The 228,684-nt window shown below is 59.8% G+C and carries 212 protein-coding genes, 4 tRNA genes and 5 pseudogenes (2 of these 221 running past the window's edge); 108 read left to right on the forward strand and 113 right to left on the reverse strand.

Features of this window, described 5'->3' with window-relative positions; translation table 11 throughout:
• The 5 genes from msrP to C2E19_RS25055 form a co-directional block, all read right to left on the reverse strand.
• On the reverse strand, positions 1–261 hold the beginning of the coding sequence (gene msrP / locus C2E19_RS25035; RefSeq protein ID WP_129395523.1) for a protein-methionine-sulfoxide reductase catalytic subunit MsrP. 753 nt of this gene lie to the left of the window's left edge; the window shows 261 of its 1,014 coding nt (coding positions 1–261); the start codon lies at positions 259–261; its stop codon lies beyond the left edge, outside the window.
• Positions 262–324: 63 nt separating this feature from the next.
• A complete protein-coding gene (gene pssA, locus C2E19_RS25040; protein ID WP_129395524.1) occupies positions 325–1,182 on the reverse strand; it encodes a CDP-diacylglycerol--serine O-phosphatidyltransferase in 858 nt (285 codons plus the stop codon).
• Positions 1,183–1,329: 147 nt separating this feature from the next.
• Complete coding sequence (gene ilvC, locus C2E19_RS25045; RefSeq protein WP_007948647.1) at positions 1,330–2,346, reverse strand: ketol-acid reductoisomerase; 1,017 nt, start codon at positions 2,344–2,346, stop codon at positions 1,330–1,332.
• A gap of 48 nt (positions 2,347–2,394) precedes the next feature.
• A complete protein-coding gene (gene ilvN, locus C2E19_RS25050) occupies positions 2,395–2,886 on the reverse strand; it encodes an acetolactate synthase small subunit (RefSeq protein WP_003176102.1) in 492 nt (163 codons plus the stop codon).
• A gap of 2 nt (positions 2,887–2,888) precedes the next feature.
• Positions 2,889–4,613 carry an acetolactate synthase 3 large subunit gene (locus C2E19_RS25055; protein WP_129395525.1) on the reverse strand — a complete coding sequence of 575 codons (1,725 nt, stop codon included), beginning with the start codon at positions 4,611–4,613 and terminating at the stop codon, positions 2,889–2,891.
• Positions 4,614–5,012: 399 nt separating this feature from the next.
• On the opposite strand from C2E19_RS25055, the gene C2E19_RS25060 reads away from it, so the two are divergent.
• Entirely contained in the window at positions 5,013–5,429 is a 417-nt protein-coding gene (locus C2E19_RS25060; protein ID WP_129395526.1) for a DUF4124 domain-containing protein, read from the forward strand.
• Positions 5,430–5,577: 148 nt separating this feature from the next.
• Here the strand turns inward: C2E19_RS25060 and C2E19_RS25065 are convergent, their stop codons facing one another.
• Genes C2E19_RS25065 through mrcB form a run of 3 tightly spaced genes read right to left on the reverse strand, consistent with a single transcriptional unit; the run spans position 5,578 to position 9,003 of the window.
• On the reverse strand, positions 5,578–5,913 hold the full coding sequence (locus C2E19_RS25065) for a YqcC family protein (RefSeq protein ID WP_123535502.1): 336 nt from the start codon (positions 5,911–5,913) through the stop codon (positions 5,578–5,580).
• The gene (locus C2E19_RS25070) at positions 5,913–6,662 is read right to left on the reverse strand and encodes a hypothetical protein (protein WP_129395527.1); all 750 of its coding nucleotides are present in this window, start codon (positions 6,660–6,662) and stop codon (positions 5,913–5,915) included. The genes C2E19_RS25065 and C2E19_RS25070 overlap by 1 nt, the downstream gene beginning before the upstream one ends.
• A gap of 16 nt (positions 6,663–6,678) precedes the next feature.
• Positions 6,679–9,003, reverse strand: coding sequence for a penicillin-binding protein 1B (gene mrcB, locus C2E19_RS25075; protein ID WP_129395528.1), 2,325 nt, complete (start codon positions 9,001–9,003; stop codon positions 6,679–6,681).
• 117 nt (positions 9,004–9,120) lie between these two features.
• Here mrcB and C2E19_RS25080 point away from each other — a divergent pair, with 117 nt between their 5' ends.
• The 4 genes from C2E19_RS25080 (at position 9,121) to C2E19_RS25095 (ending at position 12,476) form a co-directional block, all read left to right on the forward strand.
• Positions 9,121–10,677, forward strand: a complete 1,557-nt coding sequence (locus tag C2E19_RS25080; protein WP_129395529.1) for a bifunctional aminoglycoside phosphotransferase/ATP-binding protein — start codon at positions 9,121–9,123, stop codon at positions 10,675–10,677.
• 90 nt (positions 10,678–10,767) lie between these two features.
• The gene (locus C2E19_RS25085) at positions 10,768–11,112 is read left to right on the forward strand and encodes a pentapeptide repeat-containing protein (protein WP_007909940.1); all 345 of its coding nucleotides are present in this window, start codon (positions 10,768–10,770) and stop codon (positions 11,110–11,112) included.
• A gap of 280 nt (positions 11,113–11,392) precedes the next feature.
• Positions 11,393–11,665, forward strand: a complete 273-nt coding sequence (locus C2E19_RS25090) for a TfoX/Sxy family protein (RefSeq protein ID WP_003228231.1) — start codon at positions 11,393–11,395, stop codon at positions 11,663–11,665.
• 16 nt (positions 11,666–11,681) lie between these two features.
• Positions 11,682–12,476 (forward strand): Crp/Fnr family transcriptional regulator, encoded by a 795-nt coding sequence (locus tag C2E19_RS25095; RefSeq protein WP_129395530.1) that lies wholly within the window; start codon positions 11,682–11,684, stop codon positions 12,474–12,476.
• 233 nt (positions 12,477–12,709) lie between these two features.
• Here the strand turns inward: C2E19_RS25095 and C2E19_RS25100 are convergent, their stop codons facing one another.
• Genes C2E19_RS25100 through C2E19_RS25115 form a run of 4 tightly spaced genes read right to left on the reverse strand, consistent with a single transcriptional unit; the run spans position 12,710 to position 16,256 of the window.
• Positions 12,710–13,561 (reverse strand): ChaN family lipoprotein, encoded by an 852-nt coding sequence (locus C2E19_RS25100; protein ID WP_129395531.1) that lies wholly within the window; start codon positions 13,559–13,561, stop codon positions 12,710–12,712.
• Between the two features lie 21 nt (positions 13,562–13,582).
• Positions 13,583–14,350, reverse strand: a complete 768-nt coding sequence (locus tag C2E19_RS25105; RefSeq protein WP_129395532.1) for a heme ABC transporter ATP-binding protein — start codon at positions 14,348–14,350, stop codon at positions 13,583–13,585.
• Positions 14,350–15,333 carry an iron ABC transporter permease gene (locus C2E19_RS25110; protein WP_164979481.1) on the reverse strand — a complete coding sequence of 328 codons (984 nt, stop codon included), beginning with the start codon at positions 15,331–15,333 and terminating at the stop codon, positions 14,350–14,352. Before C2E19_RS25110 ends, C2E19_RS25105 begins: the two co-directional genes overlap by 1 nt.
• Before the next feature lie 50 nt (positions 15,334–15,383).
• The gene (locus tag C2E19_RS25115; protein WP_129395534.1) at positions 15,384–16,256 is read right to left on the reverse strand and encodes a hemin ABC transporter substrate-binding protein; all 873 of its coding nucleotides are present in this window, start codon (positions 16,254–16,256) and stop codon (positions 15,384–15,386) included.
• A 166-nt stretch (positions 16,257–16,422) separates the two neighbouring features.
• Here C2E19_RS25115 and C2E19_RS25120 point away from each other — a divergent pair, with 166 nt between their 5' ends.
• Entirely contained in the window at positions 16,423–16,740 is a 318-nt protein-coding gene (locus tag C2E19_RS25120) for a Rieske (2Fe-2S) protein (RefSeq protein ID WP_129395535.1), read from the forward strand.
• Here the strand turns inward: C2E19_RS25120 and sfsA are convergent.
• Together sfsA and C2E19_RS25130 are read right to left on the reverse strand one after the other, a co-directional pair.
• A complete protein-coding gene (sfsA, locus tag C2E19_RS25125) occupies positions 16,737–17,450 on the reverse strand; it encodes a DNA/RNA nuclease SfsA (protein WP_129395536.1) in 714 nt (237 codons plus the stop codon). The genes C2E19_RS25120 and sfsA overlap by 4 nt on opposite strands.
• Entirely contained in the window at positions 17,450–18,622 is a 1,173-nt protein-coding gene (locus C2E19_RS25130) for a pyridoxal phosphate-dependent aminotransferase (RefSeq protein ID WP_129395537.1), read from the reverse strand. Before C2E19_RS25130 ends, sfsA begins: the two co-directional genes overlap by 1 nt.
• A gap of 334 nt (positions 18,623–18,956) precedes the next feature.
• Here C2E19_RS25130 and dksA point away from each other — a divergent pair, with 334 nt between their 5' ends.
• The 16 genes from dksA (at position 18,957) to C2E19_RS25215 (ending at position 39,974) form a co-directional block, all read left to right on the forward strand.
• Entirely contained in the window at positions 18,957–19,400 is a 444-nt protein-coding gene (gene dksA / locus C2E19_RS25135) for an RNA polymerase-binding protein DksA (RefSeq protein WP_008080850.1), read from the forward strand.
• 197 nt (positions 19,401–19,597) lie between these two features.
• Positions 19,598–20,494 carry a tRNA glutamyl-Q(34) synthetase GluQRS gene (gluQRS, locus tag C2E19_RS25140; RefSeq protein ID WP_129395538.1) on the forward strand — a complete coding sequence of 299 codons (897 nt, stop codon included), beginning with the start codon at positions 19,598–19,600 and terminating at the stop codon, positions 20,492–20,494.
• Between the two features lie 77 nt (positions 20,495–20,571).
• Entirely contained in the window at positions 20,572–20,748 is a 177-nt protein-coding gene (locus C2E19_RS25145) for a hypothetical protein (RefSeq protein WP_003176118.1), read from the forward strand.
• Positions 20,732–23,686, forward strand: coding sequence for a sensor histidine kinase (locus C2E19_RS25150; RefSeq protein ID WP_164979454.1), 2,955 nt, complete (start codon positions 20,732–20,734; stop codon positions 23,684–23,686). Before C2E19_RS25145 ends, C2E19_RS25150 begins: the two co-directional genes overlap by 17 nt.
• Before the next feature lie 22 nt (positions 23,687–23,708).
• The gene (locus C2E19_RS25155) at positions 23,709–25,142 is read left to right on the forward strand and encodes a sigma-54 dependent transcriptional regulator (RefSeq protein WP_129395539.1); all 1,434 of its coding nucleotides are present in this window, start codon (positions 23,709–23,711) and stop codon (positions 25,140–25,142) included.
• 734 nt (positions 25,143–25,876) lie between these two features.
• A complete protein-coding gene (locus tag C2E19_RS25165; RefSeq protein ID WP_129395541.1) occupies positions 25,877–27,277 on the forward strand; it encodes a polynucleotide adenylyltransferase PcnB in 1,401 nt (466 codons plus the stop codon).
• A 3-nt stretch (positions 27,278–27,280) separates the two neighbouring features.
• Positions 27,281–27,766, forward strand: coding sequence for a 2-amino-4-hydroxy-6-hydroxymethyldihydropteridine diphosphokinase (gene folK, locus C2E19_RS25170; protein WP_129395542.1), 486 nt, complete (start codon positions 27,281–27,283; stop codon positions 27,764–27,766).
• Positions 27,767–28,164: 398 nt separating this feature from the next.
• Positions 28,165–28,965 carry a 3-methyl-2-oxobutanoate hydroxymethyltransferase gene (gene panB, locus C2E19_RS25175; RefSeq protein WP_129395543.1) on the forward strand — a complete coding sequence of 267 codons (801 nt, stop codon included), beginning with the start codon at positions 28,165–28,167 and terminating at the stop codon, positions 28,963–28,965.
• A complete protein-coding gene (panC, locus tag C2E19_RS25180; RefSeq protein WP_129395544.1) occupies positions 28,962–29,822 on the forward strand; it encodes a pantoate--beta-alanine ligase in 861 nt (286 codons plus the stop codon). Before panB ends, panC begins: the two co-directional genes overlap by 4 nt.
• Positions 29,823–30,021: 199 nt before the next feature.
• Positions 30,022–30,402, forward strand: coding sequence for an aspartate 1-decarboxylase (panD, locus tag C2E19_RS25185; RefSeq protein WP_129395545.1), 381 nt, complete (start codon positions 30,022–30,024; stop codon positions 30,400–30,402).
• A 231-nt stretch (positions 30,403–30,633) separates the two neighbouring features.
• A complete protein-coding gene (gene pgi / locus C2E19_RS25190; RefSeq protein WP_129395546.1) occupies positions 30,634–32,298 on the forward strand; it encodes a glucose-6-phosphate isomerase in 1,665 nt (554 codons plus the stop codon).
• Between the two features lie 196 nt (positions 32,299–32,494).
• Positions 32,495–34,432, forward strand: coding sequence for an acetate--CoA ligase (gene acs, locus C2E19_RS25195; RefSeq protein WP_129395547.1), 1,938 nt, complete (start codon positions 32,495–32,497; stop codon positions 34,430–34,432).
• Between the two features lie 51 nt (positions 34,433–34,483).
• Complete coding sequence (locus C2E19_RS25200) at positions 34,484–35,356, forward strand: oxygenase MpaB family protein (protein WP_129395548.1); 873 nt, start codon at positions 34,484–34,486, stop codon at positions 35,354–35,356.
• Positions 35,357–35,495: 139 nt separating this feature from the next.
• Positions 35,496–36,512 (forward strand): class I SAM-dependent rRNA methyltransferase, encoded by a 1,017-nt coding sequence (locus C2E19_RS25205; RefSeq protein WP_129395549.1) that lies wholly within the window; start codon positions 35,496–35,498, stop codon positions 36,510–36,512.
• 214 nt (positions 36,513–36,726) lie between these two features.
• Positions 36,727–39,678, forward strand: a complete 2,952-nt coding sequence (locus C2E19_RS25210) for a DUF748 domain-containing protein (protein WP_129395550.1) — start codon at positions 36,727–36,729, stop codon at positions 39,676–39,678.
• Complete coding sequence (locus tag C2E19_RS25215) at positions 39,678–39,974, forward strand: DUF2845 domain-containing protein (protein ID WP_129395551.1); 297 nt, start codon at positions 39,678–39,680, stop codon at positions 39,972–39,974. Before C2E19_RS25210 ends, C2E19_RS25215 begins: the two co-directional genes overlap by 1 nt.
• Positions 39,975–40,208: 234 nt before the next feature.
• On the opposite strand, the gene C2E19_RS25220 is transcribed toward C2E19_RS25215, so the two are convergent.
• The gene (locus tag C2E19_RS25220; RefSeq protein WP_129395552.1) at positions 40,209–40,562 is read right to left on the reverse strand and encodes a BON domain-containing protein; all 354 of its coding nucleotides are present in this window, start codon (positions 40,560–40,562) and stop codon (positions 40,209–40,211) included.
• 296 nt (positions 40,563–40,858) lie between these two features.
• On the reverse strand, positions 40,859–41,290 hold the full coding sequence (locus C2E19_RS25225; RefSeq protein ID WP_129395553.1) for a pilin: 432 nt from the start codon (positions 41,288–41,290) through the stop codon (positions 40,859–40,861).
• A 226-nt stretch (positions 41,291–41,516) separates the two neighbouring features.
• Between C2E19_RS25225 and pilB the strand changes: the two genes are divergently transcribed.
• The 5 genes from pilB to yacG are packed head-to-tail and all read left to right on the forward strand — an operon-like array spanning position 41,517 to position 46,128.
• The gene (gene pilB, locus C2E19_RS25230; protein WP_129395554.1) at positions 41,517–43,217 is read left to right on the forward strand and encodes a type IV-A pilus assembly ATPase PilB; all 1,701 of its coding nucleotides are present in this window, start codon (positions 41,517–41,519) and stop codon (positions 43,215–43,217) included.
• A gap of 2 nt (positions 43,218–43,219) precedes the next feature.
• Complete coding sequence (locus C2E19_RS25235; RefSeq protein ID WP_129395555.1) at positions 43,220–44,437, forward strand: type II secretion system F family protein; 1,218 nt, start codon at positions 43,220–43,222, stop codon at positions 44,435–44,437.
• A 1-nt stretch (position 44,438) separates the two neighbouring features.
• Positions 44,439–45,311 carry an A24 family peptidase gene (locus C2E19_RS25240; RefSeq protein ID WP_129395556.1) on the forward strand — a complete coding sequence of 291 codons (873 nt, stop codon included), beginning with the start codon at positions 44,439–44,441 and terminating at the stop codon, positions 45,309–45,311.
• Complete coding sequence (gene coaE, locus C2E19_RS25245; protein WP_129395557.1) at positions 45,308–45,931, forward strand: dephospho-CoA kinase; 624 nt, start codon at positions 45,308–45,310, stop codon at positions 45,929–45,931. Before C2E19_RS25240 ends, coaE begins: the two co-directional genes overlap by 4 nt.
• On the forward strand, positions 45,928–46,128 hold the full coding sequence (gene yacG / locus C2E19_RS25250; protein WP_129395558.1) for a DNA gyrase inhibitor YacG: 201 nt from the start codon (positions 45,928–45,930) through the stop codon (positions 46,126–46,128). Before coaE ends, yacG begins: the two co-directional genes overlap by 4 nt.
• A gap of 6 nt (positions 46,129–46,134) precedes the next feature.
• On the opposite strand, the gene C2E19_RS25255 is transcribed toward yacG, so the two are convergent.
• Both C2E19_RS25255 and C2E19_RS25260 read right to left on the reverse strand, forming a co-directional pair.
• A complete protein-coding gene (locus tag C2E19_RS25255) occupies positions 46,135–46,350 on the reverse strand; it encodes a hypothetical protein (protein ID WP_007909901.1) in 216 nt (71 codons plus the stop codon).
• Positions 46,351–46,415: 65 nt separating this feature from the next.
• The gene (locus C2E19_RS25260) at positions 46,416–47,105 is read right to left on the reverse strand and encodes an energy-coupling factor ABC transporter permease (RefSeq protein WP_129395559.1); all 690 of its coding nucleotides are present in this window, start codon (positions 47,103–47,105) and stop codon (positions 46,416–46,418) included.
• 179 nt (positions 47,106–47,284) lie between these two features.
• Here C2E19_RS25260 and C2E19_RS25265 point away from each other — a divergent pair, with 179 nt between their 5' ends.
• From C2E19_RS25265 to C2E19_RS25285, 5 genes are all read left to right on the forward strand, one after another.
• On the forward strand, positions 47,285–47,911 hold the full coding sequence (locus C2E19_RS25265) for a DUF1780 domain-containing protein (protein WP_064392452.1): 627 nt from the start codon (positions 47,285–47,287) through the stop codon (positions 47,909–47,911).
• Positions 47,908–48,435: an MOSC domain-containing protein gene (locus C2E19_RS25270; RefSeq protein WP_129395560.1), complete on the forward strand. Its 528-nt coding sequence runs from the start codon at positions 47,908–47,910 to the stop codon at positions 48,433–48,435. The genes C2E19_RS25265 and C2E19_RS25270 overlap by 4 nt, the downstream gene beginning before the upstream one ends.
• Before the next feature lie 51 nt (positions 48,436–48,486).
• Complete coding sequence (locus C2E19_RS25275; RefSeq protein WP_007909875.1) at positions 48,487–48,660, forward strand: DUF3094 domain-containing protein; 174 nt, start codon at positions 48,487–48,489, stop codon at positions 48,658–48,660.
• A gap of 66 nt (positions 48,661–48,726) precedes the next feature.
• Positions 48,727–50,025, forward strand: coding sequence for an NAD(P)/FAD-dependent oxidoreductase (locus C2E19_RS25280; protein WP_095121769.1), 1,299 nt, complete (start codon positions 48,727–48,729; stop codon positions 50,023–50,025).
• 294 nt (positions 50,026–50,319) lie between these two features.
• The gene (locus C2E19_RS25285; RefSeq protein ID WP_129395561.1) at positions 50,320–50,727 is read left to right on the forward strand and encodes an EF-hand domain-containing protein; all 408 of its coding nucleotides are present in this window, start codon (positions 50,320–50,322) and stop codon (positions 50,725–50,727) included.
• Between the two features lie 121 nt (positions 50,728–50,848).
• Here the strand turns inward: C2E19_RS25285 and C2E19_RS25290 are convergent.
• The 7 genes from C2E19_RS25290 to rluD form a co-directional block, all read right to left on the reverse strand.
• A tRNA-Pro gene (locus C2E19_RS25290) sits at positions 50,849–50,925 on the reverse strand.
• Between the two features lie 94 nt (positions 50,926–51,019).
• Positions 51,020–51,095 (reverse strand) — tRNA-Lys (locus tag C2E19_RS25295).
• Between the two features lie 5 nt (positions 51,096–51,100).
• Positions 51,101–51,177, reverse strand: a tRNA-Pro gene (locus C2E19_RS25300).
• 9 nt (positions 51,178–51,186) lie between these two features.
• Positions 51,187–51,262 (reverse strand) — tRNA-Asn (locus C2E19_RS25305).
• Between the two features lie 297 nt (positions 51,263–51,559).
• A complete protein-coding gene (gene clpB / locus C2E19_RS25310; protein ID WP_129395562.1) occupies positions 51,560–54,124 on the reverse strand; it encodes an ATP-dependent chaperone ClpB in 2,565 nt (854 codons plus the stop codon).
• 129 nt (positions 54,125–54,253) lie between these two features.
• The gene (gene pgeF, locus C2E19_RS25315; protein WP_129395563.1) at positions 54,254–54,976 is read right to left on the reverse strand and encodes a peptidoglycan editing factor PgeF; all 723 of its coding nucleotides are present in this window, start codon (positions 54,974–54,976) and stop codon (positions 54,254–54,256) included.
• Positions 54,973–55,935, reverse strand: coding sequence for a 23S rRNA pseudouridine(1911/1915/1917) synthase RluD (gene rluD, locus C2E19_RS25320; protein ID WP_122592797.1), 963 nt, complete (start codon positions 55,933–55,935; stop codon positions 54,973–54,975). The genes pgeF and rluD overlap by 4 nt, the downstream gene beginning before the upstream one ends.
• A 151-nt stretch (positions 55,936–56,086) precedes the next feature.
• Here rluD and C2E19_RS25325 point away from each other — a divergent pair, with 151 nt between their 5' ends.
• The 4 genes from C2E19_RS25325 to C2E19_RS25340 all read left to right on the forward strand — a co-directional run bounded on the left by C2E19_RS25325 (position 56,087) and on the right by C2E19_RS25340 (position 60,391).
• Positions 56,087–57,103, forward strand: a complete 1,017-nt coding sequence (locus C2E19_RS25325) for an outer membrane protein assembly factor BamD (protein ID WP_129395564.1) — start codon at positions 56,087–56,089, stop codon at positions 57,101–57,103.
• A 126-nt stretch (positions 57,104–57,229) separates the two neighbouring features.
• Positions 57,230–57,469, forward strand: coding sequence for a PP0621 family protein (locus tag C2E19_RS25330; protein WP_129395565.1), 240 nt, complete (start codon positions 57,230–57,232; stop codon positions 57,467–57,469).
• Positions 57,459–59,048 carry a PAS domain-containing sensor histidine kinase gene (locus C2E19_RS25335; protein WP_129396177.1) on the forward strand — a complete coding sequence of 530 codons (1,590 nt, stop codon included), beginning with the start codon at positions 57,459–57,461 and terminating at the stop codon, positions 59,046–59,048. Before C2E19_RS25330 ends, C2E19_RS25335 begins: the two co-directional genes overlap by 11 nt.
• Complete coding sequence (locus tag C2E19_RS25340; protein ID WP_129395566.1) at positions 59,045–60,391, forward strand: sigma-54 dependent transcriptional regulator; 1,347 nt, start codon at positions 59,045–59,047, stop codon at positions 60,389–60,391. The genes C2E19_RS25335 and C2E19_RS25340 overlap by 4 nt, the downstream gene beginning before the upstream one ends.
• A gap of 89 nt (positions 60,392–60,480) precedes the next feature.
• On the opposite strand, the gene thiO is transcribed toward C2E19_RS25340, so the two are convergent.
• Genes thiO through C2E19_RS25375 form a run of 7 tightly spaced genes read right to left on the reverse strand, consistent with a single transcriptional unit; the run spans position 60,481 to position 67,246 of the window.
• Entirely contained in the window at positions 60,481–61,581 is a 1,101-nt protein-coding gene (thiO, locus tag C2E19_RS25345; protein ID WP_129395567.1) for a glycine oxidase ThiO, read from the reverse strand.
• Between the two features lie 57 nt (positions 61,582–61,638).
• A complete protein-coding gene (locus C2E19_RS25350) occupies positions 61,639–62,040 on the reverse strand; it encodes a type IV pilin protein (RefSeq protein ID WP_129395568.1) in 402 nt (133 codons plus the stop codon).
• 15 nt (positions 62,041–62,055) lie between these two features.
• Positions 62,056–65,139, reverse strand: a complete 3,084-nt coding sequence (locus C2E19_RS25355) for a pilus assembly protein (RefSeq protein WP_129395569.1) — start codon at positions 65,137–65,139, stop codon at positions 62,056–62,058.
• Positions 65,126–65,605 carry a PilX N-terminal domain-containing pilus assembly protein gene (locus C2E19_RS25360; RefSeq protein WP_129395570.1) on the reverse strand — a complete coding sequence of 160 codons (480 nt, stop codon included), beginning with the start codon at positions 65,603–65,605 and terminating at the stop codon, positions 65,126–65,128. Before C2E19_RS25360 ends, C2E19_RS25355 begins: the two co-directional genes overlap by 14 nt.
• A gap of 11 nt (positions 65,606–65,616) precedes the next feature.
• Positions 65,617–66,330, reverse strand: coding sequence for a PilW family protein (locus C2E19_RS25365; RefSeq protein ID WP_129395571.1), 714 nt, complete (start codon positions 66,328–66,330; stop codon positions 65,617–65,619).
• A complete protein-coding gene (pilV, locus tag C2E19_RS25370; RefSeq protein ID WP_129395572.1) occupies positions 66,327–66,776 on the reverse strand; it encodes a type IV pilus modification protein PilV in 450 nt (149 codons plus the stop codon). The genes C2E19_RS25365 and pilV overlap by 4 nt, the downstream gene beginning before the upstream one ends.
• Entirely contained in the window at positions 66,773–67,246 is a 474-nt protein-coding gene (locus C2E19_RS25375; RefSeq protein WP_129395573.1) for a GspH/FimT family pseudopilin, read from the reverse strand. The genes pilV and C2E19_RS25375 overlap by 4 nt, the downstream gene beginning before the upstream one ends.
• A 130-nt stretch (positions 67,247–67,376) precedes the next feature.
• On the opposite strand from C2E19_RS25375, the gene C2E19_RS25380 reads away from it, so the two are divergent.
• A complete protein-coding gene (locus C2E19_RS25380) occupies positions 67,377–67,931 on the forward strand; it encodes a GspH/FimT family protein (RefSeq protein ID WP_129395574.1) in 555 nt (184 codons plus the stop codon).
• Here the strand turns inward: C2E19_RS25380 and ispH are convergent.
• The 6 genes from ispH to murJ all read right to left on the reverse strand — a co-directional run bounded on the left by ispH (position 67,903) and on the right by murJ (position 75,439).
• The gene (gene ispH, locus C2E19_RS25385) at positions 67,903–68,847 is read right to left on the reverse strand and encodes a 4-hydroxy-3-methylbut-2-enyl diphosphate reductase (RefSeq protein WP_129395575.1); all 945 of its coding nucleotides are present in this window, start codon (positions 68,845–68,847) and stop codon (positions 67,903–67,905) included. The genes C2E19_RS25380 and ispH overlap by 29 nt on opposite strands.
• Positions 68,848–69,037: 190 nt before the next feature.
• The gene (gene fkpB, locus C2E19_RS25395; protein ID WP_174823982.1) at positions 69,038–69,475 is read right to left on the reverse strand and encodes an FKBP-type peptidyl-prolyl cis-trans isomerase; all 438 of its coding nucleotides are present in this window, start codon (positions 69,473–69,475) and stop codon (positions 69,038–69,040) included.
• 7 nt (positions 69,476–69,482) lie between these two features.
• Positions 69,483–69,995, reverse strand: a complete 513-nt coding sequence (lspA, locus tag C2E19_RS25400; protein ID WP_053123968.1) for a signal peptidase II — start codon at positions 69,993–69,995, stop codon at positions 69,483–69,485.
• Entirely contained in the window at positions 69,988–72,819 is a 2,832-nt protein-coding gene (gene ileS / locus C2E19_RS25405; protein WP_129395577.1) for an isoleucine--tRNA ligase, read from the reverse strand. The genes lspA and ileS overlap by 8 nt, the downstream gene beginning before the upstream one ends.
• Positions 72,820–72,832: 13 nt before the next feature.
• A complete protein-coding gene (gene ribF / locus C2E19_RS25410; protein WP_038361708.1) occupies positions 72,833–73,771 on the reverse strand; it encodes a bifunctional riboflavin kinase/FAD synthetase in 939 nt (312 codons plus the stop codon).
• Between the two features lie 129 nt (positions 73,772–73,900).
• On the reverse strand, positions 73,901–75,439 hold the full coding sequence (gene murJ, locus C2E19_RS25415; protein WP_129395579.1) for a murein biosynthesis integral membrane protein MurJ: 1,539 nt from the start codon (positions 75,437–75,439) through the stop codon (positions 73,901–73,903).
• A 252-nt stretch (positions 75,440–75,691) separates the two neighbouring features.
• Between murJ and rpsT the strand changes: the two genes are divergently transcribed.
• Positions 75,692–75,964 carry a 30S ribosomal protein S20 gene (rpsT, locus tag C2E19_RS25425; RefSeq protein ID WP_003228351.1) on the forward strand — a complete coding sequence of 91 codons (273 nt, stop codon included), beginning with the start codon at positions 75,692–75,694 and terminating at the stop codon, positions 75,962–75,964.
• Positions 75,965–76,145: 181 nt separating this feature from the next.
• On the opposite strand, the gene C2E19_RS25430 is transcribed toward rpsT, so the two are convergent.
• The 5 genes from C2E19_RS25430 to rplU all read right to left on the reverse strand — a co-directional run bounded on the left by C2E19_RS25430 (position 76,146) and on the right by rplU (position 79,903).
• Positions 76,146–76,613: a CreA family protein gene (locus C2E19_RS25430; RefSeq protein WP_129395580.1), complete on the reverse strand. Its 468-nt coding sequence runs from the start codon at positions 76,611–76,613 to the stop codon at positions 76,146–76,148.
• A gap of 10 nt (positions 76,614–76,623) precedes the next feature.
• The gene (gene proB / locus C2E19_RS25435; RefSeq protein WP_129396178.1) at positions 76,624–77,742 is read right to left on the reverse strand and encodes a glutamate 5-kinase; all 1,119 of its coding nucleotides are present in this window, start codon (positions 77,740–77,742) and stop codon (positions 76,624–76,626) included.
• Positions 77,743–77,879: 137 nt separating this feature from the next.
• Complete coding sequence (gene cgtA / locus C2E19_RS25440) at positions 77,880–79,103, reverse strand: Obg family GTPase CgtA (RefSeq protein ID WP_129395581.1); 1,224 nt, start codon at positions 79,101–79,103, stop codon at positions 77,880–77,882.
• A 193-nt stretch (positions 79,104–79,296) separates the two neighbouring features.
• Positions 79,297–79,554 (reverse strand): 50S ribosomal protein L27, encoded by a 258-nt coding sequence (gene rpmA / locus C2E19_RS25445; protein ID WP_003176049.1) that lies wholly within the window; start codon positions 79,552–79,554, stop codon positions 79,297–79,299.
• A 34-nt stretch (positions 79,555–79,588) separates the two neighbouring features.
• Positions 79,589–79,903 (reverse strand): 50S ribosomal protein L21, encoded by a 315-nt coding sequence (gene rplU, locus C2E19_RS25450; protein ID WP_003176051.1) that lies wholly within the window; start codon positions 79,901–79,903, stop codon positions 79,589–79,591.
• Between the two features lie 377 nt (positions 79,904–80,280).
• Between rplU and C2E19_RS25455 the strand changes: the two genes are divergently transcribed.
• The 3 genes from C2E19_RS25455 (at position 80,281) to C2E19_RS25465 (ending at position 82,238) form a co-directional block, all read left to right on the forward strand.
• The gene (locus tag C2E19_RS25455; RefSeq protein WP_129395582.1) at positions 80,281–81,249 is read left to right on the forward strand and encodes a polyprenyl synthetase family protein; all 969 of its coding nucleotides are present in this window, start codon (positions 80,281–80,283) and stop codon (positions 81,247–81,249) included.
• A gap of 181 nt (positions 81,250–81,430) precedes the next feature.
• On the forward strand, positions 81,431–81,772 hold the full coding sequence (locus C2E19_RS25460; protein WP_129395583.1) for a zinc ribbon domain-containing protein YjdM: 342 nt from the start codon (positions 81,431–81,433) through the stop codon (positions 81,770–81,772).
• Positions 81,773–81,980: 208 nt separating this feature from the next.
• A complete protein-coding gene (locus C2E19_RS25465) occupies positions 81,981–82,238 on the forward strand; it encodes a hypothetical protein (protein WP_034153845.1) in 258 nt (85 codons plus the stop codon).
• A 132-nt stretch (positions 82,239–82,370) separates the two neighbouring features.
• Here the strand turns inward: C2E19_RS25465 and C2E19_RS25470 are convergent, their stop codons facing one another.
• The 3 genes from C2E19_RS25470 to C2E19_RS25480 all read right to left on the reverse strand — a co-directional run bounded on the left by C2E19_RS25470 (position 82,371) and on the right by C2E19_RS25480 (position 84,041).
• Positions 82,371–82,988 (reverse strand): FKBP-type peptidyl-prolyl cis-trans isomerase, encoded by a 618-nt coding sequence (locus tag C2E19_RS25470; RefSeq protein WP_129395584.1) that lies wholly within the window; start codon positions 82,986–82,988, stop codon positions 82,371–82,373.
• A 122-nt stretch (positions 82,989–83,110) separates the two neighbouring features.
• Positions 83,111–83,416 (reverse strand): DUF6482 family protein, encoded by a 306-nt coding sequence (locus C2E19_RS25475; RefSeq protein WP_129395585.1) that lies wholly within the window; start codon positions 83,414–83,416, stop codon positions 83,111–83,113.
• 136 nt (positions 83,417–83,552) lie between these two features.
• Positions 83,553–84,041 (reverse strand): TIGR00645 family protein, encoded by a 489-nt coding sequence (locus C2E19_RS25480; protein ID WP_129395586.1) that lies wholly within the window; start codon positions 84,039–84,041, stop codon positions 83,553–83,555.
• Positions 84,042–84,201: 160 nt separating this feature from the next.
• On the opposite strand from C2E19_RS25480, the gene C2E19_RS25485 reads away from it, so the two are divergent.
• On the forward strand, positions 84,202–86,031 hold the full coding sequence (locus tag C2E19_RS25485) for a hypothetical protein (protein ID WP_129395587.1): 1,830 nt from the start codon (positions 84,202–84,204) through the stop codon (positions 86,029–86,031).
• 50 nt (positions 86,032–86,081) lie between these two features.
• Here the strand turns inward: C2E19_RS25485 and C2E19_RS25490 are convergent, their stop codons facing one another.
• A complete protein-coding gene (locus tag C2E19_RS25490) occupies positions 86,082–86,399 on the reverse strand; it encodes a hypothetical protein (RefSeq protein ID WP_064392388.1) in 318 nt (105 codons plus the stop codon).
• 278 nt (positions 86,400–86,677) lie between these two features.
• Positions 86,678–89,116, reverse strand: a complete 2,439-nt coding sequence (locus tag C2E19_RS25495) for a Lon protease family protein (RefSeq protein WP_129395588.1) — start codon at positions 89,114–89,116, stop codon at positions 86,678–86,680.
• 301 nt (positions 89,117–89,417) lie between these two features.
• Here C2E19_RS25495 and C2E19_RS25500 point away from each other — a divergent pair, with 301 nt between their 5' ends.
• From C2E19_RS25500 to C2E19_RS25515, 4 genes are all read left to right on the forward strand, one after another.
• The gene (locus C2E19_RS25500) at positions 89,418–89,906 is read left to right on the forward strand and encodes a DUF3015 domain-containing protein (protein WP_129395589.1); all 489 of its coding nucleotides are present in this window, start codon (positions 89,418–89,420) and stop codon (positions 89,904–89,906) included.
• Between the two features lie 250 nt (positions 89,907–90,156).
• Entirely contained in the window at positions 90,157–92,010 is a 1,854-nt protein-coding gene (locus C2E19_RS25505) for a DUF4105 domain-containing protein (protein WP_129395590.1), read from the forward strand.
• A gap of 151 nt (positions 92,011–92,161) precedes the next feature.
• The gene (locus tag C2E19_RS25510; protein WP_129395591.1) at positions 92,162–92,518 is read left to right on the forward strand and encodes a hypothetical protein; all 357 of its coding nucleotides are present in this window, start codon (positions 92,162–92,164) and stop codon (positions 92,516–92,518) included.
• A 70-nt stretch (positions 92,519–92,588) separates the two neighbouring features.
• The gene (locus C2E19_RS25515; RefSeq protein WP_129395592.1) at positions 92,589–93,083 is read left to right on the forward strand and encodes a GreA/GreB family elongation factor; all 495 of its coding nucleotides are present in this window, start codon (positions 92,589–92,591) and stop codon (positions 93,081–93,083) included.
• Here the strand turns inward: C2E19_RS25515 and gdhA are convergent.
• Together gdhA and ettA are read right to left on the reverse strand one after the other, a co-directional pair.
• Positions 93,080–94,417 (reverse strand): NADP-specific glutamate dehydrogenase, encoded by a 1,338-nt coding sequence (gdhA, locus tag C2E19_RS25520; RefSeq protein ID WP_129395593.1) that lies wholly within the window; start codon positions 94,415–94,417, stop codon positions 93,080–93,082. The two genes, C2E19_RS25515 and gdhA, sit on opposite strands and share 4 nt — an antisense overlap.
• A gap of 349 nt (positions 94,418–94,766) precedes the next feature.
• Positions 94,767–96,431, reverse strand: coding sequence for an energy-dependent translational throttle protein EttA (ettA, locus tag C2E19_RS25525; RefSeq protein WP_008078577.1), 1,665 nt, complete (start codon positions 96,429–96,431; stop codon positions 94,767–94,769).
• A gap of 439 nt (positions 96,432–96,870) precedes the next feature.
• Between ettA and morA the strand changes: the two genes are divergently transcribed.
• Together morA and glyA are read left to right on the forward strand one after the other, a co-directional pair.
• Complete coding sequence (gene morA / locus C2E19_RS25530; protein WP_129395594.1) at positions 96,871–100,719, forward strand: cyclic di-GMP receptor MorA; 3,849 nt, start codon at positions 96,871–96,873, stop codon at positions 100,717–100,719.
• A gap of 236 nt (positions 100,720–100,955) precedes the next feature.
• Positions 100,956–102,209: a serine hydroxymethyltransferase gene (gene glyA / locus C2E19_RS25535; RefSeq protein WP_129395595.1), complete on the forward strand. Its 1,254-nt coding sequence runs from the start codon at positions 100,956–100,958 to the stop codon at positions 102,207–102,209.
• Here glyA and C2E19_RS25540 read toward each other — a convergent pair.
• Complete coding sequence (locus tag C2E19_RS25540) at positions 102,206–102,463, reverse strand: hypothetical protein (RefSeq protein WP_129395596.1); 258 nt, start codon at positions 102,461–102,463, stop codon at positions 102,206–102,208. The two genes, glyA and C2E19_RS25540, sit on opposite strands and share 4 nt — an antisense overlap.
• A 21-nt stretch (positions 102,464–102,484) precedes the next feature.
• Between C2E19_RS25540 and C2E19_RS25545 the strand changes: the two genes are divergently transcribed.
• The 5 genes from C2E19_RS25545 to C2E19_RS25570 all read left to right on the forward strand — a co-directional run bounded on the left by C2E19_RS25545 (position 102,485) and on the right by C2E19_RS25570 (position 106,787).
• On the forward strand, positions 102,485–103,057 hold the full coding sequence (locus tag C2E19_RS25545) for a hypothetical protein (protein ID WP_129395597.1): 573 nt from the start codon (positions 102,485–102,487) through the stop codon (positions 103,055–103,057).
• A 75-nt stretch (positions 103,058–103,132) separates the two neighbouring features.
• On the forward strand, positions 103,133–103,687 hold the full coding sequence (locus tag C2E19_RS25550; RefSeq protein ID WP_129395598.1) for a hypothetical protein: 555 nt from the start codon (positions 103,133–103,135) through the stop codon (positions 103,685–103,687).
• Between the two features lie 268 nt (positions 103,688–103,955).
• On the forward strand, positions 103,956–105,269 hold the full coding sequence (locus C2E19_RS25560; protein ID WP_129395600.1) for a C4-dicarboxylate transporter DctA: 1,314 nt from the start codon (positions 103,956–103,958) through the stop codon (positions 105,267–105,269).
• Positions 105,270–105,352: 83 nt separating this feature from the next.
• On the forward strand, positions 105,353–106,057 hold the full coding sequence (locus C2E19_RS25565) for a FadR/GntR family transcriptional regulator (RefSeq protein ID WP_008078581.1): 705 nt from the start codon (positions 105,353–105,355) through the stop codon (positions 106,055–106,057).
• 19 nt (positions 106,058–106,076) lie between these two features.
• Positions 106,077–106,787: a GntR family transcriptional regulator gene (locus C2E19_RS25570; RefSeq protein WP_129395601.1), complete on the forward strand. Its 711-nt coding sequence runs from the start codon at positions 106,077–106,079 to the stop codon at positions 106,785–106,787.
• A 116-nt stretch (positions 106,788–106,903) separates the two neighbouring features.
• Here the strand turns inward: C2E19_RS25570 and yjiA are convergent, their stop codons facing one another.
• The 3 genes from yjiA to C2E19_RS25585 form a co-directional block, all read right to left on the reverse strand.
• Positions 106,904–107,875 (reverse strand): GTPase, encoded by a 972-nt coding sequence (gene yjiA / locus C2E19_RS25575; protein WP_129395602.1) that lies wholly within the window; start codon positions 107,873–107,875, stop codon positions 106,904–106,906.
• A 165-nt stretch (positions 107,876–108,040) separates the two neighbouring features.
• Positions 108,041–108,238: a YbdD/YjiX family protein gene (locus tag C2E19_RS25580; RefSeq protein ID WP_003228401.1), complete on the reverse strand. Its 198-nt coding sequence runs from the start codon at positions 108,236–108,238 to the stop codon at positions 108,041–108,043.
• Between the two features lie 15 nt (positions 108,239–108,253).
• Positions 108,254–110,320, reverse strand: coding sequence for a carbon starvation CstA family protein (locus C2E19_RS25585; protein ID WP_129395603.1), 2,067 nt, complete (start codon positions 110,318–110,320; stop codon positions 108,254–108,256).
• 160 nt (positions 110,321–110,480) lie between these two features.
• Here C2E19_RS25585 and C2E19_RS25590 point away from each other — a divergent pair, with 160 nt between their 5' ends.
• On the forward strand, positions 110,481–110,849 hold the full coding sequence (locus C2E19_RS25590; RefSeq protein WP_129395604.1) for a PilZ domain-containing protein: 369 nt from the start codon (positions 110,481–110,483) through the stop codon (positions 110,847–110,849).
• A 100-nt stretch (positions 110,850–110,949) separates the two neighbouring features.
• Here the strand turns inward: C2E19_RS25590 and radA are convergent, their stop codons facing one another.
• From radA to katB, 3 genes are read right to left on the reverse strand one after another with little or no spacing between them, the layout of a single operon-like run.
• Positions 110,950–112,317, reverse strand: a complete 1,368-nt coding sequence (gene radA, locus C2E19_RS25595) for a DNA repair protein RadA (protein WP_129395605.1) — start codon at positions 112,315–112,317, stop codon at positions 110,950–110,952.
• A gap of 46 nt (positions 112,318–112,363) precedes the next feature.
• Complete coding sequence (locus tag C2E19_RS25600) at positions 112,364–112,897, reverse strand: ankyrin repeat domain-containing protein (RefSeq protein WP_129395606.1); 534 nt, start codon at positions 112,895–112,897, stop codon at positions 112,364–112,366.
• Between the two features lie 60 nt (positions 112,898–112,957).
• On the reverse strand, positions 112,958–114,499 hold the full coding sequence (gene katB, locus C2E19_RS25605) for a catalase KatB (RefSeq protein WP_129396179.1): 1,542 nt from the start codon (positions 114,497–114,499) through the stop codon (positions 112,958–112,960).
• A gap of 286 nt (positions 114,500–114,785) precedes the next feature.
• On the opposite strand from katB, the gene mscL reads away from it, so the two are divergent.
• Complete coding sequence (mscL, locus tag C2E19_RS25610; protein WP_129395607.1) at positions 114,786–115,199, forward strand: large-conductance mechanosensitive channel protein MscL; 414 nt, start codon at positions 114,786–114,788, stop codon at positions 115,197–115,199.
• Positions 115,200–115,244: 45 nt separating this feature from the next.
• On the opposite strand, the gene C2E19_RS25615 is transcribed toward mscL, so the two are convergent.
• Positions 115,245–116,021: a ferredoxin--NADP reductase gene (locus C2E19_RS25615; RefSeq protein ID WP_129395608.1), complete on the reverse strand. Its 777-nt coding sequence runs from the start codon at positions 116,019–116,021 to the stop codon at positions 115,245–115,247.
• A gap of 325 nt (positions 116,022–116,346) precedes the next feature.
• Between C2E19_RS25615 and C2E19_RS25620 the strand changes: the two genes are divergently transcribed.
• Together C2E19_RS25620 and C2E19_RS25625 are read left to right on the forward strand one after the other, a co-directional pair.
• On the forward strand, positions 116,347–117,060 hold the full coding sequence (locus C2E19_RS25620) for an autoinducer binding domain-containing protein (RefSeq protein ID WP_129395609.1): 714 nt from the start codon (positions 116,347–116,349) through the stop codon (positions 117,058–117,060).
• A 173-nt stretch (positions 117,061–117,233) separates the two neighbouring features.
• Positions 117,234–118,358 (forward strand): class I SAM-dependent methyltransferase, encoded by a 1,125-nt coding sequence (locus C2E19_RS25625; protein WP_129395610.1) that lies wholly within the window; start codon positions 117,234–117,236, stop codon positions 118,356–118,358.
• A 78-nt stretch (positions 118,359–118,436) separates the two neighbouring features.
• Here C2E19_RS25625 and C2E19_RS25630 read toward each other — a convergent pair whose 3' ends face one another.
• The 3 genes from C2E19_RS25630 to C2E19_RS25640 all read right to left on the reverse strand — a co-directional run bounded on the left by C2E19_RS25630 (position 118,437) and on the right by C2E19_RS25640 (position 121,137).
• The gene (locus C2E19_RS25630) at positions 118,437–118,604 is read right to left on the reverse strand and encodes a DUF2474 domain-containing protein (RefSeq protein WP_129395611.1); all 168 of its coding nucleotides are present in this window, start codon (positions 118,602–118,604) and stop codon (positions 118,437–118,439) included.
• A 73-nt stretch (positions 118,605–118,677) separates the two neighbouring features.
• The gene (gene cydB, locus C2E19_RS25635) at positions 118,678–119,685 is read right to left on the reverse strand and encodes a cytochrome d ubiquinol oxidase subunit II (RefSeq protein WP_093434736.1); all 1,008 of its coding nucleotides are present in this window, start codon (positions 119,683–119,685) and stop codon (positions 118,678–118,680) included.
• 3 nt (positions 119,686–119,688) lie between these two features.
• Positions 119,689–121,137: a cytochrome ubiquinol oxidase subunit I gene (locus C2E19_RS25640; RefSeq protein WP_129395612.1), complete on the reverse strand. Its 1,449-nt coding sequence runs from the start codon at positions 121,135–121,137 to the stop codon at positions 119,689–119,691.
• Positions 121,138–121,703: 566 nt separating this feature from the next.
• Between C2E19_RS25640 and C2E19_RS25645 the strand changes: the two genes are divergently transcribed.
• Positions 121,704–122,942, forward strand: coding sequence for an MFS transporter (locus C2E19_RS25645; protein ID WP_129395613.1), 1,239 nt, complete (start codon positions 121,704–121,706; stop codon positions 122,940–122,942).
• Positions 122,943–122,947: 5 nt separating this feature from the next.
• Here the strand turns inward: C2E19_RS25645 and C2E19_RS25650 are convergent, their stop codons facing one another.
• Complete coding sequence (locus C2E19_RS25650; RefSeq protein ID WP_129395614.1) at positions 122,948–123,499, reverse strand: DJ-1 family glyoxalase III; 552 nt, start codon at positions 123,497–123,499, stop codon at positions 122,948–122,950.
• Between the two features lie 66 nt (positions 123,500–123,565).
• The gene (locus C2E19_RS25655; RefSeq protein ID WP_256661315.1) at positions 123,566–123,970 is read right to left on the reverse strand and encodes a DUF4879 domain-containing protein; all 405 of its coding nucleotides are present in this window, start codon (positions 123,968–123,970) and stop codon (positions 123,566–123,568) included.
• 260 nt (positions 123,971–124,230) lie between these two features.
• On the opposite strand from C2E19_RS25655, the gene C2E19_RS25660 reads away from it, so the two are divergent.
• From C2E19_RS25660 to C2E19_RS25675, 4 genes are all read left to right on the forward strand, one after another.
• Entirely contained in the window at positions 124,231–125,526 is a 1,296-nt protein-coding gene (locus C2E19_RS25660; RefSeq protein WP_129395616.1) for an NCS2 family permease, read from the forward strand.
• Positions 125,523–126,602: a tRNA (uridine(54)-C5)-methyltransferase TrmA gene (gene trmA, locus C2E19_RS25665; RefSeq protein WP_129395617.1), complete on the forward strand. Its 1,080-nt coding sequence runs from the start codon at positions 125,523–125,525 to the stop codon at positions 126,600–126,602. Before C2E19_RS25660 ends, trmA begins: the two co-directional genes overlap by 4 nt.
• Positions 126,603–126,900: 298 nt before the next feature.
• On the forward strand, positions 126,901–127,341 hold the full coding sequence (gene aroQ / locus C2E19_RS25670) for a type II 3-dehydroquinate dehydratase (RefSeq protein ID WP_008084592.1): 441 nt from the start codon (positions 126,901–126,903) through the stop codon (positions 127,339–127,341).
• A gap of 5 nt (positions 127,342–127,346) precedes the next feature.
• A complete protein-coding gene (locus tag C2E19_RS25675) occupies positions 127,347–128,201 on the forward strand; it encodes a shikimate dehydrogenase (RefSeq protein ID WP_129395618.1) in 855 nt (284 codons plus the stop codon).
• A gap of 112 nt (positions 128,202–128,313) precedes the next feature.
• Here C2E19_RS25675 and C2E19_RS25685 read toward each other — a convergent pair whose 3' ends face one another.
• Positions 128,314–128,991 (reverse strand): TetR family transcriptional regulator, encoded by a 678-nt coding sequence (locus C2E19_RS25685; protein ID WP_129395619.1) that lies wholly within the window; start codon positions 128,989–128,991, stop codon positions 128,314–128,316.
• Positions 128,992–129,092: 101 nt separating this feature from the next.
• The gene (gene quiC, locus C2E19_RS25690) at positions 129,093–130,994 is read right to left on the reverse strand and encodes a 3-dehydroshikimate dehydratase QuiC (protein WP_129395620.1); all 1,902 of its coding nucleotides are present in this window, start codon (positions 130,992–130,994) and stop codon (positions 129,093–129,095) included.
• Positions 130,995–131,343: 349 nt separating this feature from the next.
• Between quiC and C2E19_RS25700 the strand changes: the two genes are divergently transcribed.
• On the forward strand, positions 131,344–132,681 hold the full coding sequence (locus C2E19_RS25700) for an MFS transporter (RefSeq protein WP_129395621.1): 1,338 nt from the start codon (positions 131,344–131,346) through the stop codon (positions 132,679–132,681).
• A 111-nt stretch (positions 132,682–132,792) separates the two neighbouring features.
• Here the strand turns inward: C2E19_RS25700 and C2E19_RS25705 are convergent, their stop codons facing one another.
• The 4 genes and pseudogenes from C2E19_RS25705 to C2E19_RS25720 all read right to left on the reverse strand — a co-directional run bounded on the left by C2E19_RS25705 (position 132,793) and on the right by C2E19_RS25720 (position 135,291).
• A complete protein-coding gene (locus tag C2E19_RS25705) occupies positions 132,793–133,671 on the reverse strand; it encodes a DMT family transporter (RefSeq protein ID WP_129395622.1) in 879 nt (292 codons plus the stop codon).
• Between the two features lie 116 nt (positions 133,672–133,787).
• Positions 133,788–134,198 (reverse strand): annotated as a pseudogene (locus tag C2E19_RS25710) (sugar phosphate isomerase/epimerase); the annotation flags it as partial.
• A pseudogene (locus C2E19_RS29510) lies at positions 134,199–134,294 on the reverse strand (hypothetical protein); the annotation flags it as partial. It abuts the pseudogene before it with no gap.
• A 220-nt stretch (positions 134,295–134,514) separates the two neighbouring features.
• Positions 134,515–135,291, reverse strand: coding sequence for an IclR family transcriptional regulator (locus C2E19_RS25720; RefSeq protein WP_129395623.1), 777 nt, complete (start codon positions 135,289–135,291; stop codon positions 134,515–134,517).
• A 192-nt stretch (positions 135,292–135,483) separates the two neighbouring features.
• Between C2E19_RS25720 and C2E19_RS25725 the strand changes: the two are divergent.
• From C2E19_RS25725 to C2E19_RS25745, 5 genes and pseudogenes are all read left to right on the forward strand, one after another.
• A pseudogene (locus C2E19_RS25725) lies at positions 135,484–135,699 on the forward strand (FAD-binding protein); the annotation flags it as partial.
• The gene (locus C2E19_RS25730) at positions 135,683–136,516 is read left to right on the forward strand and encodes an aldo/keto reductase (protein ID WP_129395624.1); all 834 of its coding nucleotides are present in this window, start codon (positions 135,683–135,685) and stop codon (positions 136,514–136,516) included. The pseudogene C2E19_RS25725 and the gene C2E19_RS25730, both read left to right, overlap by 17 nt.
• Before the next feature lie 141 nt (positions 136,517–136,657).
• Positions 136,658–137,503, forward strand: a complete 846-nt coding sequence (locus C2E19_RS25735) for a neutral zinc metallopeptidase (RefSeq protein ID WP_129395625.1) — start codon at positions 136,658–136,660, stop codon at positions 137,501–137,503.
• Positions 137,504–137,623: 120 nt separating this feature from the next.
• Positions 137,624–138,511: a neutral zinc metallopeptidase gene (locus tag C2E19_RS25740; RefSeq protein ID WP_129395626.1), complete on the forward strand. Its 888-nt coding sequence runs from the start codon at positions 137,624–137,626 to the stop codon at positions 138,509–138,511.
• Positions 138,512–139,462 (forward strand): alpha/beta fold hydrolase, encoded by a 951-nt coding sequence (locus C2E19_RS25745; RefSeq protein ID WP_129395627.1) that lies wholly within the window; start codon positions 138,512–138,514, stop codon positions 139,460–139,462. It begins immediately after the preceding gene.
• An 81-nt stretch (positions 139,463–139,543) separates the two neighbouring features.
• Here C2E19_RS25745 and C2E19_RS25750 read toward each other — a convergent pair whose 3' ends face one another.
• From C2E19_RS25750 to C2E19_RS25760, 3 genes are all read right to left on the reverse strand, one after another.
• Positions 139,544–140,137, reverse strand: a complete 594-nt coding sequence (locus C2E19_RS25750; RefSeq protein ID WP_129395628.1) for an HAD family hydrolase — start codon at positions 140,135–140,137, stop codon at positions 139,544–139,546.
• Positions 140,134–141,003: an acyl-CoA thioesterase II gene (gene tesB / locus C2E19_RS25755; RefSeq protein WP_129395629.1), complete on the reverse strand. Its 870-nt coding sequence runs from the start codon at positions 141,001–141,003 to the stop codon at positions 140,134–140,136. The genes C2E19_RS25750 and tesB overlap by 4 nt, the downstream gene beginning before the upstream one ends.
• 109 nt (positions 141,004–141,112) lie before the next feature.
• On the reverse strand, positions 141,113–141,682 hold the full coding sequence (locus C2E19_RS25760) for a GNAT family N-acetyltransferase (RefSeq protein ID WP_129395630.1): 570 nt from the start codon (positions 141,680–141,682) through the stop codon (positions 141,113–141,115).
• 82 nt (positions 141,683–141,764) lie between these two features.
• On the opposite strand from C2E19_RS25760, the gene C2E19_RS25765 reads away from it, so the two are divergent.
• A complete protein-coding gene (locus C2E19_RS25765; RefSeq protein WP_129395631.1) occupies positions 141,765–142,685 on the forward strand; it encodes a histone deacetylase in 921 nt (306 codons plus the stop codon).
• 281 nt (positions 142,686–142,966) lie between these two features.
• Complete coding sequence (locus C2E19_RS25770) at positions 142,967–144,202, forward strand: TIGR03862 family flavoprotein (protein ID WP_129395632.1); 1,236 nt, start codon at positions 142,967–142,969, stop codon at positions 144,200–144,202.
• A gap of 945 nt (positions 144,203–145,147) precedes the next feature.
• Here C2E19_RS25770 and C2E19_RS25775 read toward each other — a convergent pair.
• The 5 genes from C2E19_RS25775 to C2E19_RS25795 all read right to left on the reverse strand — a co-directional run bounded on the left by C2E19_RS25775 (position 145,148) and on the right by C2E19_RS25795 (position 149,789).
• On the reverse strand, positions 145,148–146,485 hold the full coding sequence (locus C2E19_RS25775) for a DEAD/DEAH box helicase (RefSeq protein WP_129395633.1): 1,338 nt from the start codon (positions 146,483–146,485) through the stop codon (positions 145,148–145,150).
• Between the two features lie 52 nt (positions 146,486–146,537).
• Positions 146,538–147,473, reverse strand: a complete 936-nt coding sequence (gene yedA / locus C2E19_RS25780; RefSeq protein ID WP_129395634.1) for a drug/metabolite exporter YedA — start codon at positions 147,471–147,473, stop codon at positions 146,538–146,540.
• Between the two features lie 231 nt (positions 147,474–147,704).
• Entirely contained in the window at positions 147,705–148,310 is a 606-nt protein-coding gene (locus C2E19_RS25785) for a PolC-type DNA polymerase III (RefSeq protein WP_053124223.1), read from the reverse strand.
• A gap of 24 nt (positions 148,311–148,334) precedes the next feature.
• Positions 148,335–148,814, reverse strand: coding sequence for an NYN domain-containing protein (locus C2E19_RS25790; protein WP_007949802.1), 480 nt, complete (start codon positions 148,812–148,814; stop codon positions 148,335–148,337).
• Between the two features lie 216 nt (positions 148,815–149,030).
• A complete protein-coding gene (locus C2E19_RS25795) occupies positions 149,031–149,789 on the reverse strand; it encodes a DUF2076 domain-containing protein (RefSeq protein WP_129395635.1) in 759 nt (252 codons plus the stop codon).
• Positions 149,790–149,967: 178 nt separating this feature from the next.
• Here C2E19_RS25795 and C2E19_RS25800 point away from each other — a divergent pair, with 178 nt between their 5' ends.
• The gene (locus C2E19_RS25800) at positions 149,968–150,642 is read left to right on the forward strand and encodes a YciC family protein (protein ID WP_129395636.1); all 675 of its coding nucleotides are present in this window, start codon (positions 149,968–149,970) and stop codon (positions 150,640–150,642) included.
• A gap of 75 nt (positions 150,643–150,717) precedes the next feature.
• Positions 150,718–151,797, forward strand: a complete 1,080-nt coding sequence (locus C2E19_RS25805; protein ID WP_129395637.1) for an endonuclease/exonuclease/phosphatase family protein — start codon at positions 150,718–150,720, stop codon at positions 151,795–151,797.
• Between the two features lie 105 nt (positions 151,798–151,902).
• On the opposite strand, the gene C2E19_RS25810 is transcribed toward C2E19_RS25805, so the two are convergent.
• The 4 genes from C2E19_RS25810 to C2E19_RS25825 all read right to left on the reverse strand — a co-directional run bounded on the left by C2E19_RS25810 (position 151,903) and on the right by C2E19_RS25825 (position 156,522).
• Positions 151,903–152,739, reverse strand: coding sequence for an ABC transporter ATP-binding protein (locus tag C2E19_RS25810; protein WP_129395638.1), 837 nt, complete (start codon positions 152,737–152,739; stop codon positions 151,903–151,905).
• Complete coding sequence (locus C2E19_RS25815; RefSeq protein ID WP_129395639.1) at positions 152,727–153,530, reverse strand: ABC transporter permease; 804 nt, start codon at positions 153,528–153,530, stop codon at positions 152,727–152,729. Before C2E19_RS25815 ends, C2E19_RS25810 begins: the two co-directional genes overlap by 13 nt.
• 10 nt (positions 153,531–153,540) lie before the next feature.
• Entirely contained in the window at positions 153,541–154,527 is a 987-nt protein-coding gene (locus C2E19_RS25820) for an ABC transporter substrate-binding protein (RefSeq protein WP_129395640.1), read from the reverse strand.
• Positions 154,528–155,031: 504 nt separating this feature from the next.
• Positions 155,032–156,522: an aldehyde dehydrogenase gene (locus tag C2E19_RS25825; protein ID WP_129395641.1), complete on the reverse strand. Its 1,491-nt coding sequence runs from the start codon at positions 156,520–156,522 to the stop codon at positions 155,032–155,034.
• A gap of 221 nt (positions 156,523–156,743) precedes the next feature.
• Here C2E19_RS25825 and C2E19_RS25830 point away from each other — a divergent pair, with 221 nt between their 5' ends.
• Complete coding sequence (locus C2E19_RS25830; RefSeq protein WP_129395642.1) at positions 156,744–157,658, forward strand: LysR family transcriptional regulator; 915 nt, start codon at positions 156,744–156,746, stop codon at positions 157,656–157,658.
• Between the two features lie 192 nt (positions 157,659–157,850).
• Here the strand turns inward: C2E19_RS25830 and hrpB are convergent, their stop codons facing one another.
• Positions 157,851–160,370 carry an ATP-dependent helicase HrpB gene (gene hrpB / locus C2E19_RS25840; RefSeq protein WP_129395644.1) on the reverse strand — a complete coding sequence of 840 codons (2,520 nt, stop codon included), beginning with the start codon at positions 160,368–160,370 and terminating at the stop codon, positions 157,851–157,853.
• Positions 160,371–160,733: 363 nt separating this feature from the next.
• Here hrpB and C2E19_RS25845 point away from each other — a divergent pair, with 363 nt between their 5' ends.
• Both C2E19_RS25845 and C2E19_RS25850 read left to right on the forward strand, forming a co-directional pair.
• On the forward strand, positions 160,734–161,153 hold the full coding sequence (locus C2E19_RS25845; protein ID WP_008081098.1) for a hypothetical protein: 420 nt from the start codon (positions 160,734–160,736) through the stop codon (positions 161,151–161,153).
• A gap of 12 nt (positions 161,154–161,165) precedes the next feature.
• Positions 161,166–162,062, forward strand: coding sequence for a cation diffusion facilitator family transporter (locus C2E19_RS25850; protein ID WP_129395645.1), 897 nt, complete (start codon positions 161,166–161,168; stop codon positions 162,060–162,062).
• Here C2E19_RS25850 and C2E19_RS25855 read toward each other — a convergent pair.
• On the reverse strand, positions 162,056–163,138 hold the full coding sequence (locus C2E19_RS25855) for a DUF6515 family protein (RefSeq protein WP_129395646.1): 1,083 nt from the start codon (positions 163,136–163,138) through the stop codon (positions 162,056–162,058). The two genes, C2E19_RS25850 and C2E19_RS25855, sit on opposite strands and share 7 nt — an antisense overlap.
• 452 nt (positions 163,139–163,590) lie before the next feature.
• Here C2E19_RS25855 and C2E19_RS25860 point away from each other — a divergent pair, with 452 nt between their 5' ends.
• Positions 163,591–164,070 carry an Lrp/AsnC family transcriptional regulator gene (locus tag C2E19_RS25860; RefSeq protein WP_007909658.1) on the forward strand — a complete coding sequence of 160 codons (480 nt, stop codon included), beginning with the start codon at positions 163,591–163,593 and terminating at the stop codon, positions 164,068–164,070.
• 280 nt (positions 164,071–164,350) lie between these two features.
• Positions 164,351–164,560, forward strand: coding sequence for a DUF2788 domain-containing protein (locus tag C2E19_RS25865; RefSeq protein ID WP_129395647.1), 210 nt, complete (start codon positions 164,351–164,353; stop codon positions 164,558–164,560).
• Here C2E19_RS25865 and C2E19_RS25870 read toward each other — a convergent pair.
• The 4 genes from C2E19_RS25870 to C2E19_RS25890 form a co-directional block, all read right to left on the reverse strand.
• On the reverse strand, positions 164,555–165,190 hold the full coding sequence (locus C2E19_RS25870) for a pseudouridine synthase (RefSeq protein WP_129396180.1): 636 nt from the start codon (positions 165,188–165,190) through the stop codon (positions 164,555–164,557). The genes C2E19_RS25865 and C2E19_RS25870 overlap by 6 nt on opposite strands.
• 73 nt (positions 165,191–165,263) lie before the next feature.
• Complete coding sequence (amn, locus tag C2E19_RS25875) at positions 165,264–166,763, reverse strand: AMP nucleosidase (protein WP_164979455.1); 1,500 nt, start codon at positions 166,761–166,763, stop codon at positions 165,264–165,266.
• Positions 166,764–166,935: 172 nt separating this feature from the next.
• Complete coding sequence (locus tag C2E19_RS25885) at positions 166,936–168,585, reverse strand: acyl-CoA dehydrogenase family protein (RefSeq protein ID WP_129395649.1); 1,650 nt, start codon at positions 168,583–168,585, stop codon at positions 166,936–166,938.
• Positions 168,586–168,681: 96 nt separating this feature from the next.
• The gene (locus tag C2E19_RS25890) at positions 168,682–171,036 is read right to left on the reverse strand and encodes a hybrid sensor histidine kinase/response regulator (RefSeq protein ID WP_129395650.1); all 2,355 of its coding nucleotides are present in this window, start codon (positions 171,034–171,036) and stop codon (positions 168,682–168,684) included.
• A gap of 347 nt (positions 171,037–171,383) precedes the next feature.
• Here C2E19_RS25890 and C2E19_RS25895 point away from each other — a divergent pair, with 347 nt between their 5' ends.
• From C2E19_RS25895 to C2E19_RS25910, 4 genes are all read left to right on the forward strand, one after another.
• The gene (locus C2E19_RS25895; protein ID WP_016986138.1) at positions 171,384–172,181 is read left to right on the forward strand and encodes a hydroxymethylpyrimidine/phosphomethylpyrimidine kinase; all 798 of its coding nucleotides are present in this window, start codon (positions 171,384–171,386) and stop codon (positions 172,179–172,181) included.
• A gap of 18 nt (positions 172,182–172,199) precedes the next feature.
• Positions 172,200–172,823, forward strand: coding sequence for a thiamine phosphate synthase (gene thiE, locus C2E19_RS25900; RefSeq protein ID WP_122853745.1), 624 nt, complete (start codon positions 172,200–172,202; stop codon positions 172,821–172,823).
• 17 nt (positions 172,824–172,840) lie between these two features.
• Positions 172,841–174,124, forward strand: a complete 1,284-nt coding sequence (gene hemL / locus C2E19_RS25905; protein ID WP_129395651.1) for a glutamate-1-semialdehyde 2,1-aminomutase — start codon at positions 172,841–172,843, stop codon at positions 174,122–174,124.
• Positions 174,125–174,348: 224 nt separating this feature from the next.
• The gene (locus C2E19_RS25910) at positions 174,349–174,903 is read left to right on the forward strand and encodes a tetratricopeptide repeat protein (protein WP_129395652.1); all 555 of its coding nucleotides are present in this window, start codon (positions 174,349–174,351) and stop codon (positions 174,901–174,903) included.
• A gap of 112 nt (positions 174,904–175,015) precedes the next feature.
• On the opposite strand, the gene C2E19_RS25915 is transcribed toward C2E19_RS25910, so the two are convergent.
• A complete protein-coding gene (locus C2E19_RS25915; protein WP_003185742.1) occupies positions 175,016–175,345 on the reverse strand; it encodes a DUF1820 family protein in 330 nt (109 codons plus the stop codon).
• Positions 175,346–175,478: 133 nt separating this feature from the next.
• On the opposite strand from C2E19_RS25915, the gene miaB reads away from it, so the two are divergent.
• The 5 genes from miaB to lnt all read left to right on the forward strand — a co-directional run bounded on the left by miaB (position 175,479) and on the right by lnt (position 180,856).
• Positions 175,479–176,807 carry a tRNA (N6-isopentenyl adenosine(37)-C2)-methylthiotransferase MiaB gene (gene miaB / locus C2E19_RS25920; RefSeq protein ID WP_122592708.1) on the forward strand — a complete coding sequence of 443 codons (1,329 nt, stop codon included), beginning with the start codon at positions 175,479–175,481 and terminating at the stop codon, positions 176,805–176,807.
• A gap of 177 nt (positions 176,808–176,984) precedes the next feature.
• Positions 176,985–177,983, forward strand: a complete 999-nt coding sequence (locus tag C2E19_RS25925) for a PhoH family protein (protein ID WP_129395653.1) — start codon at positions 176,985–176,987, stop codon at positions 177,981–177,983.
• On the forward strand, positions 177,976–178,470 hold the full coding sequence (gene ybeY, locus C2E19_RS25930) for an rRNA maturation RNase YbeY (RefSeq protein WP_129395654.1): 495 nt from the start codon (positions 177,976–177,978) through the stop codon (positions 178,468–178,470). Before C2E19_RS25925 ends, ybeY begins: the two co-directional genes overlap by 8 nt.
• A 5-nt stretch (positions 178,471–178,475) precedes the next feature.
• Positions 178,476–179,315: an HlyC/CorC family transporter gene (locus C2E19_RS25935; RefSeq protein WP_007909641.1), complete on the forward strand. Its 840-nt coding sequence runs from the start codon at positions 178,476–178,478 to the stop codon at positions 179,313–179,315.
• A gap of 17 nt (positions 179,316–179,332) precedes the next feature.
• On the forward strand, positions 179,333–180,856 hold the full coding sequence (gene lnt, locus C2E19_RS25940; protein ID WP_129395655.1) for an apolipoprotein N-acyltransferase: 1,524 nt from the start codon (positions 179,333–179,335) through the stop codon (positions 180,854–180,856).
• An 87-nt stretch (positions 180,857–180,943) separates the two neighbouring features.
• Here lnt and C2E19_RS25945 read toward each other — a convergent pair whose 3' ends face one another.
• On the reverse strand, positions 180,944–181,705 hold the full coding sequence (locus tag C2E19_RS25945; protein WP_129395656.1) for a YdcF family protein: 762 nt from the start codon (positions 181,703–181,705) through the stop codon (positions 180,944–180,946).
• A 105-nt stretch (positions 181,706–181,810) separates the two neighbouring features.
• Positions 181,811–182,134: a hypothetical protein gene (locus C2E19_RS25950; RefSeq protein ID WP_129395657.1), complete on the reverse strand. Its 324-nt coding sequence runs from the start codon at positions 182,132–182,134 to the stop codon at positions 181,811–181,813.
• 255 nt (positions 182,135–182,389) lie between these two features.
• Between C2E19_RS25950 and leuS the strand changes: the two genes are divergently transcribed.
• The 5 genes from leuS (at position 182,390) to C2E19_RS25975 (ending at position 188,451) form a co-directional block, all read left to right on the forward strand.
• Positions 182,390–184,996: a leucine--tRNA ligase gene (gene leuS, locus C2E19_RS25955; protein ID WP_129395658.1), complete on the forward strand. Its 2,607-nt coding sequence runs from the start codon at positions 182,390–182,392 to the stop codon at positions 184,994–184,996.
• 88 nt (positions 184,997–185,084) lie between these two features.
• Positions 185,085–185,690: an LPS assembly lipoprotein LptE gene (gene lptE / locus C2E19_RS25960; protein WP_129395659.1), complete on the forward strand. Its 606-nt coding sequence runs from the start codon at positions 185,085–185,087 to the stop codon at positions 185,688–185,690.
• Positions 185,691–185,729: 39 nt separating this feature from the next.
• Positions 185,730–186,767: a DNA polymerase III subunit delta gene (holA, locus tag C2E19_RS25965; protein ID WP_129395660.1), complete on the forward strand. Its 1,038-nt coding sequence runs from the start codon at positions 185,730–185,732 to the stop codon at positions 186,765–186,767.
• Between the two features lie 135 nt (positions 186,768–186,902).
• Positions 186,903–187,067 (forward strand): alternative ribosome rescue factor ArfA, encoded by a 165-nt coding sequence (gene arfA, locus C2E19_RS25970; protein WP_129395661.1) that lies wholly within the window; start codon positions 186,903–186,905, stop codon positions 187,065–187,067.
• 61 nt (positions 187,068–187,128) lie between these two features.
• Positions 187,129–188,451 (forward strand): lytic murein transglycosylase, encoded by a 1,323-nt coding sequence (locus C2E19_RS25975; protein ID WP_129395662.1) that lies wholly within the window; start codon positions 187,129–187,131, stop codon positions 188,449–188,451.
• Positions 188,452–188,567: 116 nt separating this feature from the next.
• Here the strand turns inward: C2E19_RS25975 and C2E19_RS25980 are convergent, their stop codons facing one another.
• The 13 genes from C2E19_RS25980 to C2E19_RS26040 form a co-directional block, all read right to left on the reverse strand.
• Complete coding sequence (locus C2E19_RS25980) at positions 188,568–189,518, reverse strand: LD-carboxypeptidase (RefSeq protein ID WP_129395663.1); 951 nt, start codon at positions 189,516–189,518, stop codon at positions 188,568–188,570.
• 174 nt (positions 189,519–189,692) lie between these two features.
• A complete protein-coding gene (gene lipA, locus C2E19_RS25985) occupies positions 189,693–190,691 on the reverse strand; it encodes a lipoyl synthase (RefSeq protein WP_161806657.1) in 999 nt (332 codons plus the stop codon).
• Between the two features lie 25 nt (positions 190,692–190,716).
• Positions 190,717–191,364, reverse strand: a complete 648-nt coding sequence (gene lipB / locus C2E19_RS25990; RefSeq protein WP_127929905.1) for a lipoyl(octanoyl) transferase LipB — start codon at positions 191,362–191,364, stop codon at positions 190,717–190,719.
• Complete coding sequence (locus tag C2E19_RS25995) at positions 191,364–191,639, reverse strand: DUF493 domain-containing protein (RefSeq protein ID WP_129395664.1); 276 nt, start codon at positions 191,637–191,639, stop codon at positions 191,364–191,366. The genes lipB and C2E19_RS25995 overlap by 1 nt, the downstream gene beginning before the upstream one ends.
• A gap of 85 nt (positions 191,640–191,724) precedes the next feature.
• The gene (locus tag C2E19_RS26000) at positions 191,725–192,882 is read right to left on the reverse strand and encodes a D-alanyl-D-alanine carboxypeptidase family protein (RefSeq protein WP_129395665.1); all 1,158 of its coding nucleotides are present in this window, start codon (positions 192,880–192,882) and stop codon (positions 191,725–191,727) included.
• A gap of 189 nt (positions 192,883–193,071) precedes the next feature.
• On the reverse strand, positions 193,072–194,082 hold the full coding sequence (locus tag C2E19_RS26005; protein WP_129395666.1) for a septal ring lytic transglycosylase RlpA family protein: 1,011 nt from the start codon (positions 194,080–194,082) through the stop codon (positions 193,072–193,074).
• Positions 194,082–195,092 carry a lytic murein transglycosylase B gene (gene mltB / locus C2E19_RS26010; protein ID WP_129395667.1) on the reverse strand — a complete coding sequence of 337 codons (1,011 nt, stop codon included), beginning with the start codon at positions 195,090–195,092 and terminating at the stop codon, positions 194,082–194,084. Before mltB ends, C2E19_RS26005 begins: the two co-directional genes overlap by 1 nt.
• Before the next feature lie 17 nt (positions 195,093–195,109).
• Entirely contained in the window at positions 195,110–196,213 is a 1,104-nt protein-coding gene (gene rodA, locus C2E19_RS26015; protein ID WP_164979482.1) for a rod shape-determining protein RodA, read from the reverse strand.
• 31 nt (positions 196,214–196,244) lie between these two features.
• Positions 196,245–198,140: a penicillin-binding protein 2 gene (gene mrdA / locus C2E19_RS26020; protein WP_129395669.1), complete on the reverse strand. Its 1,896-nt coding sequence runs from the start codon at positions 198,138–198,140 to the stop codon at positions 196,245–196,247.
• 10 nt (positions 198,141–198,150) lie between these two features.
• Entirely contained in the window at positions 198,151–198,618 is a 468-nt protein-coding gene (rlmH, locus tag C2E19_RS26025) for a 23S rRNA (pseudouridine(1915)-N(3))-methyltransferase RlmH (protein WP_003185785.1), read from the reverse strand.
• 9 nt (positions 198,619–198,627) lie between these two features.
• Positions 198,628–199,122: a ribosome silencing factor gene (gene rsfS, locus C2E19_RS26030; protein WP_129395670.1), complete on the reverse strand. Its 495-nt coding sequence runs from the start codon at positions 199,120–199,122 to the stop codon at positions 198,628–198,630.
• Positions 199,123–199,194: 72 nt separating this feature from the next.
• On the reverse strand, positions 199,195–199,917 hold the full coding sequence (gene nadD / locus C2E19_RS26035; protein ID WP_129395671.1) for a nicotinate-nucleotide adenylyltransferase: 723 nt from the start codon (positions 199,915–199,917) through the stop codon (positions 199,195–199,197).
• Positions 199,886–201,157: a glutamate-5-semialdehyde dehydrogenase gene (locus C2E19_RS26040; RefSeq protein WP_129395672.1), complete on the reverse strand. Its 1,272-nt coding sequence runs from the start codon at positions 201,155–201,157 to the stop codon at positions 199,886–199,888. The genes nadD and C2E19_RS26040 overlap by 32 nt, the downstream gene beginning before the upstream one ends.
• Before the next feature lie 177 nt (positions 201,158–201,334).
• Here C2E19_RS26040 and C2E19_RS26045 point away from each other — a divergent pair, with 177 nt between their 5' ends.
• Both C2E19_RS26045 and C2E19_RS26050 read left to right on the forward strand, forming a co-directional pair.
• Entirely contained in the window at positions 201,335–202,030 is a 696-nt protein-coding gene (locus tag C2E19_RS26045; RefSeq protein ID WP_129396181.1) for a DNA-3-methyladenine glycosylase, read from the forward strand.
• Positions 202,031–202,157: 127 nt separating this feature from the next.
• Positions 202,158–203,474, forward strand: a complete 1,317-nt coding sequence (locus C2E19_RS26050) for a bifunctional DedA family/phosphatase PAP2 family protein (RefSeq protein ID WP_129395673.1) — start codon at positions 202,158–202,160, stop codon at positions 203,472–203,474.
• Between the two features lie 123 nt (positions 203,475–203,597).
• Here the strand turns inward: C2E19_RS26050 and C2E19_RS26055 are convergent, their stop codons facing one another.
• The 3 genes from C2E19_RS26055 to C2E19_RS26065 are packed head-to-tail and all read right to left on the reverse strand — an operon-like array spanning position 203,598 to position 205,277.
• Positions 203,598–204,188, reverse strand: coding sequence for an LON peptidase substrate-binding domain-containing protein (locus tag C2E19_RS26055; protein ID WP_129395674.1), 591 nt, complete (start codon positions 204,186–204,188; stop codon positions 203,598–203,600).
• A gap of 10 nt (positions 204,189–204,198) precedes the next feature.
• Entirely contained in the window at positions 204,199–204,915 is a 717-nt protein-coding gene (locus tag C2E19_RS26060) for an LrgB family protein (protein ID WP_129395675.1), read from the reverse strand.
• A complete protein-coding gene (locus C2E19_RS26065; protein WP_129395676.1) occupies positions 204,915–205,277 on the reverse strand; it encodes a CidA/LrgA family protein in 363 nt (120 codons plus the stop codon). The genes C2E19_RS26060 and C2E19_RS26065 overlap by 1 nt, the downstream gene beginning before the upstream one ends.
• Positions 205,278–205,470: 193 nt before the next feature.
• Here C2E19_RS26065 and C2E19_RS26070 point away from each other — a divergent pair, with 193 nt between their 5' ends.
• From C2E19_RS26070 to C2E19_RS26080, 3 genes are all read left to right on the forward strand, one after another.
• A complete protein-coding gene (locus C2E19_RS26070; protein ID WP_007909575.1) occupies positions 205,471–205,926 on the forward strand; it encodes a MaoC family dehydratase in 456 nt (151 codons plus the stop codon).
• Between the two features lie 102 nt (positions 205,927–206,028).
• Positions 206,029–207,756: a C13 family peptidase gene (locus C2E19_RS26075; protein ID WP_129395677.1), complete on the forward strand. Its 1,728-nt coding sequence runs from the start codon at positions 206,029–206,031 to the stop codon at positions 207,754–207,756.
• Positions 207,757–207,783: 27 nt separating this feature from the next.
• The gene (locus C2E19_RS26080) at positions 207,784–208,425 is read left to right on the forward strand and encodes an oxidoreductase (protein ID WP_053124198.1); all 642 of its coding nucleotides are present in this window, start codon (positions 207,784–207,786) and stop codon (positions 208,423–208,425) included.
• 130 nt (positions 208,426–208,555) lie between these two features.
• On the opposite strand, the gene C2E19_RS26085 is transcribed toward C2E19_RS26080, so the two are convergent.
• From C2E19_RS26085 to C2E19_RS26100, 4 genes are all read right to left on the reverse strand, one after another.
• The gene (locus C2E19_RS26085; protein WP_129395678.1) at positions 208,556–208,840 is read right to left on the reverse strand and encodes a YceK/YidQ family lipoprotein; all 285 of its coding nucleotides are present in this window, start codon (positions 208,838–208,840) and stop codon (positions 208,556–208,558) included.
• On the reverse strand, positions 208,833–209,480 hold the full coding sequence (gene ubiX, locus C2E19_RS26090; protein ID WP_007909567.1) for a flavin prenyltransferase UbiX: 648 nt from the start codon (positions 209,478–209,480) through the stop codon (positions 208,833–208,835). The genes C2E19_RS26085 and ubiX overlap by 8 nt, the downstream gene beginning before the upstream one ends.
• Positions 209,477–210,826: a UDP-N-acetylmuramate:L-alanyl-gamma-D-glutamyl-meso-diaminopimelate ligase gene (gene mpl / locus C2E19_RS26095; RefSeq protein WP_129395679.1), complete on the reverse strand. Its 1,350-nt coding sequence runs from the start codon at positions 210,824–210,826 to the stop codon at positions 209,477–209,479. The genes ubiX and mpl overlap by 4 nt, the downstream gene beginning before the upstream one ends.
• Positions 210,827–211,297: 471 nt before the next feature.
• Positions 211,298–213,211: a sigma-54-dependent Fis family transcriptional regulator gene (locus C2E19_RS26100; RefSeq protein WP_129395680.1), complete on the reverse strand. Its 1,914-nt coding sequence runs from the start codon at positions 213,209–213,211 to the stop codon at positions 211,298–211,300.
• A gap of 380 nt (positions 213,212–213,591) precedes the next feature.
• Between C2E19_RS26100 and C2E19_RS26105 the strand changes: the two genes are divergently transcribed.
• The 12 genes and pseudogenes from C2E19_RS26105 to C2E19_RS26160 all read left to right on the forward strand — a co-directional run bounded on the left by C2E19_RS26105 (position 213,592) and on the right by C2E19_RS26160 (position 224,536).
• A complete protein-coding gene (locus tag C2E19_RS26105) occupies positions 213,592–215,112 on the forward strand; it encodes an aldehyde dehydrogenase family protein (RefSeq protein ID WP_008083670.1) in 1,521 nt (506 codons plus the stop codon).
• A gap of 310 nt (positions 215,113–215,422) precedes the next feature.
• A complete protein-coding gene (gene eat, locus C2E19_RS26110; protein WP_129395681.1) occupies positions 215,423–216,793 on the forward strand; it encodes an ethanolamine permease in 1,371 nt (456 codons plus the stop codon).
• Positions 216,794–216,956: 163 nt separating this feature from the next.
• Entirely contained in the window at positions 216,957–218,351 is a 1,395-nt protein-coding gene (locus C2E19_RS26115) for an ethanolamine ammonia-lyase subunit EutB (RefSeq protein ID WP_129395682.1), read from the forward strand.
• A complete protein-coding gene (gene eutC, locus C2E19_RS26120; RefSeq protein ID WP_372238453.1) occupies positions 218,348–219,181 on the forward strand; it encodes an ethanolamine ammonia-lyase subunit EutC in 834 nt (277 codons plus the stop codon). Before C2E19_RS26115 ends, eutC begins: the two co-directional genes overlap by 4 nt.
• Positions 219,182–219,297: 116 nt before the next feature.
• A complete protein-coding gene (locus C2E19_RS26125) occupies positions 219,298–219,759 on the forward strand; it encodes an N-acetyltransferase (protein ID WP_129395684.1) in 462 nt (153 codons plus the stop codon).
• A gap of 248 nt (positions 219,760–220,007) precedes the next feature.
• Positions 220,008–220,658, forward strand: coding sequence for a DedA family protein (locus tag C2E19_RS26130; RefSeq protein ID WP_127929924.1), 651 nt, complete (start codon positions 220,008–220,010; stop codon positions 220,656–220,658).
• 4 nt (positions 220,659–220,662) lie between these two features.
• Entirely contained in the window at positions 220,663–221,475 is an 813-nt protein-coding gene (locus C2E19_RS26135; RefSeq protein WP_129395685.1) for a zinc-dependent peptidase, read from the forward strand.
• 112 nt (positions 221,476–221,587) lie between these two features.
• On the forward strand, positions 221,588–222,115 hold the full coding sequence (ppa, locus tag C2E19_RS26140; protein ID WP_008052339.1) for an inorganic diphosphatase: 528 nt from the start codon (positions 221,588–221,590) through the stop codon (positions 222,113–222,115).
• A gap of 221 nt (positions 222,116–222,336) precedes the next feature.
• The gene (locus C2E19_RS26145; RefSeq protein ID WP_129395686.1) at positions 222,337–223,083 is read left to right on the forward strand and encodes a helix-turn-helix transcriptional regulator; all 747 of its coding nucleotides are present in this window, start codon (positions 222,337–222,339) and stop codon (positions 223,081–223,083) included.
• 616 nt (positions 223,084–223,699) lie between these two features.
• Positions 223,700–223,771, forward strand: a pseudogene (locus C2E19_RS29320) (hypothetical protein); the annotation flags it as partial.
• 59 nt (positions 223,772–223,830) lie between these two features.
• A pseudogene (locus C2E19_RS26155) lies at positions 223,831–224,028 on the forward strand (diguanylate cyclase); the annotation flags it as partial.
• Between the two features lie 76 nt (positions 224,029–224,104).
• Complete coding sequence (locus C2E19_RS26160) at positions 224,105–224,536, forward strand: hypothetical protein (protein ID WP_129395687.1); 432 nt, start codon at positions 224,105–224,107, stop codon at positions 224,534–224,536.
• A 9-nt stretch (positions 224,537–224,545) separates the two neighbouring features.
• Here the strand turns inward: C2E19_RS26160 and C2E19_RS26165 are convergent, their stop codons facing one another.
• The 3 genes in view from C2E19_RS26165 to C2E19_RS26175 are tightly spaced (at most 3 nt apart) and all read right to left on the reverse strand, a layout consistent with a single transcriptional unit that may run on beyond the window.
• Complete coding sequence (locus C2E19_RS26165) at positions 224,546–225,358, reverse strand: YfaP family protein (RefSeq protein ID WP_129395688.1); 813 nt, start codon at positions 225,356–225,358, stop codon at positions 224,546–224,548.
• Positions 225,359–225,361: 3 nt separating this feature from the next.
• The gene (locus tag C2E19_RS26170; protein WP_129395689.1) at positions 225,362–226,981 is read right to left on the reverse strand and encodes a DUF2300 domain-containing protein; all 1,620 of its coding nucleotides are present in this window, start codon (positions 226,979–226,981) and stop codon (positions 225,362–225,364) included.
• A 1-nt stretch (position 226,982) separates the two neighbouring features.
• Positions 226,983–228,684 carry the 3' portion of an alpha-2-macroglobulin gene (locus C2E19_RS26175; RefSeq protein WP_129395690.1) on the reverse strand. 2,873 nt of this gene lie beyond the right edge of the window, so 1,702 of the gene's 4,575 nt are visible here — the last part of the coding sequence; its start codon lies off the right edge, out of view — the gene reads right to left on this strand; it ends in the stop codon at positions 226,983–226,985.

The following is a 228,684-nucleotide window of genomic DNA, read 5'->3' on the forward strand; positions in this document are numbered from 1 at the left end:
ATAAGGCGTGATCGCCTCATCCTTGACATTGACCGCCCCCCACTGGGTAGACGACAGCTTCTCGTTAAACCAGGCAGGCGCTTTCCCGGGCTCGACATCGGCGTATCGAGCGGCATCCTCGGCACTGGCCCAGCGCGGCAGGCTACTGACGGCAATACCGGAAGCAGTAGCCCCCAACAATTGGCGGCGAGAGAGATAGATATTTTCAGGCGTGACATCCGACTCATGGCAGTCAGACGCTTTGGGGATTTTGATCAGCATGACAACTCCGCAGCTTTGGAGGACAGATGCACCCATAGACTGCGGAGTATGCGTGAAATTACATCACTCGGCTTTTTTGTGCCGACGAAGATGCAACAGGTACTGCACCGGACCGGAAGCTGCGTAGGCGAGGAACACCAACAGCAGAATGCGCGGTGGATCACTGAACACCACAGCAAACACCAGTACGACGGCGAGGATTGCCACGAACGGTACACGGCCCTTCAAGTCCAGCTCTTTGAAGCTGTTGTACTTGATGTTGCTGACCATCAGCATCCCGGCAGCCGCGACCATCAGTGCGACCAGAAACGACATCTTCGAACCCTGAATGCCGTAATCGCTGAACGCCCAGACAATACCCGCGACCACACCGGCAGCCGCCGGACTGGCCAGACCGATGAAGTAGCGTTTATCAGCCGTGCCCACCTGCGTGTTGAAGCGCGCCAGACGCAACGCCGCGCCCGCTACATAGATGAAGGCGACCATCCAGCCGACCTTGCCCATATCGCCCAATGCCCAACCGAACGCCAGCAACGCCGGCGCAACACCGAACGCGACCATGTCCGACAGCGAGTCGTACTCGGCGCCGAAGGCACTCTGCGTATTGGTCATGCGGGCCACACGACCGTCGAGGCCGTCGAGCACCATGGCGACGAAAATCGCGATCGCGGCAAACGCGAAATACTTGCTCCCGTTCGCCGAGTCGCCAGCACTCAGGGCAGCCTGGGCGCTCATCGAGTTGATGATGGAGTAAAACCCTGCGAACAGGTTCGCAGTGGTGAACAGATTCGGCAGCAGATAGATACCACGATGCCGGACTTTACGACCTTCTGCGTCGTGCCCTTCTTCGATGTGTTCATCGATGGGCAGCAGGCTTTCGGCGTCAGAAGCCTTGTTCGGCTCTTCGGGACGTTCGCTCATGGACATTACCTTGCAACGGTTTGGAGAAATTTCAACAGGTGCCTGAGGACGACAGTTCGGCCACAAACGCTGCAGCTTTATACCAGAACCACCGGCTCAAACGAAAAAACGCGGCCGAGGCCGCGTTTTCCCTACAAGAATGACGACTTAGTTTTTGGCTTTGTCGACGATCTTGTTGGCACCGATCCACGGCATCATGGAGCGCAGTTGCTCGCCGATGATTTCGATACCGTGAGCGGCGTTGTTACGACGCTTGGCGGTCATCGAAGGGTAGCCGGTTGCGCCTTCGCTGATGAACATTTTGGCGTATTCGCCGTCCTGAATACGTTTCAGGGCGTTGCGCATGGCCTGACGGGACTCGGCGTTGATCACTTCCGGGCCAGTCACGTACTCACCGTATTCGGCGTTGTTGGAGATCGAGTAGTTCATGTTGGCGATACCGCCTTCGTACATGAGGTCAACGATCAGCTTCAGTTCGTGCAGGCATTCGAAGTAGGCCATTTCCGGCGCGTAGCCAGCTTCAACCAGGGTTTCGAAACCGGCTTTAACCAGTTCAACGGTACCGCCGCACAGAACGGCTTGTTCGCCGAACAGGTCGGTTTCAGTCTCGTCCTTGAAGGTGGTTTCGATGATGCCGGTACGACCGCCACCAACGCCAGCAGCGTAGGACAGTGCAACGTTTTTGGCGTTGCCCGAGGCGTCCTGGTAGATCGCGATCAGGTCAGGGATACCGCCGCCCTTGACGAACTCGGAACGTACGGTGTGGCCCGGAGCTTTCGGCGCGATCATGATCACGTCGAGGTCGGCACGCGGAACAACCTGGTTGTAGTGGATCGCGAAGCCGTGGGAGAAGGCCAGGGTGGCGCCTTTCTTGATGTTCGGCTCGATTTCGTTCTTGTACAGAGCAGACTGGAACTCGTCCGGAGTCAGGATCATGACGAGGTCGGCAGCAGCAACGGCGGAAGCAACGTCAGTCACTTTCAGGCCGTGAGCTTCAGCTTTGGCAACGGTGGCCGAACCTTTACGCAGACCAACAGTAACGTCAACGCCGGAGTCTTTCAGGTTGCACGCTTGGGCGTGGCCCTGGGAACCGTAACCGATGATGGCAACTTTCTTGCCCTGGATGATCGACAGGTCGCAGTCTTTTTCGTAATAAACTTTCATGAAATTCCCCTATATATCCAGGCCGTTCAGGCCATTCACTAATTTGGTTTAGATGCTGAGTACTTTGTCGCCGCGGGCAATGCCGGTCACGCCGCTGCGGACGGTTTCCAGAATCGATGCGGTGCCGATGGACTGAATGAAGCTGTCGAGCTTGTCGCTGGTACCGGTCAATTGAACGGTATACACGCTGGCACTGACATCGACGATCTGTCCACGGTAAATATCGGTGGTGCGTTTGATCTCGGCGCGCTGGGCGCCAGTGGCCTTGACCTTGACCAGCATCAGTTCGCGCTCGATGTGAGCGCTTTCCGACAGGTCCACCAGCTTGACCACTTCGATCAGCTTGTTCAGGTTTTTGGTGATCTGCTCGATGACTTCATCGTGGCCAACGGTGGTCAGCGTCAGACGCGACAGGGTCGGGTCTTCGGTCGGGGCCACGGTCAGGCTCTCGATGTTGTAGTTGCGCTGCGAGAACAGGCCGACTACGCGAGACAAAGCGCCGGGTTCGTTTTCCAGAAGCAAGGAAATAATGTGCCGCATGATTAAGTACGCTCCGTCTTGCTCAGCCACATATCGCGCATCGAGCCGTCTTTGATCTGCATCGGATAGACGTGCTCGCTGGTGTCGACCGAAACGTCGATGATCACCAGGCGATCCTTCATGGCGAACGCTTCTGCCATCTTCGACTTCAGATCTTTCGATTCGGTGATGCGTACGCCGACGTGGCCGTAGGCTTCAGCCAGCTTGACGAAGTCAGGCAGCGATTCCATGTAGGAGTGCGAGTGACGGCTGCCGTAGCTCATGTCCTGCCACTGACGAACCATCCCCAGAACACCGTTGTTCAGGATGACGATTTTCACTGGCAAGCCATATTGCAGGCAGGTCGACAGTTCCTGGATGTTCATCTGGATACTGCCTTCGCCGGTAACGCAGGCAACATCGTCATCCGGGAAGCTCAACTTGATACCCATGGCCGCCGGGAAACCGAAGCCCATGGTGCCCAGACCGCCGGAGTTGATCCAGCGATTCGGCTTGTTGAACGTGTAGTACTGCGCAGCGAACATCTGATGCTGGCCCACGTCGGAAGTGATGTAGGCATCGCCCTTGGTCACTTCGCAGAGGGTTTCGATCACGGTCTGCGGCTTGATCACGCTGCCGTCGCCCTTTTCGTAAGGGAACAGGCCGCGATCACCACGCCATTCATCAACCTGCTTCCACCAACTGGCCACGGACTCCTTGTTCGGGGTCTCGCCGATTTCCTTGAGGATCGCGACCATTTCGGTCAGGACGCTCTCGACCGGACCAACGATAGGCACGTCGGCCTTGATGGTCTTGGAAATCGAAGCCGGATCGATGTCGATGTGAATGATCTTGGCGTTCGGGCAGAACTTCGCCGGGCCATTGATCACGCGATCGTCGAAACGCGCGCCGACCGCCAGGATCACGTCAGCGTGGTGCATCGCCAGGTTGGCGGTGTAGCTGCCGTGCATGCCGAGCATGCCGATGAACTGACGATCAGTACCAGGGAAACCGCCGAGGCCCATCAAGGTGTTGGTCACTGGCAAGTTGAGCATTTTCGCCAGTTCGGTCAGCGGTGCGGAACCGTTGCCGAGAATCACGCCGCCACCGGAGTACATGACCGGGCGCTTGGCCGCCAGGAGCATTTCTGCCGCCTTGCGAATTTGCCCGGAGTGACCGCGAACGGCCGGGCTGTAGGAACGCAGCTTGGCTTTCTTCGGGAAGATGTATTCGAACTTCTCGGCCGGGTTGGTCATGTCTTTCGGGATATCGACCACGACCGGGCCCGGACGACCGGATTGCGCCAGGTAGAAGGCCTTCTTCATGACTTCCGGGATTTCCGAAGCGTGTTTGATCATGAAGCTGTGCTTCACGATCGGCCGGGAAATACCGATCATGTCGGTTTCCTGGAACGCGTCGGTGCCGACCATGGTGCTTGGCACCTGACCGGAAATGATCACCATTGGAATCGAGTCCATATAGGCCGTGGCGATACCGGTGATGGCGTTTGTGGCGCCTGGACCGGACGTCACCAATACCACGCCGGCTTTACCGGTGGCACGGGCATAGCCGTCAGCCATATGGGTTGCCGCTTGTTCGTGACGAACCAGGATGTGATTCACTTCCGGTTCTTTGAACAGGGCATCGTAAACATGCAGGAGAGCACCACCCGGGTACCCGTAGATATATTTGACGCCTTCGTCACGCAAAAAGCGGACGAGCATCTCACCGCCAGATAAAAGCTCCACGTTGTTCACCTCTAAAACGCCAGAATACCGTCCACAAAAAAGGGGCGGGTCTTAATAGGTTTACTTCTCGGCAGAGCATGAGCGACGGTGGTCGCCGACTACGTCAGCACTGACTGAGCAAGTATTGGGATCGTCCCAAGTGTTGCGGGCCTTTCCCACCCAGCGCGAGGTAACGCGTTGCGGGTGTAACAGGTCGGCGCGGATGTGCGCCTCATGATCTACCGAGTGGGTCTGCTTCTGGCAGTCCCTCTACAGCGGACTTTGGATTCTTCTGTTTCGCCCTCTCCAAGTCAAGTCGTCTGTGTGGTTAATTGTGGGTAAGCACATGAGAACGCAAGAAAAAACCTGAAAACCGCTACTCTGTTAGTGTCAATTGCGCAATTTTGCCAAGGAATCAGCATGCGAACGCTCCTCCTCACTCTGCTGATCGGCCTCAGCCCATGGTGCATGGCCGCTCAAATCTACAAATGGGTCGATGCCCAAGGGGTCACGCACTTCGATGCGCAGCCACCAGCGGGCCAATCATCCACTACCGTGCAGACGCCCTCCTCGCCCCCGCCGATACCTGCGGCAATGCCGGGCAGCGGTGCGCTCGGTGATCAGAAGGCTATCGATGACAAGGTGAAGAAACAGGTGGCTGATCAACAGACGCAGCTCAAGCAGTTTTGCGAGCAGGCACGGACCAACCTTGCGCAATTGCAGAACAATCCGCGTTTGAGGGAGGAAGTAGAGGGACAGTTACGCCGGCTGGATGATGCGCAGCGTCAGGAGCGCATCGTCGAGGCGCAGAAACAGATCGCACAGAATTGCGAGTAGACACCAATGTAGGAGCTGCCGAAGGCTGCGATCTGTTGATCTTGCTTTAAAAACAGGATCAAAAGATCGCAGCCTGCGGCAGCTCCTACAGTTATCCGGTGCCCGCCGTAAAAAGGATTGAGGCGGTGCCAGCCCGCAAAGGATCGGTTTAGCGTGAGGCGGTGATCAGCAGGTCGAACTCTTTGAGCAGTACCTGAAGCTGACGATCCTTGCCCTGCAGGTTGCGCTGGGCAAAGACCATTTCAGCCATTTCCTGAATACCCGAAGCGTTCGGCAATGGCAGGTCCTGTTCGAGGATCATCTTCATCCGCGGCAGGAAAATCCATTGCAGCCACTGTTCGAAGTCCAGCGTATCGACCGAAAACGGCTCAACACTGCTCAGCGCCTCGACCGACGGCGAAACCTCATCCCACCAGCCCTGCGTGCGCAGTTCACGCTCGATCAGCAACAGCTGATCGGCGATTTTCGGGAAACGGGCATCCATCACAGCGAAACCTTGGCCTTCTGACGCGCCTGAGCGGCGCCGGCGGAATCACCTTGTTTCTCACGGGACTGAGCGATGATTTCCCACAAGTTGGCCTGCAAGTCCGGACGACCGTTTGCCATGGTCAATGCACGACGGGCGAACTGCTCAGCTTGCGGCGCATCGCCCTGGGCCATGCGCACTTGCGCCAGGCGATAAAGGACTTGCGGCTCACGCGGAGCGACCCGTTGCGCACGCTCCAGGCTGGAGGACGCACCATTGAGGTCGCCGCCGGCCTGTTGCTGCTGAGCAGTGGTCAGCAAGGCGAGCACCGGACCATCCAGTTGCTCGTCGGCCGACAAGCCACCGCCGCTGCTGGCCGATGGAATCCCGCTCGGCGTCGAAGGCATGCTGTAGCTTCCGGAATTGACCGGAGCCGACTCTACCGGCGAAGGCGTGTACGGCCCCGACGTGATCCCACCGGACGCCGGACCCGGCACGATTGGCGAAGAGCTGATCGGCGTCGACACGGCGGCGCCACCACCCGGTACCATCACCACCACACCGGTATCGCCTTGCGGAATAGCCTGAGTCTGGCTCTGCACAGGACGTTTCACGGTCGTTTGACGGAAACCGCCATTGGCCGAAATACGTTCGCTGTTGGACACGGCAGTACCGGAGTCAACCACCGGAATCGAACCATGCTGTACGGTAGAGCAGCCGCTGAGCAAAGCCACGGCGGTCACCGCTGGAATCAACCACTTGTTCACTTGAAACCCTCTTTGCTTAATTCATCCAGCCCTTGACCCAATCCATCACCGATTCGCCGGAGGCAGGTGTTTCACCTGCACACGAGGCGCCGGGTGGCGGTTCGCTGCCGCGAATATACGGCATCTGCACCGCTCCGGGGCAGTTGGCATCGGAGCCCTGCCCGGTACGCGAATCGACCCACGCCTGTACGACGTTATCCGGCTGCGGCATGTCCAGCGGCAGCGGATCGGCCTTGCGCATGAAACTGGTCCAGACCTGCAGCGCACCGGTCGCACCGGTGAACGGCGTCTTGCCGTTGTCGTCGCGCCCCAGCCACACCACTGCCAGCAGATCCTGGCTGAAACCGGCAAACCAGCTGTCGCGGGAATCGTTACTGGTACCGGTCTTGCCGGCCAGCGTCAGAGTCTTGGGCAACACGTTGTAAACCGAGCTGCCGGTACCTTCACGCATCACGCGCTGCATGGCGTTCTGGATCAGGTAGATAGACGCAGGGTCGAAGCGCTGTTCAATCTGGAACGGATAACGCTTGAGCGGCTCACCCTCGGCGGTCAGCACGCTGCGAATTCCGCGCATCGGCGTATTGAAACCGCCGTTGGCCAGCGTCTGGTACATGGTCGCGACTTCGATAGGAGTCATGCCGCCCGCACCGAGCAACATCGACGGGAACGCCGGAAACTCACGCGTCACGCCCAGCCGACTCAAGGTCTTGAGCACGTTCGGCACGCCGACTTCCAGGCCCAGACGCGAGGTCGACAGGTTGTAGGAATGCGCCAGCCCCTGATAAAGGAACACAGTGCCGTGGGAGCGACGGTCATAGTTCTGCGGTTTCCACACCTGGCCGTTCGCGCCTTTGACCGATAACGGATCATCGGACAGCCAACTGGTTAGCGTGTACTGACTCGGTTTTTCCAGCGCCGTCAGATAAACCGCGGGCTTGATCAACGAGCCGACCGGCCGCACGGCATCCAGTGCCCGGTTGAACCCGGCGTAACTGGCCTGACGGCTGCCGATCATCGCCTGCACTTCGCCGGTTTCCGGATTGGTCACGACCATTGCCGCTTCGACGTCATCGGAACCCTTGCGCCCCGACAGACGCTTGAAGGTGTCGTTGACCGACGCCTCGGCTTTCATCTGCAGGATCGGATCGAAACTGGTGAAGATGCGCAGGCCTTCTTCGGTCAAGTCTTCGTCGCGGTAATCTTCGCGCAGCTGACGTTTGACCAGATCGATAAAGCCCGGGAACGAGCTGTCGGCCAGTTTGCCGCGAGTGGTCACGCCCAGCGGCATGTTCTTCGCAGCGGCCACTTGCTCGGCAGTCGCAACGCCTTGTTGCTCAAGCACGTCGAGCACCAGGTTACGACGCTCCAGTGCACGCTCGGGGTTGCGACGCGGATTGTAATAGGACGGGCCTTTGACCATGCCGACCAACAGCGCAACTTGATGCAACTTCAGTTCGGACAACGGCTGACCGAAGAAGAACTGGCTGGCCAAGCCGAAACCGTGCACCGCGCGCTGGCCGTCCTGACCGACAAAGACTTCATTGAGGTACGCCTCAAGGATTTCCTTCTTGTCGTAATGCAGCTCCAGCAACAGCGCCATCATCGCTTCAGTGAGCTTGCGGGTCAGACTGCGTTCGCTGGTCAGGTAGAAGTTTTTCACCAACTGCTGGGTCAGCGTACTGCCGCCCTGAGTCATCTTGCCGCCAGAAGTGTTGACCCAAACAGCGCGGGCAATCGATTTCGGCGACACCCCCCAATGGCTGTAGAAATCGCGATCTTCCACAGCGACCAGAGTTTCGAGCAGGTACGGCGGCACCTGGTCGATCTTGATCAGGATTCTGTCTTCTAGGTTCTTCGGATAAATCCCGCCGATCATTAGCGGCTCGAGACGGACCACGGACAATTTCGAACCGTTGGTCGCCGACAGTTCAGCCACGTAATCGCCGGAGAAACGCACGCGCACCGGTTGCGGTTTCTCCAGACCTTCATAGAACTGGAAGCCACGGGTGTTCAAGTCGACGGTATTGCCGCTGACCGCCGCAGCGCCGGGGCCGTTGCTCACCGCTTCGCGGCGATAGCCAAGGGCATCGAGTTCGGTGAGGAAATCTTCCTTGCTGAGCTTTTGTCCGACGAACAGCTCGAGCGGGCGCGCGTAGACCTTGGCCGGGATGGTCCAGCGCTTGCCGGAGAACTTCTCCTGCACCACGGCATCGAGGTAAACGGCGAAGCCGGCCAGCACCACAAGGCCGACCAGACTGAGTTTAATGGCCCAGCTCAACCACGGGCTCAGGCCCCTGGAAGGTGGTTTTTTCTTGGTACGGGGAGATCGGGTTCGAGTCATGGCGGCGGATTATACGCACTTTATTCATACTCAACAGGAGCGCTCCGAGGTTTGCGTAAGGCTGGCGAGCGGCCATAATGGCCGCCTCGAATTTCCCCCGTCTCTGAAGGATCGCCCGTGAGCCAATCACTGATCGCTGCCCTGCAAAACCCGGCCCTCTATCCGCACCCTGTCGAAGGGTTCCAGGTCATCGAAACCCATATTTCCTGGGTGATCCTCACCGGCCCCTTTGCCTATAAAGTGAAGAAGCCAGTGAATTTCGGCTTCCTCGACTTCACCGGTCTCGACGCGCGCGCACATTTTTGCGCTGAAGAGCTGCGCCTGAACCAACGCCTGACCGACGATTTGTATCTGGAAGTGTTGCCCGTCACCGGCAGCGTCGAGGCACCGCAACTGAACGGCGACGGCCCGGCCATCGAATACGTGCTGAAAATGCGCCAGTTCCCACAGACCGGGATGCTCAGCACCCTGCAAGCGAATGGCGAGCTGACCACCCAGCACATCGACGAAATGGCCGAACAGATCGCCCGCTTCCACCTCAGCGCACCAAAAGTCCCGGCTGAACACGACGCTGGCACCCCGGACAGCGTGATGGCACCGGTTTCGCAAAACTTCGAGCAGATTCTGCCGTTCCTCAGCGACAAGAACGATCTGCTGCAACTCGACGCACTGAAGGCCTGGGCCGAAAGCAGCTTCGATCGTCTAAAACCACTGTTCGCTCAACGCAAGACCGAAGGCTTTACCCGTGAGTGCCACGGCGACATCCACTTGGGCAACGCCACCGTCATTGACGGCAAAGTGGTGATCTTCGACTGCATCGAATTCAACGAACCGTTTCGCTTCACTGACGTCTGGGCCGACACCGGTTTCCTCGCGATGGACCTCGAAGACCGTGGCCTGAAATCCCTCGCGCGTCGTTTGATCAGCCAGTACCTGGAGCTGACCGGCGACTATCAAGGCCTGGAAGTGCTGAACTTCTATAAAGCCTACCGCGCACTGGTTCGCGCCAAGGTTGCGCTGTTCAGCATGCCGGCAGACGCGACCCCGGTGCAGCGCGCTACCACCCTGCGCCAGTACCGCAACTACGCCAACCTGGCGGAAAGCTACAGCACCATTCCTTCGCGCTTCATGGCTATCACCCACGGTGTTTCCGCTGTCGGCAAGAGCCGCGTGGCCATGCGCCTGGTCGAAGCGCTGGGCGCGATTCGCCTGCGTTCCGACGTTGAACGCAAGCGCCTGTTCGGCGAGCAGACCGTTGCCAACGATGTGCAGGCCGGCATTTATAGCGCTGATGCCAGCGTTGCGACCTACGCCCGCCTGCACGAAATCGCTGAAGTGATCCTGCACGCCGGTTTCCCGGTGGTGATCGATGCGACTTATCTCAAACGCGAGCAGCGTGACAGTGCAGCGAAAATCGCTGAAGCCACCGGCACGCCTTTCCTGATTCTTGACTGCAATGCGCCGCAAGCGGTGATCGAGAGCTGGCTGGCGATTCGTCAGGCCGATAAACAGGATCCGTCCGACGCCACCCTGGCCGTGATCGAAGCACAACAGGCCAATCGCGAAGCGCTGACGCCGGAAGAAATTCTGCGCAGCAAACGCGTGCAGACCAATGAATCCGGCACGCTGGACACCGTGGTCGCGCAGATCCGTCAGCGCCTGCCAGGTCTGTAAGAAACTATTTCGGCCGTGAAGCCCTCGCTTGCTTCACGGCCGTCAAATAGTGGCACTATACTGGCGTCATAAAACCAACGGTGATATGACATGAGCCAGCCGAAACTTCTCGACACCCCGCTATATGCCTTGCTGCACAAAGACGACATCACAGGTTTCAACAAAGAGCGCCCACAGGATGGCCCGATCGACATGGTCGGCGGCGATTTTCGTGGTCTCGATCTGCGTGAACTGAACGCCGATGGCGTGGATTTCCGGGACGCGTACTTCCGATCTGCCGATCTGCGTGGCATCGATTTCCGCAATGCATCGCTGGAAGGTGCAAGCCTCGCGCACGCACAGATTTCCGGTGCGTACTTCCCGCCGGAGCTGAGTGCCGACGAGATTCTGATGTCGATGAATTTCGGTACGCGCCTGCGTTATCGCACTCGCTGATACTTTCAACTCTCTCTGACACGACACCTTTCCCCTGTGGGAGCGGGCTTGCTCGCGAAGGCGTAGTGTCAGTCGACACCTCTGGCGGCTGATCGGACGCCTTCGCGAGCAAGCCCGCTCCCACATTTGTTTCCGCATTTCCTCCCTCCTTTTTGCGTTCGCAGCCCCTTTCTTAGAAGCGTTTGCGTTGAATCCGACCAAACAACCACGCTTTTCCTACTGATGGCTACACTCCTGAGAAGCTCGCCCACGCACCATTCGGCCGTCGCAAGGAGGCTTGATGAATGATGAACTGCAACACCTGAAGAATCTTGGCAAGACGTCGGCGCAATGGCTGCATGCCGTGGGCATCCACAGCGCCTCGGACTTGCGTCGCCTGGGCGCGGTGGACGCCTACCGGGCCGTGCGTACCCGAGGGTTTCGCGCATCGAAGGTGTTGCTTTATGCGATTGAGGGCGCGTTGATGGATGTGCACTGGAACGACATCCCCGCCGAACGCAAGGACGCCCTGAACAAACAGCTCGAAGCCATTTCCTCGCGACACAAGAACTGAACGGGCGCTGACCGCCATGTATTTACTGGGGGAACAATCGGCGCACGCCGACGCACTGATCAATCGTTTGCAGAGTTTGCCTGGGCAATGGCTCGAAGGCCTGGCGCCGTGCGGGCCGACTGTCGAACTGCAGGCAACGGATGATCTGCTCGCGCAGTTGCCAGACGACCAATTGTTTCTGCTCAGCGAAGGCGTGATCAACGGCTGCATCGGCGCGCGGCCACTGTTTTATTGGCAGGAAGGTGATTTGATCGGCCTCCAGCAGGGTGATGATTGGGGTGACTGCCGCTTGTGCAGTGACGGGCCATTGCGCTTGCAACCCTACCGGCGCAATCAGTTTTTCCAGCACCTGTTTGCTGATTCTTCCCGAGCGGATCAATTCCTTGAATACCTGCTGGGGCAAATGGCGATCCTCGCCCACGCCGTGGCGGAACTGAAGCCGCGAGAGTTTCGCAGCACCAACGGCTTCAAGCGGGTCGAGGCGGGAGAAGTACTGATCCGGCAGGGGGACGCCGCCGATCATGTGTTTGTGATCATCGACGGGCATGCCGAGGCATTTGTCGATGGGCAAAAGGTTGGCGATGTGCCCAAGGACGAGATTTTCGGCGCCATGGCGGTATTCACTGGCGAGCCGCGCAACGCCACGGTAATCACTCGCGAGCCGAGCACGGTGATGCTGATTCCCGGTGATCAATTTTTGAGCATGACTCGCTCCAATCCGAAGATCGCGCACAGCCTGATCGAAAGCATGGCGCGGCGTATCGGCCAGCTCAACAAACAGATCACTCAATTGACGACCGCCAAGGGCTAGCGCGCAGCCCTTTGTTTTCGGGGCGTTCCGGCCATTCCACAGACTAAATCAAATAAATCCAGAATCAGTGGTTGACTCGGTAATGAGAATCGCTATGATTATCACAACTGGTCGCGAGATCAGTCGATATTCTGAAAAGCCCTTGGTTCGGACTCTCAGATTATCTCCTCATCAGGCTAATCACGGTTATTTGACCCGGTTTTTTACCGGGTCTTTTTTTGCCTGTGGAAAAGTCATTTGCCGAATTGTTTGCGCATCTGCTTGCAGTAATCCTGCTTCGGCGTCGCGGGTGTGTACCAGACGTAATCGGCCATCGCCGCCGTCATCTCGCCGCCCTGCTCCGCCAGCATCAACACTGTGGGTGCCTGAGCAGCGCCCAAATCCAGCAAGTGCACCGGCACCCCGACATCCTTGCGCGCATGCCAAGCGCCGGCCAGCAACATGGCTGGCGTCGGCGCAGCCAACAAACGCTGTGCCATACGCCGATCGCGCTGTTGCTGAACGGCGAGCATTGCCGGCATTTGCGACTTGGGCAGCAGACCACAGTGGGAATCGCTGATTTGTTCCAGTAACGTCGTCTTCACCGAATCGGCGTTACTGCGCTCACCACTCAACCCAGGCGGCTTGCGGTAAACGGCGCGGATTTCGCCGTTATCCAGATTGGCCGCCAGCAGTGGAAAAGGTTGCGCAAGGGCAAAACGGACGATCGGCCCATAGAGGTTCCAGTCCCAACCGTCCTGCCAGGCCAATGCCGCAGGAAGATCAGTGGCGGGCGAGGCAGACTGGCGCAGGGCATCGACGTTGGGTTGCTGATCGGGCGTGAGCATTTCCAGCAACAGACTGCCCTGCGGTCGCCTTTCACCCAGCGACTGCAATAACCATAACTGCACGGCGTGATGATCGGCGTTGTCGTGCTGCTCGCCAATGATCAGCCGTTCAGGCGCAACGAGCCGGTCGATCAGTTCCTGCGCCGTCAGCAACTGACCACTGCGCAAATCGCGAATCTCGCCATTGGCGGGCGGCGGCGCAGCAACGTGCTGACACCCCGCAAGCACCACCAACGCCAACAGCCACAGCCCACGCATGCACTCACCTCGACGGGGAAATCAGCGGGCAATGATCAGCGGATGCCCACGCTCCGGGTGCGGCTGCACCAATACTTCAAGACCGAACACCGCTTTCAGCGAGTCCGGCCGCAAGACTTGCTCGGGGGTACCCAGCGCCACCGGACGCCCACCTTCAAGCAGCAACACCCGATCACAATAACGCGCCGCCAGATTCAAATCATGCAGGATCACCAGCACCGCTGCCCCGCGATCGGCAAACTCGCGCACGGCCTGCAAGGTTGTGTGCTGATGCAGCGGGTCGAGCATCGACGTCGGTTCATCCAGCAACAAGGTTTGACCGGCCTGACCCGGCCAGAGCTGTGCCAGCACCCGCGCCAGATGCACACGCTGGCGCTCTCCGCCGGACAACGCCAGATAACTGCGTCCGCTCAGATGCCCGGCATCCGCCGCAGTCAGTGCTGCGGAGACAATTTCATCATCGCGCACCCGGCCACTTTGATACGGCAAGCGGCCCATGCCGACGACTTCTTCAACGCGAAAGGCGAAGTCCAGGGTCGAGACCTGCGGTAATACCGCCAGACGTTGAGCGCGTTGTGTGCCCGTCCAGTGATTCAGCGCCTCACCGTCGAGCGAAACCTCGCCCTCACTCGCGCTCAGTTCACCGCACAGCGCCCCGAGCAACGTGCTTTTGCCGGCGCCGTTCGGCCCCAACACGCCCAGCACCTCGCCCGGCTCAAGTTGCAGGGTGACGCCACTGAGTACCGTTTTGCGCCCACGCTGGATCTGCAGATTGTGCGTACGCAACATCAGGCACGCCCTCGCAGCAGCAGATAAAGAAAGAACGGTGCACCGATAAATGCCGTGACAATACCGATCGGCAACTCCGCCGGCGCCAGCGCCAGACGCGCGACCAGATCGGCGAGCAGCAACAGGCTCGCCCCGGCCAGCACCGATGCCGGCAGCAACACCCGATGATCGGGACCGGCCAGCAATCGCACCAGATGCGGCACCACCAGGCCGACGAAGCCGATCATGCCCGCCGCTGCCACCGCCGCGCCGACACCCAGCGCGGTGCAGAACACCAATTCACGCTTGAGCCGCTCGACGTCGATGCCCAAGTGCCCGGCCTCCGATTCACCGAGCAGCAAAGCATTCAGTGCCTTGGCCCGACGCGGTAACCACAGCGCCACGCCAGCACTGATGATCAACAATGGCCACAACCGCGCGTAACTGGCGCCATTGAGGCTGCCCAGGTTCCAGAACGTCAGCGTGCGTAACGTCGCGTCATCCGCCAGATAAGTGAACAGCCCCACCGCTGAGCTGGCCAGCGCCGTCAGGGCAATGCCCGCCAGCAACATGGTCGCGACGTTGGTCTGGCCGTTGCGTCGACCGAGTCGATAGACCAGCGCCGTCACCCCGAGGCCGCCGAGAAACGCGCAGACCGACAACAGATAGGGCCCGAACCATTCCGGCAAACCACCAAAAAACGATCCGCCGACAATCGCAATCGCCGCGCCCAACGCCGCGCCGCTGGAAACACCGACCAACCCAGGATCCGCCAACGGGTTACGAAACAGGCCTTGCATCGCCACGCCAGACAACGCCAATACCCCGCCGACTGCCAACCCGAGCAAAGTACGCGGCAGACGAATCTGCCCGAGAATCAGCTCAGCCTGCTCCAGTCCGTCCGGCGCCAGTGGCACACCGAGCATGCGCAATCCCGCGCGCAACGTATCGAGCAACGGCAGACTGACCGGCCCCAACGCCAGTGACAGCCAGATCGCCAGCAAACACAGGAGCGTCAGGCCGATGAACAAGCCACGGGGTTTTACCAATGTGGTCATTGGCCGCTCTTGGCCGGATAGAAACCGTCAGACAGGGTTTTCAGCGCTGTCGGCAGACGCGGACCGAGGCCACCGACCAGCAGCGTCGGGTCCAGCTCCAGCACGCGCCCGGTCTTGGCGGCGCGGCTTGAATTGAGAATCGGGTTTTCCTTGAACAGCGCAGCTTTCGCCGCCTCACCGGTCAACGCACGGTCAGCGAATACCAGCACCTCAGGATCGAGGCTGGCGAGGGACTCCACGGAAAACGGCTTATAGCCGGTATGGGTGGCAAGGTTGTGTCCGCCGGCCTGTTGCAGCAGCCAGTCGGCGGCGGTGTCCTTGCCCGCGATCAATGGCTTGCCACCGGCATGACCGAGCAACAGCAACACGCCCGGCGCTTTCTGTTTGACCTGAGCTTGCGCGACACGCGACTTCTGCGCATCGAGTTGCTGTTGATAACTTTGCAGCAGTTGCGCAGCCTGTGGCTCGGCGCCCAGCAATTGGCCCAGATGAGTGACATTCTTCTCCAGCGTCGGCAGATCCGGCTGGGCCGAGAACAACTCGACCTGAACCTTCGCCGCTTTTACCTGCGCAAGCACTGGAGGCGGACCCATTTCTTCGGTGCCGATCAGGATGTCCGGGCGCAGACTGAGAATGCCCTCAGCGGAAAGGCTGCGCTGATAACCAATGCTCGGCAGTGCCTTCAATGACTGCGGATGCTGGCTGGTGGTATCGACGCCAACCAGTTTCGACTCGCCACCCAAGGCGCTGACCCACTCTGACAATGCGCCGCCGGCACTGACCCAGCGTTGCGGCAAATCAGCCGCTGCAGCCTGGTGGCTGAGCAAAAGTGCGACACACAGCACAGCAACGCGAGTACTCAGGCGCATACAAAGCTTCCTTGAACATGGTTTTTCCCGGGCATCGGGATGACAGGCCAAGTATCCTCGACATCTGCCAGCCGCCCTGCGGACGAAGGCCGCCATTTGATAATTGTTTGCATTTAAACGTCAAGCTCGGACATATCCAGACACGAGCCGACACTAGAGGATAGTCATGAAGTTTCTCTGCGCAGGCACCGATCTGGCCGAAGCGAAAAGCCGTGGTTTCGAGATCGACGGCAACAAGCTGTTCGCCGTGCGCCGCAGCGGCCAGGCCTATGTCTACCTCAACCGCTGTCCACACCGTGGGGTGGGACTGGAATGGCACCCCGACCAGTTTCTCGACCCGAGCAACAGCCTGATCCAGTGCGCCACCCACGGCGCACTGTTTCTCATCGAGGACGGCGAATGCGTTGCCGGACCTTGCGCCGGACAAGCCCTCACCGCTATCCCGTGCCGCGAAGACGCGCAAGGCCTGTGGATCAATGTTTAACCGTTGAGCACTACGTCGAGGCGCCGGTCGATGACCATCTCTTCATGGCTCAAGCGCACGCCGTACGCTAGCACCTCGACGCCACAAGCGACCGCCTCAAGCAGTGCCTCTGCGTAGGCCAAATCGATTTCCCTCGCAGGACGCACCGCTTCGATCCCGCTCAGATTGACGCAATACAACTGCACCGCGCGAATCCCGTCTCGCGCCAGATGCGCCAGCTCGCGCAAATGCTTGGCGCCGCGCTGGGTCACCGCATCGGGAAATGCCGCCACGGCCGTACCATCGAAGCCCAAGGTGACGCTTTTCACTTCGACATAAGCCGGGCCGCTCGGGTATTCGAGGCGGAAATCGATACGGCTTTTTTCCTGACCGTAAGCGACTTCACGCTTCAACGCGGTAAACCCGTTCAATTCGGTGATCACGCCAGCCTGCAAGGCCTCTTCGACCAAGCCGTTGGCGCGCCCGGTGTTCACACAAAACAGCCGCCCTTGCGGGGTTTCGCCGATTTCCCAAGTGCCGGGCAACTTGCGCTTGGGGTCATTGGAGCGACTGAACCAGACCTGCCCGCCCTCGACCTGACAGTTGAGCATCGAGCCAGTGTTTGGGCAGTGAATGGTCAGCAACTCGCCGCTAACGGTTTCGATATCTGCGAGAAAACGCTTGTAACGACGAATCAGTCGCGCTTCTTCAAGAGAAGGATAAAAGCGCATCAGCCTTGCCAGCTCTTCAAGCCACGCGCGATGCGCTCCACCGCTTCCTGTAAGCGAGGGAGGTTTTGCGTGTAGGCAAACCGCACATGATGGCTGGCCTGATAGCGACCGAAGTCGAGTCCCGGGGTAAACGCGACATGCTCGGTTTCGAGGAAATGCCGGCAGAACGCGAAGGCATCGCCGCCGAACTGGCTGATATCGGCGTAAAGGTAAAAGGCGCCTTCAGGTTCAACGGCGATGTTGAAACCGAGCTCGCGCAATGCCGGCAGCAGGAAGTCGCGACGACGTCCGAACTCGGCGCGGCGCTCTTCCAGAATGGCGATGGTGTCTGCTTCGAAGCAGGCCAGTGCCGCGTATTGCGCCATGCTCGGGGCACTGATGTAGAGGTTTTGCGCGAGCTTTTCCAGCTCGCTGACCGCAGCATCAGGCGCTACCAGCCAACCAAGACGCCAGCCGGTCATGCCAAAGTATTTTGAGAAACTGTTCAACACAAAAGCGCTGTCATCGACTTCCAGCACGCTGGCGGCATCGGTACCGTAAGTCAGGCCGTGATAGATCTCGTCCACCACCAAATGCCCGTGTCTGGCCTTGATGGCTGAGGATAACCCGGCCAGCTCATCGCGGGTCAGGATCGTCCCGGTCGGATTGGCCGGCGATGCGACCAGTGCGCCGACGCTGTCGTGATCCCAATGCCGCGCAACCAGATCCGGGGTCAGTTGATAACGCACGTCCGGCCCTACAGGGACAAGCTGCGCCGCGCCTTCGACCAGCCGCAGGAAGTGCCGGTTGCACGGGTAACCCGGATCCGCCAGCAGCCAGTGTTTGCCGGGATCGACCAGCAAAGCGCTGGCCAGCAGCAGCGCGCCGGAGCCGCCCGGGGTGATCAGAATCCGCCGTGGATCGATGTTCAGGCCATATCGCGATTGATAAAACCCGGCAATGGCTTCGCGCAGCTCGGGAATCCCGCGCGCTGCGGTGTAACGGGTCTTGCCCGCCGTCAGCGCCGCCTGCCCTGCACGAATGATCGGCTCGGCCGTGGTGAAGTCCGGTTCGCCGATTTCCAGGTGGATCACATCGTGGCCTTCAGCCTGCAATTCATTGGCCCGCGCCAGCAGCGCCATCACATGGAACGGTTCGATCGCACGACTGCGCGCACTGTAGGGCTGAGCCATTGGCTTTCCTTCGACGGGAAAAAAGAGACGATTCTACCCATCTGCCGGAACGAGCGAGAACCCGCAGCGGTCACAGCCTCAAGAACGCTGGACTGTAACGATACGAGCGTACGCTCCAGGATTGACTAAAATCAGTGATTGAACAGGTCTTCAACACCACCAGACACGGCTTGCCAAACATTTGCAAGCGCCACCCGCCGGGGCCTCGACATCCGGGAGTAGCGCAGGCCGAATTGATCTGGTAAGTTCGCCCGCTTGCAGCCGCAGGGCCGGCAGGTGTCGGTGATGGAGCAATCCTGCGCAATGGATTACAAGAGTAGAGGCGGTCCATTTCATGCCCACCCAAGCAAAGCAACAGCAGAATCAGACGATCAGCGGTTTCGAACCTTATGTTCCGGCGAAAGGTGAAGAGTACATGGGCGCCCCGATGCGCGCGCACTTCACCAAGGTCCTGAACAAGTGGAAACAGGAGTTGATGCAGGAAGTCGACCGCACCGTTGACCACATGAAGGACGAAGCAGCCAATTTCCCTGACCCGGCCGACCGTGCCAGCCAGGAAGAAGAGTTCGCCCTTGAGCTGCGCGCCCGCGACCGCGAGCGCAAGCTGATCAAGAAAATCGACAAGACCCTGCAACTGATCGAAGACGAAGAGTACGGTTGGTGTGATTCGTGCGGCGTCGAGATCGGTGTAAAGCGCCTCGAAGCACGCCCTACGGCCGACATGTGTGTCGACTGCAAGACCCTGGCGGAAATCAAGGAAAAGCAGGTCGGCAAGTAATCTCGACCTGAACGAAAAACGGAGCGTGCGAACGCTCCGTTTTTGTTTCTGCCTTTTGCCATTGGCTCTTGTGGGAGCGAGCCTGCTCGCGAAAGCGCTGTGTCATTCAACATTTGATCGTCTGACACCACGCTTTCGCGAGCAGGCTCGCTCCCACAGGTTGACCTGCGTATAGCCTGAAAAGTAGCTTCGTTTCCATGACTGCCAAGACATCCCCCGCCTACATCGGCCGCTTCGCCCCAACCCCCAGTGGCCATCTGCACTTCGGTTCGCTGGTTGCCGCCCTCGCCTCCTACCTCGATGCCCGTTCGGTCGGCGGTCGCTGGCTGGTGCGCATGGAAGATCTCGATCCGCCCCGTGAAGAACCCGGCGCGCAAGCCGCGATCCTCAAGGCGCTGGAGAGCTATGGCTTCGAATGGGATGGCGACATGGTGCGCCAGAGTGATCGGCACGACGCTTACGCCGATGTGCTCAATAGCCTGTTCAATCATGGCCTGGCCTACGCCTGCACCTGCTCGCGCAAACAACTCGAAGCGTACAACGGCATTTATCCTGGCCTTTGCCGCAATGCCGGCCACGAGCAGCAAGATGCAGCGGTCCGCCTGCGCGTGCCGGAACTGGAATACCACTTCATCGACCGTGTACAGGGCGAATACCGCCAACATCTGGGCCGCGACGTCGGCGATTTCGTCATCCGCCGGCGCGACGGCCTCTACGCCTATCAGTTGGCGGTGGTCCTCGACGATGCCTGGCAAGGCATCACCGACATCGTCCGTGGCGCCGACCTGCTCGACTCGACACCGCGCCAGCTCTACCTGCAAGAACTGCTCGGCATGCGCCAGCCGCGCTACCTGCACTTGCCGCTGATTACCCAGCCGGACGGCAACAAACTCGGCAAGTCCTACCGTTCGCCGCCGCTTGAAGCGGATCAAGCCACGCCGTTGTTATTGCGCGCTTTGCGCGCTCTGGGGCAAAACCCTGGCAACGAACTGGCCCACGCCTCACCTCAAGAGTTGCTCAACTGGGGCAGCGCGCACTGGGATGCCAGCAAGATCCCGCGCACACTGATCCTGCCCGAGGCGCAACTGCTATGACGACACTTGCAGTCGCGCGCCCATCCGTTACCATCGCCGCACGTTTTCGGGCACGCGCATAAAAAAGAGAGGCCGGGATGTACATCTATCGCTTGGTCCTGCTTTTAGTCGTGGGGATCTACCTGTTTTCCCCCGCCATCATGGATTGGTGGATCGACGCTACCGGCGCCTGGTATCGCCCCTATCTGCTTTGGCTGATCCTCATAGTCGTGACCTTCATCCTGCAGAGCCAAAAAGATGCCGATGAGCTTTAGCCTGACCCAGATGATCCTGATCAGCGCCGCGTACCTGGCGACGCTGTTCGGCGTTGCCTGGGTCAGCGAACGGGGCATGATCCCGCGCGCGATCATTCGCCACCCGCTGACCTACACCCTGTCGCTGGGGGTTTACGCCAGTGCGTGGGCGTTCTACGGCACGGTCGGCCTGGCGTATCAGTACGGCTACGGTTTTCTCTCCAGTTACCTCGGTGTGTCCGGCGCGTTTCTATTGGCGCCGGTGCTGCTCTATCCAATTCTGAAGATAACCCGCACCTATCAACTGTCGTCGCTGGCGGATCTGTTTGCCTTTCGTTTCCGCAGTACCTGGGCCGGCGCACTGACCACGATTTTCATGCTGATTGGCGTGTTGCCGTTGCTGGCCCTGCAGATTCAGGCGGTGGCCGACTCCATCGGCATCCTCACCGGCGAACCGGTGCAGAGCCGCGTAGCGCTGGCGTTCTGTGCGCTGATCATCCTGTTCACGATTTTCTTTGGCTCCCGCCACATTGCCACCCGTGAAAAACACGAAGGGTTGGTGTTCGCGATTGCTTTTGAATCGGTCATCAAACTGATCGCCCTCGGCGGCGTCGGTTTGTACGCGTTGTACGGCGTATTCGATGGTCCACAACAACTTGAAGTGTGGCTGCTGCAAAACCAGACCGCCCTCGCCGCGCTGCACACGCCATTGCAGGAAGGCCCGTGGCGCACGCTGTTGCTTGTGTTCTTCGCTTCGGCGATCGTGATGCCGCACATGTACCACATGACCTTTACCGAAAACCTCAACCCGCGCTCGCTGGTCAGCGCAAGTTGGGGTTTGCCGCTGTTCCTGCTGCTGATGAGCCTGGCAGTGCCACTGATTCTCTGGGCCGGCCTCAAGCTCGGCGCCACGACCAACCCGGAATATTTCACCCTTGGTATCGGTATTGCGGCCAATAGCAAACCGTTGGCCTTGCTCGCGTATGTCGGCGGTTTATCGGCGGCCAGCGGCTTGATTATCGTCACCACACTGGCGCTGTCGGGCATGGCGCTGAACCATCTGGTGCTGCCGCTTTATCAGCCGCCGGCCGAAGGCAACATCTACCGCTGGCTGAAGTGGACCCGCCGCGCGCTGATCGTCGCGATCATCATGGCCGGTTTCGGCTTCTACCTGATGCTCGGCGCCGAGCAGGATCTGGCCAACCTCGGCATCGTCGCATTTGTGGCGACCCTGCAATTCCTCCCTGGGGTATTGTCGGTGCTGTACTGGCCGACCGCCAACCGTCGCGGCTTTATCGCCGGTCTGCTGGCGGGGATTCTGGTCTGGGTGGTGACCATGTTGTTGCCGCTGGTCGGCAATCTGCAGGGGTTCTACATCCCGCTGCTGAACATGATTTACGTGCTCGACGACACCAGTTGGCACATGGCCGCGATCGCCTCGCTCGCCGCCAACGTGTTGATGTTCACGCTGATCTCGCTGTTCACCAATGCCAGCCCGGAAGAGGCCAGTGCCGCCGAAGCCTGCGCGGTAGATAACGTCCGCCGCCCGCAACGTCGCGAACTGCACGCCGCCTCGCCGCAGGAATTCGCCACACAGTTGGCGAAACCGTTGGGCGCCAAGGCTGCGCAGAAAGAAGTCGAGCAAGCGCTGCGCGACCTCTATCTGCCCTTCGACGAACGCCGCCCATATGCCCTGCGCCGTTTGCGCGACCGCATCGAAGCCAACCTCTCCGGCCTGATGGGCCCGAGCGTGGCGCAGGACATGGTCGAAACCTTCCTGCCGTACAAGGCTGGCGGTGAAAACTATGTGACCGAAGACATCCACTTCATCGAAAGCCGCCTCGAGGATTACCACTCGCGCCTTACAGGTCTGGCTGCCGAACTCGATGCGCTGCGCCGTTACCACCGCCAGACCTTGCAGGAACTGCCGATGGGTGTCTGCTCGCTGGCCAAGGATCAAGAGATCCTGATGTGGAACAAAGCCATGGAAGAGCTCACCGGGATCGCCGCGCAACGCGTGGTCGGTTCGCGCCTGAGCACCATTGGCGAGCCGTGGAAAGAATTGCTGCAAGGCTTCATCAACCTGCCGGACGAGCATTTGCACAAACAGCACTTGGCCCTCGACGGCCAGACGCGCTGGCTGAACCTGCACAAAGCGGCGATCGATGAGCCGTTGGCGCCGGGTAACAGCGGTCTGGTGTTACTGGTCGAAGACTTGACCGAAACGCAGATGCTCGAAGACAAACTGGTGCACTCCGAGCGTCTGGCCAGCATCGGTCGACTTGCGGCGGGTGTAGCTCATGAAATCGGCAACCCGGTCACCGGCATCGCCTGTCTGGCGCAAAACCTGCGCGAAGAGCGCGAAGAAGACGACGAGCTGACGGAAATCAGCGGCCAGATTCTCGAACAGACCAAACGCATATCGCGCATCGTTCAGTCGCTGATGAGTTTTGCCCACGCAGGCAGCCATCAGCACAGTGACGAGCCCGTCTGTCTGGCCGAAGTGGCCCAGGATGCCATCGGGCTGCTGGCGCTGAACCGGCGCAATTTCGAAGTGCAGTTCTACAACCTCTGCGATCCCGATCACTGGGTCGAAGGCGATCCGCAGCGACTCGCCCAGGTCTTGATCAATCTGCTCTCCAACGCCCGCGACGCCTCGCCGCCGCACAGTGCGGTACGGGTCAAGAGCGAAGCCGGCGAACACACGGTCGATCTGATCGTCGAGGACGAAGGCAGCGGCATTCCGAAGAACATCATGGACAGATTGTTCGAACCCTTCTTCACCACCAAGGATCCTGGCGAAGGCACCGGTCTGGGCCTTGCACTGGTCTATTCCATCGTTGAAGAGCATTATGGACAAATCACCATCGACAGCCCGGCTGATGTACAAAGCCAACGCGGCACCCGTATCCGGGTGACCTTACCGCGTCATGTCGAAGCGACGTCCGCTGTGAACTGAGACCGTCGAGAGTATCGAATCAATGCCGCACATTTTGATCGTCGAAGACGAAACAATTATCCGCTCCGCCTTGCGCCGCCTGCTGGAACGTAACCAGTACCAGGTCAGCGAAGCCGGTTCAGTGCAGGAAGCACAAGAACGCTTCACCATTCCTACGTTCGATCTGATCGTCAGCGATCTGCGTTTGCCGGGCGCTCCGGGCACCGAGCTGATCAAGCTCGGCCAGGGCACACCGGTGCTGATCATGACCAGTTACGCCAGTCTGCGTTCGGCGGTCGACTCGATGAAGATGGGCGCGGTGGACTACATCGCCAAGCCTTTCGACCACGATGAAATGCTTCAGGCCGTTGCACGGATCCTGCGTGATCGCCAGTCGGCTCCGGCTGCCGGCGAAGCGGTTGCCAGCAAATCGGCCAATGGCAGCGGCAAATCCGCCGTCGACAACAGTAACGGCGAGATCGGCATCATTGGTTCGTGCCCGCCGATGCAGGACCTGTACAGCAAGATCCGCAAAGTCGCACCGACCGATTCCAATGTATTGATCCAGGGCGAGTCCGGTACCGGTAAAGAACTGGTGGCCCGTGCCCTGCACAATCTGTCGAAACGCGCCAAGGCGCCGATGATCTCGGTGAACTGCGCGGCCATCCCGGAAAGCCTGATCGAATCCGAACTGTTCGGCCACGAAAAAGGCGCGTTCACTGGCGCCAGCGCCGGGCGCGCGGGTCTGGTCGAAGCGGCGGATGGCGGGACCTTGTTCCTCGACGAAATCGGCGAACTGCCACTGGAAGCTCAGGCCCGCCTGCTGCGCGTGTTGCAGGAAGGCGAAATTCGCCGGGTTGGTTCGGTGCAATCGCAGAAAGTCGATGTGCGCCTGATTGCGGCCACCCACCGGGACCTGAAAAGCCTGGCGAAAATCGGCCAGTTCCGTGAAGACCTTTATTACCGCCTGCACGTGATCGCCTTGAAACTGCCTGCGCTGCGCGAGCGCGGTGCCGACGTCAACGAAATCGCCACGGCTTTCCTCGCTCGCCAGAGCGCACGCATCAACCGTACCGACCTGAAATTTGCTGCGGATGCCGAACAGGCCATCCGTCATTATTCCTGGCCAGGTAACGTGCGTGAGCTGGAGAACGCCGTCGAGCGCGCGGTGATTCTCAGCGAAAGCCCGGAAATCTCAGCCGACCTGCTGGGCATCGACATCGAGCTGAGTGATCTGGAAGACGACGAGTTCATCGGTCTGCCGCCACAAACGGCGGGTAACGCCAGCAGCAGCCATGAGCCGACCGAAGACCTGTCGCTGGAAGACTACTTCCAGCACTTCGTCCTCGAGCATCAGGACCACATGACCGAGACCGAACTGGCGCGCAAACTGGGTGTCAGCCGCAAATGTCTGTGGGAACGCCGTCAGCGCCTGGGCATCCCGCGGCGCAAGACCGGGGTCGCCAGCGAGAGCTGAACGTTACCTGTCGAGTGTGCGGGTAACGCTTGAAGATGTGAAAAAACTGTTACCTCAGTCGATTCACGTAACAGAAGCCGGGGTTATCGGTAACGAAACCCCGGCTTTTTTTCGCCCCGAGAAAACGGTTATATCGACCTAACCCTTTGTTTTACTGGGTTTCGCAAAAGTTGGCACGACCCCTGCTATATGTTTGGTACAAGAACAATAACAAGCAATGCACAAGACAATAAAAATAAGACGAATCGACTCACGCACAATAAAAACAAGACGGCGAGAGGCGCAGCTAACTGATTCTTTTGGAGAGGCGTTGTATTTGGGGCTTGCCCCACGACCAGGCCGAGAACAACAAAAACTGTCCTAAGACAGAGCCTGTACTGGTTGGATCGTAAGATCACTGCAATTCAGCGACCAAAGCAATCCGTTTGCTCTTGGCTCCCGATTGGGAGGGTCATGAAGGTAAAGCTTCATGGCGAGGGCACTCAACAAAAACAAGAAGCCCGAATCAATAATAAAAAGAGCACGCAACTACTTCTTGGGGAGCTTCGGCTCCCCTTGTAGTTTCTCCCTCCCGGCAAAATCCTTCGATTTTCCCTTGCTCGACCCTTGCAGCTTGCGGCTTACAGCTCAAATCTGCCGTGTCCTACACCATCCCCCGACTAAATGCTAGAATCTGCGCCCATCATGCGGTCATTCTTTGGTATGGCCGAACATTCCTTCAAACAGTGCATCCCATGCTGAAGAAGTTGTTCCAGTCATTCCGAACTCCCGTGCGTCGTACGCAACACATCCGCAGCACCCCTGAAGTGCTCAACAGCGGCCAACATTCGCTGCAGAAAACGCAGTTCAGCCGCTATGCGGTGAATATCGTCGAACGCCTGCAAGGTGCCGGTTACCAGGCTTATCTGGTCGGCGGTTGCGTGCGTGACATGCTGCTGGGCATCACGCCCAAGGATTTCGACGTCGCCACCAGCGCCACGCCCGAGCAAGTCCGTGCCGAATTCCGCAATGCGCGGATCATCGGCCGTCGCTTCAAACTGGTGCATATCCATTTCGGTCGCGAAATCATCGAAGTCGCGACCTTCCGCGCCAATCACCCGCAAAACGAAGACGACGAAGACAGCAACCAGTCTTCGCGTAACGAGAGCGGGCGGATTCTGCGCGACAACGTTTACGGCACCCTGGAAGAAGACGCGCAACGTCGCGACTTCACCATCAACGCCCTGTATTACGATCCGGTCAGCGAGCGCATCCTCGATTACGCCAATGGCGTACACGACATCCGCAATCACCTGATCCGCTTGATCGGCGACCCGAAGCAACGCTACCAGGAAGACCCGGTGCGCATGCTGCGCGCCGTGCGCTTTGCCGCCAAGCTCAACTTCGGCATCGAAAAGCACACCGTGCAGCCGATCCGTGAACTGGCGCCGATGCTGCGCGAGATTCCGTCGGCGCGTCTGTTCGAAGAAGTGCTCAAGCTGTTCCTCTCGGGGCACGGCGCGATCACCTTCGAAATGCTCGTCGATCTGCAACTGTTCGCCCCGCTATTCCCGGCCAGTGCCGATGCACTGGAACATAACCCGCAATACACCCACACGCTGATCAGCGAAGCGCTGACCAACACCGACCTGCGCATCAAGCAGAACAAACCGGTGACCCCGGCGTTCCTGTTTGCCGCGCTGCTCTGGCCTGCCCTGCCGGCCCGCGTGTTGCGCTTGCAGGAACGGGGCATGCCGCCGATTCCGGCGATGCAGGAAGGCGCGCACGAGTTGATTGCCGAACAGTGCCAGCGTATTGCGATTCCAAAGCGTTTCACCATGCCGATCCGCGAGATCTGGGACATGCAGGAGCGCCTGCCACGTCGCAGCGGCAAACGTGCCGACCTGTTGCTGGACAATCCGCGTTTCCGCGCCGGTTACGACTTCCTGCTGCTGCGTGAGAGCGCTGGCGAGGAGACCGATGGCCTCGGCGAATGGTGGACGGACTATCAGGACGCCAATGAAAGTGAACGTCGCGACATGATCCGCGACCTCAGCGGCAAGGATGAGGGCAGCAGCGGTGCTCCGCGCAAACGTCGCCGCAGCGGCGGCTCCAAGCGCAAACGCGCCGGTGCTCCGAGCGCAACAGGCGAGTAACGCATGGAACGCATCTACATCGGCATGGGCAGCAACCTCGCTGACCCTGCCGAACAATTGCGCAGCGCCGTCGAGGCGCTGGGGCAATTGCCGCAGACGACCCTCGCCGGTGTTTCCGCCTTCTATCAAAGCGATTCGTTGTTGCCCGGCCAACCGCGTTACACCAACGCGGTTGCCGCGCTCGACAGCGCGCTCGCCCCTCTGCAACTGCTCGATGCGTTGCAGGCGATCGAGAATGATCAGGGCCGCGAACGTCTTGAGCGCTGGGGTCCGCGCACACTGGATCTGGACATTCTGCTGTTCGGCGATCGACTGATCGACGAGCCACGCCTGAAAGTCCCGCATTACCAGATTCAGGAACGCGCCTTCGTGCTCTATCCCCTCGCCGAACTGGCTCCGCCGGAGCTGCGCCTGCCCGACGGCCGCAGCCTTCCCGACCTGCTGGCCGCCTGCCCGTTCGTCGGCCTCGAACGCCTCCCCCAGCCCTGACATCTATCCCCTGTAGGAGCTGTCGAGTGAAACGAGGCTGCGATCTTTTGACCTTCAAAACCAAGATCAAAAGATCGCAGCGTTCCGCAGCTCCTACAGGGAATAGCGTTCGGCATGCAGGATTTTTGTCGGACAAAAAGCCCTCGAATCAAGCCCGTCGTGCCGCTGAATCGCATCAGTAACGCCGGTAACACTCCCCTCGTAACATTGCGGTAACACACGCAATTGACTTCCTGTTGGCTCATCACGACTATAGGCGTCCCGCTGCCGCCAACCCGGCACATACGGGCGCAATCCAGGCCTTATAAGCACGACAAAAGAGCGTGCGCCTGAGTAGATGACGAATCACGCGCGTTACTCGCAGTAGTTTCCAGAGCGCCTGAACGAGGATTTTTTACATGCCAGCCATCACCCTGACCACGCTCCAGAGCCTCAAGCAGAAAGGTGAAAAGATCACCATGCTGACTTGCTATGACGCGACCTTCGCCCAAGCCTGCAACGAGGCCGGTGTCGAAGTGCTGCTGGTGGGCGACTCCCTCGGCATGGTCCTGCAAGGTCATGACAGCACTTTGCCGGTGACCACCGCAGAAATGGCCTACCACACCGCCAGCGTCAAACGCGGCAACACCGACGCGCTGATCCTCGCTGACCTGCCGTTCATGGCCAACGCCACCCTCGAACAAACCATGAGCAACAGCGCCATGCTTATGCAGGCCGGTGCGCACATGATCAAGGTCGAAGGTCAGTTGTGGTTGGCCGAGTCGATCCGTCTGCTCGCCGAACGTGGTGTACCGGTCTGCGCGCACATGGGCCTGACCCCGCAAGCGGTGAACATTCTCGGCGGCTATAAAGTGCAGGGCCGCAACGAGAACCAGGCACGGCAGATGCGTGCCGATGCGATCTCGCTGGAACAGGCCGGCGCGGCGATGCTGCTGCTCGAATGCGTACCGAGCGAACTGGCCGCAGAAATCAGTCAGGCAGTGAAGATCCCGGTCATCGGCATCGGCGCCGGTAACGCCACCGACGGTCAGGTGCTGGTACTGCACGACATGCTCGGCCTGTCGATCACTGGCCGCGTACCGAAATTCGTCAAGAACTTCATGCACGGTCAGGACAGCATCCAGTCCGCACTGAAGGCTTACGTCAGCGAAGTCAAAGCCACCACGTTCCCTGGTATCGAACACGGATTCTCTGCATGAACACCGTAAAAACCGTACGCGAACTGCGCGCCGCCGTCGCCCGCGCGCGCAATGAAGGCAAGCGCATCGGCTTCGTGCCGACCATGGGCAACCTGCACAGCGGCCATGTTGCGCTGGTGACCAAAGCCACCCAACGCGTGGACTTCGTCGTCGCGAGTATTTTCGTCAACCCGCTGCAATTCGGCGCCGGCGAAGACCTCGACAAGTACCCTCGTACCCTCGCAGCCGATCAGGAAAAACTTCTTGAAGCCGGTTGCTCCCTGCTGTTCGCGCCGACGGTCGAGGAAATGTACCCCGACGGCATGGCCGGGCAGACCCGGGTCAGCGTGCCGCAACTGTCCGAAGGCCTCTGCGGCGCCAGTCGTCCGGGGCACTTCGAAGGTGTCGCGACGGTGGTCAGCAAGCTGTTCAACATGGTCCAGCCGGACCTGGCGATTTTCGGCCAGAAGGATTATCAGCAACTGGCGGTCATCCGCGCGTTGGTGCATGACCTGAACATGCCGATCCAGATCATTGGCGAGCCGACCGTACGCGCTGCCGACGGCTTGGCGCTGTCATCGCGCAATGGCTTCCTCAACGAAGAGCAACGCGCGGTGGCTCCAGTGGTCTATCGCTCGCTGAGCAACATTGCCGAGTCGATCAAGCAAGGCGAACGCGACTTCCCGGCGCTGATCAACGCTCAGTTGCAACAACTCGAAGCCGCTGGCCTGCGTCCGGATTACCTGGAAATCCGTCACGCCCTGACCTTGCGTCCGGCGACGGCTGAAGACCGTGACCTGGTGATTCTGGTGGCCGCGTTCCTCGGCACTACACGGTTGATCGACAACCTGCACCTGAATCTCGACGTCCCCGCTTAAACATCACCGCCCCCTCCCTGTGGGAGCGGGCTTGCTCGCGAATGCGGTGGGTCATTCAGCCTATAAGTTGACTGGCACACCGCATTCGCGAGCAAGCCCGCTCCCACAGTTGTTTTATGGCCACCCATTGACTGTATTGCCGGCCCCAAAGCCTTCGGGCACACTGCCCGCCGTTCGATTCCAACCCGGGAAACCCCTCATGCACGCGATCATGCTCAAGGCCAAACTACACCGCGCCGAAGTCACTCATGCGGTGCTCGACTACGAAGGTTCGTGCGCCATCGATGGCGAATGGCTGGACCTGTCCGGCATCCGTGAATACGAGCAGATCCAGATTTACAACGTCGACAACGGCGAGCGTTTCACCACCTATGCAATCCGTGGCGAAGAAGGCTCGCGGATGATCTCGGTCAACGGCGCCGCTGCGCACAAGGCCAAGGTCGGCGACCGGGTGATCATCTGCGCCTACGCCCACTACAGCGAAGCGGAGCTGGTCAATTTCAAGCCGCGCATGCTCTACATGGCAGCGGGCAATGAGCTGAGCCATACCAGCAATGCCATCCCGGTTCAGCTCGCCTGATCGCGTTATCGCCCCGCTCCCCCTCCGTTGGTCGGCCAGTTCCCGCTCCCGATGTTAAAAAAGTACAGGGATCTGGTCAGACAAAGTCAAGACAGAACGCAGCGCGAGGTTTACTGTATTCGCCCTGTGTCCAGAAATCGTGTCGACACAGTTGGCCCCACGCCCAAACATGGCGTGTCGTGGCTGTTCAGTGTTCAAAAGGCCGTTCAAGTAAAAAGGAAAACCGCAGCGATGGCGTACTACCGCACTCCTCACGACGTTACCGCTCTGCCCGCCTGGCAAGCGTTGAAAGATCACCGCCAAGCCATGCAGGATTTCAGCATGCGCGAAGCCTTCAACGCCGATCCGCAGCGCTTCAATCAGTTCACCCTCAGCAGCTGCGGACTGTTTCTCGATTATTCGAAGAATTTGATCAACGCCGAGACCCGCAACCTGCTGGTGGGTCTGGCCAATGAAGTCGATCTGAAAGGCGCAATCAAAGCGCTGTTCGACGGCGAAATCGTCAACTCGTCCGAAGGCCGCCCGGCGCTGCACACCGCCCTGCGCCGCCCGGTGGGCGACAAGTTGTCGGTCAACGGCGTCAACGTGATGCCGGAAGTCCACAAGGTGCTCAACCAGATCACCGATCTGGTCGGGCGCATTCATGACGGTCTGTGGCGTGGCTACACCGAGAAGCCGATCACCGACGTGGTCAACATCGGCATCGGTGGCTCGTTCCTCGGCCCTGAGCTGGTCTCCGAAGCGTTGTTGTCGTACGCGCAGAAAGGCGTGCGTTGCCACTATCTGGCGAACATCGACGGCAGCGAGTTCCACGAACTGACGCAAAAACTGCGTGCCGAAACCACGCTGTTCATCGTTTCGTCGAAGTCCTTCAACACCCTCGAAACCCTGAAGAACGCTCAGGCCGCACGTGCCTGGTACCTGGCGCAGGGCGGTTCGGAAGCCGAGCTGTATCGTCACTTCATCGCCGTTTCGAGCAACAACGCCGCTGCCGTGGCGTTCGGTATCCGCGAAGAAAACATCTTCCCGATGTGGGACTGGGTTGGCGGTCGTTATTCGCTGTGGTCGGCGATCGGTTTGCCGATCGCCCTGGCCATCGGCATGTCCAACTTCAAGGAACTGCTGTCCGGTGCCTACACCATGGACCAGCATTTCCAGACCGCGCCGTTCGAACAGAACATGCCGGTGCTGCTGGCGTTGCTCGGCGTCTGGTACGGCAACTTCTGGGGCGCGCAAAGCCACGCGATCCTGCCGTACGACCACTACCTGCGCAACATCACCAAGCACTTGCAACAGCTGGACATGGAATCCAACGGCAAGAGCGTGCGTCAGGACGGCACCGCCGTATCGACCGATACCGGTCCGGTGATCTGGGGCGGCGTCGGCTGCAACGGTCAGCACGCCTACCACCAGTTGCTGCATCAAGGTACCCAACTGATTCCGGCCGACTTCATCGTGCCGATCGTCAGCTTCAACCCGGTCTCCGACCACCACCAGTGGCTGTACGCCAACTGTCTGTCGCAGAGCCAGGCATTGATGCTCGGCAAGACCTTGCCGGAAGCCGAGCAAGAGTTGCGCGACAAGGGCATGAGCGAAGAGCAGGTGCACAAACTCGCACCGCACAAGGTGATCCCGGGCAACCGTCCGAGCAACACCCTTGTGGTTGAACGCATCAGCCCGCGTCGTCTCGGCGCACTGGTGGCGATGTATGAGCACAAAGTGTTCGTGCAAAGCGTGGTCTGGGGCATCAACGCCTTTGACCAGTGGGGCGTGGAACTGGGCAAGGAACTGGGCAAAGGCGTCTACAACCGCCTGGTCGGCAGCGATGAAAGCAACGCTGACGATCCGTCCACTCAGGGCCTGATCAACTACTTCCGCGGTCGTCACCGCGGGTGATAGTGGCCTAAAGGCCAACGCTGTTCCCCTGTGGGAGCGGGCTTGCTCGCGAAAGCGGTGTGTCATTCAGCACTTTGTTGACTGATACGCCGCTTTCGCGAGCAAGCCCGCTCCCACAGTTGTTTTGCGCATGACTTGAACCTCTGCATCGCTCGGCGCATCTTTATTCTTCGCACAACAAGAATAAGGAACCGTCATGTTCGATATCAGCACGTTCCCCAAAGCCGATGCCGTCCGCCGGGCTGCTCAGTTGAGTCAGGACGACTATCAGCGCCTGTACCGCGAATCCATTGCACACCCCAGCACCTTCTGGGCCGAACAGGCCACGCGCTTCCTCGACTGGAGCACGCCGTGGCAGTCCGTTCAGCGCTACGACCTGAAAACCGGTGAAGCCGCCTGGTTTGCCGGGGGCAAACTGAACGTCAGCTACAACTGCATCGACCGCCACCTGGAACAACGCGGCGAGCAGACCGCCCTCCTTTGGGAAGGCGACGACCCTGCGGAATCAGCGCAAATCACTTACAAAAAACTCCACCACCATGTCTGCCGGCTGGCCAACGTGCTGAAAAGCCGTGGCGTGAAGAAAGGCGACCGGGTGTGCATCTACATGCCGATGATCCCCGAAGCCGCGTACGCCATGCTCGCCTGTTCGCGGATTGGCGCGATCCATTCAGTGGTGTTTGGCGGATTCTCCCCGGATTCTCTGCGTGACCGCATTCTCGATGCCGATTGCCGCACCGTGATCACCGCCGACGAAGGCGTACGCGGCGGCAAGTTCGTGCCGTTGAAACAGAATGTCGACAAAGCCCTGCAAAGTTGCCCGGACGTCAGCACCGTGGTGGTGGTCGAACGCAGCCAAGGCAAGGTCGACTGGGTCGAGGGCCGCGACCTCTGGTATCACCAGGCCGTGCGCGATGTCAGCGACGATTGCCCGCCGGAGCCGATGGACGCCGAAGACCCGCTGTTCATCCTCTACACCTCCGGCAGCACCGGCAAACCCAAAGGGGTGCTGCACACCACCGGCGGCTACCTGCTGCAAGCCGCGATGACCTTCAAGTACGTGCTCGATTACCGCGACGGCGAAGTGTTCTGGTGCACCGCCGACGTCGGTTGGGTTACCGGCCACAGCTACATCGTCTACGGCCCGCTGGCCAACGGCGCGACCACGTTGATGTTCGAAGGCGTGCCGAGCTACCCGAGCAGCTCACGATTCTGGCAGGTGATCGATAAACACAAGGTCAACATTTTCTACACCGCACCCACCGCCTTGCGTGCGTTGATGCGCGAAGGTGCCGAACCGTTGAAGGAAACGTCGCGCGCCAGCCTCAGATTACTCGGCAGCGTCGGTGAGCCGATCAACCCGGAAGCGTGGGAATGGTATTTCAATGTGGTCGGCGAACAACGCTGCCCGATTGTCGATACCTGGTGGCAGACCGAAACCGGCGGCATCATGCTCAGCCCGCTGGTCAGCGCACAACGAATCAAACCGGGCTGCGCCACCCAGCCAATGTTTGGCGTGCAACCGGTGCTGCTCGACGAGCAAGGCAAGGAAATCAAAGGCGCCGGCAGCGGCGTGCTGGCGATCAAATCCAGCTGGCCGGCACAGATCCGCAGCGTCTACGGCGACCCGCAGCGAATGGTCGACACTTATTTCAAACCCTACCCCGGTTACTACTTCACTGGCGACGGCGCACGCCGCGACGAGGACGGTGATTACTGGATCACCGGGCGCATCGACGACGTGATCAACGTCTCCGGCCATCGCATCGGCACCGCTGAAGTGGAAAGCGCGCTGGTGCTGCACGACAGCATCGCCGAGGCCGCTGTGGTCGGTTACCCGCACGACGTCAAAGGCCAGGGCATCTACGCCTTCGTCACGCCCATGAATGGCGCCGAGCCGAATGACGATCTGAAGAAGGAACTGCTGGCCCACGTCAGCAAGGAAATCGGCAGCTTCGCCAAACCGGACCTGATCCAGTGGGCGCCGGCCTTGCCGAAAACCCGCTCAGGCAAGATCATGCGGCGCATCTTGCGCAAGATCGCCTGTAACGAACTCGACAGCCTCGGTGACACCTCGACCCTGGCCGATCCGAGCGTGGTGCAGGGCCTGATCGACAAGCGCCTTAATCAGTAACACTTCGGGCGCGGCCAACCGGGCGCGCCCGCCCATCTTCACAGAGTGGTCATGGAATTCATCCGCAGTCGCATTGAAAACCAACTCATGAGCCTGACCGGGCTGTCCCTCGGTCAGCTCGACCTGGAAAACCCCAAGGGCGATCCCGGCCTGTTCGGCCCCGACTCGATCAGTTGGCAGGTGCACGGCGATTTCAGCAGCATGTTGATCGGCGGCATCAGCGCATTATTGCTGCAAGCCCTGCATCCACTAGCGCTGGCTGGGGTTTGGGATCATTCGAACTTTCGCCAGGACATGCTCGGACGCTTGCGCCGCACCAGTCAGTTTGTCTCCGGCACCACGTTTGGTTCCAGGCGTGATGCCGACTGGTTGATAGAGAAAGTCCGCACCATTCACCTGCAAGTGGTCGGTACCGCGCCGGATGGCCGACCTTATGCGGCGAGCGATCCGGACCTGCTGACGTGGGTGCACGTGGCCGAGGTCAGCAACTTTCTCGGCGCCCATTTGCGCTACCGCAATCCGCAGTTGTCGCTGGCCGATCAGGATCGCTACTACGCGGAAATTGCTGTGATCGCCGAACGCCTCGGCGCGCGGGAAGTGCCGAAGTCGCGACAGGCCGTGGCCGATTATCTGCAACGCATGCGCCCGCAGTTGTTGTGTGATCAGCGCAGCCGTGAGGTTTTGCGCCTGCTGCTCGACGCGCCGGCGCCGAGTGTTCTGGCAAGGCCGTTCGGCGACCTGATGATGAAAGCCGGCATCGACCTGCTGCCGGACTGGGCCAGCGACATGCTTGATGTCCGCCAGAGCTCGTTGCAACGTCAACTGATTCGCGCCAGCGTCAAACGCAGCGCGCCCATGCTGCGCTGGGCGATGCGCAATGGCTCGGTGCAACGTGCCAAACGCAGGATGGGCCTGCTGACCTGAAAAGCTTCGCGAGCAAGCCCGCTCCCACATTTGGAATGCATTCCCATGTGGGAGCGAGCCTGCTCGCGAAGGGTGCAACTCGATTGCCCGCCAAACTGGTAAACTCCCGCGCCCCAATTCTCTCCAGCAAGGCGCATGCATGTCTTCCTTGAATCAGGCGCTGCGCGCCGCCCTCGATCAACGCCAGGACTTGCTCGCTGAGCTGCACCGCCAGGGCACCGATTGCTATCGGCTGTTCCACGGCAGCCAGGAAGGCGCCGGCGGTCTGACCATCGACCGCTACGGTCCGCAATTGCTGGTGCAGAGCTTTCACCAGACGCTGGAGCGTGACGAACTGCTGCAACTGCATGCCATGGTCAATCAAACGTTGGGCCTGGAAACCCTGCTGGTCTACAACGATCGCTCGCGCGGCAATTCGCGCATCGACCGCGAAGACAGCGTCTATAAAGCCGACGACGCTGCGCTGGCCGATCTTGTCGGTCACGAATGGGGCCTGAATTATCGCGTGCGCGGACGTCACGCCGGACAGGATCCGTTGCTGTTCCTCGACCTGCGCAACACGCGCGGCTGGGTCAAGGATCACGCCAAAGGCAAAAGCGTACTCAACCTGTTCGCCTACACCTGTGGCGTTGGCCTCAGTGCGGCAGCCGGTGGCGCGCGTGAGGTGTGCAACCTGGACTTTGCCGAAGGCAATCTGGCGGTCGGTCGCGAAAACGGTCTGCTCAACCCGCAATTGCCCGAGATGCAATTCATCCAGTCCGATTACTTCCCGGCGATACGCCAACTCGCCGGCCTGCCGATCAGTCAGCGCCGCGGGCAGAAGCTGCCGAGTTATCAACGCCTCGATCAGCGTCAATACGATCTGGTGCTGCTCGATCCTCCGGCCTGGGCCAAAAGCGCGTTCGGCACCGTCGACTTGCTGCGCGACTATCAGAGCCTGCTCAAGCCAGCGCTGCTGACCACCGCCGACAATGGCGTGCTGATCTGCTGCAACAATCTGGCGAAAGTCAGCATGGACGACTGGCGCGAGCAGGTTTTGCGCTGCGCCGAGAAGGCCGGCCGGCCAGTGCGCGATTGGAGCGTGATGACCCCAGGCGCGGACTTCCCGTCCATGGATCAACAGCCACCGTTGAAAACCCTGATCCTGCAACTATAAAAGCCCCCCCTGTAGGAGCTGCCGCAGGCTGCGATCCTTTGACGTTGTCTTTTTACAAACAACATCAAAAGATCGCAGCCTGCGGCAGCTCCTACAGGGAGTTTGTATGGGCTACGAATAGCGCCTACAGAAGAATCTGAACAATCCTGCAGCATGGCTATTACTTCGGAACCAGAATCGCGTGCCATACTCCAAGGCACTCCGATTCAGACAGATGAAGCCGCACATGCCCAAAGGATTGATTCGCGCAATAGGCGCCTTGTTGACTGCTCTGGCCCTCTACAGCCTGCTGGGGTTTCTGATTTTGCCGGGCATTGCCCTGCGAGTGGCCAACCAACAACTGGCCAATTATGCGACGGTGCCGGCACACATCCAGCGCATCGAGCTCAACCCGTTCAGCCTTGAGGTCACCCTGTGGGGTCTGGTCATTGGCGAGCCGGGCAAGGAGCAGGTCGGTTTCGAACGCCTGTACGCCAACCTGCAAATCGACAGCCTGTGGACAAAAGCGCTGCACCTGTCTGACATCGAACTGGACAAACCGAAGAGCGAAATCCTCTTTGCCAAAGACGGCAAGCTCAACCTGCTTGGCCTGTTCAATGTACCGCCAAGCGAGCCGACACCTACCGATCCGAACGCCAAACCCTTCCCGCTGCGCATCGACAACATCAAACTCGCCGGCGGCGTCGTGCACTTCCAGGATGTGCGTCCGAGCGAGCCCATCGAGTTTCTTTACGACGACTTGAGCTTCGAGCTGAAAAACCTCAGCACCTTGCCCGAAGACAGCGCCGACATGACTCTGGTCGCCATCGGCCCTGCGGGCGGGCGGATCGACTGGAGCGGTAATTTCAGCCTGATCCCGTTCACCTCCGAAGGCACCCTGAAAGTCACCGACGGCAAGATGAAAGCGTTCTGGCCTTACGTGCGCGACTCGGTGCCGCTGGTGCTCGAAGACGGCGTGATCAGCCTCAGCACTGAATACAAACTCAATCTGTCGAAACAAACCGAACTGCTGCTGAACAACGTCGCGGTGAGCATCGCGCCTTTCGCGATCAAGGCGCCGGACGGGCGCCAGCTGGCGAAACTCGAACGCCTCGACGTCAGCGAAACCAGCGTTGACCTGGCCAAACAGCAGGTGGTGGTCGGCAAGATCCGCAGCCAGAAACTCGAAACCTGGGCCGCGCTGGAAGCCGACGGCCAATTGGACTGGCAGAAACTGTTCGCCAGCCAACCGTCGAAACCCGCCGCCAAAGCCGCTGCCGAACCGGCCAGTACACCGGCCGCCGCAGATTCGCCGAAAGCCGAACCGACAGCGCCGAGCAAACCGTGGCAGGTACTGCTCAAAGACGTGCAGTTGCGCAACTACACCGTCCATTTGGCTGATCGCTCGGCGAATCCGCCGGTGGCGCTGGATATCACGCCGCTGAACGTCGACCTGGAGGGTTTCGACAGCCTCAACGGCTCGCCCTTCAAGCTCAAGCTTGACAGCGGGCTAGGCAAGCAAGGCAAGATCAGCGCCGACGGCACGGTCAATCTGGCGCCGGTCAACGCTCAGCTCAACGTCAAGACCCAAGACATCGACCTGCGTGTCGCGCAGTCCTACATCAATCCGTTCATTCGCCTGGAACTGCGCAGCGGCATGCTCGGCAGTGACCTCAAGGTCAATCTCAAGAGCACCGCACCGTTGGCGCTCAGCGTGACCGGGCGTGCACAGATCGATCAACTGCACACCCTCGACACCCTGAAAACCCGCGACTTCCTCAAGTGGCAGCAAGTGGTGGTCGAAGGCCTGAACTATCAACACGGCGACAGCCTGTCGATCGACAAGGTCAATCTGTTCCAGCCGTATGTGCGCTTCATGATCAACGACGATCGCACCACCAACATCGACGACCTGCTGATCCCGCAACCCGCCGACGGTGGCGCAAAAACCGTCGCGGCCAAACCAGCCAGCAAAGACAAGCCGCTGGGCATTCACATTGGCGCTATCGCGATCAATGACGGCTCGGCCAACTTCGCCGACTTCAGCCTGACACCGAACTTCGCCACTGCCGTGCAGCAACTCAACGGTCAGATCGGCACCATCGACAGCCGTCAGGCGAAACCGGCCAGCGTCGACATCAAAGGCAAGGTCGACCGTTATGCGCCAGTGACCATCAAGGGCGCGGTCAATCCGTTCGACCCGATGGCCAGCCTCGACATCGCCACCAGTTTCAAACGCGTCGAGCTGACCACCCTGACCCCCTACTCCGGCAAGTTCGCCGGTTACCGGATCCGCAAGGGCCGGCTCAATCTCGACCTGCATTACCTGATCACCAAGGGCCAGCTCAAGGCCGAGAACAAAGTGGTGGTCGAGCAACTGCAACTCGGCGAAAAAGTCGACAGCCCGGACGCCGTCAGCCTGCCGCTGAAACTGGCGATCGCCTTGCTCAAGGACGTCGACGGCAAGATATCCATCGAATTGCCCGTCACCGGCGACTTGAACAACCCGCAGTTCAGCGTGATGCCGATTGTCTGGCAGACCCTGCGCAACCTCATCGTCAAAGCCGCTGCAGCACCCTTCAAGATGATTGGCGGGCTGATCAGTGGCGGCGGCTCGGAAGACCTTGGCACCGTGTCGTTTGCGCCCGGCTCCAGTGACTTGAGCAAAGATGCTGAAGCGGCGCTGGTGAAACTCTCCCAGGCGTTGAAGGAGCGTCCGGCCCTGCGCCTGGAAATCGAAGGCACAGCCGCCAAAAGCAGTGACGGACCGTTGCTCGCCGAGCAACGCCTGGAACGTGAATACCAGTACAACTACTACAAGATGCTCCAGCGCCGTGGCGACAAGGTGCCGGCTCAAGCGTCCTTGCTACAAGTGCCGGACGGCGAGAAAGGTCCGCTGCTCGAAGGCATTTATCGCACCCGTCTGAAAACCCAGCCACCGGCCGAATGGAAGGACCTGGGCAAGGAAGAACGTACGGCAAAAATGCGTGAAGGCATCATCCAGTTCTGGAGTAGCAGTGATGTGCTGCTGCGTCAGCTCGGTCAGGACCGCGCCAGCAGCATCAAGGATTATCTGGTCGACAAGGGCCAACTCGCAGATGACCGTGTGTATTTCATCGACGCCAATCTTGGTGAAGCCGAAAGCGATGGCCGGGTGGTGACGCAAATGCATCTGGATGCCGAATGATGAACAGCAAATGGATCGCTGCGCTGGCCCTGACGCTCGCGGCCGGTCACGCATCGGCGTCCGATACCCTGCGCTGCGGCAGTCAGTTGGTCAGCCTCGGCGACCGTTCCAGCGAAGTCCTGCAGAAGTGCGGCGAACCGGTGGGGCGGGATGTATTGGGCTACAAGCGCAGCGCCAATCGCCGCGAGGAGTTTCAGGTCGAGGAATGGAGGTACGGGCCGAACAACGGCATGTACCAATACCTGCGCTTTGAAGGCAATCGACTGCGGCAGATCAACAGCAAACGCGGTAACTGAAAGAGCAAAAGATCGCAGCCTCCGGCAGCTCCTACAGGGAAACGCATTCCAATGTAGGAGCTGCCGCAGGCTGCGATCTTTTGCTTCTAGGAAATAGAACAAGCCCCGACACAAGTGGCGGGGCCTGTAATGGCTACATCCGTGTAACCGTTCGCATGAACTCTAAAGTTGCGGCAGACGTATGGCTCGGCCCGTCTGTCGCGCCCTCTCCCGGTCCAGGCGAGAAGTCATGCCTTACTCGGCTTTCAGGCCGTCAGCGGAGACCGCTTTGACGCCTTTGATTTTCTTGGTGATGTTCACTGCGGTGGTTTTCTGAGCTTCGGTGATCGCTACAGTCGACGACAGCGACACAACGCCTTTGTTGGTTTCTACTTTGATGTCGGTGCCTGGAATGCCTTTTTCGGTCACCAGGTCGCTTTTGACTTTGGTAGTGATCCAGGTATCGGAAGTACTTTCTTTAGCCTTGGTCATTTCACCGGCAGCCAGGGTCATAGGAGCCTGGGTAGCCTGGGTGGTTTGTGCGAAAGCGCCGGTCATGGTCAGGGTCAGCGCGGTAGCAGCAGCGGCAGTGATAGCGAACTTCTTCATACGAGTAACTCCTGTTTTTCTGGAAAGTCTGCTGTGTGTCTTGTCAGCAGGGTTACGGTAGATGTTGCGAACGCTGTGCCAACTTTTTCAAACAGATAAAATCGTTAAAAATCAACTAGTTAACAATAACGATAATTTTCGGATTCATGCAATTTGCATGACTGCGGATTAAATCGCATGCAAGTTGCGGTTTTTTGGAAAGTTCCTAACACGCTGAAATTATTGAAGCTTTTGTGAAGCGCCGGGCAATGAAAAATGCCCCGCAGTGCGGGGCATAGTGAAGGCATCCAGTCAGCTTACGTGCCGCTGGCAACACAGCCTTTAGGCGAATAGTCCGGCGCCACTGTGGTGCCGCACGTCCAGACACCTGCGCCGGTGCCCGAAGAACGAGTCAGCGTAATGGTTTTGCTCAGTACCGGGCCTGGCGCATTGAGAATCGTGCACGTGATAGTACCGGCACCCGTCGAGGCGGTGCCCGAAGCGGCCAATGTGCAATTGGATGTCGCTGCAGTGGCGCTGCCCGCCACCAAGGTCAGCGTCGGATCGGTACCTTGATTGATGGTGTCTTCGAACGGCACTTTCAGTGCGCTGATTTCCGCCAGGCCCGCCGTTACCTTGGATCGCGCCTGATATTTGGAGTACTGCGGCAAGGCGATGGTCGCCAGAATGCCGATGATCGCCACAACGATCAGCAGCTCGATCAGAGTAAAACCTTGTTGTTTTTTCATAGACACGCTCCATGCATGAGTCGAAATCTCATGATCTGAACAAGGATCAGCACAGCCCATGCCAACGCCGTCCAGGCCCCGTGCATTGGCCGGGAAGCGCAAGCGACGCCGTTTCCTACAACCTGCAACCGCACTATCTGACACTTTTTGTCACCTGCACCTGACGTGTTTGGCGCTGTCACTTGACTAGGCTATAAGTCATGAACTGCTAGCGTGCGGAATCCCCATGAATGACATCGCTCTGAGCGGTCTGGCCAAGCAATTGGTGCAGGCCGAACTGCTTACGGAAAAAAGCGCCCAGCAGGCCTGGCAGCAGGCCCAGCGCAATCGGCTGTCGCTGGTCAGTTATCTGGTGCAGAACAAACTGGTGAAGAGCTCGCAGGTGGCGGAAATCGCCTCGGAGCATTTCGGCATGGCGTTCCTTGATCTCAATTGCCTGGACAAGGAAACCCAGCCCAAGGGACTGGTCAGCGAAAAACTCGTGCGCCAGCATCACGCCCTGCCCTTGTGGCGGCGTGGCAACAAGCTGTTCGTGGGCATTTCCGACCCGAGCAATCATCAGGCGATCAACGACATCCAGTTCAGCACTGGGCTGAGTACCGAGGCCATTCTGGTCGAGGACGACAAACTCACCGAGGCCATCGAAAAATTTTTCGACACCCACGCCAGTGGCCTCGAAGACATGGCCGATGTCGATCTCGACGGCCTTGATGTCGAAGCCATCGACGACAGCAAGCAGGACGCCATTGGCGGACTCGACGCCGACGATGCGCCGGTGGTGCGTTTCGTCCACAAGATGCTGCTCGACGCGATCAAGAGCGGCTCGTCCGACCTGCACTTCGAACCTTACGAGAAGAACTATCGAGTGCGCGTGCGCACCGACGGCATCCTGCGCGAAGTGGCCAAGCCACCGATCCAGTTGGCCGGGCGCATCGCCGCGCGCCTGAAAGTCATGGCCAGCCTCGATATCTCGGAACGGCGCAAACCGCAGGACGGGCGGATCAAGATGCGTCTGTCGAAAAGCAAGTCGATCGATTTCCGGGTCAACACGCTGCCGACCCTGTGGGGCGAAAAAGTCGTGATCCGGATTCTCGACCCGTCCAGCGCGCAGATCGGCATCGATGCCCTCGGCTATGAACCGGCGCAGAAAGACCTGTACATGGCTGCACTCAAGCAACCGCAAGGGATGATCCTGGTCACCGGCCCCACCGGTTCGGGCAAGACCGTGTCGTTGTACACCGGCCTGAATATCCTCAACACCGTCGACATCAATATCTCCACCGCCGAAGACCCGGTGGAGATCAACATGGAAGGCATCAACCAGGTCAACGTCAATCCCAAGCAGGGGCTGGACTTTGCCCAGGCCCTGCGCTCGTTTCTGCGGCAGGATCCGGACGTGATCATGGTCGGCGAGATTCGTGATCTGGAAACCGCCGAGATCGCCATCAAGGCGGCACAGACCGGTCACCTGGTACTGTCGACCCTGCACACCAACAGCGCCGCGGAAACCCTGACCCGTTTGCACAATATGGGCATCCCCGGTTTCAACATCGCCACGTCGGTCAGCCTGATCATCGCCCAGCGCCTGGCGCGCAAGTTATGCAGCCACTGCAAAAAACCCATCGAGATCCCGCGCGAAACTCTGCTCAAGGAAGGTTTCCCCGAGGAACGCATCGGCCATTTCACGATCTACGAGCCGGTCGGTTGCGATCACTGCAACGGAGGATACAAGGGTCGCGTGGGGATTTATGAAGTGGTGAAAAACACACCGGAGCTGCAACGGCTGATCATGGCCGAGGGCAACTCGCTGGAAATCGACAGCCAGATGCGCCGCGACGGCTTCGACGACCTGCGCACCTCAGGGCTGCACAAGGCCATGCAAGGCATCACCAGCCTTGAAGAAATCAACCGGGTCACCAAGGACTGAACATGGCGGTCAAGGCAGCGAAAATCAGCATCTATGCCTGGGAAGGCACGGACCGCAAAGGCAGCAAGGTCACCGGGGAACTGAGCGGGCAAAATCCCGCACTGATCAAGGCGCAGCTGCGCAAACAGGGGATCAACCCTGGCAAGGTACGCAAGAAGTCCGCCTCTTTGCTGAGTTTCGGCAAACGCATCAAGGCGCAGGACATCGCCCTGTTCACCCGCCAGATGGCGACCATGATGAAGGCCGGCGTGCCGCTGTTGCAGTCGTTCGACATCATTGGCGAAGGCTTCGAAAACCCGGCCATGCGCAAACTGGTGGACGACGTGAAACAGGAAGTCGCGGCCGGTAACAGCTTCGCCACGGCCCTGCGCAAGAAGCCACAATATTTCGACGAGTTGTATTGCAACCTCGTCGATGCCGGCGAGCAGTCCGGCGCCCTCGACACGCTGCTCGAGCGCGTCGCGACCTATAAGGAGAAAAGCGAACGCCTGAAGGCCAAGATCAAGAAAGCCATGACCTACCCGTCGGCGGTGTTATTGGTCGCGGCCGTGGTGACCGGGATTCTGCTGGTAAAAGTGGTGCCGCAATTCCAGTCGGTATTTTCCGGTTTCGGCGCCGAGTTGCCCGCCTTTACCCTGATGGTCATCAGCCTGTCGGCGTTCATGCAGCAATGGTGGTGGGCGATCCTCGGCGTATTGGTGGTGGCGATTTTCGGCACCCGTCATGCGCTGAAAACATCTCAGGCCTTGCGCGACCGCAAAGACACCTGGCTGCTGAAACTGCCCTTGGTCGGCACGCTGCTGTACAAGTCTGCCGTCGCCCGCTTCGCCCGCACCCTGTCGACGACGTTCGCCGCCGGTGTGCCGCTGGTCGAGGCGCTCGACTCGGTTGCGGGTGCCACCGGCAACGTGGTGTTCAAACGCGCGGTGCTGCGGATTCGTCAGGACGTCTCGACCGGTATGCAGCTGAATTTTTCCATGCGCTCCACCGGGGTCTTTCCCAATATGGCCGTGCAGATGACCGCGATCGGCGAAGAGTCCGGTGCGCTGGACGAGATGCTCGACAAGGTCGCCGGGTTTTACGAAGAGGAAGTGGATAACATGGTCGACAACCTCACCAGCCTCATGGAGCCATTCATCATGGTGGTGCTGGGGGTGATCGTCGGCGGGTTGGTCGTGGCCATGTACTTGCCGATCTTCCAACTCGGCTCAGCGATCTGACATGCCTATCGACGAACTGTTTGCCCTGTATCCGCTGGCCTTTGTTTGCACCGCGTTGCTGCTCGGCCTGGTGGTCGGCAGCTTCCTCAACGTGTTGATCTGGCGTCTGCCGAAAATGCTTGAGCGCGATTGGCGTCAGCAGGCCCACGACGTATTGGGCTTGCCTGCCGAACCACCGCTGCCCACCTACAACCTGATGCTGCCGCACTCCGAATGCCCGCATTGCGCGCATCGAATTCGCGCCTGGGAAAACATTCCGCTGCTCAGTTATCTGGCGCTGCGCGGACGTTGCTCAGCCTGCGCGGCAGCGATCAGCAAACGTTATCCACTGACCGAACTGGCCTGCGGCTTGCTCTCGGCATTCATCGCCTGGCATTTCGGTTTTGGCTGGCCGGCCGCTCTGCTGATCTTCCTCAGCTGGGGGTTGCTGGCGATGAGCTTGATCGACGTCGAGCATCAACTGCTGCCCGATGTGCTGGTGCTGCCGTTGCTGTGGCTGGGTTTGATCGTCAACAGTTTCGGCCTGTTCGTGCCGCTGCATGACGCCTTGTGGGGCACCGTCGCCGGGTACATGGCGCTGTGGTCGGTGTTCTGGCTGTTCAAGTTGCTGACCGGCAAGGACGGCATGGGCCATGGCGATTTCAAGCTGCTGGCGTTGTTCGGCGCCTGGGGCGGTTGGCAGATTCTGCCGCTGACGATTCTGCTGTCGTCGTTGGTGGGCGCGGTGATCGGGGTGATTCTGTTGCGTTTGCGCGCGCAGGAAACCTCCACGCCAATCCCTTTCGGTCCCTATCTGGCAATTGCCGGCTGGATTGCCATGCTCTGGGGTGGTCAAATAACCGACTTCTATTGGCAGTTTGTCGGTTTGAAATGAATACCCCTGTGGAAAAACCCTGGATTCTCGGCCTGACCGGCGGCATTGGCAGCGGCAAAAGCGCGGCGGCCCAGCACTTCATCGACCTTGGCATCCATGTTGTGGATGCCGATCATGCGGCGCGCTGGGTGGTCGAACCGGGACGCCCGGCGCTGGCGAAGATTGCCGAACATTTCGGCCCCGGCGTGTTACAAGCTGACGGCACACTCGACCGTGCGGCCTTGCGCAAACTGATCTTCGAGATTGCAGAGGAGCGCCGCTGGCTCGAAGCCCTGTTGCATCCGTTGATCGCCGAAGAGATCGCCCATCATCTGGCGCTGGCAAAATCGCCTTACGCGATTCTGGTTTCGCCGCTGTTGATCGAGTCCGGGCAATACGCGATGACCCAGCGCATCCTGGTCATCGATGCCCCGCAACAACTGCAGATCGAACGCACCTTGCAGCGTGACCAGACCAGCGAACAGCAGGTTCAGGCGATCCTCAAGGCGCAATCCAGCCGTGAAGACCGCGTGAGCCGTGCCGACGATGTGGTGGTCAACGACCGCGACCTCGCTTGGCTGCAGAGCGAAGTCGAGCGTCTGCATCACTTTTACCTGACTTTATCCGGAGGCCAAGCATGAGCCAGATCCCCACCGTTGAATGCCCAACCTGCGGCGCCCCCGTGGAATTCACGCCTGAAAGCGAATTTCGTCCATTCTGCTCCGCGCGCTGCAAACTGATCGACCTCGGCGCCTGGGCCTCTGAAGAACACAAGATTCCAGTCGCACCGGATGCCGAGGACGAAATGTTTTCCGGGGACTTCGACCCGCGTCACTGATCCCGTTCAGGGGCGCATAAAGCCGTAGTCCTGATCGTCGTCGAGGTTTTCCGCGAGAAAGCGCAATTCGTCGGCCAGGTCTTCGGCGTTGCGCACGGCCTTGCTTTGTTGCACCACCGCACTGAGCAAAGCGCGCAAACTCAAGCCGGGGTCAAACCCCACCTCCTGCGCCATGTCCAGACTTTGCCGGGTTTCCTGCCTCGCCCACTCGTAAACACTCATGCCGCTGCTCCTGAAGGGATTTGCGCGAGCATGAAATTTCCCGTGGATGGCCGGTTTGATGTGGATCAAGACTTCGGATCGTCGTCCTTCCACGGCGCCGAAAGGTAGCGGGTGCGGTTGAAAGTCTCCAGCCATTCCGGGCAGAACACCACCAGGGCGCTGATGACCATGCCGTTGATGAACGCCTCGGGGAAAATGATCAGCCACAGGTAACCGATGAAGTCCTCGAGCCATTCCGGCAGGGCGAAGAGACCGTCGTACCAGAGCAGCGTCAGGCTCAAAAGCAGGCAAAACAACGCCGACAGCGCGGCAGCCAGAAACCCCGAACAGAAAATATAAACGAAGGGATTCCGCGGCTGCGCACGTTCGACCAGAATCGCCACGCACTCGGTGATCAGCACGGGCAGCAAAATAAACAATGAGCCGTTGGCCCCCATCGCCGCGAGATCCTGACGCCCGAGCAACACCAGACCGATTTGCGCCACCAGCCCGCCGACAATCGCCAAGGGCCAGTCCAGCAGCAAGGTCACCGCCGTCATACCGATAAAGTGATACGACACGCCGGTGTCGAAATCCCTGCGCACCAGCCACAGCAGAAACAACGCGAACACCGTGCCGAACAACAGGTGTTGACGACGACTGTCACTGAACAACTCGAGCCACGGCGCCCTCAAGACCGCCCAGAGCAGCGCCGGCAAGTAAATCAGCCAACCGAATGTCAGACTCTCCGTCGAAAGCAGTTCAGCCCCGATCATGACTCCCTCACCTTTCTGCGCACGTCCCCCGTAGGAGCTGCCGCAGGCTGCGATCTTTTGATCTTGTTCTTTTTACAGTCAAAAGATCGCAGCCTTCGGCAGCTCCTACAAGGGCGAGGTGAGCGGGCGGTGCAAGCAAAGCTTTCAGCTTGTCGCATTTGGACGCTAAGCTTGGGCCTATGGATGACTCAGATTATTTACGCCTGCTGACCATCGCGGCCGAGCAGGCCAACGCGTTCCTGTCCAATGCCCGCAAATGGGAGCGTGAGCGTTGGGTTTGCCAGCGCCTGCTGCAAGGCTTGAATATTCCCTACCGCGTCGACGAATTCGCGCCGGCCGGTGAACCGCCGGACGTGCTGTTTCGCGAGGCCAATTTCGAAGTGTTCTTCGTCCTCGATGAGGGGCGTCGGCTCAATGACGAATGGCGCGATGAGTTGCAGCGCCGCCGCAGCGCGTTTTCTCTCAGCCAACTGGTTCGCCGCGAAGCCAAGCCCAAGCGAATACCGGCCAATGAATTCCTCATGCGACTGGCACCGACCTTGCGCAAAAAAGCTCACAACTACAAAGAGCGCGGCATGGACCTCGGTGAACTGGACATCATCGCCTTCGCCAGCCTCAAGCGCGAAGTGCTCGACTTGAACAGCCACTTCCCGCCGCCCACCGAATATTTGCGTCAGGGCTGGCGCTCGTTGTCGCTCGTCGGCCCGACCTTCGCCCGCGTGCTGTTCGCTCACCCGGACGCGCCGGACTTTCTGCGCAGTAACCTTGGCCGCAGCATCGTCTTCGATGTCGGGATCAGCCTGTGACACCACTTCAGCAATTGATCGCGGATGTGCCGCAGACCGGATGTGTACGCTGGATCGGCGTGCGCCCCGAGTCCCGGGGGCCGATGATCGAACTGGATGCGGTGGAAGCGCGGCTGGAAGCAGGGCTGACCGGCGACCACGCCCGCCCCGGTGTGCGTAATGCGCGCCAGGTGACGCTGATCCAGTTCGAACACCTGGCGGTGATCAACGCATTGATGGGGCGCCCAGACGATCAACCGGTGAAACCTGAAGATCTGCGGCGTAATCTCGTTATCAGCGGTATCAATCTGTTTAGTCTGAAAGGTCGGCGCTTTCGCATCGGTCAGGCAATATTCGAAACCACGGGCTGGTGTCAGCCTTGCGCACGCCTGCAGAACAACCTTGGCCCCGGCACCTTTCAGGCCGTGCGCGGGCATGGCGGAATTACTGCGCGAGTGTTACAAAGCGGGATCATTCGCCTCGAAGACAGGGTGAGCGTCGAGCCGGTTCCGGACAGCGGCTATGCTCCGTTCAACCCCGGATAAAAACCGCTGTAGCTTGCGCCCATTCAGCAACGTCTACCTGACGAGGCAATTATGACCAGCCGCCTGAACCCCGAAGACCAGAAACATGTCGAAGAGTACCTGCAACTGTCCCAACACCGAGTCGAGCGCCGGCCATTCCGGCCGTGGATGCTCCTCGTGCTGGTGCTGGCAGTGACCATTGGTCTGGGCCTGTTGAGCCGATTTATCAGTTACCTGACGCTATGAGCAGCCTGGCGCTCGCTTGGGTAATGACGACAAAGATTTCCTTTAAAAACCTTGCGAGTTATCCCTATGTCCCATCGTATTGTTATTGTCGGCGGCGGCGCCGGCGGCCTGGAGTTGGCTACCCGTCTGGGTAAGACTCTGGGCAAGCGCGGCACGGCCAGCGTGATGCTGGTCGACGCCAACCTGACGCACATCTGGAAGCCTTTGCTGCACGAAGTGGCCGCCGGATCGCTGAACTCCTCCGAAGACGAACTCAACTATGTTGCCCAGGCGAAATGGAACCACTTCGAGTTCCAGCTGGGGCGCATGAGCGGGCTTGATCGTGCGCAGAAGAAAATCCAGCTAGCGGCGACCTACGACGAAAACGGCGTCGAGCTCGTCCCGGCGCGTGAAGTGCAATACGACTCGCTGGTGATCAGCGTCGGCAGCACCACCAACGATTTCGGCACTCAGGGTGCGGCGCAACACTGCCTGTTCCTCGATACCCGCAAACAGGCCGAGCGCTTCCACCAGCAACTGCTCAATCACTATCTGCGTGCACATGCCGGCCAGACCGACGTGATCGAGCAGATCAGCGTGGCCATCGTCGGCGCGGGCGCCACAGGCGTCGAGCTGGCGGCAGAACTGCACAACGCGGCGCATGAATTGGCCGCTTATGGCCTGGACCGGATCAAACCGGAAAACATGCACATCACCCTGATCGAAGCCGGCCCACGGGTGTTGCCAGCCCTGCCCGAGCGCATCAGCGGACCGGTGCACAAGACGCTGGAGAAACTCGGGGTCAATGTCATGACCAACGCATCGGTCAGCGAAGTGACCGCAGACAGTTTGATCACTGCCGACGGCAACGAGATCAAGGCCAGCCTGAAAGTCTGGGCTGCCGGTATCCGTGCGCCGGGTTTCCTCAAGGACATCGACGGCCTGGAAACCAATCGCATCAATCAACTGCAAGTGCTGCCGACCCTGCAAACCACCCGTGACGAAAACATCTTCGCTTTCGGCGACTGCGCAGCCTGCCCACAACCGGGCACCGATCGCAACGTGCCACCGCGTGCACAAGCAGCGCACCAACAGGCCTCCTTGCTGGCCAAATCGCTGAAACTGCGCATCGAAGGCAAGACCCTGCCGGAATACAAGTACACCGACTACGGCTCGCTGATCTCGCTGTCGCGTTTCTCGGCTGTGGGTAACTTGATGGGCAACCTGACCGGCAGCGTGATGCTCGAAGGCTGGCTGGCACGGATGTTTTACGTGTCGCTGTACCGCATGCACCAGATGGCGTTGTACGGGCCGTTTCGCACGGCGATGCTGATGCTGGGCAGCAAGATTGGTCGCGGCACCGAGCCACGCCTGAAGCTGCATTGATGCAGTAAAACTGTGGGAGGGGCTTGCTCCCGAAGGCGGTGTGTCAGTCGACGTTAATGTTGCTGATATACAGCTTTCGCGAGCAAGCCCGCTCCCACATTTGATTTTCATGTGATTGAAGATATGTGTCTGACTGTATCTTCGCCCCGCCCTTCGCAACTTCGCTTACAAACTCCCCCGCTGCGCGACACAGTCGCGATACACCGCCACCGCCTAATGGCCACACCCGAGCAACACCTGCTCAGGCAATCGTCCTTAACGTGTGGTTGCGCAGCGCAGCCCAGGAGAATGTATATGTCCCGTACTTCGACTCTCGGTAAAAAATCCATTGGCCTGATCGGCGCCGCGCTGGCTGGCGGTCTGATGCTGTCCGGCTCGGTATTCGCCGCGCAACCATTGGCCCAGGGTTACATGGTCGCTTCTGCAGAAACCTCGGTAAAAACCCCTGAAGGCAAATGTGGCGAAGGCAAGTGTGGCGATGCGTCGATGGCCAGGACTGACAGCGATGGCGACGGCAAGGTATCCCGGGCGGAGTTTCTGAAAGTGGCGCCGAAGTCTGATTTCGACAAGATCGACACCAACCATGACGGTTTTATCGATGAGCAGGAGGCCTACAACAATGTGAAGGCCAACTTCGAAGCCAATGGCAAGAAAATGCCCAAGGGGCTGTTCGAACATCTGAAAGATCAAGACGGCGCCTGATTGCCAGAAAAAACCAGGCCGCGCGCTCTTCCGGGTGGCGCGGCTTTTTTGCGCCTGCTGTCCGTCAGTAAACGCCGGGCAAAAAAAATCCCCGTATCTTTCGATACGAGGATTTTTAATATGGTCGGGGTAAGGGGATTCGAACTCCTGACATCCTGCTCCCAAAGCAGGCGCGCTACCGGACTGCGCTATACCCCGGTAAAAAAAAGGCGACCTTTCAGTCGCCTTCTTCGATCAGCGCTTTTGGCCTCTGATCTTAAGATTCGATTCCAGCGTTAACTGGTTTCAAAAATGGTGGGTCGTGTGGGATTCGAACCTACGACCAATTGGTTAAAAGCCAACTGCTCTACCAACTGAGCTAACGACCCAAAAATGGTCGGGGTAAGGGGATTCGAACTCCTGACATCCTGCTCCCAAAGCAGGCGCGCTACCGGACTGCGCTATACCCCGGCTTGAAATTGGCTCCGTGACCAGGACTCGAACCTGGGACCCAATGATTAACAGTCATTTGCTCTACCGACTGAGCTATCACGGAACTACATATTTCAATTTACAACTGTGAAACTTACTGCTTCCAGTCACTCGTTCGCATCGCTGCGTTCGTGTGTCTGAGGCGCGCTATTCTACAACCTAGAACACCTCTGTCAACCCCCTAAATTGCTTTCAAGTTAATGATTTGCAACTTATTTCAGATTTCAACTCAGTGAGCTGAGACCGTCTTGGCGACTGACTGCGGGGCGCACTTTACAAGCCTTTTCCTTTGAGTTCAACAGCCTAACGAAAAAAAAGGCCCCACAAGGTGGGGCCTGCCAATTTTCATTGGTGTTCGGACTTAGTTGAAAACGATTTCGTCGTTCTCAACCGCGCCGGTTGCCGTGTCGCCAGGCATGAAATGACCCGAGAGGATCATTTGCGCCAGCGGGTTTTCGATCCAGCGCTGGATCGCCCGTTTCAAAGGACGTGCGCCATACACCGGGTCGTAGCCGACAGCGATCAGCTTGTCCATCGCTTCCGGGCTCAGTTCCAGCTTCAGCTCGCGCTCGGCCAGACGGCTGCGCAGACGGCCCAACTGGATCTCGGTAATGCCCGCGATCTGATCCCGCGCCAGAGGCTCGAAGATCACTACTTCGTCGACCCGGTTGATGAACTCCGGGCGGAAGTGCGACGTCAGCGCATCCATCACCGCAGCACGCTGCGCCTCACGGTCACCGACCAGTTCCTGAATCTGCACAGAACCGAGATTCGAGGTCATGACAATCACGGTATTGCGGAAGTCCACCGTGCGGCCATGGCTGTCGGTCAGGCGACCATCTTCAAGCACTTGCAGCAGGATGTTGAACACATCCGGGTGCGCCTTCTCGACCTCGTCCAGCAGGATCACCGAGTAAGGCTTGCGACGCACCGCCTCGGTCAGGTAACCGCCCTCTTCGTAGCCGACGTATCCCGGTGGCGCACCGATCAGGCGAGCCACGGAATGTTTCTCCATGAACTCGGACATGTCGATCCGCACCATCGCCTCTTCCGTATCAAAGAGGAATTCGGCCAGCGCCTTGCACAGCTCGGTTTTACCGACACCGGTCGGGCCGAGGAACATGAACGAGCCGCTCGGACGATTCGGGTCGGAAAGCCCGGCGCGCGAACGCCGTACTGCGTTAGACACGGCAACTACGGCTTCTTCCTGACCGATCACCCGTTTGTGCAACAGGCTTTCCATCTTCATCAGTTTGTCGCGCTCGCCTTCGAGCATTTTCGACACCGGAATGCCGGTCCACTTCGACACGACTTCGGCGATCTCTTCTTCAGTCACCTTGCTGCGCAGCAACTGGTTTTCGCTCTTGCCGTGCTGATCGACCATTTGCAGGCTGCGCTCCAGATCCGGGATCACCCCGTACTGCAACTCGGCCATGCGATTCAGGTCGCCTTTACGGCGTGCCGCTTCCAGTTCCTGACGCGACTGTTCGATCTTCTGCTGAATCTGTGCAGAACCCTGTACCTCGGCTTTTTCCGAGTTCCAGATTTCTTCCAGATCGGAATACTCACGCTCCAGACGGACGATTTCTTCCTGGAGTTTCTCCAGACGTTTCATCGCCGCTTCGTCGCTTTCTTTCTTCAGTGCCTGGGATTCCACCTTCAACTGAATCAGGCGACGCTCAAGACGATCGAGCACTTCCGGCTTGGAATCGATTTCCATGCGGATGCGGCTGGCGGCCTCGTCGATCAGGTCGATGGCCTTGTCCGGCAACTGCCGGTCAGTGATGTAGCGATGGCTGAGCTTGGCCGCGGCGATGATCGCGCCGTCGGTGATCGCCACCTTGTGGTGAACCTCGTAACGCTCTTTGAGGCCACGCAGGATGGCGATGGTGTCCTCTTCGCTCGGCTCATCCACCAGGACTTTCTGGAAGCGTCGCTCAAGCGCCGCGTCCTTCTCTATATATTGGCGGTACTCGTTGAGCGTGGTCGCGCCGACACAGTGCAACTCGCCGCGCGCCAGTGCAGGCTTGAGCATGTTGCCGGCGTCCATCGAGCCTTCGCCCTTACCGGCGCCGACCATGGTGTGCAGTTCGTCGATGAACAGAATGATCTGCCCTTCCTGCTTCGACAGCTCGTTGAGCAGTGATTTCAGGCGTTCTTCGAACTCACCGCGATACTTGGCACCGGCAATCAGCGCGCCCATGTCCAGCGACAGCAGACGTTTGCCCTTGAGGCCGTCCGGCACTTCGCCGTTGATGATGCGCTGCGCCAGACCTTCGGCGATCGCGGTTTTCCCCACGCCAGGCTCACCGATCAGCACCGGGTTGTTCTTGGTGCGGCGTTGCAGAACCTGAATGGTGCGACGAATTTCGTCATCACGGCCGATCACTGGGTCGAGCTTGCCGTCTTCGGCGCGCTTGGTCAGGTCGACGGTGTATTTATCCAGCGCCTGACGCGACTCTTCGTGGTTGGCGTCATTCACCGCCTCGCCGCCACGCAGGTTATTGATCGCGTTTTCCAGGGCTTTCTTGCTCACACCCTGGCCGAGCAGCAACTTGCCAAGCTTGCTGTTCTCGTCCATCGCGGCGAGCAGCACCAGTTCGCTCGAAATGAATTGGTCGCCCTTCTGCTGGGCCATACGATCGGCCTGGTTGAGCAGGCGCGCCAGATCCTGCGACATGTTGACGTCGCCGGTCGGGTTCTGGATTTTCGGTAATTGGTCGAGCTCTTTGGTCAGCTCTTTACGCAAGCTGTTGACGTCGAAGCCGACCTGCATCAGCAGAGGTTTGATCGAACCACCCTGCTGTTCAAGCATGGCTTGCATCAAGTGCGCCGGCTCAATCGCCGGATGATCGTGGCCGACAGCCAACGACTGCGCGTCGGACAAGGCCAACTGTAATTTGCTGGTTAAACGGTCTATTCGCATAAGTCACCTTCCTTTTGAGCAGGCCGGACCTAAAAACCATCCTGAATAAAGAAACCTGCCAGATACCGCTATAGATGCGGTCGATTCTGCAAGATTCAAGCGTCAGGCAGTTGATGCAGATCAGACAGTCTAGCGGGTGAGCCAGATGAGGGAGGCGAAGCGACCGGTGCGCGAGGCACGGCGATAGGAGAAGAAGCGCGGATCGGTCACGGTGCAGAAACCTCCGCCGTAAACCGCTGTAACTCCTCGGGCGGCCAGACGTAGGCGCGCCAGTAAATAGATATCCGCCATGAACTTGCCGGCATTGTCGCTCGGTACGAACGCTTCTGCTGCTTCAGGCAGTTGATTGATGAAGACTTCGCGCACTTCCGCGCCGACTTCAAAGGCTTGCGGGCCGATGGCCGGGCCGAGCCAGACCAGAACATCTTTGGGCAGAACATCAAGGCTATCGAGCGTCGCTTCCAGTACACCCGCCGCCAGACCGCGCCAACCGGCATGGGCCGCCGCCACGCGAGTGCCGGCACGATCGCAGAACAATGCTGGCAAGCAATCGGCTGTCATCGCCGCGCAGGCAACGCCCGGCGTTGCTGTCCAACTGGCATCTGCGGTCGCAACAATGCCCGGATCAGCAGGCGCCACGGCAATCCCGTGCACTTGCTGCAACCAGGCAGGCTGTATAGAGAAGTGATCGGTCAGGCGCCGACGGTTCTCGGCAACAGCCTCAGGACGATCATCGACATGATCGCCCAGATTGAGGCTGTCGAACGGTGCCTCGCTGACACCACCCTCGCGAGTGCTGACGCAGGCTTTGACGCTGGCCGGCGCGGGCCAGTCCGGCGTCAGCCAGTTCATCCGATGAATGCCTCGCGATCCTGCTTGAGCAGGGTCAGCAACCAGACGAAATCTTCTGGCAGCGGCGATTCCCAGCTCATGCGCACACCGGTCGTCGGATGATCCAGCTCAAGGAAACGCGCGTGCAGGGCCTGACGCGGGAAATGCTTGAGCGATTCAACCATCGTCGGGTTAGCGGCTGGCGGAATGCGGAAACGACCGCCGTATGCCGGATCGCCGACCAACGGAAAGTTGATATGCGACATGTGCACACGGATCTGGTGGGTACGACCGGTTTCCAGCTTCACCCGTACGTGGGTGTGCGAGCGGAAACGCTCCAGCACGCGGTAGTGGCTGACGGCAGGCTTGCCGCCTTCCATTACCGCCATGCGCTGGCGCTGCTGGCCGTGACGACCGATCGGGGCGTTGATCTTGCCACCGGCGGTGACCACGCCGATCACGATGCACTCGTAGATCCGGCTGACGCTGCGACTCTGCAATTGAGTAACAAGCTTGGTCTGCGCCTGAATGGTCTTGGCCACCACCATCAAACCGGTGGTGTCCTTGTCCAGACGATGCACGATACCGGCGCGCGGGACATTGATGATGTCCGGCACGTGGTGCAGCAAGGCATTGAGCAAGGTGCCATCGGCATGACCGGCAGCCGGGTGCACCACCAGGCCCGCAGGCTTGTTGATCACCAGGATGTCGTCGTCTTCATAGACGATGTCGAGCTCGATGTCCTGGGCGATCCACTCGCCCTGGGCTTCCTGCTCGGCAGTCAGCTCAAGGATGGCACCGCCATGCACGATGTCGCGAGGGCGGATGACCGCCCCGTCCACAGTCAGGCGACCTTCTTTGATCCAGGCGGAAAGGCGCGAGCGAGAGTGCTCAGCGAAGAGTTGGGCAGCGACTTGATCGAGGCGTTGGCCGCCCAATTCGGACGGCACCTCTGCGCGAAGTTCAATTTTATCGGACATGCTCTGACTGTGCGTCGGCACAGCTTTTGGTTTCGGCTGCGCGCTTGTGGTTAAATACGGCGTCTTTTGCCCCGAGGCTTTTCAACGGGGCGCTCATCATAACAGGACGGCCCCGCCCAAGACAGCGGCCGTCATAGGGACGCAAGCCGCCATGCAAGTGAAACACCTGCTGCTGATCGCCATCCTCGCATTGACCGCTGCTTGCTCATCGAAGGAAGTCGTAGACGAAAACCTCAGCGAAGCCGAGCTGTATCAGCAGGCTCAGACTGACCTGGACAACAACAGCTACACCAGCGCCACAGCCAAGCTGAAGGCTCTGGAGTCGCGTTATCCGTTCGGTCGCTACGCCGATCAGGCACAGCTGGAGCTGATCTACGCCAACTACAAGAACGCCGAGCCGGAAGCTGCAAAGTCCGCTGCCGAGCGTTTCATTCGTTTGCATCCGCAGCATCCGAACGTGGATTACGCGTATTACCTCAAAGGTCTGACTTCTTTCGACCAGGACGTCGGCCTGTTGGCGCGTTTCCTGCCGCTGGACATGACCAAGCGTGACCCGGGCGCTGCCCGCGACTCGTACAACGAGTTCGCCCAGCTGACCAGCCGCTACCCGAACAGCCGCTACGCGCCGGACGCCAAGCAGCGCATGATTTATCTGCGCAACCTGCTGGCAGCCTACGAAATCCACGTGGCCGACTACTACCTGACCCGTCAGGCGTATGTAGCCGCTGCCAACCGTGGCCGGTACGTCGTGGAAAACTTCCAGGAAACCCCATCGGTCGGCGACGGCCTGGCGGTGATGACCGAGGCTTACCAGCGTCTGCACCTGGACGAACTGGCCAACACCAGCCTGGAAACCCTGAAGCTCAACTACCCGAACCACCCGAGCCTGCAAGACGGCCAGTTCGTGCCACGGGTTGCTGAAGCCGATAACCGTTCGTTCCTGAGCAAGGCAACGCTCGGCCTGATCGAATCGCGTCCGCCGCTGCCGCCGGGCGAAACCCGCGCCAACCAGGACGTGCAGAAACAGTACCAGGACGCGAAAGACGCGATACCGAACGATCTGAAGCCTAAAGACGAAAACGGCGACGTGATCGAAGAGCCGGAGCCAGAGTCGAGCAGCACCGACCGCTCGTGGTTCAGCTACATGACCTTCGGCGTGTTCGACTGATCACACCGGATGGACAAAAAAGGGAGATCTGCGGATCTCCCTTTTTTATTGCCGCGCGTTAATAGGCTGTGCGCTTGTCGGGAGCTTGGCTAAACTGCCGGATCATCAGTCGAAAAGCCGCTCATCATGCTTCGTTTATTATTCTGGATTGTCCTGATTTTTGCTGCGGTATGGCTGTGGCGAAAATTCAAGGCACCCGCTGCCAATCAGTCCGATCGCGCCCCCCGCGAGCAGGACGCCCCACCCATGGTGCGTTGCGCCCATTGCGGCGTGCACTTGCCGCGTGATCGCGCATTGAGCGTGCAACAACAGTGGTATTGCAGCCAGGCTCACCTTGAGCAAGGCCCGGGTGCCAGTGATCGCTGAGGCCGCCAACGCCGACAGCAAACAGGCTCAGCGCCTGCTGCGCCTTTATCATCTCTACCGTTTAAGCGTCGGCATCACTTTGGTGCTGCTGATCTCCAGCAACATGGATAACCGCCTGCTGACGTCGGCCAACGACGATCTGCTGCGCGGCGGCAGCTGGTTATATCTGGTCCTGAACATCTTGCTGGTGGTGTTTCTCGAGAACACCCGGCGACCGGCGCAACTGTTCAGCCTGGCCCTCGTCGATGTGCTGTTGCTATGCGGCCTGTTCTATGCGGCGGGCGGCGTGGCCAGCGCCCTCGGCAACCTGCTGATTGTTTCGGTGGCGATCAGCAACACCCTGCTGCGCCGACGCATCGGCCTGCTGATCGCCGCCATCGGCGCTCTTGGCATCGTCGGCCTGAGTTTCCTGCTGAGTTTCAGCCACCCCCTGAGCGCCAACGAATACCTGCAAGCCGGCACGCTCGGCGCACTGTGCTTTGCCGCATCGCTGCTGGTGCAAGGGCTGATCCGCCGTCTTGAAGTCAGCGAAACGCTGGCCGAGCAACGGGCCAGCGAGGTGGTCGGCCTGGAGGCGTTGAACGCACTGATTCTGCAGCGCATGCGCACCGGGATTCTCGTGCTCGACGAGGAACGTCGCGTGCAACTGGCCAACCAGAGTGCGCAGAACCTGCTCGCGCGCTCACACCTGCAAGGCCATCTGATCGACGCCTACTCGCCCGCACTGGTCGAACGCCTGCAACTGTGGATGAACAATCCGAGCCTGCGCCCGCAAAGCCTGAAGATTCCCGGCAATGGCCTTGAATTGCAGCCGAGCTTCATTGCTCTCGAACAAAGCCCGAATCAGCAAACCCTGGTATTTCTCGAAGACCTGGCGCAAATATCCCAGCAGGCCCAGCAACTGAAACTTGCCGCACTCGGGCGCCTGACCGCCGGCATCTCTCACGAAATCCGCAATCCGCTCGGCGCCATCAGTCATGCCGCACAGCTATTGGGCGAATCCGAGGAACTCGACAGCGCCGACCGGCGTCTGACGCAGATCATTCAAGATCACTCCCAGCGCATGAACCGAGTCATCGAAAACGTCCTGCAACTTTCACGACGCCAGCAAAGTGCCCCGCAACGGCTGGATCTCAAGCCGTGGCTGGAAAACTTCGTCGCCGAGAGCCGCGAACAGGCCAGCGAGCGCCAACACATTCATCTGCGGATCAACTCGGGTGACTTCGCCACACTGATGGACCCCAATCAGCTCACGCAAATTCTCGACAATCTGTTACGCAACGGCTGGCGCCACAGCGCGTTACTGCACGAGCAGGCCGAGGTCTGGCTGGCATTGTTCGTCGACCCGGACAGCCAATTGGCGGTGCTTGAGGTGCAGGACAACGGCCCCGGCGTGCCAGTCGACGAACAGGCGCATCTGTTCGAACCGTTCTTTACCACCAGCAGCCAGGGCACCGGCCTTGGGCTTTATCTGTCCCGTGAGCTGTGCGAAAGCAACCAAGCGCGCCTAGACTTCAAACCACGCCAAGGCGGCGGCTGCTTTCGCATCACCTTTGCTCACGGACGGAAACAAAGTTGACTAACAGCCCACGGCAAAAAATCCTCATCGTCGACGACGAGCCCGACATCCGCGAACTCCTGGAAATCACCCTGGGACGGATGAAGCTCGACACCTACAGCGCGCGTAATCTCGGCGAAGCCCAAGCGTTGTTGCACCGCGAGCGCTTTGACCTGTGCCTGACCGACATGCGTCTACCCGACGGCACGGGGCTGGATCTGGTGCTGCACATCCAGCAGCGTTATCCACAACTGCCCGTGGCGATGATCACCGCCTATGGCAGCCTGGAAACCGCAATCAATGCACTGAAGGCCGGCGCCTTTGACTTTCTGACCAAACCGGTTGACCTCACCCGCTTGCGCGAACTGGTCGGCACAGCCCTGCGCATGCCGGCCGCGAGCGCTGCAAGCACTTCAATCGATCGACGCCTGCTCGGTGATTCGTTACCGATGCGCGACCTGCGCAAGCAGATCGACAAGCTCGCCCGCAGCCAGGCGCCGGTGTACATCAGTGGTGAATCCGGCAGCGGCAAGGAGCGGGTCGCGCGCCTGATTCATGAGCAAGGGCCGCGCGCCAGCCAGCCGTTCGTACCGGTGAACTGCGGGGCGATTCCGTCCGAGCTGATGGAAAGCGAATTCTTTGGCCATCGCAAAGGCAGTTTCACCGGCGCCGTCGAGGACAAGCCGGGGCTGTTCCAGGCGGCGAACGGCGGCACCTTGTTTCTCGACGAAGTGGCGGACTTGCCGCTGTCGATGCAGGTAAAACTGCTGCGGGCGATTCAGGAAAAAGCCGTGCGCAGCGTCGGTGGTCAGCAGGAAACCGTGGTCGATGTGCGCATTCTCTGTGCAACCCACAAGGACCTTGATGCCGAGGTCGCTGCCGAGCGTTTCCGCCAGGACCTTTATTACCGGCTCAACGTTATCGAACTGCGCGTGCCATCACTGCGCGAGCGGCGTGACGACATTGAAGTGCTCGCGGCGCACATGCTCAAGCGTTTGGCCAAAGACACCGGCCAACCGGTGGCGCGGCTGCATCCGCAGGCGCTGGAAGCACTGAAGAACTACCGTTTTCCGGGCAATGTGCGGGAGCTGGAGAACGTGCTCGAACGCGCGCACACCTTGTGTGAGAACCGCGTGATCGAGTCTGCAGACTTGCGCTTGAGCGAAGGCAATTGCGCGGCTGAAGGAGGGATTGCCGACCTGACACAGATCGACAATCTGGAAGATTATCTGGAGAACGTCGAGCGCAAACTGATCTTGCAGGCGCTGGAGGAAACGCGCTGGAATCGTACGGCGGCGGCGCAGCGCTTGAGCCTGTCGTTTCGGTCGATGCGCTATCGGCTGAAGAAACTGGGCCTGGATTAGATCGCCAAAGATCGCAGCCTGCGGCAGCTCCTACATTGGAATACGTTCCCTGTAGGAGCTGCCGCAGGCTGCGATCTTTTGATTTTTCTTCAGATCCGACCAGCCGGTGCATACGGCGCCGGATCAATAATCGGCGCACGTCCGAGCATCACATCGGCAAACAACTGGCACGACGCCGGCGCCAGCACCAGCCCATTGCGGTAATGCCCGCAGTTCAGCCACAAACCCTCAAACCCCGGCACCCGGCCAATGTACGGAATCCCTTCCGGCGACCCCGGACGCAATCCCGCCCAGTGCCCCACAACCTCGGCATGCGCCAGCGCCGGCAGCAACTCCACTGCCGAAGCCTTGAGGCTTTCCAGCGCCACATCGGTCGGCGTCTTGTCGTAGCCTTCGTGCTCCAGCGTGCTGCCAATCAGGATATGGCCGTCGCGACGCGGAATCGCATAACGACCTTTGGCCAATACCATGCTCGGCAAAAAGTCCGCTGCACATTTGTAGAGAATCATCTGGCCTTTGACCGGTTCGACCGGCAACGTCAGGCTCAGGGTCTTGAGCAGGTCGCCGCTCCACGCACCCGCCGTCAGCACAACCTGATCGCCATTGATCACGCCTTGAGACGTCTCGACGCCGACAATCCGCTCGTCCTCGCGAACAAATCCGCTGACTTCGCACTGTTCGTGAATTGTCACGTTTGGCAGTGCCTGCAACGCCGCTTTCAGCGATTTCACCAGACGCGGATTGCGCACGTTGGCCACATCAGCCATGTAGATCGCCCGTGAAAATCCACCACCTAGCACCGGCACCGAATCGTGCGCCGCCGAGATATCCACAGCCCGCAGCGGACGACCTTCACGCTCAGCCCAAGCCAACGCTTCGGCTTCATCATCCAGATCCAGCCAATACAGGCCGGTGGTGTGCACTTCAGGATCGACGCCGGTATCGGCGAACAGACGCTCGCCGAGCTGTGGATAAAAATCCTGCGACCAGTGCGCCAGTGCGGTGACCGCCGGGCTATAGCGCCACGGATACAACGGCGAAACGATACCGCCGCCCGCCCAGGAGGATTCCTGGCCGAGGTTCGCGCGATCCAGCAGCACCACGCTGCGCACTTCGGAGGCGAGGTTGTAAGCGGTCAGCAGGCCAATCACCCCGCCACCGACAATCACCACTTGCTGTTGCCTGGTCATGTTTGATCCAACCGTAAAAAAGACAGTGGGCGCAAAAGGCACCCGAAGATGTGCGCCTCAGCGGCCCCAGCAATCCTTGGTGGCAAGCCCGGTGGTCGCGTTGTTCATGCTTCTGACACCGGTGTTGGTCAGGGTGAAATCCCCGCACTTGTCGGTGGCCATAGACGTACCCGTCTTGCGGGTGGCGGTCAGCAGGAAGGTCTGGTCAGCGATGGTCGGGGTAATGGTGTAGAAATCATTGCCCGTACTCAGACCGGTGACGCCGGTGTAGACATTGTTCTTGGTATAGAAACGTTCAAGGGTCTGCGCCTGCTCGGACAGCAGCGACACCACTTCGGCACGGCGGCCCTTTTTCAGGTATTCGGTAAAGCTCGGGGCGGCGATGGTCATGACAATGCCGATGATCGCAATCACGATCATGATTTCGATCAGGGTAAAACCGCGGTTGCTTCTACGCATGCCTCAAACTCTCGCTTACTGTATTTGTCGCCACATGATACGACGGCTACCGCCGCCGCCCTTTTCCACCAAGGTGGTGATGTTGCCGCTGGAATCGTTGAAGATCTTGCGCGTCGCGCCGTTGACGACAGCGTTCAGGGTCGGGATGCCACCCGTGAATATCACACCACTGGAAATCGTGTCATTGCTGTCGACCACGCCATCGCCGTTGGTATCGAGCACCGCATAGTTGAGCATCTTACCGCTGAATGCATCGACTTCGACCAGTTTGCCCGTACCAAAACTCGAACAGGGATCGGTGGTATCCACACTCGCCGTGGTGAAGAGGATACGTCCCAGAACCAGGCTGGCCTGATTGATCACCCGTTCACCGATCAGCGCGCTGTTATACACCAACGGCAGGTACCAGCCCTTCTCTCCTGGATAAGTCGTATCGTTCTGCGTCGTTGTCACGAACTGCCCGCTACTGCCGGAGAAAACCCCCGTGATGGCTTGCGCCTGCAAACTGCTGACGGTGAGCTGCCCGGAGCCGCCATCGGCATCCCACACCGAATAGAACGCCTGCAAGTCCTTGTTGGTCTTGTCGGCCGTTTCGTTGAATTTACCGGTGCCGACAAAGATCTGTTTGCCGCCCAATGAGTTATCCGCCAGCAACGGCTGCGTGGTGATCGGCTGAGTTGCGCCGCCCGCCGCGGTGAACAACGGCTTCCCGGAAAACGCTACCCCCCAGCTATCGGTGGACGTTGCGCTCAGATCGAACTTCCACAGCCGCCCTTTCAAGTCGCCGCCATAGGCGGCCTGGACCACGTTCGAGGAGTTGACCTTGAGCTTTACCGAGGACAAGCCGTTGGTGGTTTCCGTGCTGTCGATAACGATTTTCTTGATCAGCGAACCGTCGCGAACATCCAGAACATACAGCGCTGCCACTCCGGAGTTGCTGCCGTAACCGTTGGAAATGAACGCCGCCCAGCGACCATCGGCCAAGCGTGCCACTTCGGGGCGGGCATAGGCATAACCCAGATCATTAAACACATTGGCAGTGTTGGCGGTCGTGGGTGCACTGACCTCCCACAACGCGCGCAAAACGTTGCCCGCCGAGGCGTCGAACAATTGCAGTGCATAGAACGTCCTGCCCCCTGCCCCCGTACCGCCGATAGCAAGGGTTTTCCATGCGCTATTGAGTTGGGCGTCATACACGGCGACCTGCCCATCTACCAGAAACTTGTGGCTGACACCGTTGATGTAGGTTGGATCGGCGATAAAACGCAACGACGGCAACACACTGGAAGGCATGTAGGCATAACGCCGGGTGCCGTTGGCCGAGTTGATGACGTTGACGAAGCCGTCGTTGGCGTTCGCCACCAGACTGGCATTCATGTTTGCCGCTTTGGTGGTCAGGTAAGAGGTGTACGTGGTGTCGCCGGACAGATCGGATGCGGTTTTGTCCGAAGGCGACGCCAGTACCAACGGCGAGTTGATGATGTCGCCGAGCAGCACGCTGCGCACCTTGAGCCCGGTCTTGTTGGTACCTTTGCTCCACTCCACCAGATCATTGCCGCTGATGCCGGTGGGCAGACTCTGACCGAGCGTGGTCTGCTGAGTGGCGGAAAAGTTGCCGTAGGCCAGGGTTACTGCAGCGTTGCTGGTGGTGTTCCACGATTGATAGGTCGGTGCGGTGGCGCCCGGGACGATGGTCGTATCAGTGGTCCAGAGTGTCGTCGAAGTATTCACCGCACCGGCCGCAGTGAAGCCGAATGACTTGATCGTGCCGCGCCAGTCCTTGGGGTCGTAGCTGGTCTGAAAATAGCTGGTGCCGCTGGCGAGCGTGGTGCCGCTGGTGACCCCACTGCCGCCGGAACCGGCCTTGGAGGTGATATCACTCAAGGCGGACGACAACGCGGCGTTGAGTCCCGTGCTGTCGGTCGCCTGGTAATACTTGCCCTGTCCGTAACTGGCGGCATCCGAGAGCATGTCATTGGCAGCGGTGAAGCCCACGGTGTAGGTGTTCATGTTCTGCTTGGGAAAATCCACTGCGTTCCAGCTCTTGCCGGCAGCATCGGTACCGCTCGAACGCATGTCGATGTCGAACGCGAACTTGGCGATGTCGTCCAGATACAGCGTATCGCCTTCGTTGTCGCCATTGAGGTTGTTGCCGTCATTGTTGACGCCATCCCAGTTCGGCAAACGGCTGCCACCCAGTGGGTCATTGCTTGGGAAGGTACGGTCATAGGTCGGCAAGCCGTCGGTGATCACCACACCGTAGTTTTTCTGGCAGCGATACTGGATCGGGCTGGTGTAGGTGCTCGGCGTGCTGTTGTAGTACGGCGCCATGCCGCGCATGTAGCGGGTGATCTCGTAATAGGTTTCCGCCAGAGGAGTATTGGCGACGGCGCTCAACGCGTTGATCGAGGAGATCAGCGCGTTGTAGTTGGTGTCGGCCTGCGCCTGGGTGACGCTGCCGGATACCGGTGACAGATCGCTGATCGCCCGGGCGATGTAACCGCCATTGCCGGAGTTGTTGCTGGTGACCGGGTTGAACGTCGACAGGCCCATGCGCAATGTGCGGTTGCTGGTGACCAGTGCGGTGGAAACGTTACGCGCAACGTTGATCCGGTAATCGTTGGGGATCGCCCCCGTGGTGAAATCGCGCGTGCCATTGTTGATGGCGAGGCTGACCACATAGGAGATGTAATCGCCGGTATAGCGGGTGTTACCGCTTCCCACCGGGTCTGGCAGTTTCAGGCACAGGGGCGCGAGGCTGTTGTTGTAGAAGGCATAGGCGCCGCCGGAGCAACCGGCAGTCGGCAGGCTGGAAAGGAATATCGGGTCGCCGGTAATCGTTGTCGAACTCAGGCATAACCCGAGCAACGCGTTGCATTGCCGGGCCGGCGTGCGATCGACCGTCGGATCAAAACCGGCAGCGTAGATGATGCTGTTCATGCTCCCTGAATCGTCGATCAGCAACATCACGTTCGGTGCCACCGCTGCCGCACTCAACAGCGGCGAATCGGACGGCGTGAACGCATACGCCGGCGCTGCCAGATAAAAACTCAGCAGCATGCCGATCAGCAGTGACCGGCAGCGTTTAATACTTCGCATAAACACTCTCCACAACGCTACGCGAAGTGCCGGCGATGCCGACAGCGGTCACTCGATACAAGGTCGCCGAGGTATTGCTCGGCACGTTCACGGCGGTAAGGGTCGTGCCGATGTTCTGTACCCCGTAAAAGCCATTGCCGGCGGCGATCCAGGTGACGCTGGACGTCGAGTTGAGCCCCGCAGCGCTGACCACTGACGATTCCGCCGGTGGCGCACATTGCGTGGTGCCGCTGCACACCGCCAGCGTGTAGTTGTCCAGTTGCACCGCACTTTCACCTACGCGCAACGCCGCCTCGGCGGTCTGGAACGATTGATTGCGCAGGCTCACGCTACCGGCCATTTTTTCCTGCAGGTTGGCGCTTTGCATCGACGACAGGCCGATCACCGTGAGCAACAACAGGAACACCAGCGTGACCAGCAATATCATCCCGCGCTGCGCCTGACGCTTGTGCAGAGAGCGCCTCATCGTTACGCCCCTCATTGCAGACGGTTGCGCAAAGCGGCAACCACGTTGAAGGTTTGCGCGGCGACCCGGCTGTTGGGGTCGGTGAGGGTCAGGCTCAGGCGCACGCTGCGAATGCGCGCCGGATCACTGGGGTTGGCGCTGTAGGTCGAAGCTGCCACATCGGTCGCCGAACTGGCCAGACCGAAGGTCACGGTGAACGCGCTGACGTTGTTGATCAGTACCTGCTGGGTCGGCGTGCCGCTGCCGGTGCCCATCAGGATCTGGTTGTTGCTGAAACTGTAGAGCAGTCGCCGGATCGGGAAGGCGATTTGCCCGGTCGCCGCGCTGCGCAAACCGGTGTAAGCGGTCGAGGTGTTACGGCAATCGGAAACCACCGTCCAGGTCGGCGTGCCGCCGCTGCCACCGACATCGGCCGTCACCAGCGTCAGTTTAAGGTTGGCATTGTCCCAACTGATCGGGGTGATTTGCACGGCGTTGAAATCCCCCGCCGTACTCGAATCGGTGATAGTGCCAAGGCAACCGAACATCCCCACCATGCGAATTTCCTGGATCATTTTACTCAGCAGGAAACGCGCGTCTTCCTGCATCGCCGCGGCACTGTTCTGGCTGACATAGGTGTTTTTTGCAGCGATGAACGTCTGCACCACGCCGAGCACCACAATCAGCCCCAGCGCCAAAGCAATCAGCAACTCGATCAGGCCGAAACCACGCGCATGACGGTTCATGGCGTCGCCACCGGATCAACCGCGGCACGGCTGCTCAGCACGAAACTGCGCGGGGCACTGGCGGTGTTGGCTGCGCGCGCATCGCTCCAGGTAATGGTGATGGTGTACACGCGTTGATTGAGGGTGATGCTGCCCGTGGCGGTCGGGCCACCGAAGTTGACGATGTTGCTGGTGAAGTCGTAGAGGTCCTGATCCCGCGCAACACTGAGGTTGCCCGAGGTCGGTGGCGTGACGGTGTAATCAGCACCGGAGTTGGCACGGATGCGGTCCATCATGTCGTAGGCGATGAAACTGGCCTGACTGGTCATGCGCGAACTGTCGGTGTACTTCAGCGCATTCAATTGCACCGCCGCCGCGCCCAACAGCCCGACCGTCAGGATCAACAACGCGACCAGCACCTCGATCAGCGTCATGCCGTCCTGTGCGTGCTTGCTCCCTGCCCTCATCCGCAACTTCCACCCAATTGAATTCGTCCGTTCAGACACACGTTCAGCGTCCTGCTTTGCGTTCCCAGCGTGTAACTGATGACCACCGCCGTCGAAGGTGCCGCCAGACCGCCGAGGTTATTGAAATCCAGCGCAGTCACTCCAGAGGTTAGCGTCAGAGTGGCGCCGCTGCTCATCGCTGGAACAACCCGCAATACATTGGCCGGCGTGCCAGTACTGTCGTAGACCGACAATTCACCGGTCCAGACGCTGCCCCCCGCCGTCGGGCGCAGGCGCAAGGTGGTGCCGCGATCAATCGCTTCGAGCCTGGTGAAACTGAGTGCGCGCTGCAGGTCGCCCACCTCGGTATCGGCCTTGCTACGCTGAATGGAACTGGTGAACGCCGGCACCGCCAGGGTGACAAGGATCACGAAGATCGCAATCGCGGCCAGCAACTCGACCAGCGTGAAACCTTTTGTACGAAGATCCATCGATGCCCTCCGTTGCCGTCGGCTATACCTGCTTCTACACGCTAGAACATTCGACCGACCTGTGTCGGTTGATTTGTCCTGCCTGGCGCACGGATCGCGCCTTTCATCACGCTCCAGGGAGGGAATTTTCATGTCGCAACAGGGTTTCAGCCTGATCGAACTGCTTATGGGACTGGCGATTGGCGCAATTGTTCTGCTGCTGGTCAGTCCGGCATTTGCCACGCTCAAGGCATCCAGCCATCGGGAGGTGGCTGCGCAGTCGTTGCTCGACGGTATTCGCAACGCCCGATCGATGGCGATCACACACAATCAGAGCGTGGTGATCCATGGCATCAACGGCGACTGGAGCCAGGGCTGGCGGATCATTCTGGATATCAGCGGCAAGGGGCCGCAAGATGCGAGCAATCCGTTATTGCGCGAGCACGCCAGTGATGCGCAGGTGCCGGTGGTGGGCAATTGGGCAGTGAGTCGATATGTGCGGTTCAGCAGTCTGGGGCAACCACTGATGCCCGGGCGGGCATTTCAGGCAGGGACGCTACATATTTGCTCGGCTCACGAGCCGGTCAGCCAGCTCCAGGTGGTGCTGGCAGCGACCGGTCGTGTGCGCCTGAGCAGTGTGAAAACCGCGCAGGCGCTGTGTCAGAAAGCCGAAAGGGTCAAATCGAACGGACGCGCAGCTCTTTAGGCATCGAGAAGGTGATGTTCTCTTCGCGACCCGCCAGCTCGTCGGCACCGGTCGCCCCCCAGGCTTGCAGTTGCTGGATCACGCCACGCACCAGTACTTCCGGCGCAGATGCGCCCGCAGTGATGCCAATCCGTTCAACGCCATCGAACCAGCTTTTCTGCAGGTCTTCGGCACCGTCGATCAGATAGGCCGGCGTGGCCATGCGTTCGGCAAGTTCACGCAAGCGGTTGGAGTTGGAGCTGTTCGGACTGCCGACCACCAGCACTACGTCGCACTCGTCGGCCAATTGCTTGACCGCGTCCTGACGGTTTTGTGTGGCGTAGCAGATGTCGTCCTTGCGCGGGCCACCGATGGCCGGGAAGCGCGTGCGCAAGGCATCGATGACGCGACTGGTGTCGTCCATCGACAGCGTGGTCTGGGTCACGAAAGCCAGTTTTTCCGGGTTGTGCACCTGCAACGCGGCAACGTCTTTCTCGTCTTCGACGAGGTAGATCGCGCCGCCATTGCTAGCGTCGTATTGGCCCATGGTGCCTTCGACTTCCGGGTGACCGGCGTGGCCGATCAGGATGCACTCGCGACCGTCGCGGCTGTATTTCGCCACTTCGATGTGCACCTTGGTCACCAGCGGGCACGTTGCGTCGAACACTTTCAAGCCACGACCGGCGGCTTCGGTGCGTACGGCCTGGGAGACGCCATGGGCACTGAAGATGACGATGACGTCGTCCGGCACCTGATCCAGCTCTTCGACGAAGATCGCCCCGCGACTGCGCAGGTCTTCAACGACGAACTTGTTGTGCACCACTTCATGACGCACGTAGATCGGCGGCCCGAAGACTTCCAGGGCGCGGTTGACGATTTCGATCGCCCGGTCCACGCCGGCGCAGAAGCCACGGGGGTTGGCGAGTTTGATTTGCATGCTGTGCCTCGTGTCTTGCGCGCGAAATATAGGTACGTCCTGCTGATCGAGCACATTGCTCAAAAACAGCAAAAATCTAATGTGGGAGCGGGCTTGCTCGCGAAAGCGGTGTGTCAGACAACATCAATGTTGAATGTCAGTCAGCATTCGCGAGCAAGCCCGCTCCCACATTTGGACCGCGTGCGGTCAGTTATAGCGCTTTGACGGAGATGATTTCCACGTCAAAGGTCAGCGTCTTGCCGGCCAGCGGGTGGTTGAAGTCGATGGTCACTTGCGTGTCATCGAATTCCTTCACCACACCCGGCAGCTCAGTATTGGCCGCATCGTTGAAGATCACCAGCAAACCCGCTGACAACTCCATATCGACGAACTGAGAACGTGGAATGATCTGCACGTTCTGCGGGTTCGGCTGGCCGAAGGCGTTTTCCGGCTCGACGGTCAGCGTGCGCTTGTCGCCGGCCTTGAAGCCGAACAGCGCCGCCTCAAAACCCGGCAACAGGTTGCCGTCGCCGACCTTGAAGGTCGCCGGGGCTTTGTCGAACGTGCTATCGACGGTGTCGCCGTTCTCCAGGCGCAATGCAAAGTGCAAGGTGACTTCCGTGTTCTGGCCAATGCGTTGCTCAGCCAATACCTGTTCAGTCATGAACGGCCTCTTCGGTTTTCTTGGTTTTGAACATATCCAGTGCCAGCATCACCGCGCCAACGGTAATCGCGCTGTCGGCAAAGTTGAACGCCGGGAAGTACCAGCGGTTCTGCCAGTGCACCAGAATGAAATCGATCACATGGCCGAGGGCAATGCGGTCATACAGATTACCCAGCGCGCCGCCCAGCACCAGCGCCAAAGCGACGGCCAGCCAGGTTTCGTTGCGGCCCAGGCGCTTGAGCCAGACCACCAGCACCGCGCTGACCACGATCGCGATCAGGGCGAACAGCCAGCGCTGCCAGCCGGAGCTGTCAGCCAGGAAGCTGAACGCAGCGCCAGTGTTGTAGGCCAGGGTCCAGCTGAAGTAATCGGGAATGATCACAATCTGCTGAAACATTTCGAGCTTGCCTTCGAAGTAGAACTTGCTGGCCTGGTCAATGACCAGAACCAGCAAGCTCAACCAGAGCCAGCTCAACCGTCCAAAACGGCCAACGGCATTAGGCATAGTGACGAACCTCGCCAGCGCCGCTGATGTTGTCGACGCAACGACCGCAGATTTCCGGATGCTCCGGGTTCACGCCGACGTCTTCGCGGCAGTGCCAGCAACGGGCGCATTTCGGGAAGGCCGATTTGACGATCTTCAGCTTCAGGCCGCTGACTTCGGTGGTTACCGCGTCTTCAGGCGCGCTAACAAAAGGCGCCACGCTGGCCGTCGAGGTGATCAAGACAAAGCGCAGCTCGTTGCTCAGCTTGGCCAGGTCAGCGCTCAGCGCGTCTTCGGCATACAGCGTCACTTCGGCTTGCAGGTTGCCACCGACAGCTTTCGCCGCGCGCTGGATTTCCATCTCTTTGTTGACCGCTACTTTCACCGCCATCACGCGTTCCCAGTAGTCGCGGCCCAGTTCAACGTCGGCCGGCAGTTCGGTCAGACCTTCGTACCAGGTGTTGAGCATCACCGATTCGTTACGCTCGCCCGGCAGGTATTCCCACAGTTCGTCGGCGGTGAAGGCGAGGATCGGCGCGATCCAGCGCACCAGCGCTTCGGAGATGTGGAACAGCGCGGTTTGCGCCGAACGGCGAGCCTTGCTGTTGGCGCCAGTGGTGTACTGACGATCCTTGATGATGTCGAGGTAGAAACCGCCCAGCTCCTGCACGCAGAAGTTGTGGATCTTCGAGTAGACGTTCCAGAAACGGTATTCGCCGTAGTGCTCTTGCAGCTCGCGTTGCAGCAGCAAGGTGCGGTCGACCGCCCAACGATCCAGCGCGAGCATTTCTTCCGCCGGCAGGATGTCGGTGGCCGGGTTGAAACCGCTCAGGTTCGAGAGCAGGAAACGCGCGGTGTTACGGATACGACGATAGGCGTCCGCACTGCGTTGCAGGATCTGGTCGGAAACTGCCATTTCACCCGAGTAGTCAGTCGAAGCGACCCACAGACGCATAATGTCGGCGCCAAGGGTGTCGTTGACTTTCTGCGGCGCAATCACGTTACCCAGCGATTTGGACATCTTGCGGCCGGCTTCGTCGACGGTGAAACCGTGGGTCAGCAGTTCGCGGTACGGCGCGTGGTTATCGATGGCGCAACCGGTCAGCAGCGACGAGTGGAACCAGCCACGGTGTTGGTCGGAACCTTCCAGGTACAGGTCGGCACGCGGGCCGCTCTCGTGACCCATCGGGTGCGAACCGCGCAGGACGTGCCAGTGCGTGGTGCCCGAATCGAACCAGACGTCGAGGGTGTCGCTGATCTTGTCGTACAGCGGCGCTTCGTCGCCGAGCAGTTCGGCAGCGTCCATCTTGAACCAGGCTTCGATGCCTTCGACTTCAACGCGTTTGGCGACTTCTTCCATCAGCTCGACGGTGCGTGGGTGCAGCTCGCCGCTTTCCTTGTTGAGGAAGAACGGGATCGGCACGCCCCAGTTGCGCTGACGTGAGATGCACCAGTCCGGACGGTTGGCGATCATCGAGTGCAGACGCGCCTGGCCCCAGGTCGGGACGAACTTGGTGTCTTCGATGGCTTTGAGCGAGCGCACACGCAGGGTGTCGCCGCTGGTTGGCTCTTTGTCCATGCCGATGAACCATTGCGCGGTGGCGCGATAGATCAGCGGAGTCTTGTGGCGCCAGCAGTGCATGTAGCTGTGTTCGATGACGGTGGTGTGCATCAGCGCACCGACTTCGGTCAGCTTGTCGACGATGGCCGGGTTGGCCTTCCAGATGAACTGGCCGCCGAAGAATTCCAGCGATGGCACGTATACGCCGTTGCTCTGCACTGGATTGAGGATGTCATCGTTGACCATGCCGTACTTCTTGCAGGTCACGAAGTCGTCCACGCCGTAGGCCGGAGCGGAGTGAACCACGCCAGTGCCAGCGCCCAGTTCGACGTAGTCAGCCAGGTACACCGGCGACAGACGATCATAGAACGGGTGACGGAAGTTGATCAGTTCCAGCTCTTTACCGGTGGTGGTGGCGATCACCGAACCTTCAACGCCGTAGCGCGCCAGGCAGGCTTCAACCAGCTCTTCAGCCAGCACCAGCAGCTTGTCGCCGATGTCGACGAGGGCGTAGTTGAACTCCGGGTGAACGTTCAGCGCCTGGTTGGCCGGAATGGTCCACGGGGTGGTGGTCCAGATCACGATCGACGCCGGTTTGCTCAACGATGGCAGACCGAACGCGGCAGCCAGTTTGGCTTCGTCAGCGATCGGGAAGGCGACGTCGATGGTCGAGGACTTTTTGTTCTCGTACTCGACTTCCGCTTCAGCCAGCGCCGAACCGCAGTCGAAACACCAGTTCACCGGCTTGAGGCCCTTGAACACGAAACCGCCCTTGACGATTTCGGCGAGGGCGCGGATTTCACCGGCCTCGTTCTTGAAATCCATGGTCTTGTACGGGTTGGCCCAGTCGCCCAGCACGCCGAGACGGATGAATTCGGACTTCTGCCCTTCGATCTGCTCGGTGGCGTAGGCACGGCACAGCTCGCGGGTCTTGTCCGCGCCGAGGTTCTTGCCGTGGGTCACTTCAACCTTGTGCTCGATCGGCAGGCCGTGGCAGTCCCAACCCGGAACATACGGCGCGTCGAAGCCCGACAGGGTCTTCGAGCGGATGATCATGTCCTTGAGAATCTTGTTCAGTGCGTGACCGATGTGGATCGTGCCGTTGGCATACGGAGGGCCGTCATGCAGAACGAACTTCGGACGATCCTTGCCAATCTCGCGCAACTTTCCGTACAGGCCAATACTGTCCCAGCGCTGCAGAATCTGCGGTTCGCGCTGTGGCAGGCCGGCCTTCATTGGGAAGGCGGTGTCCGGAAGGTTAAGCGTGGCTTTATAGTCGGTCATTTAAGGCTCTTCATTAGCGATGGGCGCTAGGTGCGGCTAGTGCACGGGCGGTGGCGACATCCGCATTGATCGCCGTTTTCAATGCCTCCAGAGAGGCGAAGCGCTGCTCTTCACGCAGCTTTTGGTGGAAAACCACCGTCAAACGCCGGTCATACAGATCGCCGGCAAAATCTAGAAGATGAACTTCAAGGTGGGCCTTGCCATCACCTTGTACCGTGGGGCGCACGCCGATATTGGCGACGCCGGGCCAGGTCTTGCCGTCGATATCGACATCCACCAGATAAACCCCGGTGAACGGCACGCGACGACGCTTGAGTTGAATGTTGGCAGTGGGCGTACCCAGTTGCCGGGCCAGTTTCTGGCCGTGCAGCACGCGACCGGCGATCCGGTACGGGCGGCCGAGCAAGCGTTCGGCCAAGGCAAAATCGGCAGCGGCCAAGGCGTTGCGTACCTGCGTGCTGCTGACACGAATGCCGTCCAGCTCGACGGTTTGCGCGGCTTCGACGGTAAAACCGTGAACCTGCCCGGCCTGCATCAGGAAATCGAAATCGCCGAGGCGGTCGCAACCGAAACGGAAATCGTCACCGACCTCCAGATGCTGCACGCCCAGACCATCCACAAGGATGGTGTCGACGAACTCACTGGCACTGAGCTTGCTCAAGCGCTGGTTGAACGCCAGGCACAAGACCCGGTCAACGCCTTCGGCGGCCAGCAGTTGCAGCTTGTCGCGCAACCGTGCCAGACGCGCCGGGGCGGTTTCGGGGGCAAAGAATTCCCGTGGCTGCGGCTCGAAAATCACCACGCAGCTGGGTACGCCCAACTCGAGCGCACGCTCACGCAGTCGGGCCAGGATAGCCTGGTGACCACGGTGAACACCGTCAAAGTTGCCAATAGTGGCGACGCAGCCCCGATGCTGGGGGCGCAAGTTGTGGAGGCCTCGAACCAGCTGCATAACGCGCTTCTTGCTCATAAAGTGGTCGATTATAACCACACCCGACGGTCGACGACAGGCAACACCGTAACGCAAAGTGATCGAGCCGACAAAACTGCCGGCCCGCGCCCATCCATAAAGGGTAAAACCTCAGCTCAAGGCCTTGCGATTGAAGTCGCGCAAGCGGAAACCGAGCAGCAGCAACATACCGAAATAAGCGACTACGCCCGCCGCGACCAATGCGCCCAGACGCAGGAAACGCTCAAGCATGTGTCCTTGATCCCATGGCGGCATGAAATGCATACCGACCAGAAGCACCACGGACATCACCGCCACCGCCACCACCAGTTTGAAACCGAACTTGGCCCAGCCCGGTTGCGGCTGGTACATCTGTTGCTTGCGAAGTTGATAGAACAGCAGTCCGGCGTTCAGACACGCACCCGCACTGATCGCCAAGGCCAGACCGGCGTGCGCCAGCGGACCAATCAGCACCAGGTTGAACAACTGGGTAACCACCAGAGTGAATATTGCGATTTTCACCGGGGTACGGATGTTCTGTTGCGCGTAAAAGCCCGGCGCCAGCACTTTGATCACGATTATCCCGAGCAGACCGACAGAATAGGCAATCAGTGCGCGCTGCGTCATTTCGGCGTCGAAGCCACTGAACTGACCGTACTGGAACAGCGAAACGGTCAGCGGTTCGGCGAGAATCCCCAGCGCCAGCGAACACGGCAGCACCAGCACGAAGCACAGGCGCAGGCCCCAATCGAGAATCCGCGAATACTCGTGGCGATCCTTGCTGGCGTAAGTTTTGGCCAGTGTCGGCAGCAGAATCGTGCCCAACGCCACGCCAAGCACGCCGGACGGCAACTCCATCAAGCGGTCAGCGTAATACATCCAAGACACCGAGCCCGCCACCAGAAACGAGGCGAAGATGGTGTTGATGATCAGCGAAATCTGGCTGACCGACACGCCAAGAATCGCCGGCAGCATCTGTTTCATCACGCGCCACACGCCGGTATCGCGCAGATTCAGGCGCGGCAGCACCAGCATGCCGATCTTTTTCAGGTGCGGCAGTTGATAGAGCAACTGCGCCAGACCACCGACCAACACCGCCCAGCCAAGGGCCATGACCGGTGGATCGAAGTACGGTGTAAGGAACAACGCAAAGACGATCATGCTGACGTTAAGCAGGGTCGGCACAAACGCCGGCACCGAGAAGCGGTTCCAGGTATTGAGAATCGCACCGGCCAGCGATGACAGCGAGATCAGCAATATATAGGGGAACGTCACCCGCAGCAGATCGGAGGTGAGCTGGAATTTTTCCGGCGTGTCGGTGAAACCGGGAGCCGTGGCCCAGATCACCCAGGGCGCGGCGATCATGCCCAGCGCAGTGACGATCGCCAGTACCAGTGTCAGCAAACCTGAAACGTAAGCAATGAACGTACGCGTCGCCTCTTCGCCCTGCTGGCTTTTGTATTCGGCCAGAATCGGCACGAATGCCTGCGAGAAAGCGCCCTCGGCAAAGATCCGCCGCAGCAGATTGGGCAATTTGAAGGCAATAAAGAAGGCGTCCGTCGCCATCCCGGCGCCGAATGTACGGGCAATGAGCGTGTCACGAACAAACCCTAAAACCCGGGAAAGCATCGTGATAGAGCTGACGGCGGCCAACGATTTGAGCAGATTCATTGAGGGAATTTGTGCCTGTCGATAAACAGCAGGCGAACAAAGCGCCTACTTGTGCGATACTCCGCGCCGCAGCAGCACAGAGCCAAAGCTCGCGAGTTTACAGGTCAAGCGCCGGAAATAAATATCCCGCCTCTTTATACCTACCACTTAGCGGAACGTTTCAAGTGCCCTTGACAAGACTTCAACTCATCGGCATGATTCGCGGCCTATTTTGTTTGCTATTTCCTAAAAAGTCTTTCGAGGAGCTCGACGGTGGCCAACTCACCTTCCGCCAAAAAACGTGCAAAACAGGCTGAGAAGCGTCGCAGCCACAACGCCAGCCTGCGTTCCATGGTTCGCACCTACATCAAGAATGTAGTTAAAGCCATCGACGCAAAAGACGCTGAAAAAGCTCAAGCTGCATACGTTCTGGCTGTGCCAGTAATCGACCGCATGGCCGATAAAGGCATCATCCACAAGAACAAGGCTGCTCGTCATAAGAGCCGTCTGAATGGCCACGTTAAAGCGCTGAAAGAAGCTGCTTAATCGACGTAGTCATTAAAAAACCGACCTTAGGGTCGGTTTTTTATTGCCTGTGATTTAACAAATCCAGCGCAAAAAAATGTGGGAGCGGGCTGCTAGCGAATGCGATCTGCCAGTTGATACCTCTATCGACTGACACGACCTCTTCGCGAGCAAGCCCGCTCCCACATTTTGATTTGCGTGGTTATTGCTGGACAGGCACCCATGGCAGGATCGGGATTGCAGTCACGGCATTCTGCGGACTGCCTTCGATCAAGCGGTCGCTGTAGACCAGGTACACCAGCGTATTGCGCTTCTTGTCGAGGAAACGCACCACTTGCATGGTCTTGAACACCAGCGATGTGCGCTCCTTGAACACCTCATCGCCATCCTTCAGCTCACCGTTAAACTTGATCGGGCCGACCTGACGGCATGCGATCGAAGCTTCTGCGCGATCTTCAGCCAGACCCAAACCACCCTTCACGCCGCCAGTCTTGGCGCGCGACAGGTAGCAGGTCACCCCTTCAACCTTCGGATCATCGAACGCCTCGACGACGATCCGGTCGTTCGGGCCGACAAATTTGAACACCGTCGACACCTGACCGATTTCTTCGGCCGAGGCCAGCAATGGCAGCGCCATCAGCAAGCCCAACAATCCTTTTGCTAAACGCATGAAGTTTTCCTTATACCAGAATCAGGTTGTCACGGTGGACCAGTTCCGGCTCCGCCATGTAACCGAGCAAACCGACAATCGCATCCGACGACTGACCGATGATTTTTTGCGCTTCCAGCGCGCTGTAGTTAGCCAGGCCACGAGCGATCTCACGACCGTCCGGCGCCACGCAGACCACCATCTCACCGCGACGAAAGCTGCCCTGAACCAGTTTGACACCCACCGGCAGCAGGCTTTTGTTGCCCTTGGACAACGCCGCCACCGCACCATCATCCAACACCAGGGTGCCGCGCGTCTGCAGATGCCCGGCCAGCCATTGCTTGCGCGCCGCGAGCATGCCGCGCTCAGGCGACAGCAACGTACCAATGCGCTCGCCTGCTTTCAGGCGATCAAGCACGCGCTCAAGACGCCCGCCGACAATAATGGTGTGCGCACCGGAACGTGCCGCCAGTCGCGCCGCCCGCAGCTTGGTCTGCATGCCGCCGCGCCCCAGCGCCCCACCGGTACCGCCCGCCACCGCGTCCAGGCTCGGATCGTCGGCGCGCGCTTCGTAAATCAGCTGCGCATCAGGGTTGTTGCGCGGATCAGCGTCGAACATGCCGTCGCGATCGGTAAGGATCACCAGCAGATCCGCCTCGACCAGGTTGGCCACCAGCGCAGCCAGCGTATCGTTGTCGCCAAAGCGGATTTCATCGGTGACCACGGTGTCGTTTTCATTGATCACCGGGATCACTTTCAGTTCGACCAGCGCGCGCAAGGTGCTGCGGGCATTGAGGTAGCGCTTGCGATCGGACAGGTCGTCGTGAGTCAGGAGAATCTGCGCGGTGTGCCGGCCATGCTCGGCGAAGCTCGATTCCCATGCCTGCACCAGACCCATCTGGCCAATCGCTGCAGCCGCCTGGAGTTCGTGCATCGCACTGGGTCGTGCGGTCCAGCCCAAACGGCTCATGCCGGCTGCTACTGCCCCGGAGGACACCAGCACCAGCTCGACGCCCGCCTCATGCAGCGCCACCATCTGCTCGACCCAGACACTCATTGCCGCGCGATCCAGCCCTTTGCCATCAGCTGTCAGCAAAGCGCTGCCGATCTTCACGACCCAACGCTGCGCACCTGTCACCTTGCTCCGCATCATCTTCAACCTTAGCTTGAGGGCAGCGCGACCCAGCGCCGCCCGTGACGTTATTCTTGGCCATTACCGACCAACAACCGATTTCCAGATACCAAAACGCCGCTCGATTGAGCGGCGTTCAAGTTTATCGCAACGAATCAGTCACGCACGTAAATGATTTCCGGACCGTCTTCGTCATCCACATCTTCTTCGTCCCAGTCATCGTCGCCGATGTCATGGACCGACTTCACGCCACTGCGACGCAGGGCACGCTTGTCATCCAGTGCCTGCAGCTGCGCGCGCGCTTCGTCTTCGATGCGCTGATCGAGATCGGCCAGCTCTTCCTTGTAAGCCGGGTCGGCAGCAAGGCGATCGGCACGATCTTCCATGTAACGCATGATGTCGTGGCACAGACGCTCGGTACCGATCTTGGCGATGGCCGAGATCACGTAGACCGGACCGGTCCACTCGAGGCGATCAACGATTTCCTTGACGCGCTCATCGTGATCTTCTTCAAGAATCTGGTCACACTTGTTCAGCACCAGCCAACGATCGCGCTCAGCCAGGGACGGGCTGAACTTGATCAGCTCGTTGACGATGACTTCAGCAGCATCCGGCGCGCTGGTGTCATCCAGGGGCGCCATGTCGACGAGGTGCAGCAACAGACGCGTACGCGCCAGGTGCTTGAGGAAACGAATACCCAGGCCGGCACCGTCGGAAGCGCCTTCGATCAGACCCGGGATGTCGGCAATGACGAAGCTCTTCCAGCGATCGACGCTGACCACACCGAGGTTCGGCACCAGCGTGGTGAACGGATAGTCGGCAACTTTCGGCTTCGCGGCCGAAACCGAACGAATGAAGGTACTTTTACCGGCATTCGGCAAGCCCAGCAGACCGACGTCGGCCAGTACTTTCATTTCCAGTTTCAGGTCGCGCTGCTCACCCGGCTTGCCCGGAGTGGTCTGACGCGGAGCACGGTTGGTACTCGATTTGAAACGGGTGTTACCCAGACCGTGCCAGCCGCCCTGAACAACCATCAGCTTCTGACCAGCTTTGGTCAGGTCACCGATGACTTCCTGGGTAGCGGAGTCGATCACCGTAGTGCCGACCGGCACGCGCAGGATCAGGTCCTCGCCCTTTTTGCCGGTGCAGTCGGTGCTGCCACCGTTGGAGCCACGCTCGGCATCGAAGTGCCGGGTGTAACGGTAGTCAACCAGGGTGTTGAGGTTTTCGTCAGCCATCATGTAGATGGAACCGCCGTCACCGCCATCACCACCGTTCGGGCCACCGTTTTCGATGAATTTTTCCCGACGGAAACTCATGGCGCCATTGCCGCCATCACCAGCCTTTACGCGAATCGATACTTCATCAACAAACTTCATAACCAACGCCTCTCGCCGTACGGACGAGCCGAAAAACAATCAAGACATAAGACTCTTGCAAAAATGAGCGCAGCGACCCCAATCCACGACCTACATCGTACGCCGACAGCCCATACAAACAGTTTTGCAAGAGACTCACCCCACAAACGAAAAAGCCCCGTCGCGAGACAGGGCTTTTCCAGCGATTGCGCAATTAAGCTGCGACAACGCTCACGTAACGGCGGTTGAACGCGCCTTTTACTTCAAACTTGATCACGCCTTCGATTTTAGCGAAGAGGGTGTGATCTTTACCCATGCCTACACCGTAACCGGCGTGGAATTGGGTGCCGCGCTGACGCACGATGATGTTGCCCGGAATGATTTTCTGGCCGCCATACATCTTAACGCCAAGGCGTTTGGCTTCTGAGTCGCGACCGTTACGGGTACTACCACCAGCTTTTTTGTGTGCCATGAGTCAATTCTCCTAGTGAGGAATTAGGCTGAAATTAAGCCTGAATACCGGTGATTTTGATCTCGGTGTACCACTGGCGGTGGCCCATACGCTTCATGTGGTGCTTACGACGACGGAACTTGATGATGCGGACTTTATCGTGACGACCTTGGGAGATCACTTCAGCCACAACGGTAGCGCCAGCAACAACTGGAGCGCCGATGTTCACGTCGTCGCCATTGGCAACCAACAGAACGCGATCAAAGGTAACGGATTCGCCGGTAGCGATTTCCAGTTTTTCGATCTTCAGGTATTCACCTGGGGCGACTTTGTACTGCTTGCCGCCAGTAACGATTACTGCATAAGACATGGTATTTCTCCGATAATCCTGCTCACCCAGCTCTTTATAAGAAGAGGTATTGGCTGGCATGGCTGCATTAGGCTGGAAGGCCTGTTGCAATTGCGTAAGGCAGGTGCTGCCCAGGAAGTTCAGGGTGCGCGATTGTACGCAAGGCGCGACAGTCACGCAAGTAGCCTTCAGGCGGTGTGAAAGCGTCGCGAGCGAAGGGAATACTAAGAAAAAACAGGCGAGGAAGCGGAGTTTACGGTTTGTAAATGAGCATTCCGAGCCTGTTTTTGACGCAGGATTACCGAGCGCAGCAGCTTTCACAGTGCCCGACCGCGCCTTGACAGGTCTGGACTGGGGTCCTAGCATGCCGCGCAACCCTTCTGGAGCGACTCTCGCTGATGCAACCCCAAGCTTTCTACCGCGCGGTGGCGGACGATTTTAGCGCCGTCGACGGCATCATCAAGAAGCAGCTGACTTCCCGAGTGCCGCTGGTATCGAAAATCGGCGATTACATCACGTCGGCCGGCGGCAAACGCCTGCGTCCTTTATTAGTGTTGCTGTGTGGCAAGGCACTGGGCCGTGAAGGCGACGATCTGCGCCTGCTCGCCGCCACCATCGAATTCCTGCACACCGCGACCCTGCTGCATGACGATGTCGTCGACATGTCCGGCATGCGCCGTGGCCGCTCGACCGCCAACGCCATGTGGGGCAACGCGCCAAGCGTGCTGGTCGGCGACTTCCTCTATTCGCGCTCATTCGAAATGATGGTCGAACTGGGTTCGATGCCGGTGATGAAGATCCTGTCCCAGGCCACGCGCATCATCGCCGAAGGCGAAGTGTTGCAGCTGTCCAAGGTACGTGACGCCAGCACCACCGAAGAAACCTACATGGAAGTCATCCGCGGCAAGACCGCGATGCTCTTCGAAGCGTCGACCCACAGCGCCGCAGCCCTGTGCGAGGCAACGCCTGAACAGTCTGAAGCGCTGCGCACCTTTGGTGATCACCTCGGCGTGGCGTTCCAGTTGGTAGACGACTTGCTCGACTACAAGGGCGACGCGGAAACCCTGGGCAAGAACGTCGGTGACGATCTGGCCGAAGGCAAGCCGACCCTGCCGCTGATCTACACCATGCGCGAAGGCACGCCGGAACAGGCTGCGCTGGTGCGTCAGGCGATCCAGAAAGGCGGGATCGAAGATCTCGAGAGCATTCGCATTGCCGTCGAAGCCTCTGGTTCGCTGGAGTACACCGCACAACTGGCGCGTGATTACGTGGCCCGTGCGATCAAGTGCCTTGAGGCGTTGCCGGCCAGTGAATACCGGGATGCGCTGGTTGAACTGAGCGAGTTTGCGGTCGCGCGTACGCACTGATTCTGCCCTTTGTGGGAGCGAGCCTGCTCGCGAAAGCATTCTGCCAGTCGATATCAATGCTGACTGACAAAACGCCTTCGCGAGCAGGCTCGCTCCCACAGTTGTTTGTGCGATATGCCCTCCCGCCGTTAAAACCTTATACAATGTGCGACTTTTAGCGATCCCTACCCAAGGAGCCTTAGTGAGCACGTTGCCACCCTGCCCGAAATGCAATTCCGAATTCACCTACGAAGACGGTACCCAACTGGTGTGCCCTGAGTGCGCCCACGAGTGGTCCGCCAGTGGCGAAGCCGAAGTGGCATCCGATGATGCCGTGAAGAAAGATTCGGTCGGTAATGTCCTGCAGGACGGCGACACCATCACCGTGATCAAGGACCTCAAGGTCAAGGGCACCTCGCTGGTGGTCAAGGTCGGCACCAAGGTCAAGAACATCCGCCTGTGCGATGGCGACCACGACATCGACTGCAAAATCGACGGCATCGGCCCGATGAAACTGAAATCCGAGTTCGTCAGAAAAGTCTGATTCTGCTGTCATCCATCCCGCGCCAGCCGTGGGATGGCGCTTCACCCTCCCCCCGTTTCAACCCGATAAAACCGCGCAATAGCCAAACGCCAGCCGTTTTGACCTTACGCAATCTTTACCCGGAAAAATTCACAATCTGCCAATAGGCGCTTGCTATTTAGATAATAAGAATTATTCTCATCAAATACCTTCAATGGAGATGAGAACCATGACTTATCTGATCGACGCCTGGCTGGATCGCCCACACCCTTACCTCAGAATCCTCCATCGGGAGACCGGTGAAGTCTGTGCGGTGCTTGAAGAGGAAGCCTTGCATGAACTGCAGGATCAAGGGGATCTGGACGTCAGCAGCCTGAATTCCAGCGAACCGTTGGTGCTCAAGGAGCTGGTGCGCAATCTGTTCCTGTTCTGCTACGCCCGGGCATTGCGCCCGACCAGTGAGCTACATCACAAGATCGAATTATGAAACCCGGTAAAAACTGTAGGAGTGAGCCTGCTCGCGAAGACTGATCAACATCCAACACATAGGTTGTCTGTCACACCGCCTTCGCGAGCAAGCCCGCTCCCACATTAGCCCGCCATCAAGGCAGGCCCGGGATTACAGAACGTCCAGCAGCTCGACGTCGAATACCAGAACGCTGTGCGGCGGGATGCTGCCAACGCCTTGAGCGCCGTAAGCCAGTTCGCTCGGCACATACAGGCGCCATTTGCTGCCGGCATTCATCAGTTGCAGTGCTTCGGTCCAGCCAGCGATCACGCCGCCAACCGGGAATTCTGCAGGCTCGCCACGCTCGTAGGAGCTGTCGAACACGGTGCCGTCGATCAGTGTGCCGTGGTAGTGAGTACGCACTTGATCTTCACGGGTCGGCTTGGCGCCTTCGCCCTGACTCAGCACTTCGAACTGCAGGCCGGAAGCCAGAGTGGTGATGCCATCACGCTTGGCGTTTTCAGCCAGGAAGGCCAGGCCTTCGCCAGCAGCGGCTTCAGCTTTGGCAGCGGCTTCGGCTTGCATGATTTCGCGGATAACCTTGAAGCTGGCGGACATCTCTTCCTGGCCAACACGGCTTTCCTTACCGGCGAAAGCGTCGGTCAGACCCGCCAGGATCGCGTCCAGGTTAACGCCAGGTGGCGGGTTGTCGCGCAGCTGATCACCCAGCTGACGGCCGATGCCGTAGCTGACGCGGGTTTCGTCGGTGGACAGATTTACTTCGGACATGACACTGCTCCGCTGTGCGGACGGCCACAAGACTTGCCGTGCGTGCACAGCGCGTCCCGGCGCGCCCGGAACCAAAAGGGCGAGCAGACTAGCACAGATGTTCCGGCGATGGCGCGCAAGGCCTATAGGGCCGAACGCCAGGCCAGCGGCACTTTCAGGCTTTCCTCGCTGCTAGGGCCCATGCCGCACATTTCATCATGTACCGAGGTGTGTACGAGGTTGAACGGCAGCACCGGAAAGGCATGCAGCAAATCCCGCGCATGCTCCACCGAACGCAGCGTCAGCATGTTGCCCTTGGGATCACTCAATGGATACGCGGCGCCATGCATGCGCGCTTCGAGCAGATAAATCCCGCCCTCCATGGAGATCAGGTTCAGCTCATCGACCTTCCTGGCAATGGCAAACGCATTCAACTCTTGCAGGTTCATCAGCGCACCTCACGCGGTGGCGAATCAGGACGTCTACAGGGATATGCCCGCGCGCCCCAAAGCACAAGCCACAAACGACACCGCCCGTCTGTTTCACAACAGACGGGCGGTGTTCATTGCCGTGATCAGAGGTTGATCAGTGCTTGGTGAGCTTGTCCAGGTAGCCCATGGCAAATGCCGAGATCACGAAAGTCATGTGGATGATCACGTACCACATCAGATGCTCGGGATCGACGTTCTTGGCGTCCATGAAGATGCGCAGCAAGTGGATCGAAGATATTGCCACGATGGAAGCGGCGACTTTCATCTTCAACGATGAAGAGTCCATGGTGCCCAGCCAGCTGAGCTTTTCCTTGCCTTCATCGATGTTCAGTTCAGAGACGAAGTTCTCGTAGCCGGAAATCATCACCATGACCAGCAGGCCGCCGACCAGCGCCATGTCGATCAGCGACAGCAGCACCAGAATCAGCTCCGACTCGGCCATCGAGAAGACGTTGGGCAGGATGTGAAAAACTTCCTGGAAAAATTTCAGTGCCAGCGCCAGCAGCCCGAGGGACAGCCCGATATAGATCGGCGCCAGCAGCCAGCGCGAGGCGTACATTGCGTTTTCGATAAAGCGTTCCATTGAATCTCACACAGGGGGCTGGAAATGGCGGCGAGTATACCAGCCACCGATGACAGCCAGAAACCGCCCGCAAATCCGTCACCTGCGTGTGTGTGGCATTTTTTTTCTGCTAGTGTCCAAACCATTGACAGCCCAGCGACAGTGGACAGGACGTGTGGAAATGGATGTGCGATTGCCGTTAACGACCGCCGGAATTTGCTTCGCCCTGCTGCTCGGCGGTTGCTCGCCGGGTGAAGAGAAGCACGCGCTGAACCTTGAAGAAAAGACCGCACAGTTTGAACAATCGCTCGACGCCATTACCGATCCGAAGCTCAAGGACGCCGTCAGCGAACTCGGCGGCTCGTTGCTGTTGCTCGAACGTGCACAGCAGAAACTCGACGGCATTCCAATGCGTATCGAATACGGCGAAGACGCCCTTGGCGTACTCAAGCACTACCCTACCCCGCAGGCGCTGGTCGACACCTTTATCAACGGCCTGTTCGTCCTGCACAAGGACGCCAGCTCCGACTACCTCACCGATCTGCAACCGGTATTCCCGTTCATTCTCAACACCCCCGGCGGCTTCCTGTTCCCGCATGGCGTGGAATGGCAATCGGTGACCCTGAGCAACAAACGCGTGATTGCCTGGCAGCCGGAATGGTCGGAAACCGATCCCGGCATTCAGCTCAGCCCGTCCAGTTCCAACGTCACCAACCCCGATGACCTGACCGTGACCTACCCGTTCATCGAGGGCCTGGATGTCGACAAGAAGACCCAGCCGCAACCGGTGAGCCTGCAAGGCCAGGTCGAAGTCATCGCACCGCGTCGCCTGTACACTTTCGATCTGACGAAAAAAGACCTCGGCCAGACCCGCACCAACGACAATCTCAGCGTCAAACTGCTCAAACTTGAGAAGAACTACGCCGAAGTCGAAGTCAGCAACAGCCTGCCCCTCGCCGCGCAAGTCGCTGGCACCCCGCTCAATCCACTGATCGTGCAGGCGCGCGACAACACCGGGCAATACCTGGTGCGCGCCGGTTCGATCAACGAGAGCCCGGAGCAAGTGGCCTTCTACGAGAAACAACTGGCGCACCTGCAACAGCAGAAGAGCTGGACCGATAGCCTGGAAACACAGCTGACCAACGATCAGCAAACTTTCGAACAACAACACCCGCGACGCTACAACAAGGTCTACTTCAACGGCCCGATCGAGACTCTGGAAGTCAGCGTGCTGGATTTCTCGTCTGCCACGGTGACCCGCAAGGCGCTGGATCTGCCGATCCGCGCGTTCAGCCAGCACACCACGGAAAAAGCCATACAGCCGCTGGATCTGCCGGTGGTGGTTTACGACGACCAGGCCGCGAGCTGGCTCAAAGGCGCGAGCCTGACGGAAGAACAGCTGAAAGCCGGGATCCGTATTCATCAGTCGGTCGAAGACCCGAGCGCTGCCCGTATCGAGTTTTCCCATCGCCGCACGTTCAACGATGAATTGCTCGGCGATGACTTCAGCCCCGGTGAAAGCCCGGTGACGTTCTTCACGGAAAAACACAACGGCAAACTCGACGAGCCCATCGAATTACCGCCCGAGGCGTATCAGGTAGATCCGCTGCAAGCGACGATTACCTACGATTTGAATCTGTTTCCGGAAACCCCGGCGATCGCGGTCGGTTCGATGCCGCTGTTTCTCGCCACTGTGGCCCAGCAAGCGTACGACGCCAAGTCCCTGCCCAAAGGCCTGGAGATCAAGAACAACACGCTAATGGTGGATCTGAAATTGTTTCCGGCCAACGAATGGCGTTTCTTCGTCAAGGACGACAGCGGCAATTACCTGAAGCAGATTCTTTCGGTCAGCCACGATGCGAAGGCAGAAGGCCCGGCACTGTTCGGCGTGCACTATTTCTACGGCCATCCGACACACGTGGAAACCTATCAACGAACCGACCTCGCCACCGTGCAATATGGCTTTGAGGTCAAACTCGACAAGGCGCAGGTGCCGGAGACTGCTCCCTGAGGAGCAAGATCAAAAGATCGCAGCCTGCGGCAGCTCCTACAGGGTAGGTGTTAATTGAGGCTGCGACTGCGGCCACCGTTGATCTGCCGCAGCTGGGCTTGCAGGTGCAGGCTCCAGATCTGCGGATCATCGGCCAGTTCGTAGCCGTGCAGGGTCAGACTTTCAACGATGGTGTCGAGAATCGACTCGGCGGCGATCGGTCCGTGAAACGGGCCCTGGGCTTTGATCGCGGAAGGTTGTTCGCCGGCCATGCCGGCCGCGAAGAGCAGCGTCCACATGCCGTTATCGCCGGCCAACGGCTTGATGGCGCATTCGATTCGGGTCACCAGACCCAGGCACTGACGGGTGAGACAGAGGTTGCGCGACATGGCGGCGACCCTCGGTGAAGCCGGTATTCAGCCCCCACGGGAGGACTGGCTCGATCCAGTGATACTGTCGATATCCTTGAGCTGAGAATAGAAGAAAAGTCCGCTGCGCAAGCCAGATAGAACCAGCAGGCGCCGAATGGTCATTGTGTGAAGTTTGACGTCAGAGTAGTGACGAATTTTTCGCCGCATCTGAAAAAAAGATCGCAGCCTTCGGCAGCTCCTACATTGGAATGCAATCCATGTAGGAGCTGCCGAAGGCTGCGATCTTTTGCGTCAAATCACGCCGGTTTGGCTTCGGCCAGAGCCTCCTGGGCCAGTTCCTTTTCCGCTTCCTTGAGGTCTTCCTCGCTGATCATTTCAGCGATGTCGCGCAAGCGCTCCACTACCCGCGCGTTGATGCTGCCTTCCGGGAATTCACCGTCGGCATTCGGCTCACCCGCCGGCTCGCCAACCAGCAAGCTCAACGCCTCATCAGCCTGACGCACCGCGTAAACGTGGAACTGCCCGGCACGCACCGCTGCCAGGACCTTCTCATCCAGCATCAACGTGGCCACGTTGGCCTGCGGAATGATCGCGCCCTGCTCACCGGTCAGTCCGCGCGCTTCGCAGAGACGGAAGAAGCCTTCGATCTTCTCGTTGACCCCGCCCACCGCCTGCACTTCGCCGAACTGGTTGATCGAACCGGTAATTGCAAAGCACTGCTTCAATGGCGTTTTCGACAGCGCCGAAATCAGCGTGCAGGCCTCACCCAGCGACGCACTGTCGCCGTCGACGTAACCGTAGGATTGCTCCAGCGCGATGCTCGCGGAAATCGCCAACGGGAATTCCTGGGCGTAACGGCTGCCCAGATACCCGGTGAGGATCATCACGCCTTTGGAGTGGATCGGCTGACCGAGGTTGACCTCGCGCTCGATGTCGACGATGCCGCTACCGCCCGGGTACACCGTGGCGGAAATCCGCGCCGGCACACCGAACGCCGAGTCGCCAACTTCGAGCACGGTCAGGCCGTTGCACTTGCCGACTGCGGCGCCATCGGTATCGATCAGGATGATCCCGGCGAGCATGTCGTCGAGAATCCGCGCCGAAACACGCCCGGTGCGGGTGGCTTTGGCTTTCAATGCACGTTCAATGTGCCCGGCGTCGGTTCTTTCATCGCCGGCCAGATGACGGATGAAGTCCGCTTCGCTGACCAACTGGAACAGATCGCCGATACGCGCCGACAGACGCCCCTGATGCTCGGCCAAACGTGCGCTGTATGTGGCCAGACGCGCCACCGCATCGGCGGTCAGCGGTGCCATGCCTTCTTCCGAGGTACGGGTTTTCAGCAATTGGGCGAACTGCTCGAGACTCTCGTCGACCATCGGGATGTCTTCGTCGAAGTCGACCAGCACGCGGAACATTTCCTGGAAGTCCGGATCGAGATCTTGCAGCGTGTAATACAGCTGCCGCGCACCGATGATAATGACTTTGACCTGCAACGGAATGTGCTGCGGGTTGAGCGTTACGGTGGCGAAACGGCCCATCTCGCCCAGCGGCGATTCCATTTTCAGCTTGCGCGATTGCAGGGCGCGCTTGAGCGCATCCCACACGAACGGCTCGCTGAGCATTTTTTCCGCTTCAAGAATCAGGAAACCGCCGTTGGCGCGGTGCAAGGCACCCGGACGCAACTGGCGATAGGTGGTGTACAGCGCGCCCTGATCGGTGGTGTATTCGATGCGGCCGAAGAGGTTTTCGTAAGTCGGGTGCGGCTCGAACACCACCGGCGCACCGCCGCTGGCCGGGTGACCGACGACCAGGCTTGGCGCGTATTGCTCTTCGAGCAGTTTGCGCGCGACAGCGTCGGTCTTGCTGTCGTCGACCAGTTGCTCGACCACGGTTTTCAGCAGGTACACCTGCATCGCTTGCAGATAACCGCAGACCGCAGCGTTTTCCGCGTACTTCTCGGACAACGGCGACAGCAGCGGCTGCAAGGCCAGGGTGATGGTTTCTTCGTTGAGCGAACGCAATTGATTGTTCGATTCGCGCTTCCACTGCGGCAGGCTCGCGAGTTCTTCGTTCAGGCGCTCTTCGAGACCGGAGATGTCCTCGTGGAAACGCTCACGATCAGCTTCCGGCAGTTGGGCGAATTCGGCTTCGTCCAGCGCCTTGCCATCGAGCATCGGCGTGAAGGCAATGTTGCTACTGTCGCGGTACAGGGCGACGTCTTTTTCCAGCGCCAGGCGTTCGATGATGTCGAGGGCCTTGTCGTAGCGCTGGTTGAAGGCGCGGTCGATGGCGCTTTTTTTCTGCTGATAGGACGGATGCTCGAACACCGCCGGAAACGTCGCCAGCAGGTTGTCGATCAAGCCGTTGATGTCAGCCGTGAACGAGGTGGCCGTGCCCGAAGGCAATTCCAGCGCACGCGGTTCACGCGGTTCATCGAAATTGTTGACGTAGACCCAGTCCGCCGGGGTCTGCAGGCGTTTGCCTTCGGCCTTCAGGTAACGTTTGACGAACGAGAAGCGGCCGGTGCCGGGCTCGCCCATGACGAAGACGTTGTAACCGGGGCGTGGCATCGCCACACCGAACTGCAAGGCTTCGACCGCGCGTTCCTGGCCGAGCACACCGCGAAAGGGCTCCAGATCATTGGTGGTAGTGAAGCTGAACTGTTCAGCGGAAAACGGACGGGTCAGCGCTTCGGGCGCGAGACGCAAGCTGGCAGCAACAGGATCAGGCATCGGGCTTCCTTAACAATCAGGCGGGGCAGATAGCGGCATTCTGGCGCTGCCCGTGCCCCACTGGCAAGGCGCGCCATGTGACAAAGCATAGACAACCGCCCCGCTACGCCGCAGCCCCCCGGAAACCGGGGTCATGAGCAAATCTTTTGTAAAAAATCACGGAACCCCGGGAACGTGCCTAAACTCCAAACTGCGCGGCTGGAACTAATACCGGCCCACTGGCTTCGTTTGGGTCTGTCTCGTACAGAGCTTGGGGGGCCAGAACCCTGTCCATTGGTATGCACATAAAGAGAACAAAGCTATGAAACGGATTCTTCTCGGTACTCTCTTCACCGCTGTATCCATCAACGCAATGGCGCAAGCTCCAGGCGGCCCGGATTGCGGTTGGGGCAACATGCTGTTCGAAGGTCAGCGTGGCACCCCGGCGCACTTCCTCGCTTCCACCACCAACGGCACTTCCGGTAACGCTACGTTTGGTATGACTTCCGGCACCAACGGTTGCTCGACCAACGCGTCGCTGACCTACGGCGGCAAATCCTGGTTTGCCATGAATGGCATGATGAACGAGCTGTCCGAAGACATGGCCAAAGGCAACGGCGAAGCGCTGACGACTTATGCCGTGGTACTGGGCGTGGCGCCGGAAGATCGCGCGCATTTCGCTGCTGTGACTCACGAGCACTTCCAGCAGATCTTCAGCAAGGCTGACGTGACCGCTGAAGACGTGCATACCAACACCCTGGCCGTACTGAAATCGGATCCTCGTCTGACCAAGTACGCTACTCAGGCTTAAGCTCGACCCCCACCCGCTTCTTTCGGGAAGCGGGTTTTGTTTTTTGGGCTGCCGCTCCCTGGGCAATGCCAAATGCATGACTGTAGGAGCTGTCGAGTGCAACGAGGCTGCGATCTTTTGATCTTTTTTAATCTTTGAAAAACAAAGATCGCAGCCTCGTTGCACTCGACAGCTCCTACAGTTTTAGTGTCCGACAGGGCATGGCATTCTGCGCAGGATCTTTATTTTCTTTCGACTTAAGTTGCCACTTATGCTCAAACGCCTTGCCTGGCTGGCGCTCTGTGTCTGCGCCCCGCTGTCCGCCGCGCCACATATCGACCCTCAACGTTTGCAGCAACTGGCCAACGACCGCTTCTGGATTTCCCTCGGTCACTACGAAACCGCCAAGCTCGGCGGCTGGCGCAGCTATGTCAGCGACAAGAAGTTCTTTCTCGCCCCCGATGGCAATGAACATCCCGACCATGAACTGGCAGCCACCGTGCAAGCGCTGTACGCCCCGGCCAGTCTTGGCGAGCAACACGCACAGTGCGTTTATCCTGCACGCACCCGCTGGCTGAAAGCGCAGCTCAAGCTCAGCGATCTGCCGACGCCCGAGTGCGCCGAGTACAAAAAGTGGTTCAAGGACGTCTCGCCGCACAGCGCGGTGATGATCTTCCCCGCGGCGTATTTGAACAGCCCGTCATCGATGTTCGGTCACACCCTGCTGCGCATCGATCAGGCCGACGTGCAGGCCGACAAGACTTCACTGCTCAGTTACGCAATCAACTTCGGCGCCTACATCGAAGGTTCCGACAACAGCATTCTTTACGCTTGGAAAGGCTTGATGGGCGGCTATCCCGGCCTGTTCGCGCTGGTGCCGTACCAAGAGAAACTCTCTGAGTACCGCAGCCTGGAAAACCGCGACCTGTGGGAATACCGACTCAATCTGACCCAGGAAGAAACCGCACGCATGGTCGAACATGTGTGGGAGCTGAAGCAGATCCAGTTCGACTATTTCTTCTTTGATGAAAACTGCTCTTACCGCTTGCTCGAGTTGCTGCAAGTGGCGCGGCCGAGCCTGCGCCTGACCGAACAATTCCCGCTGACCGCAATCCCCACCGACACCGTCAAAGCGGTGAAAGAAGCCGGGCTGGTGGAAAGTATCGAATACCGCCCGTCCCGCGAGCGTGAGCTGCTCAGCCGCGCCGAGCCGCTCAGCGATGAAGAACAACAATGGGTGCTGAAAGTCAGCGCCGATCAACAGCAATTGCAGGACCCGGCGTTCAAAGCCCTGCCCCGCGATCGCCAGGCGTTGATCATCGACGCTGCGTATCGTCTGGAGCGCTACCGCGCCAATGGTCAGGAGCGTGATCCGCAACGGGCCCAGCGCAGTTTCGAACTGTTGCGGGCGATCAACAAGAACCCGGCACCCGAGCTGGCAATTCCGCAACCGGGCCTGCCCGAAGATGGCCACGAATCGCGCACCTGGCAGGCCGGACTCGGCACCCGTGGCGATCGTGCGTTCGGTGAGTATGGTTTGCGCATGGCTTATCACGATCTCAACGACAACGCCGAAAGCTTCCCGCTCGGCGCGCAGATCGAAATCCTGCAGATGAAGCTGCGTCAGTACGAGGGTAATCACTGGCAGTTCCAGCAACTGGATCTGGCGACGATTCGTTCGCTGACGCCGCGCAATGAGTTGTTGCAGCCGTTGTCATGGCAGGTCACCGGTGGCCTGGAGCGGGTACCGGGCAAGCATGATGACGAAACGCTGGTCAGCCACGTCAACGGTGGCGGCGGTGGTACGTGGGCGTTGGGCGACGATGTGCTGGGTTTTGCCCTCGGCACGGTGCGGGTCGAGCACAACAATGACTTCGCCGCGTTTGTGTCCCCGGCCGGCGGCTTCAATACCGGGGTGCTGTGGAAAAACCCGCTGGGCAATCTCAGCCTGGAAGCCAAGGGTGATTATTTCTTCAACGGCGAAGTGCGCCGTAGCCTGAGCCTGAATCAGCAGTGGGAATTGTCGCGTAATCTTGGCCTGCGCCTGAGTGCACAACGCGAGTTCAGCCACATCGCCACGCCGGAAACGGAAGTCATGCTCGAAGTGAAGTGGTATCACTATTAAAAGATCGCAGCCTGCGGCAGCTCCTACAGGGATCGCGCGCTCATGTAGGAGCTGCCGAAGGCTGCGATCTTTTGATCTTTCTTTCACACCCCACCAACGAATCCCCTTCTAGACTTTCCCCATAAGCCGAGAACCGGCGCGGGAGAGTGCGATGTGGCGGTGTGTGGGATTGCTGTGCGTTTTGTTGCTGCTGGGCGGTTGCCAGTCGACTCACGAAGACTTGATCGCCAAAGGTTATCCACCGGCCTTCGCCGACGGTTTCGATGACGGTTGCGTCAGCGGTCGTCAGGCTGCCGGATCGATCAGCGGCGAATTTCGCAAGAACGTGCCGCGTTATCTCAAGGACAAGCAATACGCCGAAGGCTGGACCGACGGCTTTCGCCAGTGTCAGGCGATGCTCGAAAACAAGGATCGCGACGACTATCGCAACGAACACTGGGACGAACGCGAACGCGCCTGGCAGCAACAGAAAGATCAGGACGCCGGGCGGGCTTATCGCTCGCCATAGGTCGCTTGCAGACATCCAGTGAAACCAAATGCCTGCGAACATGGCCCAAACCTCATACGGGGAGGACAGCATGAGCCGCGCATTCGTCAACGAAGACAACGCCGCCGCGCAAGCCGATCAGCCGGTCGAACGGCAGGTCAGCGCGCAACCCAATTACGTCACGCCACAGGGGCTTGCGCAGTTGCAGGCGAAAGTCGCCGAACTGCAAACCCTGCATGCCGAGCAAACGGCCAAAGGTGAGCAGGCCGACAAGCAACGCCTGGCTGATCTGGAAAGGGATCTGCGTTATTTCAATCAGCGCCTGAGCAGTGCACAAGTGGCGGTGCCGGCAACGTCCACCGACAAAGTGCAGATCGGCAGCTGGGTCACCTACGCCGACGAACACGACACCGAGCGCCGCGTGCAACTGGTCGGCGAAGATCAGGCCGATGCGGGCAAGGGCCTGATCAATTGGGGCTCACCACTGGGCCGCGCCCTGCTCGGTGCCCAGCTCAATGATGAAGTGCTGTGGCAACGCCCCGCCGGTGATCAAGTCATCGAAGTGATCCGCATCCAGCCGGCTTAAACCACGCCTTGCGCCAACATGGCATCGGCGACTTTGACGAAGCCGGCAATGTTCGCGCCTTTGACGTAGTTGATCCGCCCGTTCTCTTCGCCGTAATGCACGCAAGCATGGTGGATCGACTGCATGATCGCGTGCAGCTTGCTGTCGACCTCGCCCGCGGTCCACAGCAGACGCATGGCGTTCTGTGACATTTCCAGACCGCTCACCGCGACGCCGCCAGCGTTGGACGCCTTGCCCGGAGCGAAGAGAATGCCGGCCTCGATAAAGATATCCACAGCCGCCAGCGTGGTCGGCATGTTCGCACCTTCTGCCACACACACGCAGCCATTGCGCAGCAGCGCGTGCGCGGCTTCGGCGTCGAGTTCGTTCTGTGTCGCGCACGGCAGCGCGATGTCGCAGGGCAACGACCACGGCAGTTGACCGGCGCGGAACTCCAGACCGAATGCGCTTGCCAGTTCACTGATGCGTCCACGCTTGACGTTTTTCAGCTCCAGCAGCGCCAGCCACTGCTCCTCGGTCAAACCCGCTTCGCAATACAGCGTGCCTTCGGAGTCGGACAGGGAGATCACCTTGCCGCCCAGATCCATGACCTTGCGCGCGGCGTATTGCGCAACGTTGCCGGAGCCGGAGATCGCCACGCGTTTGCCTTCAACGGTCTGCTCGCGACGCTTGAGCATTTCTTCAGCGAAATAAACGCAGCCGAAACCGGTGGCTTCCGGGCGAATCAGGCTGCCGCCGTAGGTCATGCCTTTGCCGGTCAGGACGCTGGTGAACTGGTTGCTCAGGCGTTTGTACTGGCCGAAGAGGAAACCGATCTCGCGCGCACCGACGCCGATATCTCCGGCCGGTACGTCAACGTCCGCACCGATGTGGCGATACAACTCGCTCATGAACGCCTGGCAGAAACGCATGACTTCGGCGTCGCTTTTGCCCTTCGGATCGAAGTCGGCACCGCCCTTGCCGCCGCCCATGGGCAACGAGGTCAGGGAGTTTTTGAAGGTCTGTTCGAAGGCGAGGAATTTCAGCACGCCCATGTTCACCGACGGATGGAAACGCAAGCCGCCCTTGTACGGGCCGATGGCGCTGTTCATCTGGATGCGGAAACCGCGATTGACCTGGACTTTGCCCTGATCGTCGACCCACGACACGCGAAACACCACCGCGCGCTCCGGCTCGCAAATGCGCTCCAGAATCCCCGATGTCAGGTAGTGCGGATTGGCTTCGAGAAACGGCCACAGGCTGCGCAGGACTTCCTCGACGGCCTGATGAAATTCAGGCTGATCCGGGTCGCGTGTTTTCAGTCGGGCAAGGAAGGATTCGACGGATTCGATCATGGCAAAAGTCTCGGCAAATTTTTTGTCGTTGGAGGAGATTTAGCCGGACTGTAACAAACGAATTGCGCACAGGAACAGAGCAAAATGTCGCAGATATGAAATTAAATGGTGCACAGGATATAAATAAACCGGCTTTTTTAACTTTTATTGCACCTGATTGGTGAGATAAAACCCGAGTAATGCACTAACAGTGATACCGCCTTCGCGAGCAAGCCCGCTCCCACATTTGAAATGCATTCCCCTGTGGGAGCGGGCTTGCTCGCGAAGGCCGCGACTCGGTAAACCTGAAAAAACCCAAGCAAAAAAAACGGAGCCCGAAGGCTCCGCTCTTTCATGCAACCAACCTCAATCAGGCCAGTTTCTTGTGACGTACCCGGTGTGGCTGGGCAGCCGCTTCGCCGAGACGCTTTTTGCGATCCGCTTCGTACTCGGTGTAGTTACCTTCGAAGAAGATCGCTTGCGAGTCGTCTTCGTACGCGAGGATGTGTGTCGCCACGCGGTCAAGGAACCACCGATCGTGAGAGATCACAATCGCAGCGCCCGGGAAGTCCAGCAGGGCTTCTTCCAGCGAACGCAGGGTTTCAACGTCGAGGTCGTTGGACGGTTCGTCGAGCAGCAGGACGTTGCCGCCCTCCTTCAGGGTCAGCGCCAGGTGCAGACGACCGCGCTCACCACCGGACAGATCCTTGACGAACTTCTGCTGATCGCCGCCCTTGAAGTTGAAGCGACCGACGTAGGTGCGCGACGGGATCTCGTAGTTGCCGATGCGGATCTGGTCGGAACCGTCGGAGATCTGCTGGAACACAGTCTTGCTGCCATCGAGGTCATCGCGGCTCTGATCGACGCAGGCCAGTTGCACGGTTTCGCCGACTTCGATGCTGCCCGAGTCCGGTTGTTCCTTGCCCATCAGCATGCGGAACAGGGTCGACTTACCGGCACCGTTACCGCCGATCACGCCGACGATGGCGCCTTTGGGCATCGAGAACGACAGGTTGTCGATCAACACGCGATCGCCGTAGCCCTTGGTGACGTTCTTGAATTCGATGACCTTGTCGCCCAGACGTGGACCGGCCGGGATGTAGATCTCGTTGGTTTCGCTGCGCTTCTGGAATTCCTGCGATTGCATTTCTTCGAAGCGTTGCAGACGTGCCTTGGATTTCGACTGGCGGGCTTTCGCGCCTTTGCGCACCCACTCCAGTTCTTCCTTCATGGCTTTTTCGTGCGCCGACTGCTGCTTGGATTCAGCGGCCAGACGATCGGACTTGGCTTCGAGCCAACCCGAATAGTTGCCTTCGTACGGAATGCCCGCGCCGCGGTCGAGTTCGAGGATCCAGCCGGCGACGTTGTCGAGGAAGTAACGGTCGTGCGTGATCGCTACCACAGTGCCCGGGAAGTCGTGCAGGAAGTGCTCCAGCCACGCAACGGAATCAGCGTCCAAGTGGTTGGTTGGTTCGTCGAGCAGCAGCATGTCCGGCGCGGACAGCAGCAGGCGGCACAGGGCCACACGACGCTTCTCACCACCGGAGAGGAATTCGACCTTGGCGTCCCACGCCGGCAGACGCAGGGCGTCGGCGGCGACTTCCAGTTGACGATCGAGGTTGTGACCGTCGCTGGCTTGCAGGATCGCTTCGAGCTTGGCCTGTTCAGCAGCCAGTTTGTCGAAGTCGGCATCTTCCTCAGCGTAAGCCGCGTAGACCTCGTCCAGGCGGGCCTGGGCGTTCTTGATCACGCTGACCGCTTCCTCGACCACTTCACGCACGGTCTTGGTCGGATCAAGTTGTGGCTCTTGCGGCAGATAACCGATGTTCAGTTCCGGCATCGGACGGGCTTCGCCCTCGAACTCGGTGTCGACGCCAGCCATGATTTTCAGCAGCGTGGACTTACCCGAACCGTTGAGGCCAAGTACGCCGATCTTGGCGCCGGGGAAGAAGGACAGCGAAATGTTTTTGAGAATTTCCCGCTTCGGCGGAACAACTTTGCCCAGCCGATGCATGGTGAAGACGTATTGAGCCATGGAGAACCTTGGGTCAGTGACAGATGAATGATTGCAGCGCGGGCGATGCCCGGCCAGACCATGCGCGTCGTTCACTTGATGGTTATCAATGCGTGCGCGCTGAAAAAGTCTGAGTCTAGGAGCTGGACCAGACACTGTTAAAACGTAACGAGCGAAGGAAAGACAAGGCGAAAACAGGCGAGGACCGGTCGGAGTCGCGCTCGACTTTACGGGTTGTAAATGAGCAGTCCGAGCCTGTTTTCAACGCAGTATTTCCAAGCGCAGTAGTTTTAACAGTGTCTGGGCTCCCGCGTAACCGGCAAAGCTACCTGAATGACCGGTGGCAGTCCAGCCGAGCGGGGCTGGCACTTCGCCACAACTCAAGGCATGCTAGCCGCCCTTTGGGCGTCCGGCTTATAGTGCACGTCGCGCCAGTCCAGCCAGACCGCAGGATTACAGCTTGTCCAATGTCACTCCGCCAGCTTCTGTGAGCGCGTCCAATCCGGCGACCGGCTCGCCCCTGCGCGGAACATTAAAAGGGGCGCTGGCGACACTGGTGCTGTTGCTGCTGGCATTGCTGTTCTGGCAGCTGCTCGATCAACTGCGCGAAACCCAGAAGAACCAGCGCCAGTACACCATCGACTACACCGCCGACCTCGCCTCGCAGGTCAGCCTGAACATGGCGCTGAACGCGCAAATCGCCCTCAACCTGCTACCGATCGTCGAGCAACCGCAAACCGCCGACGAACAGCAGGCACTGTTGCGCAAACTTCAGCAGTCGCTGCCGGATCTGCGCAGCATGGCATTGCTCAGCCCTTCCGGGCGGATCCTCAGCGACAGCGCGGCCGACAGTGCCGACGCCGACTACCTGAGCGAACTGGTCCGGCGCAGCCGCGCCCAAGCGCACTACTTCAGTAACGCCGACGATGGCTCGGTGGTGCATTTGCTGCTGCATCAGGCCAGCGGCAGCACTCGCGGTTATTGGGCCTTGCGCCTGACGCCAACGTTTTTCAACTCGCTGACCAAGCAGGGTGAAACCGGTGCCCGTCCGCTGTGGCTGGTGGAAAACCGCAACAATCACCAGATCATCAGCCGCGATGAGGCACTGCCTTCGGCCAAACCAGGCGTGCTCACCCCCGACGATCTCGCCAACACGGTGCTGACCGTGCCGCTGAGCAGCAGCGACTGGCAGTTGCGTGGCCTGTTCGACCGTCAACGCGTGCTCGAAGAATTGCTCCCGGCGTTCATCGGCAAATGCCTGCTCGGCCTGGCGTTTTCGATGCTGCCGGTGATTGCCTTGCTGAACATGCGCCGCCGCCAGCGCCAGTTGCATGAAGGTCGTCGACGTTATCAGGATATTTTCGAAGGCACTGGCGTCGCCCTCTGCGTACTCGATCTTTCCGGCCTCAAGCAGGTTTTCGACAAGGCCCAGATCCAGACCAGCGATCAGCTCAAGGCCTGGCTCGACCAGCCGCAGCAGCGCCAGCAATTGCTCCAGGAACTGCGCGTCACCGAGGTCAATCAGGTGGCGTTGCAATTGCTCAACGTCAATTCCTGCGAGCATGCCTGGCAACTGCTGATCGACGGCCATCCACACCGCCAGTGCGCCATCGGCAATCAGGTCCTCGATGCCGTGTTGCAGCAACAGGACCAACTGGAGCTGGAAATCAAACTGCCGGACATCAATGGCCGCGACCAGCACCTGTGGATGGTGCTGCGCCTGCCGACCGAGCAGCACGACTATAAAGCGGTGATCCTCAGCATCAACGACATCACCAGCCGCAAGCTGATCGAGTTGTCGCTGCTGGAGCGCGAAGGTTTCTGGTCGGACGTGGTGCGCACCGTGCCGGATCACCTCTACGTACAGGACGTGATCAGCCAGCGGATGATTTTCAGCAACCACCACCTCGGCCAGACGCTCGATTACAACCGCACTGAACTGCATCAGATGGGCGAGTACTTCTGGGAAATCCTCCTGCATCCGGAAGACGCCGATTACTACCATCGCTCGCGGCAGATGCAGCGTCACGCCGGTTACAGTCAGTTGCTGCAATGCCAGCTGCGCTTCCGTCATCGCGACGGCAAGTGGCGGCGTTTCGATATCCGCGAACAGGCGCTGGCGCGGGACAAGCATGATCAAGTCACGCGGATTATCGGCGTGGCCAAGGACATCACCGAGCAGATCGAGGCCAGCGAATCCCTGCGTGACAGCGAGCAGCGCTACCGCATGCTCGCCGAAAGCATCAGCGACGTGATTTTTTCCACCGACAGCAAGCTTTCGCTGAACTACGTCAGCCCGTCGGTGCAAGCCGTGCTCGGTTACGACGCCGAGTGGATTTTCCAGAACGGCTGGCAGTCGACCATCGCCAACCCGCAGCAACTGAGCGGCATCTACACGCTGATGGATCGCGTCAGTAAAGCCCTCGATAAACCCGAACAACTGGCGCTGTTGCGCAGTCAGGTGCAGACGCAATTGTTCCTGTTCGACTGCCTGCGCGCCGACGGCCGCAAGATCCCGATCGAGTTGCGGCTGGTGCTGGTGTGGGACGAGCATGGCGGATTTGAAGGCGTGCTCGGTGTCGGTCGCGATATCAGTCAGCAGCGCCGCGCCGAGAAAGACCTGCGCATGGCGGCGACGGTATTCGAGCACTCGACCTCGGCGATCCTGATCACCGATCCGGCGGGCTATATCGTTCAGGCCAACGAAGCGTTCAGCCGGGTCAGCGGTTACGCCGTGGCCGAAGTACTCGACCAGTTGCCAAACATGCTCACCGTCGACGAGCAACAGGATGCGCACCTGCGTTACGTGCTCAAGCAACTGCACCAGCACAACACCTGGGAAGGCGAAGTCTGGCTCAAGCGCCGTAACGGCGAGCATTACCCGGCGTGGGTCGGCATCACCGCGGTGCTCGATGACGAGGGCGACCTGGCCAGTTACGTGTGCTTCTTCAGCGACATCAGCGAGCGCAAGGCCAGCGAGCAACGCATTCACCGCCTCGCCTACTACGACGCCCTGACGCACCTGCCCAACCGCACGCTGTTCCAGGATCGCCTGCACACCGCGCTGCAATCGGCCGAGCGGCAGAAGTCGTGGGTGGTGCTGATGTTCCTTGACCTCGACCGCTTCAAACCGATCAACGACTCCCTCGGCCACGCTGCCGGCGACCGCATGTTGAAAGACATGGCCACGCGCCTGCTGGCCTGCGTCGACGATGACGACACCGTGGCGCGCATGGGCGGCGACGAATTCACCCTGCTGCTGCAACACCGCTCCAGCCGCGAACTGGCGCTGAACCGGGCGATTCATGTCGCCGAGCAGATCCTCGCCAGTCTGGTGCGACCGTTCGTGCTCGAAGGCCGCGAGTTTTTCGTCACCGCGAGTATCGGCATTGCCCTGAGCCCGCAGGACGGCAATGAACTCAGCCAGTTGATGAAGAACGCCGACACCGCGATGTACCACGCCAAAGAGCGCGGCAAGAACAATTTCCAGTTCTATCAGGCCGACATGAACGCCAGTGCGCTGGAACGCCTGGAGCTGGAAAGCGATTTGCGCCACGCCTTGGAACAAGACGAATTCGTCTTGTATTACCAACCGCAATTCAGTGGCGACGGCAAACGCCTGACGGGTGCCGAAGCACTGTTGCGCTGGCGTCATCCGCGTCGCGGGCTGGTGCCGCCGGGGGATTTCATTCCGGTACTGGAAGAACTCGGGCTGGTGGTCGACGTCGGCGACTGGGTAATCAGCGAGGCGTGTCGCCAGTTGAAGACCTGGCACCAGAACCGCGTGCGCGTGCCGAAGGTGTCGGTGAACATTTCCGCCCGGCAGTTCTCCGATGGCCAGCTCGGCACGCGGATCGCCACCATCCTGCGCGAAACCGGTCTGCCGCCGGCGTGTCTGGAATTGGAGCTGACCGAAAGTATCCTGATGCGTGAAGTCAGCGAGGCGATGCAGATTCTCGCCGGCTTGAAAAACCTTGGCCTGAGCATTGCGGTCGATGACTTCGGCACCGGTTATTCATCGCTGAACTACCTCAAGCAGTTCCCGATCGATGTGTTGAAGATCGACCGCACGTTCGTCGATGGCTTGCCGTCGGGTGAGCAGGACGCGCAGATCGCCCGGGCGATCATCGCCATGGCGCACAGCCTGAATCTGGCGGTAATCGCCGAAGGTGTGGAAACCCATGAACAACTGGACTTCTTGCGTGAGCATGGGTGCGATGAGGTTCAGGGGTATCTGTTCGGGCGGCCGATGCCGGCGAGCCGGTTTGAGGCGCAGTTCAGCAATGACGCGCTCTTCATGTTCGACTGAAGAAAAGATCGCAGCCTTCGGCAGCTCCTACCGGGATTGATGTCGGTCACGGTATTTGCGTGCGCCTCGGATAATGTAGGAGCTGCCGAAGGCTGCGATCTTTTCAGGCCGGCACAATCACCATCTATCTGCGCATGAACGCCACTTGTCTGCGACATGATGTCGTTTCATATGCCATCCAAAACCCGTTGGGTTAGAATGCCCCCCTTTTCTGCCCCCGATCCTTGAGGACCGCCATGTTCAGCCGTGATTTGACTATTGCCAAGTACGACGCCGACCTTTTTGCCGCCATGGAGCAAGAAGCTCAGCGCCAGGAAGAACACATTGAGCTGATCGCTTCGGAAAACTACACCAGCCCAGCGGTGATGGAAGCTCAAGGCTCGGTCCTGACCAACAAGTACGCTGAAGGCTACCCAGGCAAGCGTTACTACGGTGGTTGCGAGTACGTCGACATCGTTGAGCAACTGGCCATCGACCGCGCCAAAGAGCTGTTCGGCGCCGATTACGCCAACGTTCAGCCGCACGCCGGTTCGCAAGCCAACGCCGCTGTCTACCTGGCCCTGCTGCAAGGTGGCGACACCATTCTGGGCATGAGCCTGGCCCACGGCGGTCACCTGACCCACGGCGCCAGCGTTTCCTCCTCGGGCAAGCTGTACAACGCCGTGCAGTACGGCATCGACGCCAACGGCCTGATCGACTACGACGAAGTCGAGCGTCTGGCGGTTGAGCACAAACCGAAAATGATCGTGGCCGGTTTCTCTGCCTACTCGCAGATTCTGGACTTCCCGCGTTTCCGCGAAATCGCTGACAAGGTTGGCGCTTACCTGTTCGTCGACATGGCTCACGTAGCCGGTCTGGTTGCCGCGGGTGTTTACCCGAACCCGGTGCCTTTCGCTGACGTCGTGACCACCACCACCCACAAGACCCTGCGCGGTCCACGTGGCGGCCTGATCCTGGCGCGCGCCAACGCCGACATCGAGAAGAAGCTCAACTCCGCAGTATTCCCTGGCGCCCAGGGTGGCCCGCTGGAGCACGTGATCGCCGCTAAAGCGATCTGCTTCAAGGAAGCGCTGCAGCCAGAGTTCAAGGCTTACCAGGAACAAGTGGTGCTGAACGCCCAGGCCATGGCCGAAGTGTTCATCGAACGCGGTTTCGACGTGGTCTCCGGCGGTACCAAGAACCACCTGTTCCTGCTGTCGCTGATCAAGCAGGACATCTCCGGTAAAGACGCTGACGCCGCTCTGGGCAAAGCCTTCATCACCGTGAACAAGAACTCCGTGCCAAACGATCCACGCTCGCCGTTCGTCACTTCCGGCCTGCGCTTCGGTACCCCGGCTGTGACCACTCGCGGCTTCAAGCAAGCCGAGTGCAAGGAGCTGGCCGGCTGGATCTGCGACATCCTGGCTGACCTGAACAACGAAGCGGTGATCGACGCCGTTCGTGAGAAAGTCAAAGCCATCTGCAAGAAACTGCCGGTGTACGGCGCTTAATAGCGACGTTTAATCCGCAGCATGAAAAACCGGCCAAGTGATTGGCCGGTTTTTTTCGTCTGCAGGAAAGCGATATCGAACCCATCTTCTGGGCTGATCATTTTCTGCGCTTGAAAATTGAAACAATAACTTAAATAAAAACACCCCCACCCACAAAACTTAGCTGCTAGTGTTTGACCGGTACAAACATACACCCCAATAACAACTAAAAATTCATAGAGAAGACTTTTAACAAACTCTAAAAACCCTGTCATTCAGAATTCAAGGAAGAGTTCATGAGCACCAACAGGCAGAAATCCTTTATAGCAACACTGGAACTTGACCGCCATTACCTTGATATTCTCGGGGCGTTATATGAAACACCCATCCTGCGCCTTGACAAATCCTTTTCGGGTGGCTTTTTTACCGGAGCATCCATCAAAATAAATGACGCTCATCTACTGGGGCACCGTCCGCGCGGGGAAGTAAACAATGCTGCGCCGATGAGTATTTACTTCCGCTGCACCGATGACTATTACCACCTCTACATCCGTTCCCACGCCACTCATACCGGCCATTGCATCAGCAAGGATGTCGCCGGCGTGCTGGGTGCCTTCCTGCCGGCAGGCGGCGACACCACCTCGTTCAACCTACTGAGTCTGGATAATCGAACCATCACCCTTGAGGACATGGGACGTGATACCCAGCGAGTTCGGCTCAAGGCCCGCAACTCCGGACACATCAGCGCCGTTCGCCGCCGAGGTGCCCCCTACAGCTACCTGGCCGGGACTGATAACGACGGCATCCCGTTCACGCTGCGAATCATTGAGCGCAACGCATCGTTCCTCAGTGATCCAGATGAAATCTGACCACACAAGCATTTGAATGCTTGCGCCCACTTGCGGCCAAGCGGCTTATCTATTCGCATTAAAAAGAAGACACTAATGAGTACTGACCAGGAAAAATCCTTTACTGCAACCATGAGCACTCGCTTTGGTTACCCGCACTTTCCAAAGTTGACCTATGGCAGGGCAATCAGCACGCCACGTCCGGATTACGAGGTCTTTACCTTCTCCCACCAAATAGATGTTTCAAACTATCTTTTCCTCAAGCCCGATGTCGCTCCCGATGCCTTGACCTTTTATTTCCGGTGCCTCGACGACTATTACACCCTCTACATTTTCACGCCTGGCGAGTATTACTACAGAACCATCAGCCGTGAAGAAAAAGACTTCCTGAATTCTTATTCAACCGAAGATGGAGATCAGACCACGTTCAACTTGCTGAACGCCAAAGGCAACATCATCACCCTCGATGAGATCGACACGGATAACCCCACCGTCAGAATACAGACCCGAGGCGGTGCTCTGCTCTGCGCAGGACAAAGTCGCAGTAAATACGATGCGAAAGTGGGCACGTTCGTGCGCACCAACTCGAATCGCAGTGCAGGTGTTCTGGACTTCAAGCTGAATATCCTGCAGCGCAACGTGCCCTACTGAGCAGATTCACAACAACGAGCCTCAGCACCAAAACAGCCCGGCGAGCATGGCCGGGCTTCTGTATTTGCGGACGTCTTTCCCGCAATCACTGAGCGCAGCACCACTGGTCTGACCGGTCATGCCAATTTTGTGTTTTCCTCTTGTATTCCAGAAAAACCCGAGCGTAGACTGCGCCTGCACTGGACATACCGGTAAGACCACAATAATTAAGTCCTGAATCTGATGCGCCACGCGCACGGCAGTCAGGACACCGACCAGGATTCCTCCCATGCTCAGATGGTGCTCGCGTTCAATCTTCCTCCAAGTGGTTCTCGGACTGATGCTCGGCATCGTCTGCGGGCTGACCCTTCCTGAATACTCCGCCCAGCTGAAACCGCTCGGCGACGGTTTCATCAAACTGATCAAGATGCTCATTGGCCTCATCGTGTTCTGCGTGGTGGTCAGCGGCATCAGCGGCGCGGGCGATCTGAAGAAGGTCGGGCGCATCGGCCTTAAATCAGTCATCTACTTTGAAGTGCTGACCACCATCGCCTTGGTCATCGGCCTGGTCTTTGCTTTCAGCACCGGCATCGGCAGCGGCGCAAATATTCATCTGGAGCAGCTGTCCACCACCGACATGGGTGATCTCGCCGAACGCGGCCAGCACCTGCACACCACCACACAATTCCTCATGGACCTGATTCCGACCTCGGTGATCGGCGCCTTCGCCGACAACAACATCCTGCAAGTGCTGTTGTTCTCGGTGCTGTTCGGCAGCGCGTTGAATCTGGTCGGTGAAGCGGCTTCCGGGATCTCCCGACTGATCAACGAACTGAGCCATGTGATCTTCCGCATCATGGGCATGATCGTCCGCCTGGCGCCGATCGGCGTGTTCGGCGCCATTGCCTTCACCACCAGCAAATATGGCCTCGATTCTCTGCAGCACCTGGGCAGTCTGGTCGGTTTGTTCTACCTGACCTGTATGGCTTTCGTCGGCGTGATTCTCGGTCTGGTGATGCGTGCGTCCGGCCTGCGCCTGTGGCCACTACTCAAGTACCTGCGGGAAGAATTGCTGATCGTCATGGGTACGGCGTCGTCCGACGCGGTGCTGCCGCAGATCATGCGCAAACTTGAGCACCTGGGCATCGGCAGCTCGACCGTGGGCTTGGTGATTCCGACCGGCTACTCGTTCAACCTCGACGGTTTCTCGATCTACCTGACCCTGGCCATCGTGTTCATCGCCAACGCCACCGGCACGCCGCTGGCCATGACTGATCTGCTGACGATTCTGCTGGTGTCGCTGATCACCTCCAAAGGCGCCCACGGCATTCCCGGCTCAGCGCTGGTGATTCTGGCGGCAACATTGACGGCAATTCCGGCGATCCCGGTGGTCGGTCTGGTGTTGGTGCTGGCCGTGGACTGGTTCATGGGCATCGGCCGGGCGCTGACCAACCTCATCGGCAACTGCGTCGCCACCGTCGCCATCGCCCGTTGGGAAAAAGACATCGACGTACAACGCGCCAACAAAGTACTCAGCGGTCAGCAGGGCTACACCTTTCAACCGCGTAAACCAGCAACTCCGGCGCACCAGCAGGAGTTCTGATTTCAACCCCGTAGGAGCTGCCGCAGGCTGCGATCTTTTGATCTTGCTTGCGGCGCACCCAACGGGCTCACGGAGCAAGACCAGTGATCACCACATCAACCGTCGTCAACTCAGTCGTAGAAAAACTCCGCGCCGCCCTCGCCCGTGGCCAATGGCGCTCCGGCGACATGTTACCGGGCCAGCGCGAGCTCGCCGAACAACTGGGCATCAGCCGGCCGAGCCTGCGTGAAGCCGTGATCGTCCTGGAAACCCTCGGCCTCGTGCGCTCGATGCCGGGCAAAGGCGTGGTCGTCCTCGACGCACAATTGAGCGACAGCCAAAGCCACGACAGCGCAGTCGCCGGCGCCAGCCTCGAAGACGTGCTGCAACTGCGTTACACCCTCGAGCCGTTCATCGTCGGCCTGGTCGCGCAGTCGATCAGCAGCAAGGAAGTCGGTCAGTTGCGTCTGACCCTGATGGACATGCGCGAGGCCCTCGAAGCCGGCGACAGCGAAGCCGGGGTCAGTGCCTACATCGCGTTTCACGAGGAGCTGTTCACCCTCACCTCGAACCCGATCTTCCAGAGCGTCGTGCAGCAGACCAGCAACGCCCTCAAGCAAAGTGCCGAAGTATTGCGCAACTCGCCTGAGCACCTGGCCGAACGCCTCGAAGAAAACGAAGCCGTGGTGCGCGCAATCCGCAGCAAGAACAGCGCCCAGGCCAGCGCCGAAATGCGTCGACACATTTTGCGCGAAGGTCAGCGGATGGGCATCGAGCTGAATATTCCGGATGACAACCTGAGTCACTGATTCCTATTGGAGACAGGCCATGAACAGTTTTGCCGCAGCGTCGCACACTCGCCAGACCACGACGCCTCTGCCCTTCTCCCGTCCGCGCGCAGCGGTGGAGGATCTGTATCCGCGACTGTTCGATGCCATTCTCGAACAGCGTATCGATGCCGACAGCCGCTTCACCGAAGACAGTCTGAAAGACATGTTCAACGTCAGCCGCGCCGATGTGCGGCGGGTGCTGACGCAGTTATCCCATGAGCAAGTCATTGTGCTGCGCGCAAATCATCGTCCGCGTGTGGCGGCGCCGGATCGCGAGCAGACCCGGCAGACCTTGCATGCACGGCGACTGACTGAAAGCACGTTGGTGCGCCTGGCTTGTCAGCGTCCGCAGGCTGATGGTTTGCAACGCTTGCGTGGGTTGATTGAGCGTGAGCGGCTGGCAGTTGAGCAGGACCGACGTGGGGCGGCGATTCGCTTGTCCGGGGAATTTCATCTGACGTTGGCGCAGATGGCGGGGAATGCACCGTTGGCGCATTTTTTGGGCAGTCTGGTGCCGTTGACGTCATTGGCGATCGCGCGGTGTGAGGGTTCAGCGCACAGCTGTTGCGCTTGGCGGGAGCATTTGGCGTTGGTTGAGGCGGTGGAACAAGGCGATGCTTCCAGGGCCGGGATGCTGATGAATCGGCACTTGGATCATCTTGAGCAGACGCTGTTGGGTTCAGACCTTGGGCATTGTGCTGTCGGTTAGATCGCCTTCGCGAGCAAGCCCGCTCCCACAGGAGACCGCGTTCTTTCCAGACAAATGCGATCCACTGTGGGAGCGAGCTTGCTCGCGAAGAGGCCATCACTGACAACCAGGAACCATCAGCCTGCAACAACCTTGGCAAACCCCGCCCGAATTTTCTCTTCCGGCAAATCATCGGCGATAAACACAATCACGCTTTCCCGCACTTCACTCTCGGCCCATTCGGTGTCCCAGTCGAAACCATAGAGTTTCAGCACGCCCTGAAACACCAACCGCCGATCTTCGCCGACAATGCTCAGCACGCCTTTGTAGCGCAGCAATTGTTTGCCGTGGTCTTCCAGCAGCTCGTTCATGAACTCGCTGAGCTGATCGATATCCAGCGGCTGATCGGTGCGCAGCACCAGGCTGGAAATGCGATCAATCGATGGCGCCTTGGTCGCCGGACGCAGACTCAAACCGCCGCCAAGATCCGCATTCAGATTGAAGCCGCGCACATCCAGCAGTTCAGCCAGTTCGATGTTGCCGCGATCAACCACACGAATCGGCGCACGACGGTTAATCCGCGTCAGGCGTTCGCTCAGTGCATTGAAGGTGGCTTCGTCGACCAGATCGGTCTTGCTCACCAGCAAGCGGTCGGCGAAACCGATCTGCGCCTGGGCAATGGTCTGGGTCAGATGCACATCCGCGTGCGCGGCATCGACCAGGGTGATGATGCCGTCGAGCAAGTAACGCTCGCGCAGCTCTTCATCGATGAAAAAAGTCTGTGCAACAGGCGCAGGATCGGCCAGCCCGGTGCATTCGATCACCAGACGGTCGAAGGCGATTTCGCCGCTGTCCAAACGCTCGAGCAGCAGATACAGGGCCTTGGTCAAATCGGTATGGATGGTGCAGCAGACGCAGCCGTTGGCCAGGGTCATGACTTGCACGGGTTCGTCGCCGAGCAACTGAGTGTCGATGCCGGCATCGCTGAATTCGTTTTCGATCACGGCGATTTTCAGGCCGTGCTCGGCTTTCAAAATGTGGCGCAGCAAGGTGGTCTTGCCGGCACCGAGGAAACCGCTGAGTACTGTTACCGGGATGGGAGAGGACAAACGCTTTCTCCTTCACAAAATGAATGAACAACACAGAAACAAATGTGGGAGCGAGCCTGCTCGCGAAAGCGGTGTGTCAGTCAAATCAATCATCAACTGACACTCCGTATTCGCGAGCAGGCTCGCTCCCACAGGGGGGATTACCTCAACCTTTGCGCTGTCAGCTCAACAGCACTTCGGCCCACCCTTGCCACCATAACGCGCTTCCTGACGTTCGCGGAAGAACATCTCGTAGCTCATCACCGGTTTGTCCGGGTGCTTGGTTTGCATATGCTCGACGTAGGTGTCGTAGTCGGGCATGCCGACCATCAGGCGCGCAGCCTGACCGAGGTATTTACCGAGGCGACTCAGGTCATTGAACATGGTGCAATCCTCTGGTTACGCGTCCGGCAGGGCCTGGAATGGCGATTCTTTATCCGTACGCTCTTTTTTGCCCCAGGCGGCGATGCCGACCTTGAGCGCATAGAACAGGATACTGAAGACCACGAACAGGAACAGCGCGGTGAGCGTTGCGTTGGTATAGGCGTTGAAGATCACGTGCTGCATCTGATCGATACTCTTCGCCGGGGCGAGAATCTGACCGTTGGCCAGCGCGTCGCTGTATTTCTTCGCCAGCGACAGGAAACCGATCGCCGGGTTGGCATCGAAGAGCTTGATGAAGCCTGCGGTCGTAGTGCAGATCAGCAGCCAGGCCGCTGGCAGCAGGGTGACCCAAATGTAGCGCTGACGCTTCATTTTGATCAGGACCACGGTGCCGAGCATCAGCGCGATACCGGCCAGCATCTGGTTGGAGATACCGAACAGTGGCCACAGGGTGTTGATGCCGCCCAGTGGATCGATCACACCCTGATACAGCAACCAGCCCCACATCGCCACACAACCGGCGGTGGCGATCAGGTTGGCGGTCCACGATTCGGTACGTCGCAGTGCCGGGACGAAAGAGCCGAGCAAATCCTGCAGCATGAAACGACCGGCACGGGTGCCGGCGTCGACTGCGGTCAGAATGAACAGCGCTTCGAACAGGATCGCGAAGTGGTACCAGAACGCCATGGTGTTTTCACCCGGCAGGACACTGTGCAGGATCTGCGCGATACCGACTGCCAGGGTCGGCGCACCGCCGGCACGAGCCAGGATCGTAGTTTCGCCGATGTCGTGCGCCACGGCTTGCAGCGCTTCCGGCGTAATCGCAAAGCCCCAGCTGGAGACCACTTGCGCAACCGAAGCAACATCACTGCCAACCACGGCAGCCGGGCTGTTCATGGCGAAGTACACGCCTGGCTCGATCACCGACGCAGCGACCATGGCCATGATGGCGACGAACGACTCCATCAGCATGCCGCCGTAACCGATGTAACGGGCGTTGGTTTCGTTATCCAGCAGCTTCGGCGTGGTGCCCGAAGAAATCAGCGCGTGGAAGCCGGAAACCGCACCGCAAGCGATGGTGATAAACAGGAACGGGAACAGACCGCCCTTCCACACAGGGCCAGTGCCGTCGACGAACTGGGTCAGCGCGGGCATTTTCAGCTCGGGCATGGTCACCAGAATGCCGATCGCCAGGGCGATGATGGTGCCGATCTTGAGGAACGTGGAGAGGTAGTCACGCGGTGCGAGAATCAGCCAGACCGGCAGCGATGCCGCGACGAAACCGTAACCGACCAGCATCCAGGTAATCTGCACGCCGGTGAAGGTGAACGCTTTGGCCCATACCGGATCAGCGGCAATCTGCCCACCGAGCCAGATCGAACCGAGCAGTAGCAACACGCCGACCACGGAGATTTCGCCGATGCGGCCCGGGCGGATGTAGCGCATGTAGATGCCCATGAACATCGCGATCGGGATGGTCGCCATCACGGTGAAGATGCCCCACGGGCTCTCCGCCAGTGCCTTGACCACGATCAGCGCCAGCACCGCGAGGATGATGATCATGATCAGGAAGCAGCCGAACAGGGCGATGGTGCCGGGAATACGGCCCATTTCTTCTCGCACCATGTCACCCAGGGAACGGCCGTTGCGCCGGGTCGACATGAACAGCACCATGAAGTCCTGCACCGCGCCCGCCAGCACCACACCGGCTATCAGCCACAGCGTACCGGGCAGATAACCCATCTGCGCTGCCAATACCGGGCCGACCAGCGGCCCCGCGCCAGCGATGGCAGCGAAGTGGTGACCGAAAAGAATGTGTTTGTTGGTCGGCACATAGTCCAGACCATCGTTGTTGAGCACGGCGGGGGTGGCCCGACGCGCATCGAGTTGCATCACATTGTTAGCGATGAACAGACTGTAGTAACGGTACGCAACCAGATAAATGGCCACGGCAGCGACCACGATCCACAAGGCGTTGATCGCCTCGCCGCGGCGCAATGCCACTACGCCCAGGGCGCACGCTCCTACGATTGCCAGCAATAGCCAGGGTAAGTGGCGTAGCAGGCTATTATTATTTTTCATTTTATTATTCCAGCCAGGGTGGACAAGAAAGACAGCCACCCCGAGTTTAGCGCTACTGGCGGCAAAGACCATACCCCGACATTGGTCTGAGTGGCCCGTCCACGCTGGCACGCTTGAACAATGCGGGTCTATAGTCAGCGAACCTTCGGAGGATTGCGCCATGAGCGAGCACCCAGCCAATCGTCGTCGCTTCAAACGTATTGCGTTCGATGCCAGAACCGAGCTGAGTCAGGCCGAGTACATCTGGCCGGTCAAGCTGATCGACCTGTCACTCAAAGGGTTGCTGATCGAACGGCCGGAACCGTGGCTGGGCGATGCAGCGCAAGACTTTTTCGTCAGTATCCATCTGAGCCCGGACGTCGAAATCGAAATGGATGTGCATCTGACCCACAACGATCATGGACACTTGGGCTTTGTCTGCCGACACATCAGCCTGGAATCGATCCAGCGCTTGCGGCGGTTGATAGAGCTGAACCTGGCCGATCCGCAAGAGCTGGAACGCGAACTGGGCGCCTTGATCGAAATCTGAACGTTGCCCCTGTAGGAGCTGCCGCAGGCTGCGATCTTTTGACTTTGGTTTGAAGATCAAAAGATCGCAGCCTGCGGCAGCTCCTACAGGGAATCTCGGGTTATTCGAAGAGTGCGTCGAGGGCCTGTTCGAGGCGGGTCACGGCGATAATCTGCAAGCCTGGCGGCGATTCCTTTGGCGCATTGCCCTTGGGCACGATCGCGCGTTTGAAGCCGTGCTTGGCGGCTTCCTTCAGGCGCTCCTGACCGCTTGGCACCGGACGCACTTCGCCAGACAAACCGACCTCGCCAAACACCAGCAGGTCATGCGGCAATGGCCGGTTGCGCAAGCTCGACATGACGGCGGCCATCAGCGCCAGGTCAGATGCCGTTTCCAGCACCTTCACCCCACCGACCACGTTGAGGAACACGTCCTGATCGTGGGTCGGAATCCCGCCATGGCGATGCAACACCGCGAGCAACATCGCCAAGCGGTTCTGATCCAGGCCCAGAGTGACCCGACGTGGATTGGCCAAATGGCTGTCATCGACCAGCGCCTGCACTTCGACCAGCATCGGCCGCGTACCTTCCCAGGTTGCCATGACCACACTGCCCGGGACTTCTTCCTGCGCGCGGGTGAGGAAAATCGCCGAAGGGTTGGAGACTTCCTTCAGGCCCTTGTCGGTCATGCCAAACACACCCAACTCGTTGACCGCGCCGAAACGGTTTTTCACCGCGCGCAGCAAACGCAGACGCCCATCGGATTCGCCTTCGAAATACAGCACGGTGTCGACCATGTGTTCGAGCACCCGGGGACCGGCGAGCGCGCCTTCCTTGGTCACATGACCGACGAGGAAAATCGCCGTGCCGCTCTGCTTGGCGTAACGCACCAGCAGCGCCGCGCTTTCACGCACCTGAGAGACGCCGCCGGGCGCCGATTGCAGTTGTTCGGTGAAGATCGTCTGGATCGAGTCGATCACCATCACCTTGGGCTTTTCCTGCCGGGCGGTGGCGATGATGGTTTCGATGCAGGTTTCGGTCATCACTCGCAGTTGATCCTGCGGCAAGCCGAGACGGCGGGCGCGCATGGCCACTTGTTGCTGCGATTCTTCGCCGGTGACGTACAGCGCCGGCATGCTCTTGGCGAGGTTGCACAGGGTTTGCAGCAGGATTGTCGACTTGCCGATACCTGGATCGCCGCCGATCAACACCACCGAACCGTCGACCAGACCGCCGCCGAGCACGCGATCCAGTTCACTGGAAGCGGTGGAAAAGCGCGGAATTTCTTCGATGCTGACTTCGGCCAGGGTCTTGATCTGTGCCTGCTGCCCGGACCAGCCGGTACGACCGGTCGGGGCTGTAGCGCCGCCGCTTTCGATCATGGTTTCGGTCAGGGTGTTCCAGGCGCCACATTCACCACACTGGCCGGCCCACTTGGGAAACGTTGCGCCACACTCGGTGCAGCCGTACATGCGCTTGGCCTTGGCCATCTCGATCCCCCGGCAAAAATCGCGATGATAACGCAGCTACCGTCGATCAGCGCGGCGCAGCGGTACGGATTTCCCCGCTGGCCAGACGTGTGGCGCTGTTGCCCAGCGGATCCTCGGCATGCAGGTCGGCACCCTTGGCTTGCAGCGCATCGAGCAATTCCAGGCGCTGGAACAACCCGGCGTACATGGCGGCCGTCTGTCCGGCACCATTACGTTGATCAGGGCTGCAATCAGTGGCCATCAGGCGTCGGGCGATTTGCAACTCACCTTTGAAGATTGCCCCCATCAGCGCGGTATTGCCGCGTTGATCCTGCGCACAGGCATCGGCGCCAGCCGCGAGCAGACGTTCCACCGCCGGCGCCTGGCCGTGATAGGCCGCCAGAATCAATGCGGTGTAACCCTTATTGTCACGGGTATCGAGGGAGTAGCCGGATTCAATGAAAGTCTCGAGCATCGGCACGTCGCCGCGCCGGGCGGCGTCGAAATAGTAGTCCTGCAACTGGGCCTTGATCGCCTCGGGGTTCTGTTCGGCCAGCACCGCAAAGGACAGGCAGCCGAGCAGCAAGAAAACAACACGCATAAATCACCTCCTGGAACAGAACGGGGCCTGATTCAGGCCCCGCATGGCATGGCGTCGGGATCAGTCGACCAATTTCGCAGCCAACGCCTTGACCCGGCTCAGATCACCCTTGGCCACGGCTGTCACACCGCTGCCGTATTCCGGATCAGCCTTATAAAGGAAGGACAGGATGATGTGCTTGCTCTCCTCGTCAGTGGTCGCCAGCGAGCCGCCGAAGCTGTCGATCAGGTCACGACGTTCCTTCTGGCTGAATGAGCGATACAGATCACCGGCCTGCTTGAAGTTCTGCTCCCGTGTAATTTTCGCCTGCTGAGTATTGCCAGACAGCGCCGACTGACTGTAAAGCGCACTGTTTGTTTCTTCACGCGGTTGCAAACGGCTCGGCTGATAATTGACCCCGGAGTTGCTCGCGCCGATGTTCATTGCGCCATCCTGGTTGCCGTTATTCACCGTCACCTTCGGTGCATTGATCGGCAGTTGCAGCGCGTTGGCGCCCAAGCGATACATTTGCGTGTCAGCGTAAGAGAACACTCGGCCTTGCAATAAACGATCTTCCGAAGGCTCGATCCCCGGCACCACATTAGCCGGCGCCATGGCCACTTGTTCGGTTTCCTGGAATACGTTTGCCGGATTTCGGTTCAAGACCATTTGTCCAACTTTTCGCTCAGGGATACCTGGCCAGATCTTGGTCGCGTCCAATGGATCGAAATCAAACTTGGACAAATCTTGTGGTTTCAGCACTTGAATGTACAAGTCCCATTTCGGGAAATCACCTTTATTGATATGCGTAACAAGGTCACTGGTCATATGACTGTAGTCTTGACCCTGAACTTTACTTACTTCTTCAGGCGTGAGGTTTTTGATCCCTTGCAAACTTTTCCAGTGAAACTTCACGTAGTGAACTTCACCTTTGGCGTTAACCAACTTATAGGCGTGTACGCCATTACCATCCATTTCTCGATAACTTGCTGGCGTTCCCGAGTTGGAATACAACTCGGTGAGCGTTCGAGTGGCTTCAGGCACATGGGAAAAGAAATCGAAGCGACGTGAGTCGTCGTCAAGGTTAGTCCGCGGATCTGGTTTAAAGGCATGCACCATATCCGGAAACTTGATTGCATCACGGATGAAAAAGGTCGGAAAGTTATTCCCAACCAGATCCCAATTGCCATCGGCGGTGTAGAACTTGGTGGCAAAGCCACGAGGATCGCGCAAGGTTTCCGGGGAGTGGTTGCCATGCACCACGACGGAAAACCGTACGAAGACCGGCGTCGCCTGGCCGGCGGCAAATACCTTGGCCTTGCTCAGGTCGCTGAGATCGTTGGTCACGGTGAAGGTGCCATGCGCACCGGTACCGCGGGCATGCACCACGCGCTCGGGAATGCGTTCACGATCGAAACGCTGCAGCTTCTGGATCAGTTGCACATCCTGCAGCAGCACCGGGCCATTGGCGCCGGCGGTTTGCGAGTTCTGGTTGTCACCGACCGCTGCGCCGTTATCGCGCGTCAGCGGCGCGGCATTCACGGACAACGTCAGCAGGCTGGCGGTGAGTACGCCGAGGGTACGGCGATGGGGAAAAGCCCCTATGCCAAGCGATGAAGTCATATCAGGTTCCTCTGGTTTTTTTGGGCGCATCCTGGTGCGCCAACCAGAGGCTAGAGGGCGTAGCGCTGGAACCTAAATAGAATCTTCACAAGTTCACCATTAAGAAAAATAGCTTCCTGATCAGCGAGTTAAGGCGTATTTCGCGCGCGATTAGTGGCACTTTGCAAACTATTTACCGATTAATGTGTCGATAAAAACGGGTATTGTAAGAAGGTGTTTCGCGCAGGACGCGTTTTGCTGATTTACACTGCGTACACCAACCTCATCTGTAACAAGGAAATAACCTATGGGCGTGCTAAGTGAGTTCAAGGCCTTCGCGGTCAAAGGCAATGTGGTCGACATGGCCGTCGGTATCATCATCGGTGCGGCCTTCGGCAAGATTGTTTCGTCGTTTGTCGGCGACGTCATCATGCCGCCAATCGGCCTGCTGATCGGAGGTGTGGACTTCAGTGACCTGGCGATTACGCTGAAAGCTGCCGAGGGCAGCACCCCTGCGGTCGTCATGGCGTACGGTAAGTTTCTCCAGACGATTCTGGACTTCGTGATCGTCGCCTTCGCGATTTTCATGGGTGTCAAAGCCATCAACCGCCTGAAGCGTGAAGAGGCCGTGGCCCCTACTCTGCCGCCGGTTCCGACCAAAGAAGAGGAACTGCTGGGCGAGATCCGCGACTTGCTCAAGGCGCAGAACAACCGCCCCTGAACAGGCGGCGCAAAACAAAACGGCACCTGCGAGGTGCCGTTTTTTTTACCAGTAGTTTTCCACCGCTACCTGGCCGGGCCTGCGGGTCAGGCTCAGGCTCATACCGCGATGTTTGAGCAGGGCGCGGGTGTCGTCGATCATTTGCGGATTGCCGCACAGCATGACCCGTGAATGCTCGGGCGAAAGCTCTACACCGGCCTTGCGCTCCAGCTCACCGCTTTCGATCAGTTGGGTGATACGCCCATTCAGCGCGCCAGGATGCTCCTCACGCGTTACCGTCGCGATGAACTGCAATTTGTGCGCGTGCTCTTGCAGATAATCCCGTTGCGTCAGTTCGGCAATCAACGATTGATAAGCCAGCTCCCGCGCCTCGCGCACGCTGTAGACGAGAATGATGCGCTCAAATTTTTCCCAGACCTCGAAGTCCTGCAGAATCGATAGAAACGGCGCCACCCCGGTGCCCGTCGATAACATCCACAGGTCGCGGCCATCAATGAAACGATCCAGGGTCAGATAACCAAAGGCCTGACGCTCCACCAGCAAGGTGTCGCCCACCTGCAGTCGGCTGAGCTCGCTGGTGAATTCGCCTCCGGGGACTACGATGGAAAAGAACTCGAGAAACTCATCGAACGGCGACGACACCATCGAATAGGCCCGCCACACCGTGCTGCCATCTGCCTTGGTCACCCCGAGTCGGGCGAACTGGCCCGCACGAAACCTGAACCCGGCATCCCGGGTGGTACGCAGCGTGAACAGATTGGCCGTAACCGGCTGGACATCAAGCAAGGTCTGTCGGGTGAACTTCTCAGTGCTGGCAGTCATGAGGCACTCCATCGAACGGATAGCCGCAGTTTCGCGCAATCCTCTGCGATTAAACACCGGTGGTTTGTAATGGTATTAGCACTAAGCTCGCGCAAACAAGATCTCAACGCATTCTCAAACGTGTAAGCCCTGAGTATCACTTTTCGTTTAGATGCTATCCCCAATATAAAAACCGCGAGCACTAATATCTTTTTTTGAAAATAACACCATGTTCCAAGAGCGAAATATTCCAGAACACTTTGTAAGAAACGTCCTACACTTCGTTTTCGTGCTGATCCACTGGATCCAAAAAGCACCCCCGCGAAGTACTCATGGAGAGTTTGTGATGGAAATGTGGAAGGAGTCGCAGTTAAAGCAACTGACTTTCGCAAGGGAAATAGACGTCGCTTATCCAATCCTGCTGAGATTTGCCGAGAATATTGGATTCAGTTTTTGCGCTATCTATTTGACATCAAACAATCGGAATGCCGATTTTAATGCCTTGCAAATCAATAACTATCCCAAGCAGTTCAGTCAGCAATATGAAAAGGAGCGTTACAGTAAAGTTGATCCGGCAATAGCACATTGCAACCACTCAATGTTGCCGATCGTCTGGAGCGAGAACCTGTTTTCGTCTACCCCGCAATTATGGCAAGCCCAGCAGGAATATGGCTTGCGCCATGGCTGGTCGCAGTCATTCCTGCATGAAGAGAGCGGCTTGTGCAGCATTATCAGCCTGGCCAGAGAACATGGCCCGTTGAGCCCGCTTGAGCTGTACGAGCATTTTGGCTACATGTTTTACGCGACCAGTCATTTGAGCGAACTGTTCGCCAAAACTCTGCCCAAAGCGGCGCTCAAGGCCGCGCAACCACACCTGTCGCCGCGAGAGCTCGAGGTGTTGAAACTCTCAGCTGTCGCCAAGACCGCTTATGAAATCTCCAGAATCCTGTTCCTGAGCGAGCGAACCGTGAATTATCACGTGCAAAACGTGATTCTGAAGCTCAACGTCTGCAATAAGATTTCTGCCGTCATTGCCGCCGCTCGAATCGGCATTATCTGACGAGAGATCCCCGCCACGACGAAAACCTGCGGGTATTCCAAAGGAAAAAAAAGTACCATTTGCGACCTTCCTGAGTGATGACGCCAGACTGCGCGTCGCATTGCACTCGGACGGTTCCGCCGCACGCTACCCTGGGCCGCGGGACACCCGTTGATTACCCAGAGTCCCGCCCCATGCCTTTGCTCGACACCCCCTTCGCCCAACTCGATCTGATCCGCCAGCCCGAGCAGCAGAATGAACCGCTGCAAGCCTTCGACGCGGCTGACGAATACCTGCTCAATCATCTTGCCGCGCAACAGCCAGCAGCGAACACGCGGGTGTTGGTGCTCAATGACAGCTTCGGCGCGCTGGCTGCGAGCCTCTTGGGCAAAGTCGAGGTGAGCAGCAGCGGTGACTCGTTTCTAGGCTTTCAAGGGCTGGAAAAGAATTTGCTGCGCAATGGCCAGGCATTCGACGCGATTCGCGCAACCCCGGCCAGCGAGCCGTTGGTCGGCCCGTTCGACCGCGTACTGATCCGCGTACCGAAAACCCTGGCCCTGCTCGAAGAACAACTGATCCGCCTGCAAGGGCAACTGGCGCCAGGCGCTGAAGTCGTTGCCGCGGCGATGGTCAAACACCTGCCACGCGCTGCCGGTGATTTGCTGGAGCGTTACATCGGCCCGGTACATGCCTCGCTGGCCGTGAAGAAAGCTCGACTGTTGATAGCCACACCGGAGGCAAAAGCCCCGGCGGTCTCGCCCTACCCGTCGCGCTATCGTCTTGATGAACCGGCGATCGAACTGCTCAACCACGCCAATGTGTTTTGCCGTGAAGGCCTCGACATCGGTACTCGCGCCTTTCTGCCCCACCTGCCACAAAACCTCGGTAGTGCGCGGGTGGCCGACCTTGGCTGCGGTAATGGCGTGTTGGCGATTGCCAGCGCCCTGCGCAACCCGGACGCGCATTACACGCTGGTCGACGAGTCGTACATGGCGGTGCAATCGGCCGCTGAAAACTGGCGCGCGACGTTGGGTGATCGCGAGGTCGTAGTGCGTGCAGGCGATGGTCTGGCCGGGCAGGAGGCACAATCACTGGACGTGGTGCTGTGCAATCCGCCCTTCCATCAGCAGCAGGTGGTCGGCGACTTCCTCGCCTGGCGCATGTTCCAGCAAGCGCGTGAGGCTCTGGTGGTGGGTGGCGCGTTGTACATCGTCGGCAACCGTCACTTGGGTTATCACAGCAAACTGGCGCGCCTGTTCCGGGGCGTTGAGCAAGTCGCGGCCACGCCGAAGTTCGTGATTCTCAAAGCACGCAAATAATCTTCAGGGCAAAAAAAACCCTCCGTGAAGAGGGTTACAAACCGTACCCGAAGGCGCCGGGACGGGGATGATTCAGATTCAGTGCGTGGTCAGGCCTGCCGCACTCATGAACAGGCGCATCAGGCTGGCGGCGATAAACAGCACGCCAACACTGCCGACCCAGATCAGGGCCAGCCAGCCGAGCCGCTGCCACAGCGGCTTTTTTTCGGCTTGTTTAATCTCATGAAGGGAATGTTTGCTGGACATTGTTTCGATCCTCATCAGTCAGATCGATGGCGCCGTTGCCGACGCCATCGCGGGCAAGCCCGCTCCCACAGGTTTAGTGATAACCGTCTTCATGGGTGACCTTGCCGCGGAACACGTAGTAGCTCCAGAAGGTGTAACCCAGGATGAACGGGATGATGAAGAGCGTGCCCACCAGCATGAAGCCCTGGCTTTGCGGCGGTGCGGCAGCGTCCCAGATCGAGATCGACGGCGGCACGATGTTCGGCCACAGGCTGATGCCCAGACCGCTGTAGCCGAGGAAGATCAGCACCAGGGTCAGCAGGAACGGCATGTAGTTGGCATTGCGTGCCACCGCGCGGATCAGGCCGTACATCGTCACCAGCACCAGAATCGGCACCGGCATGAACCAGAACAGGTTGGGCATGCTGAACCAGCGCGAGGCAATTTCCGGATGCGCCAGTGGCGTCCACAGACTGACGACACCGATCACCGCCAGCAACACGAACGCCAGAGGCCGGGCCAGATTGTGCATCTGCTCTTGCAGCTTGCCTTCGGTCTTCATGATCAGCCAGGTGCAGCCGAGCAAGGCATACGCCACCACCAGCGCGGCGCCGCAGAACAGTGTGAACGGTGTCAGCCAGTCGAGTGAACCGCCGGCGAACTGCCGATTGACCACCGGCAAGCCATCGATAAATGCACCCAGTGCCACGCCCTGGAAGAACGTCGCCGCCACCGAGCCGCCGATAAACGCCTTGTCCCACAGATGACGTTTGTCGTCCTTGGCCTTGAAGCGGAACTCGAACGCCACACCCCGGAAAATCAAACCGATCAGCATGAAGATCAGCGGCAGGTACAGCGCCGACAACACCACCGAATACGCCAGCGGGAACGCGCCGAACAACGCCGCGCCGCCCAGCACCAGCCAGGTTTCGTTGCCGTCCCAGACCGGGGCGACGGTGTTCATCATCACGTCACGATCGACCTTGCCCGGGATGAACGGAAAGAGAATCCCGATCCCCAGGTCGAAGCCGTCCATGACCACGTACATCATGATGCCGAAGATGATGATCACGGCCCAGATCAGCGGAAGATCAATACCCATGAGTCAAATCTCCTTGGTCAGGCGGACGTCGTCGTCGCCGTGGTCGGCATCCGCCGAATCGTCGGCAGCGGACAACGGACGAGCCGGTGTGCGTTTTTTGCCTGGACCACCCTCCGGCGTTTCTGCGCCTTCGCTGATCTTCGGCCCTTTACGGACCAGGCGCATCATGTAGCCGAGACCTGCACCGAACAGCGCGAAATACACCACCACAAACATGATCAGGGTGATGCTCATCTGCACGAAGCTATGGTTGGAAGAGGCATCCGCCGTGCGCATCAGTCCATAAACCACCCACGGCTGACGGCCGATTTCGGTGGTAAACCAGCCGGCCAGAATCGCGATCAGACCGGACGGCCCCATCCACAACGCCAGATAGAGGAACGGCCGCGAGGTGTAGAGCGTGTCGCGCTTACGCAGCCACAGACTCCACAGACCGGTGAAGATCATCAGGAAACCGAGGCCGACCATGACCCGGAACGACCAGAACACGATGGTCGAATTCGGCCGGTCTTCCGGTGGAAACTCCTTGAGCGCCGGCACCTGTTTGTCCAGCGAGTGCGTGAGGATCAGGCTGCCGAGGTACGGGATCTCCACGGCGAACTTGGTCTTCTCTTCTTTCATGTCCGGCCAGCCGAACAGGATCAACGGCGTCGCTTCGTCGCCTTTGTTTTCCCAGTGACCTTCGATCGCGGCGATTTTTGCCGGTTGGTGTTCGAGCGTGTTCAGGCCATGGAAGTCGCCAATGACTGCCTGGATCGGCGCGACGATCAACGCCATCCACATCGCCATCGACAGCATGGTACGAATGGCCGGGTTGTCCTTGCCGCGCAGCAAATGCCAGGCTGCCGATGAACCGACGAAGAACGCCGTGGCAACAAACGCAGCGGTCGCCATGTGCATCAGTCGATACGGGAACGAGGGGTTGAAGATGATCGCCAGCCAATCGGTCGGAATCACCTGGCCGTTGATGATTTCAAAACCCTGCGGGGTCTGCATCCAGCTGTTGGATGCCAGAATCCAGAAAGTCGAGATCAGCGTACCGATGGCCACCATGATCGTGGCAAAGAAGTGCAGACCCCGCCCGACCTTGTTCCAGCCGAACAACATCACCCCAAGGAAACCGGCTTCGAGGAAGAACGCAGTGAGCACTTCATACGTCAGCAATGGCCCGGTGACGGCGCCGGCGAAGTCCGAGAAGCGACTCCAGTTGGTGCCGAACTGGTAGGCCATGACCAGCCCCGAGACCACGCCCATGCCGAAGTTGACGGCAAAGATCTTCGACCAGAAATGGTAGAGGTCACGGTAAGTGTCGTTGTGGGTTTTCAGCCACAGGCCTTCGAGTACCGCAAGGTAGCTCGCAAGACCGATGGTGATGGCCGGGAACAGGATGTGGAACGAGATGGTGAACGCGAACTGAATTCGGGCGAGATCTAGTGCCTCTAAACCGAACATATGGCTTCCTCTGTCAGGTAATACCGGCTGCGGACCCGGAGGCCTGCACCCACTGCCCCCACGGATATGAGTGCGGCGAATTCTGATTCGTTCTTTTTAAACAACCATCGCAACGCAGGGAGTCTGGCCAACTGGCCGCCGGATCAATTCCGTTGAGGTCTTGATCTGGATCAAGCAACGTTGAAAGAGTAGTCCCATTTTTGCCGATGAACTGCGTGGTCGTTTGCCGCGTGACAAGTTGCCTCATTGCAGCTGCAACGCCCTGCAACAAATCCCCGGAGCCATGTGATGGTAAGGAAACAACACATAAACCCTGTGGCGAGAAGATTTATCCCCGTTGGGCTGCGAAGCGGCCCCGAATCCATCCAGCGCGTATTTTCAGATCAATCGTGGCGCCCAATTTGCGACTGCTGCGCGGCCGAACGGGGATAAATCCCCTCGCCACAGGGTTAATTTGTGATGGCGAGAATATCGATGTCTGGCTAACTAAATTTTTTGTCATAGCAACTTCCTGTTACAGACTGGTGATAACCTCGCGGTTCCCCTCGAACCAGACCTGCCTTCAGATGCCCAGCCAAGAGCCTTTGCTGTTACGTCACCACCGCCCCTTCCTGGCTTTCTGGATGGCGCGAATTTTTACCGCCAGCGGTTTCCAGATGCTCACCGTGGCGATTGGCTGGAACCTCTATCAACTGACCGGCAACGTTCTCGATCTGGGTCTGGTGGGCCTGGTCGAATTCGCTCCGCGCGTGCTATTCATGTTGCACACCGGGCATGTCGCTGACCGCTACGACCGACGCAAAGTCGCAGCGATCTGCCAGTCGTTACAGGCGTTGATCGCCCTGGCGCTGGCCATCGGCAGTGCAACCGACCATGTCACCCGCGAGATGATCTTTATCCTCGCCTTCCTGCTCGGTGCGGCGCGCTCCTTTGAGATGCCGACCACCCAGGCTTTGCTGCCAAGCATCGTGCCTAGTGCATTGTTCCCCCGCGCCGTTGCGGCGGCGCAGTCGGCGCAACAGTCCGCGACCATCGTCGCCCCGGCCCTTGGCGGTCTGCTCTATGCGTTCGGCAGCGTCTGGGTATATGGCCCGACGGTGCTGCTGTACGTGATTGCCTGCACGCTGATGCTCAACCTGCCCGCACGACAAACGCCATTGAACAAAGGCAAAGCCACACTGGATTCATTGCTCGCGGGGATCCGCTTCATTCGCAGTCGCCCGGACATCCTCGGGGCGATTTCACTGGATCTGTTTGCGGTGCTGCTCGGGGGTGCCACAGCGCTGCTGCCGGTATTCGCCAAGGATATTTTGCTGACCGGCCCGTGGGGGTTGGGCCTGCTGCGTTCGGCACCGGCGGTTGGCGCACTGGGAATGTCGCTGTTCCTCGCACGATTTGCCGTGGAGCGTAAGGTCGGCCGGGTGATGTTTACCGCAGTCGGTGTCTTCGGCGTCGCGACCATCGCCTTCGGCCTGTCGACCTCGTTCTGGTTCTCGCTGGCGGTGCTGGTGGTGCTCGGCGCGGCGGACATGATCAGCATGGTCATTCGCGCCTCCTTCGTGCAACTGGAAACCCCGGACGAAATGCGCGGCCGGGTCAGCGCGGTGAACGGCCTGTTCATCGGCGCTTCGAACCAGCTCGGCGAATTCGAATCCGGCGTCACCGCCCACTGGTTCGGTACCGTGCCGGCCGTGGTAATGGGCGGGATCGGCACGCTGGTGGTGACGGGGACATGGATCAAGCTGTTCCCGACACTGGCTAACCGCGATCAGATGCATGTGCCGGTGGAAGAGGCGAAGATCTGAAGCCTTCAGACCAACAACGCCCCCGCCACTTTCGCCCGTAGCGCCTTGCCGCCAAGTTGCTCAACCAGCGTTAGCGCAAACTCCAACACCGCGCCGGAGCCCTGCGCGGTGATGCAGTTGCCATCCACCACTACCGGTTGATCAACAAACGTACAGCCGGACAATTGATGGCTGGTGCTCGGCAGACAGGTCATGCGCCGCTGGCGCAATACGCCAAAGGCTTGCAGGGCGACGGCCGGGGACTCGGCGATGGCGGCGAACAGGCGGCCGGCGCTGGATTGATCCTTGAGCAGTTGTTGCAGGGGCTGGTGCGCGGCCAGGTGTTGCGAACCGACGGCGCCGCCGGGCAGTACGATCAGGTCAAAATTCTGCGCCAATACATCGACCAGCATGCCGTCGGCGGTCAGGCGTGTGCCGCGCGCGCAGGTCAACATGCGCCGGCCTTCGATACTGGCCGCGACGACTTCGATCTCCGCGCGGCGCAACACGTCGATCAGGCTCACGCATTGCAGATCATCAATGCCCTCGGCGAGGGTAATCAGGGCTCTAAAAGTCATGGGCGCCATCCGCTGGGTGATCCTTGAAGCGTAGTCAGCTTCCTCCGGATCGCGCAGCGCCAGGCGTTACTTGATGTAAAGCTGCGTCGAGACCTGGTTGCCCGGCGCATTGATCGAGGTGTTGCTGAAGGTGAACGTGCCTTCCTGCTTGCCCTCCAGATCATAGATGTACAACGCGCCGACGATCTTCGTCGCCGCGCCCGTGCACTCCGTCAGGTTGCCGTTACCGTAGGCGCAAACCTGGGTTTTCATCCCGTCGAGCCCGAAACCGTCCAGTGCGACACTGGGTACACGGCCGTAACCCATCTCCAGCACATACACCTTGATGTTGGCACCGCCGTGGTCGCAAGCGGTCTTGTCTTGCCCTTGGGAAATATTTTCGATGCCACAAGCGGCCGACTGTACCTTGAGCACCTGGACACTGGACAACGGCGGCGCCGATGCCGCCATTACGGCAGGCACACTGGCCATAAACGTGCAAAACAGCCCCAACGATCGAACGAAATTGCGCTTGACGCCCATCATGCCCCTCCCCCCAAAACAGGCGCGCAGTATGGCGCACTTCGCCTGACTGCAAAACATCGCCGACGATCGCAGCCAATCCCCCACGCTGCTGGTATGATGCGCGGCTTTTTCCGGCCCACCACAATTTTCCAGGCGCTTGCGACGGTCTGTGCTTTGCTGTTGAGGTCGATACATTCACGGCGCTATGCGCGCCACGGGGAGCAGACATGCTGGAAAGGCTGTTTCAACTCAAGGCACACAACACCAACGTGCGCACCGAGATTCTTGCGGGCATCACGACGTTCCTGGCCATGGCCTACATTCTGTTCGTCAACCCGAGCATCCTCGGCGAGACCGGCATGGACAAGGGCGCGGTGTTTGTCGCCACCTGTCTGGCCGCCGCGATCGGTTCGACGATCATGGGCCTGATCGCCAACTACCCGATCGCCCTGGCACCGGGCATGGGTCTGAACGCCTTCTTCACCTACACCGTCGTCCTGCACATGGGTCATACCTGGCAAGTGGCGCTGGGCGCGGTGTTCATTTCGGCCGTGTGCTTCTTCCTGCTGTCGATCTTCCGCATCCGTGAATGGATCATCAACAGCATTCCGCTGCCGCTGCGCTCGGCGATTGCTGCCGGTATCGGTCTGTTCCTGGCGCTGATCGCCCTGCACAACGCCGGCATCGTGGTCAGCAACCCGGCGACCATGGTCGGCCTTGGTGACCTGAAACAACCGGCGCCGATCCTCGCCACCCTCGGTTTCGCCCTGATCGTTGCTCTCGAAGCGCTGAAAGTGCGCGGCGCGGTACTGATCGGCATTCTGGCAGTGACCATCACCTCCATCGCGATGGGCTTCACCCCGTTCGGCGGCGTGACTTCGATGCCACCATCGCTGGCCCCGACCTTCATGCAGCTGGACATCAAAGGCGCACTGGACATCGGTCTGGTCAGCGTGATTTTCGCCTTCCTGTTCGTCGACCTGTTCGATAACTCCGGCACCCTGATCGGCGTCGCCAAGCGCGCCGGCCTGATGGGCAAGGACGGCCACATGCCGAAAATGGGGCGCGCGCTGATCGCCGACAGCACCGCGGCCATGGCCGGTTCGCTGCTGGGTACTTCGACCACCACCAGCTACATCGAATCCGCTGCCGGCGTCAGTGCTGGCGGGCGTACCGGCCTGACGGCCATCGTGGTGGCGATCCTGTTCCTGCTGGCGCTGTTCTTCTCGCCACTGGCAGCCAGCGTTCCGCCATTCGCCACGGCACCGGCGCTGCTGTTCGTCGCCGTGTTGATGACATCCGGCCTGGCGGAAATAGACTGGGACGACATCACCGTTGCTGCGCCGGTAGTCGTGACCGCGCTGGCCATGCCGTTCACTTACTCGATCGCCAACGGCATCGCGTTCGGTTTCATTTCCTGGACCGTGATCAAATTGCTGTCGGGGCGTGCCCGCGAGCTGAACCCGGCGCTGGTGATTCTGTCGATTCTGTTCGTGATCAAGTTGGGTTGGTTCAACGCATGACATTTGATTCCCAGGCTTACGCCGAACAACTCGAAGCCAAGGTCACGCGTTTGCGTGATCTGCTGACGCCGTTCGATGCCCCCGAGCCGACCGTGTTCGACTCGCCGCTGCAGAACTTCCGCCTGCGCGCCGAATTCCGCCTGTGGCGCGAGGGTGGCGATCGGCATTACGCGATGTTCGCTCAGGACGACAAACGCACGCCGATCCTGATTGAAGAGTTCCCGATTGCCAGCCTGCGCATCAATCAGTTGATGCCGCAGCTCAAGGCGGCGTGGCAGGCCAGTTCGGCGCTGAGCCACAAGTTGTTTCAGGTCGAGTTTCTGACCACGCTGTCCGGCGACGCGATGATCACCCTGTGCTATCACCGTCCGCTGGACGAACACTGGCATGCGGCGGCAACCAAGCTGGCGGCGGATCTCGGCGTCAGCATCATCGGGCGCTCGAAGGGCAAACGCGAAGTGCTTGGCCTCGATTACGTGGTCGAGAAACTCGAAGTCGGCGGTCGTACCTTCAGCTATCGCCAACCGGAAGGCGCGTTCACCCAGCCTAACGGCACAGTGAACCAGAAGATGCTGAACTGGGCGTACGAATCGCTCGGCGACCGCCCTGACGACCTGCTGGAGCTGTATTGCGGCAACGGCAACTTCACCCTGCCGCTCGCCACCCGCGTGCGCAAAGTGCTGGCCACGGAAATCAGCAAGACCTCGGTCAACGCGGCACTGAGCAACCTTAGCGAAAACGCTGTGGATAACGTCACTCTCGTGCGTTTGTCCGCCGAAGAGTTGACCGAAGCGCTCAACGAAGTGCGCCCGTTCCGTCGCCTGCAAGGCATCGACCTGAAGAGCTACGAGTTCGGCAGCGTCTTCGTCGACCCGCCACGTGCCGGCATGGACCCGGACACCTGCGAGCTGACCCGGCGTTTCGACAACATCCTGTACATCTCCTGCAACCCGGAAACCCTCGCGGCGAACATCGCCCAGCTGCACGACACGCACCGCATTACCCAGTGTGCGTTGTTTGACCAGTTCCCGTGGACGCACCACATGGAATCGGGTGTGTTGCTGACCCGGCGTTGATTGCGGAATAGCTGATATGAGAAAGCCGTCGTGATTGACGGCTTTTTTGTGGGTGTTCTAAAAGATCGTCCGAACGCGGCCCGAACCTTCGGCAGCTCCTACAGGGAAACGCGTTCCTATGTAGGAGCTGCCGCAGGTTCGGGCCGCGTTCGGACGATCTTTTGATCTGTGCGATCACCGAACATAAAACGCCAAGGCCATTTTTGTTCAATTGACCATGGTAACCATCTAGTACATTTTATCTCCACAGGCCGAAACCTTCGGCCAAAGCCAAAAACAATAAGTGGAGTCACGCCTCATGCCCCCTATCGTTCTGGTGCTCAACGGCCCGAACCTGAACCTGCTCGGCACCCGTGAACCGGCGACTTACGGTCACGAAACCCTGGCCGACATTTCCGCCCTGTGTGGTCGCGCCGCGGAAGAATTCGGCCTGGCCGTGGAGTTTCGCCAGACCAATCACGAAGGCGAACTGCTCGACTGGATTCACGCTGCCCGTGGCCGTTGCGCCGGGATCGTGATCAATCCGGCCGCGTGGACGCACACTTCCGTCGCCATTCGCGACGCGCTGGTGGCCAGTGAGTTGCCGGTGATTGAAGTGCACCTGTCCAACGTGCATGCGCGCGAACCGTTTCGTCATCACTCGTTTGTCTCGGCGATTGCCACAGCGGTGATGGCCGGGTTCGGCAGCCATGGTTATCGCCTGGCGCTGGAGCATTTCAGTCAGCGGCTGAAGGGGTGAATCACATGTCTCGCTATAACGTGATACTCGCCGGGCTGATCGGCGCCGGCATTCAGGCCTCGCGCACGCCGGCGCTGCATGAACACGAAGGTGATGCGCAGGGCATGCGTTACCTGTATCGATTGATCGATCTGGATCAGTTGCACATGGACAGCACTGCTCTGCCCGACCTGCTGCTGGCAGCCGAACAGATGAATTACACCGGGCTGAACATCACGTTCCCGTGCAAGCAGGCAATCATTCCTTTGCTCGATGAATTGTCGCCGGAAGCGCGAGGTATCGGTGCGGTCAACACGGTGGTGCTCAAGGACGGTAAACGTATCGGCCATAACACCGATTGCCTGGGATTCGCCGAGGGTTTTCGCCGTGGCCTGAAGGACGCTGCCCGTGATCGCGTGGTCCAGATGGGGGCCGGTGGTGCTGGCGCGGCAGTGGCCCACGCGTTGTTGAGCGAAGGCGTACAGCAACTGAGCATTTTCGACGTCGACAGTGAGCGCGCTGAAAGTCTGGCGAACAACCTGAATCAGCATTTCGGTTTTGGTCGTGCGGTGGCCGGTCGGGATCTGCCGAGCACGCTGAATCTAGCGGATGGTCTGGTCAACACCACGCCAATGGGCATGGCCAAACTGCCGGGCATGCCGGTGCCGGTCGAGCTGTTACGCAAGGAGTTGTGGGTAGCGGAGATTGTGTATTTCCCGCTGGAGACCGAACTGCTGCGCAACGCCCGCGCACTCGGTTGCCGGACGCTGGATGGCGGCAACATGGCGGTGTTTCAGGCGGTGAAGGCGTTTGAGTTGTTCAGCGGCGTGGTGCCGGATGCGCAGCGGATGCTCGCGCATTTTCAAAGCATGAAGGGTTGAACTCTGCCCCCTGTGGGAGCGAGCCTGCTCGCGAAGGCGTCCTGCCAGCCAACACATGAGTTGTCTGACACACCGCTTTCGCGAGCAGGCTCGCTCCCACAAGGGAAATGCGTCAGGCTTGCAGGTAGCGCAGCACTGATTCGCAAATCATCTCGCGATGCCGCTGTTTGATGCCTTCATCCGGCAGATCGATCTGGAAGATCTCGCCAAATGTGTGCCGGTTCGACACGCGATAGAAGCAGAACGAGCTGATCAGCAGATGCACATCCAGCGCATCCAGCCCGGCGCGGAATACACCTTCTGCAGCGCCACGCCGCAGAATCTCGCTCAGCGAATCAAGGATGGTGTTGTTCATCGCCTTGATCGCATCGGAACGCTTCACGAATTCGGCGTTGTGGATATTTTCGATGCTGACGATGCGCACGAAATCGACGTTGCGATCGTGGTGATCGAAGGTGAATTCGACCAATCGGCGAATCGCGTCCACTGGTGCCAACTCGGCCAGGTGCAGACGGTTTTCGGTGCTGCGGATATCCCCGTAGAGTTTTTCCAGCACCTCGACGTACAACTGCTCCTTACTGCCGAAGTAGTAATAGATCATGCGCTTGGAGGTATGGATACGCTCGGCGATCGCGTCGACGCGAGCGCCCGACAAACCCTGCTGAACGAACTCGACGATCGCCTCCTGCAGGATGTTCTCGCGGGTCTTCTCCGGATTGTTCTTGCGACTCTTGCGCGGCTCTACGGCGGACACTTCAGTAGCTGCGGTAAGTTCTGTATTCATCGTCATTGCGGGCTCACGGCCATCACTGCACAGGCGGCGATTATGGGCCGCGCAGCACAGTGAAGGAAGCCGCACGGCCCGTGTTTAATCCCGCGTTTACGAATTTCCTACAACTTCGCCTGGCGAACGGCGCCACTGCGTGATTTGGCCATCGCCGCCAGACGCACCGCCACATTCGCCGCACCGTAACCGGCATAGCCATTCTTGCGCTGGATGATCTCGAAGAAAAAGCGCCCTTCGAACGGCTCGGTATAGACGTGAAACAGCTCGCCGCCCTGCGCGTCGCGGTCGTAGAGCACGTTGTAATACGCCAGCTCGCTGAGGAATTCATCATCGAAATCGAAGCGCGCTGCGAGGTCGTCGTAATAGTTCAGCGGGATATCCAGCAGCGGCACGCCGGCTTCTTTGGCACGACTGACTTCGGCGAAGATGTCATCACAATCGAAGGCGATGTGATGCACCCCCGAGCCGCGATAACTCGACAGCGCGTGAGAAATCGCGGTGTTGCGGTTCTCGGAAATGTTCAGCGGCAAACGGATCGAGCTGTCTCGGCTGCGCAGCGCACGACTCTTCACCAGCCCGTATGGATCCGGCAGTACCACTTCATCGTCGGCTTCGAAATCCAGCAGGCTCTTGTAGAACAGCACCCAACTGTCGAGGCTGTCGGCGGGCAGCGCCATGGCCATGTGGTCGATGCGTTTGAGGCCGCCGCGGGCCGGCGCATCCGTCAGCAGATTGAAATCGGTGCCATAGACGTCGGCCTGTTCATCGACCAGATAAATCAGGCTGCCATCGGGTGCGCGCACCGCCGCCAGTTCCAGCTCGTTGGGGCCGACCAGTCCGCGATAGGGCTGACCTTTGTAAGCCACGGCGCGGGCCAAGGCACTGGCGCTGTCGTTGACCCGCACAGCGGTGGCGCAGAGCGAGGGGCCGTGCGCTTCGAAAAAGCTGTGCGCAAAGGAATACGGTTCGGAGTTGAGGATCAGGTTGATATCGCCCTGACGCAGCAGGCTCACGCTCTTGGAACGATGCTGCCCGGCCTTGACGAAACCGAGGCGCTCCAGCCAATGACTGAGTTTGGCACCGAGCGCTTCGTCGACGGCGAATTCGAGAAACTCGATGCCGTTGTACTCGCTGGCCTTCGGCGTTTCGAAAAGAATTTCGCGGTTGGCCACAGGTTTGGTTTCCTGCTCCAGACGCTGGCGAGTCTTCTCTTCCAGATACAGCAGCGAACGCAAACCGTCGGCAGCATTCGCCCGTGGCGGCGCGGCGCGGAAGCCGTCATTGAAGATTTCCAGCGACAGCGGCCCGGTGTAACCGCTCTGGATGATCGGTGCGAGGAAGCCCGGTAGATCGAATTCGCCCTGCCCCGGGAAGCAGCGGAAATGCCGGCTCCACTCCAGCACATCCATCTGCAGAATCGGCGCGTCGGCCATCTGCACGAAGAAAATCTTCTCGCCAGGAATATCGGCGATGGCGCGGGGATCGCCCTTCAGCGACAAGGTATGAAAGCTGTCGAGCAGCACACCAAGGCTCGGATGATCGGCCTGACGCACGATGTCCCAGACCTGTTGATAAGTATTCACGTGACGGCCCCAGGCCAGCGCTTCGTAACCGATGCGCAAGCCGCGTGCGCCGGCATGCTCAGCCAACAGGCGCAGATCATCGATCAGAATTTGTTGGTCGCCGACGCTGTCGGCCGAAGCGTTGCTGCAGACCAGCACCAGGTCGGTGCCCAACTCCTGCATCAGGTCGAACTTGCGTTCGGCGCGCTCCAGATTGCGCGCCAGCCGATCGCGGCGGCAGCCTTCGAAGTCACGGAACGGCTGGAACAGCGTGATGGCGATGCCGAGATCGGCGCACATCTGTTTAATTTCCCGCGGACTGCCGTCGTAGTACAGGAGGTCGTTTTCGAAAATCTCCACCCCGTCGAACCCGGCGGCGGCGATGGCTTCGAGTTTTTCCGGCAGGGTGCCGCTCAAGGAAACGGTGGCAATGGAACGCTGCATGCTTCAACTCCCGGACTGCGCCGCTTTAATGTAGGAGCTGCCGCAGGCTGCGATCTTTTGATGTTGCTTTTCAGAATCAAGATCAAAAGATCGCAGCCTTCGGCAGCTCCTGCATGGGATGGTTTTTATAGGGTGAAATTATTGGCTGCATCGGGCGTGGCAGCAATTTAAAGTGTACTACCCGGTTAGTTTTGCGTGCGATTATCGAACACAATGGTCGTTTGGCGAATTGACGATTTTTCGTCCGCTGCCCAACATCGACCGCACATTGAGTCCGGATCTGAACCACCGGTCGCAGCGTGCACAGAAAAAGCACACCAAATAACAAATCCAAAAACGGGTGGAACACATGATTCCTTCACAGACTTCCCGCATGGCCCCGGCCATGAGCACTGCCACGGGTGGCATCGGCGACAAGATCCGCGGCGCCATGGCGGTCGGCAAAACCCGTTGGGGCATGCTGGCGCTGGTGTTTTTCGCCACTACCCTGAACTACATCGACCGCGCCGCCCTCGGCGTCATGCAGCCGATCCTCGCCAAGGAAATGAGCTGGACGGCGATGGATTACGCCAACATCAATTTCTGGTTTCAGGTTGGCTACGCGATAGGTTTCGTCCTTCAAGGCCGCTTGATCGACCGGGTCGGCGTCAAACGCGTGTTCTTCTGCGCCGTGCTGCTCTGGAGCCTGGCCACCGGTGCTCACGGCCTGGCAACGTCAGCCGTTGGCTTCATGGTCTGCCGGTTCATTCTCGGTCTGACTGAGGCGGCGAACTACCCGGCCTGCGTGAAAACCACGCGCCTGTGGTTCCCCGCCGGCGAACGTGCGGTCGCCACCGGCATCTTCAACGCCGGCACCAACGTTGGCGCGATGTTCACGCCGATGCTGCTGCCACTGGTTCTCCACGTCTGGGGCTGGCAAGCGGCGTTTCTGTGCATGTCGGCGCTGGGCGGCATTTGGTTGCTGTTCTGGGGTTTGAAATACTTCAACCCGGAAGATCACCCGAGCGTTAAGCAATCCGAACTGGACTACATCCAGCAGGAAGTTGAACCGGAACAGGCTCGCGTGCCGTTCTCGAGGATCCTGCGCATGCGTGGCACCTGGGCGTTCGCCATCGCCTATGCGCTGACCGCGCCGGTATTCTGGTTCTACCTGTACTGGCTGCCACCGTTCCTCAATCAGCAATACAACTTGGGCATCAACGTCACCCAGATGGGTATTCCGCTGATCATCATCTACGTGACGGCTGACTTCGGCAGCGTCGGTGGCGGGATTCTGTCTTCGTTCCTGATCGGTCGCGGGATGAATTCGATCAAGGCGCGGCTGCTGTCGATGTTCCTGTTTGCCTGCTGCATCATCGGCGTGATCATGGCGGCTGGCTCGGCCAATTTGTGGGTGGCGGTGGCGGCGATTTCCCTGGCCATTGGTGCGCATCAGGCCTGGACGGCAAACATCTGGAGCCTGGTGATGGACTACACGCCCAAGCACATGATGAGCACGGTGTTCGGTTTCGGCGGCATGTGCGCAGCGATCGGCGGGATGTTCATGACCCAGATCGTCGGCCACATCCTTACCGTTACCAATAACAACTACACCGTGTTGTTCACCCTGATCCCGGCGATGTACTTCATTGCGCTGACGTGGATGTACTTCATGGCCCCGCGCAAGATCCCGACCATCACCGAATAAACTCATGTAGGAGCTGCGGCACGCTGCGATCTTTTGATCTTGATGTTGAAGATCAAAAGATCGCAGCCTCGTTTCACTCGTCAGCTCCTACACAGGGGTTTGAGTGCCCTCTCAGCGGCGGCTTTGCTGCCACGCTGCTGCCAATCCGCTGCAACAGATCACTGCAATACCGATGATCGTCAACAGACTCGGCGTGTGATTGAACAGCAACCAGCCCAACAACCCCGCAAACACGATCTGGCAATAACCGAACGGCGCCAGCAGCGCCGGCGCGGCATGGCGAAACGCCTGGGTCAGAAACAAATGCGCGGTCATCCCGCAACTGCCCAGCGCCAGCATCAACCCGGCATGGGTCAACGTCGGCACCTGCCAGAAGAACGGCACCAGCGCACTCATCACCAACGTGTTGCAAAGCCCGGCGAAAAAGTTACTGGTGGTCGGGCTGTCGATCTCGGCAAGCTTGCGCGTGAGCAACTGATAGAAGCAGAAAAACAGCGCCGAGCAGAATGGCAACAACACCGCCGGGGTGAACAACTCACCGCCCGGATGAACGATGATCAACACACCGATGAAGCCGCAGATCACCGCGACCCATTGACCTCGGGTGACTCTTTCCTTAAGCAACGGCACCGACAATGCGGTGACCAATACCGGCGCAAGAAAGTTGACCGCCGTGGCTTCTGCCAGCGGGATGTACAACAACGCCGTGGTGAAAAACAGGCTGGTGCCAAGCAGGCACAGTGCTCGGGTCAACTGCCATAAAGGCTTCTTGGTGCGTAGGACGCGCAACCCCGACTGCGGCAGAAAAATTCCCGCCATCAATAACGTATGCACCAGATAACGCGCCCAGACGACCATTACGATCGGGTAGAAACCGGAGAGGTATTTCGACAGTGCGTCGTGACTGGAGAACAGGAAGGTTGCCACGACAATCAGCAAGATCCCTTTGAAGGGCTGGTTGACACCGGAGAGCTGGGTGCTGACGGTCATTGGGTTTCCTTGTGTTGCCATTAAAGATCAAAAGCTTCGCGGGCAAGCCTCGTTTCACATGGACGATGCAATTCCTGTGGGAGCGTGGCTTGCCCGCGAAAGGTGCGCAGCACCACTTACAGCCGCGCCAACAATTCCCGAGTTCGATCAATCGCCATCTGCGCCCGCTGCAATCCGCTCACGCCCTGCTCCAGCAGTTTCACCGTAGGATTTTCCAGGCTCAGTGGAATATTAGTCGGCAGCGCTTGCAGCAACCCGAGCAAATCGCAATCGCCCTCGCCGGCAAACCGCCACTCGTTGCGCGCCTGACGCAAGATCTCGGCCATGTCTGACGGTCTCGGCCCCGCCACATCACATAACTGCGCATAACGCAGGCGCGTCGCTGGCACCTCTGCCAGATCCTGCAAGCGTGACGCCGAACGATCAAAGTGGAACGCGTCGACCCGCACCGCGGCATTTTCCCGATCCGCGCTCTCGACAATACGCAGCGCTTGTTCGAGGTTGCGGGCATCGGTCCACGGCATGAAGCACAACGTCGCTTCAGTGAGGGTTTGCAGATGCCGATAATGTTGCTGGCCCATATTGCCGGCGCCGATCAGGGCGATTCGAAGGGGCGAATTCAAGGCGCGATCCTCTTGTGATTGTTGTTGGAATATCACTCCATCAACAATTTAGAACCGAGTTCCAGAATCAAAAACCCAGCAATCGCGAAACCGTGCGAACACCGCACAACTTCATCCCCCTGTAGGAGCTGCCGAAGGCTGCGATCTTTTGATCTTGTCTTTAAAAAACAAGATCAAAAGATCGCAGCCTTCGGCAGCTCCTACAGGGGATTTCGGCGGATTAGATGAACAGTTCGGAGGCCAGGCTGGCTGCGGATAATTCTTCGCTGAATGTCAGCAACAACGGCGCCAGCTCATGCAGACGTGCGCCAGGCATGCGCGCACTGGGGCCGGCGATACTGAGCACGCCAATCACTCGGCCATTCCCGGGATGCCTGACCACCGCCGCAATCGCCGAAGTGCCGACCGCCGAGCTCTCCTCGACACAGGCGTAACCCTGTTCGCGGGCGAGACGCAGACGTTCGAGCAATTCGATATTGGAACGCGGCGCATTCGGCCCGACGCCTACCGGGACTTCTGCCGCCTGACGCTCGACCATCGACAGCGCCTCGGCGTCGCTCATGCACGCCAGCCAAGCATGCCCGGATGCGGTATAGAACAGCGGCGCGTCGCGGCCCATGTCCGGGTCATAACGCAGACCGGTGCGCGCGCCCTGCGCCTTGGCAATCCATGTCTGGCGCTCGCCGTCGATTACGCCCAGGCGCACCAGTTCGCCGGTTTCCTGCGCCAGTCGATCAAGCACTGGCTGGACGATGTCGGCGCCGCTGTTCGACAGATATTGAAAGCCCATCGCGACCAGTTTTGTCGACAGGTGATAGCGCAGGGTTTCCGGATTCTGCCGGACATAACCCAGGCGCATCAGTTCGGCGAGCAAGCGGTGCGTGGCACTTTTGGGGATATCCAGTTGCTCGGCCAGGGTCTGCATCGGCAGCCCGCGCGGATCACTGGTGAGGCTTTCCAGCACACTGAAAACCCGTTCAATTTGACTACCGGCCATGGGGAGATCCGAATGAAATTTCAGCGATTCTAGAAGACATCAGCGGCAAAGCGAAATCTGGAACCGCCTGTGCGATAAACGCCCGCTTTGTTGGAACAAGGCTTGTCGAGCAGTGCCGAGGCTGGGTATTTTCTGGAATCAAATTCCGAAAACATCCCATCGCTAAAGCGTTGTAGATGTCTGCCGAACTTCAAGGTCACCCCCCACGCGCAAGTGCTCGACGCCAACGAGCAAGCCATCGCCAGCCTCTACGCAGCGGGTGGCGACATGGCCAGCGTCATGGGTGGCCATTACCCGGCGGGCGGCATCAACCTCGGCCCGGCACTGACATTTGGTTATATCGCCGCCCGGCATATCGCCGGCATTACTGCTTTCGAACAGGAGATCGACCATGCAGCACATCGTTAACGCCCAGGGTTTGAACATGCCGAAACTCGGTCTCGGCACCTGGCCGATGTTCGGCGACGAATGCACCCGTGCCGTGGAGCAGGCGCTGGAACTGGGTTACCGACACATCGATACGGCAGCGGCCTACAACAATGAAGACGCGGTCGGACAAGCACTGGCGAATACGCCGACACCGCGCGAGCATATTCACCTGACTACCAAAGTCTGGTGGGATCAGTTGCAACCCGACGCGATGCGCCACTCCATGGAACGCAGCCTCAAGGCCTTGCGCAGCGACTACGTCGATCTGTTCATGATTCACTGGCCAACCACCGATTGGGACCTGCCGCGCACACTCGACACCTTGGCCTCGTTCAAGGAACAAGGTCTGACGCGCAACATCGGCGTGGCGAATTTTCCTCTGCCGTTATTGCGCAAAGTCGTCGAGGAATACGGCATCGGTCTGTCGGCCATTCAGGTCGAGTACCACGTCCTGCTCGGACAAAACGCCCTGCTCGATTACGCCCGGCAACACAATATGGCGCTGACGGCCTATACACCGCTGGCGCGTAACAAGGTTTCACACATCGCCGAGATTCAGCAAATTGCCGCCAAGCATGGCGTACTGCCGACCCAGGTCGCACTGAAATGGCTGCTTGATCAAAGCAATGTTGCTGCGATCCCCAAGGCGAGCAGCGCCAGCAACCAAAGCGCCAATCTGGCGGCACTTGAGGTCAATCTCGATGATCAAGACCGCGCGCTGATTGCCAGTCTGTCCAAGCGTGAGCGACAGGTCAGCCCGGACTTCGCGCCAGTGTGGGATGCATTCGACCAGTGAGTGGGAAAAGGCTGATGACTCACACCGAAACGGCAGATTCGAGAAGGGTCTTACGCGCCCTTACATTTATGCCCAGCAGATTCTGACGCGCGCGGTTATTCATAGGCGACTTACACCCCCAACCTATGAAGGAACGCCAACATGCTATGGAACAGAGCGAGACGCAGCGACAACGTCAATGACACGCGAGAGGGCAAGGATGCCCGTAAACAAACAGGGAAAAAAATCGCTGCCGGCCTGGCAGCTGTCACCCTCACGGGCGCGGCACTCTACGCGTCATACGACACCGGGCCAAAGCCGATCCTGATGGATGACGCGAGCCAATTCGCCTCGTCCGCCGACGCTGCGCAACTCGGCTTTATCGAGTCGATACTCGGTGACACCGAAGACACCTGGACGCTGCTGTTTGCCCAAACCGCACGCCATTACCCCTCCCCGACACTGACGCTGTTCAGTGATAGCGTGGTCTCCGCTTGCGGTGCCGCCGACAGTTCGATCGGCCCTTTCTATTGCCCGGCCAACCAACAAATCTATCTCGACCCGCAGTTCTTCGAGCTGATGGCCGAGCGCTTTTCCGCAGTCGGCGACTTCGCCCAGGCTTATATCATCGCGCACGAAGTCGGCCATCATGTGCAGGTTGAACTGGGCATGTCCGCGCCGTTTGAAACCGCCCTCTCGGCCCGACAACCGGTGATTGGCGATTCGGGCCTCGAAGTGCGCAGCGAATTGCAGGCCGATTGCCTCGCCGGGGTCTGGGCGTACCATGCGCAACAGCGCCTGGCCTGGCTGGAACCGGGCGACATCGAAGAAGCCTTGAACGCCGCCACCGTGTTCGGTGACGACCATCTGCAGCGTGCACAAAACCGCGCGGTTCGGCCGGAGACCTTCAGCCACGGCACCTCACAGCAACGCACACAATGGTTCACAGCCGGATTCGATAGCGGCCGGATTGATGCGTGCGATACCTTCAACGCTGCGCCGCTGTAAGCTGTCGAACAGGCAATGTTGCTCAGAACCGTCGTCAATAACGATGGTCTGACGACCGGACTGGCGCCACTCCCACGCACCAGCAACACTCATCACCAGATTCATTCAGAGGATTCCCACATGCTATGGAAAAAAGGCCGACGCAGTGACAACGTCGTCGATGCCCGTGGTGATGATGCCGGCGGTGGCGGCGGCATGCGCTTCGGTGGTGGCAAAGGCCTGAGCCTGGGGGCCATCCTGCTGATCGTCGGTATCGGCTGGATCACCGGGCAGGACCCGTTGCAGATCCTCGGCCAGCTCACCGGGCAAACGTCTCAACAAGCGGCACCGACTTCGCAAACCCGTCAGGCGCCACCGGCCAACGATGAACAGGCGGAATTCGTCCGTTCGATCCTCGGCGATACCGAAGACACCTGGGGCGCGATTTTCCAGCAGGCCGGTCGCCAATATAAGGATCCGACCCTCGTGCTGTTCAGCAACCGGGTCAATTCCGCCTGCGGATTGGCGACGTCTGCCACCGGCCCGTTCTACTGCCCGGCCGACCAGAAGGTCTATCTGGACATGGCGTTCTTCCAGGAAATGTCGCAACGCTTCAAGGCCGCCGGTGATTTCGCCCAGGCCTACGTGATCGCTCACGAAGTCGGACACCATGTGCAGACGCTGCTCGGCGTCTCGGCGAAAATTCAGACAGCTCGCCAGCAAGGCCGGCAGATGGAAGGCGCCGGCGGTTTGCTCGTGCGTCAGGAACTGCAAGCCGACTGCCTCGCCGGTGTCTGGGCGTATAACGCGCAGAAGCGTTTGAACTGGCTGGAACCAGGCGACATCGAAGAAGCCTTGAACGCGGCCAACGCCATCGGTGATGATCGCCTGCAACAACAGGGTCAGGGGCGTGTGGTGCCGGACTCGTTTACCCACGGTACGTCGGCGCAAAGGGTGCGCTGGTTCAAAACCGGATTCGCGCAGGGCCAGGTCGGCCAGTGCGACACCTTTGCGGCGAAAAACCTGTAAATGCATAAATGGCTTCTGGCTTTACTGATCGTTGGCAGCACCGCACAGGCTGCCGGTGTCGACGCAATCAGTCCCGGGCGTTTGCAATTCAAGGCCGGGGAGATGGCGGTGGGCATTGGTCCTGCGCCGGAGAAAATCGAGCGGGTGCTGATCGTCATTCATGGCCGTTTGCGCAACTCGGAAACCTATCGCAAAAGCGCCGAGAGCGCGGCTGAACTGGCCGGGCAAAGTGCGCACACGCTGGTGATCGCGCCGCAATTTCTCAATGAAAGCGATGTCGCTCTGTACTCGCTACCGGCGACATTGCTGCGCTGGCAAGGCAACGCATGGATGGGCGGTGGATTATCCACAGGGCCGAATCCGTTGAGTTCCTATGCGGCACTGGACGAAATCGTTGCGCGGATCAGCGATCGCAAACAGTTTCCGGACGTGAAGCAGATCGTGATTTTCGGGCATTCCGGTGGCGGCCAAGTGGTCCAGCGCTACGCCCTGCTCGCCAAGGACCAGCCGGCGCTGAAGGCCAACGGCATTCGTTTGCGCTACGTGGTGGCCAATCCGTCTTCCTACGCGTACTTCAATGAACAGCGACCGGTGGCGTTCGATCACGCCAAATGTGCAGATTTCAATCGCTGGAAGTACGGTCTGTCAGACATGCCGGTGTATGCCGGCGGGCAAACGCCGTTGCAGCTTGAGAGCAGCTACGTCAAACGCGAGGTGATTTATCTGCTTGGGCAGCAGGATATTGATCCCAATCATCCGGCGCTGGACAAGCGTTGTGAAGCCGAAACGCAGGGCGCGTATCGCCTGGAGCGTGGGAAATTTTACTTCGGCTATTTACTGCGCCGACATCCGGAAGGGGTCAATCAGCGGTTGGTTGAAGTGCCGGGGGTTGGGCATAACGGCGATGGCATGCTGACCTCGCCGGAGGGGCAGAAGGCGTTGTTTGAATAGTTAGAAGCAAAAGATCGCAGCCTGCGGCAGCTCCTACATTTGTCCCGTGTAGGAGCTGCCGCAGGCTGCGATCTTTTGATCTTAATCCAGCAACAGCCGCCGCAACTCGACACAATCCTTCGCATGCCAATCGGTCAACTCAGGCCACGGGTTATCCGGCAGATTTACCAACACCGTCCGCGCCCCCGCCGCTCGCCCGCAATCCAGATCAAAGCGGTAATCACCGACCATCACCATCTCGCTGGCCGGCACATCCCACGCATCTGCCAACTTCAGCAAACCACCCGGATGCGGTTTCGGCGGTGCTTCATCTCGGCCCAACACATCGTCCACCGCAAAGCAGTCGGCCAGGCCAATCGCTTGCAGCGTCACATGCGCCAATTCCCGCGCATTGCGGGTGAGGATGCCGAGGCGATAACCGCGCGCATGCAGGTCACGCACCAATTCCACCGCACCGATCGCCGGGGTCGAACCCAGCGCCAGATCGCGCTCATGTTCCAGCAGCCACGCATGCTTGGCCGCCGCCTCAGCGGCCGGCAGCGCGGCCAGGTGAGTGAGGATGTCGTCCTCCGACGGAATCGCCAGCGCCACGCGAATCGCCGCAAAATCGTGCACGGCGACGGTCAGCGTACCGTCCATGTCGAACACCCAATGGCGAACGTCGCTCAGGCTCATGCCCAATCCTTGCGATGACGAATCAAGCCTTCCTGCGTGACCGACGCCACCAGTTGCCCGGCGCGGTTGTACACGCTGCCCCGAGAGAAACCACGGGAGTTGCCGGCCCACGGGCTGTCCATCGCGTAGAGCAACCAGTCATCGGCGCGTAGATCGTTGTGGAACCACAGCGCGTGATCGAGGCTGGCGACCTGCATGTCTTTCTGCCAGACCGATTTGCCGTGGGGCAGCATCGACGTGGTCAGCAGACCGAAGTCCGAAGCGTAGGCCAGCAGGTATTTGTGCAGCGCCGGGATGTCGGCCAAGGCCCCGTCGGCACGGAACCACACGTACTTCACCGGATCGGCCGGTTGCGGGTTGTACGGGTCTTTTTCAGTGACCGGGCGCACTTCGATCGGCTTCGGGCACAGCAGTTTTTCACGCATGTGCTCGGGGATCAGGTGCGCGCGTTGCTGGATCAACTCCAGCTCCGACGGCAGGTTTTCCGGGCCAACCACCACAGGCATCTGGCTTTGGTGCTCGAAGCCGGCTTCGTCGTACTGGAACGAAGCGCTGCACGTGAAAATCGGGTGGCCCTTCTGGATCGCCGTGACGCGGCGGGTGCTGAAACTGCCGCCATCGCGCACGCGATCAACCGAATACACCACCGGCAACTTGGCGTCGCCCGGACGCAGGAAATAGCCGTGCATCGAATGCACATGGCGCGCCTCTTCAACCGTCTGACTGGCCGCCGACAGCGACTGGCCGAGCACCTGACCACCGAACAACTGACGGAAACCCAAGTCCTGGCTGCGGCCACGGAACAGGTTTTCTTCGATCGGTTCCAGGGTCAGCAAGTCGACCAGATCTTCCAACACTTGGCTCATTCAGACTCTCCTCACACAAAGCAATGCCGCGCAGTCTTGGCTGCGGCGGCCGATTCAGATTCTGGCGCGGGCCAATGATATGGCGGCCATTGTAAACGTCCGTGTCGGCTTATCCATGCAAGGTTTGCAGCCATTGTTCGCGGCTGATGCGGTACAGCACATGCCTGCGCAAGGGGTGATCGACGGCGAGCTTCGGATGATCGAAATCATCTTCCGGCGCGTGATGCATGCCGATCGCCTGCATGACTTTCTCCGAAGGCAGATTGGTCTGCGCAGTGAAGGAGACGATTTCTTTCAGCGCCAACCGATCAAAGCCGCAACGCAGAGCAGTCCACGCCGCTTCACTGGCATAGCCCAACCCCCAATGTTCCTTGGCCAGGCGCCAGCCGATTTCCACCGCCGGGGTGAAGGGCGCATCGAAGCCCACCACACCGAGGCCGGTAAAACCGATAAATTCGCCGCTGTCCTTGCGCTCCAGCGCCCACAAACCGAAACCGTGCTCGGCAAAATGCCCGCGCACCCGGCCGATCATCGACGCACTCTCCAATCGGCTTAACGCTGCCGGAAAGTAACGCATCACCTGCGGATCGGCACACATCGCCGCAAATGCCGGCAAATCCTCGTCCTGCCACTGACGCATCAACAGCCGCGCGCTTTGCAGTTCCAGTATCGGCTCCATCGTGCCCCTCCGTTTCCATGCCGCAAGTCTACATCGCTGGTAGGATCCTTCACTCTTTCCTACGTTCCTACATGAAATCGCCATGCCACTGCCGCTGATCTACCACGAAGACTACAGCCCCGAGTTTCCGGCGGATCACCGCTTCCCGATGGACAAGTTCCGTTTGCTGCGCGATCACTTGGTCGACAGCGGTCTGACCCGCGACGCCGATCTGCTGCGTCCGGAAATCTGCCCGAATGACATCCTCGCGCTCGCCCATGACCGTGCGTATATCGAACGCTACATGAGCGGCGAGTTGTCCCGCGAAGACCAACGGCGCCTTGGCCTGCCATGGAATGAAGCCTTGGCGCGGCGTACGGTGCGCGCAGTCGGCGGGTCGATTCTGGCGGCGGAAAAAGCCCTGGAGCATGGTTTGGCCTGTCACTTGGCCGGCGGCACCCATCACGCGCATTACGATTACCCGGCGGGTTTCTGCATCTTCAATGACCTGGCGATCATCAGCCATTACCTGCTGCAAAGCGGTCGGGTCAATCGCGTGCTGATCTTCGATTGCGATGTGCATCAGGGCGACGGCACGGCGCGGATTCTTCATGACACGCCGGAGGCGATTACCGTTTCCCTGCACTGCGAGAAGAATTTTCCTGCACGCAAAGCCGAAAGTGACTGGGACATTCCGCTGCCCAAAGGCATGGGCGATACCGATTATTTGAACGTCGTCGATGACACACTCAACTACCTGTTGCCGCTGTATCAACCGGATCTGGTGCTGTACGACGCCGGCGTCGACGTGCACAAGGACGACGCCCTCGGTTATCTGCAACTGACTGACGAAGGCGTCGCTGCTCGCGATGAAAGCGTCATGCGCCATTGCCTGGGCCGCGACATTCCGGTGATGGGCGTGATCGGCGGTGGCTACAGTAAGGATCGCCACGCCCTCGCCCGCCGCCACGGCATCCTGCATCACAGTGCGCAACGGGTCTGGCAGTCACACGGTTGTCATTGAGCAATGCTGCGTTACCCACAATCGCTGTGGAACTGCCTGTGGATAACCTGCGTGAAAGGGCCTACAGCCCACGCCCCCCAAGGACTACAGAACACTGGCCAATTTTTAACCAGACACTGAATCCACCCAAATCCCCATGTGGGAGCGGGCTTGCTCGCGAAAATGGCAGGTCAGTCAACATATCAGGCGCCCGATACACCGCTTTCGCGAGCAAGCCCGCTCCCACAAAGGCTCCGGCTGTTAGAATGCGCGGCTTATCCCGCCATACCGCAGCGCACGCCATGACCCAGAATTCCGCCTCGTCCCCCGCTCACGTCGCCATCATCGGCGGTGGCCCTGCCGGCCTGATGGCCGCTGAAGTGCTGAGCCAGGCTGGAATCCGTGTCGATCTGTACGACGGCATGCCCTCGGTGGGACGTAAATTCCTCCTCGCCGGTGTCGGTGGAATGAACATCACCCACTCCGAAGCCTACCCGGCATTCCTTACGCGATATGCCGAACGCGCACCGCAAATCGCCCCGCTGCTGCGCGGTTTCGATGCCGATGCGCTGTGCACATGGATTCACGACCTGGGTATCGAAACCTTCATCGGCAGCTCCGGCAGGGTTTTTCCTACTGATATGAAAGCCGCCCCCCTGCTGCGCGCCTGGCTGAAACGCCTGCGCGACAGCGGCGTGGTTATCCACACGCGCCATCGCTGGCTCGGTTGGGATGAACACGGTGCGTTGCGCATCGACAGCCCCGAAGGCGAAATTACCGTCAAGCCCGACGCCACCCTGCTCGCCCTCGGCGGCGGCAGCTGGTCGCGCCTCGGCTCCGACGGTGCGTGGATGCTGCCGCTGGAGCAACGCGGTGTAGGACTGGCGCCCTTGCAGCCGAGTAATTGTGGTTTTGAGGTGCAGGCCTGGAGCGAATTGATGGTGAGCAAATTCGCCGGAGCACCGCTGAAAAACATCGCCATCGGTTTGAACGACGACGTTCCGCGCTTGGGCGAATGCGTGATCACCGCGAGCGGGATTGAAGGCAGTTTGATTTACGCGCTGTCGGCGCCGATTCGGGAGGCGATCAATCAGCATGGCGCGGCTGTTATTCACATTGATCTGTTGCCCGGCCGGCCTGTGGATAAATTGCAGACGGCGTTGAGCAAGCCACGTGGCTCGCGGTCGATGGCCAAGCATCTGCACAGTCAGATCGGCATTGATGGGGTGAAAGCGGCGTTGTTGCGTGAGCTGAGCGATGCTGCAACTTTCGCCGACCCAGCGCTGTTGGCCCGGGCGATCAAGGCGCTACCGCTGACATTGATCAAAACCCGCCCGCTGGACGAAGCGATCAGCAGTGCCGGTGGCGTGACGTTCGAAGCGATGGATGAGCGCTTAATGCTCAAGGCGTTGCCGGGGGTGTTTTGCGCAGGCGAAATGCTCGATTGGGAAGCGCCGACGGGCGGGTATTTGCTGACCGGGTGTTTCGCCAGCGGGCGGGCGGCTGGGTTGGGTATTGTGCAGTGGCTCGAAAGCTAAACCCTCACCCCAGCCCTCTCCCAGAGGGAGAGGGGGCCGACCGAGGTGTCCGGCGCTATACATCGACCTGAATGATCGAGTCGATTATGGACTTGGTCAGCCAGCCTAGGTGTCAGGCGAAAGCTTTGTCGATTATGGATTCACAGCCATAGGATCAGGTCGGCGTACTTCGCGAGCATCCCCCAATCAGCCCCCTCTCCCAGAGGGAGAGGGGGCCGACCGAGGTGTCCGGCGCTATACATCGACCTGAATGATCGAGTCGATTATGGACTTGGTCAGCCAGCCTAGGTGTCAGGCAGCTTTGTCGATTATGGATTCACAGCCATAGGATCAGGTCGGCGTAGTTCGCGAGCCCCCCCCAATCAGTCCCCTCTCCCAGAGGGAGAGGGGGCCGACCGAGGTGTCCGGCGCTATACATCGACCTGAATGATCGAGTCGATTATGGACTTGGTCAGCCAGCCTAGGTGTCAGGCAGCTTTGTCGATTATGGATTCACAGCCATAGGATCAGGTCGGCGTAGTTCGCGAGCCCCCCCCAATCAGTCCCCTCTCCCAGAGGGAGAGGGGGCCGACCGAGGTGTCCGGCGCTATACATCGACCTGAATGATCGAGTCGATTATGGACTTGGTCAGCCAGCCTAGGTGTCAGGCGAAAGCTTTGTCGATTATGGATTCACAGCCATAGGATCAGGTCGGCGTACTTCGCGAGCATCCCCCAATCAGTCCCCTCTCCCAGAGGGAGAGGGGGCCGACCGAGGTGTCCGGCGCTATACATCGACCTGAATGATCGAGTCGATTATGGACTTGGTCAGCCAGCCTAGGTGTCAGGCGAAAGCTTTGTCGATTATGGATTCACAGCCATAGGATCAGGTCGGCGTACTTCGCGAGCATCCCCCAATCAGTCCCCTCTCCCTCCGGGAGAGGGTTAGGGTGAGGGGCTTTCGACCTTAAGGCTTACGCTTGCGTGGTCCGGTGTTGAACACCGGCACTTTGCGCACAGGCTTGACCGATGGTTCCGGCGCCTGCGTCTCGCCGCTGTCGACCCACTTGCCCAGATTGCGCTTGCCGCCACCACCGGAAGCTTTCGGCTTCTTCGGTTTCTTCGGCTTCTTGATCACCTGACCGCTGGCATCGGTGTCCGGCACGCGGTGCTCAGGCTCGAAGTCCGGCTCGTTCTGCCGCGTCAAGGTCTGACGCGTGAGCATCTCGATCGCCGACAACATGTTCACTTCATCCGCGCACACCAGCGAGATCGCCTCGCCGGTCGCGCCTGCACGACCCGTACGGCCGATGCGGTGGATGTAGTCTTCAGCCACGATCGGCAGGTCAAAGTTGATCACCAGCGGCAAATCTTCGATGTCCAGACCACGGGCAGCCACGTCAGTCGCGACCAGAATCTGCACTTCACTGAGCTTGAAACGATCCAGCGCACGCTGACGGGTTGCCTGCGGTTTGTCGCCATGGATACCGTCGGCATTCACGCCCAGACCCTGGAGTTTTTCCACCAGTGCATCGACGCCGTTGCGAGTCTTGGCGAACACCAGCACTTGCTTCCACTTGTTCTTGCGCATCAGGTGCACGAACAGTTCGGCCTTGCGCTTCTTGTCCACCGTCACGATCCACTGCTTGACGGTGTTGGCCGCGACGTTGCGCGGGCTGACTTCGACGGTCAGCGGATCGTCGAGCATCTGCCCGGCGAGCAGGCGGATGTCGTCGGAGAAGGTCGCGGAAAACAGCAGCGTCTGACGTTTCTTCGGCAGCGCGCGGTAGATGTTCGACAGCTCCTCGGAGAAACCGAGGTCGAGCATGCGATCAGCTTCGTCGAGCACCAGGGTTTGCAGCTGATTGAATTTCAGCGCCTTCTGGCGAAACAGGTCAAGCAGACGACCCGGGGTCGCCACCAGCAGGTCAACACCGCCGCGCAGCTTCATCATTTGCGGGTTGATGCTGACGCCGCCGTACACCGCGTACGTGCGCAACGGCAGATTTTCGGCGTACTGGCGCACGGCTTCGTGAACCTGCTCGGCCAGCTCGCGAGTCGGCACCAGAATCAGCACGCGCACCGAGTTGGCGGCGACTTTCGGCCCTTCCATGGCCAGCAACTGCAGCAGCGGCAGGGCGAAACCGGCGGTTTTGCCGGTGCCGGTCTGGGCCGCTGCCATCAGGTCACGACCGGCCAGAACGGCCGGAATGGCTTGCGCCTGAACCGGCGTCGGGGTCTGGTAGCCGAGCTTCTCGAGGGAGCGCAGCAAGGGTTCGATCAGGCCAAGAGTGGCGAAAGTCATGGGAGTACCGTAGGAAAAAATAACGCAGGCATGCAATGCCGCGCAGTTTACCCTAATTCGTACGCGTTTCTGTGGGAACGGCTGTTGACGCTACGACTGGCGGCTGTGCGGGCCGGCGCCACTGCGGCAGGCCGATCAACACCACGGCGCTGATGATCACCAGCATCGCCAGCGCTTCTTCGATGCCGATGGTCTCGCCAACGAACACGATCCCCAGCAACACCGCCACCGCCGGATTGACGTAGGCATAACTGGTCGCCGCCGCCGGACGCACGTGCTTGAGCAGGTACATATAAGAGTTGAACGCGATGATCGAGCCGAAGAAGATCAGGTACGCCAACGCCAGCCAGCCTTCAATCGGCGGCAGCGCTTGCAGGTGCTCACCGCTTGCGGCGCTGCCAATCAGCAGCACCACACCGCCAACCAGCATTTCCACCGCACTGGCCATCGCGCCCTGTGGCAACGGCAGATGCTTGCTCCATACCGAACCGAACGCCCAGGTCGCCGCCGCGAAAATCAACAACGCCGCGCCCATCGGACTCGATTGCAGGTTGGAGCCCATGTTGAGCATGGCGATGCCGATAATCCCCAACGCCACGCCGGCCCACTCCAGACGGGTATTGCGCGCGCCCCAGAAATAACCAAAGAGCAAAGTAAACAGCGGCACCGTCGCCACCGCCAATGCCGCCACGCCGGAAGCCACGCCCGTGTGCTCGGCCACACTCACCGCGCCGTTACCGAAACTGAGCAGCAAAATCCCGATGATCCCCGCCGCTTTCCACTGCGCCCAGGTCGGCGCCGGTGCCCCGCGCCAGCGCAGGAATGCATACATCAACGTACCGGCAATCACAAAGCGCACACCGCCGAGCATCAGCGGTGGCCAGTACTCGACGCCGATACGGATCACCAGATAGGTCGATCCCCAAATCACATACAGCGCAAAAAACGCGGCGATCAGCGGTAAGGAAAAACGGCGCAGGGCGGACATGAGCAGCTCGACAGTCGGAGTCTTGGGATTGGATATTCTAGAAAGGCTGGCGGGCAAAAATAAGTTACAAAACCAGCGAAACACGCCAGTACACTTTTCAGAAGCCAACACCGAACCAATGTGGGAGCGAGCCTGCTCGCGAATACGGTTTTTCATTCAACATTGATGTTGTCTGATACACCGCTTTCGCGAGCAGGCTCGCTCCCACAGGGGTTTTGTACTTGATTCAGGTCAGCGATAGCGTTGCAGGTGCTCGCTGACTTTCGCGGCGGGGACTTTCTGCAATTTGCACAGCAGGTCGTGCGACAGCTCGCGCACGCCGTGCTTGCCGCGCAATTCTTCAGCCAGATGCGCCATCAAATTGGCCGCCATCTCGGCATCGGCCATGGCCCGGTGAGCCTGGCCGGTATGCGGCAGACGGGCGAAGGTGGTGAGCGTACCGAGCTTGTGGTTCGGCGCGGCAGGCATCAAGCGCCGCGCCAGCAACAGCGAGCAGGCAAAGTTCTGCAACCGGGTGCGCTTGATCCGCCCCAGCTCGAAGTCCCAGAACTTCTGGTCGAAGGAGGCGTTGTGCGCGACCAGCGGTGTGCAGCCGACAAACTCGTTGACCTCGTTCATCACCTGCTCTGCCGGCGGCGCGGTGCGCAGCATGGCGTTGCTGATGCCGGTCAGTTGTTCGATGAACGCGGGGACGCGCACGCCGGCATTCATCAGGCTCTGGTAACGCTCGACGATGCGGCCGTTTTCCAGCATGACCACGGCGATTTCAGTGGCGCGACAGCTGCTGTTCGGCGAGAGGCCGGTGGTTTCAAAGTCGATGACTGCAATGCGTTCCAAACCGGGTTCAACTCCGTACAAAAATCAATTCTTGAGCAACAGCGCGCCTTCGATCGGCACGTAACGGCTGGCAGCGCGAATCAGCGAGTTGGCGGTCAGGCCGGGCACGCCATAGGCGACCGCTTGCACGCCGTGCTTGCTGATGATGCGTTCGAGCAGCATGTCGAAATCACCGTCACCGGAAGCCAGGACGATTTCGTCGACGTGGTCGGCAGCGTCCATGATGTCGAGGGTGATGCCGACGTCCCAGTCACCCTTGGCCGAGCCGTCGCTGCGCTGGATGTAGGGCTTGAGCTTCACGGTGAAACCGAGGTTGCGCAGGATCTGCTGGAACTGCTGCTGCTTGCTGTCGCCACGGTCGATCGCGTAGGCGTAGGCCTCGACGATCTGCCCGTCCTTGCTGATGTCCGCCCACAGCGCGGCATAGTTGAAGTGGCAACCATAGGCCTGACGCACGGTGTAGTAGAGGTTCTGCACGTCGGCGAACACTGCGATTTTTTTCACCGGAGTTCCTGTGGGCGCGCAAGCGCACGAAGCGGGATCAGGCGCGTGGCCCGAAAAAGGCGCTCAGTATGCCAGTAAAAACTACTGTGGCGAGGGGGCTTGCCCCCGTTGGGTTGCGTAGCGACCCCATCTTTTCAAAGAAAGGCCTGCTGCGCAGTCCAACGGGGGCAAGCCCCCTCACCACAGAGATTGCGTTGCTTGGTGATTGACCGTTGGTCAGACGAAGGAATCGTCGTCATCGAAGAACGATGAGTTGTCGTCGCTGTAATCGGTGTCGGTGAATCCGCCCTGGTCATTGCCAGCGAAACCGTTGTCCGCCACCCGCTGATCATCGTTCCAGCCGTTGTTGCTCTGGTCGGCGACCTGGGCCGGTTCTTCCTTGATTACCTCAACGATTTCTTCCGGCTGCTGGTTGTGATGGAACAGACTGCTGATGCCCTGCGCCAGCATCACGCCACCGGCCACACCCGCTGCGGTTTTCAAGGCGCCGCCGAGGAAGCTGCTGCCCGCTGCGGGCGCCGCCTGTTGTGCGTAGCCAGGCGGTGCTGCAGCGAAATTCTGTTGCGGTGCGGGCGCGGCGTAATTCTGCTGCGGCGCCGGTTCACGCCAGCCGCCAGTGGAGGCCGGGGCCGCGCTCGGGGTCGGCGCCGGACGTGGGTTGCCGCCGAAGATGCTCGACAGGAAACCACCACCGCCGCTCGGCGCTGGCGCGGCAGCCTGGGACTTGGCCGACTGCAACTCAGCCTGCAACTGTTGAACCTGCTGGGTCAATTGCTTGTTCTGTTCATCGAGACTTTTCAGCGCAGCCTCTTGCACCAGAATCGCCTGGGTCATGAAATAACCTGCCGCTGGCTGGCGTGTCAGGTGTTCCTTGATCCGCGCCTCGGCCTGGGCGTCGCGCGGGGCTGCCTCCGTTTCGGCCTGTTGCAGCCGGGAAAACAGTCCATCGATCAGGGTTTGCTCTTCGCTGTTCATGGCGACCTCGTAGATTGCCGGGGATAACGTTGCCCTCGTCCACGGTGGAAAAGGTGCTCTCCTGTAATGGAGACGGTGACAGGATGTTTCAACGACCTTTACCGAATGTTTACGTTTGTGCCGGCGCCGGCGTCATCGGTTAAAGTGAGCCACTGTTTTCGACCTGCGATACCGACTGATGAATGCCTTCGAAGTACTGCGCGACTCCCTGTATTTTTTCAAACGCCATTTGGTCAGCATCGTGCAGTTGTGCCTGCCGCTGGTGATCTTCGAAGCGGTTTTGCTGCAACTGGTCGATCAGAACAGCGACCCGGACAGCTTTTCCTCCGTCAGCGTGGTCGTCGGCCTGCTGGTTTATCCGTTGTACACCGCGGCACTGATCCTCTTTCTCGACGCGCGTACCCGTGGCGAATCCCCGCGCACCCTTGACCTGCTGGCAATGTCTGCACGCCTGTGGCCGCGTTTCGCCCTGCTCACGGCGCTCAACACCTTGCTGATCCTGCTCGGTCTGTCGCTGTATTTCCTCCCGGGCCTGATGCTGATGGTGATGCTCGCGTTCGGCGAATACCTGTTGGTGCTGCGCGGCCTCGGCCCGTTGCAGGCAATGAAGGAAAGCCTGCGCCTGAGCCGTGGGCACTTCTGGCGGATCCTGCTGTGCATTCTGTGCGTGATGACGCCGTTGTGGCTGCTCAAGGGCGCAACGCTGGCGGTGTATCCGGAGCCGCAAAACCCGGTGCTCGCCGTGCTGATCGACAGCGCCCACAGCTTCCTGCAACTGTTCACCAGCGTGGTGTTGTTCCGTTTGTTCATGCTGATCAGCGAATCGCCTGACAAACGTGACGGAGCGGTCTGACAGCGCTGTACTTGGGCTTGGCGACCGCGCTCAGGTATGCTCGGGGCCACTTTCTGTAACGCTATAAGCCGAGCCATGACCCGTCTACTGCGCTACACCCTGTTGCTTGTCGTGCTCGCCATCGTCCTGATCGGCGGGCTGATCTTCAGCCTGACCTGGCGCCCCGATGCCCGCGAGACTCTGCCGATCAGCTGCACCGGGACGCCACCGACGCTGGTCCCGGGGCAGGCGCTGAAAGTCATGACCTGGAACGTGCAGTTTCTCGCCGGCAAGCGCTACGTGTTCTGGAATGACCTGGCCCAGGGCGATGATGAATCGCCGACACAAGAGGACATGGCCTTCAGCCTCGACGAAGTGGCGCGGGTGATCCGCGATGAGCAGCCTGATGTGCTGCTGTTGCAGGAGCTGGATGACGGCGCCAAGGCCAGCGATTATCAGGATCAACTGAAGCTGTTGCAGGAACGCGTTGCCGACCTGTATCCGTGCAGCGTCAGCGCCTTTGACTGGAAGGCTGACTTCGTCCCCGACCGGCATATCTTCGGCAGCGTCGGTCGGCAATTGGCAACCCTCAGCCGCTATCGCATCGAACACGCCGAACGCCTGCAATTGCCGGTGGCCTCGGCGAATGTCATCAGCCGTCAGTTCCAGCCCAAAGATGCCTTGCTCGCGACCAAACTGCCGCTCAGCGATGGCGGGCAATTGACCGTGTTCAACACGCACCTCGAACGCGCCAGTCAGCCGAATGACACGCCGGGCACACAAGTGACGGCGGTGGCCAAGATCCTCGACAAGTATGAAAGCCAGGGCCTGCCTTGGTTGATCGGCGGCGACTTCAATCTGTTGCCGCTGGGCCAGTACCGCCGCTTGCCGGCCGAGCAGCGCACGCCCTACTCCGCCGACAGTGAATTGCATCTGCTGTGGGACAAGTACCCGATGATCCCGACCAACAACGAAGCCAGCGGCATCGACCGCGCGCAATGGCTGACCCACTACCCCAACGACCCCGGTCTGAATGGCCCGGATCGCACGGTGGATTACCTGTTCTACAGCCCGAAAATCAAACGCGTGGAAGCGATGGTTCGCCAGGACGATACCCTGCGCATCTCCGATCACTTGCCAGTAATCGCCCGCTTCCTCCTCCCTGCCACACCCTGACCCACACACCTCCTGTAGGAGCTGCCGCAGGCTGCGATCCTTTGATCTTCAAAACAACATCAAAAGATCGCAGCCTGCGGCAGCTCCTACAGGGGGATATCGGGATCAGTGGACTTCTTCGAGGTCGTCGTGCAGCAGGCCGAAGATCTGCCGTTTCATGTCGATGAACGAGCGCTCCATGACCATGTCCAGCGAGCGCGGGCGTTCGATCGGCACGTCGAGAATCTGTTTGATCCGCCCAGGTTTCGCACCCATCACATAGACCCGGTCGCCGAGCAAGATAGCTTCGTCGATGTCATGGGTAACGAACAATACGGTTTTCTTGCTGTTGCCCCACACCCGCAGCAACAGTTGCTGCATCTGCAATCGCGTCTGGCTGTCCAGCGCACCGAACGGTTCGTCCATCAACAGAATCTGCGGATCATTGGCCAACGCCCGGGCAATCGCCACGCGCTGCATCATCCCGCCCGACAACTGTTTGGCGTAGTTATTGGCGAAACCGGCGAGGCCGACTTCGTTGACGTAGTAATCAACAATCTCCTTGCGCCGCGCCGCCGGCATGCCCCGGCGTTTGAGGCCGAACTCAACGTTCTGGCGCACCGTCAGCCATGGGAACAGTGTGTAACTCTGAAAAACCATGCCACGATCCGCGCCCGGCCCCTGCACTTGCTGGCCGCCGACATAGATCTCGCCGGAGGTCGGCTCGGCCAGGCCAGCGGTCAGGTACAACAGGCTCGACTTACCGCAACCCGACGGCCCGACCAGCACCGCAAACTGCTGATCCGGCACCTCGAACGACACCTCTTCCAGCGCGGTAAACGTGCCGCCGTCAGGCTTCTTGTAACGCAGGCTGACCTTGTCTACCTGCAAGCGCGGCGCCGTTTGCGCGGGAGTCGCGACCGGTTCGATAAAACGGTGATTGGCAGCAGTCACTGAGCCCATGCGGCAACCCTCAGGCGGAGAAAACGGAACAATTGATCGGTGACCAGACCGAGCAGGCCGATGATCGCGATGGCGAGGAAAATCACGTCGACCTGAAACCCGCGCATGGCCTTCAGGCTGAGGTAACCCAAACCGCTGGAAGCGGCGACCAGTTCCGCCACCACCAGATACGTCCAGGCCCAGCCCATGGTCACCCGCAAGGTGTCGAGCACGCCCGGCACCGAGGCCGGCGCGATCACATGCAACACTGCGTCGCGGCGACTGGAACCCAAGGTGTAAGAGGCGTTGATCAGATCTTTGGAAATGCCTTTCGAGACGTCAGCAATCATCACCAGTTGCTGGAAGAACACACCGAAGATAATCACCGAAACCCGTTGCTCGAGACCGATGCCAATCCACAGGATGAACAGCGGCACGAACGAGGTCACCGGCAGGTAACGGATGAAGTTCACCAACGGCTCAAGGAAGGCCTGGACGATGCGGAAGCTGCCCATCAGCAACCCCAATGGCACCGCCACTAGCGACGACACAATGAAGCCGACCATCACTACTTCGACACTGGCCCAGACATGCGTGCCGAGCGTGCCGTCGCGACCCAGGCGCACGGCGGCTTCGACCACCGCGCCCGGTGTCGGCAAAAACATTGCCGGGACGATGCCACCGTAAGAAAGCCCGGCCCAGAGACCGACCAATAACACCCAGGCCAGAGCGCTGGCGCTCCACACCACTTGCACCGGCAACGCGGTTTTCGGCGTGAGGCTGCGGCTCAGCCACGAATTGCGCTTGAACATTGCAGACCTCCTAGAGCGGGCTGACGAAACGGTTGTCGACCAGCTCGTCATTGCTGACGTTGTACGGTTTGCCCTGCAATTCGCTGGCGGTTTCGTTGGCCAGTTTGATCAGCGGTGCGCTGTCGCCCGGCTTGCCCGGTGCGCCAAGAAGCTTCTCGCTCATGGCTTGATCGTAGAAACGCACGCCTTGTGCGGCGGCGGCCAGTTCCTTCGGATCGGACAGGTAACCGCCAACGCCTTTAGCCATGATCTTGTAAGCGTCTTCCGGATGATCCTTGGTGTATTGCACGGCTTTGTACAAACCGCTGACCAGCGCCTTGACGTCTTCCGGCTGCTTGTCGATGACGCTGCAATTGAGTGCGACCACATCGACGATCACACCGGGGGTGCTGCTGCTGTCGATCAGCACTTTGCCTTGCTGCTTGTCGCGGACCATCGACAGGTGCGGTTCCCAAGTGACAGCAGCGGGCACGCGACCGGCGATGAACGCGGTGGCGGCATCGTCAGCGGTCATGTTCTGCACGGTGATGTCGCTCATGCTCATGCCGTTCTTTTTCAGCAGGTACGAGAGCCAGAACTGTGAGGTTGAACCCTCGTTGACTGCCACGGATTTGCCCTTGAGTTCTTGCAGGCTCTTCACATCCTTGCCGACCAGCACACCGTCGCCACCATGGCTGTCATCCAGCGCCGCGACCGCTTTGAAGCAGAACTGCGGGCGATACTTGAGCACCTCATCGATGGTCGACGCCGAGCCGGACAATTGCCCGGACGCCTGCGCGGCCATGTACATCGACGCCTCTTCAACCACTGGCAATTCAACGGTCAGGCCGTTTTCCTTGAAGTAGCCAAGGTCTTGCGCCAGATAGAGGGTGCCGTAGCCGACCCATGTGGTATGGCCGATGGACAAAGTGCCGGCCTGGGCGCTGGTCGCGACCGTGGCGGCCAGAGCGGTGATTGCCAGAGGATGAGTGAGACGAATACACAAGGACTTGATCATGGAGCACTCCCGACGCTGTTGATTTAGTTTTGTCATGGGCAGTACGGTCGCCGGCCGTTGTGCAGTTGCTGCCGTTGGTCTCTCGCGGACGCTTGGGCAGACAACATTCGGCTGGCGGGCAAGATCGATGGTGGCCCATGTGCGCGGTGAGGAAAATCAGGAAATTGTTGGCTGCAAATGATGAAAAAACTGGGTAGTGCGCACCGCTGAAGAGCGGGGTTGGCGGGGATGCGCAAAGTGGGTGCAGATCGGCGATTTTCTGTGACAGGGAGCGATGCCATCGCTGGCAAGCCAGCTCCCACAGGGATTTCAGTTGTACCCCGGTTTTTGTGAACACCAATAAAAACCTGTGGGAGCTGGCTTGCCAGCGATGGCATCAGGTCAGCCGAAACCTTTGTTGCCTGACCCACCGCATTCGCGAGCAGGCTCACTCCTACAGGGGATCTTCGGTGTGACATGGATCCAGTGTGGGAGCGAGCCTGCTCGCGAAGGGGCGACTCGGTCTCAGCGCAATTGAAACCAGGTGGTTTTCAGCTGGGTGTATTTGTCGAAGGAATGCAGCGATAGATCCCGGCCAAAACCCGATTGTTTGCCGCCGCCGAAAGGCACGGTGACATCCAGTGCATCCACCGTATTGACCGACACCGTACCAGCGCGCAACTGCCGCGCCACTCGATGGGCGCGGTTAAGGTCATCGGTCCACAGCGACGCCGCCAGCCCGTAGACACTGTCGTTTGCCAACCGCACCGCTTCCTCTTCACTGTCGAATGGCACGACCGCCAACACTGGCCCAAACACCTCTTCACGAAACAACCGCATATCCGCAGTCACACCGGTAAAAATCGTCGGTTCAATAAAGTTGTCCGAGCCGTTAAAGCGCCGCTGCTGCCCACCACAAACCCGCGTCGCCCCCGACTGCTCGGCATTGCGAATAAAACCCATGATGCTCGCCGTCTGTTTGTGATCGACGATGGCCCCAGCACTGCTCTGCGGATCCAGCGGATCGCCCGGCAACCAACGCTCGGCCTGCGCTTTCAGACGCTCGACGAACTCATCATGAATCGAACGCTGCACCAACAAACGCGAATTGGCCGAGCAGACTTCACCCTGATTGAAGAAGATCCCGAACGCGGCTTTTTCCGCCGCCAGATCGAGATCCTGACAGTCGGCGAACACCAGATTGGCACTCTTGCCGCCGCACTCCAGCCAAACCTGCTTGAGGTTCGATTGCGCGGAGTACTGCATGAAATATTTGCCGACTTGGGTCGAGCCGGTGAACACCAGACAATCGACGTCCGCGTGCAAACCCAGCGCCCTGCCAGTCTGCTCGCCAAGCCCCGGCAACACGTTGAGCACACCCGGCGGCAGCCCCGCCTCAAGCGCCAACTCAGCCAGACGCAACGCTGAAAACGGTGACTGCTCGGCCGGTTTGAGGATCACCGAATTGCCTGCCGCCAGCGCCGGCGCGAGCTTCCATGCAGCCATGTCCAAGGGGAAATTCCACGGCACCACCGCCGCCACCACACCCAGTGCTTCACGGGTAATTGTCGCCAACACATTCGGCGCACTGGGCGCGACCTGATCGTAGAGTTTGTCGATCGCTTCGGCGTACCAGCGGAACACGCCCGCAGCGCCCGGCACATCGATGTTGTAGGCGTCCATCACCGGTTTGCCCATGTTCAGCGAATCGAGCAGCGCCAGTTCTTCACGATGCGTCATCAGCAAATCAGCCAGACGCAACAGCACTTGCTTGCGCTCAGCCGGGGAGCGTTGCGACCAGATTCCGGCCTCGAATACTTGCCGCGCATTGCGCACGGCGAGGTCGACATCCTCCTCGCCACACGCGGCAACATTGGCCAGACAATCGCCAGTCGCGGGGTTGATCGCAGCAAACGTCTGCCCCGAACGCGCCGCGCAATGTTTGCCGTCAATCACGGCCTGATCGGGAAACTTCAACGCAACGGCACGGCGCTGCCACTCTGCAAGCTCGAACACGACGGATGCTCCTTGGGCTTTATTGTGCCTCGATGGTCGCTCAGCCTCGCGCGGGCTAAAAATAGTAAAAATGTCTTCGCAGGCAATAAAAACACTGGGCAATGACTTCCCCCAAATGCTGCGCAGGTGGCTATGGTTGAGGGATAAGAACATCGTCGTGCAACGGACGTGGCGGCGCACAAATTGCTTGGAAGTCGAGTCCGCTCGTCCTGAGGTTTGCCGTGGCCGCCTACAATTTGCGTCAGCTGAAATACTTCATCACCACCGTCGAATGCGGCAGCGTTGCCGAGGCGTCACGCAAGCTGTATATCGCACAGCCGGCGATCTCCACCGCGATCAAAGGCCTGGAAGACAGTTTCGGCGTGCAACTGCTGATCCGTCATCACGCCCAAGGTGTGTCGCTGACACCAAGCGGAGCGCGGTTTTTTCGCAAGGCTCAAGAATTGTTGCGCATGGCCAAGGAGTTCGAGCAGAACGCGTTGGCCGACAACGACATCGTCGCCGGGCAGATCGATATCGGGTGCTTCGAAACGGTAGCGCCGTTGTACTTGCCGCAATTGATCGCCGGGTTCTCGGCGCTGTATCCGGGGGTGAAAATTCGTATCCGTGACGGCGAGCAACAGGAGTTGGTGCAAGGCCTGACGTCGGGCACGTTTGATCTGGTCATCCTGTATGAACATGAGCTCGACGCGACGATCCAGACTGAGCCGCTGATGCCGGCGCAACGGCCTTATGCGCTGTTGCCGGCGGATCATCGCTTTGCCGAATACAAGCAGGTTTCACTGCGCGACTTGTGCCTGGAACCGATGATCCTGCTCGACGTGCAGCCGAGCCGGACTTATTTCGTCAGCCTCTTCGAAGAGCTGGGCTTAACACCGCGTATCGAGTTCAGTTCACCCTCGATCGAGATGGTGCGCGGGATGGTTGGCCAGGGTTTCGGCTTCTCGATTCTGGTCACCCGCCCGCATTCGGAATGCACCTACGACGGCAAGAAAGTCGTGTGCGTGGACATCGTCGAAGACGTCACCGGTTCAGGCTTGGTCGCCGCGTGGCTCAAGCGTGGGCAGTTGACCAAACCGGCGCAGTTGTTCGCCGATTATTGCCGCGAACAATTAACCGCCAAGACCCACCACTAAAAATCGGATCATGCCGCAAAAACCTGTGGGAGCGAGCCTGCTCGCGAAGGCGCAGTATCAGGCACCGAATACGTCGACTGAAACGACGCCTTCGCGAGCAGGCTCGCTCCCACAGTAGATCGGTGTCGTACCGTTATTCTGTGGCCGACTTCAACTCTGTAGAAGCTGCCGCAGGCTGCGATCTTTTGACCTTCACGTACCACGCGGCTTGGCACGCGCAGTCGCCTCGGCCACCAACGGATCATCCGGCCAATAATGCTTCGGATAGCGTCCCTTCAAATCCTTCTTCACCTCGGCATAGGTACTGCGCCAGAAGTTCGCCAGATCCTGCGTCACCTGCACCGGTCGCCGCGCCGGCGACAGCAGATGCAACTTGACCACCTGCCGCCCGCCGGCAATCCGTGGCGTATCCGCCAGCCCGAACAACTCCTGCAAACGCACCGCAAGAATCGGCGGAAACTCGCTGTAGTCCAGACGAATCGACGAACCCGACGGCACGCTCAGATGATGCGGGGCCAGCTCATCGAGCTTTTGCGGCAACGGCCACGGCAGCAGGTTACGGACGATGCTCGATAAATCCAGATTGGCAAAATGACTGAGCCGCGAGACCTTGCCCAGATACGGCATCAGCCAATCTTCGAGGGTGTTTAGCAGCGTCGCATCACTGACATCCGGCCATTGGCTTTCAGCTTGCGAACCCAATTCAAGCTGCCGCAACAACGCCACCCGCGCCTGCCACTGACGTAGTTCGGGCGTCCACGGCAGCAACTCCAGACCTTTGCGCCGTACCAGATTGACCAGCGCCTGACTGCGCGCATTTTCGTCGAGACCAGTCAGCGGCTCACGGCTGAGAATCAGCTCGCCGACCTTGCGCTGACGCTCGGCGCGCAACACGCCTTCGCGCTCGTCCCAGTCGAGTTGATCGACGTTGCGCACCTGTTCGGCGAGCACGGAATCGAACAGCGCCGGATCAAAATCCGCCGCCAGATAAATCCGTTCTTCGCGCTGGCCCTGACGGCTGCCGAGGTCGGCGATGACGATCCATGCTTCTTTCATCAGGCTGTCGGCTTCGGCGAACAGCGCCGCACGACCGTTGGCCAGCCGATATTCCGCGCCACCGGCACGCCGCTGTTGCGCAACGCGATCGGGATACGCCAGCGCCAGCAAGGCACCGAGCCAGCGCGGATGATCGGGATCGCTGACCGGCTCGCTGGCCTTGCCGCGCAGGTAACCGCGATATTGCCGCGCCAATTGCCGGGCGCGCTGCACACCGCCCTGCGCACCGCGGGCGGCGCGCTCTTCGCCGGAAAGCAGCACCAATCGACTGTGCAAATCCGCCCCGGCACCGCGCAAGATATCGCGCTCGCCGAGCAACGCGGCGACGTCGCACGCCATGTTGGCCAAACCCAACGCCTGACCGCGAAGGAGCAAATGCCCGATGCGCGGATGCGCCGGCAACTCAGCCATGGCCTGACCGTGAGTGGTCAGCGCTTCGCCTTCCAGTGCACCGAGTCGCTGCAACAAATCCTGCGCCTGTGCATAAGCGGCGGCTGGCGGAACATCGAGCCACACCAGTTCGCCCGGCGTCACCCCCCAACGTCCGAGTTGCAGCGCCAGGCTGGCGAGATCCGCCGAAAGAATTTCCGCACTGCCATAAGCAGCGAGTTGTTCGTGTTGATCCTGCGACCACAAGCGATAACAAACACCCGGTTCCAGTCGCCCTGCCCGACCGGCACGCTGAGTGGCGCTGGCCTTGGAGATCCGTTGGGTATCGAGTCGCGTCATGCCGCTGCCGGGATCGAAACGCGGCACCCGCGCCAGCCCGGCGTCGATCACCACGCGCACGCCGTTGATGGTCAGGCTGGTCTCGGCGATGTTGGTCGCCAGCACCACTTTGCGCTGGCCGACCGGGGCCGGATCGATCGCCGCGCGTTGCGCATTGAGGTCGAGTTCACCGTGCAACGGACAGAGCAAAACGTCACTGCGCTCACCGATCGCTTCGGCCAATTGTTGATGCACACGACGAATTTCCGCCTGCCCCGGCAGAAACACCAACACGCTGCCGGTTTCATCGTGCAGCGCTTCAAGCACGGTTTGCGTAACACGCTGATCGATGTATTCGCCGGGCTGAAACGGCCGCCCCCAACGCATCGTCACCGGATACATGCGGCCTTCGCTGCGCAGGATCGGCGCGTCGTCGAGCAACCCGGCCAGACGTTCACCTTCCAGCGTGGCCGACATCAGCAGAATCTTCAGCGGCTGTTCAGCTCGAAACAACTCGCGACCGTTCAAACTCAAGGCCAATGCCAGATCGGCATCAAGACTGCGTTCGTGAAATTCGTCGAAGATCAACAGGCCGACGCCTTCCAGCGCCGGATCATCCTGCAAGCGCCGGGTGAGAATGCCTTCGGTGACCACTTCGATACGCGTGTTGGGGCCGACCTTGCTGTCGAGACGAATGCGATAACCGACGGTTTCACCGACCTTCTCGCCCAGCTCACTGGCCAGACGCTCTGCAGCTGCACGCGCGGCGAGACGGCGCGGCTCGAGCATCAGAATGGTCTGCCCGGCCAGCCACGCTTCATTGAGCAAGGCCAGCGGCACGCGGGTGGTTTTACCGGCGCCGGGCGGAGCTTCGAGCACGGCTTCGTGGCGTGTCGCGAGGGCTTCACGCAGGGCGGGTAAAACATCGTCGATCGGCAAAGAATTCATGCTGGCTCCCCAGGGCGTGCCCACAGTAAATTGCGAGTCGCGTTAAAGCTGTGAGCGTGCCAGGCAAGGCGCGGGACGCAGGTAAGGGTCGTTTCCTTGCCAAGTCCCGCAACGCAGCATGGCGCGCTCACAGCTTTAGCCCGGAGGGCCGAACCCCGATAGGATTCGTTGGCCTTCACGCGGTGTCGATCTGGAGAAAACAACTTCAATCCTCAACGTATTTCGGTAGGGGTGAGACGAGGCCGCAATTTACTGTGGGCACGCCCTGCCAGCGGCGAGTATAACGGCGAACTGCCGGGCGTTCGTCAGGGTCTTAATTCCAGACGACTACGCTTCGTTTTCAAATGACTCAGGAGATTTCCCATGCGCTTACCTTTTCGCCTGATCGGCGGTGTACTGGTCGCCACCCTGCTCACGCAAATCACCGCGTGCGGTTCGATTTTCTACCCGGACCGTCGCGGTCAGATCGACGGCAAGGTCGATCCGGCGATTGCCGTGCTCGATGCCGTGGGCCTGCTGTTCTACATCATTCCCGGCCTGATCGCGTTTGCCGTCGACTTCGCCACCGGCGCGATCTACTTCGAACCGGGCCACACCGCGCAGATCGATCCGGCCAAGCTCAAGCAAGCCATCGGCCCGGATGGTCAGGTCGATAATCACAAGTTGCAGGCTATTCTCGAAAGCGAGTTGGGCAAAGATTTCCCTCTGGATGATCCGCGCCTGATTCAACACAAAGGCAGCACGCAACAACTGGCCATGTTCGGCCTGCAACCTGCCGCCTAAAAAGGAAGTTTGATGACCACCAGCCCTGAACACGCCCGCCTCCTGCGGCTGACGACCCGCGCCTCGGTGGCGGTCGCCTGCACGCTGATCGTCGCCAAAGCCATCGCCTGGTGGCTGAGCGGTTCAGTCAGCATGCTCGCCGGCCTCACCGACTCGGCGCTGGATGGCATCACCTCGATGCTCAATCTGCTGGCGGTGCATTACGCGTTGCGTCCGGCCGATGACGATCACCGTTATGGCCACGGCAAGGCGGAATCGCTGGCGGGCATGGCGCAGGCGTTGTTCATTGGCGGCAGTGCGGTGCTGATCGCGTTCCAGGCGTACGAACGATTGCATGATCCGCAACCGCTTGGCGCGCCATGGCTGAGCATCGGTGTGATCGTGTTTTCGCTGCTGCTGACGGCGGCGCTGCTGGTGTTGCAGCATCGGGTGATCAAGCAGACCGGTTCCAACGCCGTGCGCGCCGATTCGCTGCACTATCGTTCGGACATGTTGCTCAACGGCAGCATTCTGATCGCGCTGATCCTCGCCGGGTTCGGCTTTGATCAACTGGATGCGTGGTTCGGTCTGGGCATCGCTGCGTACATTCTGTGGAGCGCGATCCAGATCGCCCGGGAAAGTTTTTCGGTGCTGATGGATGAGGAGCTGCCGGCGGACGTCAGTCAGCACATGCTCGAACTGGCCTGCAGCGTGCCGGGGGTGTTGGGCGCGCATGACTTGCGCACGCGGATCTCCGGCAACCACTGGTTCGTGCAGTTGCACCTGGAATTGCCGGGAGAATTGACCCTGTCAGTGGCGCACGGCATCAGCGATCAAGCCGCCGATGCCATCCACAAAGCCTACCCGCGAGCCGAAGTGCTGGTGCACGCCGACCCGCAAGAAGTGGTGGTGGCCGCCCGGGCTCAGTAGCTGACCTGATAACCGCGACTGCTCAGGCAATTGCCCTGCGCCTGACGGTACGCCTGAACCACTTCGGGCGCCGGTTGATACGTCGCGGTGCGCGGGTCAAAACCGCTTTGCTGCACGGCGTACTGATAACACTGGTAACCGTCCTGCTGCACTTGCTCCGGCGACTGGCCGTTGGCCGGATAGGCTTCGACGTCATAACCCTGGGATTGCGGCTGCGGTTGCGGCTGTTGCTGCACGGGCGGCTCGACGACCACGTAATCCTGCGTCGCTTCCTGATAGGCGTAATAGGAACCGGCGGCGAGGAACAGCAGCGATCCACCGATCCACACTTCGCGGGCGTAATCCGGCAGATACTGCGTGCGGATCCCGCGCGGCGGCTGCACGACGATGTAGCGTGGGCCTTGCGGGCGATACCAGTAACCGCCGGAATAGAAGTAATCCTGACCACGATACGGCACGCGGTAATCGCGGTCCGGGAAGCGGTCGATCACATGCCCCGGCCGATATTGCGGGCCTGGCCCCCAACCATTGCCATGCCCGTCCGGACGCCCCGGCCAGCGATTGTCATTGGGCGGCCGGTTGTTGGTCTGCCAATGCTGATTGTTGTAACCGTTCTGCGGACGCTCGTCGCGGTAGTAACCCTGGCGCGGCTCCTGCGTCTGGCGCACGGCGTCGGGGCGCGGCTGGATCGGCAGGCTGTTGGCCGGCAGTTGTGGTGGCGGTGGCGGCTGGCGTACCGGATTGGGGTTGTACGCGGGACGGTTCTGATCGTGGTTCTGCCACTGGCCATTATTGTTGTGCTGCTGGCCGTTGTGCTCGAACTGGCGGCTGTTGTCGCCACGAATGATCTCGTTGTTCTGCGGCCGCGGTTGATTCTGCGGCGGCTGATTTTGAGATGGATTGTTCTGCGGGCGCGGCTGGTTGTTGCCGCCATGGCCCTGATTGTTGCCCTGATGATCCTGGCCATGGCCACCGCCATCCGGTCCACGATTCTGCGGTTCATCGGCAAGCGTTTGCACACTGACACTCACACACAGCAAACCAACACCGGCCAGACGCCAGATGCGCGAATTCATGCTTTTCCTCACTGCGGGACCTGCAAAGGTAAGAGGGCTTGTAGCTAAGACCGGGAATACCCACGGCGGGTTCTGCAACAGGTTATCAGTCGCGCAACTTATTTATTGAGCGCGACCGCATGAAATCGCAGGCAAGAAAAAAGGGAGACCCGTCGGCCTCCCTTCTAGAGAACTTCGTCCTGGCTCGACGCTTTTGACGTCGGCTCACCTCACGCCGTCTTCTGGACAGTGTGCAGCTCGGGGGCCGGCACAACCCCGGTGGGGGTGGCGGCCGCGGCGGGCCTGATAGGGCGGGCCGCGTGGACTGTGTTACCGAGCAGTGATTCTGGTGATAAGAATAGGCCCGAGGCGGCGACAGATGATTGCGAAGATTGCTGAAATAAACACCACTTGCGCAATTTTTAACCCTGGATAGATAATCCGCCGCAATAGTTACAACCAAGGACAGATTGATGAGCAAACTCGACCGTTACGACCTGAGCATTTTGGCGGAATTGCAGCGCGACGCCCGCATCTCCAACCAGGAATTGGCCGAACGCATCGGTCTGTCCCCTTCGCCGTGCTCGCGACGGGTCAAGCAGTTGGAAGACGACGGCTACATCTCACGCCAGGTGGCGTTGCTTGATCGCAAGATGCTCGGGCTGAGCCTGACCGCGTACGTGCTGATCGGCATGGATCGCCATACCCCTGAGCGTTTCGAAAATTTTGAGGCGGCGATTCGCACGTTGCCTCAGGTGTTGGAGTGCAGCCTGGTAACGGGCGTGGATGCCGATTACCAGTTGAAGGTGGTGGTGCCGGATATGGATCACTATCAGAAACTGTTGCTGGGGCATTTGACCCGGATTGAAGGGGTAACCAGCGTGCGCTCGAGTTTTGTGCTGAACCAGGTGTTGAACAGCACGGAACTGCCGCTGACTCATTTGCGTAGCTGATCAAAGGCCCCCTCACCCCAGCCCTCTCCCCCAGGAGAGGGAGCCGACCGAGGTGTCTGCTGTCATACATCGACCTGAAAGATTGAATCGATTATGGATTCACAACATCTGGATCAAGTCGGTGTAGTTCTCAAGCATCCCCCGGTCAGTCCCCTCTCCCTCTGGGAGAGGGCTAGGGTGAGGGCAAAAGTTCCGGATCAGACCCAGATCAATGTCACCCCACACACCTTGGCGTATACTCGCCGCGCCCTTTTAGCCGCGTGCGTGCCGGAGATAGCCAATGGATCCTGCAGTATTGGAAGAGTGGATGATGACCGGCCTGGTCAGCATCCTGATCATTTTCATGGGTTTCATCGTTTGGGATCTGGCGAAGAAGTCCAAGGCCGGGCGCTTTGGCTCGTTCATTCTGTTCTTCGTGCTGGGCCTGGGCGTGGCCGCGTTCATCATCAAGAGTGTGGTGATCGGTCTGATCGAATCCGGCGCTCTATAGGCGCGCCGGCACTTCTTTCCACTGGCCCTGATCAAGCCCCTCGATCGACCAGTCACCAATCTTCACCCGCACCAGGCGCAACGTCGGCAGACCGACCGCCGCCGTCATGCGTCGCACCTGCCGGTTGCGCCCTTCGCGAATCACCAATTCCAGCCATGAGGTCGGTACGGTCATGCGAAAGCGCACCGGTGGGTTGCGCGGCCACAACTGCGGTTCTTCCAGCTGCCGTGCTTCGGCGGGTAAAGTCATACCGTCGTTCAGTTCGACGCCGTCACGCAAGCGCTGCAACTGCTCGGCTGTCGGCACGCCTTCGACCTGCACCCAATAAGTCTTGGCCAGCTTGTGTTTCGGATCGGCAATCCGCGCCTGCAACTGGCCGTCGTTGGTCAATAGCAGCAAACCTTCGCTGTCACGATCAAGTCGCCCGGCCGGATAGATGCCGGGCACATCGATGAAATCCTTGAGCGTCGCCCGCCCCTCACCGTCGCTGAATTGTGTCAGCACATCGAACGGTTTGTTGAACAGGATCAGTTTCGGCTCGGCCGGTGGTGCCTTGGCAACACGGCGCGGTGAAGAAGACTGAGGCTTCGCGCCGGGGCGGCGGGAAGGTGGACGCTGCGGACTGGACATGGCGAAAAAGAACATCTAACGGTCGGGACTGACAATGCTAGTGCCCCGACCGCCAAATGACCACGACTAACCGTTAACGGAACGGCGGCTCGTCGAAGCTGCGCAATTTGCGCGAGTGCAGCGAGTTGAGTTCGGTGCGCAGCAGGTCCACCGCTTCGATGCCGATCTTCAAGTGCTGGCTGACCGCGCGCTCATAAAAAGCGTTGGCCGAACCCGGCAGCTTGATTTCACTGTGCAGCGGTTTGTCCGAGACGCACAGCAACGTGCCATACGGCACCCGCAGGCGATAACCCTGCGCGGCAATCGTGCCGCTTTCCATGTCCACCGCGACCGCGCGGGACAGGTTGATCAGCGGCCGCTCCTGCGCCCAACGCAATTCCCAGTTACGGTCGTCGTAAGTCAGCACGGTACCGGTGCGCAGGCGTTTTTTCAGGTCGTCGCCCTTTTCGCCGGTGACATTCGCCGCTGCTTGTTGCAGCGCCATTTGCACTTCGGCCAGCGCCGGGATCGGAATGTTCGGCGGCACCACGCGGTCAAGAATGCCGTCGCGACGCATGTAGGCGTGGGCCAGCACGTAGTCGCCGATGGTTTGCGACTGACGCAGACCGCCGCAGTGGCCGATCATCAGCCAGCAATGCGGACGCAGCACGGCCAAGTGGTCGGTGATGTTCTTGGCGTTGGACGGGCCGACGCCGATGTTCACCAATGTCACGCCGTGGCCATCGCTGGCCATCAGGTGATACGCCGGCATCTGGTAACGGTGCCAGACCACACCGGCAGCAATCGCCGACGCTTCGCCGTGATCCATGCCCTTCTCGATGATCACGTTGCCCGGCAAGACCATACGCACGAAACGCGGGTCGCTGCGCAGTTGCTCCAGGCCATGAACGATGAACTGGTCGACGTAGCGGTGATAGTTGGTCAGCAGAATCCATGGCTGCACATGGCGCCAGTCGCTGCCGGTGTAATGCACCAGACGGCGCAGCGAGAAATCCACCCGCGCGGCGTCGAACAGCGCCAGCGGCAGCGGATCGGTGTTTTCCCAATCGTAGAGACCGTCGGCGATGCCATCGGTGGCGGCGGACAGGTCGGTACTCGGGAACACCCGCGCCAGCACCGCAGCGGTGACACCGGAGCCAGCCAGTTCATCGCCCTGCTCGACCACATACGGATACGGAATGTTTTGCTGGCTGACGCCGACTTCGACGGTCACGGTGAAGTCGTGCATCAGCGGCACAAGTTGTTCGAGCAGGTATTTGCGGAACGCCGCCGGGTGGGTGACGGTGACACTGTAGGTGCCCGGCAATTGCACTTTGGCGTAAGCGCGGGTGGTCTGCGGGACTTCGCCCTGGCAATGATAGGTCAGACGCAGTTCGGGATAACGAAACTGAGCACGCTGCGCCGCGTCGGGCTCGACGCGATCCTTGAGGTAACGCTTGAGCGCCGAGTTCAGCGCACTGGTGGCCCGCTCATGCAGCTCGGCCAGACGATCCACGGCTTGTTCGGCGGTTTGAACAACAATAAACGCTTCGGTCACGATCAGCTTCCTGTGTTCTGACTTGCAGAGCTTCATCTTGCCTGCATCGTGGCGTCACGGGAACAGTGGCATGTTGGCAACCGCACAATATAAGCGCCACTACGCTCCCTGTAGGAGCTGCCGCAGGCTGCGATCTTTTGATCTTGTTTTTAAAAGATCAGATCAAAAGATCGCAGCCTGCGGCAGCTCCTACAGGGGAATTGTGTGATTAGTAACCTTGGGGGGTTGAGCGGGTGACGAGGGCTTCGACGTCCACACCGCGTGGCAAGGCGCCGTAGACCCGGCCGCCAGCGCTCAGGCGGCTGGCGATGAAGGCGTCGCTGACCGTTGAATTTCCGGCCTCCAATAAAAGCTTGGCCTGCAAACCGAGCGCGATGTCTTCGGTCAGTTGCCGCGCCCGGTATTGAATGTCGCTGGTGTCCTTGAACTGCGCCTGCAACTGCTGAATATGCGCGGCCAGGCGTTTGTCGCCATGGCCATCGCCGAGTTCGCTGAACAACACATCGAGCACACCCGGTTCTTTCGACAGCGCCCTCAGCACATCCAGGCATTGCACATTCCCCGAGCCTTCCCACGTCGAGTTCACCGGCGCCTCGCGATACAGACGCGGCAGGATGCTTTCCTCGACATACCCGGCGCCGCCCATGCATTCCGCCGCTTCGTTGATCATCGCCGGCGCACGCTTGCAGATCCAGTACTTGCCCACCGCTGTTACCAACCGGGCGAATTGCGCTTCGTGACGATCATCCAGATGATCCAGCGCTTTGCCCATGCGCAAACTCAGGGCCAGCGCGGCTTCGCTTTCCAGCGCCAGATCGGCGAGGACGTTCTGCATCAACGGCTGTTCACTGAGCAGTTTGCCGCCGACCTTTCGGTGCGCGCAGTGGTGACTGGCCTGGGTCAGCGCCTGACGCATCAGCGCGCTGGAGCCGACCATGCAATCGAAACGGGTCATCGCGACCATTTCGATAATGGTCGGCACACCGCGCCCTTCTTCGCCGACCATCCACGCCAGCGCGCCACGGAATTCCACTTCGCTGGAGGCGTTGGACTGGTTGCCGAGTTTGTTTTTCAGACGCTGGATGTAGAACTGATTGCGCGTGTCGTCCGGGCGATGGCGTGGCAGCAGGAAACAACTCAAACCCTTGTCGGTCTGCGCCAGCGTCAGGAAGGCATCGCACATCGGCGCCGAGCAAAACCACTTGTGCCCGACCAGTTCATAGGCCTGGCCCGGACCGCTGGCACCGACCGGATAGGCCTTGGTGGTGTTGGCGCGCACGTCGGTGCCGCCCTGTTTCTCGGTCATGGCCATGCCGATGGTCACACCGGCCTTGTGGGCCATGCCGACGTTGCGCGGGTCGTATTGGGTGGCGAGAACTTTCGGTAGCCACTGCTCAGCGAGGTTCGGCTGCAAGCGCAAGGCCGGCACGCTGGCAAACGTCATGGTCAATGGGCAGCCGCTACCGGCCTCGGCCTGGCTGTGCAGATAACTCATCGAGGCGCGGGCGACGTGAGCGCCGTCCTGCGGATGGGTCCATGGCAGCGAGGTCAGGCCATGCTCGATCGCCGTGCGCATCAGCTCATGATAGGCCGGATGAAATTCCACCAGATCGATGCGATGACCGTAACGGTCATGGCTGGCAAACGTTGGTTTGTTCTGATTGGCGAGGAACCCGGCCTCCATCAGCGGGCCGCCCGCGAGCGCGCCGTAGGCATCGATCCGCGTCTCGGCCCAACCGGCACCAAAGCGCCGCGACCATTCCTGCAACGGTAAGTCGATGCGGTACAGGTTGGTGCCGTCCAGCGACGGTGGCTGGTTGGTGACTTCGTGGGTTTCGGCAAACTGATGCAGGTTCATGACGGGCTCCTTTGCTCAACCAAGGCATCCAGTTAAGCACCGCGCCGAGACCCGACAAAGTGTCATACACGCCGAATTTGCGGCGCTTTTACCCTATCAACAACACAACACACGGCGCTCCAGCGCGGACTGCAAGTCTTCGAATTTCACCGGTTTGTTCAGGTAGTCGATCGCCGCACCGGTTGTGCAAAGCTCGCGATCAGCGTTCAGCGCCAGCATGAACACCGGCAGGTGGGCGCATCCCGGCAACGCATGAATCTGGCAGCACAACGACGCGCCTTCATGACTCGGCAACTGGCAATCGACCAGCACCGCATCCACCGTTTCACGTTGCAGGCATTCGAGCGCCGCCGCACCGTTGTCGGCCGTGCGCACGCGAAAGCCGAGCTTGAGCAACATGCCGCGCATCACCAGTTGGTTGACGCTGCTGTCGTCCACCAACAACACCGTGCAATCCTGCGGCGCGCGCACGCAATCGCGGGAAGTCTGGGCAATTTGCATAGCCTCGACCACCGGCAAGGCGAACTCGACATCGAGCTGGAAGCGACTACCGCGCCCGGGTTCCGAGCGATGGGTGAGCTTGCCGCCCAGTAACTCCACCAACTGCCGACAGATCGCCAGACCGACGCCCAACCCGCCGTACTCGCGAGTCATCGAACCGTCAAGCTGGAAGAAGCGCTGGTACATTGTCGCCTCGCCCAGATCGGTGAAACCGATGCCGGTATCGATCACCGCAAAGGACAACGCCAGACGATTGTCCGTCGACGGTTTGCCGGTGACGCGCAACGCCAGACCACCGACGCGGGTGAACTTGATCGCGTTATCCAGCAGGCATTCCAGGCATTGTGCGAGTTTGGCGCTGTCGCCGTGCAGGCGGTCCGGCAGGGTCGGCAGCACATCTACCTTGAAGTCCAGCGACTTGCTCGAGGCATTGCCATCGAACTGCACGCGCAGCGCCTCGACCACGGCGCGCAGGCTGAAGCTGCCCGGCGCGGCCTTGAGCTTGCCGGCCTGCAATTCGGTGAGGGTGAGGATGCCGTTGACCATGCGCATCATGTCGCGGGCGGAACCGGCGGCGGTCTGTTGGTATTGCTCAAGCTCCGGATCCATCTCGACGGTCTGCATCAGCTCCAGCGAACCGATCACACCGTTCATCGGCGTGCGCAGTTCGTGGGTCAGGGTCGCCAGAAACTCGTCCTTGAGCTTGTTGCTGTGGGCCAGTTGCTGGTTGAGCACTTCGAGTTTCTGCCCGGCGTCGTACAGCGTCTGCGCTTGCTGTTCGCGCATCGCGTTGATGCGATCGGCCAGCGCCAGCGACAGCAACGCCACTTCGATGGCCGAACCGATCTGGCTGGCGTACATGGTCAGGAACACGTTCGGCAGCAGGCCGAGCACCATCAGCGTGTTGACGATGCCGCCGAGCAGAAACGCCGACCAGGCGATGATGAAGTACCGCGCCACGCGCAAACCGCGCCACCAGGCCAGAATCCCTGCGGCAAAAATCACCACGGTGAAGGTCAGTGCCAGCGTCGTCGCCAAGCGCAGGGCCAGCGCGTAACTGGTCATCAGCGACAGGCCGATGACCAGCGCACCGAATGCAATCAGGCCGATCAGCAAACGGTCGAGCCAGCGGCTGTGGTTTTTGGTCTGCAGGAAGCTGCGGGCGAACTGGCTGCCGAACAGGCCGGCGCAACCAATGAAAAACGGTGTGGCGGCGTTGGCCCACCACGGATTGTTCGGCCAGAAATACTCGACCGCCGCGCCATTCACCGACAGTTGATAGAGGCCGAACGAGGCAATGTAGAAGATGTAATAGAGGTAACTGGTGTCGCGCACGCTCAGATAGATGAACAGGTTGTAGACCACCATCCCGAGCAGTACGCCATAAATGATGCCCAGCACATACAGGCGCACCGGCTGGTCTTCGAGGTAGGCGGTGCTCGACCACAACGTCACCGGGGCCTGGATCGAACCTTCGCTGGCCAGTCGCAAGTACACGGTTTGCTGTTGATCCGGTTCGAAGGCGAGGTCGAACAGGTAGTTGTTCTGGCGGATTTCGCGGCTGGCGAACGGCCAGGCGTCACCGGTCTGGCGGACGAGGCGATAGTTGCCAGCGGCATCGGCGAGGTACAGGTCGAGATGATCGAGCGGTGGATACGCCAGTTCCAGCAACCAGGTGCGTTGGGCGGCAGGATTGCTCGGGCGATAGTGCAGGTCGATTTTCAGCCAGAACGCCGAGCGCGAGTAACCGGCGTTGAGCGTGGCTTTATCGTGAGGTTTGAAATTGCCGGCGGCAGCTTGCGCGCGAACATCGGCAATGTTCGCCTGACCGCTCGGGTCTTCGAACACTTGCAGCGACCGGCCCAGAGGGAGGCTCTGGGTAAATTCGTCGAATTCGACGGCGCTCGCCATGAGGGGCAAGCAGAACAGCAACATCAGCAAATAGCGCATTGAAGCCCCAGCGTGGCTCGTCCGGTTGTGTCAGGAAGCCCCCCATTCCTTTTGAGTAGACGTAAAACCGGTATTACCTGTTATTGGTTTGGATCCAGACTAGCATAGCCGTTGATGGCCATTGAGCACCATTGAAATTTTTCCTACAAAGGCTCTAGAACGGGCGTTCCAGAGCAAAGCAGCGGGCTAGAGCTGTTGGGTTGGTCAGGTGGATCAAAAGATCGCAGCCTGCGGCAGCTCCTACATTGATCTGGAGTTTCCTGTAGGAGCTGCCGCAGGCTGCGATCTTTTGATCTTGCTCTACCGCCCACACCCGAAAATCAGCTTTGGTGGTAAGCTCGCGCACCATGAATATCTACAGCTCCCGCCCCGTTGTCCTCTGTCTCTCCGGCCACGACCCAAGTGGTGGCGCCGGCTTGCAGGCAGATATCGAAGCCCTGCTCGCGCAGGGTTGCCATGCGGCTCCGGCCGTCACCGCCCTGACCGTGCAAGACACCGTCAACGTCACTGACTTCCGCGTCCTCGACCGTGAGTGGGTATTGGCTCAAGCCAATGCCGTGCTCAACGACTCCGAAGTCGCGGCGGTCAAACTGGGCATGCTCGGTTCGCTGGAAATGGTCGACACCGTTGTCGAACTGCTCTCGGCGCACCCGCACTTGCCAGTGGTCTGCGACCCGGTGCTGCGCGCCGGTGGCGGCGGTCGCCTGGGCAAGGACGAGGTCGGCTATGCGATGCGCGAGCGTCTACTGCCGCTGTCGATCATTGCCACGCCTAACCTTCCTGAAGCGCGCATCCTCGCCGAACTGCCCGAAGGCACGGCGGATGAGTGCGCTGAAAAACTCCTGCCGTTCGTCAAAAACCTGCTGATCACCGGCGGCCACGGCGACGAAACTGAAATCCACAACCGCGTGTACAGCCGCGATGGCCTGCGTGAAACCTTTGTCTGCCAGCGTCTGCCGGGCAGCTATCACGGTTCCGGCTGCACCTTGGCCAGCGCCCTCGCCGGCCGGCTGGCCCAAGGCGAACACCTGGCCAGCGCCGTACGCAGCGCACTGGATTACACCTGGCGCACCCTTCGCGATGCCGAACAGCTGGGCAAAGGCCAGTTCGTCCCGCGTCGCTTGCCGCTGGATTTCTGCTCGTAACGTCGTGAGGTCTGCCCGATGAAACTACGTGGCCTGTATGCCATTACCGACAGCGAATTGCTGGCCGGCAAGTTTCTGTCTTATGTGGAGGCGGCGCTGGAAGGCGGCGTCACCCTGCTGCAATACCGCGACAAGAGCAGCGACGAGGCCCGCCGTCTGCGCGAGGCCGAAGCGTTGCGCGATCTTTGCGAGCGCTACAAAACGCAACTGATCATCAACGATGACGCAGAACTGGCGGCGCGCCTCAACGTCGGTGTGCACCTCGGTCAGACCGACGGCCCGTTGTCGCCGACCCGCGCCCTGCTCGGTTCGAAAGCAATCATCGGTTCGACCTGCCACGCGCAAATCGCGCTGGCCGAACAAGCCGCCAAAGAAGGCGCGAGCTACGTCGCCTTCGGTCGCTTCTTCAATTCCAATACCAAGCCCGGCGCGCCGACCTGCAGCCTCGATCTGCTCGACGAAGCCAAGCGCACGCTGCACCTGCCGGTCTGCGCGATTGGCGGCATCAGCCTCGACAACGCCGCGCCGCTGGTGGCCCACGGGGTCGACCTGCTCGCCGTGGTTCACGGTTTGTTCGGTGCCGAGAGCACTGCCGAAGTGACCCGCCGCGCCCGCGCATTCAACGAATTGTTCAAATCCTGAAGATTGAGAGCCCGATCATGTCTCGTTCCGAAACCCTGTTTGCCAACGCCCAGAAACACATTCCCGGTGGCGTCAACTCGCCAGTTCGCGCGTTCAAGAGCGTTGGCGGCACGCCACTGTTCTTCAAACACGCTGAAGGCGCTTACGTTACTGACGAAGACGACAAGCGTTATGTCGATTACGTCGGTTCGTGGGGCCCGATGATCCTCGGCCACGGCCATCCGGACGTGCTCGATGCGGTGCGCAATCAGCTGCAACACGGCTTGTCGTACGGCGCGCCGACCGCGATGGAAACCGAGATGGCCGATCTGGTCTGCTCGCTGGTGCCGTCGATGGACATGGTGCGCATGGTCAGCTCCGGCACCGAAGCGACCATGAGCGCGATCCGTCTGGCCCGTGGCTACACCGGCCGCGACAGCATCATCAAGTTCGAAGGTTGCTACCACGGTCACTCCGACAGCCTGCTGGTCAAGGCCGGTTCCGGCGCACTGACCCAAGGCGTACCGAGTTCGGCCGGTGTGCCGGCAGCGTTCGCCAAACACACCCTGACCCTGCCGTTCAACGACATCGCCGCGGTTGAGCAGATGCTCGCCGAAGTTGGCGAGGAAGTGGCGTGCATCATCGTCGAGCCGGTGGCCGGCAACATGAACTGCGTACCGCCAGCGCCCGGTTTCCTCGAAGGCCTGCGCTCGCTGTGCGACAAACATGGCGTGGTGCTGATTTTCGACGAAGTGATGACCGGTTTCCGCGTCGCCCTCGGCGGTGCTCAGGCGTACTACGGGGTCAATCCTGACCTGACCACCTTCGGCAAGATCATCGGCGGCGGCATGCCGGTCGGCTGCTTCGGCGGCAAGCGTGCAATCATGGAGCGCATCGCGCCGCTGGGCCCGGTATATCAGGCCGGCACGCTGTCGGGTAATCCGTTGGCCATGGCCGCCGGTTTGACCACGTTGCGTTTGATCAGCCGTCCGGGTTTCCACGCCGAGCTGACCGACTACACCACGCGTCTGCTCGACGGCCTGCAACAACGCGCCGACGCTGCGGGCATTCCGTTCGTGACCACCCAGGCGGGCGGCATGTTCGGTCTGTACTTCAGCGGCGCCGACGACATCGTCACTTTTGAAGACGTAATGGCCAGCGACGCGGCACTGTTCGGTCGTTTCTTCCACTTGATGCTGGAAGGTGGCGTGTACTTGGCACCGAGCGCGTTCGAAGCCGGTTTCACCTCGATCGCTCACGGCGAAGCCGAGTTGCAACTGACGCTGGATGCCGCCGAGCGCGCATTCGCGGCATTGAAGTAATCGCCGTAGCGCTGACGTTGGCTATTGCCAGCGTCAGCTTTCACCTACAACCGTACGGTTTTTCCGACGCTCTGCCAAAAATCCCTCATAAAGTGGGCGATATATTCCCCGCGCAGCAGAAAAACGAGTAAAGACTTTGTAAGGTTGGCCCTGCTTATTTCATAATGCGCGCTTATTGGATCCCTCGATGGGTCCGCGTGCCCTTCAGAGGTAAGTCGATTCCCATGAACCGCACCGGCCGCACCCTTGCCTTGGGCTGCCTGTTGCTCCTTCAGCCCCTGCTCGCGCATGCACAAGCAGGCGGCAACTCGTTGTTGATCCCGGCGATGGGTCGTTGCACCCTCAATACTCAGCCGCAAGACGTCACGCAGGCACTGGCCGCCTGCCAGAAAGCGGCGGACGAAGGGGATGCGCAAGCGCAATTCGAGTTGGGTGAGTTCTACTACGACGGCAAGAATGCGCCGCGCGACCTCAATCAAGCCCTGAGCTATTTCGAAAAAGCCTCGTTGCAAGGCCACGCTCAGGCGCAATTCAAACTGGGCACCATGTTCTTCCACGGTGAAGGCGTGCAGGCCAACAATATTCAGGCGTACATCGTTTTGAAAATGGCTGCGGTCAACGGTGCCGAAGATGCGCTGGACACGGCCGACGAAGTTTCTGAAAAGATGTCCCGCGAAGACCTCGAGACTGCCACGCAGGTGCTCGGGCAAATTTTCCGTAAATACCTGATGGAACTGCAGAGCGCCGATGGGCGTACACCGTTCTCGCCCCTACCTTAAATTCTGCGCAGATTTTTCTGGCCTCTTCGCGAGCAGGCTCGCTCCCACATTGGAATGCATTTATCTGTGGGAGCGAGCCTGCTCGCGAATAGAGGCGACTCGGTTTTAAGGCTTACTTCTCAGGCATCGGCATCGGAAACGGCATCACATTGCCGACCGCACCACGGGCTTCGCTGATTTTCGGGGTGCCCAGACGCTCAACCTCGTCGATGCGCACGATCGAATGCATCGGCACAAAGCTGCGTACCACGCCTTCGAACTGCGCCTTGAGCTTTTCTTCGCTCGGGTCGACCACCACTTGCGTGCGCTCGCCAAAGACGAACTCTTCCACTTCCAGAAAGCCCCACAGATCACTTTGATAGATCTGCTTGGCGTACATTTCGAACACCTGGCCCTGGTTGAGGAAAATCACCTTATAGATTGGAGCTTCGCGTTTGGTCATGGCGGGGGGATAACATCGGGGATAAAAATGAGGGCGCAAACTATAGCATAGCCTCCGGACGCACAGCGGTAGGAACCTGCGGGCTTGTTCCCTATAATGCCGGGTTCTTTGAATCACGTGACGACACTAATCCATGGCCAAGAAGCTTTACATCGAAACCCACGGTTGCCAGATGAACGAGTACGACAGCTCGCGCATGGTCGATCTGCTGGGTGAACATCAGGCCCTGGAAGTCACCGCACGCGCGGAAGACGCCGACGTGATTCTGCTCAACACCTGCTCGATTCGCGAGCGCGCGCAAGATCGCGTGTACTCGCAGCTGGGTCGCTGGCGCGAACTGAAACTGGCCAACCCGGACATGGTGATCGCCGTCGGCGGTTGCGTGGCCAGCCAGGAAGGCGCGGCGATCCGTGATCGTGCGCCGTACGTCGACGTCGTGTTCGGCCCGCAGACCCTGCACCGCCTGCCGGAAATGATCGACGCTGCGCGTATCACCAAGCTGCCGCAGGTCGATGTGTCGTTCCCCGAAATCGAAAAGTTCGACCACCTGCCCGAGCCGCGCATCGATGGCCCGAGCGCCTATGTGTCGGTGATGGAAGGCTGCAGCAAGTACTGCACGTTCTGCGTGGTGCCTTACACCCGCGGCGAAGAAGTCAGCCGACCGTTCGACGACGTGATCGCCGAAGTCATCCACCTCGCCGAAAACGGCGTGCGTGAAGTGACCTTGCTCGGGCAGAACGTCAACGGCTATCGCGGTACGACCCATGACGGTCGCCTGGCTGATCTTGCCGAGCTGATTCGCGTTGTCGCCGCCATCGATGGCATCGACCGCATTCGCTACACCACTTCGCACCCGCTGGAGTTCTCCGACAGCCTGATCCAGGCCCACGCCGACGTGCCGGAACTGGTCAAGCATCTGCATTTGCCGGTGCAATCGGGCTCCGACCGCATTCTCGCGGCGATGAAGCGCAACCACACCGCGCTGGAGTACAAATCCAAGCTGCGCAAACTGCGCGCCGCCGTGCCGGGGATCTGCATCAGCTCGGACTTCATCGTCGGCTTCCCCGGCGAGACCGAGAAAGATTTCGAACAGACCATGAAGCTGATTGCCGACGTCGGTTTCGACTTCTCTTACTCTTTCGTTTATAGCCAGCGTCCGGGCACACCGGCTGCCGATCTGGCCGACGAGACCCCGGAAGAGTTGAAGAAGGAGCGCCTGAACGCGCTGCAACATCGCCTGAACCAGCAAGGCTTCGAGATCAGCCGACAAATGGTCGGTTCCGTTCAGCGCATCCTGGTGACCGATTATTCGAAGAAAGACCCGGGCGAGCTGCAAGGGCGTACCGAGAATAATCGTATCGTCAACTTCCGCTGCGACAATCCAACCCTGATTGGCCAGTTCGCCGACGTGCACATCGACGCAGCACAACCGCACTCGCTGCGTGGCTCGCTGATTCAGTAACAGCAAAAGATCGCAGCCTTCGGCAGCTCCTACATGGATCGCATTCTCCTGTAGGAGCTGCCGAAGGCTGCGATCTTGACGGTCTCGACGCCAAGAATATTTAAGAGCTTTCGCACCCAGGCCTCTGGCGTTATCCTTGATTTCATCTTAATTGCCCCAGGGCGGCTAAATACGACCTTGAACGCACCCATAGAACCACATCGTTTTATCCTCGAGCCCTTTGAGGCTCGCCGCTTCGCCAATCTGTGCGGGCAATTCGACGAGCATTTGCGCTTGATCGAACAGCGCCTGACCATCGAGATCCGCAATCGCGGTAACCAGTTCGAGCTGATCGGCGACCCCAAGCACACCACGTCTGCGGAAAACCTGCTGCGCCGCCTGTACCGGGAAACCAAGGGTACCGAGCTGTCGCCGGACCTCGTGCACCTGTTCCTGCAGGAATCGGCCGTCGTCGAGCTTGATAACCACGCCCCCGCCGAAGCCTCCGTCGCCCTGCGCACCAAGAAAGGCATGATTCGCCCACGCGGCTTGAATCAGTTGCGCTATGTGAAGGAAGTCCTCGGCAACGACATCAACTTCGGCATCGGTCCGGCCGGTACCGGCAAGACCTATCTGGCCGTGGCGTGCGCTGTCGATGCATTGGAGCGTGAACAGATCCGCCGCATCCTGCTGGTGCGCCCGGCGGTTGAAGCCGGTGAAAAACTCGGCTTCCTGCCCGGCGACCTGTCGCAGAAGATCGACCCGTACCTGCGCCCGCTCTACGACGCGCTCTACGAGATGCTCGGTTTTGAGTACGTGGCCAAACTGATCGAACGCCAGGTGATTGAAGTTGCGCCGCTGGCCTACATGCGCGGTCGCACGCTGAACAACAGCTTCATCATCCTCGACGAGAGCCAGAACACCACCGTCGAACAGATGAAGATGTTCCTCACCCGTATCGGCTTTGGCTCTACGGCCGTCATCACCGGTGACATTACCCAGGTCGACCTGCCGAAAGGCACCAAGTCAGGCCTGCACCATGTGATCGAAGTGCTCAAAGACGTGCCAGGCATCAGCTTCACGCACTTCCAGCCTAAAGACGTCGTGCGCCATCCTTTGGTCCAGCGGATCGTCGAAGCCTATGAGCGCTTCGAAAACCGTGACGAAGCCCCCAAGGAAACCTCGCGAAATGCTTGAGCTAGACCTGCAAATCGCGACTGAAGCGCACGCGCCGAGTGAGGCCGACTTTCGCCTGTGGTGCGAACTGGCCCTGCGCCAGCGCACCGCTGACTCGGAAATGACCATTCGTCTGGTCGACGAGGAAGAAGGCCGCGAGCTCAACCACACCTGGCGCCAAAAGGATTACGCGACCAATGTCCTGTCGTTCCCTGCTGACGTGCCCGATGAGTTTCTCGACATCCCATTGCTCGGCGATCTGGTGATCTGCGTGGCCGTGGTCGAGCGTGAAGCTGCCGAGCAAGGCAAGGAACTAAAGGCCCATTGGGCACATCTGGTCATTCACGGTTGCTTGCATCTGCTGGGTTACGACCATATAGATGACGAGGAAGCCGAGGAAATGGAAGCACTGGAACGCGAGTTGCTCGCCGAATTGGATTATCCCGATCCGTACGCGGACGACGAAACCGAAACATCCCCTATCGTTACAACAAAGGATTCAGAGTAATCGCTATGAGCGAAGATCGATCGAGCAACGGGCAGAAGTCATGGCTGGGTAAACTGACCCAGGCTTTTGCCCACGAGCCGAAGAACCGTCAGGAGCTCCTCGAGCTGCTGCGTGATGCACATCAGAACAAACTGCTGGACAGCGAAGCGCTGGCCATCGTCGAAGGCGCCATTCAGGTGGCTGACCTGCAAGTACGCGACATCATGGTGCCGCGCTCGCAGATGATCAGCATCAAGGCGACCCAGACACCGCGTGAATTTCTCCCGGCCGTGGTCGACTCGGCCCACTCGCGCTATCCGGTCATCGGCGAAAGCCATGACGACGTGATGGGCGTGCTGCTGGCCAAGGATCTGCTGCCGCTGATCCTCAAGGAAAACGGCGACAGCTTCAACATCAAGGATCTGCTGCGCCCGGCCACGTTCGTGCCGGAGTCCAAGCGCCTGAACGTGTTGCTGCGTGAATTCCGCGCCAACCATAACCACATGGCCATCGTCATCGACGAATACGGCGGCGTGGCCGGCTTGGTGACCATCGAAGACGTGCTGGAACAGATCGTCGGCGACATCGAAGACGAGCACGACGTCGAAGAAGACAGCTACATCAAGCCGCTGCCCAGCGGCGACTTCCTGATCAAGGCGCTGACGCCGATCGAGAACTTCAACGAGTTCTTCGACAGCGAGTTCTCCGACGACGAGTTCGACACCGTCGGCGGCCTGGTGATGAGCGCGTTCGGGCACTTGCCAAAACGCAACGAAATCACTGAAATCGGCGCCTATCGTTTCCGCATCCTGAACGCCGACAGCCGTCGGATTCACTTGCTGCGACTGACCCCAATCGCCCGGTAAAAAATCTAAGGACTGAAATGCGCTGGACAACCCGCCCCGGCTGGCCCGGTAATCTGCTGGCCGTGGCGGCCGGTGCAATCACCACCTTCGCTCTGGCACCGTTCAATATCTGGCCGCTGGCTTTGCTCGCGGTCGGTCTGTTCTATGCCGGTTTGCGCGAGCTGAGTCCGCGTCAGGCACTGGGCCGTGGCTGGTGCTTCGGTTTTGGCCTGTTCGGCGCCGGCACCAGCTGGATCTATTACAGCATTCACCATTTCGGCGGCGCTTCGGTGCTGCTGGCCGGGTTCCTGATGCTGCTGTTTACCGCCGCGATTGCCTGGTTCTTCGCCCTGCCCGCCTGGATTTGGGCGCGCTGGTTGCGCCGTAACGAGGCTCCGGTGGCCGATGCCTTGGCATTTGCCGCGCTGTGGGTGGCTCAGGAAATGTTTCGTGGCTGGTTTCTTACCGGTTTCCCGTGGCTGTACTCGGGTTACAGCCAGCTCGACGGCCCGCTGTCGGGGCTCGCGCCAGTCGGCGGCATGTGGCTGGTAGGGTTCGTTCTGGCATTGACGGCGGCGCTGATCTACAACGCGCCGCGCTTGCTGCAAAGCGCTCGTAAAGGGTTCGTCGTTGCCGGCCTGCTGCTGTTGATCGGGCCGTGGATCGCCGGTATTGCGCTCAAGGGCCACGCCTGGACCAGCCCGTCAGGTGCACCATTAAGCGTTGCGGCGATTCAGGGCAACGTTGCACAAAGCATGAAATGGGATCCGGCCGAGCTCAATGCGCAATTGGCGCTGTACCGTGATTTGAGCTTCCGTTCAAAACCGGTCGACTTGCTGATCTGGCCAGAAACCGCCGTGCCGGTGCTCAAGGAGTCCGCCGAGGGCTACCTGAGCATGATGGGTAACTTTGCCGCCGAGCGTAAATCGGCGCTGATCACCGGCGTGCCGATTCGCGAAACGGTTCGTCACGAACGACGCTTCTTCAACGGCATCACTGTGGTCGGCGAAGGCGATGGCACTTACCTGAAGCAGAAATTGGTGCCGTTCGGTGAATACGTGCCGTTGCAGGACATCCTGCGTGGCTTGATCGCGTTCTTTGATTTGCCGATGTCCGACTTCGCCCGTGGCCCGGCCGATCAGGCGCTGCTGCAAGCGAAGGGTTATCAGATTGCGCCGTTCATCTGTTACGAAGTGGTGTACCCGGATTTCGCTGCCGGTCTGTCGGCACGCAGCGATCTGTTGCTGACGATCAGTAACGACACCTGGTTCGGCACCTCGATTGGCCCGTTGCAACATTTGCAGATGGCGCAGATGCGTGCGCTTGAGGCCGGTCGCTGGATGATCCGTGCGACCAACAACGGCGTTACCGGATTGATCAACCCGTTCGGGCAGATCACCGAGCAGATTCCGCAGTTCGAACAGGGCATTTTGTATGGTGAAGTGGTGCCGATGCACAACCTGACACCGTATCTGCAATATCGCTCGTGGCCGCTGATGATCGTCTGCTTGCTGCTGTTTGGCTGGGCACTGATGGCGAGCCGGATGTCGAAAACCCTTTAAAGCAAAAGATCGCAGCCTGCGGCAGCTCCTACAGGGAAAAATACAAATCCCATGCAGGAGCTGCCGCAGGCTGCGATCTTTTGATCTTCAGCGGTAAAACAGTGAATACCCCACCTGCCCCACCGCTTCATTCAACAACTGCCCGCTCTGCCAGATCGATTTGAATTCCGGCAACCAGCCACCAAACGGTCGGGCGTTATCGGTGCCCAAAAACCCCACCGGCGCCGGCACCACTTCAAATCCTGCCTGCTGAAAACTCCACACCGAACGCGGCATGTGCCACGCCTGCGTGACCACGACCACACGCTTGATCCCCTGCGGCAACAAGATATCGGCGCTGAACTTGGCGTTTTCCCACGTGGTACGGCTTTCACCTTCCTGCCAGTGCACCGTTACGCCGAAATCGTCGCGCAATGAATCGGCCATCAATTTCGCCTCGGTCGGCGGCGTTCCATAATGCAGCCCGCCCGTGGTCAGAATCGGCAACCCGGACGCCTTGGCCAATCGTGCCGCATAACGCTGGCGCTCAAGACCGACGCCGGTCGGCTGATCCTCACCCCACGCCAGATCACCGCGCTCGCGACCGGAACCCAGCACCACAATGGCGTCAGCCCGTTGCGCCAGCGTGGCCCACTCTTCACGGGCCAGCGGTGGCTCGCGCTCCAATGTCTTGGCGCCCCATTGCACCACCACCGGCAGGCTCATCAGCCAGAAGCCGCCAAAGCCAATGGCAAAGCAAAATCCGGCGAGGCGCGGTCGCGAGCGGCGCAGCCACCACGCGGCCAGCAACAGCAGCAAAAGAATGCCGGGCGGCAACAGAAGTTGTTTGATGAAATAACGAAAAGGCATCGGGCATCTCCACAGATGCCCGAAGCCTAAGAGTGTTAATTACGCGTTACAACCGATAGGTTGGGATCCTGTTGAAAAAGATCCGGTTCTTGACCTGCCATGCGCTTACTTGGCCTGCAGAGCACGTACTTTGACGGTGTCTCTGCCGGGCGCCTTGTCCTTGAGCCAGATGACCTTGGCCGAATGTGCTGCATCGAGCTGCTTCACTGCTTGCGAGAGGCATCCATGCGTTTCACGTTCACTGCGATCCAGATAGGCCTTGACCAGTTTGAACTCGGCGGGGCTCAAGCCACGCAATTCCAGTTCCAGGGGGCGCTCATCGCGCAGCCGGTCAGCGGTTTTTACGGCGTCCAGGGCCATACCCAGACGATCGATCAATCTTTCGTACAGCTCGGGTTTCGTTACGTTTTTTTTCCGTTGCTCCACCATCCCTCACCTCATTGAAGATAAGACTCACTCCCCAGTTAGAGCTTAGCTTCGCTGTACAAACCGGCGGTACGCCGCGACCAACGGCCCCTGCTGCATGTATTGCGGCGTATGTAGCTGTAATCAGGGTTTCCCTAGGCCAAGCGCGGTCATGTATGCTACGGCGCTTCCTGTAATTCCACTTCCAGCTCGTCCGGGCCAACCCCGGAACCTGCGTTGAAGAGGATTAGGCCACCCCTATCCAGTACAAAAGTAGCCATGCACGAACAATATCAGCCCCGTGAAATTGAAGCCGCCGCCCAGTCGTTCTGGGACGAGCAAAAGTCCTTTGAAGTCAGTGAACAGCCAGGCAAGGAAACTTTCTACTGCCTGTCGATGTTCCCTTACCCCAGCGGCAAGCTACACATGGGGCACGTGCGCAACTACACCATCGGCGACGTGATCTCCCGCTATCAGCGCATGCAAGGCAAGAACGTTCTGCAACCGATGGGTTGGGACGCCTTCGGCATGCCGGCAGAAAACGCCGCGATGAAGAACAACGTAGCGCCCGCCAAGTGGACCTACGAAAACATCGCTTACATGAAGTCGCAACTGCGCAGCCTTGGTCTCGCGGTCGACTGGTCGCGCGAAGTGACCACCTGCAAGCCGGATTACTACCGCTGGGAACAATGGCTGTTCACTCGCCTGTTCGAAAAAGGTGTGATCTACCGTAAAAACGGCACCGTGAACTGGGACCCGGTCGACCAGACCGTTCTGGCCAACGAACAGGTGATCGACGGTCGCGGCTGGCGTTCCGGCGCGCTGATCGAAAAGCGCGAAATCCCGATGTACTACTTCAAGATCACCGCCTATGCGGATGAGCTGCTGGAGAGCCTCGACGAATTGACTGGCTGGCCGGAACAGGTCAAGACCATGCAGCGCAACTGGATCGGCAAATCCCGCGGCATGGAAGTGCAGTTCCCGTACAACGTCGACTCGATCGGCGAAGCCGGCACTCTCAAAGTCTTCACTACCCGTCCGGACACCCTGATGGGCGCGACCTATGTCGCCGTCGCTGCCGAGCACCCGCTGGCCACTCTGGCGGCGAAAAACAACGCCGAGCTGCAAGCGTTCATCGCTGAATGCAAGGGCGGCAGCGTTGCCGAAGCCGACGTCGCCACGCAAGAGAAAAAAGGCCTGCCGACCGGCCTGTTCGTCGAGCATCCGCTGACAGGTGAAAAGCTGCCGGTGTGGGTCGCCAACTATGTACTGATGCACTACGGCGACGGCGCTGTAATGGCGGTACCGGCGCACGACGAGCGCGATTTCGAATTCGCCCACAAGTACAGCCTGCCGGTGAAATCGGTGGTGCGTACCAGCTCTGGCGAGACCAATCCGGCCCCGTGGCAAGATGCCTACGGCGAGCACGGCACCCTGATCAACTCCGGCGAATTCGACGGTCTGGACTTTGCTGGCGCGTTCGACGCCATGGAAGTGGCTCTGATCAAGAAAGAACTCGGCGCCTCGCGCACTCAGTTCCGCCTGCGCGACTGGGGTATCAGCCGCCAGCGTTACTGGGGCTGCCCGATCCCGATCATCCACTGCGACACTTGCGGTGACGTGCCGGTGCCGGAAGACCAACTGCCTGTGGTCCTGCCGGAAGACGTGGTGCCGGACGGCGCCGGTTCGCCGCTGGCGCGCATGCCTGAGTTTTACGAGTGCACCTGCCCGAAATGCGGCCAGCCTGCCAAGCGTGAAACCGACACCATGGACACCTTCGTCGAGTCGTCGTGGTACTACGCCCGTTACGCCTCGCCGCACTTTGAAGGTGGCCTGGTGGAAAAATCCGCAGCCGATCACTGGCTGCCGGTCGACCAGTACATCGGCGGTATCGAACACGCGATTCTGCACCTGCTCTACGCGCGCTTCTTCCACAAGCTGATGCGTGACGAAGGTCTGGTCAGCTCCAACGAGCCGTTCAAGAACCTGCTGACCCAAGGCATGGTGATCGCCGAAACCTACTATCGTCGCGAAGCCAACGGTGCCTACACCTGGTTCAACCCGGCGGACGTGGAACTCGAGCGTGACAGCAAAGCCAAGGTCATCAGCGCCAAGCTGAAATCCGACGGTCTGCCGGTGGAAATCGGCGGCACCGAGAAGATGGCCAAGTCGAAGAACAACGGCGTCGACCCACAGTCGATGATCGATCAGTTCGGCGCCGATACTTGCCGCCTGTTCATGATGTTCGCTTCGCCGCCCGACATGAGCGCGGAATGGTCCGACTCCGGCGTCGAAGGTTCGCACCGTTTCCTCAAGCGCGTCTGGCGTCTGGCGCAAGCCCACGTGACCCTGGGCTTGCCAGGCGAACTGGATGTCGCCGGCCTGAACGACGAGCAGAAAGCCGTACGCCGTTCGATCCACCTGGCCATCAAGCAGGCCAGCCACGACGTCGGCCAGAACCACAAATTCAACACCGCCATCGCCCAGGTGATGACGCTGATGAACGTGCTGGAAAAAGCCGCGCAAGGCACCGAACAGGATCGCGCGCTGCTGCAGGAAGGCCTGGAAGCGGTAACGCTGCTGCTGGCACCGATCACTCCGCACATCAGCCACGAACTGTGGAATCAATTGGGTCATGCTGAACCGGTGATCGACGCAGGTTGGCCGGCGGTGGACGAAAGTGCATTGGTACAGGACAGCCTGACCCTGGTTATCCAGGTCAACGGCAAGTTGCGTGGCCAGATCGAAATGCCGGCCAGCGCCACCCGCGAAGAAGTCGAAGCCGCCGCGCGCACCAACGAAAACGTGCTGCGTTTCGTCGACGGACTGACCATTCGCAAGGTGATCGTGGTTCCGGGCAAACTGGTCAACATCGTCGCCAGCTAAATTGGATTGGGCGTCAGGTCCGCCTGACGCACTGTAAAACCTTTCGGGCCGCAAGGTCGGCCCACATGGTTTCAAGGGGAGCAACACAATGATCAAACGCAATCTGCTGGTGATGGGCCTCGCTGTTCTGCTGAGCGCCTGCGGTTTCCAGCTGCGTGGCACTGGCACCACCGAACTGACGATCAAGGAGCTCGACCTGAGCGCCCGCAACGCCTACGGCGAGACCGTCACCGAGCTGCGTCAGGTGCTCGAGTCCAGCGGCGTCAAGGTTTACAGCGGTGCACCTTACAAGCTGTATCTGGCTGACGAGCAGGAAAGCCAGCGCATTCTCAGCTACGCCGGTGCCGGCCGTACTGGCGAATATCAGGTCAATACCGTCCTGAACTACGACATCATTGGCGAACACAACCTGAACCTGCTGAGCAGCAAGCTCGAAGTGCAGAAGGTGTTCATCCACGACGGCAACAACCTGGTCGGCTCCGATCAGGAAGCCAACGACGCCCGTCGTGAAACCCGCCGCGAGCTGGTTCAACGCATGATGCTGCGCCTGCAACAGCTGACTCCGGCGCAACTGGAGCAACTGCAGCAAGCGGCCAACGACCGCGCCAAGGCTGAAGCCGACGCGCTGCAAGCGGCACAGAAGGCTGAAGCGGAAACCCCGCGCCAGTCGCCGCTCGAAATACCCAAGCAGTAAGACGTTCGGGGCGCTCAGGCGCCCCGTTCGGTATTTCTTATGAAGCTCGCTCCCGCCCAACTCGGTAAACACCTGCAAGGCGCCCTCACGCCGGTCTACATTATCAGCGGCGATGACCCGCTGTTGTGCCAGGAAGCTGCCGACGCCATCCGCAGTGCTGCTCGCCAGCAAGGTTTCGACGAACGCCAGGTCTTTGCTGCCGACGCCAATTTCGATTGGGGCACGTTGTTGCAAGCCGGCGCGAGCATGTCGTTGTTCGCGGAAAAACGCCTGCTGGAACTGCGCCTGCCTTCGGGCAAACCCGGTGACAAAGGCGCCGCCGCCTTCATCGAATATTGCTCACGCCCTGCCGAAGACACGGTGCTGCTGATCAGCCTGCCCAAGCTCGATGGCAGCGCGCAGAAAACCAAGTGGGGCAAGGCACTGGTTGAAGGTCAGCAGACCCAGTTCATCCAGATCTGGCCGGTGGACGCCAATCAGTTGCCGAGCTGGATTCGGCAGCGCCTGTCGCAGGCCGGTTTGTCGGCCAGCCAGGACGCGGTCGAATTGATTGCTGCACGCGTCGAGGGCAATTTGCTCGCGGCCGCGCAGGAAATCGAAAAGCTCAAGTTGATGGCCGAAGGTGGCCAGATCACGGTCGAAACCGTGCAGGCCGCCGTCGCGGACAGCGCGCGCTTCGATGTGTTTGGCTTGACCGATGCGGTGCTCAACGGCGAGCCGGCTCACGCATTGCGCATGCTGGAAGGCTTGCGCGGTGAAGGCGTCGAGCCACCGGTGATTCTCTGGGCACTGGCGCGGGAGTTGCGCCTGCTGGCCAATATCTCGTTGCAGTACAGCCAGGGCACGCCGCTGGACAAGTGTTTCAGCCAGGCGAAACCGCCCGTCTGGGACAAGCGCAAACCGCTGATGAGCAAAGCCTTGCAACGCTATACGGCGCAACGCTGGGCGCAGCTGTTGCTCGAAGCTCAGCGCATCGATGCGCAGATCAAAGGCCAGGCTGCCGGCTCGCCGTGGATGAGCCTGAGTCGCTTGGCGTTGTTGATGGCTGGCCAGCGACTTTCACTGCCTGCCGAATAAGATCAAAAGATCGCAGCGTGCCGCAGCTCCTAGATAGATCGGTGTAGGAGCTGCGGCACGCTGCGATCTTTTGACTTTTGTTTAGCATGAGCAGATTATTTGCCGCGCAAAACCCACTCACACGAGAGAACCCTCATGAGCAAAAAGCCATCGAAACATGGCCCCAACAAGGCCAAATCCATCATCGCCCAACCGCTGTTCCGCAGCCGCCAGGAACAACCGAACAAGGGCAAAGGCAGCTACCGCCGCGAAGCCTTCCAGTCTAAAAGCCGGGAGGCTTCTTACTTTCTGGCTGCCTGAAGCGCAGTACCCCCCGGTCATGTTAAGGTCTGCATCTGATTCGTTTCCCCTGGAACTGTGCATGCCCCTAAGTCTTTCCCGTCGTTGGCCTGTTCGCCATTCGATCGCTGCAGCAAGCTTCGTTCTGCTTGTCGCCTGTGCGGAAAAACCCACCGCCGCCGACGCGCAACCTCTTCAAGCCGCTCCAGTCGCCACGGCCCCAGCGATCATTGCGCCGGTAGTGCCGTCCGCCGACCCTCTCGATCTTCAGCCGACCCAGACCTTTGCCGAGTGGCAGGCAGGTTTCCGCAAGGACGCACTGGCCGCCGGGATTCGTCCTGAGCTGTTTGATCGCGCCTTCGCCAATGTCAGTTTCGACGCCAGCGTGATTCGCGCCGACCGCAGCCAGCCAGAATTTTCTCGCCCGGTGTGGGAATACCTCGACGGCGCGCTGTCGCCACTGCGCGTGCGTAAAGGCCAGGCCTTGATCGACCAGTACGCCGATATTCTGCAAAGCATCGAGCAGCGTTATGGCGTCGACCGTCAGGCGCTCGTTTCGGTATGGGGCATGGAAAGCAATTTCGGCCAGTTCCAGGGCAGTAAATCGGTGATCAACTCGCTGGCCACCCTGGCCTACGAAGGTCGCCGTCCGGGCTTTGCCCATGCGCAATTGATCGCAGCCCTGCAGATCCTGCAACAGGGTGATATCACACCGGAGAAGATGCTCGGCTCCTGGGCCGGCGCGATGGGCCAGACGCAATTCATTCCGACCACCTACAACACCCACGCCGTGGACTTCGACGGTGACGGTCGCCGCGACATCTGGGGCAGCCCGGCCGACGCGCTGGCGTCCACTGCGCATTACTTGCAGAGCTCCGGCTGGCAACGCGGTCAGCCTTGGGGCTTCGAAGTGCAACTGCCGAGCAGTTTCAACTACACGCTGGCTGACGGTGCGATGCGCAAGAGCGTTGCCGAATGGCGTCAACTGGGCGTGACTCTGCCCAATGGCGGTCAGGTGCCAGCAGGTTCTGAGCAGCTATCTGCCGCCCTGCTGCTGCCGGCGGGTTATCGTGGGCCGGCATTCCTGATCCTCGACAACTTCCGGGCGATCCTCAAGTACAACAATTCGTCGTCGTACGCGTTGGCAGTAAGCTTGTTGTCCGAGCGCTTCAATGGCGGCGGCTTGATCAGTGGCAACTGGCCGAAAGATGATCTGCCGTTGAGCCGTACCGAGCGCATCGAATTGCAGTCGCTGTTGAGCGCGCGCAATTACGATGCGGGCACGGCGGACGGGATTATCGGCGCCAATACGCGCAAGGCGATTCGCAGTGCGCAGCAGTCGTTTGGCTGGCCGGCGGACGGGTATCCGACGCATAAGTTGCTGGAAAGCCTGCGTAGCCAGTAGTACGAATGCCGTATGGCTGATATCGCTTTCGCGAGCAGGCTCGCTCCCACATTGAAATGCATTGCAAATGTGGGAGCGAGCCTGCTCGCGAAGACTGACTTTCAGGCAATAAACCTTCAGGCCTTGATCACCACATCCTGCTCCAGCATCAGTTCCTGCTTCCCGGCGTCCAGCCGCACCAGCGCGCCCATCGGCAGCGTCAGGTTCGGATCGCAATGCCCGCTGCGCCAGCCCGACAGCACCGGAATCCGCAGCGGCGCAAAAGTCTGCTTGAGCAAGCGATTCAGTGCCGCGACGTCCACCCCCGCCACGTCGCCGACCAGCACACCGCGCAGCTTCGCCAGCTTGCCGGCCAGGCGCATCTGGGTCAGCAAGCGGTCGATGCGATACAGCGGCTCGTTGATATCTTCGATCAGCAGAATCACCCCTTCGACATCAATCTCGTAAGGCGTCCCTAACGTAGCGGCAATCATCGCCAGATTGCCGCCAAGCAAGCGTCCATGGGCGATACCGGGCTCCACCGTGGTCAACGGATAAGCCACCGGATGGCTGAGCACACTCCCCGCCTTCAACTGGCCGCGCAGCATGGCGAAGAACGAAGTAACGGTCGGCGGCTGCTTGTCACCGAGCAGATCGGCGTTGAGCAAAGGCCCGTGAAAGGTCACAAACCCTGCGTAGCGGCTGATGGCCAAGTGCAGCGCGGTGATGTCGCTGTAGCCGACAAATGGCTTGGCGTTGCGACTCAGCAGATCGTAGTCGATGCGGTCCAGCAGCCGTGGCGTACCGTAGCCACCGCGCAGGCAGATGATCGCGTCGACTTCAGTGTCGGCGAACGCGGCGTGCAGATCATTGAGGCGCACGTCATCGCTGCCAGCCAGATAGCCGTCCTTCGCGTAGACGCCAGGAAATACTTTCAGCCCATAACCACGGGCGCGCATCCATTGCACTGCCTTGTCGGTATCCAGCGCACCGGGACCGGCCGGTGCGATCACGCCGATCAGCCCTTCTGACGGCAGCGCCGGCACAGGCTTATGCGGAAAAAGGGTATGGGTCGGTCGAACGGTCATCCATGGATCTCCCTGTGTGAAGTCATGCACACACAGTAGTCAGGAACGGGGACAAACAGAAGAGGCTGCGTCGCCCCGCAAGTTGCAGGAAAAGTCGGCGTCTGGCGTAGGACAGGCAAAAAAATGCCCGCCGGGCTGCAAAGCCTCGGCGGGCATCTTTCATTCAGCGCTGAATCAGGAACCCATCAACTCAGCCTTGACCAGCTTCGCCTGCTCGTCGGCATGGTACGAAGAACGTACCAGAGGGCCGGAAGCGACGTTCTTGAAGCCCATCTTGTAACCTTCCTCGGCGAACCAGGCGAAGGTGTCCGGGTGCACGAAACGCTGTACCGGCAAGTGGCTGCGCGACGGTTGCAGGTACTGACCGAGGGTCAGCATGTCGATATCGTGTTCGCGCATGCGCTTCATCACTTCGATGACTTCTTCGTCGGTCTCGCCCAGACCCAGCATCAAGCCGGACTTGGTTGGAATGTGCGGCATCATCTGCTTGAAGCGTTGCAGCAAGGTCAGCGACCACTGGTAATCCGAACCCGGACGCGCAGCCTTGTACAGGCGCGGCACGGTTTCCAGGTTGTGGTTGAACACATCCGGCGGCTCGGCGGCGGTGATTTCCAGGGCAACGTCCATGCGGCCACGGTAATCCGGGACCAGCGTCTCGAGCTGCACGTTCGGCGACAGCTTGCGGATTTCGCGGATGCAGTCGGCAAAGTGCTGGGCACCGCCGTCACGCAGGTCGTCGCGGTCAACCGAGGTGATCACCACGTACTTGAGCTTGAGGTCGGCGATGGCGATGGCCAGGCTTTCCGGCTCGTTGACGTCCAGTGGTTTCGGACGACCGTGGCCAACGTCGCAGAACGGGCAGCGACGGGTGCAGATGTCACCCATGATCATGAAGGTCGCGGTGCCGCCGGAGAAGCACTCACCCAGGTTCGGGCAGGACGCTTCTTCGCAGACGCTGTGCAGCTTGTGTTTGCGCAGCAGGCTCTTGATCCGGTCGACTTCCGGCGAAACCGGGATGCGTACACGAATCCAGTCAGGTTTCTTCGGCAGTTCGGTGGTCGGAATGATCTTTACCGGGATGCGTGCAACCTTCTCGGCGCCGCGCAGCTTGACGCCGGCTTCTACCTTGGGACGCGGGGCCGGGCGCTCGGTCACGTCGAGCGTCGGGATCATGGTTTGCACTGCATCAGTAGTCATATCAGTCGATTCCGCCCGTCAGGGTCGTCTGCTCAGCATAGTCGAGGTGTTTGACGAGCTGCGCGCGCAGCCGGGCACTTACCTCGGCAAATTCAATCGATCCTGCATGGTCGCTCAGCTGGGTCATCGCCAGCCCGGCATAGCCGCAGGGATTAATCCGTCGAAACGGTTCCAGGTTCATATCCACGTTCAAGGCCAGGCCATGAAAGGAGCAACCGTGGCGAATCCGCAAACCCAGAGAAGCGATTTTCGCTCCATCGACATAGACGCCGGGAGCATCTGGCTTGGCTGCGGCGGTCACGCCGTAGCTGGCCAGCAGTTCGATCAGGCACTGTTCCATGCGACTGACCAGATCACGTACGCCGAAACCCAGCTTGCGCACGTCCAGCAACAGGTAAGCCACCAATTGGCCGGGGCCATGATATGTCACCTGCCCGCCGCGATCGACCTGTACCACCGGGATATCTCCCGGCAGCAGCAAATGTTCGGCCTTGCCGGCCTGGCCCTGCGTGAACACCGGCGGGTGTTCGACGAGCCAGATTTCGTCGGCGGCATCACTGCCGCGTTCGTTGGTAAAGCGTTGCATGGCATGCCAGACCGGCTCGTAAGCCATCTGGCCGAGCTCACGAAAGCCCAGCGTGCCCGGCATCACAGCACCATGTGCACGAAACCGGTCGCCCGCAGTTCGCTGTTGATGTTGTACAGCTGATCCTGATCGGTGGCGACGATGTGCAACTGGATAGTGGTGTACTTGCCGTTGGTGCTTTGACGCTCGTCGATGCGTTCATCATTGATGGCCGCGTGTTTCTTGACGATGTCGATGATCTTGTCTTTGTTGCCAACGCCCGTATCGCTGATCACCTTAATCGGATAATCAGTCTGGGGGAATTCGATCTTTGGCGCCTTTACTTCGGTATCGGTCATGGCGTAACGGCCTCTAGAGCGCAAGCCGTGGTAACGCACATGGCCCCGCACCGGATCGGGGCGGGGCCATGCAGGTCAACACAAATCAGTTGAACAAGCCGTAGAAGAATAGACGGATGCTATCCCACATGCGGCGGAAGATACCACCCTCCTCGACGCCATCCAGAGCGATCAGGTCAGCGCTGTGCACGACCTTGTCTTCCAGTTTGACTTCGACTTTACCGATCACGTCGCCCTTGGCGATTGGCGCAACCAGTTGCGGGTTCATGGTCATGCTTGCAGCGAGCTTCTTCAGCTGGCCTTTTGGCAGGGTCATGGTCAGGTCTTCAGCCAGGCCGGCCTTGACTTGATTGGTGGTGCCTTTCCACACCGGGGCCTGAGCCAGTTCGGTGCCCTTCTGATAGAAGGTCTGGGTTTCGAAGAAGCGGAAGCCATAAGTCAGCAGCTTCTGGGTTTCAGCGGCGCGGGCCACTTCACTGTTGGTGCCGAACACCACGGCGATCAGGCGCTGGCCGTCACGTACAGCCGAGGACACCATGCAGTAGCCGGCTTCGTCGGTGTGACCGGTTTTCAGGCCGTCGACGGTCTTGTCGCGCCACAGCAGCAGGTTGCGGTTAGGCTGCTTGATGCCGTTCCAGAAGAACTCTTTCTGCGAGTAGATCGCGTAGTGAGCCGGGTCTTCGTGGATGATCGCGCGGGCCAGGATCGCCATGTCGTGAGCCGACGAGTAGTGCTCAGGATTTGGCAGACCGGTCGGGTTCATGAAGTGGGAGTTGGTCATGCCCAGATCAGCTACAGTCTTGTTCATCAGGTCGGCGAACGCGTCTTCGCTACCGGCGATGTGCTCGGACAGCGCAACGCTGGCGTCGTTGCCGGACTGAATGATGATGCCGTGCAGCAAGTCGCTGACAGTTACCTGCGAGCCGACTTTGATGAACATCCGCGAACCGCCGGTGCGCCAGGCGTTTTCGCTGACGGTCACTGGATCGTTTTCACCGATCTGGCCACGACGGATTTCCAGCGTAGCAATGTACGCGGTCATCAGTTTGGTCAGGCTGGCCGGTGGCAGACGCTGGTCGCCATTGTTCTCGACCAGCACGTTGCCGCTGCTGGCGTCCATCAGAACGTAAGCTTTGGCGGCCAGTTGTGGTGGCGACGGCATCATCTCGGCCGCGAAAGCGGCTGGCGAGAGGAGCAGCGGGACTAGCAGACACAGGCGTTTGGCAAAGGTGGTGATGTTCATCCGTCTCTCGAAATCGCTAATGGAAACTGTCCTTGCGGACAAAATTTAATCAGATGACTTTCTAACGAGCCATCGCGTGTTCAGTTGCTCACTCCAGTCACCCTTGCCGGGCTTTTGTTCTTCGACGAGCCAACAACCTGATTCACCCCCCAATCGCTGGTGAATCGTCAATCAAGTTCTACGTTTTACTTACTCGGTGACCACGCTTGGCGAACCAAGGTTGGCCAGGCGCACGCTGTTCTGCACCTGGGCAATTTCACCCGGCGAGCCGATCGGCCCCAGGCGTACCCGGTGCAGAGTCTGCTGATTGCGCACGATCGAGCTGATGAACACCGGTGCGCTCACCATCCCGCTGAGCTTCGACCTCAGGAGTTCTGCAGCGTCCGGGTTGGCGAACGCGCCCACCTGCAGATACTGGCCAGTTGCTGTTGCAGAAGCGTTTTTTTTTGCACTCATCGGCACGGGGACGGTGTCAGAGGCGTGTTGTTGCGGTGGCGGCGTCCATTGCTCGACGGTGCCGGCCGACGCCGTGATCACCGGAGCGCTGTTCTGCGCGACCTGCGGCTCGTTGAGCATCAACGGTGCCGGGCGGCCCTTGGCGGCCCAATATTGCTGCGGATCGATGCCTTCGACCTTGACCCGCGCGGTGCCGGTTTCGGCGTAACCGAGTTTCTTCGCGGCGGCGTAGGACAAGTCGATGATGCGATCGGAATAGAACGGCCCACGGTCGTTGACCCGCAGGATCACTGTGCGGTTGTTGTCCAGGTTGGTCACCCGAACGTAACTTGGCAATGGCAAAGTCTTGTGGGCGGCGCTCATGCCGTACAGGTCGTAGACCTCGCCGTTGGCGGTGTTCTGACCATGAAACTTGGTGCCGTACCAGGACGCTGTGCCGGAAGCGACGTAAGTCTTCGATTCCTGCAGCGGAAAGTAGGTTTTGCCCAGCACGGTGTACGGGTTGGCCTTGTACGGGCCGGTGTGCAGGGTCGGGGTGGCATCGGGGATGCGCGATACGTCGACGTCCCACCACGGCGCGCCGTCTTTGTGCGCACGGTTGATGTCCAGGCCCGGCTGCGCACGCACAGCGGTATTCGAGGTTTTCGGCGTTGGCGAACGGCTGGTCGAACAACTGGCGACCAGTACTGCCAACGCAGCGAATGCCACCAGCTTCAGGGGTTTATTGTTAGGCAATGCCTGCATTACTTGACGCCCCGTGCTTGTACCAGCTGTTCAGACAGTTGATGTACGGCCATGGCGTACATCACGCTGCGGTTATAACGCGTGATCGCGTAGAAATTCTTCAGGCCCATCCAGTATTCAGGGCCGCTCTCGCCTTCGAGGCGAAATGCAGTCACCGGCATATCATCGCGCAGCGCATCATGACTTGACCAGCCCAGCGCCCGCAACTCTCCGACCGTCTTCGTCGGCTCGATGCCGGTGGTCAGGCCTTCGTCAACCTGATCGCCACGCACATCGGCGCGGCTGACCACTGGCTCACCGGCGACCCAGCCGTGACGCTTGAAGTAGCTCGCGACGCTGCCGATCGCATCGTCCGGGTTGTTCCAGATATTGATATGGCCGTCACCGTCGAAATCCACCGCATAGGCGCGAAAGCTGCTCGGCATGAACTGCGGCAAACCCATGGCCCCGGCGTACGAGCCTTTGAGGGTCAATGGATCGACCTGTTCTTCACGCGCCAGTAGCAGGAACTCACGCAGTTCCTTGCGGAAAAATTCGGCACGGGGAGGATAGTCGAAACCGAGCGTCGACAACGCATCGATCACCCGGTAATTACCGGTATTACGTCCGAAAAAGGTTTCAACGCCAATGATCGACACGATGACTTGTGCCGGTACGCCGTATTCCTGCTCGGCGCGGGCCAGCGTCGCCTCGTGCTGACGCCAGAAATCCACACCGCGGGCAATGCGCGCGTCGGTAATGAACATCGGGCGGTATTCTTTCCATTGCTTGACGCGCTCTGCGGGCCTGGAAATGGCGTCGAGAATCGCCTGCTTGCGCTGAGCCTCGCGAAATACCGCCATCAGTTGCTCACCGGCGAAACCATAGTCGCGGGTCATTTCACCGACGAACTCGGCCACCTGAGGCGAGCCTTCGTATTCGCCGGCCAGCGCTTCCTGCATGCTGCCCAGGAGGCCCATCAGGCCTACCACTGGCGCGCATCGAGTCGCCCAGCCACGCATTACTTGCATTGAACTCTTCACCTTATTCAAACCTGTGCGATCCACTTGCGATGGGTATGGATCGACATCAAAACCCCAAACGCTGACAGCAGCGTCACCAGCGAAGTTCCTCCGTAGCTAATGAACGGCAACGGCACCCCTACGACCGGCAACAGGCCACTGACCATACCGATGTTGACGAAAACGTAAACAAAAAACGTCATGGTCAACGAACCGGCGAGCAATTTGCCGAACAGCGTTTGTGCCTGGGCGGTAATCACCAGCCCCCGGCCAATCAACAACAGATAGATCAATAGCAGCGCGCAGATGCCCACCAGGCCGAACTCTTCGCCGAGTACGGCAATGATGAAGTCGGTGTGGCTTTCCGGCAGGAAGTCCAGGTGCGACTGGGTGCCGAGCAGCCAGCCCTTGCCGAAGACACCGCCGGAACCGATCGCCGCTTTCGACTGGATGATGTTCCAGCCGGTGCCCAGCGGATCGCTCTCAGGATCAAGGAATGTGAGGATTCGCTGCTTCTGGTAGTCGTGCATGATGAAAAACCACATCGCCACCGACACCGGGATCGCCGCCGCCAGCACGCTGAGAATCCAGCGCCAGCGCAGCCCGCCCATGAACAGCACGAACGCACCGCCCGCGAGGATCAACAGCGAAGTGCCGAGGTCTGGCTGACGCACGATCAGCACGAACGGCACGCCGATCAGCATCAGGCTGATGCCGACGTGCTTGAGCTGCGGCGGCAAGGTGCGTTTGGACAGATACCAGGCGATGGTCGCCGGCATCAGGATCTTCATGAACTCCGAGGGCTGGAAACGAATCACCCCGGGAATGTTGATCCAGCGTGTGGCGCCCATGGCGTTGTGGCCCATGATGTCCACCACCATCAGCAACACCACACCGACCACATAACCGAGCGGCACCCAGCGCGCCATGAAACGTGGTTCGAGCTGGGCGATGACGATCATCGAGACCAGGCCGATGCCAAACGATGTGGCCTGTTTGCCGAGCAGATCCCAGCTCTTGCCGCTCGCCGAATACAGCACGAACAGGCTGCCGGCGGCGAGGATCAGCAGCAGGATCAGCAACGGGCCATCGATATGCAGTCTTTGCAGCAACGTCGCACGGCGACGCATCACATCCTCACTGGAGAGCATGCGATCAAAGTTATTCATCACGGGCCGTAGCCTCCGCACTGATTGGGCTGGCGTATTCGGCCTTCAAACGTCCGTCCTGATCGAGCAGCCAGGCGTCCATGACCTGACGCACGACGGGCGCAGCGACGCCGGACCCGGACTCGCCGTTCTCGACCATCACCGAGACCACGATTCGCGGGTCATCGGCCGGGGCAAATCCAACGAACAAGGCGTGGTCGCGGTGGCGTTCCTGAACCTTGGAGCGGTCGTACTTCTCACCTTGCTTGATCGCGACGACCTGGGCGGTACCCGACTTGCCGGCGATGCGGTATTGCGCACCGATGGCGGCTTTGCGCGCGGTACCGCGAGCACCGTGCATCACCTGCTGCATGCCGTGGTTGACCTTGTTCCAGTCCGACGGATCGCGCAGGACAATGTCCGGCATCGGGTTTTCGTCAACCGGCTTCACCCCTTCGAGGGATTTCGCCAGGTGTGGACGGTTCCACACGCCTTTGTTGGCCACCAGTGCCGTGGCCTGGGCCAGTTGCAGCGGGGTCGATTGCATGTAGCCCTGGCCGATCCCGAGAATCAGCGTTTCACCCGGGAACCACGCCTGTTTGCGCGTCGCCCGCTTCCATTCGCGCGACGGCATCAGGCCTGGAGATTCTTCGAACATGTCCAGCGAGACCTTCTGGCCGATGCCGAACTTGTTCATGTACGTCGACAACCGATCGATGCCGAGCTTGTGGGCCAGGTCATAGAAATAGGTGTCGTTGGAACGCATGATCGCCGTGTCGAGGTCGACAAAGCCGTCACCGGTGCGGTTCCAGTTGCGGTATTTGTGATCGTAGTTGGGCAGCATGTAGTAGCCCGGGTCGAACACCCGGCTCGAAGCCGTGACTACGCCGGAATCAAGACCGGCAATCGCCACCGCCGGTTTGATCGTCGAACCCGGCGGATACAGACCGCGCAATACGCGGTTGAACAGCGGTCGGTCGATCGAGTCGCGCAACTCGGCGTACGCCTTGAAGCTGATGCCGGTAACGAACAGGTTCGGGTCGAAGCTCGGCTGACTGACCATCGCCAGCACTTCACCGGTCTTCGGATCGAGCGCAACCACCGCGCCACGACGTCCGCCCAACGCTGCCTCGGCGGCTTCCTGCAACTTGATGTCGAGGCTGAGGACGATGTCCTTGCCGGGAATCGGATCGGTGCGCTTGAGCACGCGCAAGACGCGGCCACGGGCGTTGGTCTCGACTTCTTCGTAACCGACCTGACCGTGCAATTCCGGCTCGTAGAAACGCTCGATACCGGTTTTGCCAATGTGATGGGTGCCGCTGTAGTTGACCGGATCGAGGCTCTTCAGCTCTTTCTCGTTGATCCGCCCCATGTAACCCACCGAGTGCGCAAAATGCGCGCCCTGCGGGTAGTGACGGACCAGCTGCGCGACCACTTCCACGCCGGGCAGGCGGAACTGGTTCACGGCGATGCGGGCGATCTGCTCTTCAGTCAGCTCGAACAGGATCGGCACCGGCTCGAACGGCCGACGGCCCTGACGCATGCGCTTCTCGAAAATCCCCCGGTCCTCGGGCGTCAGCTCCAGCACTTCGACGATGACGTCGAGCACTTGCTGCCAGTCGCCGGAGCGCTCGCGGGTCATGCTCAGGCTGAAGCTTGGACGGTTGTCCGCCACCACCACGCCGTTGCGGTCGAAAATCAGCCCGCGCGTCGGCGGAATCGGCTGCACGTGGACGCGGTTGTTTTCCGACAGCGTCGAGTGGTACTCGTACTGGATCACCTGCAAGTAATACAGCCGCGCAATCAACACGCCGATCAGCATCACGATCGCAATGGCCCCGAACACGACGCGGCTACGCACCAGGCGTGCGTCCTTTTCGTGGTCCTTGATGCGGATCGGCTGAGACATGAGGGCAGGATTACTTGTGGTAAGGGTGACCGGACAACACGGTCCAGGCACGATACAACTGTTCGCCGATGAGGATCCGCACCAACGGGTGCGGCAACGTCAGCGGCGACAACGACCAGCGCTGATCGGCGCGGGCGCAGACTTCCGGCGCCAGCCCTTCCGGGCCACCGACCATGAAATTGACCGTGCGCGAATCCAGCCGCCAACGGTCGAGTTCGACCGCCAGTTGCTCGGTGCTCCAGGGCTTGCCGTGGACTTCCAGCGTGACGATCCGCTCGTTCGGCCCGACCTTGGCCAGCATGGCTTCGCCTTCCTGGCGGATGAAACGGGCCACGTCGGCATTCTTGCCACGGGTATTGAGCGGAATTTCCACCAGTTCCAGCGCCAGCTCGGACGGAAGACGCTTGGCATATTCATGCCAGCCTTCTTCCACCCACTTGGGCATACGTGAACCGACAGCGATCAGGCGCAGTCGCACAGCAATCCCTTACAGCTGGTCTTTGTTGAGCTTGGTGAAATGCTCGTGGGTGTTTTCCGGGCTGTGGTGCTTGGCGTCGGCCGCACGGCTTTGCTCGGCACCGGCCCACAGGCGTTCCAGGTCATAGAACTGACGTGCCGAGGCAGTCATCATGTGCACGATCACCAGGTCCAGGTCCAACAGCACCCAGTCGCTGTCGCCCTTGCCTTCTTCGCCCAGCGGCTTGGCGCCCTGCTTTTTGACTTCTTCGCGAACCTTGTCGAGCATCGCGTTGATCTGGCGGTTGGAAGTACCGGTGGCGATGATCATGTAGTCAGTGATGCTCTGCTTGTCGCGAACATCGATGATCTGGATGTCTTGTGCCTTGACGTCTTCCAGGGCAGCTACGGCCAGCTTGACCAGTTCGTCGCCCTTCAGCGGCTCATTGGTATTGACCGGCTCTGGCAGCGGAGCGCTCTTGAATGTGCCTTTGCGTTTTACTTTCGGTAGGTCTTTGTCAGTCATATAAAACTCGTTTTGCTCATATATTCGGCGGCTTGGCGACACGTGGATTCGTATCAGTGAAGCACGCCTTGTTCAGTTCGACGCACGGTAAAGACCGTGCGCATCGATGTAGGCCAGGACCGCGTCGGGCACCAGGAAACGTACCGACTTACCGCTGGCCAGCAGTTGACGGATCTGGGTGGCGGAAACCGCGAGCGGTGTCTGCCAGACGAATGCAATCTGTCCGCTCGGCCCTTTCAGGGCCAGCGGGTCGCTCACCGAACGCGCTGCCAGCAGGTTGCGCAAGGCATCCGGCGGTTCGCTGTCGGCGTCCGGGCGCTGTAGCACCAGGATGTGGCAATGCTGGAGCAACTCTTCCCAGCGATGCCAAGTGGGCAGGCCGCAAAATGCGTCCCAGCCCAAAAGCAGAAAAACCTGGGTCTCGGCGGGCATTTCGGCACGCATCAACTCCAGGGTATCAATGGTGTAGGACGGTTTGTCCCGCTGCAATTCGCGGGCGTCCACCACCAGCGGCGGCACTCCGGCCACCGCGCACTCGACCATCGCCAGGCGGTCCTGCGCCGACACTTGCGGCGTGTTGCGATGCGGCGGCCGCGCGCTTGGCGTCAGGCGCAACTCATCGAGCGCCAGCGCTTCGGCGACTTCCAGTCCGCCGCGCAGATGGCCGATGTGCACCGGATCGAACGTGCCGCCCAGTACGCCAATGCGCCGTGGACGGGACTCGCTGCCGGATTGCGGCGCTGTCAGGTCGAGGTCGGTCAAGTCAGACCGTCGCCTGGCCGCGCAACTGACCATCACCGACCACGATGTACTTCTCGCAGGTCAGTCCTTCGAGGCCCACCGGGCCACGGGCGTGCAGCTTATCAGTAGAAATGCCGATCTCGGCACCCAATCCGTATTCAAATCCATCGGCAAAGCACGTCGGAGTGTTGATCATCACCGACGCCGAGTCGACTTCCGCGACAAAACGACGGGTGTCGGCGAGGTTTTCGCTGACGATCGAGTCGGTGTGATGCGAGCCGTAATGGTTGATGTGTTCGATCGCCTGATCCAGACCGTCGACCACACGGATCGACAGGATCGGCGCCAGATACTCGGTGTTCCAGTCGTCTTCGCTGGCGGCAACCGCGTCGATGATCGCCCGGGTGCGCTCGCAGCCACGCAGCTCGACGCCTTTTTCGCGGAACTGGGCCGCCATCGACGGCAGGAAATCCTTGGCAACAGTCTGGTCAACCAACAGCGTTTCCATCGCACCGCAGATACCGTAGCGATAGGTCTTGGCATTGAAGGCGATGCGCTGGGCTTTCGGCAGATCGGCGTGGGCACTGACGTAAACGTGGCAAATGCCGTCCAGATGCTTGATCACCGGTACGCGGGCATCGCGGCTGATACGTTCGATCAAGCCACGGCCACCGCGCGGCACGATCACGTCGACGTACTCGGGCATGGTGATCATCGCGCCGACAGCCGCACGATCGGTGGTTTCGACCACTTGCACCACGGCGGCGGGCAATTCGGCCTCGGCCAGACCGCGCTGAATGCAGGTGGCAATGGCACGGTTGGAATGAATCGCCTCGGAGCCACCGCGCAGGATGGTCGCGTTGCCGGACTTCAGGCACAGGCTGGCGGCATCGATGGTCACGTTGGGACGGGATTCGTAGATGATCCCGATCACGCCCAGCGGCACGCGCATCTTGCCGACCTGAATGCCCGACGGACGGAAGCTCATGTCACGGATCGCGCCGACCGGGTCCGGCAGCGCAGCCACCTGGCGCAGACCGACGATCATGCCGTCGATGCGCGCCGGGGTCAGTTCCAGACGTTCCAGCAAAGCGGGCTCGAGACCATTGGCGCGGCCGGCGGCCAGATCCTGTTCATTGGCTGCAGCAAGCTCGGCGCGCGCGGCGTCCAGTGCATTGGCAGCAGCCTGCAAGGCGCGGTTTTTCTGCGCGGTGCTGGCACGGCCGATGACCCGGGAGGCTTCGCGGGCGGCGCGACCCAATCGGGTCATGTAGTCAAGAACGGACTCAGTCATGGTCTGCTGGGGTCTTGGCAAAGAGGAAAGCGGCAGATTATAGCTGTCGCGTCCCGGGACTAACAGCGGTGACGGGCGGATGGTCAAAATGAACCGCGAATCGCCGACGTTCAGGCGTAATTAAGCTGCGGATTGTTATCATCACGATCTCTTCAGCCTGGATAAACCTTGCCTGCCATGTCCAACCTGACCGTTCGTTCCCACGCCGAGCGCCTGCCGCTGGGGCTCCCGGACGCTTTTTTTGACCGCGACGCCCAAGTGCTGGCCAAGGAATTGCTCGGTAAAGTCATCCGTCATCGCGTCGGCGACCTCTGGCTCAGCACGCGGATCATCGAAACCGAAGCGTATTACTGCGCGGAAAAAGGCAGCCACGCGTCTCTTGGCTACACAGAAAAGCGTAAGGCTTTGTTTCTTGATGGCGGCCACATTTATATGTATTACGCCCGTGGCGGCGATTCGCTGAACTTCAGCGCCCAAGGCCCAGGCAATGCGGTGCTGATCAAATCGGCTTATCCATGGGTCGATGAAATCAGTGGCCCGGCGAGTCTGGCGCAGATGCTGTTGAACAATCCCGATGCTCAGGGCCGTGCGCGACCGTCACAGAAACTCTGCGGCGGGCAAACTTTGCTGTGCAAGGCACTGGGGCTGAAAGTACCGGTGTGGGATGCCAAGCGTTTCGATCATGAAGTGCTTCTGGTAGAAGACACCGGGCCTGCGCCTGCGCACATTATCCAGACCACCCGTTTGGGCATTCCCCACGGCCGTGACGAACACTTGATGTACCGCTTCGTCGACGCAGCCTATGCGCAATGGTGCACACGGAACCCGCTGCGACGCGGTCAGGTCGAAGGCCGCGACTATTTCCTGCTGTAAACACAAACCCATGTAGGAGCTGCCGAAGGCTGCGATCTTTTGATCTTGTTTTAAGTATCAGGATCAAAAGATCGCAGCCTTCGGCAGCTCCTACACGGGGGCCATTAATGATTTGGAGTTTTTTGGTATGGGCCCATGGCTCGATAGCGTGACCGGCTGGCTGGCAGCCAACCCGCAGTGGCTGGCCGCAGCAGTATTCATTGTCGCTTGCGTGGAATGCCTGGCGATTGCCGGTTTGATCGTGCCCGGCACGGTGTTGTTGTTTGCCATCGCGGTGCTCGCCGGCAGCGGCGCACTGTCGCTGAGTGAAACCTTGCTGCTGGGTTTCCTTGGCGGGATTCTCGGCGATCTGATCTCGTATTTCCTCGGCCGCCACTTCCACCAGAACATCCGCCGTCTGCCGGGGCTGCGTCATCATCCGGAATGGATGGCCGGTGCCGAGAGCTACTTCCAGCGTTACGGCATCGCCAGTCTGCTGGTCGGGCGTTTTATTGGCCCGTTGCGGCCGATGTTGCCGATGGTCGCCGGCATGTGCGACATGCCCTTCCCGCGTTTCGCCGCCGTCAGCCTGCTGGCCGCTGCTGGCTGGAGCGTCGCGTACCTGTTGCCGGGCTGGGCCACTGGCGCGGCGATTCGCCTGCCATTGCCGGAAGGTTTCTGGCTGCAAGCCGGGATTGTCGCGGCCAGTATTGCCGTGATGGTCGGCCTTAGCGTCAACAGCAGCTTGCGCCGCCACCGTCGCGCGACGATATGGATCAGCAGCATGAGCCTGTTGATCCTGATCGGCCTGTTCGTCGGCTATCCGTACCTGACAGCACTCGACCAAGGCGTGATGACGCTGGTGCAGGAACATCGCCAACCGATGCTCGATGAGATCGCGGTGACGTTCACCCTGATCGGCGAATTCCGCAACATGCTGATGTTCAGCGCCCTGCTCACCGGCCTGTTGTTGCTGTGCCGGCAATGGCGCCAGGCAATTTTCGCCGGCGGCGTGTTGCTGTGCACAGCATTGCTCAACACCGGTACAAAGATGTTTTTCGCCCGGGTGCGCCCGGAAGTGCTGAGTGACCCACTGACCAGTTACAGCATGCCGAGTGGTCACGCTTCGGGTTCGTTTGCGCTGTTTCTGGTACTCGCGGTGCTCGCCGGCCGTGGGCAACCGCCGCGCATGCGCCTGACCTGGCTGCTGCTCGGGTGCATTCCGGCGCTGTCGATTGCCTTGTCGCGGGTTTATCTCGGGGCGCACTGGCCGACGGATGTTCTGGCGGGGGCGATGCTGGCGACGTGCGTGTGTGCGGCGGGGTTGTGGCTGAGCCAGCGCAAGGCGCCGCTGAATGCGATGCCGGTCAGGGTCTGGTGGCTGGTTTTGCCGGCGCTGGTGGTGTTGTTCAGTTTGTTTGTGTTTCGGCATTTGCCGGGGACGATGTTGCGTTACGCGTATTGAAGATCAACAGATCGCAGCCTGCGGCAGCTCCTACATGGGATTCCATTTCACGCCCGACACATCGCGCGCATGTGGAATCAAATCGTGTAGGAGCTGCCGCAGGCTGCGATCTTTTACGATGTTTCAGGCAAACAGTTCGCCCTGCAACTCATCAAGCAGCGCCTGGATCGCATCCAGTCGCTGCTGCGGATCGTCGAGTTGCAGCAGATCAATCTTGTCTTCTTCAGCGAACGGCAACAGATACGCCAGCTGATTGGCCAGCGACTGCTGACCGAGCGCTTCGGTGCCCATGTTCAAAGCTTCGACCATCGGGTGTTCCGCCAGCGCCCTGAGCAGCGCCACCAAGTCAGCGTCTTCATCCTGCAACGGTTGCTCGGGATCGTCATCCAGCCACTCGACGTCGGCGAGGATCAACTGATCGCGCTGCACTTCAGTGCGCAACACACTGAAGCGGCGACCGCCCTGTACGCGTATCCCCAGCAAGCCGTTATCCTGCTGCTGGAAGTCGGTGATGCGTGCTTCGCAACCGACCAGCGCATAGCCTTCCGGCGCGAGGCCGACTTCGCTGCCTTCCAGGATGCACACCACGCCAAAACCGCCGCCCTGCTTCATGCAGCGGCCGATCATGTCGAGGTAGCGCGCCTCAAAGATCTGCAAGTCGAGGTTGCAGCCGGGAAACAGCACTGTGTTCAGCGGGAAAAGCGGCAGACTCATAGACATTTCCTTACACCACCATCGACACCGCCAGCGGCAGGAACACCGCCGTGGCCACGCCCATCAGACTCATCGCCAGCGCCGCGAAGGCGCCGCACTCATCACTTTCCTGCAATGCCACCGAGGTGCCGACCGCATGCGCGGTCATGCCCAGCGCCATGCCGCGCGCCTCGGGGCTGTGCACGCCGAGACGGGTGAGCAGCGCCGGGCCGAAGATCGCGCCGATCACCCCGGTGATCAACACGAACACCGCTGCCAGCGCCGCGACACCACCGATCTGCTCGGCCACCAGCATCGCAATCGGCGAGGTCACCGACTTCGGCGCCATGGTCATCAGGATCATGTGATCAGCGCCAAACCACCAGCCGAGCAGCACGCCCATGCCGGTTGCAACCACCCCACCTATCACCAGCGTAGTAAAAATCGGCCAGAACAATTGGCGAATACGCCGCAGGTTGAGGTACAGCGGCACCGCCAGCGCCACGGTGGCAGGGCCGAGCAGAATGCTGAGGATCTCGGTGCTCTTGCGGTACTCGGCGTAGGTCAGGCCACAGCCGACCAACACACCGATCACCAACAACATGGAGACCAACACCGGTTGCAGAAAGATCCAGCGGGTTTTTTCGAACGCCGCCAAGACCAATTGATAGGCACCGAGGGTGATGCCGATGCCGAACAGCGGATGATGGATTACAGAGGCCCAAGCGCCTTGCCAGTCGAAGAGCATCAGGACTCCTCCGAACGGTGCGCGTGACGCTTGACCATGCGTTGCATCAGCACGCCGGCAAACGCCATCGACAGAATCAGCGACACCACCAGCGCGCCGACAATCGCCCAGAAATCGGCGGCAATCGCCGTCGCATACACCATCACCCCGACTGCCGGCGGCACCAGCAACAGCGGCAGATAACGCAGCAGGCTGCCGGCCGCGAGATTCAGCGGCTCGCCGACTTCACCGCGAACGATCAGGAAGATCAGTAACAGCAGCAGACCGATGATCGGCCCCGGCAGCACCGGCAACAACAAGTGATTGAGCGCCGTGCCGAGCAATTGAAACAGCACCAGCAGGGTCAGGCCACGTAGCAACATCCGACATCTCCGTCTTACTTTTCACCCAGCAGGGGCTCGGCATTATAAGCACGCCTGCGCTATGGATCGGCATTCGCCAAAAGCATGGTCGGTTGACCGGAGCAAATCGCCATGATGATCTACAGTGGTTCGCAGGGCGGTCAAATCCCCCACCGAAAAAACTATAAAACCGATGAACCCAAGGAGAGTCTCAATGCCCTATGTTCCAGTTGCAGAGCTCAAAGATTATGTCGGCAAGGAACTCGGACGTTCCGAATGGCTCACCATCGATCAGGAACGCATCAACCTGTTCGCCGAAGCCACCGGTGATTATCAGTTCATTCACGTCGACCCGGTCAAAGCCGCGCAAACACCATTTGGCAGCACCATTGCCCACGGTTTCCTGTCGTTGTCGCTGATCCCGAAATTGATGGAAGACATCCTCATCCTGCCGCAAGGCGTGAAGATGGTGGTCAACTATGGTCTGGACAGCGTGCGTTTCATCCAGCCAGTGAAGGTCAATTCGAAAGTTCGCCTGAAGGTCGATCTGGGCGAAGTGACCGAGAAAAAACCTGGCCAGTGGCTGCTCAAAGCGACCGCAACGCTTGAGATAGAAGGTTCGGACAAACCGGCCTACATCGCCGAGCCATTGTCGCTCTGCTTCGTCTAAACGTTCCGGATGCGAAGCAGCGCACGCTGTTTCGCGTCACCTCTCTATTTATGCGACGCATAGCTGCGGCATACTCGGTCGCCTAATTGCCCGGATCCCGCTATGCGCTCACTCGCTTCTCTTGCACCCATTGCCCTGACCTTGATGCTCACCGCTTGCGGCGACGGCGAATCACTGTTGCCGCCAGATGCGCGCCTGCCGGACGGCGGTCGCTATCGCGGTGAACTGGTCAACGGCTTGCTGCAAGGCCAGGGGCGCGTCGACTACCCCAACGGCAGCTGGTACGCCGGCCAGTTCGACAAGGGCCAATGGCACGGTCAGGGCGAATGGCATGGCAGCAATGGCGAAGTCTATCGCGGGCAATTTCAGCAAGGCTTGTTCGATGGCCAAGGCAGTCTGACCACCAACGCCAGCAGTTACACCGGGGGCTTCAAGCAAGGCCGGCGCGAAGGCGAAGGCACGCTGAAAGAAAACGCCATGACCTACCGTGGCGAGTTCAAGGCTGACCAGTATTCCGGCCTCGGCCGTCTCGAGATGGACGACGGCAGTTCCTATCAAGGCCAGTTCGCCCACGGCAAACCCAACGGCGAAGGCCAGCGTGGCGACTCCAGCGGCAACTCGTTCAGCGGGCATTTCGTCAACGGTCAGCTGGAAGGCAACGGCACGTTCAACAGCGCCGACGGCGACATCTACGTCGGCGGTTTCAAGAACAATCAATTGCACGGCAAGGGTCGCTACGAAAACGCTGACGGCGACGTTTGGCTCGGCCAGTTCAAGGAAGGCGCGCTGACCGGCAAGGGTGAGTTGATCGGCGCCGACGGCAGCCATTACATCGGCGCCTTCAACGACTGGCGCTTCAGTGGGCCGGGCCGTTTGAATCTGTCTGATGGCAGTTTCTACATCGGCGGTTTCGATAACGACAGCTACTCGGGGCGCGGCACTCTGGTGCTCACCGATGGCAGCGTCATGAGCGGCACCTGGATCAACGGCCAGCGCGTGCGCGATGCCGACGGCAAATTATTGCCCGACACCCTTGAACTCGGCTTGCTCGCTCAGGGCCGTCTGCTCGATGACGCCTTGGCCGCCATCCCCGCGTCGACGCCAGCGGTTGAGCTGTACACCCTGACCCTCGGCGGCGACGGCAAGCAGAGCGTGTTCCTGCGTGAATCCGATTACGTCGCCAACATGCTCAATACGCGCTTCGGCGCCTATGGCCAGATCCGTCTGGTCAACCACCGCGATCACTTGGCCGACCGGCCGATGGCCACCCGCGAGAACCTGCGCCGCGCTGCGCAAGCCCTTGCTGAACGCAGCGGCCCGGAAGACTTGCTGTTCATCTACCTGACCAGCCATGGCACCGCCGAACATGAACTGGTGCTCGACCAGCCGCGCATGGAGCTGGCCGACCTGCCCGCCGATGAACTCGCCGCCGTGCTGGCGCCGCTGAAAAACCGCGACAAGATCATCGTGATCTCTTCGTGTTACTCCGGTGGTTTTATCCCGGCGCTGAAAGACGAACGCACCTTGATCATGACCGCCTCGCGCGCCGATCGGGTGTCCTTCGGTTGCTCGGAAGAAGCCAACTTCACCTATTTCGGCGACGCACTGTTCGCCCAGGCGCTGAACCAGACCGATGACCTGGAGCAAGCCTTCAAACTGGCCAAAGCCACCGTCGCCGAGCGTGAACTGGCGGACAATTTCGAAGCCTCGGAGCCGCAGATCTGGGCGCCAAAAACCGTACTCGCGCACTGGCAACTGCTGCGCAAACAGCAAGCAAGAAAAGCTTTGCAAAGTGCTGCGTTGAACGACGGAGCGGTAAAGAGCAACTAAGCTGAACAGTATCAAGGGAGAGACACTATGTACTTGACGCCTCAGCACGTATTGCTTGCCGGAGCTACCGGTTTGACCGGTGAACATCTACTCGACCGTTTGCTCAACGAGCCGACGATTTCTCGCGTGCTCGCTCCTTCCCGCCGGCCATTGGCCGAGCATCCGCACCTGGAAAACCCGGTCGGCGATCCGCAGGCGTTCCTGCCGCAGCTCAGTGGCCGCGTCGATATCGCCTACTGCTGCCTCGGCACGACGATCAAACAGGCCGGCTCGGAAGCGGCGTTTCGTGCGGTGGATCTGGACATGGTCGTGGCGTTTGCCAAACGCGCGCGGGAGATGGGCGCGCGGCATCTGATCGTGATCAGTGCGATTGGCGCCGATCCGAAGTCGTCGGTTTTCTATAACCGGGTCAAAGGCGAAATGGAGCAGGCTTTGCGTGCGCAGGACTGGCCGCAACTGACCATTTGCCGACCTTCGCTGTTGTTGGGTGAACGCACGGAGCCGCGTCTGGCCGAACAGTTAGCCGGGCCGTTGTCGAAGCTGATTCCGGGTAAATATCGCGGTATTGAAGCGTGCCAACTGGCGCGAGCGATGTGGCGGTTGGCGCTGGAAGAGCAGGATGGGGTGCGGGTGATCGAGTCGGATGATTTGCGCAAGCTGGGCAAATAAAACCCCGGAACCTTGTGGCGAGGGGATTTATCCCCGTTCGGCTGCGCAGCAGTCGTCGCTGTTAAAATTTGGGGGGTGCTTCGCACCCCAACGGGGATAAATCCCCTCGCCACAGGGGGTGTGTGCGCTTCTACAATCCGCCTGTCGCCTGAAAACTCACGCCGATTACGGTGAGCAATGACAACGGTAACAACAGCGTATCAAGCAACGCACTTGCCGGCAGATCCACCCCCGGATAGCTCGGTGCCTCAGCCCCGAACCGGTCCATCGCGCAACACCCGCCATTCATTACGTACAAATCCAGCCGCGTCCCGGAGTACACCACCGGCGCGCCCGGCTTGGCTGCGTCCAGCGTGCGCGCCGTCGCGCACCCGGTCAGTTGCAACGCCAGCAGCATCACCAACAGCTTATTCATCGCTGCTCAAATGATGCTCACCCCAACGCGGCAGCATGTCCTGTGGAATACCGAGCAGATTGAGAATCCGCGCCACGACAAAGTCGATCAGGTCATCGATGGTCTGCGGCTGGTGATAGAAACCCGGCGACGCCGGCAGAATGGTCACGCCCATGTTCGACAGCTTGAGCATGTGCTCCAGATGAATGCTCGAATACGGCGCTTCGCGCGGCACCAGAATCAACTGGCGACGCTCTTTCAAAGTGACATCGGCGGCGCGCTCGATCAGGTTGTTGCAGGCGCCCGTGGCAATCGCCGACAACGTCCCGGTGGAACACGGCACCACCACCATCGCTGCTGGCGCACCGGAACCCGAGGCCACCGGCGACATCCAGTCTTCCTTGCCGTACACGCGAATCTGCCCGGCGGCAGCCCCGGTGTATTCAGTGAGGAATGCCTGCATCATCTGCGGCTTGGGCGGCAGCGTCACGTCGGTCTCGGTGGCCATGACCAATTGCGCAGCCTTGGAAATCAGGAAGTGCACTTCGCGGTCTTCGCGCACCAGGCAATCGAGCAGGCGCAGACCGTATTGCGCACCCGAGGCGCCGGTCATCGCCAGCGTGATGCGTTCGGGACCATTGCTCTCAAAACGAGTGTTCATTGCAGCGCCTCGGCGAGTTTGCCGTGCAGGCCGCCGAAGCCGCCATTGCTCATGATCACCACGTGAGTGCCGGGCTGAGCCTGACTCTTCACGCGCTCAATGATGCCTTCCAGTGAATCGCTGACAATCGACGGCACCGTGCACAGCGCGGCGGTGGCGGCGAGGTCCCAGCCGAGGTTGGCCGGGGCGTACCAGATCACTTGATCGGCATCGACCACGCTGGCCGGCAAACCATCACGGTGCGCGCCGAGCTTCATCGAGTTGGAGCGCGGCTCGATGATCGCAATCAGCGGTGCGTCACCAATGCGCTTGCGCAAGCCGTCGAGAGTGGTGGCGATGGCGGTCGGGTGATGCGCGAAGTCGTCGTAAATGGTGATGCCGCGTACTTCGGCGACTTTCTCCATGCGGCGTTTGACGTTCTTGAATGCGCTCAATCCAGCGATGCCCATCGATGGCACCACGCCAACATGCCGCGCCGCCGCCAAGGCAGCCAAGGCGTTGGCAACGTTGTGCTGGCCAGTCAGTTCCCATTCGACGGTGCCTTGCGACACGCCTTCGAACATCACTTCGAACGCCGAGCCGTCTTCGCTCAGCAGTTTGACCTGCCACTGACCACCGGCACCGGTGGTTTGCACCGGGGTCCAGCAGCCCATTTCGATGACACGCTGCAAGGCCGGCTCGGTGGTCGGATGGATGACCAGCCCTTCACTCGGAATGGTTCGCACCAGGTGATGGAATTGCCGCTCGATCGCCGGCAGATCCGGGAAGATGTCGGCGTGATCGAACTCAAGGTTATTGAGGATCGCCGTGCGCGGACGGTAGTGCACGAATTTCGAGCGCTTGTCGAAGAACGCGCTGTCGTACTCGTCGGCCTCGATCACGAAGAACGGCGTGCCGCCCAATCGTGCCGATACGGAGAAGTTTTGCGGCACGCCGCCGATGAGGAAACCCGGGCTCATGCCGGCGTGTTCCAGCACCCAGGCGAGCATGCTGCTGGTGGTGGTTTTGCCGTGAGTGCCGGCAACCGCCAGCACCCAGCGACCTTGCAGCACGTGATCGGCCAGCCACTGCGGGCCGGAGACGTAAGGCAGGCCTTTGTTCAGTACATATTCCACCGCCGGATTGCCGCGCGACATGGCGTTGCCAATGACGACCAGATCCGGCGCCGGATCGAGCTGCGCCGGGTCGTAACCCTGCGTCAGTTGAATGCCTTGGGCTTCAAGCTGCGTGCTCATCGGTGGATAGACGTTGGCGTCGGAGCCGGTCACGTGATGGCCCAGCTCTTTGGCCAGAACCGCCATCGAGCCCATGAAAGTCCCGCAGATACCCAGAATATGAATGTGCATAGTCGACCTCGTAAAACATGGCCGCAGGTTAGCGTAGGGAGGGGGAAATCGCACTCTTTAGGTGATTGAGCGGGGATGGTTGGGCTTGGGGTTCAGGCTCGGCTGTAGATTGCGGCCCCTCACCCCAGCCCTCTCCCGAGGGAGAGGGAGCCGATCTACGTTGCTTTCAAATCCGCAGTTCGGCTCGATAAATCAGGTCGACGTAAATTGCCGCATCAACTCGATCAGTCCCCTCTCCCTCTGGTAGAGGGAGCCGGTCTCGGTGCTTTCAAATCCTGAGTTCGGCTCAATATTTCAGGTCGACGTAGATCTGTAGACCGACTCGGTCAGTCCCCTCTCCCTTTGGGAGAGGGAGCCGGTCTCGGCGCTTTCAAATCCTGAGTTCGGCTCAATATTTCAGGTCGACGTAGATCTGTAGACCGACTCGGTCAGTCCCCTCTCCCTTTGGGAGAGGGCTAGGGTGAGGGCCTTCTAACTGGCTCGCCGCTCAATCCCATGCTTACGCAGCTTCCTGTAAAGAGTATTGCGGCTGACACCCAGTTGCTGCGCCGTATGGGTCATGTGCCAGCGAGTTTGCTCCAGCACATTGAGCAAAGCCGACCGTTCGGCATCTTCCAGCGGATGATCGGACTCCTTAACCGCAAATACTGCCGGACTCCCCTGCCGAATCATCACCGGCAAATCCTCAATCCCGATCCGCCCCTCATCACACAACGCCGCCAGCGTGCGCAGGACATTACGCAACTGCCGCACATTCCCTGGCCAGTTGAACGCCAGCAACGCCTGACGTGCCGGCTCTTCGATGAGGATCGTTTCACCGCCCGCCTCTTCAGCCAGCAGGAAATCCAGCAGCTGCGATTTATCACTGCGCTCGCGCAATGCCGGCAACGCCACTTCCAGGCCATTCAAGCGGTAATACAAATCCTCACGGAAGCTGCCGTCGGCGACCCGCTCCAGCAGATTGCGGTGCGTGGCACTGATGATCCGCACGTTGACCGACTCAGGCTCGCCGCCGATCGGTACCACTTGCCGATCCTCCAGCACTCGCAACAATCTGGTCTGCAAGGCCAGTGGCATATCACCGATTTCATCGAGGAACAACGTGCCGCCATCGGCCTGCTGCAACTTGCCGCGCATGCCGTCCTTTCTTGCACCGGTGAAACTGCCGCCGCGATAGCCGAACAGTTCACTCTCGATCAGGCTCTCCGGGATGGCCGCGCAGTTGAGGGCGACAAAGGCTCTGCCCGAACGCTGGCTAGCCTGATGCACGGCCTTGGCGAAGGCTTCCTTACCGGAGCCGGTTTCGCCGTTGATCAGCAGCGGCACATCGCGTTCGAACACACGCAACGACTTGCGGAAGTCGGCCTGCAACGCCTCATCACCAAGGCAAATGCCCGACAGGCGCGGAGCCTCAACCATAACTGGCGCAGGCATGCTCGGCGCCGGTTTACGCGACTCCCCTCGCAGCACGGCAAACAAATGCCGGCCGTCGCGCGTGCGCAGCGGCCAACTGGCGCTGGCATTGGCACTCGCGCGGCCAAGTAGCTCATCCAGCGAACAATCGAAAAACGCCTCGACCGGTTTCCCAAGCAAACCACCGCGAATATGCCCGAGCAGGTTCAGCGCACTCTGATTGACCGCACTGATCCGCCCTTCCCCGTCAAACGCCAGCAGCCCCTCGCTGAACAGGCCGACGGACTCGGCCTGCAAGTGGAAACGCAGCAACCATTGGTTATCGAAGCAACGCAGGAAATAGCAGCTCTCGATCATCTTCGCCGACAGATTGACCAGCGCCATGGTGTGGAACTGACTCTGCCGCGAAACGTCGTGCCGCGCGGAGGACACGTCGAGCACCGCCAGCAGTTCGCCATGTGGGTCGAACACCGGGCTCGCCGAGCAGGTCAGGCCGGTGTGGCGACCGCGAAAGTGTTCGTCCTGATGGATGGTCAGCGCCTGGCGCTCGACCAGGCAGGTGCCGATGCCGTTGGTGCCTTCGCAGGCCTCGCTCCAGTCCGCCCCGAGCCAGAGGCCGGCGCGTTCGAATATCTTGCGTTCGGCGGGCGCGGTGACGCAGTTGAGGATCACCCCGCGCGCGTCGGTCAGCAGCACCGCATGGCCGGCGCCGGAGAGTTGTTGATGCAGGCTGCTCATTTCATTGCCAGCGATCTGCAGGACTTGTTGCAGACGTTCGCGGCTTTCCAGTACACGACCGTGTTCAAGCACGGTCGGCGCCATGGTCAGCGCCGGGTCGAGGTGATAGTCCTCAAGACAGCGCAGCCACGAGCGGGCAATCGACGGATCGGCACCCGGCCCGTGCATGTGCGGCTTGCCCTGGGTCGCGGTGAGAACCTGTTGGGCATGGCGACTCAAATGGTTGTCGTGCATTTCTTATTGTTCTCCATATTCCCCGTGTAGGAGCTGCCGAAGGCTGCGATCTTTTGATCTTGTATTTTTGAAGATCAAGATCAAAAGATCGCAGCCTGCGGCAGCTCCTACAGGGGTTGCTGTGGGTTGAGGATCCTCCAGGTAAATGTGGATTGCAATGCTGGCGGGGCCGGTCGGTCACTGGCTGTGCCGGAAGCGGTACAGACTGTCACCCCGTCTGTACCGAAACCATCACAGGCACAATCCGCTCGTCCGACAAAAACCCGCCAAGCCCTTGATTTACCTGAGCTGCACGGCAGTGGCCCGGCCTTTGCTCTACGCTTATAGCAAGCGCACTTGCGCGTTTCTCTAATAAGTACAAAGCCAAGGAGAACAACATCATGCGTTACGCTCACCCCGGTACTGAAGGCGCCAAAGTCTCGTTCAAGAGCAAGTACGGTAACTACATCGGCGGCGAGTTCGTCGCGCCTGTCAAAGGTCAGTACTTCACCAACACCTCGCCAGTGAATGGCCAACCGATTGCCGAATTCCCGCGTTCCACAGCCGAAGACATCGACAAGGCACTGGACGCCGCTCACGCCGCAGCCGATGCATGGGGTTCGACCTCCGTGCAGGCGCGTTCGCTGATCCTGCTGAAAATCGCCGACCGCATCGAACAGAACCTCGAACTGCTGGCGATCACCGAAACCTGGGACAACGGCAAAGCCATCCGCGAAACCCTCAACGCCGACATCCCGCTGGCGGCCGACCACTTCCGCTACTTCGCGGGTTGCCTGCGCGCCCAGGAAGGCAGCGCTGCCGAAATCGACGGCAACACCGTGGCGTATCACATTCATGAACCGCTGGGCGTGGTCGGTCAGATCATCCCGTGGAACTTCCCGATCCTGATGGCCGCGTGGAAACTCGCGCCAGCACTGGCCGCTGGCAACTGCGTGGTGCTCAAGCCTGCCGAGCAAACCCCGCTGGGCATTACCGTGTTGCTGGAACTGATCGGCGACCTGCTGCCACCCGGCGTGCTGAACATTGTTCAGGGTTATGGAAAAGAAGCCGGCGAAGCGCTGGCCACCAGCAAACGCATTGCCAAGATCGCCTTCACCGGCTCGACTCCGGTCGGCTCGCACATCATGAAATGCGCGGCCGAGAACATCATTCCGTCGACCGTGGAACTGGGCGGCAAATCGCCGAACATCTTCTTCGAAGACATCATGCAGGCCGAACCGACTTTCATTGAGAAAGCTGCTGAAGGTCTGGTGCTGGCGTTCTTCAACCAAGGCGAAGTCTGTACCTGCCCATCGCGTGCACTGGTGCAGGAATCGATCTACGACGAGTTCATGGCCGTCGTCATGAAGAAAGTCCTGCAAATCAAACGCGGCGATCCGCTGGACACCGACACCATGGTCGGCGCGCAGGCATCCGAACAGCAATTCGACAAGATTCTTTCCTACCTGGAAATTGCCAAGGGCGAAGGCGCCGAACTGCTGACTGGCGGCAAAGTGGAAAAACTCGAGGGCAACCTGTCGACCGGCTATTACATCCAGCCGACCCTGCTCAAGGGCACCAACAAGATGCGCGTGTTCCAGGAAGAAATCTTCGGGCCGGTGGTGAGCATCACTACGTTCAAGGATGAAGCCGAAGCGCTGGCGATCGCCAACGACACCGAGTTCGGCCTCGGTGCCGGTCTGTGGACCCGCGACATCAACCGCGCTTATCGCATGGGCCGCGCGATCAAGGCCGGTCGCGTGTGGACCAACTGCTACCACCTGTACCCGGCGCATGCTGCGTTTGGCGGGTACAAGAAGTCTGGCGTTGGCCGTGAAACCCACAAAATGATGCTCGATCACTATCAGCAGACCAAAAACCTGCTGGTGAGCTACGACATCAATCCGTTGGGCTTCTTCTAAAACCCTTGGGCGACTCAGATATTTCTGAGTCGCCCGTTCAATCGCTTTCGCGAGCAGGCTCGCTCCCACAAGGGAGTTGTGCCGCACCAAATACACAGGCTCGCCACAAATCCACTGTGGGAGCGAGCCTGCTCGCGAAGGCGTCCTGACTGACACACCACAAAAGGCCTGGCCGCTCTGGCACGGCCCTTGCGTACCCGTCATCCAGCATTTGCACTGAAACTGCCGCTGCGTGAACAGCACCCATCCACCTCAACCGCCATACCCGAAAGTCCAACAAATCGAACAATAAAAAAGACAGCGAGGACTTATGACTTCCACCACACAGCTCAAACCCACACTCGGCACCCTGCATCTATGGGGCATAGCCGTCGGCCTGGTGATTTCCGGCGAATACTTCGGCTGGAGTTACGGCTGGGGCACCGCAGGCACCCTGGGTTTTCTGGTCACGGCGCTGATGGTCGCGACCATGTACACCTGCTTTATCTTCAGTTTCACCGAATTGACTACCGCGATTCCTCACGCCGGCGGGCCGTTTGCCTACAGCCGGCGGGCGTTCGGCGAGAAAGGCGGATTGATCGCCGGCATCGCCACGCTGATCGAGTTCGTCTTTGCGCCACCGGCCATCGCCATGGCCATCGGCGCCTACCTGAATGTGCAATATCCTGAGCTTGATCCGAAGATCGCCGCCGTCGGCGCGTACTTCGTCTTCATGACGCTGAACATCCTCGGTGTGAGCATTGCGGCGACCTTCGAATTGGTGGTCACCGTGCTCGCCGTCGCCGAGTTGCTGGTGTTCATGGGCGTGGTCGCGCCGGGCTTCAGCTTCAGCAATTTCGTACTCAACGGCTGGTCGGGTTCGAATGAATTCAGCATGGCCTCGATCCCCGGGATCTTCGCGGCGATACCATTCGCGATCTGGTTCTTCCTCGCCATCGAAGGCGCAGCGATGGCGGCCGAAGAGGCGAAAGATCCGAAACGGACGATTCCCAAGGCTTACGTCAGCGGCATTCTGACCCTGGTGTTTCTGGCGATCGGCGTGATGGTCATGGCCGGCGGCGTCGGCGACTGGCGTCAACTGTCGAACATCAACGATCCGCTGCCGCAAGCCATGAAAGCCGTGGTCGGCAACAATTCATCGTGGATGCACATGCTGGTGTGGATCGGCCTGTTCGGGCTGGTGGCGAGTTTCCACGGGATCATCCTCGGCTACTCGCGACAGTTCTTCGCCCTCGCCCGCGCCGGTTATCTGCCGAAAGGTTTGGCCAAACTCTCGCGCTTCCAGACCCCGCACCGGGCGATTCTGGCCGGTGGCGTGATCGGCATCGCGGCAATCTACAGCGACGGTCTGGTCAATCTGCAAGGCATGACCCTGACCGCAGCGATGATCACCATGTCGGTGTTCGGCGCGATCGTGATGTACATCATCAGCATGCTCAGCCTGTTCAAACTGCGCAAAACCGAGCCGAACCTGGAGCGCACCTTCCGTGCGCCGGGCTATCCGGTGGTGCCGGCGATCGCGCTGTTCCTGGCGGTGGTGTGCCTGATCGCGATGGCGTGGTTCAACACGCTGATCGGCTGCGTGTTCCTCGGTTTCATGGCCGCCGGTTACCTGTATTTCCAGCTGACCGCCAAGCAACGCGCCGATGCACCGGCAGACGCTATGCTCGAAGGTATCTAACTGCCATATAAAAGTGCACAGCGCCCCTTCAGGCACTGTGCTGGAACCCTGTAGGAGCTGCCGCAGGCTGCGATCTTTTGATCTTGTTTTTAGAAAATCAGAGTCAAAAGATCGCAGCCTTCGGCAGCTCCTACAGGGGGATTATTGTTTAGAGGAGGATATTGTGGCCGCATTCGCCCATTCCGTCGGCGCTCAGACTTATCGCTTCGACAGCCTCAAAGAGGTCATGGCCAAGGCCAGCCCTGCGCGTTCGGGGGATTTTCTCGCCGGCGTCGCCGCGCTCAACGACGGCGAGCGCGTCGCCGCGCAAATGGCGCTGGCCGACATCCCGCTTACGCATTTCCTGCAGGAAGCGCTGATTCCCTATGAGTGCGATGAAGTCACCCGACTGATCATCGACACCCACGACAAACAGGCGTTTGCCGTGGTCAGCCACCTCACCGTCGGCGGTTTTCGCGACTGGCTGCTCAGCGACGCTGCCGATGAAAGCAGCCTGCGTAATCTCGCCCCCGGCCTGACCCCGGAAATGGTCGCCGCCGTGTCGAAGGTCATGCGCGTGCAGGATCTGGTGTTGGTCGCGCAGAAGATTCGCGTGGTGACGAAATTTCGCGGCACCCTCGGCCTGCGCGGGCGACTGTCGACCCGCCTGCAACCGAACCACCCGACCGACGAGCCTTCCGGCATCGCCGCGAGCATTCTTGACGGTCTGCTCTACGGTAATGGCGACGCGATGATCGGCATCAACCCGGCCACCGACAGCATCGCTTCGATCTGCGCGATGCTGGAGATGCTCGACGCGATCATCCAGCGCTACGACATCCCGACCCAAGCCTGCGTGCTGACCCACGTCACCACCTCCATTGAGGCGATCAATCGTGGCGTGCCGCTGGATCTGGTGTTTCAGTCCATCGCCGGCACCGAGGCGGCCAACGCCAGTTTCGGCATCAACCTCAACGTGTTGCAGGAAGGCTATGACGCCGGCCTGAGCCTGAATCGCGGCACGCTCGGGCAGAACCTGATGTATTTCGAAACCGGTCAGGGCAGCGCCTTGTCAGCCAACGCCCACCATGGCGTCGACCAACAGACCTGCGAGACACGAGCCTACGCGGTGGCGCGACATTTCAAGCCGTTCCTGGTGAACACCGTCGTAGGATTTATCGGCCCGGAGTACCTCTACAACGGCAAACAAATCATCCGCGCCGGCCTCGAAGACCATTTCTGCGGCAAGTTGCTCGGCGTGCCGATGGGCTGCGACATCTGCTACACCAACCACGCCGAAGCCGATCAGGACGACATGGACACCCTGCTGACGCTGTTGGGTGTCGCCGGAATCAACTTCATTATGGGCATCCCCGGCTCCGACGACATCATGCTCAATTACCAGACCACCTCGTTTCACGACGCGTTGTATGCGCGCCAGACCCTCGGCCTGAAACCGGCGCCGGAGTTTGAACAATGGCTGGCCAACATGGGCATCTTCACGCAGGCCGACGGCAAGGTCCGTTTCGGCAACAATCTGCCACCGGCCTTCCGCCAGGCACTGGCGCAACTGGGATGAGTGACATGGAAAAACCGCCCATCGATCCGCAAAATCCTTGGCTGGAGCTGCGCCGCCTGACCCCGGCGCGGATCGCCCTCGGCCGCACCGGCACCAGCCTGCCAACCCGCGCGCAACTGGATTTCCAGTTTGCCCATGCGCAAGCACGCGATGCGGTGCACCTGCCTTTCGACCATGCAGCACTTGCTACGCAACTGAACGAACGCGGGCGCGAGAGCCTGCTGCTGCACAGTGCGGCGCTGGATCGCAACAGCTACCTGCAACGCCCGGATCTGGGACGCAAACTGAGCGATGACTCGGCGCAAAGCCTGCGTGATTACGCGGCGGCGCATCCCGGCGGCGTAGATCTGGCCATTGTCGTCGCGGACGGTTTGTCGGCGCTGGCGGTGCATCGGCATACCTTGCCGTTTCTTACCCGACTGGAAGAACAGATGAGCAGCGATGGCTGGTCGATCGCGCCCGTCGTGCTGGTGGAACAGGGTCGCGTCGCCGTCGGTGACGAAATTGGCCAATTGCTCGGCGCGAAAATGCTGGTGATGCTGATCGGCGAACGCCCCGGCCTCAGTTCGCCAGACAGCCTGGGTTTATATTTCACCTACAATCCAAAGGTCGGACTGACCGATGCCTACCGCAATTGCATCTCCAACGTGCGGCTCGAAGGCTTGAGCTACGGCATGGCGGCGCATCGCTTGCTGTACCTGATGCGGGAAGCCTGTCGGCGCCAGTTGTCGGGGGTCAATCTGAAGGACGAAGCACAGGTTCACACACTGGAGTCGGAAACCGGCGTGGACATGAAAGGAAACTTCCTACTCGGTCCGTCCGCAACCTGAACCGTTTCCGCATTGCGTTTCTGCGCCGGTTTCAGGCAGGATCGATGCACGGCCGCCAGGGTTTCCCAATCGCCGTCAGAGCAGTTGAAGACAGCCACTTGAAGACGAGACCTATCATGCGGATTATTCAAGCGACCCTCGAACATCTGGATTTGTTGACTCCGTTGTTCGTCAGATATCGCGAGTTCTACGGTTCCCTGCCTTATCCGGACTCCTCCCGCGCGTTTCTCGAAAAACGCCTGCGGCGCAAGGAATCGGTGATTTATCTGGCCCTGGCCGATGATGACGACAAGAAGCTGATGGGCTTCTGTCAGTTGTATCCAAGCTTTTCCTCGTTGTCGCTCAAGCGCGTGTGGATCCTCAACGACATCTATGTCGCCGAAGATGCCCGCCGCCAACTGGTCGCCGACAACCTGATCCGCACCGCGAAGAAAATGGCCAAGGAAACCCAGGCCGTGCGCATGCGCGTCTCCACCAGCAGCAATAACGAAGTCGCGCAGAAAACCTATGAGTCCATCGGATTCAAGGAAGACACCGAGTTCAAGAACTACGTGCTGCCGATCAGCGACGAACTCTGAAAATCAGAAGATCGCAGCCTGTAGGAGCTGCCGAAGGCTGCGATCTTTTCGCCTCACCCATCCCTGCTGTGTCCCTGACAAATTTTCACGCCCGACATCCCCCGCTACAAAACCAACACGCTTTTCATCTCTCAAACCGTATAATCCCGAGCTTTCCGGCTTGTAAGAAAAACTACACCTGGCTGTAGGCTTACACCCGATCCACCCGCACAGACCCGCTGAGTCGGGCCGTCACCACAGGTGCCCCCATGGATTTCAACCCGCTCGACCTTATCCTGCATCTCGACGTCTACCTCGATCTGCTGGTGAACAACTACGGGCCATGGATCTACGCCATCCTGTTTCTGGTGATTTTCTGCGAAACCGGTCTGGTGGTGATGCCGTTCCTGCCGGGTGATTCGCTGTTGTTCATCGCCGGTGCCGTGGCGGCGGGCGGCGGAATGGACCCGGTATTGCTAGGTGGCCTGCTGATGCTCGCGGCGATACTCGGCGACAGCACCAACTACGTGATCGGACGAACGGCGGGCGAACGCTTGTTCAGCAACCCGAACTCGAAAATCTTCCGCCGCGACTATCTGCAGAAAACTCACGACTTCTATGACAAGCACGGTGGCAAAACCGTGACCCTGGCGCGTTTCCTGCCGATCATTCGTACCTTTGCCCCGTTCGTCGCCGGCGTGGCGAAGATGCCGTATCCGCGTTTCTTCGGCTTCAGCGTACTTGGCACGATCCTCTGGGTCGGCGGTCTGGTGACATTGGGCTACTTCTTCGGCAACGTACCGTTCATCAAGAAAAACCTGTCGTTGCTGGTCGTGGCAATCATCCTGCTGTCGCTGGTGCCGATGATCCTCGGCGTGGTTCGCAGCCGTTTCGGCGGCACCAAAGCGCAATCGCACTAAGCCCGTGTGGTCGCTGAGCGCCTGGCGCCGCCGGCGCATCCTCGCGAAGCACCCGATTGCCGACGACCTGTGGCAACGGGTGCGCCATCACCTGAGTTTTCTCGACGGCATCAGCAGCGCTGAAGACCAGTGGCTGCGCGAGGCCTGCGTATTATTTCTCGAAGAAAAACACCTGACTGCCCTGCCCGGCGTCGAACTGCACCAGGAGCAACGCCTGTTACTCGCGGCGCAAGCGCAATTGCCACTGCTCAATCTGGGCGATTTGAACTGGTATCAGGGCTTTCACGAGATCGTCCTCTATCCCGATGACTTCCTCAGCCCGCAGCGCCATCGCGATGCCAGCGGCGTCGAACACGAGTGGGACGGCGAGCACAGCGGCGAGGCCTGGCAGCAGGGGCCGATCATTCTTGCCTGGCCCGGCGTCATGGCCAGTGGTGGCTGGGAAGGTTACAACCTGGTGATCCACGAGCTGGCGCACAAACTCGACATGCTCAACGGTGACGCCAACGGCCTGCCGCCGCTGCACACTGACATGCGCGTCAGCGACTGGGCCGAAGTCATGCAAAACGCCTACGACGACCTCAACCGCCAGCTCGACCGCAATCCCGACGCCGAAACCGCCATCGACCCCTACGCCGCCGAAAACCCCGCCGAGTTCTTCGCTGTCACCAGCGAATACTTCTTCAGCGCCCCGGATCTGCTCGACGAGGCTTATCCACAGGTCTATGCGCAGCTCAGGCTTTTCTACCGTCAGGATCCGTTGGGCAGATTGCGGCAACTTCAGGCCACAGACCCGGTCTATCAGGCGCACGACTGAGCGCTGCGCGACTTTCGCTGCATGGCGTCGACGGCAGAATATGCCTATAATCGCCGCCACTTTTTGGTCAATCCGGCCAAGTGTTTTTGGTCAACTACGGGGGCAACGCCCAATGAGCTACAGCAAGATTCCGGCTGGCAAAGACCTGCCGAACGACATCTACGTCGCGATCGAGATCCCGGCCAACCACGCGCCGATCAAATACGAAATCGACAAAGACAGCGATTGCCTGTTCGTTGACCGTTTCATGGCCACCCCAATGTTCTACCCGGCCAACTACGGTTACATCCCGAACACCCTGGCTGACGACGGTGATCCCCTCGACGTGCTGGTTGTGACCCCTTACCCGGTTGCTCCAGGCTCGGTGATCCGCGCGCGTCCAGTCGGCATCCTGAACATGACCGACGACGGCGGCGGCGATGCCAAAGTCATCGCAGTCCCACACGACAAGCTGTCCCAGCTGTACGTCGACGTGAAGGAATACACCGACCTGCCGCCACTGCTGATCCAGCAGATCGAGCACTTCTTCGCGAACTACAAAGATCTCGAAAAAGGCAAATGGGTCAAGATCGAAGGCTGGGCCGGTGCAGACGCCGCCCGCGACGCGATCACCAAGTCGGTTGCTGCCTACAAAGGCTGATAACCTGCGACCTGCGTGATGCTTGAAGAAAACCCCGGTTACACGGGGTTTTTTGTGCGCGAGAACCTGCGCATTAAACGGATCGTTTAAATTCTGCACGACGCAGTTTTAACCTGTTTAATTTCCTACAAGAACGTCTTACATCCCGTCGCAAAATTCAGCCCGTTTTTGAACGCCCGGTTTATTCAAACCGCTCTGGCACGGCCGTAGACTCTGTGTTTATGAGAACGAACACTAGCGGTCCAAGATTCAAGGCACTCCTGGAAGCAGCGAACATCACCACCACGGGTTTCGCAAAGTTCTGGGGCACGGAAGCCCAAAATGTCCACAACTGGTACACCCGGGGCGTCCCGGCGTATCGCATGGAAGAAGTCTCACGCCTGCTGTCCGTCAACAGCGAATGGCTGAAAACCGGCGAAGGCAGCAAAGAATCGCCAAGCCTCAACGCGCCCGCCAGCAACGGCGACACCTTCGACGCCCACGCCATTCGCGGCGTCTACACGGTCATCGATCCCAACGACATCAATCTGGTGTTCTTCAAGGAAACCCCGCTCAGCAACGGCTCGGGCAAAACACACGTCATCCAGGACCCTGACCAGTCGATCCGCCTGCTGCGCAGCCACCTCGATCAACTCGAAGTCAGACACGCCGACGCCATCTGCGCCCACATGATCGGCAACAGCATGGCCGAACGCATCGAAGACGGCTCCGTCGTCGCCATCGACCGAGGCCTGACACAAGTCGTCGACGGCGAAATCTACGCCATCGAACACGACGGCATGCTGCGCATCAAATACCTGCACCGCATGCCCGGCAACGGCTTGCGACTGCGCAGCCACAACAGCGCCGAATACCCGGACGAAGTCTTCCGCTCAGCACAGATCGAGGAACAAAGGATTCACATACTGGGCTGGGTGTTCTGGTGGTCGACCGTGGGCAAGCGCCGGCCGGTCGTGCCGTTTCTCTAGGACGCAGCCCTGTCTCCCAGGCAAACATCAATCCCTGTGGGACCGGGCTTGCCCGCGAAGAGGCCCGGACAATCGGTACAAATCCAGAATTTGTTCTACTGCAATCGCTCTAAACCGCACTTGAGGCTGGGAATCCATAGCAAAACTCAGTATCCTGCGCCCCACATTTGCGCATCGACCCGCCCAGCGGCTCAGACAGCGCACGACGCGGCAGACCAACGTCTGACCAAGTCCCACAGCCGGACGCAGATCCGGATGTACGTTTTGAAGGCTGGCAAGGCTTACCAAAAATAGGCCAAGCCAGTCCCCGAGAAGCCGGCCACAAGCCGGCTTTTTAATGCCTGCAGGAAAGTACTCCGGCCAAGCATCAGCATGCGCGAGCGCTGAGAAACAACGCATACGCCTTTCAAGACTTCAGTGCTTACTCTCCAAGGCATCCTCAGCGAGCACTAATTTATACTCGCACCCCGTCTGTAAAAACCTCTAGCACAGGATGCGCAGATGTCCGTTCCAACTTACGACCAGTTCATCGAACCGATTCTGCGTTTTCTCGCCACTGAATCCGAGGGGGCTGTCGCAAACGCTGCAACTGACTGAATCCCAGCGAGATGAACTGATCACCAGTGGTCAGGCCACTTACAAAAACCGATCAGGCTGGGCACACGACCGACTGAAGCGTGCCGGTCTTTCCAGCAGTGCCAAGCGCGGCTATTGGAAGTTGACTGATGCAGGCATGCAGTATGCTAAATCCGTCTCTCCTTCGCCCGGCTCTCCATCCTGGAACCGGGGCTGCTCAGCGTCAGTATCGGCGTGGTCACCACCCGTGAGTCGGGTTACGACCTGTCGCGCCTGCTGTCGGAGGCGGATCAGGCGCTGTACGGCGCCAAGCATCAGGGGCGCAACCGCGTTCAGACGTTGCGCTCGTTGTATCTGGGTCTGGCGTAAAAACCCTTTTAACTAGCCGTCCAACGCAGCTGGCCGGGCTATAAATCCGAGAAACGCTCCACAAGGAAGTTAGCAATTGATCCCCCACACTCCGAGCTCACAACTGAAATCCGTTGCCGCAACCACCCTGTACCTTTGCTTGACCGGATGTGTCGGGGTAGGCATCTCCCTGCCAGAAAAAGTCACACTGAAAACCGACGCTTACAGAGCGCAAAGCTACCGCTCAATTACCCCACAAATCACCCGAACAGCAACATCGGCACCCACCCGCGAATGGTGCGGAATCACTGTCTGGGCGCTGGTGATTCCGGTGCCGTTGAAGCTTCCGGTTTGCCACTCGTACTCCGAGCAATCCTTCGGCAGTGACGAGTTCGGGAGGGAGACCGTTCTGCTCAACACCCGACAATCAGTGCCATCCCCGCTCTACGCCTGTGGCCCACTGATGGTGCTGGGGCCGATCGTTCACGGTTACGAAGGTAATGCGCTGTGCGGTGTTTTTCCTGACTGATCCGTTGATTCACGGATAACTGAACGACTTCACCAGCGTCAGCTCCCCCACCGCGCGCATCGGTACGAGGAAAGTCTCCATCTTCTCGCTCGGCGTGCCTTCCTCGGTAATCACCGTGACCTGCGCGGTGGTCAGCGGCTGCACCGCTTCATCGCCGCCGTCCTCGTCGCCGCGATAGCCGCCGCCGTAGTAATTCACATACACCAGATACTGGCCCTTGATCGGCGCTGGCATGGCGAAGATTTCCGGGCCGTAGCCGGTGGTGACGTCTACGTCGAGCGCGGCACCGTTAGGCGCGACGCGGTTGCCGTACCAGATGTGCGCGCCGTCGGGGGTGACGAGGTGCAGATCGAGGTCGGTGCCGTCGCTGTCCCATGACAGCAGCACGCGCAGTTTCGCCGGGGTGGCGCCGCCACTGGTGTTGAGGAATTGCGTGCGATGGCGTTGCTGGCCGTCGGGGCTGCGCACTTCGACGCTGTTGCTGCCGTTGGGGAAGGAAAACGGACGATCGAAGTGGCCGCTGTCATCGATTTTCAGCGGCATGCTGACGCCGTTGACGATCAATCGCCCGGGCTCATTGCTCTTCGGTGTGGCTTTGATCTGGCCGCTGATGCGTGCGGTGTTGGCCTGGCCGACCGGGGTGTTGACCGAGGAGGCCGGGTAGTTGACGGTCTGGCGGAAGCTTTCGCCCTCGCCTTCCGGTGCGCCACTGCGCCAGCCGCCGACCGGGGTGTCGAGTTTGACGCTGTCGGCGGCCATCGCCGGCGCTAGCGCGGTCAATGTGCAGAGCAGCAGCAAGACCTGTGGATAACGAAGTGTCATGGTCTATTCCAGCAAAAGGTGACGGGCAAGCCCTTCGATGTAGGTTTCATCCTGGCCGTTGGGGTGTGCTTCAAAGGCCAGGTGCAGATATTCGTGGGTCAGGTCGAGGCGATCCTGCAGGGTCAGCACGCCACGCACGTAGATGCGTTGGCGTTCGCGGTCGACGAAGGGCCGGCCGAAGGCGAGTTTGCACACGGCGAAGGTGCTGACTTCGTTGTAGCCGGTTTCGCTTTCCAGCTTCGGACGCCAGCCACGCCGTTGTTTTTGCAGCCAGTCTTGCGCGGCGGGCAGCGCTTCGCAGGAAGCGACCGGGTTGTCCCAACGGCTGAGGCTGGCGCGCGGATAAGCGTGCAGCAGAATCGCGTCGTAGCGCTGGCCGGCATTGGCTTGCTCGACGGCTTGCTGCCAGGCGAGTTTGTCCGGGCCGGGTTGATCGGAATGATAGGTGACGGTGCTGCCAGCCAATACCAGGTCTGCCGTCCATGCAGCGATGTCGCGAGATGCGGCGGAGGCCGGGCGCGGTGCGACGCGTTGCCGAGTGCTGCTGTCGTCGATGCTCAGGCAATCGCCGTTGCGCGTGGCGTTTTGCAGCAGATACGTGCGGATCGCTACGGCGAGGGCTTTGGCCGCTTCGGCGGGTTCAGGTTTGGCTTCGCGCTCCAGCACTCGGGCGACGTACTCTTCGCGATCCAGCCTTGCGACGAGTTTGTCGTTGAGCAGAAAAAGTTCGCCGTCGCTGTGGATATCCAGCGCATTACCGTTGGCGAATTCGACGCGATAATCGCCCTGCAACGGGCCGGAAGTTACCACCCGCTCGCCAGTCAAAACCCGCGTAACCGGATAGCGCGAGAACAACCCGACTTCAACACAACGCCCCGCTTCCGCCGGCCATGCCGCTGGCAATGCAGTCGCCAGTGCCTGACCGTAATGGCGCAAAACCATCTGACTGGTGCCACGCCCGCCAGCCCAGACCGGCGAGCCATCCACCGTCCAACCGGCAAATCCACCCTGCCGCGACTGCGGGTCCTGATCGCCCAGCCAACTCCAGGTTTTCACCCGCAGGCGCCCGCCCATTTCACCGACAACATTGCCGTCAGCCGCGTTCAGCACCACATCGAGCAGCACTCGACGCGCCTGATCCTGCGCCGGCAAAGTCGCCAAGACTTTCAGCAACTCGACCACGGAGACGCGTTGCGCCGGTTGCACCGACGGCAAATCCAGCAGCCACGACGGCGCCTGTCGCGCCTGCCAATACGTTCGCCAATCCGCCGCCGCAATGCCCAACCGCGCGGGTTCGAAATACAACCCGCAGGATTTCACCAGCGCCTGATCACGCTCGATTCTGCCGCCCGCCGCGCAGCAATAAACCTCTTCCTTCGATTGCCCGCGACATTCATACGCCGGTTCCCGCGCGCCGGTATCCACCAGCCATGCGTAGACGAATAACTTCCACAGGCTGCCCAGCGGCGTATCCAGCGAAGACGGTAACGGTTCACGGGCGATCAGTTGCGTCTGATTCAACGACAACAACTCGCCTTGGTACGCCACGCGCAACGGCTCGTCCTGCGCCGTCGCCAGCGCAGGAATCACACACATCAGCAGCCACAGCAGCGGCCGGCTCATGTCAGTTGACCGTGACCTGACCGAGGGCGGCTTTCGCTTCCTGGGCCTGATGCTGCGGCGCGTACACCTGGGTGAAGCGCACCGGCGGCAAGTTGAACTGGCCTTTCTGCGAGAAACGCACCAGATGGCGCAAGCGCAATTCGCCGCTCAACGCATCGACCGGCACCGCATAGGCCAGTTGACCCGGTTCGAAACGCGCCTTCTCCAGCGCCGTCGGCTCGGTGCCGTCCTTGCCCTGCAACTTGATGCCCCACGTCGTGCGCTCGACATCGGCGCCCGGTGGCAGCGGCACTTCGAGCATGCCGTAGCGCAGCGGTTTCGGCGCTTTGCTGGTGAGGATCACTTCGTCCAGATACAGGCTGTCGCTGGACAGCGGTTTGGTCCCGACCGGCTCCAGTTTGAACGTAAATGCTTCATCGCCCGGCACCAGTCGCGACAGGCGACGGGTGATGGTCACGGCCATCGGATCGACCGGTGGTTGCTGAGTCTGGAAGCTCAGTGCCGCACGCAGCGGACGTTCTTGCGTGCCCGACACGGTCAGCACACTCGGCACTGGCGTGGCGCCTTGCCAGGTCCAGTACATCTCGCCGCTGGCACCGTAGTTTTTCTTCCAGCCTTCACCCGGCGTCAGGGCGATGGTCGGCGAAGCCTGGGCGATGCTGCGTTGCAGCCAGGTCAGCGCCAGCGCACGTTCCAAGGTCGATTGTTGCGGCAGCAGGCGTTGCAGCAATGCTTGCGCACGTGCCTGATCGAACGGCTGCAGCGACAGGTTCAGCGCTTCGGCAAACGGCTGCGAACTGACCGACAGACGCTGTTGCGCAGCAGTCACCTGACGATTGAACGCGTCTGGCAAGGCCACTTTCGACTGCGTGGCCAACGAAGCGGTCAGCACCCGCGCCGCCGCCAGACCGAGCGCCGAATCCGGATCGCTCATCACCAGACTGTCTTCACCATCGTCGAGCATCGTTTCAGCATTGCCTTCACCAGCCTTGGCCAGATCGTCCATCAAACCGCTGAGCAGCGTGTTCACCGGCAGATGCATCTGCTTGGCGAACGACAGAATCAACGCCCGTTGCAGCAACGGTGTGTTCGGCGCTTGCTTGGCGTAAACCTCCAGCACGCGCTGCCAGTGTTCCGGCGGCAAGCTCAGCTCCAGCACCTGGCTGGCATTGAAGTCGGCGTAGTAGGCGTAAGCCGTGAGGAACGCGTCCGGCTCACCGTCGTAACCCCACCAGGTGAAGCTCGCCGATGGCCCGGCCATTTGCACCAGGCGCAAACGGCTGTTCTGCATGATCAGGCGCAAGCGATCGCGGATCTGCGGGTTCGACGCCAGCGATGGATAAGCGATGCTCAACGGCAACAAACGGCTGGCCGTCTGCTCTACGCCGCCGTACGGATAGCTGATCAGATCATCGAGTGCCGAGCGGAACAGCGCTTGCGGACTGTCATCCAGGCGCAGGCGAATATCGCTGGCATCCGCCGGCAGGTTCAACGCCGTATCGCCGCTGGCGACATCGAGGTTTTGCGTCTGCGTCACTTGCCAACCATCACCGGTCGCACTCAGGCGCACAGCGAGGGAGTCAGCGGTTTTACCGTCCTGCACCAGTTCGGCCGTCCACTCGCCAGAAGCCAAGGCGAATGCCGGCAGCGGCAGATAATTGATGCCGTTGTTGAGGGTCACCGGCAGGCGTTGTTCGGCGCCA

This window comes from Pseudomonas sp. DTU12.3 (assembly GCF_004124275.1).
GTDB classification, from domain to species: domain Bacteria; phylum Pseudomonadota; class Gammaproteobacteria; order Pseudomonadales; family Pseudomonadaceae; genus Aquipseudomonas; species Aquipseudomonas helmanticensis.

What these genes read in the sequence shown, in the direction of transcription:
- pssA (WP_129395524.1), bottom strand. Translation starts at nt 1,182, where the DNA reads ATGAGCGAACGTCCCGAAGAGCCGAACAAGGCTTCTGACGCCGAAAGC.
- ilvC (WP_007948647.1), bottom strand. Translation starts at nt 2,346, where the DNA reads ATGAAAGTTTATTACGAAAAAGACTGCGACCTGTCGATCATCCAGGGC.
- ilvN (WP_003176102.1), bottom strand. Translation starts at nt 2,886, where the DNA reads ATGCGGCACATTATTTCCTTGCTTCTGGAAAACGAACCCGGCGCTTTG.
- C2E19_RS25060 (WP_129395526.1), top strand. Translation starts at nt 5,013, where the DNA reads ATGCGAACGCTCCTCCTCACTCTGCTGATCGGCCTCAGCCCATGGTGC.
- C2E19_RS25065 (WP_123535502.1), bottom strand. Translation starts at nt 5,913, where the DNA reads ATGGATGCCCGTTTCCCGAAAATCGCCGATCAGCTGTTGCTGATCGAG.
- mrcB (WP_129395528.1), bottom strand. Translation starts at nt 9,003, where the DNA reads ATGACTCGAACCCGATCTCCCCGTACCAAGAAAAAACCACCTTCCAGG.
- C2E19_RS25085 (WP_007909940.1), top strand. Translation starts at nt 10,768, where the DNA reads ATGAGCCAGCCGAAACTTCTCGACACCCCGCTATATGCCTTGCTGCAC.
- C2E19_RS25090 (WP_003228231.1), top strand. Translation starts at nt 11,393, where the DNA reads ATGAATGATGAACTGCAACACCTGAAGAATCTTGGCAAGACGTCGGCG.
- C2E19_RS25095 (WP_129395530.1), top strand. Translation starts at nt 11,682, where the DNA reads ATGTATTTACTGGGGGAACAATCGGCGCACGCCGACGCACTGATCAAT.
- C2E19_RS25100 (WP_129395531.1), bottom strand. Translation starts at nt 13,561, where the DNA reads ATGCGTGGGCTGTGGCTGTTGGCGTTGGTGGTGCTTGCGGGGTGTCAG.
- C2E19_RS25105 (WP_129395532.1), bottom strand. Translation starts at nt 14,350, where the DNA reads ATGTTGCGTACGCACAATCTGCAGATCCAGCGTGGGCGCAAAACGGTA.
- C2E19_RS25115 (WP_129395534.1), bottom strand. Translation starts at nt 16,256, where the DNA reads ATGCGCCTGAGTACTCGCGTTGCTGTGCTGTGTGTCGCACTTTTGCTC.
- C2E19_RS25120 (WP_129395535.1), top strand. Translation starts at nt 16,423, where the DNA reads ATGAAGTTTCTCTGCGCAGGCACCGATCTGGCCGAAGCGAAAAGCCGT.
- sfsA (WP_129395536.1), bottom strand. Translation starts at nt 17,450, where the DNA reads ATGCGCTTTTATCCTTCTCTTGAAGAAGCGCGACTGATTCGTCGTTAC.
- C2E19_RS25130 (WP_129395537.1), bottom strand. Translation starts at nt 18,622, where the DNA reads ATGGCTCAGCCCTACAGTGCGCGCAGTCGTGCGATCGAACCGTTCCAT.
- dksA (WP_008080850.1), top strand. Translation starts at nt 18,957, where the DNA reads ATGCCCACCCAAGCAAAGCAACAGCAGAATCAGACGATCAGCGGTTTC.
- gluQRS (WP_129395538.1), top strand. Translation starts at nt 19,598, where the DNA reads ATGACTGCCAAGACATCCCCCGCCTACATCGGCCGCTTCGCCCCAACC.
- C2E19_RS25145 (WP_003176118.1), top strand. Translation starts at nt 20,572, where the DNA reads ATGTACATCTATCGCTTGGTCCTGCTTTTAGTCGTGGGGATCTACCTG.
- C2E19_RS25150 (WP_164979454.1), top strand. Translation starts at nt 20,732, where the DNA reads ATGCCGATGAGCTTTAGCCTGACCCAGATGATCCTGATCAGCGCCGCG.
- C2E19_RS25155 (WP_129395539.1), top strand. Translation starts at nt 23,709, where the DNA reads ATGCCGCACATTTTGATCGTCGAAGACGAAACAATTATCCGCTCCGCC.
- C2E19_RS25165 (WP_129395541.1), top strand. Translation starts at nt 25,877, where the DNA reads ATGCTGAAGAAGTTGTTCCAGTCATTCCGAACTCCCGTGCGTCGTACG.
- folK (WP_129395542.1), top strand. Translation starts at nt 27,281, where the DNA reads ATGGAACGCATCTACATCGGCATGGGCAGCAACCTCGCTGACCCTGCC.
- panB (WP_129395543.1), top strand. Translation starts at nt 28,165, where the DNA reads ATGCCAGCCATCACCCTGACCACGCTCCAGAGCCTCAAGCAGAAAGGT.
- panC (WP_129395544.1), top strand. Translation starts at nt 28,962, where the DNA reads ATGAACACCGTAAAAACCGTACGCGAACTGCGCGCCGCCGTCGCCCGC.
- panD (WP_129395545.1), top strand. Translation starts at nt 30,022, where the DNA reads ATGCACGCGATCATGCTCAAGGCCAAACTACACCGCGCCGAAGTCACT.
- pgi (WP_129395546.1), top strand. Translation starts at nt 30,634, where the DNA reads ATGGCGTACTACCGCACTCCTCACGACGTTACCGCTCTGCCCGCCTGG.
- acs (WP_129395547.1), top strand. Translation starts at nt 32,495, where the DNA reads ATGTTCGATATCAGCACGTTCCCCAAAGCCGATGCCGTCCGCCGGGCT.
- C2E19_RS25200 (WP_129395548.1), top strand. Translation starts at nt 34,484, where the DNA reads ATGGAATTCATCCGCAGTCGCATTGAAAACCAACTCATGAGCCTGACC.
- C2E19_RS25205 (WP_129395549.1), top strand. Translation starts at nt 35,496, where the DNA reads ATGTCTTCCTTGAATCAGGCGCTGCGCGCCGCCCTCGATCAACGCCAG.
- C2E19_RS25210 (WP_129395550.1), top strand. Translation starts at nt 36,727, where the DNA reads ATGAAGCCGCACATGCCCAAAGGATTGATTCGCGCAATAGGCGCCTTG.
- C2E19_RS25215 (WP_129395551.1), top strand. Translation starts at nt 39,678, where the DNA reads ATGAACAGCAAATGGATCGCTGCGCTGGCCCTGACGCTCGCGGCCGGT.
- C2E19_RS25220 (WP_129395552.1), bottom strand. Translation starts at nt 40,562, where the DNA reads ATGAAGAAGTTCGCTATCACTGCCGCTGCTGCTACCGCGCTGACCCTG.
- C2E19_RS25225 (WP_129395553.1), bottom strand. Translation starts at nt 41,290, where the DNA reads ATGAAAAAACAACAAGGTTTTACTCTGATCGAGCTGCTGATCGTTGTG.
- pilB (WP_129395554.1), top strand. Translation starts at nt 41,517, where the DNA reads ATGAATGACATCGCTCTGAGCGGTCTGGCCAAGCAATTGGTGCAGGCC.
- C2E19_RS25235 (WP_129395555.1), top strand. Translation starts at nt 43,220, where the DNA reads ATGGCGGTCAAGGCAGCGAAAATCAGCATCTATGCCTGGGAAGGCACG.
- C2E19_RS25240 (WP_129395556.1), top strand. Translation starts at nt 44,439, where the DNA reads ATGCCTATCGACGAACTGTTTGCCCTGTATCCGCTGGCCTTTGTTTGC.
- coaE (WP_129395557.1), top strand. Translation starts at nt 45,308, where the DNA reads ATGAATACCCCTGTGGAAAAACCCTGGATTCTCGGCCTGACCGGCGGC.
- yacG (WP_129395558.1), top strand. Translation starts at nt 45,928, where the DNA reads ATGAGCCAGATCCCCACCGTTGAATGCCCAACCTGCGGCGCCCCCGTG.
- C2E19_RS25255 (WP_007909901.1), bottom strand. Translation starts at nt 46,350, where the DNA reads ATGAGTGTTTACGAGTGGGCGAGGCAGGAAACCCGGCAAAGTCTGGAC.
- C2E19_RS25260 (WP_129395559.1), bottom strand. Translation starts at nt 47,105, where the DNA reads ATGATCGGGGCTGAACTGCTTTCGACGGAGAGTCTGACATTCGGTTGG.
- C2E19_RS25265 (WP_064392452.1), top strand. Translation starts at nt 47,285, where the DNA reads ATGGATGACTCAGATTATTTACGCCTGCTGACCATCGCGGCCGAGCAG.
- C2E19_RS25275 (WP_007909875.1), top strand. Translation starts at nt 48,487, where the DNA reads ATGACCAGCCGCCTGAACCCCGAAGACCAGAAACATGTCGAAGAGTAC.
- C2E19_RS25280 (WP_095121769.1), top strand. Translation starts at nt 48,727, where the DNA reads ATGTCCCATCGTATTGTTATTGTCGGCGGCGGCGCCGGCGGCCTGGAG.
- C2E19_RS25285 (WP_129395561.1), top strand. Translation starts at nt 50,320, where the DNA reads ATGTCCCGTACTTCGACTCTCGGTAAAAAATCCATTGGCCTGATCGGC.
- clpB (WP_129395562.1), bottom strand. Translation starts at nt 54,124, where the DNA reads ATGCGAATAGACCGTTTAACCAGCAAATTACAGTTGGCCTTGTCCGAC.
- pgeF (WP_129395563.1), bottom strand. Translation starts at nt 54,976, where the DNA reads ATGAACTGGCTGACGCCGGACTGGCCCGCGCCGGCCAGCGTCAAAGCC.
- rluD (WP_122592797.1), bottom strand. Translation starts at nt 55,935, where the DNA reads ATGTCCGATAAAATTGAACTTCGCGCAGAGGTGCCGTCCGAATTGGGC.
- C2E19_RS25325 (WP_129395564.1), top strand. Translation starts at nt 56,087, where the DNA reads ATGCAAGTGAAACACCTGCTGCTGATCGCCATCCTCGCATTGACCGCT.
- C2E19_RS25330 (WP_129395565.1), top strand. Translation starts at nt 57,230, where the DNA reads ATGCTTCGTTTATTATTCTGGATTGTCCTGATTTTTGCTGCGGTATGG.
- thiO (WP_129395567.1), bottom strand. Translation starts at nt 61,581, where the DNA reads ATGACCAGGCAACAGCAAGTGGTGATTGTCGGTGGCGGGGTGATTGGC.
- C2E19_RS25350 (WP_129395568.1), bottom strand. Translation starts at nt 62,040, where the DNA reads ATGCGTAGAAGCAACCGCGGTTTTACCCTGATCGAAATCATGATCGTG.
- C2E19_RS25355 (WP_129395569.1), bottom strand. Translation starts at nt 65,139, where the DNA reads ATGCGAAGTATTAAACGCTGCCGGTCACTGCTGATCGGCATGCTGCTG.
- C2E19_RS25360 (WP_129395570.1), bottom strand. Translation starts at nt 65,605, where the DNA reads ATGAGGCGCTCTCTGCACAAGCGTCAGGCGCAGCGCGGGATGATATTG.
- C2E19_RS25365 (WP_129395571.1), bottom strand. Translation starts at nt 66,330, where the DNA reads ATGAACCGTCATGCGCGTGGTTTCGGCCTGATCGAGTTGCTGATTGCT.
- pilV (WP_129395572.1), bottom strand. Translation starts at nt 66,776, where the DNA reads ATGAGGGCAGGGAGCAAGCACGCACAGGACGGCATGACGCTGATCGAG.
- C2E19_RS25375 (WP_129395573.1), bottom strand. Translation starts at nt 67,246, where the DNA reads ATGGATCTTCGTACAAAAGGTTTCACGCTGGTCGAGTTGCTGGCCGCG.
- C2E19_RS25380 (WP_129395574.1), top strand. Translation starts at nt 67,377, where the DNA reads ATGTCGCAACAGGGTTTCAGCCTGATCGAACTGCTTATGGGACTGGCG.
- ispH (WP_129395575.1), bottom strand. Translation starts at nt 68,847, where the DNA reads ATGCAAATCAAACTCGCCAACCCCCGTGGCTTCTGCGCCGGCGTGGAC.
- lspA (WP_053123968.1), bottom strand. Translation starts at nt 69,995, where the DNA reads ATGCCTAATGCCGTTGGCCGTTTTGGACGGTTGAGCTGGCTCTGGTTG.
- ileS (WP_129395577.1), bottom strand. Translation starts at nt 72,819, where the DNA reads ATGACCGACTATAAAGCCACGCTTAACCTTCCGGACACCGCCTTCCCA.
- ribF (WP_038361708.1), bottom strand. Translation starts at nt 73,771, where the DNA reads ATGCAGCTGGTTCGAGGCCTCCACAACTTGCGCCCCCAGCATCGGGGC.
- murJ (WP_129395579.1), bottom strand. Translation starts at nt 75,439, where the DNA reads ATGAATCTGCTCAAATCGTTGGCCGCCGTCAGCTCTATCACGATGCTT.
- C2E19_RS25430 (WP_129395580.1), bottom strand. Translation starts at nt 76,613, where the DNA reads ATGCGTTTAGCAAAAGGATTGTTGGGCTTGCTGATGGCGCTGCCATTG.
- proB (WP_129396178.1), bottom strand. Translation starts at nt 77,742, where the DNA reads ATGCGGAGCAAGGTGACAGGTGCGCAGCGTTGGGTCGTGAAGATCGGC.
- cgtA (WP_129395581.1), bottom strand. Translation starts at nt 79,103, where the DNA reads ATGAAGTTTGTTGATGAAGTATCGATTCGCGTAAAGGCTGGTGATGGC.
- rpmA (WP_003176049.1), bottom strand. Translation starts at nt 79,554, where the DNA reads ATGGCACACAAAAAAGCTGGTGGTAGTACCCGTAACGGTCGCGACTCA.
- rplU (WP_003176051.1), bottom strand. Translation starts at nt 79,903, where the DNA reads ATGTCTTATGCAGTAATCGTTACTGGCGGCAAGCAGTACAAAGTCGCC.
- C2E19_RS25455 (WP_129395582.1), top strand. Translation starts at nt 80,281, where the DNA reads ATGCAACCCCAAGCTTTCTACCGCGCGGTGGCGGACGATTTTAGCGCC.
- C2E19_RS25465 (WP_034153845.1), top strand. Translation starts at nt 81,981, where the DNA reads ATGACTTATCTGATCGACGCCTGGCTGGATCGCCCACACCCTTACCTC.
- C2E19_RS25470 (WP_129395584.1), bottom strand. Translation starts at nt 82,988, where the DNA reads ATGTCCGAAGTAAATCTGTCCACCGACGAAACCCGCGTCAGCTACGGC.
- C2E19_RS25475 (WP_129395585.1), bottom strand. Translation starts at nt 83,416, where the DNA reads ATGAACCTGCAAGAGTTGAATGCGTTTGCCATTGCCAGGAAGGTCGAT.
- C2E19_RS25480 (WP_129395586.1), bottom strand. Translation starts at nt 84,041, where the DNA reads ATGGAACGCTTTATCGAAAACGCAATGTACGCCTCGCGCTGGCTGCTG.
- C2E19_RS25485 (WP_129395587.1), top strand. Translation starts at nt 84,202, where the DNA reads ATGGATGTGCGATTGCCGTTAACGACCGCCGGAATTTGCTTCGCCCTG.
- C2E19_RS25490 (WP_064392388.1), bottom strand. Translation starts at nt 86,399, where the DNA reads ATGTCGCGCAACCTCTGTCTCACCCGTCAGTGCCTGGGTCTGGTGACC.
- C2E19_RS25495 (WP_129395588.1), bottom strand. Translation starts at nt 89,116, where the DNA reads ATGCCTGATCCTGTTGCTGCCAGCTTGCGTCTCGCGCCCGAAGCGCTG.
- C2E19_RS25500 (WP_129395589.1), top strand. Translation starts at nt 89,418, where the DNA reads ATGAAACGGATTCTTCTCGGTACTCTCTTCACCGCTGTATCCATCAAC.
- C2E19_RS25505 (WP_129395590.1), top strand. Translation starts at nt 90,157, where the DNA reads ATGCTCAAACGCCTTGCCTGGCTGGCGCTCTGTGTCTGCGCCCCGCTG.
- C2E19_RS25510 (WP_129395591.1), top strand. Translation starts at nt 92,162, where the DNA reads ATGTGGCGGTGTGTGGGATTGCTGTGCGTTTTGTTGCTGCTGGGCGGT.
- C2E19_RS25515 (WP_129395592.1), top strand. Translation starts at nt 92,589, where the DNA reads ATGAGCCGCGCATTCGTCAACGAAGACAACGCCGCCGCGCAAGCCGAT.
- gdhA (WP_129395593.1), bottom strand. Translation starts at nt 94,417, where the DNA reads ATGATCGAATCCGTCGAATCCTTCCTTGCCCGACTGAAAACACGCGAC.
- ettA (WP_008078577.1), bottom strand. Translation starts at nt 96,431, where the DNA reads ATGGCTCAATACGTCTTCACCATGCATCGGCTGGGCAAAGTTGTTCCG.
- glyA (WP_129395595.1), top strand. Translation starts at nt 100,956, where the DNA reads ATGTTCAGCCGTGATTTGACTATTGCCAAGTACGACGCCGACCTTTTT.
- C2E19_RS25540 (WP_129395596.1), bottom strand. Translation starts at nt 102,463, where the DNA reads ATGACAGGGTTTTTAGAGTTTGTTAAAAGTCTTCTCTATGAATTTTTA.
- C2E19_RS25545 (WP_129395597.1), top strand. Translation starts at nt 102,485, where the DNA reads ATGAGCACCAACAGGCAGAAATCCTTTATAGCAACACTGGAACTTGAC.
- C2E19_RS25550 (WP_129395598.1), top strand. Translation starts at nt 103,133, where the DNA reads ATGAGTACTGACCAGGAAAAATCCTTTACTGCAACCATGAGCACTCGC.
- C2E19_RS25560 (WP_129395600.1), top strand. Translation starts at nt 103,956, where the DNA reads ATGCTCAGATGGTGCTCGCGTTCAATCTTCCTCCAAGTGGTTCTCGGA.
- C2E19_RS25570 (WP_129395601.1), top strand. Translation starts at nt 106,077, where the DNA reads ATGAACAGTTTTGCCGCAGCGTCGCACACTCGCCAGACCACGACGCCT.
- C2E19_RS25580 (WP_003228401.1), bottom strand. Translation starts at nt 108,238, where the DNA reads ATGTTCAATGACCTGAGTCGCCTCGGTAAATACCTCGGTCAGGCTGCG.
- C2E19_RS25585 (WP_129395603.1), bottom strand. Translation starts at nt 110,320, where the DNA reads ATGAAAAATAATAATAGCCTGCTACGCCACTTACCCTGGCTATTGCTG.
- C2E19_RS25590 (WP_129395604.1), top strand. Translation starts at nt 110,481, where the DNA reads ATGAGCGAGCACCCAGCCAATCGTCGTCGCTTCAAACGTATTGCGTTC.
- radA (WP_129395605.1), bottom strand. Translation starts at nt 112,317, where the DNA reads ATGGCCAAGGCCAAGCGCATGTACGGCTGCACCGAGTGTGGCGCAACG.
- C2E19_RS25600 (WP_129395606.1), bottom strand. Translation starts at nt 112,897, where the DNA reads ATGCGTGTTGTTTTCTTGCTGCTCGGCTGCCTGTCCTTTGCGGTGCTG.
- katB (WP_129396179.1), bottom strand. Translation starts at nt 114,499, where the DNA reads ATGACTTCATCGCTTGGCATAGGGGCTTTTCCCCATCGCCGTACCCTC.
- mscL (WP_129395607.1), top strand. Translation starts at nt 114,786, where the DNA reads ATGGGCGTGCTAAGTGAGTTCAAGGCCTTCGCGGTCAAAGGCAATGTG.
- C2E19_RS25615 (WP_129395608.1), bottom strand. Translation starts at nt 116,021, where the DNA reads ATGACTGCCAGCACTGAGAAGTTCACCCGACAGACCTTGCTTGATGTC.
- C2E19_RS25620 (WP_129395609.1), top strand. Translation starts at nt 116,347, where the DNA reads ATGGAAATGTGGAAGGAGTCGCAGTTAAAGCAACTGACTTTCGCAAGG.
- C2E19_RS25625 (WP_129395610.1), top strand. Translation starts at nt 117,234, where the DNA reads ATGCCTTTGCTCGACACCCCCTTCGCCCAACTCGATCTGATCCGCCAG.
- C2E19_RS25630 (WP_129395611.1), bottom strand. Translation starts at nt 118,604, where the DNA reads ATGTCCAGCAAACATTCCCTTCATGAGATTAAACAAGCCGAAAAAAAG.
- cydB (WP_093434736.1), bottom strand. Translation starts at nt 119,685, where the DNA reads ATGGGTATTGATCTTCCGCTGATCTGGGCCGTGATCATCATCTTCGGC.
- C2E19_RS25640 (WP_129395612.1), bottom strand. Translation starts at nt 121,137, where the DNA reads ATGTTCGGTTTAGAGGCACTAGATCTCGCCCGAATTCAGTTCGCGTTC.
- C2E19_RS25645 (WP_129395613.1), top strand. Translation starts at nt 121,704, where the DNA reads ATGCCCAGCCAAGAGCCTTTGCTGTTACGTCACCACCGCCCCTTCCTG.
- C2E19_RS25650 (WP_129395614.1), bottom strand. Translation starts at nt 123,499, where the DNA reads ATGACTTTTAGAGCCCTGATTACCCTCGCCGAGGGCATTGATGATCTG.
- C2E19_RS25655 (WP_256661315.1), bottom strand. Translation starts at nt 123,970, where the DNA reads ATGGCCAGTGTGCCTGCCGTAATGGCGGCATCGGCGCCGCCGTTGTCC.
- C2E19_RS25660 (WP_129395616.1), top strand. Translation starts at nt 124,231, where the DNA reads ATGCTGGAAAGGCTGTTTCAACTCAAGGCACACAACACCAACGTGCGC.
- trmA (WP_129395617.1), top strand. Translation starts at nt 125,523, where the DNA reads ATGACATTTGATTCCCAGGCTTACGCCGAACAACTCGAAGCCAAGGTC.
- aroQ (WP_008084592.1), top strand. Translation starts at nt 126,901, where the DNA reads ATGCCCCCTATCGTTCTGGTGCTCAACGGCCCGAACCTGAACCTGCTC.
- C2E19_RS25675 (WP_129395618.1), top strand. Translation starts at nt 127,347, where the DNA reads ATGTCTCGCTATAACGTGATACTCGCCGGGCTGATCGGCGCCGGCATT.
- C2E19_RS25685 (WP_129395619.1), bottom strand. Translation starts at nt 128,991, where the DNA reads ATGACGATGAATACAGAACTTACCGCAGCTACTGAAGTGTCCGCCGTA.
- quiC (WP_129395620.1), bottom strand. Translation starts at nt 130,994, where the DNA reads ATGCAGCGTTCCATTGCCACCGTTTCCTTGAGCGGCACCCTGCCGGAA.
- C2E19_RS25700 (WP_129395621.1), top strand. Translation starts at nt 131,344, where the DNA reads ATGATTCCTTCACAGACTTCCCGCATGGCCCCGGCCATGAGCACTGCC.
- C2E19_RS25705 (WP_129395622.1), bottom strand. Translation starts at nt 133,671, where the DNA reads ATGACCGTCAGCACCCAGCTCTCCGGTGTCAACCAGCCCTTCAAAGGG.
- C2E19_RS25720 (WP_129395623.1), bottom strand. Translation starts at nt 135,291, where the DNA reads ATGGCCGGTAGTCAAATTGAACGGGTTTTCAGTGTGCTGGAAAGCCTC.
- C2E19_RS25730 (WP_129395624.1), top strand. Translation starts at nt 135,683, where the DNA reads ATGCAGCACATCGTTAACGCCCAGGGTTTGAACATGCCGAAACTCGGT.
- C2E19_RS25735 (WP_129395625.1), top strand. Translation starts at nt 136,658, where the DNA reads ATGCTATGGAACAGAGCGAGACGCAGCGACAACGTCAATGACACGCGA.
- C2E19_RS25740 (WP_129395626.1), top strand. Translation starts at nt 137,624, where the DNA reads ATGCTATGGAAAAAAGGCCGACGCAGTGACAACGTCGTCGATGCCCGT.
- C2E19_RS25745 (WP_129395627.1), top strand. Translation starts at nt 138,512, where the DNA reads ATGCATAAATGGCTTCTGGCTTTACTGATCGTTGGCAGCACCGCACAG.
- C2E19_RS25750 (WP_129395628.1), bottom strand. Translation starts at nt 140,137, where the DNA reads ATGAGCCTGAGCGACGTTCGCCATTGGGTGTTCGACATGGACGGTACG.
- tesB (WP_129395629.1), bottom strand. Translation starts at nt 141,003, where the DNA reads ATGAGCCAAGTGTTGGAAGATCTGGTCGACTTGCTGACCCTGGAACCG.
- C2E19_RS25760 (WP_129395630.1), bottom strand. Translation starts at nt 141,682, where the DNA reads ATGGAGCCGATACTGGAACTGCAAAGCGCGCGGCTGTTGATGCGTCAG.
- C2E19_RS25765 (WP_129395631.1), top strand. Translation starts at nt 141,765, where the DNA reads ATGCCACTGCCGCTGATCTACCACGAAGACTACAGCCCCGAGTTTCCG.
- C2E19_RS25770 (WP_129395632.1), top strand. Translation starts at nt 142,967, where the DNA reads ATGACCCAGAATTCCGCCTCGTCCCCCGCTCACGTCGCCATCATCGGC.
- C2E19_RS25775 (WP_129395633.1), bottom strand. Translation starts at nt 146,485, where the DNA reads ATGACTTTCGCCACTCTTGGCCTGATCGAACCCTTGCTGCGCTCCCTC.
- yedA (WP_129395634.1), bottom strand. Translation starts at nt 147,473, where the DNA reads ATGTCCGCCCTGCGCCGTTTTTCCTTACCGCTGATCGCCGCGTTTTTT.
- C2E19_RS25795 (WP_129395635.1), bottom strand. Translation starts at nt 149,789, where the DNA reads ATGAACAGCGAAGAGCAAACCCTGATCGATGGACTGTTTTCCCGGCTG.
- C2E19_RS25800 (WP_129395636.1), top strand. Translation starts at nt 149,968, where the DNA reads ATGAATGCCTTCGAAGTACTGCGCGACTCCCTGTATTTTTTCAAACGC.
- C2E19_RS25805 (WP_129395637.1), top strand. Translation starts at nt 150,718, where the DNA reads ATGACCCGTCTACTGCGCTACACCCTGTTGCTTGTCGTGCTCGCCATC.
- C2E19_RS25810 (WP_129395638.1), bottom strand. Translation starts at nt 152,739, where the DNA reads ATGGGCTCAGTGACTGCTGCCAATCACCGTTTTATCGAACCGGTCGCG.
- C2E19_RS25815 (WP_129395639.1), bottom strand. Translation starts at nt 153,530, where the DNA reads ATGTTCAAGCGCAATTCGTGGCTGAGCCGCAGCCTCACGCCGAAAACC.
- C2E19_RS25820 (WP_129395640.1), bottom strand. Translation starts at nt 154,527, where the DNA reads ATGATCAAGTCCTTGTGTATTCGTCTCACTCATCCTCTGGCAATCACC.
- hrpB (WP_129395644.1), bottom strand. Translation starts at nt 160,370, where the DNA reads ATGAATTCTTTGCCGATCGACGATGTTTTACCCGCCCTGCGTGAAGCC.
- C2E19_RS25845 (WP_008081098.1), top strand. Translation starts at nt 160,734, where the DNA reads ATGCGCTTACCTTTTCGCCTGATCGGCGGTGTACTGGTCGCCACCCTG.
- C2E19_RS25850 (WP_129395645.1), top strand. Translation starts at nt 161,166, where the DNA reads ATGACCACCAGCCCTGAACACGCCCGCCTCCTGCGGCTGACGACCCGC.
- C2E19_RS25855 (WP_129395646.1), bottom strand. Translation starts at nt 163,138, where the DNA reads ATGAATTCGCGCATCTGGCGTCTGGCCGGTGTTGGTTTGCTGTGTGTG.
- C2E19_RS25860 (WP_007909658.1), top strand. Translation starts at nt 163,591, where the DNA reads ATGAGCAAACTCGACCGTTACGACCTGAGCATTTTGGCGGAATTGCAG.
- C2E19_RS25865 (WP_129395647.1), top strand. Translation starts at nt 164,351, where the DNA reads ATGGATCCTGCAGTATTGGAAGAGTGGATGATGACCGGCCTGGTCAGC.
- C2E19_RS25870 (WP_129396180.1), bottom strand. Translation starts at nt 165,190, where the DNA reads ATGTCCAGTCCGCAGCGTCCACCTTCCCGCCGCCCCGGCGCGAAGCCT.
- amn (WP_164979455.1), bottom strand. Translation starts at nt 166,763, where the DNA reads ATGAAGCTCTGCAAGTCAGAACACAGGAAGCTGATCGTGACCGAAGCG.
- C2E19_RS25885 (WP_129395649.1), bottom strand. Translation starts at nt 168,585, where the DNA reads ATGAACCTGCATCAGTTTGCCGAAACCCACGAAGTCACCAACCAGCCA.
- C2E19_RS25890 (WP_129395650.1), bottom strand. Translation starts at nt 171,036, where the DNA reads ATGCGCTATTTGCTGATGTTGCTGTTCTGCTTGCCCCTCATGGCGAGC.
- C2E19_RS25895 (WP_016986138.1), top strand. Translation starts at nt 171,384, where the DNA reads ATGAATATCTACAGCTCCCGCCCCGTTGTCCTCTGTCTCTCCGGCCAC.
- thiE (WP_122853745.1), top strand. Translation starts at nt 172,200, where the DNA reads ATGAAACTACGTGGCCTGTATGCCATTACCGACAGCGAATTGCTGGCC.
- hemL (WP_129395651.1), top strand. Translation starts at nt 172,841, where the DNA reads ATGTCTCGTTCCGAAACCCTGTTTGCCAACGCCCAGAAACACATTCCC.
- C2E19_RS25910 (WP_129395652.1), top strand. Translation starts at nt 174,349, where the DNA reads ATGAACCGCACCGGCCGCACCCTTGCCTTGGGCTGCCTGTTGCTCCTT.
- C2E19_RS25915 (WP_003185742.1), bottom strand. Translation starts at nt 175,345, where the DNA reads ATGACCAAACGCGAAGCTCCAATCTATAAGGTGATTTTCCTCAACCAG.
- miaB (WP_122592708.1), top strand. Translation starts at nt 175,479, where the DNA reads ATGGCCAAGAAGCTTTACATCGAAACCCACGGTTGCCAGATGAACGAG.
- ybeY (WP_129395654.1), top strand. Translation starts at nt 177,976, where the DNA reads ATGCTTGAGCTAGACCTGCAAATCGCGACTGAAGCGCACGCGCCGAGT.
- C2E19_RS25935 (WP_007909641.1), top strand. Translation starts at nt 178,476, where the DNA reads ATGAGCGAAGATCGATCGAGCAACGGGCAGAAGTCATGGCTGGGTAAA.
- lnt (WP_129395655.1), top strand. Translation starts at nt 179,333, where the DNA reads ATGCGCTGGACAACCCGCCCCGGCTGGCCCGGTAATCTGCTGGCCGTG.
- C2E19_RS25945 (WP_129395656.1), bottom strand. Translation starts at nt 181,705, where the DNA reads ATGCCTTTTCGTTATTTCATCAAACAACTTCTGTTGCCGCCCGGCATT.
- C2E19_RS25950 (WP_129395657.1), bottom strand. Translation starts at nt 182,134, where the DNA reads ATGGTGGAGCAACGGAAAAAAAACGTAACGAAACCCGAGCTGTACGAA.
- leuS (WP_129395658.1), top strand. Translation starts at nt 182,390, where the DNA reads ATGCACGAACAATATCAGCCCCGTGAAATTGAAGCCGCCGCCCAGTCG.
- lptE (WP_129395659.1), top strand. Translation starts at nt 185,085, where the DNA reads ATGATCAAACGCAATCTGCTGGTGATGGGCCTCGCTGTTCTGCTGAGC.
- holA (WP_129395660.1), top strand. Translation starts at nt 185,730, where the DNA reads ATGAAGCTCGCTCCCGCCCAACTCGGTAAACACCTGCAAGGCGCCCTC.
- arfA (WP_129395661.1), top strand. Translation starts at nt 186,903, where the DNA reads ATGAGCAAAAAGCCATCGAAACATGGCCCCAACAAGGCCAAATCCATC.
- C2E19_RS25975 (WP_129395662.1), top strand. Translation starts at nt 187,129, where the DNA reads ATGCCCCTAAGTCTTTCCCGTCGTTGGCCTGTTCGCCATTCGATCGCT.
- C2E19_RS25980 (WP_129395663.1), bottom strand. Translation starts at nt 189,518, where the DNA reads ATGACCGTTCGACCGACCCATACCCTTTTTCCGCATAAGCCTGTGCCG.
- lipA (WP_161806657.1), bottom strand. Translation starts at nt 190,691, where the DNA reads ATGATCCCGACGCTCGACGTGACCGAGCGCCCGGCCCCGCGTCCCAAG.
- lipB (WP_127929905.1), bottom strand. Translation starts at nt 191,364, where the DNA reads ATGCCGGGCACGCTGGGCTTTCGTGAGCTCGGCCAGATGGCTTACGAG.
- C2E19_RS25995 (WP_129395664.1), bottom strand. Translation starts at nt 191,639, where the DNA reads ATGACCGATACCGAAGTAAAGGCGCCAAAGATCGAATTCCCCCAGACT.
- C2E19_RS26000 (WP_129395665.1), bottom strand. Translation starts at nt 192,882, where the DNA reads ATGAACATCACCACCTTTGCCAAACGCCTGTGTCTGCTAGTCCCGCTG.
- C2E19_RS26005 (WP_129395666.1), bottom strand. Translation starts at nt 194,082, where the DNA reads ATGCAGGCATTGCCTAACAATAAACCCCTGAAGCTGGTGGCATTCGCT.
- mltB (WP_129395667.1), bottom strand. Translation starts at nt 195,092, where the DNA reads ATGCAAGTAATGCGTGGCTGGGCGACTCGATGCGCGCCAGTGGTAGGC.
- rodA (WP_164979482.1), bottom strand. Translation starts at nt 196,213, where the DNA reads ATGCGTCGCCGTGCGACGTTGCTGCAAAGACTGCATATCGATGGCCCG.
- mrdA (WP_129395669.1), bottom strand. Translation starts at nt 198,140, where the DNA reads ATGTCTCAGCCGATCCGCATCAAGGACCACGAAAAGGACGCACGCCTG.
- rsfS (WP_129395670.1), bottom strand. Translation starts at nt 199,122, where the DNA reads ATGACTGACAAAGACCTACCGAAAGTAAAACGCAAAGGCACATTCAAG.
- nadD (WP_129395671.1), bottom strand. Translation starts at nt 199,917, where the DNA reads ATGGTCAGTTGCGCGGCCAGGCGACGGTCTGACTTGACCGACCTCGAC.
- C2E19_RS26040 (WP_129395672.1), bottom strand. Translation starts at nt 201,157, where the DNA reads ATGACTGAGTCCGTTCTTGACTACATGACCCGATTGGGTCGCGCCGCC.
- C2E19_RS26045 (WP_129396181.1), top strand. Translation starts at nt 201,335, where the DNA reads ATGTCCAACCTGACCGTTCGTTCCCACGCCGAGCGCCTGCCGCTGGGG.
- C2E19_RS26050 (WP_129395673.1), top strand. Translation starts at nt 202,158, where the DNA reads ATGGGCCCATGGCTCGATAGCGTGACCGGCTGGCTGGCAGCCAACCCG.
- C2E19_RS26055 (WP_129395674.1), bottom strand. Translation starts at nt 204,188, where the DNA reads ATGAGTCTGCCGCTTTTCCCGCTGAACACAGTGCTGTTTCCCGGCTGC.
- C2E19_RS26060 (WP_129395675.1), bottom strand. Translation starts at nt 204,915, where the DNA reads ATGCTCTTCGACTGGCAAGGCGCTTGGGCCTCTGTAATCCATCATCCG.
- C2E19_RS26065 (WP_129395676.1), bottom strand. Translation starts at nt 205,277, where the DNA reads ATGTTGCTACGTGGCCTGACCCTGCTGGTGCTGTTTCAATTGCTCGGC.
- C2E19_RS26070 (WP_007909575.1), top strand. Translation starts at nt 205,471, where the DNA reads ATGCCCTATGTTCCAGTTGCAGAGCTCAAAGATTATGTCGGCAAGGAA.
- C2E19_RS26075 (WP_129395677.1), top strand. Translation starts at nt 206,029, where the DNA reads ATGCGCTCACTCGCTTCTCTTGCACCCATTGCCCTGACCTTGATGCTC.
- C2E19_RS26080 (WP_053124198.1), top strand. Translation starts at nt 207,784, where the DNA reads ATGTACTTGACGCCTCAGCACGTATTGCTTGCCGGAGCTACCGGTTTG.
- C2E19_RS26085 (WP_129395678.1), bottom strand. Translation starts at nt 208,840, where the DNA reads ATGAATAAGCTGTTGGTGATGCTGCTGGCGTTGCAACTGACCGGGTGC.
- ubiX (WP_007909567.1), bottom strand. Translation starts at nt 209,480, where the DNA reads ATGAACACTCGTTTTGAGAGCAATGGTCCCGAACGCATCACGCTGGCG.
- mpl (WP_129395679.1), bottom strand. Translation starts at nt 210,826, where the DNA reads ATGCACATTCATATTCTGGGTATCTGCGGGACTTTCATGGGCTCGATG.
- C2E19_RS26100 (WP_129395680.1), bottom strand. Translation starts at nt 213,211, where the DNA reads ATGCACGACAACCATTTGAGTCGCCATGCCCAACAGGTTCTCACCGCG.
- C2E19_RS26105 (WP_008083670.1), top strand. Translation starts at nt 213,592, where the DNA reads ATGCGTTACGCTCACCCCGGTACTGAAGGCGCCAAAGTCTCGTTCAAG.
- eat (WP_129395681.1), top strand. Translation starts at nt 215,423, where the DNA reads ATGACTTCCACCACACAGCTCAAACCCACACTCGGCACCCTGCATCTA.
- eutC (WP_372238453.1), top strand. Translation starts at nt 218,348, where the DNA reads ATGAGTGACATGGAAAAACCGCCCATCGATCCGCAAAATCCTTGGCTG.
- C2E19_RS26125 (WP_129395684.1), top strand. Translation starts at nt 219,298, where the DNA reads ATGCGGATTATTCAAGCGACCCTCGAACATCTGGATTTGTTGACTCCG.
- C2E19_RS26130 (WP_127929924.1), top strand. Translation starts at nt 220,008, where the DNA reads ATGGATTTCAACCCGCTCGACCTTATCCTGCATCTCGACGTCTACCTC.
- ppa (WP_008052339.1), top strand. Translation starts at nt 221,588, where the DNA reads ATGAGCTACAGCAAGATTCCGGCTGGCAAAGACCTGCCGAACGACATC.
- C2E19_RS26145 (WP_129395686.1), top strand. Translation starts at nt 222,337, where the DNA reads ATGAGAACGAACACTAGCGGTCCAAGATTCAAGGCACTCCTGGAAGCA.
- C2E19_RS26165 (WP_129395688.1), bottom strand. Translation starts at nt 225,358, where the DNA reads ATGACACTTCGTTATCCACAGGTCTTGCTGCTGCTCTGCACATTGACC.
- C2E19_RS26170 (WP_129395689.1), bottom strand. Translation starts at nt 226,981, where the DNA reads ATGAGCCGGCCGCTGCTGTGGCTGCTGATGTGTGTGATTCCTGCGCTG.